The sequence below is a fragment of the Afipia sp. GAS231 genome (assembly GCF_900103365.1).
Lineage (GTDB): Bacteria > Pseudomonadota > Alphaproteobacteria > Rhizobiales > Xanthobacteraceae > Bradyrhizobium.
The window spans coordinates 6,006,356-6,237,041 of the sequence record NZ_LT629703.1 but is presented as its reverse complement, the minus strand read 5'-3'; the positions used below and the strand labels follow the sequence as shown (position 1 = coordinate 6,237,041).

Below are 230,686 nucleotides of genomic sequence, written 5' to 3'. Positions count from 1 at the left end.
GGGGCGACCACCTTGATCTGCGTGCTGATGCCGATGGTGTTCTTGATGAAGACCGCGACCTTTTCGGCGTGGGCAGTGAGCCCGCTGCCGTCCCAGTGCTCGTGGCGGGCTTCGGCGAGCACGGTCATCTCGTCCATCCGCCCCTGGCGCGTCAGTTCGATGATGAAATGGCCGCCGCACCAATCGGTCGCCAGCAGCGCTTCCTCGATCTGGGTCGGGAACACGTTGACGCCGCGCAGGATGATCATGTCGTCCGAACGCCCCGTCACCTTTTCCATCCGCCGCATGCCCGGCCGCGCCGTGCCCGGCAGCAGCCGCGTCAGGTCGCGGGTGCGGTATCGGATGATCGGAAAGCCTTCCTTGGTCAGCGAGGTGAACACCAGTTCGCCCTTCTCGCCGTCGGGCAAAACCTTCCCCGTTTCGGGGTCGATCACTTCGGGGTAGAAATGATCTTCCCAGATATGCAGGCCGTCCTTGGTCTCCACGCATTCCTGCGCCACGCCGGGGCCGATCACTTCCGACAGACCGTAAATATCGGTCGCCTCCATGTCGAAGGCGTGCTCGATCTCGACGCGCATGGCATTGGTCCAGGGCTCGGCGCCGAAGATGCCGAACTTCAAGGACGATTTGCGGGGATCGAGCCGCTGCTTCCTGAATTCGTCGAGGATCGCCAGCATGTAGCTCGGCGTCACCGTGATGATGTCGGGCTTGAAGTCGTTGATCAGTTGCACCTGCCTCTCGGTCATGCCGCCGGAAACCGGCACCACCGTGCACCCGAGCCTTTCGGCGCCGTAATGCGCGCCGAGCCCGCCGGTGAACAGGCCGTAGCCATACGCATTGTGCATCAGCATGCCGGTGCGGCCGCCGGCGGCGCGGATCGAGCGCGCCATCACGTCCGCCCAGATATCGATATCGCCCCTGGTGTAGCCGACCACGATCGGTTTGCCTGTGGTGCCCGATGAAGCATGGACGCGAACCAGCTTTTCGCGCGGTACCGCGAACATGTTGAACGGGTAATTGTCGCGCAAGTCGGTCTTGACCGTGAACGGAAACCTGGCGAGGTCGGACAATTGCCTGAAGTCGCGGGGATGCACGCCGGCGGCATCGAACGCTTTCCTGTAGTGCGCGACATTGTCATAGGCATGTTGCAGCGACCAGGCGAGGCGCTTGGTCTGCAACGCCATGATCTCGTCGCGCGAGGCGCGCTCGGCCTGGTCCAGCTCGGGAAGGTAACCGGTCGGTTTGGATCGGATGTTCGGTACGGCCATCACGCTTCTCCCGTCTCGATCTATCTGGTTTCGACATCCGCGGCCGGCAACCAGGTGCCGGCGATGGTGCGGGAATGGCCGCGGAATTCGGCGATCACGACGTCGCCTGATGTGACACGGACGTCGTAGATGCCGGAGCGTCCGCTGCGCGAAATTTCCCGCGCGGTCGCGACCAGCACGTCGCCGAGTTTGCCCGGCCGAATGAAGGTGATGTCGCACTGCGCCGCGACCGCGCGCTGGTTGTGCGAGTTGCAGGCAAAGGCGAAGGTGGAATCGGCCAGCAGGAAGATGAATCCGCCATGGGCGATGCGCTGGCCGTTGACCATGTGCGGCAGCACCGTCATCGACATCACGGCCTGCCCCGGTCTGATCTCGACAATCTTCATGCCGAGGCCCTGGCTGGCGTCGTCTTCCTTCCACATCGCGTCGGCACAGGCGCGCGCGAGGTCGTCGGGCGAAAGCGCGACGTTCATAGCGGTGTTCCGGCTGGGCGAAGGGAATTCACGACGTTTCTCTCCTGTACGCGGGCTTGTTGACCAGGCCTCGTGGGTAGTCTGGGGGCGATGCACCGGAGGTGTCAACGATCCCGGTTCTTGCTCCCGTCATTCCGGGGCGATGCGAAGCATCGAACCCGGAATCTCGAACTTCCGGGTCTGGTCCTTCGGACCATCCCGGAATGACGATCACACATGGTCGTAATCGACCACGACCTTGTCCGACACCGGCCGCGCCTGGCAGGTCAGGATAAAACCGGCCTTCAATTCCCAGGGCTCCAGCGAATAGTTCACCTCCATTTGCGCCTCGCCCTCGACCAGCTTGGCGCGGCAGGTCGAGCACATGCCGCCCTTGCAGGCGAAAGGCAGATCCATGCCGGCGCGCAAGGCGGCGTCGAGAATGGACTCATCTTCGGCAACGGGCACTTCACGGCGTTTCCCGTCGATGGTCAACGTGGCCATCGCTTTCGGCCGCGCGGAGGCTTCGACGATCTTCTTCGCGCGTGGCTTGCCGCCGAATTCCGAAACGAAACGTTCGACGTGAATGCGCTCGTCGGCAATGCCGATCTCGCGGCAGGTCGTCTCGATGTCTTCGCTCATGCCGGTGGGACCGCAGATGAAGACGTGATCGACGCTTGATGCTTGCACCAGCGAGCGCAGCAGCACCCGCACCTTTTCGCCGTCGAGCCGGCCATGCAGGATCGGGATGTCCTGCTCCTCGCCCGAGATCACATGAAAGACCGAGAACCGCTGCAGGAAACGATCCTTCAATTCCTCCAGCGCCTCGCGGAACAACATGCCACCGGTGGAGCGGTTGCCGTAGAACAGGAAGAAGCGGCTGTCCGGCTCCCGCGCCAGCACGCCCTTCGCGATCGAAAGGATCGGCGTGATGCCGCTTCCTGCGGCAAAGCCGACATAGACCCGCGCCTGGCCCGGCGCATGCGCGATGCCGAAGCGGCCGGTCGGCGTCATCACGTCGAGCTGGTCGCCGGATTTCAATTCATCCGCCGCCCAGTTCGAAAACGCGCCGCCATCGACTTTTTTCACGGCGATGCGCAGTTCGCCGTCGTCCGGACCTGAGCAGATCGAATAGGAGCGGCGCACTTCCTCGCCATCCATCGTGGTGCGCAGCGTCAGATACTGCCCCGGCATGAAGCTGTAGTCGTCAGTCAACTCCGGGGGAATCGCGAACGTCATCGATACTGCGTCCGCGGCTTCGCGGCGGAGGTCGTTGACGGCGAGACGGTGGAAGCGCGGTGTGAGGGACATGGTCAACCCTCTGCCGTCATTGCGAGGAGCAAAGCGACGAAGCAATCCATCTTGCACCCCGAAGAAGGACTGGATTGCTTCGCTTCGCTCGCAATGACGATCATAACTACCATCTCAGTGACACTTGAAATAGTCGAAGGGTTCGCGGCAGCTCTTGCAACGCCACAGCGCCTTGCAGGAAGTCGAGCCGAACTCGGACAGCACCTCGGTATTGGCAGAGCCGCATTGCGGACAGGCCACCTGCTGCTCGCCGAACAGCGCGCGGCGCGACGAGGATGCCTGCGGCGGCGCGATGCCGTATTCCCGAAGTTTTGCGCGGCCATCTTCGCTCATCCAGTCCGTAGTCCAGGCCGGCGACAGCACGGTGCGGATGGTCGGCCGCGCGAAGCCGGCGCGCTCCAGCGCCAGCTCGATCTCCAGCGCGATCATGTTCATGGCCGGACAGCCCGAATAGGTCGGCGTAATCGCGACCTCGACCCTGCCGTCATGGACCGCGACATCGCGCAGCACGCCGAGATCGGCGATGGTCAGCACGGGAATTTCGGGATCGACCACCTGCGCCGCAGCATCCCAGGCGCGCTGGCGCAGATCGCTGTCGTTGGCGAGTACGGCTACCATGTCGCCCCCGGAAACGTCCGCTGCAGCGATTGCAATTCGCTGAGGAGATGGCCGAGATGCTCGCTATGGTGGCCGCTACGACCACCCTGTTGCATCCAGTCGTTTTTCGGCAGCGCCAGCGTGGCCTCGCTGACGACACTGGAAATCGTCTTCAGCCATGGCGCGCGCAAGCCTGCGGGATCGGTCGCAATGCCGGCGTCGATCAGGCCGCGCTCGCTGTCGTCGACGGCAAACATCTCGCCGGTGAAGGCCCAGAGATCGTCGATCGCGGTCTGCGTGCGGCGATGGCTTTCCTCGGTGCCGTCGCCGAGGCGGACGATCCATTCCGAGCAATGCCGGACGTGGTAGGCGCTTTCCTTTTCCGACTTCGCCGCGATCGCGGCAAAAGTCGGATCGTTCGATTTCATCATCGCGCGCCAATAGAGATCGGCGAACACCGAATAGAAGAACTGCCGCACCATGGTGCGCGCGAAATCGCCGTTCGGCTGTTCCAGCAGCAACAGATTGCGGTACTGCCTGACGTCGCGCAGGTAAGCGAACTTGTCCTCGTCGTTGCCCTTGCCTTCGACCTTGGCCGCATAGGAATAGAGTTCGCGGGCCTGCCCGAGCAGGTCGAGGCCCATATTGGCCAGCGCCATGTCCTCTTCCGGCATCGGCGCATGGCCGCACCATTCCGACAGCCGGTGGCCCAGGATCAGCGCATCGTCGGCGCGGCGCAGGGCGTACAGAACCAGCGGAGTTTCGGAGACTTTGATCGAGGCGGTGGTCATTTTAGAAACCCTGTCTCTCAACCGTCATTGCGAGCGGAGCGAAGCAATCCAGTCTTTCTTTGCGTGAAGAGCTGGATTGCTTCGTCGCTTCGCTCCTCGCAATGACGGAAAACATTACATATGTCCGACTTCATCCGGCACGTCGTAAAACGTCGGATGCCGGTAGATCTTGGATTCCGCCGGTTCGAACATCATACCCTTCTCCGACGGATCGGATGCCGTGATGGCGTTCGACGGCACCACCCAGATCGAGAGGCCCTCGCCACGGCGGGTGTAGATGTCGCGCGCGGCCTGCAGCGCCAGCGTGGTGTCGGTGGCGTGCAGCGAGCCGACATGCTTGTGCGCCAGCCCGTTGCGGCTGCGGATGAAGACTTCCCAGAGCGGAATATTCGGCGTGGCCATGGTGATCTCCCTACTCGGCGGCTTGCAAGGCAGAGCGCTGCCTGCGTTTCTCGGCATGGGCCATGGCGGCCTCACGCACCCAGGCGCCTTCCTCGTGCGCCTTGCGCCTTGCTGCGAGGCGATCGCGGTTGCAGGGGCCGTTGCCCGCCAGCACCGCGTTGAACTCGCTCCAGTCGATCGCGCTGTATTCCCAGTTGCCGGCTTCGTTCTGCTTCATGCCGGGATCGGGAATGGTCAGCCCGAGGAACTGGGCCTGCGGCACGGTGGCGTCGACGAATTTCTGCCGCAGCTCGTCATTGGAGAAGCGCTTGATCTTCCATTTGGTCGAGGTGTCGCTGTGCTGGCTGGCCTGGTCGGGCGGACCGAACATCATCAGCACCGGCCACCACCAGCGGTCGAGCGCGTTCTGCGCCATCGCCTTCTGGTCTTCGCTGCCGCGGCACAGCGTCACCATGATCTCAAAGCCCTGGCGCTGGTGGAAGGATTCTTCCTTGCAGACCCGGATCATCGCGCGCGCATAGGGACCGTAGGAACAACGGCACAGCGGGATCTGGTTCATGATCGCCGCGCCATCGACCAGCCAGCCGATCGCGCCGATGTCGGCCCAGGTCAGTGTCGGGTAATTAAAGATCGAGGAATATTTCGCCTTCCCCGCCAGCATCAGGTCGACCAGCTCTTCGCGCGAAGTGCCGAGCGTCTCGGCCGCGGCATAGAGATAGAGACCGTGGCCGCATTCGTCCTGCACCTTGGCCAGCAGTGCGGCCTTGCGGCGCAGCGACGGCGCGCGGGTGATCCAGTTGCCTTCGGGAAGCATGCCGACGATTTCAGAATGGGCGTGCTGGGAAATCTGCCGCGTCAGTGTCTTGCGGTAGGCGGCCGGCATCCAGTCGTTGGGTTCGATGCGCTCGTCGGCATCGATGCGCGCCTGAAATGGCGCGGCTCGCGCAGCGTCCTCGATGTGGCGGTCTTCGCCGTCGGATGAATTGAGCGCCTGCGTGTACATGCCGACCTCCTCAGTATTCCTGCCTGTCTTTGTTGGAGATCAACATATAACAAAAAATTCTTCTTGCAAGTTATTTTTGTAACATATTAGCGATCTGGGTTCCGCCTGCCCCGCCTGCCCCGTCATTGCGAGCGAAGCGAAGCAATCCAGTCTTCCTTTCTGGCTCTGGATTGCTTCGTCGCTCCGCTCCTCGCAATGACGGAGGATCTAGCCAAAAGACGGGGAGAGCTACCCGAACCGCCGGGCCAGTTCCGCCCCCGCCTTCGGCAACGGCCCATTCTCGTTGGTGGCGTGGCGGTCAAGCCATTGTTCGGACGCGGGAAGCAGCGCGCGATAGATCTCGCCGCACAGCGTTCGCGCTGCCCTGCCCGGCCAGACCTTTGGCAATAGCGCGGTCGGCAATAGCGGGTCGCGCAGCACCACCCGGCGGTAATGGTGGATCAGCAGGATCCGCGCGGTGAAGGCATCGGCGTCCGCCAGCCGCTCGCCACGGGCGATCCAGCCGCGCAACGGCTCGAAGGTTTTCATGAATTTTTGATAGGCGTCGGCGGTGCGATCGAGCGGCCAGCTTTCGCTGAGCAGACGCCGTCCGGAATCGTCCTCGGCGGAAACTTCGAGACGAATGGCGCCGGCTGCTTCCTCGGGCACCGGCACGCCCGACGGCGCGACCCAGACGCCCGGCAGCGGGCTGCCGAAGCCGGCGTTCTTCAGCGCCTCGCGCGAAACATCGCGGTCGCCGCCATTGCCGATCAGCAGCAGTTCGAACCGTCCGGTCCAGTCGGAGGCCGGCGGGCCATAAATATGTCTGGTCGCGATATCGAAGGTCTGCCGGCCGCTCTGCACCAGCCGATAAAAGCTGTTGCGGCCGACCTTGTTGCGCTCGAACCAGCCGTCGGCGGCAAGCCGCGACATCGCGGTGCGCACCACGCTGGCGTCGATGTCGAGTTGCTCAAAAAATTCCAGCAGCGTGCCGAGCCAGACCGAACCGCCGCGCGGCACGATGGCGTCACCAAACACGGTGATGACAATGGAGCCGGTGCGCGACGGTTCGCGCTTCAGCTGTTCGATAATGCGGGCAAGCGGCTGCGCCATGCGTCAACGCATACCGCGTTTTTTGGATGCGCGACAATGGCGCTTACTTCTCCCTCTCCCGCTTGCGGGGAAGGGTTGGGGTGGGGGTGCTTCCACGTCGGGATTCTCTGCGTTGAGAGAGCCCCCACCCGCCGCGCTCTTCGAGCGCGATAGCCGAAGCTCCGCTTCGGCGTTCTTGTTCAAGAACGGCCGCCGAAGGCGGCCTACGCTCCCCGCAAGCGGGAGAGGCGAAGCAAACCAAAACTCAATCAGCGATGCGGGTTCGGATACACCAGGCTGCGCCAGCCGGAGCGGTCGAACGGCGACCACTCGCCTTCGGCCTGCGCCAGACGATCAGCGACCGCATAGACCGCGGCCGGGTGATGGCCCATGCCGCAATGGCTGCTTTCGATTTCGATGCTCTCCGAGGTCGCGGAGGTCTGCTCCATGCAGCCCTGCCAGGCGCAAACACCGTCGGTGCGGCTGAAGATTGCGGTGGTCGGCACCGGCGGGGTCGCCGACAGCGCTCCGCCGAACCGCGCATCCTCTTCGTCGGCGCGGCGGCCGCTCGCCATCTCATAGACGCGCCAGGCGTTGGTCGCCTTCGGACCGGAGGCAAACGGGCTGCCGAGCGTGATCACGGAGCGCACCCGATCCGGCATCATCTTGGCGAGCTGGCGCGCGTAGAGACCACCGAGGCTCCAGCCGACCAGCGAGACCTTGCGGCCGTGGGTGTCGTTCAATTCCTGCACGAGATCGACCATCGCATTCTGCACGCCTTGGCGCAGTCCGAGATTGCGGCCCTGGCGCCAGCCGCTGACGGCATAGCCGCGGCTCTTCAGGAAGCTGCGCAGCGGACGCGTCGAGGCGTCGGACGCCACGAGGCCGGGCAATACCAATACCGGGTGACCGTCGCCTTTCGGCGCAAGGCTCAGCAGCGGCAATGCGCCGAGAAAGGCGCCCAATTCGGAAAAGGCGCGCCCTTCCAGAAACATCAGCGTTCTGGACGGAGGACTCAAAGCCTGGGCAGTCGCAGTCATCTTAGCTCCTCTCGCGCCGGCCCCTTGCGTTTCGGCAGCCGGCTATTTGACCATGGGAAGACGAAAATCCTTCAGAATCGTTCCGCACTGCAACAAAGTCTTTGTAAAAGCTAGGGAACAGCAGTTCCCGTTGCAAGCCGACGCAATACGGACCTCCACACTTAAGACGCTTGTCGTGATGAATTAGTCACAGCAGCCGCAACAGATATTCGAGCGTGTACAGCGCCAGCCCTGCAAGCCCGCCGATCAGCGAACCGTTGAAGCGGATGTATTGCAGGTCGCGGCCGATATTGATTTCGATCAGCGCGATCAGTTGTCCCATGTCCCAGGACTTCACCTGATCCGAGATGAAGGTGGAAACGCCGCTCTTCTGTTCGGCGACCACGGTTCGCAGCACGGCCACAAGACCCTGGTTGATCTCGGCGCGCATTTCGGCGTCGCCGGCCAGCGCTTCGCCGGCCGCCATGAACATGCGCACCAGATGCTGCTGCAGCACCTGCGTCTCGCCCGAGGCGCTGCGCTCGAAGAACGAACGCGCGTTGGCCCAGATGTGGCGCGCGAGATCGGTCAGCTCCGGCCGCGCCAGAAGATCGCGCTTCAGGCCGTCGATGCGATCGGCATAGCTTGGATCAGTGCCGAGGCGGTCGACGAAGGTCAGCACCATGCGATCGAACTCGCCGCGAAACGGGTGTGAAGGATCGTTGCGGACTTCCTCGAAGAAGGCTGAGGCCGACGCCACGATCTTGTTCACGAGAAACCTGTCGGCGCGATAGAGTTTCAGCAGCGTCGGCAACTCGTCGCGGACCTTCTCGCGGATCATCGCCATGGTGTCGGGCTGCGTCAGCGACGCATGCACACCGCGCAGGATGTCATCGAGCAGGCCCTGATGACGGCCCTCCTTCACAAAGGCGCGCAGCGTTCCGGCGGCGAGCGGCGCGAGGTCGATCGACATCAGTTGCGAGGTGATACGGCGGCTGACGAAGGTCATCAGGCCTGAATTTTCCGTGGCCGCGACCGCTTCGGGCAGCAGCCGCAAGGCGAAGCGCGCCAGATCCTCGCTGCGCTTGCGGTCGCGCAGCCAGTCGGCAATGAACGAACCGAAATCGATCTGGCGCAGTTTGGCCTCGACGGGAGTCGCTTCCAGAAAATGCTGTTCGATGAATTCGCCGAGCTTGTCGGCGATGCGGTGCTGGTTACCCTGGATGATCGCGGTGTGCGGGATCGGCAGCCCCAAAGGCCTGCGAAACAGGGCCACGACGGCATACCAGTCGGCGAGGCCGCCGATGGTGGCGGCTTCACAGAACGCCGCGACGAAGCCGAAGGCGGGATGCATCGGCTGCAACGCCTTGGCCGCCAGGAACAGCGCAAACGTCGCCGCCAGCACCAGCGTCGCCAGCAACTTCACGCGCCGCAACTCGGCGGCGCGGGCGGCGTCGCCGGGAGAGTCGATCGCGAAGGTGGCGGGAACGGTCATGACGGCTTTCGGGGGAAGTTTGCCACTGCCTGCAGCCTACCAGTTGTCGTCATTGCGAGCGAAGCGAAGCAATCCATTTCGCCGCGTGGCAAGATGGATTGCTTCGTCGCTACGCTCCTCGCAATGACGGAGGATGCAATGATGATCTATGGAGACGCCGGACAAAAAGAAGGCCCGCCTAAGCGGGCCTTCCAAAACGGCAGTTGTCAGGCTGATCGCGATCAGGCGGTCTTGGTGTAGACCTTCGAGAAGTTGTCCTGAGCGGTCTTGGCACTGTCGGCGACGAGCTTGCCGAGATACTCGGTCGAGGCCTTGGCGCGCGAGACGAGAACTTCGCCACGTGCACGGACCAGGTCCGACTGGATCTGGGCGGCTTCGCTCAGCGACTTGGCCGAAGCGAGCTTGTCGATGCCGGCGAAGAACGCTTCCGCGTCCTGATAGAGCGCCTGCTGGATGTTGCGGCTGATCTTGGCGACTTCGGAGACCGAACCGGCAGCAGCGGTTTCGATCGCGGCGGTCACCTTCTCGGAACCGGCGTGGAAGTCGGCGGCGCGAACCTTGGCGGTCTCGGCCTGCTTCTTCACGAACTCACGGGCAGCTTCCGGAACTTCCAGGTTCTGGAGCTTGGTGAACGCCTCGGTGACGGGCGCGAAGGCTTCCTTGACGGTGTTCAGCACGGAATTGGTTTCGGTGGTCATGGGGGTCTCTCCATCCTCAGGTTTGAGCTATGGGCTCACCCCGTCCGGTGTGGCCCGGGGCGAGATCGTTGTGCCATAGTTAATGGTGCGGCGCAATATCAATGTTGCACCGCGATATCACGAATCCGTGATAAGATGGATTATTGGGCGGGCTGCCCAGCGAACCGGCGAAAGTTCCACTTTAGGCTAATGCCAGGCACAACCCTGCTACGGTGCATGGGGTTGTTTTCGCGATTTTGGATTGGGGCAACTATAGCGTTTTCGAGCGAAGTGGCCCCCGGTTCGCGTGAAGAAAACGCGTCAAGATACGAAGGTCAGTGCTGGACCGCTCCCGGCAACCCATAAGCTTCCATCTGGGCCCGGACCTGCGCCACATTGTGCCCGAGCACGACGATGTCGTGCTTCTTGCCGTCGACGTCCCGAACATGATCCCGCAACAGCGCTTCGGCCTTGAAGCCGAGGCTCTCGAACAGCGCGATCGCCGCCTGCTGGTCGACCGTCATCTGCACGGTGAGCCTTTCCAGGCCCGAGCCGAGCGCCAGGGCAAAGGTCTCCTGCGACAAAGCGCGGCCGACGCCCTGCCCGCGGACGTCCTTCGACACCACCATCCGCAAGCCCCCAACATGGGGCGACCAGGAATAGGGATCGCAGACCAGCGTGCCGCAGCCGACCACCGTCCCGGCCTTCAGCGCCAGCAGACTGGTGATGGCGCCGCGCTCGATCTCGTTGACCCAGGCCGACAACACCTTCGGCTGGCTGATATTGCGCGGCAGGAACAGCAGATCATGGGTCGGCAGTTTCTGCGCGAAGGCCAGCACCGCCGCTTCGTCGCTGCGCGACATCAGGCGGAATTCAATGTCGCCGGCGTCGGTCTTGACGTGGCGCGGATAGGAACGTGTTTCACTCATGTCGATCTCTTACCTAACCAGTTGTCCAGTTTGGGCCACAGCCGCTTGATGGCGTTGGGCCCGGCGACGAGGCTGACGTGACCGCCCTTGAGCATCACTTCTTCCTTGTCGGACGAGCCGACCTTGGTGATCAGATGCTTGGCCGCCTCATACGGCACGATGTGATCGTGCTCGGCGACCGCATGGAGGATCGGCACCTTGATCTTTGAAATGTCAGCGGCGCGCCCGCCGACCGACATGGTGTCGTTGAACAGCTTGTTGTCCCACATCAGATCCTTGGTGATGGTGCGGAAGTATTCGCCGGCGAGCGGCAAGGTGTCCGAGCCCCAGCGATCCATCATCCGGTAGCCTTTGACATACTCGTCGTTCCAGATGTTTTCCCACAAATGCACCTGGCTTGCGGCGCGCGACGCCGGTCGCAGCATGTCGAACGACGTCATGATCATGTCGCCCGGCACGTTGCCAACGCTGTCCACCAGTCTGTCGACGTCGAAATAGCGCCGGTCCGCGAAATTCGAGAACAGCTTCATCTCGCGGAAATCGATCGGCGTGGTGAAGCAGATCAGGTTCTTCATCGGCCCATCGTGGAAGATCGAGCCGTACAGCAGCGACAGCACGCCGCCGAAGCAATAGCCGATCACGCTGACATCCTGCTCGCCGGAATCCTGCTGCACGCGGCGGATGCAGTCCGGAATGAAATCGAGGACGTAGTCCTCCATCCCCAGACTTTTTTCCTCGGGCTTCGGCGCGGTCCAGTCCAGCATATAGACGTCGTAGCCGCGCTTTAAGAGAAATTCGACGAAGCTCTGGCCGGGCACCATGTCGAGAATGTAGCCGCGGTTGGTGGTCGCCATCACGATCAGGATCGGCACGCGGTAGATTTCGTCCGCCATCGGGCGGTAGTGGTAGAGATTCATGGTGCCGCGAACGGCCAGGATATCCTTTGGCGTCGAGCCGAGCACCGGGCCCGACGACGCAATATATTCGACGCCCTTGATGCTGCGCTGGATCGCGCGCTGCACTTCGGACTGGATCCGTTCCGGGATCGACGCCAGATCGAGGCCTGCGGGAGCGTTCATTTTTGCTCTCCCTCCGACGGTGGACGTTTGGTGCGCGGCGGCCGGGACGCACCGTAGCCGCCTTCGGGCGCCAGCGAATTATGGTGTACCTGCTGCAGCAGCGCCTTGATCTCGTTGAGCTGGCCTTCGATCGACTGGATGCGTTCGGCCATGCCGACCATCTGGGCCCGGCTCGGCAAGTTCATGGCGAGGAGATATTTCTCCATCAGTTCGCCAAGCTGCTTCTGCGCGCCAGCCGAGACGCCGCCGACCTGATTCATCACCCTGGAAAACTCGGGCGACGCCATCGCCTGATTGGCGAAGGAGTTGAACCCCTTTTCCATCTCCCCGATCATGGTCTGCCAGATCACGGCAGGATCGTTGCCCTTGTCGGCCATTGGCGCCCTCCATGTGACTACGAGCGCTTTGCCACGCCTCGACTATTATCATGCCATACCACACCGTTGCGGCTGTTCGGTCAACCGGGAGCATGACAAAGCCTTCTGCAGTGCGGGAAACCGTGCCATACAAGGTCCCTCATCACGGTACCACCCGAGGGATCAACGCACGTGAACGCGCTCGCCCATCAACCGCCGCAAATCGCCCGCGCCAATGGCATCGACCTCTGCTACGAGATTTTCGGCGATCCGGCCGCGGAACCGCTGCTGCTGATCATGGGGCTCGGCGCCCAGATGATCCATTGGGACGACGAGTTCTGCCGCCAGCTCGCCGCGCGCGGCTTTCGCGTCATCCGTTTCGATAACCGCGACATCGGCAAGTCTTCCAGAATGAGCGGCGGCAAGCGCCTGAGCCCGGTCGAACTGCTCAAGCTGCGGTTCCTGAAAATCCCGGTCGCCGCCCCCTACCGGCTGATCGACATGGCCAAGGACACCGTCGGCCTGATGGATGTGCTCGGCATCAAGACGGCGCACCTGGTCGGCGCATCGATGGGCGGCATGATCGCCCAGGAAGTCGCGATCTCGTTTCCGCAGCGGGTGCGCTCGCTGACCTCGATCATGTCGACCACGGGTAACCCGAAGATTCCGCCGCCGACGCGGGAGGCCGCCGCCATGCTGATGGCGCCGCCGCCCGCCACCAAGGAGGAATATTTCGAACGCTTCGCCAAGACCTGGAAAGTGCTGCGGGTCGGCTCGTTCCCTGAAGACGAGGCGCTCGATCCCGCGCGCGCCGCGCGCACCTTCGAGCGCGGCCTCAACCCGGCCGGCGTCGGCCGGCAGTTGCGGGCGGTGCTCGCCTCCGGCAGCCGCAAGGAACGGCTGCGTTCGGTGACGGCGCTGACGCTGGTCATTCACGGCACCGTCGATCCGCTGGTGCGTCCCGAAGGCGGCAAGGATACCGCCGCCTCGATCCCCGGCGCGAAACTGCTGATGATCGAAGGCATGGGCCACGCGCTGCCGATCCCGATGTGGCCGCAGATCATCGGCGCGATTGCCGATCACGCACATGGGGCGGCGAAGAAGGCAGCGTAGCAACCAGCTTACGCCCTCACCGCGATCCAGATGATGTGACGCGCCCCGCCGCCCCTGCCGGTGGCGCGGACGTTGACTTCGTTGACGTCGAAACCGGCGCCGCGAAGCCGCTTCGCGAATGCCGGGTTCGGTCCCGAAGACCAAACCGCCAGTACGCCGCCCGGCCGCAGCGCCGCGTATGCCGCTCCCAACCCGCTTGAGTCATAGAGCCCGTCATTGGCCTGCCGGGTCAGGCCTTCCGGCCCGTTGTCGACATCAAGAAGAATCGCATCGAATGTCGTGCGGCTCGATTGAATGATTTTAGTGACATCCATCTCGCGAATGCTGACGCGCGGATCGTTCAGGCTGTCGCCAAAGATCACCGCCATCGGACCGCGCGCCCAAGCGACGACTGATGGCACCAGTTCCGCCACCACGATGCGCGCCTTTGTGCCGAGCACACCGAGCGCAGCACGGAGCGTAAAGCCCATGCCCAATCCGCCGATCAGCAAATGCGGATTTTTGACTGATTCGATCTTCTTCGCCGCGAGCGTTGCAAGCGCCGCTTCGGAACCCGACAGACGGCTATTCATCAATTCGTTGGTGCCGAGCATGATGGAGAACTCGGTGCCGCGCCGCATCAGGCGCAGCTCCCCGTCGGTGCCGGGAATGCGCGTAGTGTCGAGTTTTTCCCAGGGAATCATGGGTGGGTATTAGCACGGCCCCCGTCGTCCCGGCCAACGAGTGCGTAGGGTGGGCAAAGGCGCGCTTGCGCCGTGCCCACCATCTATCCAGATCGTGATCGCGAATGGTGGGCACGCTACGCTTTGCCCACCCTACGAAGACAGGCTACCCGCCCGCCCACACGTCCAGCACGTAGCGATTCCCAGTTCCGAGTTCGTCGATCCAGCGCGCACCGGCATCCGCGTCGGCGCCGGAGCGTTCGCGGTAGATCGCGACCAGCGCGGCCTTGACGTCCGGCTCCATCCTGCCGCCGTCGCCACAGACATAGATGATCGCGCCCTGCTCGATCAGGTTCCAGACGCGGTCCTTTTGCGCCGCGACCAGGTGCTGCACATAAGTCTTGGGGCCATCGGCGCGCGAGAACGCGGTGTGGAGTTCGGTGACGCCGCTGGCCGCAAACCCCTTCAGTTCGTCCGCATAGAGATAGTCCTGCTCGGGATGCCGGCAGCCGAAGAACAGCATCGCCGGGCCCAGCTTCGCGCCTTGCGCCTTTTGATGCGCACGCTCCTGCAGGAAACCGCGGAACGGCGCCAGACCGGTACCGGGGCCGATCATGATCACGGGCACGGCCGCGTCATCCGGCAGGCGGAAGCCGGCCTTGGTTTCGCGAATGGTGGCGTGGATGGTGTCGTTAACCCTGCGGCCGGCGAGATAGTTGGAGCAGACTCCCTTATAAACGCCGCGACCGGAACTGGCGGGCGCCTCGACGACACCGACCGTGACGCTGCAGCGCGAGCCATCGCCCGACGGCGAGGACGAGATCGAATAGTAACGGGGCGCCAGCAGCGACAGCATTTCGAGATAGGCGTGAAACGGCAGTTCACAGGCCGGATATTCCTCCAGCAGGTCGAATACCGATTTGCGTTTTCCCAGCACCTCGCTGCGGTAGCGCTCGGCGGATGCGTCGTCGTCGCCGACATAGGCCAGCAGTTTGGGTTTGGTCATCGGGCAGCGCGTGTGCTCCGACATGATCTGGATCTGCTTGCGGGTCGCCACCTGCTGCAATTCAACGAACTCGGTCAACAGGCGCCCGACCGAAACGGCGTCGCCGACCGGCAATTGCGCGCGGCGGCCTTCGGCGACCTGCAGGCGGATCTGGTCCGCGGGGAGGAAACCGAAGCGACGCGCGACGGAATCGACCAAAGCCGGATCATTGCGCGGCACCACGCTGAGATGGTCGCCGACGCGGTAGCCGACGCCGGCCGGCAACTGCACCTCGATATGACGGGTCGAGCGATCCGACGGATGAGCCCCGCTCTTGTTCTGCAGTTCGGAATTGGCCTGCACCTTCATCGGCGAAACGCCGCCGGCCGCAACGATGGTGTTGACCGCCGACGGCGCCACCGGTTCGATCGCGTACAACGGCGCATCGTCGGCGCTGCGGGTGATGTTCGACGCCAGGCCGAATTCCTTGGCCGCCGCCGGACCCAGCGCCGCAAACCATTTTTCGAACTGACCATCGAGATCGCTACGGGCATCGCCCTCGCCGCGGCCATAGACGCTGCGCGCGCCATGCGCGGACAATTGCTCGTCGATGATGCGCGGCACCGACTGGTAGGTCGCGGCCCAGTCGCTGTTGCCGCAGCCGAACACGGCGTAGCGCACCTTGGCGAAGGCGTCCTTCGGCAAGTCGCCGCCCAACCATTTGACGAACTGGGTGGCGTTATCAGGGGCTGCGCCATTGTAGGAGGCACAGAAGATCAGTACGCCGCCCTGCTCCGGCAACTTGCCGGCATAGTCGTCGAGCGGCGCCAGCGTGGTGGCAAAACCGTTGACCTCGGCCAGGTCTGCAACGCGCGTCGCAAGCTCCTCCGCAGTGCCGAGGTTGGATCCATAGAGCACCAACAACGGCGTGTTGTGACCCGGACGTGTGCGGGCCTGCGGCGCCGCGGCGTTCGAGGCGGCTGCTGCGACGGCGGCGCGACCGGCGAACGCACCGCGCTCCTTGTCGTTACGCGGACGAACCTTGATCTTGAAGCCGTCTGGCTTGATCGTCAGCGTTTCCTTCAGATGCATCTGATAACGATGGATATCGATCAGCTTGAATCGCTGCAGGATCATGCCGATCGCCAGCGCCGCCTCGTGCATCGCAAAGCCGCGCCCGATGCAGGCGCGCTGACCGTTGCCGAACGGCTTCCAGGCGTTGATCGGCCGCTTGGCTTCGGCCTCCTTGCTGAAATTTTCCGGATCAAACTTGTCCGGGTTCGGTCCCCAGACGCTGGGATCGCGGTGCAGCGCCATGACCAGCACGGTGATGAAGGTATTTTTTCGCAGCTTGTATTTGCCGCCGAGGGTCTCATCCTTGAGCGGCGCGATGCCATAGGCCGGCGCCGGCGGCCACAGCCGCAGCGCCTCTTTCAGGATCTGCGTGATGTAGGTGAGCTGCGTGACCTGCTGGTAGGTCGGGCGCGCGTCAACGTCGGGACCGAGCACCCGGTCGACTTCCTCATAGGCCTTCTTGAGCACTTCAGGATGTTTCAGCAGCGCGTAGAGCGTGCACGACAATAGCCCGCTGGTGGTCTCGTGGCCCGCGATCAGAAAGGTGTTGATCTGGTAGCGGATGTTGATGTCGTCGAGCTGTTCGCCGGTGGCGCGGTCGACGCCAGTCATCATGGCGCCGAGCATGTCCTTCTTGCCCTCGGCCGCCTCGGCGTTGCCGCGGCGCTCGGCGATGATCTCGTCGACCATCTTGTTCATGAAGGCGACGTCCTGGGCGAGGTCGCGACGGCGCTTCTGCAGCCACAGGCCCTCCAGCGGTAGGCCGCGGGTCATCATGATGGTCTCGAGCGAACGCACCAGCGATTCCACGAACGGATGGTAGTCGCGGCGGTAGAACGAATTGAAGCGGTAGTCGAAGCCGCACAGGCCGATGGTATCGAGCGTCAGCGCGGTCATGTCGTGGACGACGTCGATCTCCTCGTCGCCGTTGAGCCGCTCCCACTTCTTCACCAGTTGCTCGGCGATATCGACCATGCTTGCGTGATAGGAAGTCATCGCGCGGTTGCCGAACGGCTGCATCAGGATGTTGTGCGCCTTGCTCCAGTTCGGCTCGTTGGTATCGGCGGTGAACAGGCCATCGCCGCCGACGGCGCGGACCCGGCGCAGCGAACCGCGCACCGCCTTGTCGAAACGCTTTTCGTCGGAGAGCTCGTCGATGAGGTCGTGGCCGGAGACGATGACGAGCGGCGCGCCCATCATGTCGAGCCAGAAGATCGGCCCCAGCTCCTTGGTCAGCCGCACCAGATCCTGCACCGGTGCGTTCGAGTCCAGCGACAGCATGTTGCCGACGACAGGCTTTTTCGGCGGATGCGGGATCGGATCGAGCTTGTTGGGGGAAGCCATTGCGAAGTTGTCTCCTGCCGAAATGCTAAACTCGTACCGTCATTCCGAGATGGTCCGAAGGACCAGACCCGGAATCTCGAGATTCCGGGTTCGATGCTTCGCATCACCCCGGAATGACCGCATGAGAGACGAGTAGCTAATGCCTCACCCAAACCGCTTTCTACGCCATTCGATCAGCTTGGCGCTGACCTCTTCCGGCTTTTCCTGCTGCGTCCAATGGCCGCTGCCCCGCACCAGGTATTTTTCCAGGTCGGGAATGATCTTTTCCATGCCGTCGGCAGCCGACGGCGGCAGCACCGCGTCGAGCTCGGCCATGATCATCAGCGACGGCACGCGGACGGTATGGTCGAGCCCGGCCGACCGCTCCCAGTTGCGGGTAAAATTGCGATACCAGTTGATGCCGCCGGTGAAGCCGGTTCTGGTGAAGGTGTCGACGAACATCTTCTTCTCTTCCGCCGTCAGGATCGGCGTGCGCGGATCATGCTTGGCGTCGTAATTCGCGATCATCTGCGGGAACGCCAAATTGAGCCGGGCTGATGCGCCGACGCCGGCGATCGGCTCCTCGGCCGGCGCATCCGCGGGACGCGGCGCCGGCTTGCGCATGAAAGCGTCGAACGTCTGCTCGACCCGGCTACCGAAGATCCGGTCCGGTTCGCGCGCCGGGTCCTGGAACTGGACGATGTACATGTGGTCGCCGAAGCGCCGGCGCATCAGCGCGATCGGGTCGGCTGGCGATCGATCGTAATGCGGGGTGTTGACGCCAACCACGCCGGCGACGCGGTCGATGTGCCGCAGCGGCATCTGCCAGACGATGAACCCGCCCCAGTCGTGGCCGACGAAGATTGCCTTGTCGATCTTGAGATGATCGAGCAGGCCGACAAGATCGCCGGTCAGATGCTCCATGTCGTAGGCCTCGACCGGCTCGGGCCGGTCGGTCGCGCCATAGCCGCGCTGATCCGGCGCGATCACGCGAATGCCGGCCGCGCTCAGCGCTTTAAGCTGATGGCGCCAGGAAAACGCCATTTCCGGCCAGCCGTGGCACAGCACGACCGGAGGCGTGTCGGTCTTCGGTCCCGCCTCGTAATAGCCCATGCGAATCCCGTTCACCTGGGCGAATTGCAGCGGCGGCATCTCGATCATCGTCAAACCCTATTCGGCCGCGCTGGTGATGTTCGGCGGCGGCGCGAACGCCTTCTCCAGCGCTTCAAATTCGAGCGGAAGCATGTCGCACAAAACCTGGACATGGGGAATGATGTTGGCGCCGGCGATGAAGCCGAAATCGAGCTGGTCGCGGTAGCTCTGCACGGTGATGTTGAGTGCAAGCCCATGGGTCGAGATCGACACCGGGAAGATATGCAGCAATTCCGCGCCGGCGGCATACAGCGTTTGCCGCGGTCCCGGCACGTTGGAGACCGTGATGTTGGCGGCCGGCGGCAGCACGTCGGAGAGATTCGATCGGCTGTAGAGCAGCGCCAGAATCTGGACCAGGATCGGCGCCCCCAGCATCGAAATATTCGACACCTGCGGCATCAGGGCCCGCAGCGGATGCGACATCTCCTTGGACTTGGTGGATTGCGCGATGATCGCCTCCAGCCGCTCCTTGGGATTCTCGATGTTGGTGGCGATCGAGCAGATCATGCCGAACACCTGGTTGTTGCTATCGGTATTGCCCTCCTCGCGCAGCGAAATCGGCACCGCGGCGGTCAACGACTTGGCCGGCAGCGCGCCGCGCTCCAGCAGATAGCGCCGGACCACGCCGGAGGACAGCGCCAGCACCACGTCGTTCAATTTGCCGCCGGACTGCTTGGCGAGCGCTTTGGCGCGCGACAGCGAGATCGAGGTGCCGGCAAAACTGCGTTCCGAGGAAATCGTCTTGTTCAGGATGGTCGAGGGCGACGCCATGCTGGCAATGCTGTCGCGCGATTTCGGATCGGAGATCTTGCCGACCACCTCGGACACGCTCTTGAGCATGGTCGGGATGCTGCCGGCGAACTTAACCGCGCTCTCGATCTGGAACATGGCGTTGTCGAACAGGATCGAGCCGAGGTCGCTCTTTCCCGAGCGCGGCAGGTCGATGCTCTTGGGCGTGGACGAGCCGTCGAACGGCTGGCGCCAGAGCTGCTGGTAGGAATCGATCAGGTTGGCCGCGATGTCGCGGGCCTCGTTGCCGCCCTTGGCCTGCGGAACCGGCTTCTCGACCTCGCGCGGCACCGGCGTGATGTCGTAGATCATGTTCGTCAGCGCGGCCCCCGCGCCGCCGTCGATGCAGGCATGGTGCATCTTGGAATACAGCCCGATCTCGTTGTCCTTCATGCCCTCGAAGACATAGAACTCCCAGAGCGGACGGGCGCGGTTGAGCAGCTTGGCATGCATCCAGCCGACGATGCGCTCCAGCGTCGCGCGGTCATACGGCGCCGGCAGGCTGCCGCGGAAAATGTGTCGGTCGATATCGAACTGGTCGTCCTCGACCCAGGAGGGGTGATCGATATCGAGCGGCGCCTTTTCCAGTCGGCTCTTGAGGATCGGCGCGATGTGCAGCCGCGAGGAAATCATCGCCTTGAATTCCTCGAAGAAGTTGCCGTTGTAGTTGTCGGGCAGGCGGAAAATCGCCATGCTCCCGACATGCATCGGCATTTCCGGCGTTTCCAGATACAGAAACGACGCGTCCATCGATGACAGTTTCCTGGCGTCCGCCATGTTTTCCTCCGCTACAATAAACGCGGCGCCTTAGGTGGCGCTTCTGGGCGTTGTCAGACCGTCCCTGATATCAGGGCGCTAATCAAGATTGTGCATTTTCCGGGGGCGCATATGCAATGGCAAACGGCCCTGATCGGTCAAATTGCTTAAATTCGCCCTCGGCTTGCGCCAGACGATCGGCCACGGCCCAGAGGGCGGCCGGGTTGACGCCGAGCCCGACATGGCTTGCCAGATACACCTCGATATTTTCGGCGGTTGCCGACGGGTTCAAGTGACAGGTATGCCAGTTCACGATCCCGTCGGTGCGGGAATAGATTGAGGTGGCCGGGACCGGCAGGTCGCCGGCAATGGCCTTCTGGATTTCCGGGTTGTCGTCGATCCCCTCGCCCGACAGCGCCTCATAGAGCCGCGTGGCGTTGGTCGCCCTGATGTCGCTGGTAAACGGACTGCCGAGCGTAATCACGGAGCGGACCAGGTCCGGCATCTGCAGCGCCAGATCGCGCGCGTAGACGCCGCCGAGACTCCAGCCGACGACGCTGACCTTGCGTCCTGTGGTTTCGTGAATTCGCTGCAGCAGGTCGCGCAGCGCGCCGCGCTTGGAGGCGACCCCGCCAAGGTTGCGGCCCATGTTCCAGGCGTAGGTGTCGTAGCCGAGCTCCTTCAGATAGCGCCGCATCGGCGCCATCGACAGGTCGCTGGCGAGAAAGCCCGGCAGCGCCAGCACCGGATGCCCGTCGCCTCTCGGGGCGCGCAACAATAGCGGCGAAAGCAGCAGGCTCGAATTCAGCTCAAAGATGCTCCGCGCCTCGGCCAGCATCAGGAACAGGCCCGGCGCCTGGAGCCTCTGTTCTCCCGCCGCTTCGCGGCCGTCGGTTGCGGCCACTATTTCTTGTCCTTCTTGGCCATGCCGCCGAGACCCGCCATGGTCACGAACATGTCCTGAAAGCGCTCGGCGATCTTGGGATCGAAGGTGAACCAGCTTTGAATCAGCGATTCCGGCGAAACCTTTTCGATGTTCGCCATCATCTGCTGTTGCATCTTGTCCATCACCGCCGTCTGCATCGGCTGCACGTCCGGCAGGCCGATAAACTGCCGGGCCTCGAGCGGCGTGCAATCTATTTCAACGTTAACTTTCATTGACCGCTCCTTTTGATGCGCACCTTAGTATCACCGCTATGGCCCTGATCGCGCAAGGACAACCGCTGCCTCTGGCCCCCCTCAATCGTCCGATATGGTCAACCAAAGCGTTCGACCGCAAACGGCCTGACGTCGGCAAACGGGGTCTCTCCGGTCATCATTTCGGCCAGCAGGCGCCCGGTCGCCGGTCCGAGCGTCAGGCCGTGGTGCTGATGGCCGAAATCGAACCAGAGCCCGCTATGGCGGGGCGCCTTGCCGATCACCGGCAGCATATCCGGCAAACAGGGCCGCGCGCCCATCCAGGGCCTGGCGTCGACCGGCGCGCCCAGCGGGAACAGCGCATGCGCCCGCGGCAGGGCCCGCTCGACCTGGACCGGCGTCGGCGGCGCATCGCGGCGGGCGAACTCGGCGCCGGTGGTGATGCGAATGCCGCGGTTCATCGGCGCCAGCAGAAAGCCGTTGTCGACGTCGAGCACCGGATGATGCAACACCGCATTGCCGCTCGCCTTCAGATGCAAATGATAGCCGCGCTTGACCGCCAGCGGGATCGAATAGCCGAGCGGGGCAAAAATCTGATCGGACCACGGTCCCATCGCGACCACGACTTCGCGCGCGGTGATCGTGCCTTCCAGCGTCGCCAGCCGCCAACGTGTGCCGGATTGTTCGAGCGTTCGCGCATCGCCGACCAGATATCGCCCGCCCTTGCGGCCGAACAAGGCCGCATAGGCCTTGGCGAGGCCGCCGGGGTCCGGCACGAATCCGGGGGCGGGAAAATGGACGGCACCTGCGAACGCGCCGGTCAGATGCGGCTCGCGCGCAGCAATCGCCGCAGCGTCGAGAACCTCGCCCGCGACGCCATGTTGCCGGGCGCGCTCCAGTTCACTCACCGCCGTCGCAAGCGTCGCATTGGACCGAAACAGTTTGATCCAGCCGGTCCGCCGCAACAACTCTGGAACATTGGCTTCCTCGATCAGCACCTCGTGCTCGATCAGGCTGCGCTGGATCAGCGGCAGTTCGGCCATCGCACTGTGCAGCGCACGCTCCGGCGAAGACGCGAGGAAATAGCGCACAAGCCACGGCAGGAAGACCGGTAAATCCGAAAAATGATAGCGCACCTGCGGTGCGCGCAGCAGCGCATAGCGCAGGATCTGGCCGGCGTCCCGCGGGAACATATAGGGAAAAACCGAGGCACACTCGATCAGGCCGCCGTTGCCGTAACTGGTTTCTTCGCCGGCAAGCTCGTGCCGGTCGATCAGGACCACGTCCCTGCCCCTTTTTTGCAGGTGCAGCGCGGCACCAACGCCAACCATGCCTGCGCCCAAAACCAGAACGTCGGCCTTCAGTTCCGCCATCCGGCACTCCGAAAGTTCAATGTCACGCGCTCGCGCGTGGCCTCACAATCAAGCTGGTTCTTGCAAGCTAGTCATTGCCGCATCGCCGCGCAAACCGGTCACGGCATCGGCGCGCTTGCGCGGCGGCTGGACTCGGGCAACATGGATCGGCAATATCCGCCGCAACCTGGTGGAAAAAAGCGGATCAAAGCGGGGAATTCAAACATATGTCGGTACGTCAGAGTTTGCTTGCAGCGGCCAGGACAGCGGTCATGTCAGCGGTCACGTCAGCGGTCTTGGCCTCGGTCTTCGCTTTGGCGGCGCTGCCGGCATCGGCCCAGACCCTGCGTTACGCCAACCAGGGCGACCTCAAGTCGCTCGATCCGTACACGCTCAAGGAAACCACCACGATCGCCCATCACGGCCATGTCTATGAGGGCCTGATCGCGCGCGACAAGGATCTCAAGATCATTCCGGCGCTGGCGGAAAGCTGGGAAACCCCCGAGCCGACCCGCTGGCGTTTCCATCTGCGCAAGGGCGTCAAGTTCCACAACGGCGATCCCTTCACGGCTGACGACGTGCTGTTTTCCGCGGAACGCGTGCGCGCCAAGGGATCGAACTTTCTCACCAACGTTCCCGCCGACGCCAAGTTCACCAAGATCGACGACTACACCGTCGACGTGACGCTGGACTCGCCAAATCCCATTCTGATTTCGCAGTGGGACGGCTGGTACATCATGGACAAGAAATGGTGCACGGATAACAATGCCGTCGCGCCGACGCCCGCTTCCGCGACCACGCCGAGCTATGCATCGCTCAACGCCAACGGCACCGGTCCCTTCATGATCGAGAGCCATCAACCCGGCGTGAAGACCGTGTTCAAGGTGAACCCGAACTGGTGGCGAAAACCGGAACATAACCTCAAGGAAATCATCTTCACGCCAATCGGCTCGGACGCCACCCGCGTGGCGGCGCTGCTGTCCGGCGAAGTCGACGTCATCGAGCCGGTTCCGATCCAGGATATCGCGCGGGTGGATTCCAGTCCGAACGCCCAGGTGCTGAAGGGACCGGAACTGCGCACGATCTTCATCGGCATGGATCAGGTCCGCGACGAATTGCTGTACTCCAACGTCAAGGGCAAGAACCCCTTCAAGGACATCCGGGTGCGCGAGGCCTTCTACAAGGCTGTTGACATCGAGTTGATCAAGACCCGCGTCATGCGCGGGCTCTCGACCCCGTCGGCGCTGATGATCGCCCCGCAGCTTTTCAAGCTGTCCGGCGACTTCACCCGTCCGAAGCTCGACCCCGACGGCGCCAAGAAGTTGCTGACCGAGGCCGGCTATCCCGACGGCTTCGAGGTGACGATGGACTGCCCCAACGATCGCTACGTCAACGACGCCGCGATCTGTCAGGCGGTCGTCGGCATGCTGGCCCGCATCGGCGTCAAGATCAACTTGCTGGCGCAACCGAAAGCGCAGTATTTCGCCAAGGTCCTCAAGCCGGGCGGCTTCCAGACTTCGTTCTACATGCTGGGCTGGACGCCTGCGACATCGGACGCCCAGAACGTCCTTTACGACATCATGGGCTGCCGTGACGATCCGAAGTCGTCGCGTGGCGAAGCCAACCTCGGCGGCTACTGCAACAAGCAGATGGACGCCATCGCCGACAAGGTTTTACTCGAAACCGACACCGGCAAGCGCGACTTGCTGATCAAGGAAGCCTTCGAGATCGCCAACAAGGATTGGGCCTACATCCCCCTGCACCAGCAGGCGCTGGCGTGGGGCGTATCCAAAAAGGTGAAGATGACCCAGCGCGCCGACAACCAGGTGCTGCTGTACTGGGCCACCAAACAGGAATAGGCAGGCTTCAACACAGGGTCCCGGCGGCTTTGAGCTTCCGGGACTTTTCGTTTCCAGGCGACAGCGACGTCAGCCGCACAGAAGAAAAGTGAAAGGAAACCATGCTCGCTTTCACTCTTCGCCGCGCCGTACAGGCCATCGGCGTCATGATTGCGGTCGGAATTATCGCGTTCTCGATGTTCCGTTTCGCCGGCGATCCGGTCAGCCAGATCGTCTCGATCGACACCTCGGCGGCGGAACGCGCGGCGGTGCGCCAGTCGCTTGGCCTCGACGATCCCGTCCCCGTGCAATTCGTCCGCTATGTTGTCAATGCCGCGCAATTCAAGTTCGGGGTGTCCTATCAATTCCGCCAGCCGGTCGCGAACCTGTTGATGGAACGGATGCCGGCGACGCTGGAACTCGCGGTCTGCGCCACGTTTCTCGCGATGCTGTTCGGCATCCTGATGGGGGTCTACTCGGCGCTGCGGCGCGACACCGTGCTGACCAGAATATTCCAGGCGGTTTCGCTGATTGGAATATCGCTGCCGACATTCCTGATCGGTATCCTGCTGATCTACCTGTTCTCGGTGACGCTGGGCTGGCTGCCCTCGTTCGGCCGCGGCGACGTCGTGAAGATCGGCTGGTGGAGTACCGGCCTGCTCACGCTGTCCGGTCTGAAGGCACTGATCCTGCCGTCGATCACGCTCGGCCTGTTCCAGATGACCCTGATCATGCGTCTGGTGCGCGCGGAAATGCTCGAAGTGCTTCGTACCGACTATATCCGCTTCGCCCGCGCCCGCGGCCTGACCACGCGCGCCATCCATTTCGGCCACGCGCTCAAGAACACGCTGGTTCCCGTTATCACGGTCGCCGGGCTGCAGTTTGGCTCGGTTATTGCTTTTGCGATTATCACCGAAACCGTGTTCCAGTGGCCCGGTATGGGGTTGTTGTTCGTGCAGGCCGTGCAAAACGTCGACATTCCGATCATGGCGGCCTACCTGCTGATGGTCTCGCTGATCTACGTCACCATCAATCTGGTGGTCGATATCCTCTACACCGTCGTCGATCCGCGCCTGCGCTCGACCATCAGCCGTCCGGCATAGCGAGATCACCATGTCCGACGCCGTAGTTCCCCATCCCGCCGAGCCGAACGCGCAAGCCGCACGGCTCAGTGCCGGCTGGCTGAAGCGCACCCTCGACAGCGACATGTTCTATTCGTTCCGCCGCTCCAAGATGACGATGGTGGCGGCGGCGGTAACCGTCCTGTTTTTCCTGCTGGCGCTGTTCGCATCGCAGCTTTCGGTGCAGAACCCGTTCGATCCCGCGCAGTTGCAACTGATGAATTCGCGGATCTCGCCGCTGTGGACCGCGGACGGCCAGTCGCCGTTCCTGCTCGGCACCGACGAACAGGGCCGCGACGTGTATTCCGCCATTCTCTACGGCTTGCGGGTCTCGCTGGTGGTCGGCGTGCTCGGCATGCTGTTCGCAGGCGTGCTCGGCGTCACGCTCGGGTTGGTCGCGGGCTATGTCGGCGGCGCGGTCGACGGACTGATCATGCGCATCGCCGACGTGCAGCTTACTTTTCCGGCAATCCTGATCGCGCTGCTCGTCAACGGCGTCGCCAAATCCGTGTTCGGCAACCGGCTCGACGCCATGAGCACGCTGGCGGTGCTGGTGTTCGCGATCGGCCTGAGTTTTTGGGTGCAATATGCCCGCACGGTCCGCGGCTCGGTCATGGTCGAGAAGAGCAAGGACTATGTCGCGGCCGCGCAATTGATCGGGCTTCCGGCGGCGAAGATCATGCTGCGGCACGTGCTGCCGAACACAATGGGGCCTATACTCGTGATCGCCACCATCAACCTCGGGCTCGCGATCATCACCGAAGCGACGCTGTCGTTCCTCGGCGCCGGGATGCCCGACACCATGCCCTCGCTCGGCACCCTGATCCGGATCGGCAACAACTATCTGTTCGCCGGCGAATGGTGGATCGTTGCCTTTCCCGGCGTGGCGCTGGCGGGACTGATCCTTTCCATCAACCTGCTGGGCGACTGGCTGCGCGACGCGCTCAATCCAAAGCTCCGATGACAACTCCTGTTCTTTCCGTGCGCAATCTCCAGGTGGAATTCCTCACCCGCCGCGCGACCTTGCGCGCGATCGATGGCGTTTCCTTCGACATCGCCAAGGGCGAAGTACTCGGCGTGGTCGGCGAATCCGGTGCGGGCAAATCGGTCACGGGCCTCGCCGTTATCGGGCTGATCGATCCGCCGGGCCGGATCAGCGGCGGCGAGATCTATCTGTCGGGCATGCGGATCGATCATCTGCCCCCGGAAGAAATCCGCCGCATCCGCGGAAAACGGATCGGCATGATCTTTCAGGATCCGCTGACCAGCCTCAATCCGCTTTACCGAATCGGCGACCAGATCGTCGAGACGATCCGCACCCACACCAACCTTTCGGAAAGCGCCGCGCGCAAGCGCGCCATCGACCTGTTGGCCGAGGTCGGAATCCCCGCCCCGGAGAAGCGCATCGACGCCTACCCGCACGAATTTTCCGGCGGCATGCGCCAGCGCGTCGTCATTGCGCTGGCGATCTGCGCCGAACCGGAACTGATCATCGCCGACGAGCCGACCACCGCGCTTGATGTGTCGGTCCAGGCGCAGATCATTTCGCTGATCAAGCGCCTCGGCCGCGATCACGGCACCGCCGTGATGCTGGTCACCCACGACATGGGCGTGATCGCCGAGACTTCGGATCGAGTCGCCGTGATGTATTCGGGCCGGATCGCGGAGATCGGCCCGGTGCTCGATGTCGTGCAGAACCCGTTGCACCCCTACGCCAAAGGCTTGATGGGCGCGATCCCGACGCTCGCGGGCGAAGACAAGCGGTTGGTGCAGATCCCAGGCTCGATGCCGCGGCTGTCGGCAATCCCACCCGGCTGCTCGTTCAATCCGCGCTGTGCGTTCGCCTTCGACCGCTGCCGCGTCGATCGGCCGGAACCGCTCCTGCACGGCACCCAGTCGGTCGCCTGCCATCTCTACGATACCGCGCCCCATGCGACCGCGAAGGAGACCGCGGCATGAGTGCAGCGCCCTTTGTCGACGTGAAGAACCTGCGCCGCGTGTTCGACGTCTCGAAACCGTGGCTCAACCGGGTGCTGGAAGGCGGCCATCTCGAATTCCTCAAAGCCGTCGACGGCGTCACCTTCGACATCAAGAAGGGCGAAACCTTTGCCCTCGTCGGCGAATCCGGCTCCGGCAAGACCACGGTGGCGCGGATGGTCGTGGGCCTGCTGCCGCCGAGTTCCGGCGAAGTCGTCATCGACGGCGTCTCGATGACCAATACGAGGCAGGCGCAGCTGCGGCAGCGGCTGCGCCGCCGCATCCAGATGATCTTTCAGGATCCCTATGCCAGCCTCAATCCGCGTTTTCGGGTCGACGCCATCGTCTCCGAGCCGATCCGCGCCTTCGACCTGATCCAGGGCGAGCGCGACATCGCCGCCCGCGTCGGTGAATTGCTGGGCCTCGTCGGCCTGCATCCAGACGACGGCCTGAAATTTCCACATGAATTTTCCGGCGGCCAGCGCCAGCGCATCGCGATTGCGCGGGCATTGGCATCCGAGGCCGAATTCATTGTCTGCGACGAGCCGACCTCGGCGCTGGATGTTTCGGTGCAGGCCCAGATCCTCAATCTGATGCGCGACCTGCAGGACAAGTTCGGCCTGACCTATCTCTTCATCAGCCATAATCTCGCGGTGGTCCGCCACATGGCGACCCGGATCGGCGTGATGTATCTCGGCCGCATCGTCGAAATCGCGGAGGGGCGCGAACTGTTCGCCAATCCGCGGATGCCTTACACCAAGATGCTGCTGGGCGCGGTTCCGGATCTCGCAATGTCCGGCCGGCAGCGGATTCCGGTCCAGGGCGAGATCCCCAACCCGATCGATCCGCCGCCCGGATGTGCCTTCAACCCGCGCTGCCCGCTGGCGTTCGAGCTCTGCCGCCGGCAGGCGCCCGCGCTGATCGACGGCGTCGCCTGCCACGCCGTCAACAACCCGGCCGCGGCCGCCGTTCCGGTGTGATTCAATCGCGGGCGCTGGACCCGACAGGCTAATGTGCAGGTCGCAAAGCCTTTATGCGATCACGATGCCCCTCGTATTCCGGGCTTTGCCTTGTCGGCAGAGTTCGGCTTGCGGCTCGCTGGACGCCCCCTGCCAGCGGTGCGCTTCTGGCCACCGGACAGCTCTTGCCGCGACGCGCCGATCGCGAGCGAAGGCGCTCGCGACACTTCGCGGCTGCTGCCTCCTGCTTCGGCCAACGGGAACAGCGGAAACTCTCCATCCGAATGGAGCCCGACCAGAAAGTCCATGCCGGCACGCATCACGTGTTCGGAAGCCAGCGTCGCGGCCGCACGCTCGTCGCCCTCGATGATGGCACGCAATATCGCCGCGTGTTCGTCCCAGTTGCGCGCCTGCCGGGCCGGATTCATCGGCGAGAACAGCATCGCGGTTCTTTCCCGCAGTTTCTGCATGATGTCCCCAAGCACCGTGTTCTGTCCCGCCGCGGCGAGTTCGCGGTGAAACTGCAGGTTTAGATCGAACAGTTGCTCAAACCGCCTGGCCGTGACGGCCGCCGTGCCCTTGTTCAAGACGGCCTCAATACGCTTGATGATCTGCTTGTCTTGGCGGCGTGCCGCCAGTCTGGCGTTGTGCCCCTCCAGCAGCGCGCGTACTTCGATGGTCTCGCGTGCCTCGTGCTCCGTCATCGTCGCAACCGCCGCCCCGCGTCGCGCGGTGACTTCGATCAGGCCCTCGGACGCCAACGCGCGAATCGCCTCGCGCACCGGGTTGCGGGATACGCCGAGCTCGTCGGCCAGCCGGCCCTCGACCAGCCGTTCGCCAGGCTTCAATCGTCCGGACAGAATCGCCTGACGAAGCTCGGTAACGACGCGGTCATGCAGCGAGGAATGATCCTCGCCAAGCCGACGCTTCGGGACCCCGGTGGTAAGCACCATATCGTAAACCTATCTCAAGAACCGAACGGCAAGCCTGCTGGAACATGATGATCAACGCGCTGAAATGTCGATCGCCCCGGTGCTTGCACCAAGGCAGGCTGCCTGCGGCCAGTCTACCGGAGTCGCGTTGATTTGCCATCCCGTTGCGGCCCAGCCCTACGGCTCCGGCTTGTCCTGCGGCGGCATCGCCATCGCCGCCACCGGCTCGGTACGTGGGACAGGCGCGCGACGTTCGGCCAATGGCACCCAGGATACGCTGACGTCGCCGTTCAGGAATGTCTGGCACGCCATTCGGTATCCCGCCTTCAGCTGGTCTTCGGTCAGATGCTTGCGTTCCTTCGGCTTGACCGCATCGGTGTGCTCAAGCCCGGCCTCGATCCTGCATTTGCACGTGCCGCATAGCCCGCCGCCGCACTTGAAGGGAATGCCGCCTTGCTCGCGCAGCGAAACCCGCAGCAGGTTGCTGTTGGCCGGAGCGCTGGCCACCTTGCCGCTGTTGGTCAGGAATGTGACTTGAATCATGTGGCGACCGGCTGGAAGGAGCAGTTCAGCTTGCGGACAGCGGCGTCTTGCGCAGCTCGGTTTCCATGTGACCGAACGTCGTCAGGTGCTCGAGCTCCTTGAGCGCCAGCGCCGTGGTCTCGAACTTTTCAAGGAACTTTGAAGGCACGTCGTTGACGATCGCGGAGTCATCCTCGACCACGCGGATTTTGGTGCTCTCTTCAACCAGTTCCGCGATTACAAAATGCGCCTTGATCTGCCCGTAGAACCTGTAGTCGTAAGCCTCCAGAGGCCGCAGCCCGTCGACGGCTTCGGTTCTGAACTGTCCAGGCTTGCTCGTCAGGATGACATACATGCTCATTCCTCCTTGCTGCCGGCGCCTTGCGGAACGACGGCCGACACAGCCGCCGCCGACACTGCAGACCAGGGCTCGATCGGGTTCTTGTCCTGCGCCAATTCGACATCGTGGTTGAGCCACAGCTGGCAAATCAGGCGGTAGCCATCGTCCAGCCGGGGGCCGAGTTGCTTCCGTTCCTTCCAGTTCGGCTCCGGCAGTTGCTCTGCCCCCTTGAGAACGCGGCAGGCGCATTTCGCGCATTTCCCCATCCCGCATCCGTAGCGCAGATGCGGGAAGGGAAACTGCTTGATGCCGGCACGGACCACCAGATTGGTGTTCTCGGCGATCTCGCCCTGGTGGGCTTGGCCGTCGCGATGAAGAATGACGGTTGGCACCTGGTTACGCCTGCAGCAATCGGCGCTCGTCCTGCGGAACCTTGGGTTCGACGGACTCGAGTTCGCTCATCGGCACCTCCTGCGCGACATAGTCCCAATACAGCGCCGTGGTGTAGAGCAACCGCATCTGCGCGCCGACTTCGCAGATCTTCAGGCATCTCTGCTGCAGCTCGACGGTGTTGGCATGTTCGAGAACGATCTGGTAGCCGCGCTCGCCATGAATTTCGTCGGACACGATGTGGAGATCGAAGAACTCGACCTCCTCGTCGCTGAACTTGTACTTTTCGCGCAGCGTCGGGGTTTGCTTGCGATAGATCGACGGCACCTGCGACTCCAGCCCGACGACCAGGCCGGCGACCGCGACGATCGGATCCTCACGCATGGCAACGGAATAGCACCAGCTCTGCAGACCGCGCGTCGTGGCGGTCATGTTGTCGGGATCGGTCACCCGCTCGCGTGTGGTGCCGCAGGCTTCGGCAAAGCGAATCAGCAGGTCGGTATGGCGGTCGCCGCCGATCTCCTCCTCGTACATATTGGCGAGCAGAAAATCCTTTGCTTCCGTGTAACGGTCCGGCATCCGCGCGTAGATATAGGCAAGGTAGTCCGCGAACGGTCCGACGTAGTGGAAGTGGTTCTCGGCCCACCGCGCGAGATGGGCGCGGCTGAGTTTTCCGCTGGCCCAGGCGATGCTGAAGGGCGCCTTGTTGGCGCTTTTGCCCTTGATCGCATTCTCGAGGGCGGTGCGGAATTCCACATGGTTCATCAATTCGGGCATCTTCGCTCTCCCTTTGTGCCTTTATGGCGAATTGGCTGCTGCGCCACGTTCAGTTGCAAGGTCCATTGTTGGATATTGTATACAATTAAGAATGCAAGTCAAGGCAGCGGACGCCGTCTGCCCCTTTCCCTGTGCAGTAACGCCCCGGCACGGAAAATCTGGCTGAAATTCCCAGTAAATGCCGCTATTGTTCACACTGTGGATAACCGCGCGAGTGTCATGGGCCGAGAGCTTGGCCACGCCGTCCGGACGTCAGATTGGAATTTTCTATTGCATTTTGGAATACAGTATACAATTCTGCGCACCACTGAAGCGATATCGCGGTAATCCGCTTTTTGCCGGTCACTGGGGGAGCCATGACAAGTCACATAACCATCGGCGCGGCGCACTGGGTCTATCTCGCCGGGGTCGCCATCATCGTCGTGACCATGATTTTGCGCGCCAATGTCGTCGTGCCGTCCATTGTCGCGACCCTTCTCGTGACGCTGGCCTGGTCGCACAGCCCGGTGACCGCTGTCGGCAGCGTCTTCAATGCGAGCTTCACGGCAGCAAAGGAGCTCTTCAATATCTTCCTCGTGATCGCGCTGATGACGGCGCTGTTGAATGCCCTGAAGGTGCTGCGTTCGGACATCCGGATGGTCGAACCATTTCGCGCGGTCATGAAAAACGGTCATGCTGCCTATTTTGTTCTCGCTGCGATCACCTATGTGATTTCCCTGTTCTTCTGGCCGACACCCGCGGTGCCGCTGGTGTCGGCGGTGCTGCTGCCGGCCGCGATCGCCGCCGGCCTGCCGCCGCTTGCCGGCGCGATGGCGATCGCCATTGCCGGTCAGGGCATGGCGCTGTCGTCCGATTACGTGATCGGCGTGGCACCCGGCATCAGTGCGAAGGCTGCGGGCGCAGCGGTGAATGTGGCAATGGTGGCCGATCGGGCTCTGGTGCTGTCGCTGATCACCGGTTCCATCGCCCTGTTGCTGGCCTATATCTCGATCCGCAAGTCAATCGTGCCGCCCAGCAATTCCCTGCTCGATCGATGGCAGGCGCAATCGAGCAACGGCGACCTGGCCCGGATCGAGGCCGAGGGAACCTTCGACAAGGCCGAGATCGCGCGCGGCACCAGCCAGGAGCCGCTGGTCAGCGATGCGCAGGTTTCCAAGGAGCTGTCGATGATCGGCCGAAAGCGGATCGGATGGTCGAAGTTCTTTGCCATCGCGACGCCGCTGGCCTTCCTTTGTGTCATCGTGCTGATGATGATGTCCAAGCTGGGCTACGGTCACGACCTGAAAGGTGGCGAAGCCGCCGCGCTGGTTGGCGGCGTCGCAGCCTTGCTGATGGTGTGCGCGGCGTTCGCCACCGACGGGCTGCGCAAGGCGATGGACACCAGCGCCGACCATGTCACCGAGGGTTTCGTTTTTGCTTTTCGCGCCATGGGGTCGGTGCTGCCGATAGCGGGCTTCTTCTTCCTCGGCGCCGGCGGCGATCTTGCGGCTTCGATTCTCAACGTGCCGTCCGCGCAGGCCCCGAGTCTTCTGTTCGAGCTGATTCAGAGCGCGCAGGGCTGGATTCCCAACAACCACTTCCTGGTGGCTTTCGGCGTCCTGGTGGTTGGAATGATCACGGGGATCGACGGCTCCGGCTTTGCCGGCCTGCCGCTGACCGGCTCGCTGTCCGGTGCGCTGGCGCCGGGCGCCGGGCTGGACCCGGCGACGCTGGCCGCGGTGGGCCAAATGGGAGCGGTGTGGACCGGCGGCGGCACGCTGATCGCGTGGTCGTCACTGATTGCGGTCGCCGGGTTCGCGCGCGTGCCGGTGTTCCAGATCGTGAATGCGGTGCTGGTGCCGGTGTTGGTCGGACTTGGCGTATCGACGTTGTGCGCCGTGATGTTGTGGAGCTAGCGAAAGGCAATGATCATGAATGACGCTGCAGTATCGGTGACGCGCGACGCACCGGCGCGCGACGGAATCGAAAAATTCAAAAACTATATCGATGGCCAATGGGTGGCGGGCCGGACAGGCGAGTATTTCGACGACGTCAATCCCGCCGATACGTCCGACATCGTCGGCCAATTTCCCGCTTCTTCGGCGGCAGATGCCGAAATGGCCGTGCACGCAGCGGCCGCTGCCTGCGCGAGCTGGAAAAAGACCCCGATCACCGCGCGAGCGAAGATTCTTAATGGTGCCGCCAGCTATCTGGAGACGCATGTTGATCGATTCGCAGAGGAGTTGACGCGGGAGCAAGGCAAGGCGCTCAACCTGAGCAAGGACGAGATCCTGCGCTCGGCGCAAACGCTGCGTTTCTATGCCGTAGAAGGCCAGTCGTTCGCAGGCGAGACCTTTCCCAACGACGATGCCGACATGATCGTCTATACGCAGCGCGAGCCGCTGGGTGTGGTGTCGGTCATCACGCCGTGGAACTTTCCGGTATCGATACCGGCGCGAAAAATTGGGCCGGCGCTGATCGCCGGCAACACCGTGGTATTCAAGCCGTCGTCCGACGCGCCGCTGAGCGGCTACCGCCTCACGGAAGCCTTCGTCGCCGCGGGAATTCCCAAGGGCGTGCTCAATTTCGTCACCGGGAGCGCCGCCGATGTCGGTCCGGCGATCTGCGTGCCGGCGGTGGTGCGCGCTATTTCCTTCACGGGATCTACCTTGGCCGGAGAACAGATTCATCGCTCGGTCGGCTTCACCACACGAACCCAGATGGAGCTCGGCGGCAAGAACCCGCTGATCGTGATGGAGGATGCGGATCTCGACAAGGCCGTGGACCTGACCATCAAGGGCGGCCTGTCGCTGAGCGGACAGGCCTGCACCGGGACCAGCCGCGTGCTTGTCATGCAACAGGTCAAGGCGGCGTTCACCGAAAAACTCGTGACCAAAGTGAAAGCGCTAAAGGTCGGGAGCGGCCTCGTTGCCGGAAACGATATCGGACCGCTGGCTACGGCGCGGCAACTGGAGACCGTGCTGCGTTACGTCGAAATCGGCAAGCGTGAGGCAACGTTGCTGTGCGGCGGCGAACGCCTGAGCGGCCCGGCCTACGACCGCGGCTATTACGTGTCGCCCGCGATCTTTACCGATGTCACGCAGGACATGCGGATCGCGCGCGAGGAGATATTCGGGCCGGTCATCGCCCTCATCGAGGTGACAAGCTACGCGGATGCGATCGCAAAGGCCAACGATACCGAGTACGGCCTGTCGGCTGCGATCGCGACGCGCAATCAGCGTTACATCCACGACTTCGCGAACGACATCGAAGCGGGAACCGTCAAGATCAACCGCACCACGACCGGCAATCTGATCAATGCGCCGTTCGGCGGGCTCAAGCGCTCCAGCACGTCGACATTTCGCGAGTCGGGTCGCGCCGGCCTGGAGTTCTACACCCAGATCAAGACGGTCTATCGCGGATGCTGATCCGACGACTGTCCTGAATCATCCGTCAACTCCTGCAATTCGTACACTTGGGACAATCACATGAGAGCTTCATTCAAGCTGGAACTCGAGGAGGCGCGCCACATGGTTGCCGCGGCGATCCGCAAATCCAGGGAGATCGGCGTGCTGGAAACGGTCTGCGTCGCCGATGAAGGCGGCTATCCGCTGGCGTTGGAGCGGATGGATCGCGCCAGGGTGACGGGTCCGCAGATCGCCTGGAACAAGGCCTTCACGGCGGCCGGTCACAAGCGTTCGACCCATCTGTTCAATCAGCCGCCGAACGGGCCCGCGCTTCCCGGTAACGAGGCGTTCGGCATCCAGTGGAGCTTCGAGGGCAGGTTCGCCGTTTTCGTCGGCGGCTTTCCGATCGTGGTGGACGACGAAGTCGTCGGCGGCATAGGCCTCAGTGGCGGCAATGGCGAGCAGGATACCGCCTGCGGCCTAGCAGCGCTTCAGGCCTTGCAGGAATTGCTGGCACCGAAGAACCATCGGGTGCTGGTCCTGGCCGACATCAAGATGTGATGGACCGCATGGTCTATCGGGTGCAGGTAGCGGAGACAGAGCAGGCGTTCGAGGTGACGCCGGACGAAACCATCCTCGCCGCGGCGCTTCGTGCCAACGTCGACCTGCCACACGACTGCCAACTAGGCGGCTGCGGCACCTGCCGCATCAGGCTGGTTGAAGGTTCGGTCACCTATGCCGAGTTCCCGCTGGCGCTGACACCGGACGAGGAGAGCCGGGGCTACGCCCTCGCCTGTCAGGCGATGCCTGCCGGCGATCTGGTCATCGAACCGGCGCGCGGCCTGACCGAGATGCCGCCGGCGGCGCGCCACCACGCCGTGGTCAGGGACGTTCGACCCGTCAGCGCCCTGGTCACGCATCTGGCGCTGGAAGTCCCGGCAGCCGCTTTCCTGGACTACCGGCCGGGGCAATACATGAACGTCGTGTTGCCTGACGGGACCACGCGCAGCTTTTCGATGGCGTCCATCCCGCGCGACAATCGGGTCGATTTTCAGATCCGGCAGATCGAGGGTGGGTCCTTCACCCAAGGCATGCTGCAACGCATGCAGCCCGGCGACAGGCTGGAGGTAGACCTGCCGCTTGGCGTTTTTCACCTCCGTGCCGAGGACGACCGGCCGCTGTTGATGGTTGCCACCGGCACGGGGATCGCGCCGATCAAGGCTATCCTGGAATCGCTGATGGATCATCCGGATTGTCCGCCGGTCAGCCTGTACTGGGGCGGGCGCACGGCCGCCGACCTGTTTCTGCTCGACGATATCCGGAGGTGGGGCAGCCGGTTATTCGAGTTCAATTTCGTGCCGGTGCTGTCCCGCGCCGATGCAGCCTGGGAGGGGCGCAGGGGTCACGTGCAGCACGCCGTTACCGCTGATTTTGACGACCTTTCGGAACATGCTATCTATTTGTGCGGGTCGCCCGCGATGATCATCGACGCCAAACTGGCTTTCATCGACCGGCGCGCCTCAACGGAGCACATTTACAGCGAAGGCTTCAGCCGCCAACGCGCGCGACCCGTCCAAGCGTGATCCTTGGCATGATCACGGGGATGGGAGCAATGCGTGGCATACCACCGGTTGGCATCCAGCGCCGGCTGTGTTCAAGTGCGGCCGCACCGAATACCAGCGCAAAATTGGACTCCCATGGGCAACATCAATCCCGATCCGTTCACAACCCGGCCGGAAATCGAAGGCACGTTCGGCGTGGTCACCTCGACCCACTGGATCGCCACCGCGGTCGGCATGGGTATCCTGGAAAAGGGCGGCAACGCCTTCGACGCCGGTGTCGCCACCGCCTTTACCCTGCAGGTGGTCGAGCCGCATCTCAACGGCCCCGGCGGCGACGTTCCGATCATTGTGCATGATACCAAACGCGGCCGCACCGAAGTGATCTGCGGCCAGGGCCCGGCGCCGGCGAAGGCGACCATCGCGCATTACAAGAGCGAGGGGCTGGAGATGGTGCCCGGCACCGGTCTGCTGGCCGCCTGCGTCCCCGGCACGTTCGAATCCTGGATGCTGCTGCTGCGCGATTACGGCACCATGCGCTTGCGTGACGTGCTGGAGCCCGCGATCGCCTACGCCGCCAACGGCTACCCGCTGGTCGAGCGCGCCGCGGCGACGATCCAGATCGTCGAGAAACTATTCAAGAAGCATTGGCCGACCTCGGCCGCGGTGTATCTGCCGAACGGCGAGGTGCCGAAGCCCGGCACGCTGTTCACGAACAAGCAGCTTGCGGAAACCTACGCGCGGATCCTGAAGGAAGCCGAGAGCGCCGGCTCCGACCGCGTCGCGCAGATCGAGCGCGCGCGCAAATCCTGGTCGCACGGCTTCGTCGCCGAAGCGATCGACAAGTTCTGCCGCACCCAAGAAGTCATGGATGTCAGCGGCTCGCCGCACAAAGGCGTGCTCTCGGCCGACGACATGGCCCGCTGGGAGCCGACGGTCGAAGCGCCCCTCACCTACGACTATGGCCGCTATACCGTCTGCAAGCCCGGCGTCTGGAGCCAGGGGCCGGTGATGCTGCAGCAGCTCGCGCTGTTGAAGGGATTTGAGCTCGACGGGCTCGATCCCGCTGGACCTGAGTTTATCCATCTGCAGATCGAAGCCGCCAAACTCGCTTTCGCCGATCGCGAGAAGTTCTACGGCGATCCAAAATTCACCGACATTCCGATCGCGACCTTGCTGTCGGACGCCTATAACGACGAACGCCGCAAGCTGATCTCGCGGGATAAAGCCTCGCTCGACTTCGTGCCCGGCTCGGTCGAGGGCTTCGGTTCGATCGTCAAGATGCGCCGCGCCGAAGGTCACCGCGAGGCGGTCGGCGCCATGGGCGCGGGCGAGCCGACCGTCGGCCGCTTCGGCGAAGTGCGCGGCGACACCGTGCATTTCGACATCATCGACCAGGCCGGCAACATGATCTCGGCGACGCCGTCCGGTGGCTGGCTGCAATCCTCGCCGGTTATTCCGGAACTCGGCTTCTGCCTTGGCAGCCGCGCCCAGATGTTCTGGCTGGAGGAGGATCACCCGGCGGCGCTGGCGCCCGGCAAGCGTCCGCGCACCACGCTCTCGCCGACGATGTGCACCCGCGACGGCGAACCCTACATGGCCTGGGGCTCGCCCGGCGGCGATCAGCAGGACCAATGGACCACGCAGTTCTTCCTGCGCCACGTCCATGCCAAGCTGAACCTGCAGGAGGCGATCGACGCACCGGCCTGGCACTCCGAACATTTCCCGATCTCGTTCTGGCCGCGCACCTCGCGCCCCGGTGTGCTCGTGGTCGAGAACCGCGTACCGAAGCCGACCATCGATACCCTGAAGGGCCGCGGCCACGTCGTCGAGGTCGGCCCCGACTGGTCGGAAGGCCGCCTCACCGCCGCCTCCAAGATTGGCCGCCGCCGCCGCGCCGCCGCCAATCCCAGGGGCATGCAAGGCTACGCGGCGGGACGATAACGGGCAGAGGCGGCTTGAAGATGGTTTGCCAAACATGACCTGGTCGATCATCGCCCGCGATTCCCAAACCGGCCAGTTCGGTATCGCGGTTGCGACGAAATTTTTCGCGGTCGGCGCCCGCGTCCCGCATATCGCGGCCGGCATCGGCGGCGTCGCCACGCAGGCGCTGGTCAATCCCTATTACGGTATCGATGGCATCACGCTGTTGCGCGAGGGGCGCGAACCGCGCGCGGTGATCGATACGCTGATCGCAGCCGACAGCGGCCGCGAGAGTCGGCAACTGCATGTCATGGACGCCAAGGGACGCATCGCGGCTTTCTCCGGCAATGAGTGCGTCGACTGGTGCGGCCATGTTCAGGGCGACGGCTTCTCCATCGCCGGCAACATGCTGGCGGGCGCGGCGGTGCTCGACGACACCGCGAAAGCGCTCGTCGCCAATGCTCACCTTCCCTTTGCGCAGCGTCTGATAGCAGCTTTGAAGGCCGGCGAAGCCGCCGGCGGCGACAAGCGCGGCAAGCAGTCGGCGGCGCTGTTGATCCACGGCGAGGAGGAATGGTCCGATCTCGACTTGCGCGTCGACGACCACACCGATCCGCTGGCCGAACTCGAACGGCTCGAACAAGTGAGCCGCGAACGCTGGGTGCATTTCCGCCCGTTCCTGCCGACGCGCAAGAACCCGGCCGGGATCACCGACCGCGCAACGATTGATGCCGGCGTTCAAGCGGCCACGGCAGGCAAGGCATGACGGCGAGCCCGCTGATCGAGATCGAGGGCTTGCGCGTCGTCTTCCATGGCGATGACGGCCGCATCACCCATGCGGTCGACAGCGTCGATCTCAGCGTCGCCAATGGCGCCACACTCGGACTGGTCGGCGAGTCCGGCTGCGGCAAGAGCGTCACTTCGCTCGCCATCATGGGACTGTTGTCAAAACACTCCGCCGAAGTCTCGGGCTCGATCCGCTTCGACGGCTTTGATCTGCTCGACGTGCCCGACCAAACCCTGCGCGACCTGCGCGGCAACCGGCTCGCGATGATCTTTCAGGAGCCGATGACGTCGCTCAATCCGAGCTTTACCATCGGTGACCAGATCATCGAGACGATCTTGCGCCATCGCGGCGGCACGAAGCGCCAGGCGCGCGAGCGCGCGATCGAGCTGCTGCGGCGGGTCCATATCCCCTCGCCCGACAAGCGGATCGACGAGTATCCACACAAGCTGTCCGGCGGCATGCGCCAGCGCGTGATGATCGCGATGGCGCTGGCCTGCGACCCCCGCCTCCTGATCGCGGACGAACCGACCACGGCGCTCGATGTCACCTTGCAGGCGCAGATTCTTGACCTGATGCGCGAACTGAAGGCCGCCAGTGGCGCCGCGATCATCCTGATCACCCACGACCTCGGTGTGGTCGCCGAGGTCTGCGACGAGGTCGCGGTGATGTATGCCGGCGAAATCGTCGAGCGTGCGGCGGTCAATGAACTGTTCGCCAATCCGCAACATCCCTACACGGTCGGCTTGCTCGGCTCGATCCCGCGGCTCGACCGCCGCACCTCGCATCTGGCGACGATCGAGGGCATGGTGCCGAACATGGCCAACCCGCCGGGCGGCTGCCGTTTCGCCGCGCGTTGTCCCTTCGTCGTCGATGCCTGCGTTGCCGCACCTCCGCCGCTGGCGATGGTGAGCGATGGCCACGCCTCGCGCTGTATCCGGGCGCCGCTGGAGAGGCTGGTGTCATGACCGCGCTTCTGGAAGTCGAAGGCCTGGTCAAGCATTTCGTCGCCGCGCGTTCAGTGTTCGGCCGTCCCACCGCTCACGTCAGGGCGGTCGACGGCGTCAGCTTCACCGTCGAGGCCGGCAAGACGCTGGCGCTGGTTGGCGAATCCGGCTGCGGCAAGTCTACCGTGAGCCGGCTGGTGCTGCGGCTGATCGAGGCGGACGCGGGAACTGTTCGCTTCGAGGGCCGCGACCTCGGCGCGCTGGACGCCAACGCGCTGCGCGCCTTCCGGCGCGATGCGCAGATCATTTTTCAGGATCCCTATGCCTCGCTTAACCCGCGCATGACGGTCAGCCAGATCCTGACCGAGCCGCTGGCGCTGCACGATCTGGTGCCGTCCTCGCGCCGGCGCGAACGGGTCGAGGAACTGTTGCGGCTGGTCGGCCTGGAGCCACGATTCGCGCGCCGTTATCCGCATGAATTTTCCGGCGGCCAACGCCAGCGTATCGCCATCGCCCGGGCACTGGCGGTGGAACCGAAACTGATCATCTGCGACGAGCCGGTGTCGGCGCTGGACGTCTCGATCCGCTCGCAAATCCTCAATTTGCTGCGCGATTTGCAGGACCGGCTTGGCCTTGCCTATATCTTCGTCAGCCACGATCTCGCCGTGGTGAAACACATCGCCGACCGCGTCGCGGTGATGAATCTCGGAACCATCGTCGAGACGGCGGATGCGCAGGCGCTGTTCGCCGCGCCAACGCATCCCTATAGCCGCGCGCTGTTGTCGGCCATTCCAGTGCCGAGGCCGCAGGCCAAACGCAGCCGCATCGTGCTGGAGGGCGAGATGCCGAGCGCGCTCAATCCACCCACGGGCTGCCGCTTTCATACCCGCTGCCCCTACGCCATCGCGCGCTGCCGCACCGAGGTGCCTGAGTTGCTGGCCGACGCCACCGGGCATGCCACCGCCTGTCACCGCACGGCGGAACTGCCGCCGCCCGACAACATCGTGCCTTCAGACGGCGGCTTTTCCCCGACACTGGAAAAATTGGTCGCCGCCTTCAGCGGCGGCGCGGAAGGCCTGGCCCCGGCCGGGGTTGATCAATCAGGAACACCGGCGGCTGTGGCGTAATCGTAGAGATGGGGATGACGACAATGAAAATCCTGCGTTTGGCAGTCACCGCGGCGGCGCTGCTGCTGTCGTTCGGGGCGAGCGTTCAGGCACAGTCGACGCTGCGGATCGGGCTCGCCGAAGATCCTGACGTGCTCGATCCGACGCTGGCGCGTTCCTATGTCGGCCGCATTGTATTCGCCTCGATTTGCGACAAGCTGTTCGATATCGACGCCAAGCTGAATATCGTGCCGCAGCTCGCGCTGTCGCAGGAGACCTCTGCCGACGGCAAGGAAGTGACGATCAAGCTGCGGCCGGGCGTCAAATTCCACGACGGCGAGCCGTTCGATGCCGAGGCCGCGAAGTTTTCGCTGGAGCGGCACCTGACCTTCCCGGCCTCGTTCCGCAAGCCTGAGCTGTCCGCGCTCGATCACGTCGAGGTCGTCGATCCCTTGACGATCAAGCTCGTGCTCAAGATGCCCTATTCGCCGCTGATCGCGCAATTGACCGACCGCTCGGGCATGATGGTGTCGCCGAAGGCCGCAAAGGAAGCCGGCGACAAATTCGGACTTCACCCGGTTTGTGCAGGTCCCTACAAGTTCGTCGAACGCGTGCAGCAGGACCGCATCGTGGTCGAGAAGTTTGCGGACTACTGGAACAAGGACAACGTCTTCATCGACCGCATCATCTATCTGCCGATCGTCGACTCCACGGTGCGGCTGGCGAACCTCAAGTCCGGCGGGCTCGATCTGATGGAGCGCTTGCTCGCAACCGATATCAAGGACGTCCGCGCCGATCCGCGCCTCAAGCTCTCCAGCGCGCTCTGGCTCGGCTATCAGGGCATCGACATCAATATCGGCAATGAAAAAACCAAAGGGCCGCTCAGCCAGTCCGCCAAGGTGCGCCAGGCGCTCGATCTGTCGATCGACCGCGAGGCGATCAACCAGGTCGTCTACAACGGCGAATTCACGCCCGGCAACCAATGGGTCAATCCGCAACATCCGTATTACCAGAAGGGATATCCGGTCCGCCCGCGCGATCTCGCCAAGGCCAAGGAGCTCTTGAAAGAAGCCGGAATCACCGGCCGCATCAGCGTCGACTTCATGATCCCGAAGGAGACCGAGCGGGAAGCCGTGGCCCAGGTGATCCAGTCGATGGCCGCGGAAGCCGGCTTCGATCTCAAGATCAGGGTCACCGAATTCGCCACCGCCCTGAAGGAGGCGGAAGCCGGCTCCTATCAGGCCCTGCTGCTCGACTGGAGCGGCCGCATCGATCCCGACGGCAATTCCTACATCTTCCACAAGAGCACGGCGCCGCAGAACTACAGCGCCTACTCCAATCCCGACGTCGACAAGGCGCTCGACGATGCACGGCTGGTCAGCGATCCCACCGCACGCAAGGCCATCTATGAAAAGATGACCAAACAGATCATCGAGGACGAACCGATCATCTATCTCTATCACCGCAACGTGCTGATTGCGCACACCACCAGGCTCGAAGGCTACACCCAGATGCCGGACGGGCTGGTGCGCGTCATCGGGCTGAAGTTGAAGTGAGAGACAGGCACCCACACCCGTGTCCCGGACGCGGTGCGGCGCCTAAGCGCTGCACCGCAGAGCCGGGACCCATGCCGACAGACTGGATCCCGGTTCAGCAGCGCACCGTTGCACGCTGCGCTGCGCCCGGGACACGGATAGCGCCATGCTGAATTTCCTCGCCCGCCGCGTCGTGCAGCTGGTTCCGACGCTGTTTTTCGTCTCGCTGCTGATCTTCTCGCTGCAGCACCTGTTGCCGGGCGACCCTGCGCTGGTGATGGCCGGCGAGGAACGCGATCCCGCCGTGATCGCGCAAATTCGCCAGCAATACAAACTCGATCAGCCGATCCCGGTCCAATACGTCTACTGGGTCAAGGGCGTGCTGGCGGGCGATTTCGGCGAATCGCTGCGCAACAAGATGCCGGTACGCGCGCTGATCGCGCAAAAGCTTCCGGTGACGATGCAACTGGCCTCGATGGCGATCGTGATCGCGTTCCTGATCGGCATTCCCGCCGGCATCGTCTCGGCGGTCAAGAAGGGCACCGCATGGGACTACGGCGCCAACCTATTCGCGCTGTGGGGCATCTCGACGCCGAACTTTTGGCTAGGCATCATGCTGATCTTCCTGTTCTCGATCGAACTCGGCTGGTTGCCGGCGTCGGGCTATGTGCCGCTCACCGAGAACTGGCGTGCCAGCCTTGCCTCCACCATCATGCCCGCCTTCGTGCTCGGCAACGCGATCGCCGCGGTGCTGATGCGCCATACCCGCAGCGCCATGCTGCAGGTGCTGGAGAGCGATTACGTCCGTACTGCCCGCGCCAAGGGGCTTTCCGAACGCTCGGTGATCCTCAAGCACGCCATGCGCAACGCGCTGACGCCGGTGATTACGCTCGGTGCACTCGAACTCGGCACGCTACTGTCGGGCGCGGTGCTGACCGAACAGATTTTCTCGATTCCCGGCTTCGGCAAGCTGATCGTCGACGCCGTGTTCAACCGCGATTATGCCGTCGTGCAAGGCGTCGTGCTGACGACGGCAACGATCTACATCACGCTTAACCTGATTGCCGATATCGCCTATATCCTCGTCAATCCCCGGCTGAGGGCGTAGCGCCATGACTGACGCAGCGCTCACCGCCATCCCGGCCGTCGTCTCCGACGAACTGGAAAGCCCGTCGCGCCGGGCGCTGCGCCGTCTGCTCCAGCGCAAGGGCGCGGTGGTGGGCCTCGTCGTGATCGCGACGTTCGCGCTGCTGGCGTTGTTTGCGCCGCTGCTCCTGCCCTATGACCCGATCGCGACCAGTTGGTCGCTGGTGCGCAAGCCACCCTCGGCGCTGCACTGGTTCGGGACCGACGAACTCGGCCGCGACATTCTCAGCCGCGTCGTCTATGGCGCGCGGGCTTCGCTGATGGCAGGCGCGATCTCGGTCGGGATCGCGCTCGGCATCGGCGTGCCGCTGGGTCTGCTGTCGGGCTATCGCGGCGGCTTCATCGACGCCCTGATCAGCCGCATGACGGATGCGATGCTGGCCTGTCCGTTCCTGATCCTCGCCATTGCGCTGGCAGCGTTTCTTGGGCCCAGCCTCGGCAATGCCATGATCGCGATCGGCATCTCGGCGACGCCGATCTTCGTGCGGCTGACGCGCGGACAGGTGATGAGCGTCAAGGTCGAGGATTATGTCGAGGCCGCACGCGCCATGGGCAATCCGCGCTGGCGTATCGCGCTGTTTCACATCCTGCCGAACATCATGCCGGCGCTGTTGGTGCAGGCGACGCTGTCGATCGCGGCCGCCATCATCGCCGAAGCGGCGCTTTCCTTCCTTGGCCTCGGCCAGCAGCCGCCGGCACCGTCCTGGGGCAGCATGCTGAATTCCGCCCAGCGCTTCCTGACCAACGCGCCCTGGATGGCGATCTGGCCGGGACTGGCAATTTTTCTGGTGGTGCTGTCGTTCAACCTGGTCGGCGACGGTTTACGAGACGCACTCGATCCGAGGGAGCGGTGAGAGCTAGTTGCCGTCATTGCGAGCGAAGCGAAGCAATCCATCTTCCCACTCGACGAAAGATGGATTGCTTCGTCGCTTTGCTCCTCGCAATGACGAGAATGGTCAGTCGAACTCCTAGATCACCACTTCCCGCATCACCCTCCGGCAATCCATCTCGTATTCGAGATCGATCACCGGCGGCCGGGCGAAATGCCAGGTCAGGCCAGCGCGCGCGGCGCCACGGCTCACCAGCGCGTCGGCAAAGACCGGATAAAAGTCCCTGATCGTGTAGGTCTGCGCCGCCGTGGCGTCCTTCCAGCCATGCCCAAACGCAGCCATGCGCTTTTCCATGACGTCAACGACATAACGGACTTTTTCCTTGATGCCGTCGGGGCTGATATCCCGGTAGCGGACCGTACGTTCCGCGTAACTCGCGGCTCCATCCTGTGACTCGCCGCTGCCTGCGATCACGAAGCTCGGCGAGGCGCTCTGGCTCGGCCGCGTGAACGAGAATGCGTAGAACGACGGCTCCGTCGGCGGATCGATCTCGGGACAGACATTGCTGCGCGCCACCGGATTGGTCTTGCCGTCGTAGACACCCCATTCGGCCAGCGTCTTGACGTAGTGCAGATTGAAATTCCGGAACCCCTCGTCGGTGAACGCCGCCGGCGAGCGAAGTTCGCAGGCGCAGAACGAAGTCAGCGGCCGCCCCACAGCCTGAATATATTGCGCGATCCGCGCAAAGCCTTCCGCCAGCGGCAGCCATTTGTCGAAACGTACGCGCTCGACTTCATATCCGGGATTGGCTGCGGCACCTGCCGAATACTGGAAGACGCCTGGAATGAAGCTGTAATTGCCGGCGGCGAAGTCACTGGTCATGTCTGCTCCCTGTTTCTTGTTGGACACAGGCTAGCATACGACAAGGAAAAGGCGGCAACGGCTTTTGCCGTTACCGCCTGACTTGATCCTTGACCTCAGACCAACCTCAGGTCGGCTTGAGCACCCCGCGGCCGAGATCGAAGTCCGCGATCTCCCGGGTGCGGTCGGAGTCCGCATTGGCGCGGTGATCGGTGGCGATCGCGACATAGACCGCGGGCAGCACGAACAGCGTGAACAGCGTGCCGATCGACATACCGGCTACGACGACGAGACCGATCGAGAACCGGCTCGCAGCGCCCGCGCCGGAGGCGGTCAAGAGCGGCAGCAGACCGGTCACCATCGCCGCCGTCGTCATCAGGATCGGCCGAAGCCGGATACGGGCCGCCATTTCAATGGCCGAGCGCCGGTCGAGTCCTTCGTTGAGCTGCAGCTCATTGGCGAATTCGACCATCAGGATGCCGTGCTTGCTGATCAGGCCGACCAGCGTCAGCAGGCCTACCTGGGTGTAGATGTTCATCGTCGCGAGACCGAAGAACAGCGGGATCAGCGCGCCGACCATCGCCATGGGAACGCTGACCATGATCACCAGCGGGTCGCGCAGGCTTTCGAACTGCGCCGCCAGCACCAGGAAAATGATGATGACCGCGAAGCCGAGCGTGATCACGAGCTGATTGCCTTCCTGCACATACTGCCGGGAGTCGGCCAGGTAATCGTGGCTGAAGCCCGCCGGCAGGTTTTTCGCCTCGCCTTCGAGGAAGGCAACCGCCTGGCCGACGGTCACACCGGGCATCGGCACCGCCGAGAAGGTCGCGGAGTTGAGCTGGTTGTAGTGCGTCAGCGAATTCGGCTCGGTGGTGGTCTCGATCGAGACGATGGTCGACAGCGGCACCAGGTTCCCGGTGTTGGTCGGGACGTAATAACCGCCGAGCGCTTCCGCCGACAGCCGCATGCCGCGCGGCACCTGCGGGATCACCTGGTAGGAACGTCCCTCGAGATTGAACCGGTTGGTGTAGTTGCCGCCCAGCAGCGTCTGCAGCGTACCGGCGACCTGCTGCATGTTGATGCCGAGGTCGCTGGCTTTCGAACGGTCAATTTTGACCTTCACCGTCGGTTGGTTGAAATCGAGGTCGCTGTCGGAGACGATGAACATGCCGCTCTTGCGCGCGGCCGCCTTCAGCTTGTTCATCTGTTCGTAGACGGCCTGGAAACCGACGGTCGAGTTGATCACCATCTGCACCGGCAGGCCCCCCGGGCCGCCCGGCAGTGCCGGCAGGTTGAACGCGAACGCCTGGACGCCTTCGATCTTGGAGAGCTCCGCCTGCACCAGCGGCTTCAGCTTGATCGACGAGCGCGTACGCTCGTCCCACGGCTTCAGCAGCATGCCGGCGATACCGCCCTGCGGGCCGTTGATGCCGTTCAGCACGAAGCGCAGGTCCGTTTCCGGGAATTTGGCGAACATCTTGTCGAGCTTCTCGCCGTAGAAGTCGACATAGTCGATGTTGGCGTATTTCGGCGCCTTGGTCACCGCGAATACGATACCTTGGTCTTCTTCGGGAGCCAGTTCGGCAGGCGTATGCATCCACAAGAAGCCGACGAGCCCGATAATGGCCACTGCGAACAATCCGGTGATCGGACGGTAATCGAGCGAACGGTCGAGCTGGCGGCCGTACCAGTGCGTCATCGCGCCGAACACCCTGTTGACCAGTTTGGCGAACCGTCCCTCTTCCGCGTTGGTGAGGAAGACCGAGCACATCATCGGCGACAGCGTCAGCGCGATCACGCCGGACACGATCACCGAGCCGGCGAGCGTAAAGGCGAATTCGCGGAACAGCGATCCAGTCAGCCCACCAAGGAAGCCGATCGGCGCATAAACGGCCGCCAGCGTGATCGTCATCGAGATGACGGGACCAACGATTTCGCGCGCGCCTTGCAGCGACGCCTGCACCGGCGATTTACCCTCTTCCAGATGGCGATGAATGTTCTCCACCACCACGATGGCGTCGTCGACCACGAGGCCGATCGCCAGCACCATCGCCAGCAGCGTCAGCAGATTGAAGCTGAAGCCCATCACCAGCATGAGGCTGCAGACGCCGATCAGCGACAACGGAATCGTGACCACGGGAATAATGACCGAGCGGAACGAGGCCAGGAACAGGAAGATCACCACGACCACGATCAGCACGGCTTCGCCGAGCGTCTTCTCCACCTCGTCGATCGACGATTGAATGAACTTGGTGGAATCGTAGGCCACCTTCATCTTCATCGACGGCGGCAGGTTGCGCTCGAGCTCCGGGAATAGCGCGCGCACGCCCTTGACCAGGGTCAGCGGGTTGCCTTGCGGGGTCGCCTGCACACCGATGAAGATCGCGTGCTCGCCATTAAAGGCAACGCTGGCGTCCGAGCTTTGCGCGGCAAGTTCGACCTCGGCGATGTCCTCTACGCGAACGAAACCGCCGTCCTTCGACTTGACGATCATCTTCTTGAACTGGTCGATGTTGCGCAGGTCGGTGTTGGTCGAAATGTTGGAGACGATGAGATAGCCCTTGGCCTGTCCAGCGGCGGCCTGGAAGTTGTTGGCGATGATAGCGGCCTGGACGTCATTCGGCGACACGCCGCGGCCGGCCATCTTGACCGGATCGAGCCACAGTCGCATCGCGAACGTCTGGCCGCCGAGAATGTCGGCGGAGGCAACGCCGTCCACCGTCGACAGCACGGGCTGCACGACGCGCGTCAGGTAATCCGAGATTGCTGAACCGGATAATTCCTCGCTGGAGAAGCCGAGATACATCACGGCCGTGGTCTGGCCCGTTGTCTTGGTCACGATCGGGTCGTTGGATTCCTTCGGGATCAGATATTTGACCGAGTTCACCTTGGCGAGAACTTCGGTCAACGCCTGGTTCGGATCGAAATTCAGCTTGACGTAGACCTGGATCGTGCTGGTGCCGAGCACCGACGACGACGTGATGTAGTCGACGCCTTCGGCCGATGCCACCGCCTGCTCGATCGGCGTGGTGATGAAGCCCTGGATCAGATCCGCGGACGCGCCGGGATACACGGTCGTGACGTTGACCACCGTGTTCGACAGTTTCGGATATTGCCGGATCGGCAGCACGGCCGCTGCCCGCAGACCGATCAGGAGGATCAGCAGGCTGACCACGACCGAGAGAACCGGGCGTTTGATGAAGATATCGGTTATAGCCATCGCGATTTATCCCGGTAAGTTCGGCAATTGGGCGCGGTCTCCCGCAGGAAACCGCTGCCCGCTTTTCATCTGCATGCGGCCCGTGAGGGCCTTCAAGTAGCGCGCAATCCTAGTAACGCGGCGGTGTCGCCGGAATCGGCGGCGTCGGGTCGGTCGAGATCGCAACCGCCGCGCCGGACTGCAACTTGAGCTGGCCGACGGCGACGACGCGGTCTCCCGGCTTCAATCCTGTGAGGATTTCAGCACGACCGTTGATACGGTTGCCGGCCTTCACGAAGGTACGCACCGCCGTCAGGCTGGTCTTGCCTTCCGGGTTGCCCTTGCCGTCGTCTTCCTTCTTCTCGGTGATCAAGTAGACGGAGTCACCATAGAGCGTGTAGTCGACCGAGGTTTCGGGAACGGTGACGACCGCCGGCTTGTCCGGCAGCACCACCGTGGTGGTCGCGAACATGCCGGGCTTGAGGATGCGGTCCGGATTGGCGATCGTCGCTTGCACGCGGATGTTGCGCGTATCGGTGGCGATCTGCGGCTCGATCGTCGTGATCTTGCCCTCGAAGCGGCGGCCCGGATAGGCATCGACCGCGATGCGGACGACCTGATCGACCTTGAGCGCGGCGGAGTCCTTTTCGGTCACGGTGAAGTTGGCATAGAGCACGGACAGATCGGTCAACGAGACGATCTGGGTCCCCGCCGTCAGATATTGTCCGACCTCGACCTTGCGCACGCCGAGCTCGCCGTCGAACGGCGCCCGCACCAGCTTCTGCGAAATGATGGCTTCGGTCTTGGCGATGCCGGCATTGGCCTGGTCGAACGCGGCCTGCGCCGTATCAACCGTCGCCTGCGGCCCGAACTGGCGCGAGGCCAGTTGCTTGGCGCGATCGAGCGAGAGCTGTGCCACTGTCGCCTGCGCCTTGAAGTTCGCGAGATCGCCCTGGTCGGGGCCATCGAACAGTTGCAGCAGCGGCGTACCCGCCTTCACGCTGGAGCCGGGGGTGAACATGATGTCGGTGATACGGCCATTGACGTCGGAGGTGACGTTGACCTGATGCACGGCCGCGAGATCGCCGACCGCGGTCAAGAGATTTGGAATCACCTCGGTCGCTGCAGTCGCAATGTTCACGCTCGCCGGCGGCGGCTTCATGGTGGCGAAGAACTGCGCGATCATCTTGCCGCGGAAATAGTTGAACCAGACGAGGCCGCCGACAAGGATCGCCAGCGCCAGCCCGACGATGATGAACCAGCGCACCATCCGGACCGGACGCTTGCGCACCTCGCTGATTGGCTTACCCGACAGTTTCGGTTCAGTCACGATATTCATGTCATGCACTTTCTGCAGTTACCGATTGTCCCGAATTCGGCGACAGCTCGCAGTCCAGATGGGAAACAATTGCGGCCTCGTTAAGCCCGATGCCGCGAAGGATGAATTGGCAAAGCTGACGCTCGACGTCGGCGGCATTGCCGTAGGAAAGACAGGGCACCGCCGGAAGCCGCGTCAGCGCAGCCATCAACACGGTGTGGTGGGCGAACCAGAACAGGTTGAGCGGTTCGTTGCCGATCTGCGCCGCGTCGCCGGCCGCAATCGCGCGTTCGATCGATGCGGTGAACACCGGCCCGATCAGGTCTCCGACCTTGCTGTACAGAAGCCGCGCGAACTCGCCGTCATCGAGGTGGCTCGTCGTCATCAACCGGATGCGCTGCGCTTCCTCTTCGTCCGCGCCGTCCGAGATGTGCATGAAGTGGCCGACCATGCCTTTGACCAGTTCGACCAGGGTTCCGGTCGACGGCTCCTGACCGAGCAGATGCGCCAGATCCGGGTCGGCCTCGCATTCTTCCGCCAGGATCTCCGCATAGAGCGCGGCCTTGGAGGGGAAATGCTTGAACAGCAGGCCTTCCGAGATGGCCGCCGCCGCCGCCACGCTTTTGGTGGTGGTTCCAGCAAAGCCATTGCGGGCAAAGCAGCGCTTGGCAGCGCTCAATATCAACTGACGCCGCAAATCACTTGTCATGCGAAGGGTAGACATGGGCGCGTGAGTAATCACTCACCACGCCTGATGTCAAGGATTTATTGCAGTGCGAAGCGGCTGTTTCGGTCAAATCGGCTGGAATCGCACTAATCCCGACGACCACGGATGCCTTGACCCCGGCGTCGGCGCGGGATTTAAGATAGTTGCACATGCGACTAATTCGAGACCGTCGCGCAACCATTCACAATGAGCATGACGCGCCATGAATCCGGATGCACGCGAACTGGCTGACACGTTCGACCTCGAGAAACTGACGCCGGATTTCTACGCCAACCCCTACCCGACCTATCGCGCGTTGCGGGAACACGAGCCGGTCAAGCGGTTGCCGAACGGTTGCTGGTTCCTGACCCGCTATGACGATCTGGTCGCGGCCTACAAGAACACCAAGGTATTCTCTTCGGACAAGAAGAAGGAATTTGCGCCCAAATACGGCGCCTCCCTGCTCTACGAGCACCACACCACCAGCCTGGTCTTCAACGATCCCCCCGCCCACACCCGCGTGCGGCGGCTGATCATGGGCGCGCTGTCGCCGCGCGCGATATCAGGCATGGAGCCTGACCTGATTGCCCTGGTCGACCGGCTGCTTGATGGCCTCGCAATCAAAGGGAAAGTCGACCTGATCGACGACTTCGCCGCGGCGATCCCGATCGAGGTGATCGGCAATCTGCTCGACGTGCCCCAGGACGAGCGCGAGCCGCTGCGCGACTGGTCGCTGGCCATTCTGGGCGCGCTGGAGCCGGTCGTCGCACCGGATGTATTTGCGCGCGGCAACAAGGCGGTGAAGGATTTCCTCGCCTATCTCGAAGGTCTGGTGGCGCGCCGCCGCGCCAAACCCGGCAATCCCGAGCGCGACGTGCTGACGCGGCTGATCCAGGGAGAGGACAATGGCGAGCGGCTGACGGAAAAGGAATTGCTGCACAACTGCATTTTCCTGCTCAACGCCGGCCATGAGACCACCACCAACCTGATCGGCAACGGGCTGGTGGCGCTGCTGGGCCATCCGTCCGAAAAGCAGCGGCTGATCGACAATCCGGCGCTGATCAAGACCGCCGTCGAGGAGATGCTGCGGTTCGAAAGCTCCAATCAGCTCGGCAACCGCATGACGGTTGAGCCGATCGAACTCGGCGGCGTCGCGATGCCGGCGGGCACGCCGATCACGCTGTGTATCGGCGCCGCCAATCGCGATCCAGCTCAGTTCGCCGATCCCGAAAATCTCGACATCGGCCGCACGCCGAACCGGCATCTCGCTTTCGGCACCGGCGCGCATCAATGCGCCGGTATGGCGCTGGCGCGGCTCGAAGGCGCGATCGCGATCTCGCGTTTCCTGGCACGATTTCCGAACTACGCGCTCAGCGGCGAACCGGTACGCGGCGGCCGGGTTCGTTTCCGCGGATTCCTGAGCGTGCCGTGCCAGACCGGCTGAGGCTGCGGGCGGAAATCAGCGGATTGGACTAAGCGCCAGGCTGGTCGCCGGCGATGGCGCGGTCGATCGCATCGATCAACGCTTGCGTCTCCACGAACTTGGCGCGCGCCCGTTCCGCCTTGTCGCGATCAAACGGGGCCGCGAGAACCTTCGCATGCGCGTCACGTTCCTCGACCATGCGCTCCCTTGCCTTCTTCAGCGTGTCCAGTCGTTCGCTCATCGGATGCTCGCTTTGCCTGTTCCAAATCCACTGAACCGCGCGAACACGCCACCATCATGGTCCGGTGGGCTTGATCGACCTGGTAGCGGGGAGAATCGCCGGGCGACCTTACGACACGGCAAGCCCAACCGGTTGAAATTAAATCCGCTTTGGCTCAACCGGCTCTTTCCATTACGCGCCAGGTTGTTACCTTTGCATGGTTCGATGCCTTCCAAGACACCGGACAACATCAACCGCAGGGAGGGACCGGCATGGCCAAGGGCGAGCAAAAGAGCAATCGGGAAAAGAAAAAGCCGAAGAAGGACAAGATCAAGGCGATCGCCGCGGCACCGAGTCAGAAGGGCGTCGGAGGCGTGCAGTCTGGCTACGGCAACAAGAAATAGCGTCATGCTCCCAGCCGGCGGATCGGCACGACCGCCGCCGGGATCGCTGGATTGAACCGCGGACGGCGCAGGTGCGCGTCCGATCGGACTGGATCGTCTTTAGTTTCCGGCGGTGTTGAAGCGGTCGAGGTCGCAATCCTTCGCCGCATATCTGGTCCGGCGTATGCCGTCGCCATCTTCCTCAACGCTCGGCTTGCAACGCGCGCTCCATTCGGCTTCCGCCAGCTGGTCGGCCTTGAGCTCCTCCTCCGTTCGCCGCACGACCTGGATGGTTGTGCGGCCGCCGACGGCGAAGTCGGTGTTTTGGCTGGGGAGAAGCGGAGTACCGCTCCGAATGGCCGACGCCCTGGCGTCAGCCGCGGCCTGCCTGTCATAGGCGGCCTTGACCGCATCTGCGGCGTGCCCGTGATCCATCGCAAACTGGGCCGACGCCGACGAGATCGAGGCGATGACAATCGAGACCGCAAGGACGATACGCATGTTGGTTGCCTCATGAAATGAGCCTGCCCATCAGCAATGACGGACAGGCGTTGAGGCGCGGTAAAGCAGCGTAACTAACCGCTGTGCAATTTTTTCGTTAGAAATTTAGCCATCGCACCGCCACAAAGCCGCGGCGCGAACTCACGCGATATATGTCGAAATTCATTCACGCACGCCGCACAAGACGCGCGGCGCGACAGATCTGACTACTCGCTGCGACCAAACTCGCAACCCTTGTGAGCGTAGACCAGACGGCCAACGCCTTCACTGTCGATGTTGCGCGTCGGCTTGCAATACGCTTCCCATTTCTCGATCGAGGCGCGCGTTGCTTTCTCGTCTTCCTGTTCCTGGGCGAGGTTGCGCGGAGGCAACTCGCGATAGGATGTGGTGCACACCCTGCCGAAGAACTTGCTGTAGGTGCATCGCTCAACGACGTCCCATCCTTCGGCCGAGGCGGAGGTGGACAGAAGGGCGAGAGCTGCAATCGCGTAAAGAAGTTTCATGTTGACGCTCTTCGTTAAGGAAAAATCATCCTTACGAAACCACTAACGCCGTAGCTGGCGGGCGCACAATGATAACCCTTTGTTAAGCTGAATACCCCCGAAAAAAGTTAAATCTGGAACCCGAAAATTCGAGTGCGCGGGCTCGCGCCATACAATTGCGAGACAACATCGCCCATCATTGGCACAGCCACGCGCGACGTTGAACGAACCTGATACACCGTCTCGATCGCGTGCCGTCAGACCACCGTCCGGTGCCGCTCGATGCAAATCTTCAAAACCTCGTCCATCGGCTTGCTCCACCAGTCATTCGAGAAGATTTCGATCTCCGAATAGCCGGCAAAGCCCTGCGCCTCGACCGCAGCGCGGACCGATTTGATGTCGATGACGCCGTCACCCATCATGCCGCGGTCGTTGAGGATATCCTTGGTCGGCACCAGCCAGTCGCAGACGTGAAACGCCAGCAACCGCTCCTTGCCGGCCCGCGCGATCTGCGGCAGCACGTCCGGATCCCACCAGATGTGATAGACGTCGAGCGCGACGCCGAGCATACCGCTGCGCGCAGGATCCAGCGCATCGCAGAGATCCAGCGCCTGCTTGGTCGTGTTGATGCAGGCACGGTCAGCGGCATAGGCCGGATGCAGCGGCTCGATCGCGAGCGGCATGTTGGCGGCCTTGGCGTAGTCGAGCATCTCGGCGATGCCGTCGTGGACCTGCGTCCGCGCGCCCGCGATGTCCCTGGAAGCCACGCTTCCCGGCCGCGAATATTGCGGCAGGCCGCCGACAACAAGTACGACACAGGGCGCGCCCAGCGCACTGGCCTCATCGATGGCGCGGCGGTTGTCGTCGCGCGCTTCGATCCGGTGCGCCGCATCGGCGACGAACATGCCGCCGCGGCAATAACCGGATAATTCAAGCCCGGCGTCACGCACCGCCTTGACCGCACGGTCGAGACCGACGGCGGCGACCTGGTCGCGCCAGGGATCGATGGCGCGGATACCGTGCCGCGCGCAGGCGTCGATGATGGCAACCAGATCGCCCTGCTTGCGGACCGTAGCCGTGTTCAGCGACAGCCAGCGATGATCCCCAGAAAAATCCCGCATCACGGCTCGACGCCGCGCGTGGCCATCACGGTCTTCATGCGCCGCGTCGCCAGTTCCGGATTGGACAATAGCCCGGCCTTGTCGGCTAGCCGGAACAGTTCGGCCAGATGCAGCGTCGAGCGCGTGCTCTCCTGCCCGCCCACCATGGTGAAGTGGTCCTGGTGGCCGTTGAGATAGGCCATGAACACGATACCGGTCTTGTAGAACCGCGTCGGCGCCTTGAAGATATGCCGCGACAACGGCACCGTCGGCCCGAGCACATCGTGGAAACCGGCTTCGTCCCCGGCAGCCAGCAGCGACAGCGCATAGGAGGCCGCCGGCGCGATGGCGTCGAAGATACCGAGCAGCGCGTGCGAAAAACCCTTGTCGTCGCCGGCGATCAGTTCGGCATAGTTGAAGTCGTCGCCGGTATACATCTTGACGTTCTCATCGAGCCGCCGGCGCATGTCGATCTCGCGCTGCTTGTCGAGCAGCGAGACTTTGACGCCATCGACCTTGGCGGCGTTGGCGTTGATGATGCCGACCGCGATGTCCATCGCGGTATCGAGGCTCGCGGTGCCCCAGTAATTCTTCAGCGCGGGATCGAACATGTCGCCGAGCCAGTGGATGATCACGGGCTCGCGAACCTGCGACAGCACGCGATTATAGACCTTGGCGTAATCATCGGCGCTGCGGCCGAGTTTTGCCAGCGCCCGCGAGGCCATCAGGATGATGCGGCCGCCGGCTTTCTCAACGGCCGCGATCTGCTCCTCATAGGCGCGGATCACGTCATCGAGGCCCCTGGCGTCCTCCACCGCGAGATGGTCGGTGCCGGCGCCGGAAAACACCAGCGCACCACCCCTCGCCTTCGCCGCCCGCACCGAGCGCTGGATCAGTTCCAGCGAGGTCGGCCAGTCCAGCCCCATGCCGCGCTGCGCGGTGTCCATGGCTTCGGCGACGCCGAGGCCGAGGTCCCAGACATGCTCGCGAAACGCAATGGTCCGGTCCCAGTCGACGGCCGATGTCAGCCACGGATCACAATCCGCCAGCGGATCGACCACGGTATGGGCGGCAGAAAACGCCACGCGGTTCAGCGTGCCTTCGAGCTTGGCCGGAAACGTCCGCGACGCCGCCAGACGGTAGGTCTCGATCTGGCCTCCGGCGGTCGGCAGCTTCACGGACAGTGACGATTGCGGCATGACCGGCTTGTTCATGGTCTTGTCCTCACACCTTGATCGGGGCGACGTCGATCCAGCGCCGTTCGCGCCAGCTCTGCAGCGCGCATTCGGCGAGTTGCACGCCCTTGGCGCCTTCCAGCAGCGTGTATTTATACGGCGCGTCTTCACAGACGTGGCGGATGAACATCTCCCACTGCTCCTTGAAGCCGTTGTCATAGGTGACGTTCTCCGGCAGCTTCTGCCAGTCGGCGTAGAAATCGTGGGTGCGCTTCTCGTCCGGATTCCAGACCGGCCGCGGCGTGGCCTGCCGGGCCTGGATCATGCACTCGGTGAGCCCGGCCACCGCCGAGCCGTGGGTGCCGTCGACCTGGAAGGTGACGAGATCGTCGCGATAGACCCGCGTCACCCAGCTCATGTTGATATGCGCGATCACGCCACCCTTGAGACGGAAGGTGGCGTAGGCGGAGTCATCGGCGGTCGCGGTGTACTTCTTGTTCTTCTCGTCGAAGCGCTCGGGGATATCCGTGGTGCCGGTGCAGCTCACGCTTTCGACTTCGCCGAACAGGTTGTCGAGCACGTAGCGCCAGTGGCAGACCATGTCGAGGATGATGCCGCCGCCGTCCTCGCTGCGGTAATTCCATGACGGTCGCTGCGCCTCCTGCCAGCCGCCCTCGAACACCCAGTAGCCGAACTCGCCGCGCACCGAGAGCATGCGGCCGAAGAAGCCGCTATCGCGCAGGAAAGCGAGCTTCTTCAGGCCGGGCAGGAACAGCTTGTCCTGCACCGTGCCGTGCTTGACGCCCTTGGCATTGGCGAGCCGCAGCACCGCGACGGCTTCGTCCAGATTGGTGGCGATCGGCTTCTCGCAATAGACGTGCTTGCCGGCCTCGATCGCTTTCGTCAGCAGCGTCGGCCGCGCCTGCGTGGTGGCGGCGTCAAAGAAGATCGTGTCGTCCTTGTTTGCGAGTGCCTTGTCGAGGTCGGTCGACCAGCGCGCCACATTGTACTGCTTGGCGAGGCGCTCGACCTTGTCGGCATCGCGGCCGATCAGGATCGGATCGGGCAGCATGCGGTCGCCGTTGGCGAGCACCACGCCGCCGGAATCGCGGATCGCGATGATGGAGCGGATCAGATGCTGGTTGAGCCCCATGCGGCCGGTCACGCCGTTCATGATCAGGCCGAGGCGTTTGGTCGTCATACTGCGTTCTCCAAAGATATTCTGGCTGTCGGCTGCGTCAGCGGCGGCATCGCGGACCAGTCCGGATGCACGGCAGAGGCAAAGCCTGGTGTCGTCAGCGATCCCGTCAGGAGATCGCCGTCGTGAATGGCGAGACGGACCTTGTGGCCGTCTTTTGCATAGAGGTCCGGATGCGCCGTGAGAAACGCGTCGGCCTCTGCGGCCGGCGTATCGCCAAAGCCGTCGACATAATGGTGACCGTTGCGCTCGGCATGGGTGACGCCGATCAGCGCACCGAGCGCCAGATCCTGCTGCACGGCCAGTCCCGCCTGGCAGGTCAGGTCCTCGCCGGCGATCAAGCATCTTTGGCCGGCCGCGCTCCATTTGGCCGCGCGGGTGGCGTTGATCACCGACTTGTAGATGCCCTTGCAGGATTTCGACGAGATACCGCGATAGCCGAGCGCACGGGCGGCCGGGAAAGCATCGTAGGAATCGTCGGCCTCGTCGATGATGAAGTCGCGGCGGGCGAGCGCGCCGAGCGGTGAGGCCCGGGTGATATCGCGCGGCATCGGCTGCTCGATATAGAGAAGTTTTGACGCAATCGGCTTCAGTGCGCTGCCGCGATCAAGCCGATCGACCAACAGGCCAAGCGCTGCCAGATCGGAATATTGCTCATTGGCGTCGAGGGTGACACCGTAGTCATATCCGAGCTTCAGCAGCTCCCTGCCGATACGGATCAGGCGTTCGGCGTCTGCGTCGGGGTCGCCATTGAGCTTGAGCTTGAAGTAACGCGCTCCAGCGTTCTCGCTGATATCGGCGACGCCGCCCTCGCCTTCGACGATGTCGTCCATGCCGACCGTGTGTCGGATCGCGACACGATCCAGGCGTTTTCGTCCTGACAGGAACTGTGCGACGTCATCATTGCCGAGATCGCGCGACAACCGCGCATCGACGCCAGCGATATTGGCCGCCATGCCGTCGAAGAAATTGGCGCCGACAGCGCGCAGCAGCGCGTCGAGGATCGCCTTGTCGATTTCCGCCGGGCCGTAGGCCGCCGCCAGCGGCGGAATGTCCTCCTTGGCGCAGGCCGCGACCTGTGCCGCGATACAAGCCGCGTGCAGCCCGAATGCGGTCTCGAAGCCGGATTGCGCCAGATAAAGATCCCGCGCGATCAGCAGCGAGCGCCGCAGTTCGGTCACCGTTTCCTCGGGTGACAGATGCGGCCGCTTGTCGAACCATTTCGGCACCAGAAATTCGGCGCTGGCGCCGACAGCCCTGCCCTTGCCTTCCACGTCGATCTCGACGCGCACGAACATCTGCGGCGTCGCGTTGACGACGACCGCGCCGAACCGGAACGGCCGGGCAAACGTGACCGAACGCTCAAACAACGAAATGTCTCGCACGGTCAGGCGATACGGCATCGGGCCAGCTCTCAGTCCAGCGGGCTTTGGGTGAAGAAATGCTTTCGAATGCGCTGCACCAGTTTGGTGAAGGCGGGGTCCGCCATCGAATCCAGCGAACGCGGACGCGGCAGCGGCACATCGTAGATCGCGGCGATCGCGCCGGGACGCTCGGTCATGACCAGCACGCGGTCGGCTAGGAACACGGCTTCGGGGATCGAATGCGTAATCAAGAGCACCGTCTTGCCGGTCTCGCGCTGAATCCGCATCAGTTCGACGTTCATCTTCTCGCGCGTCATGGCGTCGAGCGCGCCGAACGGCTCGTCCATCAGCATGATCTTGGGATCATGTACCAGCGCGCGGCAGATCGAGGCGCGCTGCTGCATGCCGCCGGACAACTGCCACGGCAGTTTCTTCTCAAACCCTTCGAGCCCGACCAGTTTCAGCAGCGCCTTGGCGCGCAGCAGATATTCCTGGCGCGGCAGCTTCTTCATGTCGATCGGCAGCATCACGTTAGACAGGATGTTGCGCCATGGCAGCAGCAATGCGTTCTGGAACACGATGCCGACATTGCCGTGCGGCTTCGTCACCGGTTCGCCGTCGACCAGGATTTCGCCGGTCGATGGCGCCAGCAGCCCCGAGATCATCTTCAGCAGCGTGGACTTGCCGCAGCCGGACGGGCCGACCACGACAAAGAACTCGCCCTCGTTGATGTGAAAATCCAGCGGCTTCAGCGACGGCACGTCGCCGTCGCGCGAGCGATAGGTCTTGGACACGCCCGAAAGCGTAATCCCCGGCGCCGCGCCGGCGGCGCGATCAGACACCAGGCGCAGATGCGCCGCAGGTTGAGAGGCTTCGGTTGGTTTGGTTGCGGGGTTCATTCAGAGTCCATTCGCGAGCAACGATGGTAACTCGTCATTGCGAGGAGCGTAGCGACGAAGCAATCCATGCTTTCTTCCTGGCGCGATGGATTGCTTCGCTTCGCTCGCAATGACGAGAAGCCTCACGAGCCGCCCTTCGGCAGATAATCGTTGGTATAAAACGCCTTCGGATTGTCCTTGGCCTTGGCGTCGAGCCCGCCATATTCGACCATCAGGTTGACCGTGTCGGTCATGTTCTGGTCGGTGACTTCGAACGGCCGCTTGGCCTTGGTTTCCGGTGTCCGGTATAGCGGGATCGTCAGTTCAAAGCCTTGCGTCAGCGTTTCGATCTTGCCGCCCTTCGGGTTGGCATCAAGGATCGACTGTGCCGCGGCCTTCGGATCCTTCTCGGCGGCTTCGACCGCCTTGGTGGTGGCCGACATGAAGCGCTTGACGAGGTCGGCGTTGGCCTTGACGTAATCGGTGTTGGCGACGACGCCCGACGAGACCATGTTGATGCCGTAGTCGGCGAACTTGATCGGATAGACGTCCTTGCCGGTGGCGTCCTTGATCTTCATCGACTGGTCCATGACGTAGCCCAGCAGGAGATCAGCCTGACCGTTGATGACGGCATTCAGCTTGGTCTGGCCGTCGCCGGCCACCGTGGTAAAATCGCTTTCCTTCAGCCCGGTCTTCTTCAGGAACAGCGGCCAGATTTGGGTCATGGAATCGGCCGGCGTGATCGCGACCGTCTTGCCCTTGATGTCTTCGGGTTTTTTGATGTTCTTCTCGACGAAACCCATCGCCGACATCGGGCTGGTCTGCAGCAGCACGCCGGCGGCCACGATCGGCGCACCCTTCACTGCCGCGCGCATCATGGTGGGGACGTCGACATAGCCGAAATCGGCGGTCTTGGCCGCCACCGCCTGCGTCGTCGCTGCCGAACCGCGACCTTCCTGGATTTCGAGGTCGATGCCTTCGGCGGCATAGATGCCCTTGGCCTTGCCGTAATAGAACGGCGCGTGCTCGCCATAGACGTACCAGTTCAGCATCAGCACGACCTTGTCGGCGGCAGAAGCCGGAACCGTTGAAAGCGCGGCCCAGATCAAGGCGGTCGTAATCGCACCTATCATTCGTAACATGTTTTCCTCCCTTTCCCCGTCATTGCGAGGAGCGTCAGCGACGAAGCAATCCATCTTCCTTTTTGCGGCAAGCATGGATTGCTTCGCTGCGCTCGCAATGACGATCAGATCGTCTGTTGTCGTTTTCCGTTTGGCTTTCCTAAGAAGCGAAAATGATGTCCTCGCGCTGGCTGACATGCCAGGGGATCACGAGCTTTTCGATGCGGTCGACGATCCAGAACAGCACCACGCCGAGCAGCGCCAAAATCACGAGCGCCGCGAACATCGTCGGCAAATCGAAGGTGCCGATCGAACGCTGCAGCACATAGCCGATGCCGGAATTGGAGCCGACGAACTCGCCGACCACGGCGCCGACGACAGCCAGCGTCACCGAGACCTTGAGGCCGGAGAAAATCGCCGGCATCGCATGCGGCAGGTTAACGGCGCGAAACACCTGGAAGCGGCTGCCCTGCATGGCGCGCGCCAGATCGACCATGTCAGGGTCGACCGATTTAAAACCCTGCACGGCCGAGACCACGACCGGGAAGAACCCGAGCAGGAACGCCGAGATCACCTTCGGGATGATGCCGAAGCCGAACCAGACCACGAACAGCGGCGCGATCGCGATCTTCGGCACCGATTGCGAGAACACCAGCAGCGGATAGACGTAGCTCTCCACCGTCTTCGATCCGGCGATCAACATCGCCACGGGAATGCCGAACAACGCCGACAGCGCAAAGCCGCAGATGGTGGCGTAAGTGGTGGGCCAGGCCTGCCGCAGCAGTTCCGGCCAGTCGGTCCACAGCACCGCCAGCACGTCGCCCGGCGACGGGATCTGATAGGCCGGAATGTGGAACAGCCGGATCGTCAGATCCCAGGCCACCACGATGAAAATCAGGAACAGAAACGGCCGTATCCACGCTGCGTTCAGCGCTCTGGATACAATGCTGGGCGCCTTCGCCTCGGCCACGTCTCACTCCCCGGCTGGTTTTCTTTTCGGGGAGAAATTAACCCGTTGGATAAATACTGGCAAGTGGGTTTCGGTGTGACAATTTGGGGCCTCTCGTCACTCCATTACCGTCGTCCCTGCGAACGCAGGGACCCATACGCCGCGGCCTATCAGGAGGTCTGTGGCCTCAGCGGCCTTCGCAACAACGGCCGGTGGTTATGGGTCCCTGCGCCCGTGCGCAATTGCGCACTAGGCAGGGACGACGTTGGAGGTTGCCTACACCGGCTGGTGCGCGGGCGCCCGCAATTTCGCGACCTCGGCCTTGCCGAAATCCGCGGTCGATTTTCCCGTCAGCGCCGCCAGCACGAGCGCCACCATGTGGGCGAGGCGCTCGTCCCTCGCCTGCTTCTTCAGGAGGTCGCGGCCGAAGATCACCGAGAGCGTGGCGCTGTTGGAGAGATAGAAGAAGCACAGCCCGGCGATCGAGATGTACAACTGCACCGGATCGACCGCGACGCGGAAGTCGCCGCTTTCGACGCCGCGCGTCACCACGGTGCGGATCATCTCGACGAACGGCGAGTGCATCGACTTGACCTTGGTCGAGCGCTTCAGATGGCGGGCTTTCGCCAGATTTTCGGTGTTGAGCAGCGCCAGGAATTCGGGATTGCGGAGAAAATAGTTCCAGGTGAAGTCGATCAGCCGTTCGATCGCCTCGGGCGGATCGAGATGTTCGAGATCGAGGCCGCGCTCCTCGGAACGGATCTTGTCGTAGGCTGCCTCCAGCACCGCGAGGTAGAGGTCTTCCTTGTTGCCGACATGGTAATACAGCATGCGCTTGTTGGCGTCGGCATTGGCCGCGATGCGGTCGACGCGCGCACCGGCCAGGCCGTGGGCGGCAAATTCCTGCTTGGCGGCCTCGAGAATGCGGATCCGCATGCCCTCGGGGTCGCGCTGCCATTTCAAAGCCGGTTTTGCCTTTGCCAAATCAGGTGCTCGATGGTGTCACGGGATCGTCTGTAGCATGCACGACGGGGTTTGAGAATGATCTGCGTCCCCTCCTCGTCATTGCGAGCGAAGCGAAGCAATCCAGAGGCCACAAAGGAAGTGTGGATTGCTTCGTCGCTGGCGCTCCTCGCAATGACGGCCGATACGGCTGAGTCAGTCGGCCGCCTTCCCCGCCGACGGCTGCACCAGGAGCGTCGGGACCCCGCAGGTGCCTGAGCGCACCGTCATCACCCGCGTGCCTGGCTTGCGGCCGGTGCGGACTTCGGAGACGTCGACGCCGGCCTCGGCCAGCCGCGCATGGGTGGCATCGATGTCGGCGACGCGCCAGCAGATGCCGCTGAGCCGGTCGTGCTGGATGTCCCGCGGCGGGTCCGCGGGCTTGGCCGGCCGGTGCGTGACCTCGACGATGAGGTCGCCGCAGCGGAAGAACATCAGCCGGCCCCAGTCCGGATGCGAGCGGTCGAGCGCCATGTCGAGCCCGAGCCGCGCGCCATAGAGGGCTGCGGCGCGCTCGGGATCCGGCGTCGACACCACGACATGGTCCATTGCGGTAATCGGCCCGGTCGCCGTCGGCGCCGAGCGCGGACGCTCGCTGGCGAGTTGAAGATAGAACAGCCGGATGCCGCGCGTGGCGTCCGAGGCCGTGCGAGTCCGCTTCCACGACAGCACAGCCTCCGAGAGCGCGTCACGGCTTTCGACCTCGGCAACCGGCTCGGGCTTCAAGGTCAGCCGATCGAGCCGGCGGTGCAGCTTGGCGATGTCGTTGGTGCGAAAACAAAGGCTCGCCAGCCCCTCGCCCTGGGCCGCCAGAACGCTGCGGATTCGATCCGCGTTGGCGTCCGCGCCGGAGGGCGCCATCAATTCCAGCGACATGTTGTCGAGCGTGAACAGCACGCGCTCCGCGCCGTCGCCGCTGTTCTGCCAGGCCGGCGCCCGCGCGAACAGCGTCTGGTAGGTTGCGCTGGCCGCATCGATATCGCTGGTGAGAACGACGACGTGATCGAGACCGGTAATCACCGAGAAAGCCCCCTTGTGTCGGCAAAAACTGGCAGAATGTGCGAACGGGCGGAACCGCCCGTTGCTGGAACTGAGCCCGTAACGCCCCAAAGCGGCAGAGCCTGTATGAGAGCGAGGGACAGCTCCGGTGTCTTCCTCAACCCGAACAGTTGCAAGGGCCGTTGAGCCCGTACCGAGCAAGGAAGGGAGTGGATGATGGCACAAAATGGTCTCGTTGTCGTCGGCATCGATGTAGCAAAGGACAAGGTCGATGCGTGCATTCGCGAGTTGGCGCTGCGGCAGACGTATCCGAGCACTGCCCAGGGTCATCGCAAGCTGGTTGCCTGGCTTCGCAAGCACAAGGTGAACAGGGCGGTGATGGAGGCCAGCGGCGGCTATGAGCGCGATTGGGGGAAGGTGCTCCGCCTGGCCGGCATCGCCGTACGGATCGTCGACCCCAAGCGAGTCCGCAGCTTTGCGCAGTCGGCCGGACGCCTGGCCAAGAACGATACGATTGATGCAGAGATGATCGCTTGGTTCGCAGAGACGTTCAGCGAGGCGCCGGGCCAAGTGCACGATGCCGCGCGCGAAGAGCTGCAGGCGCTGGTGAAAGCTCGTCTCAATCTGGTCGATCTCAAGATACGACTGGAAGCTCAAAACGAGCATGCTGCACCAGGACAGGCTCGGAAAGCGCGGACCCGTATCTTGAAGAGCTTGCTCGGGGAAATTGCCAAGCTCGAAGTCGCGATCTCGGCCCAGGTCAGGGCCACACCTCATCTTGCCGAACGCGCCGAGATCGTCGAGAGCGTGCCGGGCTTTGCCGAAACGAGCTCAGCGAACCTCATTGCTGGAATGCCGGAGCTTGGGCAAGTGAGCGACGAGATCGCCGCGGCGTTGTTAGGCGTTGCCCCTTATGACGATGATAGCGGAAAGCGCCGCGGCGAACGCCACATCAAGGGCGGCCGCCGTTGGGTCCGAAACGCCCTCTACATGCCGTGCCTCGGCGCGGCCACACAGAACAATCCTGTCTTCAAGGCCTACTATCAACGGCTACTTGCCAAGGGGAAGGAGCCGAAGGTTGCGCTCGTCGCCTGCATGCGAAAGCTGATCATCATCCTCAACACAATGATCGCACGCCGGCAGAAATGGGATCCCAGCCGTTACGCACTGAATTGAGCGAGCGCACTTCACCGCGCTCGGTCCTAGACCGAGCGCATGCCTAGCCAACAGACCGGGGAGCGGACGGCGTCAAGGCCGTAAGCCGCCGAAGGCGGGGGCGCGCCTCGCGCCAGCCTTGAGGCCAGCCGATCACCGGTCTACTTCAGCACAGTTGCTCCCATTTTGTCGCACCGCCCGGGAAACCCGGAAAGTGTCTAGCCGTTATATGCTGCCGTGATATGCAGCCTTGGGAAGGTCGTAGTCCCCTCATATTCGCATCTCAAGCTGCAAACACGGCAGCGATGCGAATATTTTCAGCGAAACCATCCGATATCCGGTGCTAATGTAACCGCGCCGGGCCCAACAACCTTCAGCCCAAACCGCTGCAGTACATGACGGAAAACGAATGCAGGCCCTCTTCATCGGACAGACCTATATCGACGTTACCTTCATCACCGACCACATGCCGACCGGCGACGAAAAGCATGTGGCTTCCGCCTACGCGGTTTCGTTTGGCGGCAACGCCGTCACCGCCGCGTTCTGCTGTGCGAAACTCGGCATCGTGCCCGACCTGATCGCGACCGTCGCCAATGACTGGTTGGGGCGCATGTTCCAGGACATGAGCGCGAAATACGGCATCTCGATCCACCCGCGCAAGGTCAACGCCTCCTCGCTGTCCTTCATCATGCCGAAGGACGGCAAGCGCGCCATCGTCCGCTGCCGCGACGACGAGCACATCCACCCTTTTCCGATCCTCAACCTCAGGGGTTGCCGTGCCCTGCATATTGACGGCCACCAGCCCGACGCCGCCATCCATTATGCCAAACTGTGTCGCGAGGCCGGCATTCTGACCTCGCTCGACGGCGGCGGCCTGCGTGCCAATACCCATGAACTGCTGGAATTCATCGACATCGCGATCGTCGCCGAACGGCTGTGCGAGCAGATGGAGAAGACGCCGGAGGAGATGCTGGATTATCTCAAGAGCCGGGGTTGCCGGGTCGGCGGCATCACGCTCGGCGAAAAGGGCCTGCTCTGGTACGACGAGACCGGCGCGGTCCATACCTTGCCGGCGCTGCCTATACCGCGCGAGCGCGTGATCGACACCAACGGCGCCGGCGATGTCTTCCACGGCGCCTATGTCTATTCCTACCTCGCCAATCCCGGCAAAAGCTGGCACGACCATTTCGTATTCGCGCGCGCCGCATCGACGTTCAAGATTCAGCGCCTCGGCAACGAGGCTGGCTTGCCGACGCTGCAAGACATCGAAGTGGTCAAGATGGCGTTCCCGGCCACCGTATGACCCGATGAGACGGAGATAGCATGGGGCGCGTCTTCGTCGCCGGCAGCATCAACATGGATGTGGTGGCGACCGCCGACCGGCATCCGAAGATCGGCGAGACCGTCGCCGGCAACGCCGTGCATTATTTCCCCGGCGGCAAAGGCGCCAACCAGGCGGTGGCATCCGCCAAGCTCGGCGCGCCGACCACGCTGATCGGCCGGCTCGGGACCGACGCCTTCGGCCAGCAACTGCGGACCTTTCTCGCCGCACAGGCGGTCGACCTTGCATACGTCAAGGACACCGCCGAGGCCCACACCGGAACGGCCATCATCACCGTTGCAGAGGCCGACAATACGATCGTGGTCGTGCCCGGCGCCAATGCACTGGTCAGCGCCGAAGACGTCACCGCGCCTGTGCCGGCGAAAGGCGACGTCGCCGTCAGCCAGTTCGAGATTCCGCAGGCGACGATCCGCGCATTCTTCCGACGCGCACGGGCGGCGGGTGCGACCACGATTCTCAATCCCGCACCGGCGATCCTGTTCGACAAGGATGTGCTCGATCTCGTCGATATCCTGGTCCTCAACGAGACCGAGCTCGGATTTCTTACCCATACGGAGCTGCGTGACAGCGACGATCCCGCCCGCTTCGTGGAAGCAGCAAGCGGCCTGCTAGGCGGCGGCAGAATCATCTGCGTGACGCTCGGCAAGCGCGGCGTGCTGGCGCTGATTGATGGCGAGGCGTCGCTCATCGCCGGCTACGCCGTGAAGGCGGTGGACACCACCGGCGCCGGCGATTGTTTTGTCGGCGCGCTCGCAAGCCAGCTCGCCGGCGGCGCGGCGATCCGCGACGCGATCGCTTACGCCAATGCCGCGGCATCGATCTGCGTACAGCGGATGGGCGCGGCGCCCTCGATGCCGACGGCAGCCGAGGTCGTGGCGCTGCTATCCACAGGGGCGCCTTCCTGATCCCACCGTCTTGATATCGGGCGCGTCCGGCGACATGCTGTCTGCGGCGCTTGCCCCAACGAACAAGGAAAAACCATGGCCAAGATCGTGCGTGTCGAAGTCCTGCAGGTCGATCTTGTGCCAAAGGCGGTCCGCACCGACGCGATCCAGTCGTTCGCCACGCAGGAAACGCCGATGGTGCGCATCCACACCAGCGACGGCATCGTCGGCACCGGCTATTCCTATACGATCGGTACCGGAGGTTCGTCGGTGGTGGCGCTGCTGCGGGATCATCTCGCGCCCCGGCTGCTCGGCCGCGATCCGCTCGACATCGAGGCGATCTGGAAGTCGCTGTTCTTCTCAACCCACGCAACGGCCGTTGGCGCCATCACCGCACTCGCGCTTGCCGCGATCGATACGGCATTGTGGGACGTCAAATGCCTCGCCGCGGGTCGTCCGTTGTGGAAGGAAGCCGGCGGCGCGCAAGCCTCGGTGCCGGTCTATTCCACCGAGGGCGGCTGGCTGCATGTCGAACCGCAGGCGCTGGTCGATGACGCGCTGTCGGTGCGCGCGCAGGGTTTTGGCGGCGCCAAGATCAAGGTCGGCCGTCCCCATGTCAGCGAGGACATCGCGCGCCTGACGGCGGTGCGCGAGGCGGTCGGCCCCGGTTTCGAGATCATGGTCGACGCCAACCAGGCCTTCACGGTCGGCGAAGCGATCCGCCGGGCCCGCCAGTACGAGCCGCTCGACCTCGCCTGGTTCGAGGAGCCGCTCCCCGCCGAAGACCTCGGCGGACATATTCGCCTGGCGGCATCGACCTCGCTGCCGATCGCGGTCGGAGAGTCGATCTATCACCCTAGCCATTTCAGGGAATATCTGCAGCGCCACGCCTGCGCCATCGTGCAGGCCGACGTCGCGCGGATCGGCGGCATCACGCCGTGGCTCAAGGTGGCGCACCTTGCCGAAACCTTCAACGTTCCGATCTGCCCGCACTTCCTGATGGAGTTGCACGTCTCGCTGTGCGCGGCGGTGCCGAACGCGGCCTGGGTGGAATGGATTCCGCAGCTCGACGACATCACCACCAGCCGCCTGACCATCGAAGGCGGGCGGGCCAAACCGTCTTCCGAACCGGGCCTCGGCATCGCCTGGGACTGGCAGGCGATCGCGAAGCTGCAGGCGTTCACCCCGGTCGTCCTGACCGCGTGATGATGACCTGAGGCCGGCACCGCGCCAGCTTTAGGTCAGCGCGCCCTTCAGATCGAAGCTGGCATCGGCCGCCTGCTCCGGGGTGATCGAACGATTGGCGGCCAGCAGACGCCGGCCGAACATGTGATCGCCGGCGCGGTTGACGGATTCGATGCCGAGCAGATGTCCGGCCTTGTAGCAGAAGGCGGAGAAGGCTCCTGCCCCGCGATCGCCGCGCACCACGACCTGGTCGTAACCGGTGGTCAGGCCCACCATCTGCAGCTTGTCGGGACCCTGATCGCTCCAGAACCACGGCAGGCCGTCATAGGGCTTGGCATCGCCGGTCAGCCGCGCCGCGACGCAACGCGCGTGATCGGTGGCGTTCTGCACCGATTCCAGCCGCAACGAGCCACCGAACCGCGGGCTCGTATACAGCGCGCAATCGCCGACCGCCGAAATGTTTGGATCCGCGGTCAGCAACTGCTCATCGACGATGATGCCGGCCGCCACCGGCAGGCCGGCCTCCGCTGCCAGTTCGACATTGGGCAGGACGCCGACACCGACCACCACGAGATCCGCCGGCATATGCCGGCCGTCGCTGAGGCTGACGCCGGTCACTTTGCCGCCGTCGCTTTCGATGCTGGTGACCTGCACGCCGAAATGAATCCGAATGCCGGCGGCGGCGTGCTGCGATTGGGAAAATTCCGAGATTTCCGCCGTCACCGCGCGCGCCATCACCCGCGCGGCGAGTTCGACCACGTCGACTTCGAGGCCCTTGGCCCGCGCCGTTGCGGCAAACTCCAGCCCGATGAAGCCGGCGCCGATCACGATGACATGCTGACCGGAGGCGATCCGGTGCCGCAGCGCCTCGCTGTCGTCGAGCGTCCGCAGATAGCGCACACCATCGAGATTGGCGTTCGGAATATCCAGCAGGCGATTGCGCGCCCCCGTTGCCAGCACCAGGTGGCCGTAGTCCAGCGACGCGCCCGAGGCGAGCGAGACTTTGCGCGCGTTGCGATCGATCGAGGTGGCGCGGTCCGTGATCAGATCGACGTGCTGGTCATGATAGAATTTTTCGGGCCGGAACATCAGGGTGTCCGGTCCGCCGGTTCCCTTCAAGTAGGCCTTGGACAGCGGCGGCCGCTGATACGGCAGATGGCCTTCGTCATTTACGAGCGCGATGCGTTCGGAAAAGCCGTTCTGGCGCAATGAGGCCGCAAGCTGAAAGCCCGCATGGCCGGCGCCGGCGATGATGATCGGGCCTGAACTCATCGCGGCAACCCAATTGCAAGGGCACAGGAATAACCCATGTCGAATCCTTGTTCTACCGATGTTGGCTTGCTCGTCCAATCGCTGAACAGCGGCGCTCGTGTCCGCGTCCTAGACGATGGCGAGCCCTATCTGGCCTCATGGTTCGACGAGACGCAAGGGCATCTCTGCCCAAAAACGTGATAATTTTGCAGACCCCGCCGGGGATTGTCACCCCTGCCCTTCTGCGATTTAAATGCCCCGGCTGCCGTTCCCCGCGCGAGGACTTGCAAATGCCCGATCATACCGCAGACCCCGCTTTGCTCCGGATTGAAGGTCCGATCGCGACCATCACCCTCAACCGGCCCGCGGCCTTCAACTCGATTGATCTGTCGATTGCGCAAAAGCTCGAACAGCTCGGCGCCGAGGTCGAGGGCAATGACGATATCCGGGTGCTGGTGATCGAGGGCGAAGGCCGCGCCTTCTCCGCCGGCGGCGATTTGCAGACCATCGGCGCCGCAGCCGCAGCCGACAATATCGCCCCCGTGGTCGGGGAACTGCTGAAGCATTACCACGCCTTCATCGAGACGGTGCGGCGGATGCCGAAGATCGTGCTGTCCAGCGTCAACGGCTCGGCGGCCGGCGCCGGCATGGGGCTGGCTTTTATTACCGACCTCTGCATCGCCGCTGACGATGCCCGTTTCACCCCGGCCTACGCCAAGATCGGCGTCTCGCCCGATGGCGGCAGCACCGTGGGCATCGTCGGCACCGTCGGCACCCGCCGCGCGCTGCAGCTGTTCCTAGCGGAAGACAGTTTTACCGCAAAGCAGGCTTACGAATGGGGCCTGGTCGCGCGCGTCGTACCATCAGCCGAACTCAAGGCCGAGACCCGAAAATTCGCCGAACGGCTGGCGCAGAACCCGCCGGCCGCCATCGCCGGCACCAAATCGCTGGTCTATCAGGCCGCAGTCACGCCGACGAAGCAGCAACTCGACGCCGAGGAAGCCAAGATCATCGACGCCATGCACACCGATGATTTCCGTGTTGCAGTGAAGAAATTCACCAGCAAGGGGAAGTGACCCTTCGTCGTCCCGGCGTTCGCCGGGACGACGCAAATGTTGTCACGTGTTCGGGCAGATATAACTCGTCCCCGCCGGAGACTTGAAGCACCCGACCGACTCCGGGATCACCTGCTTCGGCAGCCACAGCACCACCTTCGGGAAATAGATCGTGAAGGTGATGGTGACCAGGAATACGACATAGATCGGCAGCGCCGCGCGTAACGCCTTCGCAAATGGCACACCGACGAATTTCGACGCCATCAGCAACACCAGCCCGTAAGGCGGCGTAATCAGCCCGAATGCCAGCGTGGCGATCAGCACCACGCCCATATGGACGCCGTTGATGTCGCCGGCCTGCGTCAGCGTGTTCACCAGCGGCATGAAAATGATGATGGTCGGCACCGGTTCGATGAAATCGCCCACCACCGTGAACAGCAGCACCAAAAGCAGCATCATCAGATGCGGGTCGTTGCCCGCGATCGAGGTGATCCAGTCGGCGATCACAGCGGCGCCGCGCAGATAGGCCAGCATCCAGCCGAAGGCATTGGCGGCGCCGATGGTGATCAGCGGCAGCGAGAAGATCAGCCCGGCGAGGCAGAAATCGTAGGGAATGTTCCTGAAATGCTTGCGATTGAGCGCCGGGATCACCACCGCGATGATCCAGATCACGGCGACGACGCCGGCTTCCGTCGGCGTGAAATAGCCGGTGAGGATGCCGCCGAGCAGGATTACCGGGATCATCAGCGGCAGCGCCGCGTCGCCGGCGGCGAACACGACCTGGCGCAACGGCGCCCGCGGCTTGCGCGTACCGACGGGCCCGAAGAAATAGCAGTAGATCATCAGGCCGAAGCCGATCATCAGGCCCGGCACCACACCGGCCATGAACAGCCCGGCGATCGAGACGTTGCCGACTGCGCCATAGACCACCGCCGTGATGCTCGGCGGCACCAGGGCAGCGATGGTGGAGGCGGAGGCGATGATCGCGGCAATGAAGGCGGGACTGTAGCCTTCCCGCTTCATCGGGCCGCCCAGCGCACGGCTCATGACCGCGACGTCGGCGGTGGTCGATCCCGACATTTCCGAGAAGAACATCGAGAACACGACGACGACCTGCGACAGCCCGCCCCTGATGTGGCCGACCAGCGACAGCGACAGATTGGCTATTCGCACCACCACATTGGCCGAACTCATGAGTTCGCCGACCAAGAGGAAGAACGGTATCGCCAGCAGCGCCTCGGAATCGACGCCGTCAAACACCTTCTGGATGATCGCCGCCAGCGAAACGTCCGTCAGCATGGCGCCGACGAACACGCCCGCCAGCAGCGAAAACGGCACCGGCACGCCGAGATAGCCGAAGAAAAGGAAGCAGAACGTCATCAGACCGAGAATGACCGGTGCACTCACGGGCGTGCCCTCGTCTCAGGCCTGACCTCGACGGGCGGAATATCGCGGTCTTCCTCCGGCGGCTCGGGATGGTCGAACCCGTTCCTGACGCCATTGACCAGTTGCTCCACCGTGAACAGCGCGATCAACACGCCGGCGAACGGAATCGCCGCGTAGAGCGAAGCGATCGGCGTGCCGGACGGCAGCCGGAAGCTTCCGAATCCCCGGAGATAATTGATGTAGCCAAACCAGATCAGGCAGGCTGACACGCCGAGCACCACGATCCGAATGAGAACCTCGACGATCGTGCGCGGCGTGCCATGCATCGCTTCGGAGACCGCGGTCAGATACAGATGATCGTTACGGCGGGTGGCGACGGCCGCACCGATGAAGATCGCGTAGATGAACAGCGTGGAGGTGGCTTCCTGCAGCCAGAGCCAGGGATGGCCGATGGTCCGCGTGACTATGTCGGCCGTCACCGAAAGCGAAAACCCGAAGCACAGAATGCCGCAGACGACCATCAGGACCAGTTCGAGCCGGTCGAACGCCTGCCATTTCAGGTGACGCTGCCGCTGCAGCACCAGTTTGTCGGCGATAGCCATCGGTTAGACTCTCTGTCCCGGATCAAGCTCTCTCGTCGTCCCGGCGAACGCCGGGACCCATGGCCACCGACGCGTGACGTCCAAAGAACACGGCGACCTGTTCGTCTTATCGAAAGGCCGCGGCGTATGGGTCCCGGCGCCAAGTGCGCAATTGCGCACTAAGGCCGGGACGACGCGGATGGAGCAGTTAATTAATCCCTCGGATCAGATTCTTGATCTTCTCCGCATGCGGGCCGAGTTCCTTGGCGAGCTTGTCGAGATAGGGATCCGAGATGGTCGCAAAGCTTTTCTTGTCCACGTCCTCGACAATCTTGACGCCATATCCCTTGAGCTTGGTGGCCGCCGCCTTTTCGAGCTCGAACGCCTTGGCCGGCTCCTTGGCGCTGACTTCGGCCGCAGCGGTCTTGACCCACTGCTTCTGGTCGGCGGAAAGGCTCTGCCACAGCTTGTCGCTGACGAACAAAAGCGCGTTGTTGGCTTCATGCTCGGTCATCGAGAGCACCGGCGCCACCTCGTAATGCTTGTTGACGAGGTAGACGTTGACGCTGTTCTCGGCGGCATCCATCACGCCGGTTTGCAGCGAGGTGTAGACGCTGCCGAACGGCATATGCACGGTCTGGGCGCCGTAGGCCGGGAAGATCGCATCCTCGGTCGCCGTCGCCTGGACCCGGATCTTCAATCCCTTCATGTCGCCGGCGTTATGAATTTCCTTCTTGCTGTAGATGCTGCGCACACCCTGCGAGCCGGTAGCGATGACGTGCAGGCCCTGCGCGGTCTCGTCGATCATCGCCGTGATCGCGTCGATCACCTGCTGATTGGCCAGCGACTTGACCAGATGATCGGAGCTGCGGAACAGGAAGTGCAGCGACATCACGCCGGCCTGCGGCGAGATCGTCGCGGTATTCGCCGACGAGACGATGGCGAAATCGATGTCGCCGGACTTCACCAGCTGCAGGAGCTGCGGTTCCTGGCCGAGCTGCGCGCCCGGATATTGATCGACCAGTATGGTGCCCTTGCTCAGTTCCTTGAGCTTGGCCGAAAACATGTCGTAGGCGACGCTGTAACCGGTGTTGAGCTGCTGATCGTGGGCGAAGCGGTAATGCTTCGCCTCCTGGGCGCCGGCGCTTGCGGCCAACATCACCGAAGCCGCGGCGACCGCCGCACCCAAGAACATCCTACGATTGGCCATCCCGCGCTCCCCTGTTTTGATTTTCTCGATCATCCCATCAAGGCCGCAAGATTGTCAATAAAGTAACGACATTTCGGGGAGATGCGGCAGTTCATCACCCCGAAGGCATCAGATTATCGACAATTCCGCAGAGAGCCTTACTTGATGGCGCGGATCAGGTCCTTGACCTTCTCGGCGTGCGGACCGAGGTCCTTGGCAAGCTTGTCGAGATAGGGATCGGCTATGGTGACGAAGCCCGATTTGTCGACATCGGTGACCACTTTGACGCCGATCGCCTTCAGCTTGTCCTGCGACTGATGCTCGAGCTCGATCGCCTTGGCGGGCTGGGTCTTGTTGACCTCGTCGGCAGCGCCCTGCACCCAGCCCTGTTGTTCCGGCGAGAGGCTGTTCCAGAGCTTGTCGCTGACCCAGACCAGGCTGTTGTTGGCCTCGTGCTCGGTCATCGACAGCACCGGCGCCACTTCATAGTGCTTGTTGGCGAGATAGACGTTGACGCCGTTTTCCGCGACGTCGATCACGCCGGTCTGCAGCGAGGTGTAAACGCTACCGAACGGCATGTGCACGATCTGCGCGCCGTAGGCCGGGAACATGGTGTCCTCGGTGGGCGTCGCCTGCACCCGCACCTTGAGACCTTTCATGTCGTCGATCTTCTTGATCTCGCGCTTGGAATACATGCTGCGCAAGCCAAGCGTCGACAGCGCGATGACGCGGGCGCCCTGCACGGTGTCCGCGATCATCGCCTTCATGGCCTTGGACACTTCGGGATCCGCGATCGCCTTGATGAGGTGCGCTTCGGAGCGGAACAGGAAGTGCATCGACATCACGCCGGCCTGCGGCGACAGCGTCGCGGCATTGGCTGATGACGAGATGCAGAACTCGACGTCGCCGGATTTGACGAGCTGCAGCACCTGCGGCTCCTGTCCGAGCTGCGCCCCCGGATACTGGTCGATCAGCATGGTGCCCTTGCTCAGCGCCTTCAGTTTGTCGCTGAAGATATCGCCGAGAATTCCGTAACCGGTCGACTTCGGTTGATCGTAGGCGAAGCGATAATGCTTCACCTCCTGCGCACCGGCGCTTGCGGTCGTCATCACGAGTGCGGCCACGACCGCACCAAGCACGCTTCTCAGCCTGTCCATCGTCTCCCCCTCATGATTTTTTGATGCTGTTTTTCTTTTGATCATCCCATCGGCATCGTTCGATTGTCAATCGAACAAGGCGCAACGCATCTGCGAGATGGGTGGTGATTATCGCGGAGGAGCGCGATGGCTACATTCACACAGGTGTCATCGTCCGCCTTGTGCGCGATTGCGCACTGGGGCGGACGATCCAGTACGCCGGAGCGTCTCGGCTAAACTTTGGCTACTCTGGAATACTGGATGCCCGCATGCGCGGGCATGACGGCGATGGATGTCGAAGTGCCGCCTACTTCCCTTCGCCGCGCATGAAATCGAAGTCGCAGCCCTCGTCGGCCTGCAGGATGGTCTCGTTGAACAGATGCGCATAACCGCGCCTGGCCCAGTCCGGCGTCGTCGGCGGCGCCAGCGCCGCGCGGCGCTCTCCCAGTTCGGCATCGTCAATGAGCAGATCGATGCTGCGCTTTGCGACATCGAGGCGGATCATGTCGCCGTTCCTGACCAGCGCCAGCGGGCCGCCGACAGCCGATTCCGGCGTGATGTGCAGCACGATGGTGCCGAACGCCGTGCCGCTCATCCGCGCATCCGAGATCCGCACCATGTCCTTGACGCCCGTGCGCGCGAGCTTCTTCGGGATCGGCAGGTATCCTGCTTCAGGCATGCCGGGCGCGCCCTTCGGTCCCGCATTGCGCAGCACCAGTACGTCGTCGGCCGTCACATCGAGCGCGGGATCGTCGACCCGCAGCGTCATGTCTTCAACCGACTCGAACACCACCGCCCGGCCGGTGTGCTGCAGCAATTTGGGGCTCGCCGCCGAATGCTTGATGACAGCGCCGCGCGGGGCGAGATTGCCATGCAGCACCGCCATCGCGCCTTCCGGCTTGATCGGATTGTTGCGCGGGCGGATCGCGTCCTGCCCCGGCACGTCCTCGGCGCCGGCGACGACATCGCGTAGCGTCGCACCTGTGATGGTTTTGGCATCGAGGTCGAGGAGATCGCCAAGCTGCGCCATCAGCTTCGGCACGCCGCCGGCATGATGGAAGTGCTCCATGTAATGCTCGCCTGATGGCTTCAGGTCGATCAGGACAGGCACTTCGCGGCCGAGCTTGTCGAAGGCTGCGAGATCGATGCGATTTTTGGTGCGGTTGGCGATTGCGGTCAGATGAATGAGCCCGTTGGTCGAACCACCGATCGCCTGCAGCACCACCTGCGCATTGCGGAACGACGATGCGGTCAGAAATTCGCTGGGCTTTGGCCCCTTCGCGATCGCCATCGCGGCGGCAACCCGGCCGCTCGTTTCCGCGGAACGAAACCGTTCGGCATGCGGCGCCGGTATGGTCGCGCTCATCGGCAGCGACAGGCCGAGCGTTTCGGTGATGCAGGCCATGGTGCTCGCGGTGCCCATCACCATGCAGGTGCCGACCGACGGCGCCAGCCGGCCGTTGACGGCCTCGATCTCGACGTCGTCGATCTCACCGGCGCGGTATTTGCCCCACAGCCGCCGGCAATCGGTGCAGGCGCCGAGCACCTCGCCCTTGTGATGCCCGACCACCATCGGCCCGACCGGAATGACGACGGTCGGCAGGTCGGCAGAGACCGCCGCCATGATCTGCGCCGGCAAGGTCTTGTCGCAACCTCCGATCACCACGATGGAGTCCATCGGCTGGGCGCGGATCATCTCCTCGGTATCCATCGCCATCAGATTGCGCAGATACATCGAGGTCGGATGCGAGAAGCTTTCGGCAATCGAGATGGTCGGAAACACCATCGGCATCGCGCCCGACAGCATCACGCCGCGCTTCACGGCCTCGATGATCTGCGGCACGTTGCCGTGGCAGGGATTGTAATCGCTGTAGGTATTGGTGATGCCGACGATCGGGCGGTTGAGCGCGTCGTCGGAATAGCCCATCGCCTTGATAAAGGCCTTGCGCAGGAACAGCGAAAATCCGGCGTCGCCATAGCTCGCCAATCCCTTGCGAAGTCCGTCGTCGGCCATCTCGGTATTCCCTGTCTTCGTGCTGTGAGCACTAAAGGAGTCCGCGGAATTATTGTCAATATTTGATATTCGGCGGCAAATCTGCGCAAATCGCACACCAATAATCCGGTATTATTGACAATAAAGCCCGCACGTGCTGATTTTCAGCGATGATCGGAAGTGAGCGACCATGAACCAGCCGTTGCGCATTGGCCTTGTCGGCGCCGGCATGGTGAGCCGCCACCATCTGATCGCCTGGGCCACCCTATCAGATCAAGCCCGCGTCGTGGCGGTCGCCGATCCCTCCGCGGACAATGCCGCGCGGCGCGCCGGCGAATTCGGGATCGCGCAGACCTACCCCAGCGCCGAGGCGATGCTGGCGGCAACTGACCTCGACGCCATCGATATCGCAGCCCCGCGCGAGATGCACGCACCGCTGGTGCGGCTCGCAGCCGGCAAGCAACTGCCGGTGCTGTGCCAGAAGCCGCTCGCACCCAATTTGCAGGAAGCTGCCGACCTCGCCGCCGAGGTCGCCCATCAGACCCGGCTGATGGTGCACGAGAACTGGCGCTTTCGCGGCTATTACCGCGACGCCGCCGCGTGGCTGCGCGAAGGCCGCATCGGCAATATCAGGCAGGCGCAACTCACGCTGCTGACTTCGGGCGTGCTGCCGGGCCCCGACGGGCTCTGCCCGGCGCTGGAGCGGCAGCCCTTCATGCGCGGGGAACGGCGCATGCTGGTTGCGGAAGTCTTGATCCATCATCTCGATACGCTGCGCATGCTGCTCGGACCATTGCGCGTGACGGCGGCGCGGCTGTCGCGATCGAGCGACCAGCTCATGGGCGAGGACGGCGCAGTGATCCAGCTTGAGACCGGCAATGGCGCTGCCGTTTCGGTCTTCGCCAGCTTTGCCGCGCATGGCCATCCGGCCGCCCAGGTCGACCGCCTCGAGATTCTCGGCGACAAGGGCGCGATCAGCCTCGACGGAGCGCGGCTCGTCTGCTCCGGCGCGTCGCCGGGGGAGCAGGTCTACGATCTCGCCGTCGAGTATCAGGGCTCCTACAATCGGACGATCGCGCATTTCGTGACATCGTTACACGACAACACGCCGTTCGAGACCGCGCCGCAGGACAATCTCGAAACACTGCGTCTGGTCGAGGATTGCTATCGGCTGTCCGGCTGGGAGGCTTTGCGATGAAGCCACAGGACTCAGTGAGCGACGCTTCCGCGCTGACGCGCGAGGAGGAACAGGCGGAAGTCATTCGCCGCCTGGAGGAGGACATCATCTTCGGCCGCTTCGCGCCGGGTTCGCGGCTGGTCGAGGACACGCTGATGACGCGCTACGGCGCCAGCCGGCATTTCGTGCGCCAGGGCCTGTTCCAGCTCGAGCGCCAGGGCATCGTACTGCGCGAGAAAAATATCGGCGCCACCGTGCGGTTCTATTCGGCCGAGGAAGTGCGGCAGATCTACGAGGTGCGGGAGATGCTGACGCGGCAGGCCGCGCTGATGATCGCGCTGCCCGCACCGACGGGCCTGATCGACCAGTTGAGCGAATTGCAGCGGCAATATTGCGCGAGGGCCGACGCGCAGGATCTGCGCGGCATTCACGAGACCAACGACGCGTTTCATGTCGCGCTGTTCTCGGCCTGCGGCAATCCCTATCTGGTACGGTCGCTGCAGGACTACATGAACCTGACCTTGCCGATGCGGGCCAAGAATCTCGCCGACAAGGAAGGGCTCGCTTTATCCCGCCGCCAGCATGAATTGATGATCGAGCTGTTGAAAGGCCGCGACAGCTGGGCGCTGGCGCAGCTCTGCGTCGATCACATGCAGTTCAGCAAGTCTGATTATCTCGACCGCATCGCGGATAACAAGAATCCGTAAGATCAGCATCGGTCGAGCGATGAACCCATTCATGAAACGCGCGCTGGTGTTGTCGGCAGTGATCGCGGCGCGTGCCGGATGTGGCGCCGCCGAAGCCGCCAGCGACCCAAGGGCCACGCAACTCACCTATCAGCCCTGGGCCAAGATTTGCGTCAATCGGCCCGACGGCAATTCGGATTGCTTCATTTCGTCCGGCGCGAAGGGCGCGTGTCAGCCTTCCGGTGGCGGCATCGCGGTCTGGATCCGCGACGGCAAACAGCGAAGCCTGTCGGTCAATCTGGTGACGAAGCGCATGCTCGACGGCACGCTTGCCGTCCGCATCGATCAGGGCGTTCCGATCGCGGTTCCTGATCCGAACTGCGGGGAACTAGGCTGCCGCGGCAAGCTGGATATCGACACCGATTTCATTGAAGGCCTGAAGCATGCGCGCGCGATCAGCGTCGAGGCGATGACGCGCGATCATCAAACTGTCAGCCTTCCGTTTGCGCTCGCAGGTTTCGCGGAAGCTTTCGATGGCCCGGCTGGCGGGCCGCCGAAGGTTGCCGAGATGAGCAGCGACGAACTGAAGGAACGATCGAAGCGCTCAGCCAATCTGCCACCGTGTGAGTGATCGTCATTCCGGGGCACGCGTCTTCGCGTGAACCCGGAATCTCGAACTTCCGGGTTCGATGCTGCGCATCGCCCCGGAATGACCGCTACTTCTTCCAGTCCACGATCCTGCTCTTGTCGCCCGCGAACTCCATGCTGCAGAACGCGCCGCCCTGGTAGAAATCGCCGACCGGGTCGGGTTTGAGCTTGGCCTGCTCGGCCATCGCATGCTCGCGAAAGTCTTCGCCGCGGCCGGTCGGCCGGTAGCCGAGGTCGTAGGCGCGATGGTTGTCCCACCAGCCGCGCTCGTTGTAGGAGGCGCCGTAGAGCACCTCGAAATGAATGTCGGGATGGTCGAGCCCGATCCGGCAGAGCTGCACCAGGTCTTCCGGCTTCAGCCAGATCGAAAGCCGGCGATGGTCGAGCGGCGCTTCGCCGAAATTGCCGATGCGTATACAGGTGACGCCAAGGCCATACTTGTCGGCATAGAGCGCGCCGACGGCCTCGCCGAACACCTTGCTGACGCCATAACGACTATCCGGCCGCGCGGTGACGTCGGTGCCGATGCGGTGGTGGCGTGGATAGAAGCCGACCGCATGGTTCGACGAGGCGAACACCACGCGCTTGACGCCCTTCTTGCGCGCGGCCTCGAACAGGTTGTAGCCGCCGATGATGTTCGACTGCAGGATAGCGTCCCAGGGACCCTCGACCGAATAGCCGCCGAAATGCAGGATGCCGTCGACGCCGTCGCAGAGCGCCTCGACCGCCGCGGGATCGGCCAGATCGGCCGCCATGAATTTCTCGTTGTTGCCGAGATCGGCCGGCGCCTTCAGGTCGCTCAGCACGAGGTCCGGATAGATCGGCGGCAACAGCTTGCGCAAGGATGTGCCGATCCCGCCGGCGGCGCCGGTCATCAATATGCGTGGCATTGTTTTCCTCTTCTTCCGTTTCTTCTGCACGACCGATTTGCGGTCATTGGCCGGGGGTGATAGCAAACCAAACTGCGAGGAAACGCAACAACAACGAGAACAGCAAATGTCCGAGGCATCATCTCATGCGGCCGGCTGGCGTCCGGCGACCTGTTATCCCGATCCGGCGATCCATGCGCTCGATCCGCGCTTCGAGAAATACTGGCTGAAGCTGTCGGCGGTGGAACGGCTGACCACCGGCCTGCGCTGGGCCGAAGGCCCGGTGTATTTCGGCGACGGGCGCTACCTGCTCTGCAGCGATATTCCGAACCAGCGCATCCTCAAATGGGAAGAGGAGACCGGCACCACAAGCATCTACCGCAAGCCGTCGAACTTCGCCAACGGCAATACCCGCGACCGGCAGGGACGTCTCGTCACCTGCGAGCACGGCGGCCGCCGCGTCACCCGCACCGAATATGACGGCTCGATCACGGTGCTGATCGACTCATTCGACGGCAAGCGGCTGAACTCGCCCAACGACGTCGTCGTGAAATCCGACGGCTCGATCTGGTTCAGCGATCCGACCTTCGGCCTGCTCGGCAATTACGAGGGCTACAAGGCCAGTTCCGAGATCGACGCCAATGTCTACCGGCTCGACGGCGCCACCGGCAAAGCCACGATCGTCGCCGAAGGCGTGCTCGGACCGAACGGGCTGTGCTTCTCGCCGGACGAGAAGATCCTCTACGTCGTGGAGTCCCGCGGCGTGCCGAACCGCAAGATCCTCGCCTACGACGTGTCGCCCGGCGGCGACAAGATCTCCAACAAGCGCATCTTCATCGATGCCGGTCCCGGCACGCCCGACGGCATGCGCTGCGACATCGACGGCAATCTGTGGTGCGGCTGGGGCATGGGCGATCCCGAACTCGACGGCGTCGTGGTCTACGCGCCCGACGGCGTCATGATCGGTCGTATCGCGCTGCCCGAGCGCTGCGCCAATCTTTGTTTCGGCGGCGTCAAGCGCAACCGCCTCTTCATGGCCGCGAGCCAGTCGATCTACGCGCTCTACGTGAATACGCAGGGCGCGCTCGGGGGATAAAACGCGAAACGCCGGAGCGGATTTCCCGCCCCGGCGTTTGCATTTTCGTTTCGACGATTTACGCGGCGTTATAGCCGGCGACCGCCTTCACTTCGAGATACTCTTCCAGACCGTACTTGCCCCACTCGCGGCCGTTGCCGGACTGCTTGTAGCCGCCGAACGGCGCGGTGCGGTCGTTGGGCACGCCCTGCAGGTTGACGTTGCCGGCGCGGATCTGGCGGCCGACACGGCGCGCGCTTTCCACGGTGTCGCCGGTGACGTAACCGGCCAGGCCATAGGGCGTGTCGTTGGCGATCTTCACCGCCTCCGCTTCATCCTTGGCGCCGAGGATCGTCAGCACCGGTCCGAAGATTTCCTCCCGCGCAATCGTCATGTCGTTGGTGACGTCGGCGAAGATGGTCGGGCGAACGTAGAAGCCCTTGTTGACGCCCTCGGGCAGACCGGGACCGCCGGCCACAAGCGTTGCACCTTCCTCGATGCCCTTGTGGATCAGCGCCTGGATCTTGTCCCACTGGATGCGCGAGACCACCGGGCCGATGGTGGTGCCTTCGGCGCGCGGATCGCCCGCCTTGGTCTTGTCGGCAACCGCCTTGGCGATCGCGGCGACTTCCTTCATCTTCGACTGCGGCACGATCATCCGCGACGGCGCGTTGCAGGACTGTCCGGAGTTGTTGAACATGTGCATCACGCCGCCGGTGACGGCCTTGGTGAGGTCGGCGCCTTCGAGGATGACGTTCGGCGACTTGCCGCCGAGCTCCTGGCTGACGCGCTTCACGGTCGGCGCGGCGCGCTTGGCGACGTCGACGCCGGCGCGGGTCGAGCCGGTGAACGAGATCATGTCGATGTCCGGGTGCTCGCTCATGGCAGCACCAACCTCCGGGCCGAGGCCGTTGACGAGGTTGAACACGCCCTTCGGCACGCCGGCTTCATGCAGGATTTCCGCGAAGATCAATGCCGAGGACGGCGTGAACTCAGACGGCTTCAGGATCATGGTGCAGCCGGCGGCGAGCGCGGGCGCGACCTTGCAGGCGATCTGGTTCAACGGCCAGTTCCAGGGCGTGATCATGCCGATGACGCCGACCGGCTCGCGCAGCACCGTAGCGGTGCCGATGTTTTCCTCGAAATGATAGTTCTTCAGCACTTCCAGGGTGGAAGCGATGTGGCCGAGGCCGGCGCCGGCCTGCAGGCGTTCGGCCATCGGCAGCGGCGCGCCCATCTCGTCGGACACCGCAGCGCCGATTTCCTTCATGCGGCCCTTGTAGACCTCCATGACCTTCTCGAGCAGGGCGACACGCTCCTCGCGGCTGGTCTGCGAATAGGTCAGGAAAGCGCGTTTAGCGGCGGCGACCGCCTTGTCGACGTCGGCCTTGGAGCCGAGCGCAATGTCATACATCGCCTCTTCGGTCGCCGGGTTGACGACGGGCGTGGACTTCTTGACGGCGGGATCGACCCAGGCGCCATCGATGTAGAATTGCATGCGGTTGACCATCGGAAACCTCTTTATTTCGGGGCGGATGTAGGGGGAACGGAAGCGTTCGGCAGCCATCCTTGCACGAAAGCTTGCGGAATTGAACCCGCCATATGCGGGATGCCGCGTTGCGGCAGACCCGGAATATAGGGTCAGTCGCCAACGCGATGCAAGCAACACCGGATCGTGATCGCGGCCACGGGCAATCAACCTAAACGTGTTATCCGCTTCACATTCATTCACCCCCATGCCGGTTACGCTATGGCACACGGCGAAATGCATCGTCGCCGCCTTTCGAACCGAACCATTTTCCGCTCGCGAGCTTTGGCTCATTCCGGCAGGCGGGACATCACCCTCGGATTGCGATGCTCAGGAGATTTTCAATGCCCGATCGTTTGACTCCCGGAGAACCATTGTTCACCAACGCATCCATTACCTCTGGCGATGGCCGCTTTCGTCTGATCATGCAGACCGACGGCAACCTCGTGGTCTATCGAAACAGCGACAACCGCGCGCTCTGGGCCACCGGCACCGCGGGGACCGATGTCCATCGCGCCGTGATGCAGACCGACGGCAATCTGGTCCTTTACCACGTCAGCAACGCACCGGCATGGGCCTCGAACACGGCCGGAAAGCCCGGCAGTTTCCTCGTCATGCAAAATGACGGAAACCTCGTGATCTATCAGCCGATCGTGCCGGTCTGGGCTTCCAACACCGTTCAGTGAGGCGTGACGTTCCTCCCGACCAACTGTCTCTCTCCCGCACCGGGAGGGAGACTTTTTTCTAAACCGCCATTTTTCGATGCCGCACCGGCGCGCCAACGGTGAGGCTTTCCGCCGCATCGATGATGGCGTTGGCGTCCATGCCGTGGTGGCGGTAGAGGTCGCCGATCGTGCCTGTTTGCCCAAATGTCTCGACGCCGAGCGCCTCGACCCGGTGGCCGCGCACGCTGCCGAGCCAGCCGAGGGCCGCCGGATGGCCGTCGATCACGCTGACAATGCCGCAATCCCGCGACAACGGCGCCAGCAACTTTTCGATATGGCTGAGATACTGCACGCCGCGGCGGTCGCGGCGCAGTTTCCGCGCGGCGGTCCAGCCGCCATGCAGCCGGTCGGCTGACGTGACGGCGAGCAGGCCGACGTCGCGATGGCTTTCGCCGATGAAGCCTGTAGCCTCGATCGCCTCCGGCGCCACCGCGCCGGTATAGGCGATGACGAGATCGCAGTTCGGCCCCGGCTCGCGCAGCCAGTAGGCGCCCTCGGTGATGTCCTCTTGCAGGTCCGGCGTCATGATCCGTTGCGGCTGGTCGAGGTTGCGGGTCGACAGCCGCAAATACACCGATCCGCCCTCGCCGGCTTCGCGCTGCATGTGCGCAAAGCCCCAGCCCATGATCACGGCCAGTTCATCGACGAAAGCCGGCTCGAACGAGGCCAGCCCGTCCTGCGCCATGCCGATCAGCGGCGTGGCAATGGATTGGTGCGCGCCGCCTTCCGGCGCCAGCGTGATGCCTGATGGCGTCGCCGCCACCATGAACCGCGCGTCCTGGTAGCAGGCATAGTTCAGCGCATCGAGGCCGCGCTGGATGAAGGGATCGTACAGCGTGCCGACCGGCAGCAGCCGCGCGCCGTTGATCGAATGCGACAGGCCGAGCGCCGACAGCAGGATGAACAGGTTCATCTCGGCGATGCCGAGTTCGATGTGCTGGCCCTTTGGCGAATAATCCCAGTTGAAGGTCGAGGGGATTTTCTCCTGCCGGAACAGGTCGGCATTCTCCAACTTGGCAAACAGCCCACGGCGGTTGACCCAGGCGCCGAGATTGGTCGACACGGTGACGTCGGGCGACGCGGTGACGATCCGCGAAGCCAGTTCGGTGTCGCCGCGCGCGAGTTCATTGAGCACCAGCCCAAAGCCCTGCTGCGTCGACATCTGCGCCGCCGGCTTGAAGGTCAATTGTTGCGGCACCTCGATCACAGGCGCGGTCAGGCGGCGGCGGCCGTCGCTGTTGAACGGCACATCCGCCAGAAACGCTTCGAGTTCGGCTTGCGGTTTCGACAGGCCCTCGAACTTGTCCCATTCGTGGCCGGGCCGGATGTTCTGCGAAGCGCGCCATTTCTCCATCTGCGTGACCGTCATCAGTCCGGCATGGTTGTCCTTGTGGCCCTGCATCGGCAGGCCGACGCCCTTGATGGTGTAGGCGATGAAGCAAACCGGGCGATCGTGGTCGATGGCCTCGAACGCCTCGATCATGCTGGCCATGTCGTGTCCGCCGAGGTTGGACATCAGCGCCAGCAATTCGTCGTCGCTGCGCCGGTCGATCAGTTGCGACACCTGGCCCTGGTCGCCGATGTCGTCCTGCAGATGCTTGCGGAAGGCAGCGCCGCCCTGGAAACACAGCGCGGCATACATCTGGTTCGGGCAATTATCGATCCAGCGCTTCAGCGCCGCGCCGCCCGGTTCGGCGAACGCCGCCTGCATCAGGCGTCCATATTTCACGATGACCACGTCCCAGCCGAAATTGCGGAACATGGATTCGAATTTTTCCCACAGCCCTTCGCGCACGACGGCATCGAGGCTCTGGCGATTGTAGTCGACGATCCACCAGGTGTTGCGCAGGCCGTGCTTCCAGCCTTCCAGCAACGCCTCGAAGATGTTGCCCTCGTCCATCTCGGCATCGCCGACCAGCGCGATCATCCGCCCCTCCGGCCGGTCCTTCATCCAGCCATGGGCGCTGACGTAATCCTGCACCAGCGAGGAGAACAGCGTCTGCGCCACACCGAGGCCGACCGAGCCGGTGGAGAAATCGACGTCGTCGGCGTCCTTGGTGCGCGACGGATAGGATTGCGCGCCCTTGTAGCCGCGGAAATTCTCCAGTTTGTCGCGGCTCTGATGCCCGAACAGATACTGGATGGCGTGAAACACCGGGCTGGCATGCGGCTTGACCGCGACGCGGTCCTGCGGCCGCAGCACCGAGAAATAGAGCGCCGACATGATATTGGCGAGCGAGGCCGACGACGCCTGATGCCCGCCGACCTTGAGGCCGTCGACATTGGGCCTGATGTGGTTGGCGTGGTGGATGGTCCACGACGACAGCCAGAGCACCTTGCGGGCCAGCGCGGACAGCAATTCAAGACGTGCGGGTTCGATCGGCATGGCAAAGGCTCCGGACAGTGCGGCAATGCTCAAGTCTAACGCCGGGGCCATCGCCAAAAATCTCAAATTTTCGCGACATACCTGCCAATATTGGGATAAATTCCCACCAACCGACCTCAAACCATGGGTTCATTCCAATGCAAGCCCTCGATGCCATCGACCGCAAGATCCTCAGCCAGTTGCAGTCCGACAGCCGCATGACCATGCAGGAACTGGCCGACAAGGTCGGCCTGTCGGTGTCGCCCTGCCACCGCCGGGTCAAGCTCTTGGAACAGCGCGGCGTCATCACCCGCTATATCGCGACCGTCGACCAGAAATCGCTCGGTCTGCATGTCAGCGTCTTCATCTCGATCAAGCTGGCGCGGCAGAAGGAAGAGGATCTCAATCGTTTTGCCAAAGCGATCTCGAAGTGGGACGAGGTGCTGGAGTGCTACCTGATGACCGGCAACCGGGACTACCTGCTGCGCGTCGTCGCCGCCGACCTCTCGTCCTATGAGGCGTTCCTGAAGAACAAGCTGACGCGGCTCGACGGCATCGCCTCGATCGAGTCGAGCTTTGCGCTGAGCCAGGTGAAGTATTCGATCGCGCTGCCGGTGTAAGAAGGCGTATACAACAACACCAGCTGTCATCCCCCGCGAAGGCGGGGGATCCAGTACGCTGCGGCCTATAAATCCAATCATCGGCGCCTCTGGAATACTGGATCACCCGCCTTCGCGGGTGATGACAGCAGAAAGCATTCTCGCGGCGCGATGCGCCCGAAGTTTTGCAATCAACCTTGCCCTCGAAATCAGAGGGCGCAGGGAAGACCGGGTGCGCGCCGCACCCGCGGTCTCGTACGCGATAGTTGCAACAAGATTTTGCGCACGAGCATACAGGTTTGGCGGAAGCCTCCGGCCTTCCCTGCGCAATGGCTTTACGGCTTATACGAGATCGTCCTGGTGACCCTGCTTTTTGTGACACCATCGCTCTCGGGCAGCGTTGGCCGCCTTCGAACTTGACGCCTGCATCGGGGCGTCGGACCCAAACGATTTCACCGTACGCAAGTGCCGCGCTCGTCAGTCGCTGCCTTACGTCCACCGCTCCCTGCCCCTCGTTTGCGACGATGGCCTACGCCCCTTGTGTCCAAAAAATTTGGCAGAATGAGCGAACGGGCGGTTGCGGACCAACCGCCCGTTGCTGGAACTGAGCCCGTACGCCCCAAAGGCGACAGAGCCTGTACCAGAGCGAGGGACAGCTCCGGCGTCTTCCTCAACCCGAACAGTTGCAAGGGCTTCGAGCCCGTACCGAGCAAGGAAGGGAGTGGATGATGGCACAAGATGATCGCATTGTCGTGGGCATCGATGTGGCAAAGGACAAGGTGGATGCGTGCATTCGCTCGCTGTCATTGCGTCAGGTCTGTCCGAACACGGGACAAGGCCACCGCAAGCTGGTGGCCTGGCTTCGCAAGTACAAGGCAACCAGGGCTGTGATGGAGGCGAGCGGCGGTTACGAGCGTGACTGGGCCAAGCTACTGCGCCAGGCCGGTGTCGAGGTGCGGATCGTCGACCCCAAACGCGTCCGCAGCTTCGCGCTATCGGCCGGCCGGCTGGCAAAGAACGATGTGATCGACGCGGAGATGATCGCCTGGTTCGCCGAGATATTTACCGAGGCGCCGAGCCAGACCCACGATGCCGCACGCGAGGAGTTGCTGGCGCTGGTGAAAGCGCGCATCGGTCTGGGTGATCTCAAGACGCGCTTGCAAAGCCAAAACGAGCATGCTGCACCAGGACTGGTTCAGAAAACGCATGCCCGCGTCTTGAAGAATCTGGTCAGTGAAATTGCCAAGCTCGAGGCGGCAATTGCGGCCAAGATCAAGGCCTCGCCACACCTTGCCGAGCGTGCCGAGATCATCGAGAGCGTGCCGGGCCTCGCCGAAACGACCTCCGCCAACCTCATTGCGGGGATGCCGGAGCTTGGGCAGGTGAGCAACAAGATCGCCGGTGCGTTATTAGGCGCCGCCCCGTACGACGACGATAGCGGCCATCGGCGCGGTGAGCGTCATATCAAGGGTGGCCGCCGCTGGGTCCGCAACGCCATCTACATGCCCTGCCTCGGCGCAGCCACGCAGAACAACCCGGTGCTCAAGGCCTTCTACGACCGCCTGATTGCCAAGGGAAAGAAGCCGAAAGTGGTGCTTGTCGCCTGCATGCGCAAGCTCATCGTCATCCTCAACATCATGATCGCACGACGGCAGAAATGGGATCCCAGCCGTTACGCACTGAACTGAGCGAGCGCACCTCACCGCGCTCGGTCGATGACCGAGCGCATGCCAAGCCAACAGACCGGAGAGCGGACGGGGTCAAGGCCGTAAGCCGCCGAAGGCGGGGCGCGCCCCGCACCAGCCTTGAGGCCCGGCCGATCGCCGGTTTACTTCAGCACAGTTGCTCTGGTGGGACAGGATGGCGGGAGTCCTAGATCTGATTTGCCCGACGGCTCAACGGAAATATTTTTACGCGAAGGGCTGGACAGACTTTTGCTGATTTGCCCGTCGGGTTACTTTGTCGCAGGCAATGCCGTTACTTTCGTAATTGCCAATGCTGGAGAATCGTGAACCGAAGCAGGCAACTTCGTAGGGTGGGCAAAGCGTAAGCGTGCCCACCATTTGCATCGCCGCGGGGATAGATGGTGGGCACGGCGCCAGTGCGCCTTTGCCCACCCTACGCAGATCGCTCGGCGGCTCTTTAATTCGCCAGCCGCTCGATCACCAGATCGAGCAACGCGCGCAGGCGCGCCTGCCGCTTGAGATCGCGGTGATAGCCGACATAGGTATTGCGGCCGGGCGGCTGTTCGCCGAGGTCGATGCGCCTGACGCCGGCGATGCTGTCGCCGAGCGGGCGCGGCAGCACGGCGACACCGGCACCCTGTCCGCACATCCTGGCCTGCACATCGCGATTGTTGCTGCGTGAAACGACGTGGGCGTTCGGCAGCTTACGTTGCAACCACACGGCATCGGGCACATCGCTGAACGCCGTGTCCATGGTGATGAGCGGCGTTCCCGCGCCGTCGCCGGCGCGTGGCGGCTTGATGCCCGATTTGAGATAGACGCCGTATTCGATGTGCATCAGCCGGCGCGAAATCACTTCGGCTTCCCTGAACGGCGTAATCCGAAAGGCGATATCGGCCTCGCGCCGCGGCAGGCTGTAGAGCCGGTGGTCGGTCAACAGTTCGATCACGACGCGCGGCTGAAGCTTTGCGAATTCGGCGAACACCGGCGTCAGCAGATGGATGCCGAACCAGTCCGACGAGGCAATCCGCAACGTGCCGCCAAGCTGCCGGTCATGTCCGGCGAGTTGGCGCTGCGCCGCCAAGACCTCTTCCTCAATACGCTCGGCATGGGCCAGCAGCGCCGAACCTTCGTCGGTCAGCACGAAGCCGTCCCCGGTGCGCTGAAACAGCGTATGCCCGACCGCGGCCTCCAGCGCGCGCAGCCGCCGTCCCATGGTTGGCTGGCTCTGCCCGGAGCCGCGCGCCGCAGCGCCCAGCGTGCCGGCGCGGGCGATGGCCAGAAATATCCGGAGGTCGCTCCATTCCATGGCGCTTCGATCCATTCATATTTGAATGGAGAAGCTACATTCCTGTCGATTTCAAAACAAGCTGTATGGGCCTAACTGGGTGGCAACGATCAAGGAGATCCATCATGGCTACGAACGACACGATGCAGGCGGCCATTCTCGACGCACCCAACGCGCCGTTCCGGGTTGCGGCGATGGCGCGGCCGAGCCCGGAGGCCGGACAGGTTCTGGTGCGGATCGTCGCCAGCGGCGTCACGCCGCTCGACACCAAGATCCATGCCGGCCAGGCCGCCCATGCCCGGCACCCGCTGCCGAACATTCTGGGAATGGATATGGCCGGCATCGTTGAAGCCACCGGCGCCGGCGTCAGCGGATTCCGGCGCGGCGACGAAGTCTACGGATTGACCGGCGGCATCGGCGGCCTGCAAGGATCGTTGGCACAATATGCCGCCGTCGATGCCGACCTGCTGGCGGCAAAGCCCGCCAACCTGACGATGCGGGAAGCGGCCAGCCTGCCGCTGAATATCATCACCGTCTGGGAAGGCCTGATCGATCGCGCGCAGGTTCGGTCCGGACAGTCCGTCCTGATCCAGGGCGGTGCCGGCGGCGTCGGGCATGTCGCGGTCCAGATCGCACGCGCACTCGGCGCGCGGGTGTTCGCGACGGGTTCGTCCAGCGACAAGGCCTATATCGAGCGAATCGGTGCCACCTTCATCGACAAGACAACAGCGGTGACCGACTACGTCGCCGAACACACCGCCGGCCAGGGTTTTGATCTGGTCTACGACACCGTCGGCGGCGCGGTGCTGGATGCATCCTTCAACGCCGTGGCGCAGTTCGGTCACGTCGTCAGCGCGCTCGGCTGGGGCACCCACGCGTTGGCACCATTGTCGTTCCGCGCGGCGACCTATTCCGGCGTGTTCACCCTGCTGCCGATGCTGACCGGCAAGGGCCGATCGCATCATGGAGAAATCCTGCGCCAGGCGACCGAAATGATAGAGGCCGGAAAGATCGTGCCCCGGCTTGATCCGAGACACTTCACGCTCGACACGGTTCTGGACGCGTATGCAAGCTTGCGAGATTGCACCGCCAAGGGAAGGCTGGTGGTCGACCTTCCGGGCTTCAATTCGTAGTTTGTGGATGGGTGGAGCCATCGGGTCCGGCCTTTAGCCGGCCCGATGATAAACTCCGCGATACCCATCAATCGGCGCGCAAGGAAATGATGGGTATCGCTTCGCTCCACCCATCCTGCGCACCTGCGGTTAGCGGGCGTCTACTTCTTGTCCTTGCGATGCTTGCGCTTGTGCTTCTTCTTGCGATCGTCGTCATCGCCGTCGTCGTCTTCGTCAGCAGCCGCCGCTTCTTGAGCCGCGAGTTCTGCCGCCACCTGCTCAAGCTCCGCCGCCGCCTGCTCGCGTTCGGCGGCTTCCTGCGCGCGCTTTTGCCGATGCTCTTCCCAGGCATCGAAGATCAGATGCAGCCAGGGCATCACCTGTTCGATCGAGGGCAGCGCGCCCGCCGGACCCGGTTCGCCGCGCGAACCGGGTTCGCCGCGCGAGCCGGGTTCGCCGCGCGGACCGGCGAGACCAGCCGCACCGGCGGGGCCTTGCGGGCCAGCCTCGCCGCGCGCACCCGGCTTGCCTTGCGGACCTGGCTCGCCACGCTTGCCGGGGGCTCCCGGCTTTCCGTTGGGGCCGGGCTTTCCATTAGAACCAGGTTTGCCGCGCGGGCCTTCGGAGCCGGGCCGGCCGGGATTGCCGTGCAGGCCGGGCTTTCCGGGTTCGCCGGCCGGCCCGCGCGGCCCCTGCGGTCCGGGCTTGCCTTGCGGCCCCGGCCGTCCCGTTGAATTGTCGGCCACGGCGCTTCTCCTGCTTTCCAGTGGGTGCCCTGTCTTCTTACAGACGCGCCACCACGGCATCAATTCCGCGCCTGCGATATCAGCAGCTATTTCGAGGCGTCTGCCCTCCAAACCGGGCGAAGCCGGCCATGTCACATCCCCGTAACGTGACCGAACCATTGTCCGATGCCCGACAGAAGCGAGCGAAAGACAGATCCCATGACCACGTCCGAATTGAACGCCGAACTGGCCTTGCGAGAGCGCATCCATCGGGAAATGGCCGACACCCTTGACGAAGAGCTCGAGCTCGAACTCGACGACTCCAGGCTCGACGACATCGACGCGGTGCACGAAGGACCGGAGCTCGATCGCAAAATCTATTTCAGGGAGCTGCTGCGGCTGCAAGGCGAACTGGTCAAGCTGCAGGACTGGGTTCAGCACAGTAAGCAGAAGGTCGTGGTGCTGTTCGAAGGCCGCGATTCCGCCGGCAAAGGCGGCGTGATCAAGCGCATCACCCAGCGGCTCAATCCGCGGATCTGCCGCGTCGCGGCGCTGCCGGCGCCGAGCGAGCGGGAGCGGACCCAGTGGTATTTTCAACGCTATGTCTCGCATCTGCCGGCGGGCGGCGAGATCGTGCTGTTCGACCGTAGCTGGTACAACCGCGCCGGCGTCGAGCGCGTGATGGGCTTTTGCAACGAGGAACAGTACCAGGAGTTCTTCAAGTCGGTGCCGGAATTCGAGCGCATGCTGATCCGTTCCGGCACCATCCTCTTGAAATACTGGTTCTCGATCACCGACGAGGAACAGCAATTCCGCTTCACGATGCGGATCAGCGATCCGCTCAAGCAGTGGAAGCTGAGCCCGATGGACGTGCAGGCCCGAGCTAAGTGGGAGCAATACACCAAGGCCAAGGAGGCCATGCTGCAGCATACCCACCTGCCGGACTCGCCGTGGTGGATCGTCGACGCCGTCGACAAGAAGCGCGCGCGCCTCAACTGCATCTCGCATCTGTTGACGCAGATTCCCTATTCCGAGGTGCAGCACCCGCCGGTGATCTTGCCGCCGCGGGTCCACAACCCCGAATATCACCGCGGACCGATACCGCCCGATATGTACGTTCCGGCAAAATTCTGACCGGCGGCACAAAGCTGTCGTCCCTGCGAACGCAGGGACCCATACGCCGCGGCCGCTATTATTCAAGCAAGGTCGTCGACGGCTTTTTCTAATAACGACCGCCGCGGCGTATGGGTCCCCCGATGTGCAATTGCACATCTGAGATCGCGCTTCGCTTGTCCGGGACGACGGATATTATCGCCACGGCTCCACAATAATCTTGGTGTGCGCTTCCGGATTGGCGAGATCGGCGAAGGCTTTGGCGACGCCGTCGATGCCGACGCTGGCCGTCACCATCGAGGCCGCATCGACCTTGCCTTCCGCGATCAGGCGCAGCGAATAGGCGAACTCTTCCGGCGTGTAGGCCAGCACGTACTGGACATTGAGTTCTTTCACGATCCCCAGGAACGGCTCGGAGCGGTCGGTTTCCATGCAGACGCCGACCACGACGATGCGTGCATCGCGCGGCGCGCCCTCGAACACCTGTTGCAGCAGGCCGGGAATGCCGACGCATTCGAAGATCAGCGCGGGCTTGAGCGCCGGCAGCATGGCCTGCAACGGCGGCCGCGCCGCCTTCTGTTCCGGAGACATCTGCGCATGCTCGGCCCACGTCGCGTAAGGCTGCGAGCGCGCGGGATCGACGACGATATCGGCGCCCATCTTGGCGGCGAGCGCGCGACGCGCCGGCGAATAGTCAGCAGCCACGATCGGGTGCAATCCCTTGATCTTCAGCGCTGCGATGACGGCCAGGCCCACCGGACCGCAACCGATCACCAGCGGCACCTCGTCACCTCGAATGTTGGCCTTTTCGACGGCGTGAATGCCGACGGCCAAGGGTTCGGTGAGCGCCGCATGTTCGGGCTTAAGGCCGTTGGGAACTTCGAGCAGCAGCGGTTCGCTCAGCACCATGCGTTCGGCATAGGCGCCGATATTCTCGTTGGAATAGCCGATGGCCTGGATGCCGGCGGGCGTGATCAGCGCGGGCAGCGAGCACACATGGGTGCCGGGCTTGAACTTGCGCTGCGCGCCCGGACCATAGTCGAGGATCTCGCAGCAGAATTCATGGCCGAACACGACGTCGCGGGAAAGATCCATCGGCTTGCGGCCGGGAAGAAATTTGGCGAGGTCGACCATGCGGTGGGCGTGCTTGCGCGCATGCAAATCGGAACCGCAGATGCCGCAGGCCAGCGACTTGACCAGCACCTGGCCCGGTCCCGGCGTGGGCTCCGGCATCTCATCGACGACGATTTCGCCGTTCCGGAAAATGGCAGCGCGCATGGACGTTCTCTCCTGTCTGGCTCTCTCTTAACACAGAGAAGGCGCAGGAACAGAACTACCAGGAATAGCGCGCAACAGCTTTGCCGGCGTAGGAATTGGTGACGTTGGAGAACTGGCCTTCGAACACCGCGGCGGCGGACCAGCCGTTCAGCCACTTCATTTCCGCCGCACCGGTCAGCAGCGCGGAGTCATGCGCCTGCGCCGCACCGTTGACGACAAAGGACGCGCCCGGCAGCGTCTGGAACAACGCGGTGACGTTGCGGTCGGTGTTGAAATCATGCGCCCAGGCGGCGCGGCCGCGCAGCGTCAGGATGCCGTTCGGCATCGCAAAGGATTTGTCGGCGCGAACGCCGAACTCGGTCCGCGACGCCGTGACGTCCTTGGCGGCATAGTTCAGCGCGAAGGTGCCGGTGCCGGACAACACCTGCTCGGCATAGGCCGGCAGGCTGTAGGTGGTGAACTGTCCGGCGGCATAGGGCGTGATCCCCATCCACGGCGTGGCGAAGCGGTAACCGCCCTCGACGCGTCCCGAATACGCATTGGCGTTGAATTCCGCGCGCAGGCGGTCGACGCCGGCAGCCGTCACGGTGCGATCGGTGGTGACGTCCTGCCAGCCATAGGCGGCAGCCGCCGTGACATAGGCGGCGCCGAAATTGCGGCGCACGAAGGCGCCGGCCTGGAACAGGTCGGAGCGGCCAGTGCCGAAACCCGAAACGCTGAAGTTGGTGCCGCCGCCGGCTAGCGCAAAACCGGCCAGCGTGTCGGGCGAGATGCGGTAATCCGCGCCGGCGGCAAAGCCGAACGCGCGCGCGGTCGCCGACTGCGATCCGAGCGTCCCATTGCCCGAGGTGTTGCTGCCGCCGCCATAGGCCGAGCCCCACACGCTCCAGCGCGGATCGAGGAGATCGTTGCGCGCGACATCCGCCTTGGTCGCGAATTTTGCAAAGGCATCGTGCGCCGTGCCCACTCTGTTGGCGGCATAACCGCTTGCGCCGTCGGCCTCCGCGAACGGTGTAGCCCCAGTGGTTCCACCAACCCCGCCGCGACCGTCGATGAAAGGATCGGTCAGCAGCGACAGGAACAGGTTCATGGCGTCGAAGGTCGCCTGCTGCGATCCGGTGGCGAGTTCACCGGAGACCTGGGTCAGGCCGGCCGGCGACAACGAGGCGAAGCTGGCGGGAATGCTGCCGGTGGCATTGAAGAAATTAGTCAGCGCGCTGGCAACGTTCTGCTGGTTGACGTTGAGGCCGGATTTGGCGCCGAAATCGAGCGCGAAGTTGAGGAAGACATGCGTCGGATCGAAGCTGACGGTGCCGACGAGGCCGCCGGGCGCGTTGACGCCGCTGAAGGTGCCGGTATGACTGCCCGTCGTCATGATCGTGTATTGCTTGATCACGTTGCTGCCGGAAGCAAACGACACCCCGACGGTGCCGTTCAAGGCGGCGGCGCCGATGACATTGGCGAACGACGACGTCGTCGAATTGAGCTGCACCAGATACAGCGCGCCGGACTGGAAGGCGAGATTGCCCGATACCGTCATGAAGCTGCCGGGCGCGCCGCCGCCGGGCGCGAAGATGCCGCCGCCAGCGACCGTGGTGGCGCTGACGAAACCAACGCCGCTCAACGTGCCGTTGGCATTCACCGTGACTCCGCTCGAAGCGGCGATCGAGCCGTCGACCTGCAAGGTGCCGCCACTGACGACGGTGGTGCCGGTATAGGTGTTGGTGCCGGACAGGATCAGCGTGCCGGTGCCGACCTTCTCGAAATTGCCCGGCCCGCTGGTGCAGCCGCACGTATTGTTGTCGGCGATGACGCCCTTGAATTCGGTGGAGAGATCGTTGGTGCCCACCATCAGCGTGTTGGCGGGGGTCCCGAAAACGGTGCTGCCACCGCCGATATAGATCAGGCCGTCGCCCGAGATCGAACCCGCCTTGATGTGGCCACTGCCATCCGGGCCGCTGCTTTCGCTGAAATCGACATAGCCGGTACCGTTGACGAAGAACTGCGCCTTGTCGCCGGTCGAATTGTCGAAGAACCGCGTCCGGCCGCCACTAATGGTCGTGATGATCGCATTGCCGGCGGTCGAGAATGCGTTGAAATCGGTGGTGCCGCCATTGTTGTTGTAGATGCGGGCGTTTGCGGCCGAAACCGTTTCCAGACCGGTGGAACTTCCGAACTCGGTAAAGCCGCCACTGTGGTTAGTGATGGTTGCCGAAGCGGCCGATGACTGCTCGACGAAGATCGTGGCGCCACCGTTGCGATTGGTGATATCAGCGGTACCCGCATTGCTGTGCGACACGAAGAACGTGCCGCCATTGTTATTATCGATGGTCGCATTGCCCGCCGTGCTGATATCGGTACCGCCGCCGAGGAGATTGCCGAAAACCGTTGTCCCGCCATGATTGGTGATCTTGGCGTTGCCGGCGGTGCTGGTGTCCCGAAAAATCGTCGAGCCGCCGGACTGGTTGGTAATGACAGCTGTGCTGGCGTTGTTGGCGCCGTAGAACGTGGTGATACCGCCATTGCTGTTGGTGATCGCGGTGATGCCGGACGTATTGGCGTTGACGATGGCGAAGCTGCCACCGAAGTTGTTGACGTCGCCGACGATCGACGCGGTATGGGTGGCGTCGCCGAGCTGCAGGGAGCCGAGGCCGCAGCCGCAGCCGGAGCCGATATCGGTGCCGCCGGTATAGGTATTGGTGCCGGTGAGAACAACGATCCCGCTGCCACCGGCCGAATCCAGCACCGTCAACTTGCCGGCGCCAATGCCGTCGCTGATATTGCCTGCGATCGTCAACCTGATGCCGTTGGCATCGATCGCGCTGCCGTGCAGCGTGTGGTCGATCTTGAAATTGTTGGTGAAGGTGAGATCGCCGGTGGTGCCGTCGGCCTGGAACACGGCATTCTGCAGCGTCACCGTTCCGGTGCCGACAGACTGAACGTTATTCACCTGCACGGTGGTATCAACGACCTTGGTTCCGCCGCTATAGGTATTGTGACCAGACAGGGCCGTCACGCTGCCGAAGCTGTTGGTGGAATCGATCAGTTGCAGCACGCCGGTGGTGCCGTTGCCGTTGGAGATCACGCCGGTGAGCGTCAGCGAGGCGCCGCCGGCACCGGCGTTATCGATGGTGCCGCCTGATGTGTTGACCTTGAAGTCGTTGCTGAAAGCGACGCTGGAAACGCTGCCGTCGAGCTTGAACGTTCCGCCGTCCAGCGTAACCGGGCCGGTGCCGACGGAATTAGCGTTGGTCACCTGGATGGTTCCGCCCGAGATCGTCGTCCCGCCGGTGTAGCCATTGGCGCCCGCCAGCACCATCGTGCCGGTACCAACCTTGACCAGCCCCAGCACGCCGTTGCCGTCGTTGATCGTGCCGGCATAGGACGTCGAAGTGTTGTCGCCGCCGGTCGTCAGCGTGGCGGCGGTCGCGCCCGCTGAAGTGTTGGTGATCGCGCCGCCACTGCCGGCGACATCAGCGAGTGAGCCGATCGTGTTGTCGAAACCGCGCAGATCGAGCGTGCCGCCGCTGCCCACGGCGAATGCCGAGCTTGCCGAGAAGGCGTTGGTCGAATTGGCGGCGACGATGGCCGATCCGGATATGGTGGTGGCGCCGGTGTAGCTGCTCGTTCCACCGAGAAGAACGATGCCGCCGGAAGCGTTGAGAGCTCCCGCACCGGTCAGGACGCCGCGGTTGTCGAAAATACCGCTCGACACCGAAATCGACGTCGCGAAGGTGATCGTCATTCCCGCTGGATTGAAGACGAGGCCGGAATAGCCGCCTTGCAGCGAAATCGAGTTGATGTTGACCGACGCGTTGACCAGGGAATTGGTATTGGTGCCGCCGGCGGCGGTCGGGTCGTACACGGCATTATCGGTGCTGCCGGGCGCGCCACCGATCCAGTTGGCCCCTGTCGTGAAATTGAAGTCGACGGCGCCGTTCCAGATCTTGTCCGAAGCAACAGCCGGCGCCACGCCGGCCACGAGCGTGGCGGCGACGGACGTCGCGATCAGTGCCGCGCATCTGTAGCGCGGAAGCACGACGCTCTTCATCCGCAGCGGGCCCGAACAGCCCCTGACGCCCGATGGTAGTTGAATCCGCAACGCCTAACCCCATTCCCCCGGCGCTCTGCGGCGCCGTCCGGGGCTCAGGCTAGCACGGTGGTTCCCTCCGTAGTTCCACGGCCTCCGGGAATCCGTTGATTCGACAGGATTAAGCCACGTTTTCCGCGGCCAGTGTGGCCCCCGCGCCACGCTTGTGTGAACCGGCGTACACCTTTCGCGCGAATGCCTCAGGCGTTGGGCGACGGCTCCGCCGGCACCGCGGCAAGCTGCGACCGCCGCACCCGTTCGCGATGGGCGGTGTAGAGGCCGCTGGCGACGATGAAAGCGGCGCCGGTCACGGTCCAGACGTCAGGGACTTCGCCGAAGATCAGGAAGCCGAGGATGCTGACCCAGAGCAACTGGGTGTAGGAAAACGGCGCCAGCACCGACGCGTCGGCGTAACGGAACGCCAATACCACGATCCACTGTCCGAGCGTCGAGGCAACGCCGATGAAAATGCCGAAGGCGATGTCGTGCCAGCTCGGCGTCACCCACACGGACGAAACCAGCCCCGAGAGCATGACCAGGCCCACGATCGACGAATAGGCCATCACGGTGACGGCGCGCTCGGTGCCGCTCATCATCCGCGTGATGATCAGCGTGCAGGCCCAGCACAGCGCCGAGACCAGCGGAAAGATCGCCGCGGGGTGAAACGCGCCGGTGCCGGGGCGCAGGATGATGATGACGCCGATCAGGCCGACGCCGGTCGCGATCCAGCGGCGCAGGCCCACCCTTTCGCCGAGGAAGACGATCGACAGCGCGGTGACGAGCAGCGGTGCGACGAAGCCGGTGGCGGAAGCCTCCGCGATCGGGAGAAAGCGAAGTCCGGAAATGAAGAACAGCGACGAGCCCAGGATCGTCAAGCCGCGCAGCAGATGCAGGCTGAGACGACCCGTCTGCAGCGCGAACAGCGGCGAACCCGGCACCATCGCCGGCATCATGATCAGCGCGAAGGTCAGGAAGCGGATCCAGGTGATCTCGATCGAAGGCAGCGTCGCCGACAGATACTTCGCGGTCACATCGGAGGTGCCGAGAAAGACCGTCGAAGCCAGAATCAGCGCGATGCCCTTGAACGGATGATCGGCGCGCGCGGGCGCTTTGGGTGCAAGGACCTTGTCGCGCTTAAAAGTCTTGTCACGCTTAAGGGCTTTGGGCGCGGCGGATTTCTTTTCCGGCGAAGGCAATTTCTCGGGCAACGACAATTCGGCGCTGTCCAGCCTGGCTGCGGCGGGGGGCGGTGTCACGGCAATCTCGAAAGGCAGTAATGATCGACTCGGGCGAGGTTTTAAAAAACACCAATTGTGCAGCTACGACTAGGTCCGGAAACGGGATGCGGATATGCGCTACGGGGCGCGGCAGCCTGCCACGGCCCGCGCCACAGTGCGATTGCAACACTTTGTTAAGAACTGTGTTCTCGCAGCGACGATTATTCATCAAGTCAGCGCGGACTCTTCACCTCGCCCCGCTTGCGGAGAGAGGGAGAAGAACTACAGCATCGGCAGCCCGCGCGGTTTCGGGCCGCGCGGAAACGCCTTGTCGAGCGCTGCGATCTCATTGTCGCCGAGTTTCAGATCGCCGGCGCCGGCATTGTCGGCGGCATGCTCCGCGCTGGAGGCTTTTGGAATCGCCAATACCGATGGTGCGCGCGTGAGAAAAGCGAGCGCGACCTGACGCGTGGTGGCCTTGTGCGCATCCGCCACTTTCTGCAGCACCTTGCCGCCCTTGCTGCGCGCTGACGGAAAATCATCATGGCCGAACGGCGAATAGGCGACGACGGCCACGCCATTTTGCTCGCACCACGGGATCACCGCGTGTTCGATCGCGCGCTCCTGCAGATGATAGAGCACCTGATTGCAGGCGATGGCGCCTTCGCCTGCGACATCGAGCAATTCGTCGAGATCATCGACGTCGAAATTGCTGACGCCCCAGGAACGGATTTTCCCGGCCGCAATCAGTTCGTCAAACGCCGCCACCGTTTCCTCGAACGGATAGGATCCGCGCCAATGGAGCAGATAGCAGTCGAGCCGATCGGTCTTCAGCCGCTTCAGCGAGCGTTCGCAAGCGGTGATGGTGCTGCGACGCGACGCGTTGCTCGGCAATACCTTTGAGACCAGAAACAGTTTTTCGCGCTGCCCCTCGATCGCGTCCGCGATCACGAGTTCGGCGTCGCCGTACATCTCGGCGGTATCGATATGGGTCATGCCGAGATCGATGCCGCGCCGCAGCGCCGCCACCGCAGCCGTGCGATCGCCGCGATCGAGATACCAGGTGCCCTGCCCGATCACGGATACGTCGGGACCGCCGCTGCCGAATTTCTGTTGTCGCAAGAATGCCTCTCGTTCGCTGTGCACCACTGACAACCTGATGTCTGGCCGGCATGACGCCAGCCAGACATGGCAATACTTTTATCGCTCGGCGTTGACGATCTGATAGGCGCCGCGCTCGAACGTGTCGTAGACGGCCAGCGCCTTGGCGTCGGCGAACGGCAGGTACTGCATCATGATCACGCCGGCGATGCCTTTGGCTGGATCGACCCAGAAGAAGGTATTGTTGATACCGCCCCAGCTCAGGCTGCCCGGGGATCGCTTGCCCGGCACCTGATCGGTCGTGATCAGAAAGCCGAGCCCCCATTTGTCCTTGTTGTCGTCGATGAAGGTGAAGTCGGCGCTGCGCGGCAGCGCGGATTTCAGCGCGGGGACAGAGACCGCACCGATCTGGTTCTGGCCCATCAGCGCCACCGTCTCGGCTCTCAGCACGCGCGCGCCATCCAGAGTGCCGCCGTTGAGCAGCATCCGCACGAAGCGGCCGTAGTCGTCAGCGGTCGAAGCGAGGCCGCCACCACCGATCGGCGCGGCGATGGTGAGGCCGGGCTGGGGCTTTTGCAGTTCGACCGCGCCGTCCATGCGCTCGCCGGCGCGCTGCTGCTGTGCGACCAGGCGCGGTCCCTTGGCTTCCGGCACGTTGTAGGAGGTGTCATTCATCTTCAGCGGGATGAAGATATGCTCGCGGAAATAATCCTCGAGCTTCTGGCCGGACACCACTTCGACCAGCTTGCCTGAGACGTCGGTAGAGGTGCTGTAGTGCCAGCGCGTGCCCGGATCGAACAGCAGCGGCCCGCCGAACGGATAGGTCTCGCCGGCGCGCGGCTTGAAATCGCGCCAGATCGCGCTGGTGAACGGATAGGCCAATCCGGACGTATGCGTCAGGAAGTGTCGGACCGTCGGCTTGGTCGCCGGCGCACGGAGCTGGTAATTCCCGGTCGCCGCGTCAAAATTTTCAATGACTTTCAGGCCCGCGAGCTCAGGCAGGTATTTTTCCGCGGGATCGTCGAGCGTGAGGCGGCCCTGCTCGATCAGCTGCATCAACGCCACCGACGTGACCGGCTTGGTCATCGAGGCGATACGAAACAGCGCGTCCGACGCAAGCGGGCGTCCGGTCGCGACATCGGCGACGCCGAAGGCGCCCTGATAGAGCACGCGCTCGCGATCGGTGACCAGCACGACCAGGCCCGGCACGTCCTTGCGCTCGACCGCAGCGCGCAGACTGGTGTCGAGGGCCGCGGCCCCCGGTGACTGTTGTGCATGCGCGGTGCCGGCCAATGCCGCAACCCCAGCGCCTATCGCGAAGACCATTCCAGCTATCTTTCGATTCATCGCAGCCTCCCCTGTTACGCTTGCCTCGGGGTTCACCCGTGCAGCCCTCCGAGGCCATCTTGTTTTGTTCGACGCCGTTTCAATGACGTGACAAGAACGCGGCGTCACATCCCTGTCGCGTGGTCACTTTAGCACCTGCCCTCCGTTGAGTCTCAAGGACTGATCCTGCGCGGCAGGAATGCCAGCAATCCCGCGCTGATGAACGCCAGCAGGGCCGCAAGCTGAAAGGTCAGGTGGAAGGCTTCAAAGAAGCCATGCTGAACTTGCAGAATTTCAAACAGCATCAGGATCAGCGAGGCCGCGGTGACGGTGCCGAACATTCGCGTCAGCAGCGTGAGGCTTCCCGCGACGCCGCGGTCCTCGATCGGCAGCGCCGATGTCACGATATCCGTATAGGCCAACTGAAACAGCCCAAGCCCGACGCCTTGCACGATCAGGCCTGCGACCTGCAGGGCGGTCGAAGTCTGCTCCGTCCATGCACTCAGCAGCAGAAGACCGGCGCCGATGGTGGCGGCGCCTGCGACCACCAGCCACTCGGCAGGGACCAGACGCTCGATCAAACGGCCGCCGATGGGCGAAGCCAGCACGGCGCCCGCCGCACCTGCGGCCAGGATCGCGCCGCTCTCCGCAAGCGTGTGACCGGGAATGCGCGTCAGATAATAAGGCACCAGCAGCCAGACCGAAAACGCCGCGAGACTGGCCGTCACGCTGATGAGGTTCAGCAGCGCAAAGCCGGGTGATGTGAGAACTTTGGTGGCGATGATCGGATGCTCGGCGCGGGATTGCCGGAAGCCGAAGGCTGCAAAAGCCACGATCGACAGCAGTCCGAGCCAGATGGCGGAAAACTCGCGCATTCGATTGAGCGCCAGCAGCATCGTCACCAGGCCCACGATCAGCGCGATGCCGCTCCATGCATCGAAGCGGTCGCCCGTCTGGCGCGGTGGCGGTGAAGGCAAGCCGCGTAACAGCAGCAGCGCCGCAATCGCAATGGGTATCCGGAACCAGAACACCGCCGGCCAGCCCCACACCGCCGTCAAGGCGCCGCCGAGCAGCGGACCGAGCATCAGGCCGAGCGCCATCATCATGGTGTAGATGCCGAGTGCCCGGCCGCGTTGCGCTTCGCCATAGAGCGAAGTCACCAGCGCGACGCCGCAGCTCAGGACGAGCGCCGCGCCCGCGCCTTGCAGGCAGCGGAAGAACAGCATCGCGCCATAGCTCGGCGCACAACCGACCAGCAGGAAAGCCACCGCGCTCCAGATCAGGCCGATCCGGTAGACAATCGCGTGACCAACGGTGTCGCCGATGCGTCCCATCGCCAGCAGCAGGCTGGCGTAGGTCAGGACATAGCAGATCACCACCCACTGAATATCAGGGATTGCGAGATCGAAACCCCGAGTGATGGCGGGGAAGGCAATGTTGACCGAGGAGTCGAGCTGCGCCGTCGCCGTGCCGAGCCCGATCATCGCGACCTGCCACCCTTTTGAGTGCAGCAGGCCGGTGGAGTTGGGTTCGGGGAGTGAAGACACGTCGAACCGGTTCACACGGGCGAGAAGCTGATCGCGCCGGCGCCATCGACCTCGCGCGTCAGCCGGCCGGTCGAGGCCAGCATGTTGAGATGCGCCAGCGCTTCGCCGAAAGCCTGGCGCGGATTGGCATAGAGCACGCGGGGGAATATTTCCTGCGCGACCGCGAACGCCGTCGTCTTCGTCGTCACGACGGAGGCGACGTCGTCGAGCCGGGCTTGATGATGTTCGCGCATCTGGGCCAGCCGTGTATGCAGCCCGCGGAACGGCAGGCCGTGCGAGGGCAGCACCAGCGTATCCGGCGGCAGCGCTTCGAACCGGGTCAGCGAATCCAGATACTCCTTCATCGGGTTGGCATCCGGCTGCGCCGGGGACACGATCACCGACGGTATCATGTGCGACAGGATCTGATCGCCCGAGATCAGGATCTTGTCTTTCTCGCAAAAGAACGACGCATGCTCCGGTGAATGTCCACCTGTGATGAACACTTGCCAGTCGCGCTGACCCATGGCGATCACGTCGCCGTCGCGGATGCGGATGAATTCGCGCGGCGGCCGCAGGCCGAGATACTTTGACTTGCGCAGCGCGCCGATGATCGAGGCCACCTCCTCGTCCGAGGCGCCATTACGGGTCATGAAAATCTTGAGCGGCTCGTCCTGTGCGTCCTCGCGCTCGTGCCACAGCTTCCAGCCACTCAGCCATTCCGCCAGCGGCATCCGCACCGTGCATCTCGATTCCTTCACCAGATAGCTGGCGAAACCGTAGTGATCGAGATGGGCATGGGTGAAGGTGAGATTCTGCAACGGACGGCTGCGTAGCAGGCCGCGCCAGAGCTTGTCCCAGATCTCGAACACATCGTCGGCGTCGAAACCGCAATCGACCAGGGTCCATCCCGGCCCGTTGTCGAGCAGCCAGCAATTGACGTGATTGGGCAGCGTCGGCATCGGCAGCCGCACCCAGAACATCCCGGGCAGCAGGTCCGTCAGTTCGCCATAGGCCGGCGGGCGCTGGACCTGGAATTGAAGATCCTGGAATTGCAGATCGTCGGACATGTGGTTCGCCGCCCTCACCCCTGATCGCTTGTTTCCAGCCTGCGCCCGAATGAATGGTGCAATGCGGAATGTCCTTGAACGGGACCCGCGATTATTCCACCAGCTTACGCGATGTGGCCGTCAACGCCAGCCGACGAATCTACAGCAGGCCAGCATTGCAAAAGAATTGCTGCCTAAGCCTTGAGTGGGAGCGAATTTTGCTGGAAACGTAAAACGTGCTCTCGCCGGCTCCGGCTCGCGAACCTCCCTGACTTAGCCGGGCAAGAACAATAATGGATGCGATGACACCCCAGTCCGGGCTCAGGCCGGAAATCGATCCGGCCGAAAGCCTCGACCGGCGCGCGCATCGCAACCTGCTGCTGCTCGCCTGCTGCCAGGCCGTCGGCCAATCCTGCAACACCATGATGTTCGCGGCGACGGGGCTGTCGGTCATCACGTTCTATCACCGGCCGGACCTCGCCAACCTGCCGGTGACGATGCAGCATATCGGCGTCATGATCTGGGTATTCCCGGCGGCGCTCTTGATGCAGCGGGTCGGCCGCCGCATCGGCTTTCGCGTCGGCTCGCTGTTCGGCATGGCCGGCGCCATGGTCATGTGCCTCGGACTCTATACCGGCAACTTCCTGGTGATGTGCGGCGGCGGCCTGATCCTTGGCTATGCGGTGGCCTGCCTGCAGATGTATCGCTTTGCCGCAGCCGAGCTGGTGCCGATCCACTACCGCGCCAAGGCGATTTCATGGGTTACCGCCGGCGGCGTCGCCGCGGCTGTGATCGGCCCGAGCCTTGTGCGCGTGACGCACGATCTGACGATGCCGCTTTATCTGGCGACCTATGCCGCCATTCTCGGCCTGCACGTCATCGTGTTTACGGTGATGTCGTTCATCACCTTCCCGGCGATGGCGGCGAGTCCTTCCGCGAGCCCGGCGGAGATCACGGCACCGCCGCGCCCGCTGTGGGAGATCGCCAGCCAGCCGCGCTTCATCGCCTCGGCGATGGCCGGCATGCTGGCATTCGGGACGATGTCTTTCATCATGAGCGCCTCGCCGATCGCCATTGTCGGCTGCGGCTTTCCGCATTCGGCAGCCCACTGGGTCATCTTCATGCATGTGCTCGGCATGTTCGTGCCATCGTTCTTCACCGGCAATCTGATCAACCGGTTCGGCGTGACGACGATCATGGCTTGCGGCATCGTGCTGATGCTGGCCGGCGTCGCGGCAGCGCTCAGCGGCACCGCCGAATGGAATTTCCGGATTGCACTCACCGTCAACGGGATCGGCTGGAATTTCCTGTTCGTCGGCGCCACCACGCTGGTGACGACCTGCTACCGCCCGAACGAACGCGGCAAGGCCCAGGCGCTCAACGATTTGCTGGTATTCAGCACCACAGCGACGTCGAGCTTCATGGCCGGCTTCCTGCAGGACCGCTGGGGCTGGCAACCGCTCAACTGGTTTTCCGTGCTGCTGATTGGGGCGGCTGCGGTTGCGGTGATATGGCTGCGGTTTCAGCGGCCGGCGTTGAACGCTGCGTAGGGTGGGTTAGTCCGTAGCAACCATTAAGAGCTAGGCGGCTTTTTCGGTCCACGGCGTACCGCGCTGGACCACGGTGTTGGCGTAGATCAGGAGCTTTCGGGCGCAAGCGATGAGCGCTGCGGTGTGGGCCTTTCCAGCGGCCGTCAGGCGGGCATAGAGCGCGACGAGTGCCTTGTTCCAGCGGAAGGCCGCTGGGAGGGCAGCCGCGAACAGGGAGCGGCGTAGGCGACTTCGCCCGCCAGCTATGCGACGTAGGCCTTTATGTTTTCCGCTGTCGTCGTCGAAGGGAGCCAGGCCGGCCAAGGCTGCAGCTTCCTCGCGGCTGACTTGCCCAAGCTCGGGCATGCGGATCAGAAGCGCCAGCGCCGTGCGTTCTCCGATGCCGGGAATGCTCAGCACCAGATTGAGTCGCATGGCAAGATCGTCACTGGCGCGAAGTCGCTTGGCAATGTCGCGTATCTGCGCGGCCCGTCGTGCCTTCAGCCGGACGATGTCGCTGTTAACAATGCGCCGCAGGCCAGGTTCGTCGATATGTTCGAGCCGGGTCTTGTGACGCGCGATGTCTTCCTCGATCTGTTCGAGAAAGGTCAGATATCCAGCCAGTTGTGCCAGTCGAGGATCTGGCGCAGTCTTCGGCTGATCGAGTGTCGCTGTGCAAGCCGCGATCAAGAACGCATCGAGCGCATCGTTCTTGGCGCGACGCAGATGGACCCGGCCAAAAGCCTTGACCTGGGTCGGCTGCAGCACCAGCACGGTGAAGCCCGCCTTGCGCAAATACTCCACCACGCCGCGTTCATAGCCGCCCGTCGCCTCGATCCCGACGCGCGTCACGCCGGCTTTAGACAGGTTGGCCGCCAAGGCGCGCCAGCCAGGTAAAGCATTGGCAACCCGCCAGCGCTCGGACCGATCATGAACAGCAACGTCCAGTTTGGCCTTGGATGTATCGATTCCAGCCGTCGTTATGATAGTCTGTGTCATCTTCGTCGACCCCGCCTTGTGAAGCGAACCAAGTTGTTCCGGCAACCATCCGGGTCCGATGAAGGTGCTGGCGCGATCACGCTACGGGGCAGCCACAAACTGCTCAGGATGGGTTCGATCCGATCGCCAGCGGCCTGCCGTGGATGGCCGTCCACGGCAGGCCATTCCTTTCGGAACATGCCGACGATAACCGATTGCGCTATTACAAGGGTGGGTTAGCATAGCGTAACCCACCAGCTTCGTGCCGCGCGGATGGTCCGGACGGTGGGTTACGGCTTCGCCTAACCCACCCTACGAAGTCGCCTCAATAATTCGTCCCGGTCTTCTCGTTCGGAATGCCGTCGATCGGGCATTCCTCGGTGCCCGCGGTCGAGCGGGTCATCGCCTCGACCATCTCGCGCGTGCCCTCGGGATCGTTGATCCACTTCTTGTAGAAATCATAGGGACAGGCCGCGACGCCTCGCGAACTTTCGCCGGAATTGATCATGCCGGTGTAGCCGCGGTGCACCAGCTTGTAGAGATGGTTCTGCGACTGGCCGGTGCGGCGCGCGTCGCGGATCAGGGTTTTGGAGAGCTGCGCATACTGGATGCCGTAGTCCTCCTCACCGCATTCGCCCAAGGTGCGACCATCGAAGCCGATGATCGCGGAGTGGCCGAAGTAGGAATAGACGCCGTCGAAGCCGGCGGCATTGGCGACCGCGACATAGACATTGTTGGCCCAGGCCATCGCCTTGGAGATCAGGATCTGCTGTTCTTTCGCGGGATACATGTAGCCCTGGCAGCGCACGATCAGCTCGGCGCCCTTCATGGCGCAGTCGCGCCAGATCTCCGGAAAATTGCCGTCGTCGCAGATGATCAGGCTGACCTTCATGCCCTTCGGGCCGTCGGAGACATAGGTGCAGTTGCCGGGATACCAGCCTTCGATCGGTACCCACGGCATGATCTTGCGGTACTTCTGGACGATCTCGCCCTTGTCGTTCATCAGGATCAGGGTGTTGTACGGCGCCTTGTTCGGATGCTCCTCGTGGCGCTCGCCGGTCAGCGAGAACACGCCCCAGACTTTGGCCTTGCGGCAGGCTTCGGCAAAGATCGCGGTCTCCTCACCCGGCACGGCGCAAGCGGTCTCGTACATCTCCTTGGAGTCGTACATGATGCCTTGGGTGGAATATTCCGGGAAGATCACCAGATCCATGCCCGGCAGGCCGAGCTTCATGCCGACCAGCATGTCGGCGATCTTGCGGGCGTTGTCGAGCACCTCGGCCTTGGTGTGCAGCCGCGGCATCTTGTAATTGACGACGGCTACGCCGACGGTGTCGTTGCTCGATGAAATATCGCCGTGAAGCATGGGATCGCCCCTGTTCTGTTTCGGGTTTGTCGCGGTCGCTAAAGAAAAATCAGTGACTGATCATCCACGGCCGCGCGGTCGGAAAGCTCTTGGCGCCGCTGCGGGTCTGCTTCACCAGCCGTGACAGTTTCTTCTTGGTCGAACAGCAGCCGCAACCCGGACCATGCGAGGCCTTGTATTCGGCCAACGTCTTCGGCGCATTCGAAGAGCGCTCGTTGGTGGCGGCGGCGAGCCGCTTGTCGGACGGCATGCAGAAGAAGGCCGGCGCGGTCAGGATCACGCGTGGCGATTGGCTTTCGCAACTCGGGCAGTCCTGCGGATCGTCGCATTCCGCCATCGGCCGCATGTCCTTGAACGGGCCGCAATGGTTGCAGAGATATTCGTAAACGGGCATTTGCTTCTCCCTCGCGCTTCTCGAATGATTCACGACGGCGGATGCGGGGCGGCAAAATACGCACCGTCCCGCATCCCGTCGCGCAGGGATTACTTGTCCGGCGACAGCGGCATCTGGATCGAACCGTCGATGTGTTTGATCGGACCCGCCGACGACGGCATGATATCGAAGTCGAAGATTTCCGTCGGCAGCCACAGCGTGGCGCAGGCGTTGGGCACGTCGACCACGCCGGAGATGTGGCCCTGGCACGGCGCGGTGCCGAGGATTGAATAGGCCTGCGCGCCGGAGTAGCCGAACTTCTTCAGGTACTCGATCGCGTTCAGGCAGGCCTGACGATAGGCGATGTGAACGTCGAGGTAATGCTGCTTGCCGGCCTCGTCGACCGAGATGCCCTCGAAGATCAGGTAGTCCTTGTAGTTCGGCGTGATCGGCGACGGCTTGAACACGGGGTTCTTGATGCCGTATTTGGCGACACCGTCCTTGATGATGTCGACCTTGATGTGCAGCCAGCCGGCCATCTCGATCGCGCCGCAGAAGGTGATTTCGCCGTCACCCTGGCTGAAATGCAGATCGCCCATCGAGAGGCCGCCGCCGGGAACATAGACCGGGAAGTAGATCTTCGAGCCGCGGGAGAGATCCTTGATGTCGCAGTTGCCGCCATGTTCGCGCGGCGGCACGGTGCGGGCGCCTTCGGCGCCGATCTTGGCCTTGGCGTCGCCCTTGGCCTGACCGGCATGCGCGGTCGCGGCGAACGGCGGATTGGCCAATCCGGGAATGCGGGTCGGATCGGTCGCGATCAGCGCGTTCTCGCGCTCGTTCCACTTCGCCAGCAGTTTCGGATCGGGCAGACAGCCGATCAGGCCGGGATGGATCAGGCCCGCAAAGTTCACGCCGGGAATGTGGCGCGACGAGGTGTAGAGGCCCTTGATGTCCCAGATCGATTTCTGCGCCAGCGGGAAATGGTCGGTCAGGAAGCCGCCGCCGTTCTGCTTGGAGAAGAAGCCGTTGAAACCCCAGAGGCTCTCTTTCAGAGGACCGACGTCGAGCAGGTCGACCACCAAGAGATCGCCGGGCTCCGCGCCCTTGACGCCTATCGGGCCGGACAGGAAGTGCACGATCGACAGATCGATGTCGCGCACGTCGTCGGCGGAATCGTTGTTCTTGATGAAACCACCGGTCCAGTCATAGGTCTCGATGATGAAGTCGTCGCCGGGAGAGACCCAGGAAACCATCGGAATGTCGGGATGCCACCGATTGTGGATCTTGTCGTTGTCGTAGGCCGACTTGGTGAGATCGACCTTGATCAGTGTATCAGGCATCAACAGCTCCCCTTTGAGGTTTACACGGACAGGAATTTTGAAATCTGCGCGGCATCGACGCTGTCGCGCGGATCGTCGCGGACGATCTCGCCGTTCTCGATGACAAGCACGCGGTCGGCGATGTCGAGCGCGAAACTCAGCACCTGCTCCGACACCACGATCGACAGACCGCGCTCGTCGCGGATTCGCTTCAGGGTTCGGGCCATGTCCTTGATTATCGACGGCTGAATGCCTTCGGTCGGTTCGTCCAGCAGCAGCACCTTCGGCTGGGTGGCGAGCGCACGGGCGATCGCCAGTTGCTGCTGTTGTCCGCCGGACAGGTTGCCGCCGCGGCGGCCCTTCATTTCCAGCAGCACCGGGAACAGTTCGTAGATGTCCTCGGGCACTTCGGAGCCGCCGGATACCACGAGGCCGGTCTCGATGTTCTCCTTCACCGTCATGGTCGAGAAGATCATGCGGCCCTGGGGCACGTAAGCGAGGCCCTTGGCGACGCGCTCGTAGCTCGGCAGCGCGCTGAGTTCGGCGCCCTCCATGCTGACCGAGCCGCTCTTGGTCGGCACGATCCCCATCAGCGACTTCATCAGCGTGGTCTTGCCCATGCCGTTGCGGCCCATGATCGCGATGATCTCGTTGGGCGCGACCGAGACGTTGAGGCCGTGCAGCACTTCGCTCTGGCCGTAAGCGACGTGAAGATCCGAGATTGCCAGCATGAACGTGCTCCTGATTGGATTAATGCCCGAGATAGACTTCGATGACCTTGGGGTCGTTCTTGACCTTTTCCATCGTGCCTTCCGACAGGATCTGGCCCTGGTGCAGCACCGTGACCTTGTGGGCGATGTCCTCGACGAACTTCATGTCGTGCTCGATGACGAGCACCGAGCGGTCCTTGATGATGCGGTTGAGCAGTTCGGCGGTCTTGGCGCGCTCGCTGACGCTCATGCCGGCGACGGGCTCGTCGAGCATCAGGAGTTCAGGGTCCTGGATCAGCAGCATGCCGATCTCGAGCCACTGCTTCTGGCCGTGGCTGAGCAGCGCCGCGCTCATGTTGAGGCGGTCCTTCAGGAAGATCATCTCGGCGACTTCATGCACCCGGTCGCGCACGGTGGCGTCGCGGGTGAAGGTCAGCGCACCGAACACGGTGCGGCCGCGCGGAAACGAGATCTCGAGATTCTCGAACACGGTGAGATCGTCGTAGATCGACGGCGTCTGGAATTTTCGCCCCACGCCCGCCTTGACGATCTGGTTCTCCTTCAGGCTCGTCAGCTCCTTGCCGCGAAACTGGATCGAGCCCGAGGTCGCTTTGGTCTTGCCGCAGATCAGGTCGAGCACCGTGGTCTTGCCGGCGCCGTTCGGGCCGATGATGACGCGGATCTCGTTCTCTTCGACGTAAAAGGAGAGATCGTTGACCGCCTTGAAGCCGTCAAAGGACACGGTGAGCGCCTCGACCGCGAGCAGGAATTCCTTGGGCTGATGACCAATCAACATGACCTATCTCCTCATTCCGCCGGGGCGCCGTCGGCGACCAGGTCGTCGTCCGCTTTGGCGTTGCGTGATGCGAACAGCCGGTCGATCCGCGGCTGGACATGATCCTGCCAGATGCCGGCGAGACCATTGGGGAAGGCGAGCACGACGGCGATGAACAGGCCGCCGAGGCCAAACAGCCAGAGCTCGGGGAAGGATTCCGACAGGCTGGTCTTGGCGAAGTTGACCAGCAGGGTTCCGTAGATCGCACCGAGGATCGAGAGCCGGCCGCCGACCGCGGTATAGATCACCATCTCGATCGACGGTACGATGCCGACAAAGGACGGCGACATGAAGCCGACCTGCAGGGCGAACATGGCGCCGCCGATCGCGGCGAAGATCGCAGCGACGCAGAAGGCGAAGATCTTGAAGTTGGCGACGCTGTAGCCGGAGAAACGGACCCGGTCCTCCTGTTCGCGCATCGCCACCAGGATGCGGCCGAGCTTCGAGCGCCGGATGAAATAGGCGATGAAGATGCAGGCGAACAGGCAGCCGACTTCGAAGAAGTAGAGCACGACCTTGGCGTGGTCGGGACGGATGTCCCATCCCTTCAAGGTGCGCAGGTCGGTCATCCCGTTGATGCCGCCGGTGTAGCCCTGCTGGCCGACGATCAGGATGGTCAGGATCGCGGCCACCGCCTGCGTGATGATGGCGAAGTAGGTGCCGCCGACCCGGCGCTTGAACATTGCGGCACCGATGATCAGCGCGAAGATGCCCGGCACCAGGATCACGGCAAGAACGGTAAAGGTCAGGCTGTGGAACGGTTGCCAGAAGTACGGCAGCGAGGTGATCTGATTCCAGTCCATGAAATCGGGAATGCCGGGGGTCGACTGGATCTTGGTGTTCTCGACGCTCGATGCTTCCAGCTTGAGAAACATCGCCATGCAGTAGCCGCCGAGGCCGAAGAACACCCCCTGCCCCAGCGAGAGAATGCCGCCATAGCCCCAGCAGACCACCAGCCCCAGCGCCACGAAGGCGTAAGTCAGATACTTGGCGACCAGGTTGAGCCGGAACACGTCGAGGCAGAGCGGCAGGATCACCACCAGAAAGACGGCGAGCACCAGGATGCCGATCAGCTCCGAACGATTGAAGTAGCGGTTGTCGTTCATGGCTTCAGCCCCTTTTGTTGTTATTTGCGGACCTTGAGGGCGAACAGCCCCTGCGGCCGCAGCATCAGAATTCCGACAACCGCAAGCAGCGTCAGCACCTTCGCCATCGATCCCGACATGAAGAATTCGAGCGTCGACTGCGTCTGCGAGATCGAGAAGGCGGAGGCGATGGTGCCAAGAAGACTGGCTGCGCCGCCGAACACGACCACGAGGAAAGTGTCGACGATGTAGAGCTGGCCTGAGGTGGGTCCGGTCGAGCCGATCATGGTGAAGGCGCTGCCGGCTACTCCCGCGATGCCGCAGCCGAGCGCAAAGGTGTAACGGTCGACCTTCGCGGTGTTGATGCCGACCGCGCCGGCCATGATGCGGTTCTGCACGACGGCGCGGACCTGACGGCCCCAGCGCGACATATACATGATGTAGGCGACCGCGATGGTGATCAGCAGCGTCAGCGCCATCACGAAGACGCCGTTGATCGGCACCTCGATGCTGTCGGAGACGTGCAGCGAGCCCAGCATCCACTGCGGCAGTTCGACGCCAACTTCACGGGCGCCGAAGATCGAGCGATAGGCCTGTTGCAGCATCAGGCTGAGGCCCCAGGTGGCGAGCAGCGTATCGAGCGGGCGCTTGTAGAGATGGCGTATCAGCACCCACTCCACCAGCATGCCCAATGACCCGGAGGCTATGAACGCCAGTATCATCGCGAGGAAGAAGTAGCCTGAGAACAGGCTCGGCAAAAAGGTCTGGAAGAAGTTCGACGTCATCCAGGTGACGTAGGCGCCGAGGATCATGAACTCGCCATGCGCCATGTTGATGACGCCCATCTGGCCGAAGATGATCGCAAGACCGAGCGCCATCAGCACGTAAACGGAAAACAGGATCAGGCCTGCGAAGCCCTGCATGACGAAGATGGAGCCGAGATCGCCAATCGAATAATCGCCGAACATGATGTTCTCCGTCGGGGGATAAGGTCCCCGCATCGCGAGAAAGAACTCGCGACGCGGGGTCGTAAGCGTGGATTGACGGTCCACGCCAGGGAGCGGTTGCGCAGGGAGAGCTGCGGACGCTTACTGGTAGCTCTCTTACTGGTAGCCCTTGGGGAACGGATCGGGCTCGACCAGATCGGCGGTCTCGTAGATCAGTTCGAACTGGCCATCGAGCTTGGCGCGGCCGACGCGAGTCTTGGACCACAGGTGATGGTTTTCATGGATGCGCACGTAGCCTTCGGGCGCCCCCTTGAATTCGATCCCCGGCGAAGCGGCCGCGATCTTGTCGATGTCGAAGCTGCCGGCCTTCTCGACCGTTAATTTCCACAGCCACGGACCGAGATAGGCGGCCTGGGTGACGTCGCCGATCACGGTCTTCTCGCCCCACATCTCCTTGAAGGCCGGGACGAACTTCTTGTTGTTCGGATTGTCGAGCGACTGGAAATACTTCATGCAGGCATAGGCGCCCGCAATGTTCTCGCCGCCGATGCCGTCGATTTCGTCTTCGGTCACCGAGATCGTCAGCAGCGCCTGCTTCGACAGGTCGATGCCGGCCGCCTTGAGCTGCTTGTAGAAGGCGACGTTCGAACCGCCGACGACGTCGGTGAAGATCACGTCGGGCTTGGTCAGCTTGATCTTGTTGATCACCGAGTTGAACTGGGTGTTGCCGAGCGGATAATATTCTTCGCCGACGACCTTGCCCTTCAGCACGTTCTCGACGTGCTTGCGCGCGATCTTGTTCGAGGTGCGCGGCCAGATGTAGTCCGAGCCGACGAAGAAGAACGATTTCGCGCCCTTCTCCTTGGCGATCCAGTTCAGGCCCGCGAGAATCTGCTGGGTGGCTTCCTGGCCGGTGTAGATGACGTTCTTGGACTGCTCGAGACCTTCATAGAAGGTCGGGTAGTAGAGCATGCCGTTGTACTGCTCCATGACCGGCAGCACCGCCTTGCGGGAGGCCGAGGTCCAGCAGCCCATGATCGCCGCGACCTTGTCGTTGACGAGAAGCTTCTTGGCCTTTTCGGCGAACGTCGGCCAGTCGCTGGCGCCGTCTTCCTGGATGATCTTGATCTTGCGGCCGAGGATGCCGCCGGCGGCGTTGATCTGCGCGATCGCGAGCTTCTCGGCCTCGATCGAGCCGGTTTCCGAGATCGCCATCGTGCCGGTGGCCGAATGCAGGATGCCGACGGTGACTTCAGTATCGGTAACCGCGAGTCCCGTCGTGTTGACCGCGGAGGTTGCCGGCGCCTGGGCAAAAGATGACCGCGGCAGCACGGTCAGGGCGGGTATCGCCGCCATTCCCATCAGCAGCTTTCGGCGAAATGCCGACTGCAGCCCCTGTTTATTCTCGTCTGACATATCAACCCCTGTTGTTCGAGGACGCGTTATTGGCGGGGTCAGGATTGCTGAATTTGTGCAGTGCACAGATACGTGAGATCGCGTATATTGCACCGCAAAATAGCGACGTAGGTTTTGGTACGGGGTTTGCTGACGACTCCCTAAGCCCGTGGGGGTTCGGTCGTTTGCGGTCAGGAGTACGAAGTGGCAGGGCGGCAGCGGATAGACCGCGTCAGGCGCCAATATAATCAATGGGTTGCCAACCAGACGCTGGAAGACTACGCGCTGCGCTTCACCGCCAAGAGCGCGCGGCGATGGTCGGCCGCCCGCGTCGCCAACACCGCGCTGGGCGCGATCTCTTTTCTGGCGCTGGAAGCCATCGGCGGAACCATCACGCTTAACTATGGCGCGACAAACGCCACCGCTGCCATTCTGGTGGTCAGTGTCATCATCTTCTGCTGCGGACTGCCGATTGCCTACCATGCCGCCAAATGCGGCATCGATATCGACCTGCTGACCCGCGGCGCCGGCTTCGGCTACATCGGCTCGACGATTACATCGCTGATCTACGCGTCCTTTACCTTCATCTTCTTTGCGATCGAGGCGGTCATTCTCGCGACCGCATTGGAGATGTGCTTCGGCATTCCGCGTCCGATCGGCTATCTCATCAGCGCAGTGGTCATTATTCCGCTGGTGACCTACGGCATCACGCTGATCAGCCGCTTCCAGCTGTGGACGCAGCCGGTCTGGATCATTCTCAACCTCCTGCCCTTCGCGGCGATTGCCTGGGCCAATCCGCATTCCTTTGCCGAATGGCGGAGCTTTTCCGGAGAACACGGCAACCCGACCGGTCAGCTTGACCTGATGCTGTTCGGCAGCGCTGCATCTGTGGTGTTTGCGCTGGTGGCGCAGATCGGCGAGCAGGTCGACTTCCTGCGCTTCCTGCCGCGCGACCGGCGAACCTCGCGCCGATCCTGGTGGATCGCCATGCTCTCCGCCGGACCGGGTTGGATCGGCGCCGGTGCCCTCAAGCTGATGGCAGGATCGTTCCTCGCCTTCTTCGCGCTGAGCCACGGCATCTCCGAAGAGCACGCCGCCGAGCCCGCGCATATGTATCTCGAAGCGTTTCGCTACGTACTGTCGCAGCCGGATCTGGCGCTCGCCTTGACGGGCACTTTCGTGATCCTTTCGCAGGTCAAGATCAACGTCACCAACGCCTATGCTGGTTCGATCGCGTGGTCGAATTTCTTCTCGCGCCTGACCCACAGCCATCCCGGCCGCGTGGTGTGGCTGGTCTTCAACGTCGTGGTGGCGCTGCTGTTGATGGAAATCGGCGTCTACAAGGCGCTGGAACAGACACTGGCGCTCTACTCCAACGTCGCGATCGCCTGGGTTGGCGCGCTGGTCGCCGACCTCGTCGTCAACAAACCGCTACGGCTTCGCCCGCAGCATATCGAGTTCAAGCGCGCCCATCTCTACGACATCAACCCGGTCGGCGTCGGCGCGATGCTGATCGCGACCATCGTCTCTATCAGCGCGTTTTACGGCCTGTTCGGGCCGACGGCGAAAGCGCTGTCCGCCTTCGTCGCACTCGCGGTCGCCTTTGTCACCGCACCGCTGATCGCATGGGCCACCGACGGCAAATATTACATCGCGCGCAAGCCCAAGCGCAGCTGGCAAAATCTCGAATCGATCCAGTGCTGTATCTGCGAACACTCGTTCGAGCCCGAGGATATGGCCTCCTGCCCCGCTTATGGCGGCCCGATCTGTTCGCTGTGCTGCTCGCTCGACGCACGCTGCCACGACCTCTGCAAGCCGCACGCGCGGATCGGCGCGCAGGTTTCCGAAGTGGTGGGCAAACTGGTGCCGAAACCGATCTACGCCCGCGTCAATTCCCAGTTCGGGCATTATCTCGGCGTCTTCGTCGTGTCGGCGGGATTGGTCGGGCTGACGCTCGCGCTGATCTATCTGCAAACCTCGGCGACCGTACATGCCGACGGCCTGCTTGCGGACGTGCTCTGGAAGGTGTTCTTCGCGCTCACCATCATCATCGGCGTCGTGGCATGGCTGTTCGTGCTGGCGCAACAGAGCCGGCGTGCCGCCGAAGAAGAGACGCGACGGCAGACCGCGCTACTGATCAACGAAATCGACGCCCACAAGCGCACCGACGCCGAACTGCAGCGCGCCAAGGAAGTCGCGGAGTCGGCGAATCTTGCCAAGAGCCGCTACGTCGTCGGCCTCAGCCACGAACTGCGCTCGCCGCTGAACGCCATCTCCGGCTATGCGCAATTGCTGGAACAGGACGCCAGCCTGAACACCAAACCGCGCGACCAGGTGCGCGTGGTCCGCCGCAGCGCCGACCATCTGTCGGGACTGATCGACGGCATCCTCGATATCTCCAAGATCGAGGCCGGCCGGCTCTATCTGTCGCGCGACGAGGTGCGCTTGAGCGAATTTCTCGACCAACTGGTCGGCATGTTCCGGGTGCAAGCCGCCGCCAAGGGCATCGACTTCGTGTTCAAGCGGCCTTCGGTGCTGCCGGTCGTCGTCTACGCCGACGAGAAGCGGCTGCGGCAGGTGCTGATCAATCTGCTGTCGAATGCGCTAAAATTCACGCAGGCCGGCAGCGTGCACTTCGTGGTGCATTACCGCAGCCCGGTCGCCGAATTCGAAATCATCGATACCGGCCCCGGCATCCAGGCCAGTGATCTCGAACGCATCTTCGCACCGTTCGAGCGCGGCGCGCTCGGCATCTCGCAGCCGCAGACCGGTACAGGCCTCGGCCTCACCATCAGCCGGCTGCTCGCCGGCGTGATGGGCGGCGACATCAAGGTCTCGAGCACGGTCGGCGCCGGCAGCACCTTCAAGGTCAAGATGCTGCTGTCCGAAGTGACCAACCCGACCCGGATCGCGCCGGTCGAAGCCCCGATCTACGGCTATCTCGGCCCGCGCAAGACCATCATGATTACCGACGACGATCCGACCCAGCGCGACCTGTTGCGCGAGGTGTTGACGCCGCTCGGCTTCATCCTGCTCAGCGCGCCCGACGGCGCCGCGTGCCTGGCGCTGGCGCAGCACTGCCGACCCGATTTGTTCCTGCTCGACATCTCCATGGCCGGCATGGACGGCTGGACGGTGGCGGAAACGCTGCGCACCAACGGCCATCATCAGGCGCGCATCCTGATGGTATCGGCGAGTGCACTGGAAGCGCACGGTGCGCCGCTGGCGCAGCCGTTCCATGACGGCTATATGATGAAGCCGATCGACATTCCCCGGCTATTGGAATCCATCCGCCAGTTGCTCAAGCTGCAATGGCAATACGAGGCCGATCAAATCCCCGTCCCGCACTGGAAACCCGAAACCGGCTCGCGGCCGCCGGTGAAGCATGTCGAGGAACTCATTGGTCTCGGACAACTCGGTTATATCAGAGCCATCCAGGTCAAACTCGACGAGATCGGCAGCGATTACCCCGAACATGCCGACTTCGTCTCGCAAATGCGCTCCCTGGTCGACCGCTTCGACCTCGACCAGTACATGGCCACATTGAAAACCCTGCACAGCTATGATCACTGATCCCAAAAAGCGCGACGTCGCCCTCGTCGTCGACGATTCGCCGGAAACCCTGCGACTACTGACCGACGCGCTCGACGGCGCCGGCATGACCGTCATGGTCGCGCTCGACGGCGCCTCCGCGATGCGGATCGTCGACCAGATCACGCCCGACATCGTGCTGATGGATGCGGTGATGCCCGGCATGGACGGTTTTGAGACCTGCCGGCGGCTGAAGCGCGACGCCGGCCTCGACAACGTGCCGATCATCTTCATGACGGGCCTCGCCGAAACCGAACACATCGTGCGCGGCCTGGAGGCCGGCGGCGTCGACTATGTCACCAAGCCGATTGCGATTGAGGAAATGCTGGCGCGCATTCGCGTCCACCTTGCGAACGCGCGGCTGACACAAAGCGCTCACGCCGCGCTCGACGTCTCCGGGCGCTATCTGCTGGCGGTGAACGACGCCGGCAAGATCATGTGGGCGACGCCGCAGGCGCAAAAACTGCTGGCTGACACGCTGGCGGCCGACGCGGACGACGACTTCGTGCTGCCCGATCCGATGCCGCAGTGGCTCGATCAGGCCCAGAAAGGCAAGGCCGGCTCCAAGGCCGCCGTGATGGCGGCGTTCCCCGGCAACGAACAGCTTCGGCTGCAATATATGGGCAAGCTCGGCCCGAACGAATTCCTGCTGCGGCTCGCCAAGGATTCCGGCGCCGAAACGCCGGCCGAATTCTCCAGCGAACTCGGCCTGACGACGCGCGAGGGCGAAGTGCTGCAGTGGCTCTCAAAGGGCAAGACCAACCGCGACATCGCGCAGATCCTGGGCTTGAGCCCGCGCACCGTCGACAAGCATCTCGAGCAGATCTACTCCAAGCTCGGCGTGGAGAACCGCACCGCCGCAGCGGCGATCGCGGTCAATGCGAAGAACAGGAAGATGTGAGGCGGCACACGCCGTCATTGCGAGGAGCGAAGCGACGAAGCAATCCATTCTTCCTTCGTGCGGCAAGATGGATTGCTTCGCTTCGCTCGCAATGACGGTCTTAACTACCGAGCCCGCCGATGTCAGCCACCAGCACCGTGCCCGTCACCGACTCCGTGATGTAAAGCCGATCCGCGTTCTTTCCACCAATCGCGACATTGGTGCAGCTCTGCCCCGCGCACGACTTGATGCGCGCGATCAGCTCGCCATTGGGTGCGAACACGAAGACATGTCCCAACGAGGCATGGGCGACGAACAGGCGGCCGGCTTTGTCCATCGTCATGCCGTCGGGGCCGCTCGGGCCGAAGGTCGAGCAGAAGCGTCCGACCTTGGAGACGCTGCCGTCCTTCATGAACGGCATCCGCCACACCGCGTTGTCGCGAGTCATCGCCACGAACAGCACCGCCTCGTGGGGATCGAGCACCAGGCCGTTGGGGCTGATGCCGGTATCGATCAGGCAATCGAGACGGCCGTCGGTCTTGAGCCGGTAGACGCGGCCGGTCGGATCGTGCAGGCCGGTCTGGCCCTGATCGGTGAAGTAGATGTCGCCATTGGAAGCGATATGAAGGTCGTTGCAACCCCTGAAGGATTCCGAGTTGCGCGACCTCAGCACGTTGTGCATCCGCCCAGCGCGCGGATCGAGCTCCATGATGCCGTTGCGGTAGTCGGCGACCAGGATGCGGCCGTCACGGCTGATCTTCAGTCCGTTCGGCCAGCCATCATATTCGACCACAAGCGACCATTTCTTGTCGGGCGAAATTCGAAAAATGCGTCCGAAGGGAATGTCGACGATGTAGAGATTGCCGTCGGCATCGAATGACGGGCCTTCGATGAAACAATCGGTGGTGGCGCCGGGCCGGTTGGCGTCGGCCCATTCGGTGCGCACCGGACGGCGGAATTCGGCGGGCATCGCCGAGAAGACTTCGGTCGGGATCAGTTTCGGCGGCGTTTCCAGATACATCATTTTCTTGGTTCACCCGTGTTGGAACGGGCGCACCATAGAGGACGTTGTAGGGGGCGTCGATTACTTGCCTCCTTCGTCATTGCGAGGAGTGAAGCGACGAAGCAATCCAGTCTTTCTTCGTACGGCAAGACTGGATTGCTTCGCTTCGCTCGCAATGACGGCTGAGAGAGCTTAATTCGCGACGGCCAGTTTCTGCGGTACCGCAGCCGACCCCGTCTGCGCGATCAGCCGTTTCAACTCCGGAATGCAGGAACCGCAATTGGTGCCGGCCTTGAGCTTGGCGCCGATGTCGGCGGCGCTGCGCGCCCCGCCAGCGATGGTGTCGCAGATGGTGTTGCGGCCGACGCCGAAGCAGGCGCAGACGATCGGGCCGGCATCGGCAAGGCCGTCGGCCGACTTGCCCGAGAGCAGCATGCGGCGCTGCTCGTTCGTAAGCGCATCCGCCGCGAACAGGCCCTTGACGACGTTCCAGTCACCGGCATCGCCCGCCGGCCCGATGAACAGGCAGGTCTCGATGCGGTCGCCGGCAAACGACGCAGCACGATAGACGCCGCCGCCGAAATCCTTGTACTCGGCGAGTTCTTCTGATGTGAACGACTTCAGCCAGGATTGCCAGCCGCTCAAGTCGGCATTGTCGGCGAGCAGATAGCCATAACCACCATTGACCGCGACCCGCGCCGCCCATGCATGCGCGGGCAGCGTGAGCGGCTTGCGCGACAACGCAAAGCCGCGGAACACATATTCGTAAGGTGTAATCGACGCCGGCGTCGCCTTGTTCTCGGGCTGGCCAGAGAACGCATCGGTAAAGGGCGCGACCAGAGAACCGACGCGCGCGCCGGTCGCATTGGCCTCGCTCCAGTGGATCGGCGCGAACAGCATGCCGCGCTGCTGCCGCTCGCTGACGACAACACGAAGCGTGCATTGTCCGTAATCGGTCGTCACCCGCGCGAAACTGCCATCGGCAACGCCGTGCCGCGCGGCGTCATCAGGGTGAACCTCGACGAACGGCTCCGGCAGATGCTGGCCGAGCCGCGGGCTTTCGCCGGAACGGGTCATGGTGTGCCACTGGTCGCGGATGCGGCCGGTGTTGAGCCGCAGCGGCCTTGCTGCCGTGGTCTCGGTCCGCAACGCGGGGATTTCCGGCGCAATGAAACGGGCCTTGCGATCGTTGGTGAAGAAGCCGCCCTCGGCAAAGAAGCGCGCCTGCGGCTGCGCATTTTGCCGGATCGGCCATTGCACGGGCGCCATCGCATCGAACGCCTCATCCGACAGCGCCTTCAGCCCGCCGATATCGAAATCACGCTCGCCCTCGTTCTCGAAGGCGGAGAGTGCTGCGTGCTCGCGGAAAATATCCGCAGCCGACTCGAAGTTGAACGCCGCGCCGAAGCCGAGGCGTTTGGCGACCTCGCCAAGGATCCACCAGTCGGGTTTGGCCTCGCCCGCCGCGTCGATGAAGGCGCGCTGACGGGAGATGCGACGTTCCGAATTGGTCACGGTGCCGGATTTCTCGCCCCAGGCTTCTGCCGGTAGCAGCACATGCGGCCCGGCATCGACCGTGTCATTGGAGACTACGTTCTCGGACACGACGAACAGTTCGAGTTTCTTCAGCGCCTCGCGGACGACGTCGGCATTGGGTAGCGACACCGCCGGGTTGGTACCCATCACCCACAGCGCCTTGATCTCGCCGCGCGCGATCGCCTCGAACATCTGAACGGCCTTCAGCCCTTCATGGGTGGCGATGCGCGGCGCCTTCCAGAACCGGCGCACGCGATCGATGTCGGGCGGCGTGAACGCCATATGCGCAGCGAGCTGGTTGGCGAGCCCGCCGACCTCGCGGCCTCCCATCGCGTTGGGCTGGCCGGTCAGCGAGAACGGCGATGCACCGACCTTGCCGATCCGCCCCGTCGCGAGATGGCAATTGACGATGGCGTTGACCTTGTCGGTGCCCTGCGCCGACTGGTTGACGCCTTGCGAATACAGGGTGACCACGCGCGGGGTGTTGGCGAACATCTGGAAGAATGCGGCGACATCGACCTCAGACAGCCCCGTTGCCAACGCGGTGGCACCAATGCTGCCGGCCATGCTGCGCGCGCGGGCCAGCGCATCGTCGAAACCGGACGTGTAAGCCGCGATGTAATCGTCATTGAGCTTGCCTTGATCGGCGAGATACACCAGCAAGCCGCTGAACAACGCGGTATCGGTGCCCGGCTTCAGGCCGAGAAACAGATCGTCGTCGGCCGCTGTGTCGGTCCGGCGCGGATCGATCACGACGATGCGGGCGCCACGCTGCTGCTTGTTCGCAAGCATGCGCTGGTACAGCACCGGATGGCACCAGGCCGCATTGGAGCCGACCAAAACCAGCAAGTCGGCCTGTTCGAGATCCTCATAGCAGCCGGGCACGGTGTCGGCGCCGAACGCGCGGCGGTGACCGGCAACCGACGAGGCCATGCAGAGCCGCGAATTGGTATCGACATTGGCGCTGCCGAGAAAGCCCTTCATCAGCTTGTTGGCGACGTAATAATCCTCGGTCAGCAACTGGCCGGAGAGATAGAACGCGACCGCGCCCGGACCGTCGCGCGCGATGATGTGCTGAAACCGATGCGCGACATGGTCGAGCGCGTCGCTCCAGGCCACGCGCTCCATGTTTCCCTTGTCGCAGCGGATCATCGGGTAAAGCAGTCGGTTGGTCAGGCCGAGCGTCTCGCCGAGCGCCGAGCCCTTCGAGCACAGCCGGCCGAAATTGGCGGGATGATCAGGATCGCCCGCTATCGCCGCCCCGCCCCTGCCGTCCGGCGTCGCCAGGATGCCGCAACCGACGCCGCAATAGGCGCAGGTGGTGCGGGTGGCGCGTAAGGTCGGATCGACGACGCTCATGGGGTTGATCCGGTCATGCTGCCTCTGAACGAAGGGCGAGCGAGCGGCCGAACATCATGTCGGAGCGAATTCGCTGCGTCGGCTGCCGGGTACGGATCAATTCGAGATACCAGAGCGCATCCCCGACATCGCCGATCAGGACCGCACCGGTCAATTTTCCGTCCGTGACGACCAGCTTCTTGTAGGTGCCGTGGTTGATGTCCGACAGCACCAGCGCTTCGCTGCCCTCGCCGCCCATGAAGTCTCCCGCGGAGAACACGCTGACGCCGGAGACCTTCAGATTGGTCGCGACGACGCTGCCGTTATACGCCGCCTCGCGACCGGCGAGATGCTGCGCCAGCACCCGCCCCTGCTCGTAGGCCGGCTCGACCAGCCCGTAGCAGATGCCGCGATGTTCGGCGCATTCGCCGATCGCAAAGATATCCGACGCACCGGTTTGCAGATGATCGTCGACGACGACGCCGCGATTGACGGAGATGCCGGCTTCCTTGGCCAGCGCCGTGTTGGGCCGGATGCCGGCGGCAAAGATCACCGCGTCGGCGTCGATCCGGCGGCCATCCACCAGTTCGACGCCCTCGACCCGGGTCTCGCCGTGGATCCGCGCGGTGTTGGCGTTGAGCAGGATCTCGATGCCTTTGCGTTCGACCAGCGATTTCAACAGCGCCGCCGCTGGTGCGTCGAGCTGACGTTCCATCAAGCGGTCCATCAGATGGATCAGCGTCACCGGGCTGCCGGCCTTGGCCAGCCCATAGGCCGCTTCGAGACCGAGCAATCCGCCGCCGACCACCACGACGCGCTTCCGTTGCGCCGCCAGAGTCAGCAAGAGGTCGACGTCGCGGCTGTCGCGAAAGGTATGCACGCCGGCGAGATCGGCGCCGGGCACATTCAGCCGCAGCGCGGAAGAGCCCGTGGTCAAAACCAATTTGGAAAACGGAACACTCTCGTCGCCGGCGATCTTGAGCTCGCGGCGGCCGACGTCGATCTCGGTGGCGCGGCAACCGTATTTCAGCGTGACGCCACGCGCGCTCCACCATGACGCCGGCCGCAGTTCGATATCCTGCGTCGTGGTTTCGCCGGCAAGCACCGAGGACAGCAATACGCGGTTGTAGGCCAGCCGCGGCTCGTCGCCGATCACGGCAATGGCGTAGCGACCGAGCGCCACCTTCGCCAGTTCATCGACCAGACGGGCGGCGGCCATGCCATTGCCGACAATTACAAGCGGTTCGCTCACGAACGTATCCTCGTATTCCTACTCGGCGGCTTGAGCGCGGCCGTAGGCTTCCTCGATCATGTAACCGGACAGCGTGCCATAAGCCGCAGTCCAGGCCTCGGCGACATCAGGAGTCCAGGCGTCGCCCAATCCCTTTTCCAGCGTCCACAGCAGCGCGCCGCCGACGACCGGATAATGCTCGGCCTTCGCGCCATAGTTGACGTGACGCTTGGCGAGCGCGCTCGCGGCCGGCAAAATGGCTTCGAGATTGCTCAGGCCACCCACGACGAGGGCGAGTGTCGCCATCAACTTCTTGCGTTGCTCGGTCATGTCGTCGGGAAACATCGCGCGCACCGATGGCGCGACCTCGAACAGGCGGCCGTAGAACAACACCGCAGCCTGTTCCGAGATCGGCGCGACCTTGGCGAAGCTGTCCTGAACCAGTTTGATCTGCGTCGGATTCATCTCAATTCTCCCTAGGTTTCAAAGGTGAACCGGTTGGTCGTGAACTCCGCGAAATTGGTTCAAGCTGCAACGCCTGGGAAGAAGCCGCCTACGCCGCCTCGACGAAGCGATGCCGCTCGTAAAGGAATTCAAGCACGCGCTGGCGGCACTTGAGGTAACCGGGATTGGTCGCGAGCTCGAGCCGCTTGCGCGGACGGGCCAGCGGCACTTCCAGCACTTCGCCGATCCGTGCACTCGGGCCGTTGGTCATCATGACAATACGGTCCGACAGCAGCACAGCCTCGTCGACGTCGTGGGTGATCATCAAAATGGTGTTGCCGAGCTTCTGGTGCAGCGCCATCACCGAATCCTGCAGATGCGCGCGGGTCAAGGCGTCGAGCGCGCCAAAGGGCTCGTCGAGCAGCAGCACCTTCGGCTCCATCGCCAGTGCGCGGGCGATGCCGACGCGCTGCTTCATGCCGCCGGAAATTTCCGACGGTCGCTTGTCCTTGGCGTGGGCCATCTGCACCAGGTTGAGATTGTGCATCACCCAGGCGTCGCGTTCGGCTTTGGTCTTTGTCTTGGCGAACACCTTGTCGACGCCGAGCCTGACATTTTCGTAGACCGTCAGCCACGGCAGCAGGCTGTGGTTCTGGAACACCACCGCGCGATCCGGCCCCGGCGCGTTGACCTCGCGGTTCTCCAGCAGCACGCAGCCGTTGGTGGTGGTGGTGAGGCCGGCGACGATGTTGAGCATCGTCGACTTGCCGCAGCCGGAATGGCCGATGATCGAGACGTATTCGCCCTTGTCGATCGTCAGGTTGATTTCCTTCAGCACCTCGGTGGTGGCGGTGCCGCGGGTGAAGGATTTGTCGATGTGGTCGAGCTTCAGATAGGCCTGCATGACATGTTCCTTCAGTTCGCGGCGGTGCCGCGGGTCACGAACTTGCCGAGCGCCGCGATCAGGCGGTCGAGCACAAAACCGATGATGCCGACATAGAACAGCGCCAGGATGATTTCGCTGATGTGCGAGGAATTCCACGCATCCCAGATGAAGAAGCCGATGCCGACGCCGCCGATCAACATTTCGGCCGCGACGATGGCGAGCCACGACAGGCCGATGCCGATGCGCAGGCCGGTGAACATGTAGGGAGCTGCTGCCGGGATCATCACCTTGGTGAAGAACTCCAGCGGGTTGAGCTGCACCACGGCGGCGACGTTGCGGTAATCCTGCGGGATGTTGCGGATGCCGACGGCGGTGTTGATGATGATCGGCCACACCGAGGTGATGAAGATGACGAAGATCGCCGAGGGCTGGCCGTCACGGAAAGCCGCGAGCGCCAGCGGCAACCAGGCCAGCGGCGGAATCGTGCGCAACACCTGGAACAGCGGATCGAGGCCGCGCATCGCCCAGACCGATTGTCCGACCAGCGTACCGAGCGCGATGCCGACGACGGCCGCGATCGAATAGCCGAGTGCGACGCGCTGAAGGCTGGCGGACAGATGCCAGAACAGGCCCTTGTCGATACCGCCATGGTCGAAGAACGGATCGAGGATCAATTCCCTGGTGTCCTTGAACACTTTTGACGGCGGCGGCAGGGTCGATCCGGTGCGGCGGCAAACCAGTTCCCAGAACAGCATCAACAGCGCCAGCACGATCAGCGGCGGCACGACTTGCGCCGCGATCTCCCTCGCCATCTTGGCGTATTTGTCGGCGCGTGGCGCCCGCTTCGGCGTCATCGTCACAACCGGCGCCGCTGTGGTCACGGTCGCGGGAATTGCCGCGGCAGAGGCTTCGGCTTTCATGGCAGGCATCGACATTGAAAGTGGTTCTCCGTGTTCAAGAGCGGGCCGCACGCGGCAAGCGCGCGGCCCTGCCTGGATCAGACGTCAACACGCTTGATGGACAGGGACTTGAGGTACGCTGCGGGATTCTCCGGATCGAACACCTTGCCGTCGAAGAAGGTCTCCTTGCCGCGCGAGGTCGAGGTCGGGATGTCGGAAGAAGCCACGCCGAGTTCCTTGGCGGCATCCTTCCAGAGATCCTCGCGGTTGACCTTGGCGATCAGCGCCTTGGCGTCGTAGCCCGCTTCGTACTTGCCCCAGCGGATATCCTCGGTGATGAACCAGAGATCATGGCTCTGGAACGGATAGGAGGCGTGGTCGCGCCAGTACTTCATGATGTGGGGCGAATTCTCGACCACCTTGCCGGGAATGCCGTAGTCGAACTTGCCGGCGCTGCGATCGAGCACGTCCTCGACCGGGCAGTTCATCCACTGCCGCTTGCCCATGATGGCGGCGAGTTCGGCCTTGTTCTCCATCTTGTCGGCCCACTGCTGGGCTTCCATCACAGCCATCAGAATGGCCTTGGCGGCCTTCGGGTTCTTGTCGACCCAGGCTGCGCGCATGCCGAGCGACTTTTCCGGGTGCTTGCTCCAGATCTCGCCGGTATTGACCGCGGTGTAGCCGATGCCCTGGTGGATCAACTGCAAATTCCAGGGTTCGCCGACGCAGAAGGCGTCCATGGTGCCGACCTTCATGTTGGCCACCATCTGTGGCGGCGGCACCACGATGGTCTCGACGTCCTTGTCGGGATCGATGCCACCGGCGGCGAGCCAGTAGCGGATCCACAGGTCATGCGTGCCGCCCGGGAAGGTCATGGCGATCTTCGCCGACTTGCCGGCGGCCTTCTTCTGTTCGAACACCGCCTTCAGCGGCGCGGAGTCGGCTCCGACCTTGAGATCGGCATATTCCTTGGCGATCGAGATGCACTGCGCATCGAGATTGAGCCGCGCCAGGATGTACATCGGCGTCGGCTGATTGTTCTGCGTCACCTTGCCGGCCGAAATCAGGTACGGCATCGGGCTCAGGATGTGTGCGCCGTCGATGCCGTTGCCTTCGCCGCCGAGCACGAGGTTGTCGCGGGTCGTTCCCCACGACGCCTGCTTGGCGACCTCGACCTCGGGCATGCCGAATTTGGCGAACAGGCCCTTGTCCTTGGCGACGAACAGCGGGCCGGCATCGCTCAACGCGATGAAGCCAAGCGTCGCCTTGGTCACTTCCGGGCCGGCACTTTGCGCGAACGCGCCGGCCGGGAAATTGAGCTTGGCCGCTGCGAGCAATGCAGCCGTCCCGCTGGCCGCTTTCAGCAGCTGGCGGCGGCTAAGGCCGCGGCCGGAAGTCGGATTGGCAGTCTTCGTCATGGGCGCTGGTGTCCTTTGCGTCGAATGGCCGTCCGTCTGGTGTCACCGCGCGAGACGCATAGGGGCGCGTTCAGGGGAGGCCCCTGTCCGGCGGTTTCACAATTCGGATAATTGGTCTCAAGGGACGGCATCAGTGGCGTCGGCACAAGCTATTCAAGCTTTGTGCCAAGCTTCCCGCAGCGCAAAAAACTTAGGTATTTCAATATGATATAGGTTGAGCGCGGCTATCCCTCAAGGATCGCTCTTCGCACCCAAAATTTGCGATTCGCTCAATTATTGTGCGGCGCACAAGAATTGAGCAGGCGCTTTCAAGCCGACCTCAGGCGTGCTCGTCAGCCTTTGCCGCCATCGGTTTCGGCGCGGCGCCCTGGCCCGGCTTCATGTGGAATTCATAGGTCATCAGGTGCCACGGCACCTCCGCCGGCTTGCCATCCGGCATCAGCGCATCGGTGCGTTTTTCGATTCTGGCAATCAGGTCGTCCTTGACCCCGAACACCACGTCGGAATTGAGATACTTGTCACCATCGATGAAGACGTGGGTGATCAACGGCTCGTGGCCGGGCGCGTTGACCAGGAAATGCACATGCGCCGGCCGCATCGCGTGGCGGCGGGTCTGGATGATCATCTCGCCGACCGGGCCGTCGGTCGGAATCGGATAGCTGCAGGGCAGGATGGTGCGGAAGAAGAACCGGCCATCGGCGTCAGTGACGAAGCGCGCCCGCGACGACGGCCCCTCGGTCGCATAGGTCGGCCGCTGTGAATCGTAATAGCCCTCGTCGTCGGCGTGCCAGATGTCGACGGGAACATTGGCCAGCGGCTTGCCCTTGAGGTCGGTGACGCGGCTCTGCACGAACATCCGCTCGCCCGGCAGATTGGCCGAGACGTCGGTGCCGTGCGGCATCACCTTGTGCTCGCCGACATAGAACGGGCCGAGCACGGTGGTCTCGGTGGCGCCCTCGCGCTCGCGATGGTTGACGGCATCGACCAGCATCGACACCCCGAGCACGTCGGAGAGCAGAATGAACTCCTGCCGGATCGGGGTGCATTTCTGGCCGGTGCGGGTCAGGAAATCGATCGCGTATTCCCATTCCTCGAAGGTGAGCCCGGTCTTGCTGACATAGTCGTGCAGCGACTTCACCAGTTCCTGCAGCAGGAATTTGGCGCGCGGATCTGGCGTATCCTCGAAGCTCTTGATCACGGCGGCGGTGAGTTCGGTCTCGTTGAACTGGGTCATTTTGGCTGTCCTGCGGGCTGCGCGAATGGCTGCGTCAGCCTATAGCACTGTTGCGCCGAAGGGTATGCTCGCCCCGTTGGAACAGGCTACACTTTTCGGCTATCTAGGACCCTACCCAGCCTGCCGGAGATCAGCCCCGATGTTAGCCCCCACCCCCGCCTCGCCCGAATCCGCCGGAATGTCCAAGCCGGCGCTCGACCGTCTCGAAAATCACCTGAAGCAGCGCTATGTCGATGCCGGCCGCTTCCCGGGAACGCAGGTGCTGGTCTATCGCCGCGGCAAGATCGTCCACTCGACGGTGCAGGGCTTTGCCGATGTCGAGCGCAAGGTGCCGGTCAAGGACGACACCATCTTCCGGATCTATTCGATGACCAAGCCGATCACGTCGGTCGCCTTCATGATGCTGGTGGAGGAAGGCCGCGTCGCGCTCGACGAGCCCGTCCATAAATACATTCCGGAATGGAAGAACCTCGGCGTATTCCAGGCCGGCACCTATCCGGCGTTTCTGACGCGGCCGCCGTCGCGGCCGATGCTGATCGTCGACCTGCTGCGCCACACCTCTGGCCTGACATACGGCTTCCAGCAGCGCTCCAACGTCGACGCCGCCTATCGCGAGAACAAGATCGGCGAAGTGATCAAGTCCGGCACGCTGCAATCGATGATCGAGGACCTTGCGAAAATCCCGCTGGAATTTTCGCCGGGCGAAGCCTGGAACTATTCGGTTGCCACCGACGTGATCGGCTATCTCATCGGCAAGATCAGCGGAATGCCGTTCGAGCAATTCCTGAAGGAACGGATCCTCGGCCCGCTCGGCATGAACGATACCGACTTCTTCGTGCCGAAGGAAAAGGCGCATCGGTTCGCGGCTTGCTATTCGGCCGACCCGCAAGGCGGCTTCAATCCGCTCGCCGCCGATCGCAAGGGCAGCCTGACGCTGCAGGACGACCCGACAAAGAGTTCGTTCCTTGCACCGCCCTCGCTGGTCTCCGGCGGCGGCGGCCTGTGCTCGACCGCATCAGACTATCTGACCTTCTGCCGGGCGCTGCTCAATGGCGGCGAACTCGGCGGCGTCCGTCTGCTGGGACCGAAGACGCTGAAATTGATGGCGGCGAACCATCTGCCCGGCGGCGTCGACCTGCCGGCGATGTCGCGTTCGCTGTTCTCCGAGGCGGCCTATAACGGCATCGGCTTCGGTCTCGGCTTTGCCGTCACCATGAACCCGGCGCAGACCCTGATCGCGGGCAGCCCCGGCGAATTCAACTGGGGTGGCGCTGCGACGACGTCGTTCTTTATCGATCCGGCGGAAGAGCTGATCACCATCTTCATGACGCAGGTGCTGCCCTCGAGCGCCTATCCGCTGCGGCGCGAACTGCGCACGATGGTGTATGCCGCGATCACCGACAGCAATCTCTGACAGCTAATCCGGGTTCCGCGCACGAAGGTGATCGTGGAACCCGGCCGCTCCAAACCAATTTCCTTGGCGGTTGCAACCGCTTCTCCTATGCTCGCGGCAATTGCCATCCGGGACATGCATTGCCAAAGCTCTCACTGCCAGTGCGTCTCGCCCTTCTGGTCGCGGGAACCACGCTGCCGCTGATTCTTTTCGCGGCCGGCATCGTTTACAACAACTACGAACAGGACCGCAGCGACGCCAACCAGCGCGTCGGGGAAACCGTCCGCAGCATTCGCCTGGTGCTGGACGCCGAAATGCAGCGCATGACCGGTGCGCTGCAGGTCCTGTCGCTGACAAATGCGCTGCGTGATCGTGATTTCGACGGCTTCCGCCGTATCGCGCAAGGCTTTCTCGACCAATATGCCGAAGGTGGCGTCGTGTTGGTGGCGGATCGCGAAGGCCGCCAGGTATTCTCTTCCGTCACATCCGACAGTGCCAACCTGCCGCTACGCAACAATCGCGCGATCGTGGAAAAGGTCTTTGCGGAAAAGAAGCCGACCTACTCCAACCTGTTCACCGGTGCGGTCAAGAACCGCCTGATCGTGACGGTCGAGGTGCCGGTCATCCGCGACGGCGAGGTGATCTACGACATCTCGTTCAGCCCGCCGATCGAGATTTTCCAGAACATGATCGAGCAACAGCGTCCAAGCAAGGACTGGACGATCTCGATCTTCGACGGCGAAGGCATCAATTTCGCCCGCGTCCCGAACCCGCTGGATACGATGGGAAAGCGCGCATCGCCCTCGCTTTATGCCGAGTTGTTCCACGCCCCCGAAGCGACGTTTTCGTCGCTGTCGCTCGAGGGCGTGCCGCTGATCACCAGCGTGGTACGCTCCTCGCTCACGGGCTGGACGGTCGCTGCCGGCGTAGCGGAGAGTTCGCTGGTCGCGCCATTGTGGCGCAACCTCGCGATCGCGAGCGTGATTGGCGGCGTGCTGCTGATGATAGGCCTTGCCTTTGCGGTGCGGATGGCGACCACGATCGCCCGCGGCGCGATGCTGCATGATCTCCTGATCGAGGAGCTCAACCACCGCGTCAAGAACACGCTGGCGATCCTGCAGTCGATCGCGACGCAAACCTTCCGCAGCGCCAGCCGGGCCGAACGCGAGAAATTCGAAGGGAGGCTCGGAGCATTGGCGGAGGCGCATAACCTGCTGAGCCAGGAGAAATGGCAGGGCTCCGAGTTGCAGGATGTGGTCGCGGGGGTGCTGCGGCCCTATCTCCTCAACAGTCCGGAACGGATGCGGATGTTCGGACCGAAAGTCCCGCTGTCGCCGCGGCTCGCCGTGATCCTGTCGATGATCGTGCACGAGATCGCGACCAATGCCGCAAAATACGGCGCGCTGTCGAACGACACCGGCACTGTCGCACTGGACTGGGAAGTGCTCGAGGAAGGCGACGGACGCAAACTGCGGATGATCTGGACCGAGGCCGGCGGTCCCCTCGTAACGGCACCGGTGCAGCGCGGCTTCGGATCGCGGCTGATCGAGCGCAGCGCGCGCGACCAGCTCGGCGGCGAGGCCACCGTCGATTTTTTGCCCCGCGGCGTCGTCTACACGGTGAGTTGCGCGCTCGAAAGCGAGGGCTGACCGCGGCTGGATTCTATAATCGAGGCAATACCTTGGGCGGCCGATGCTACGGCCAAGCCGGGGATGTCGCGCTTGTTTGCTGATGACGCGGCCTCGCGCTTCTTGGCATATAGTTTGCTACGTTTAGGTCGAAACCTCAGGGGAAAGCAGACCATGTCGACGATCGCAGCACCGGTACCAGCAGAAGCACGCAAGCCGCTCTACACCTCTCTGTTCGTCCAGGTGCTGGTGGCGCTCGTGCTCGGGATTGTGCTCGGAATGGCCACGCCCGACTTCGCCGTCGGGCTCAAGATCTTTAGCGACGCCTTCCTGAAGCTGATCTCGATGATCGTGGCGCCGATCGTGTTCTGCGTCGTGGTGCATGGCATTGCCGGCGCCGGCGACCTGAAAAAGGTCGGACGGGTCGGCGTCAAGGCGCTGGTTTATTTCGAGGTCATGACCACGGTCGCCCTGGTGGTAGGCCTGCTGCTCGCCTATCTGTTCGGGCCCGGCCATGGCATGAATATCGACACCTCGACGCTCGATGCCAAGGCGCTCAGCAACTACGCCGACAATGCGCACAAGCTGCAGGGCGGCGGCATCGGCAGCTTCCTGATGAACATCATCCCGACCACCTCGTTCGACGCGCTGTCGCGCAACGACGTGCTGCAGGTTTTGTTCTTCGCGATCCTGTTCGGCACCAGCGTGGCCCTGGTGGGCGGCGAAAAGGCCGAAAAAATCACCTCCTTCATCGACGCCGTGTCGACCGTTCTGTTCCGCACGATGGGCCTGATCGTGCGCGTCGCACCGCTCGGCGTGCTCGGCGCCGTCGCCTACACCGTCGGGAAATACGGCGTCGGCTCGCTCAAGCAACTGCTGTCGCTAGTCGCCCTGTTCTACGTCTCGGTGGCGGTCTTCGTTTTCGGCGTGCTTGGCGGCGTGATGGCGCTGGCCGGGCTGAACATTCTCAAATTCCTGTCCTATCTGCGCGAGGAGTTGACGATCGTCCTCGCCACCGCCTCCTCCGATGCCGTGCTGCCGCAGATCATGCGCAAGCTGGAACGGATGGGCGTCAAGGATTCGGTCGTCGGCCTCGTGATCCCAACCGGCTACTCGTTCAACCTCGATGCGTTCTCGATCTATCTGACGCTGGCGGTGGTATTCATCGCGCAAGCCACCAACACGCCGCTGTCGTTCGGCGACCTGCTGCTGGTGCTCGGCGTCTCGCTGATCACGTCAAAGGGCGCGCATGGCGTGCCGGGTTCGGCGATCGTCATTCTGGCGGCGACGCTGAACGCGGTGCCCAGCATTCCTGCCATCGGCCTCGTGCTGGTGCTGTCGGTCGACTGGTTCATCGGCATGGCCCGCGCGCTCGGCAACCTGATCGGCAACTGCGTGGCGACCGTCGTCGTCGCGGCATGGGAAAACGATCTCGACCGCGACAAGGCGCGGCGCGTGCTCGACGGTGCCGAAGTGGTCGACGTCACGGCGGGCTGACAGGGCGCATCGGGCGGCAGCCTACCTCCGTAGTAGTACCGACAATGAGATGCTGGACGTCAGGTTGGCCCGGTGGGAGGATAGGCCAGCCGGCCAAAATAGTAAGTATGCTCTCAAAATCTGTGTCCATCTAACTCGCGGTGGTTGTGGTCTGGCCGATATTTTGGCAAATGTAGGTTGCGGGGTTTCGTCAATTTCACCCTGGGCGCCAACGGCCGATTCGAGCCGACAGCGCCGGTATCAGGATGCCTCCAATGCGCGTATGCGGTTGGCTCCATCCGGCAAACTCTCAAGACTCCTGTGGTTCTTACGGGAATTCACGAGTCGATACGGACTTAACGCAGTAACTACGGATGAATCCCTGACCTATTGTGCCGGGGCTTCTCGATCGAAGGGCGGTAAAACCAGAATGACTAGAGCAGCAGCAAAGAAGATGAAGCAACGCAGTGCCGGCAAACCCGACATTGAATTGGGCAAGCGGATTCGCCTGCGACGTGTGGAGCAGAAGATCTCGCAGGCAGAGCTCGGCGACAAACTCGGCGTCAGCTTCCAGCAGGTCCAGAAGTACGAGAAGGGCGTCAACCGCGTCGGCGCTGCCCGTTTGCAGCAAATCGCCACCGCGCTCGACGTGCCGGTAACGTTCTTCTACGACGGTGACGGCAAGGCGCGGGAAGTCGAAAGCCTGCTCTTCCTCGACAGCTCGTTCAGCCTGCGGTTGCTGCGCGCGTACAGCAAGATCAAGGACCAGACCGTTCAGCGTCAGCTGGTATCCTTGATGGAATCGATTGCCGCGAACGAGGCCTAGGCCTGTCGCGCCTGGATAGCAGCACCGCGGACCCGATCTATCGTTGCGACAGAATCGGCGGGTAGCCTGTTGCTGCGCCATGCCACATGTTGGTCCGGCCGGGACAAAACCAGTTTGTCGCCATCGTAGATGGCAGAGCCATCTGAGATGGCAGACTCCGGCCGTTCGACGTCAAGAATCCTGAGCGGTACGCCTCGGAGCCGTGCGGCGGCATCGAGCGCCGCGACGTCTTCTGTGGGATCGAACCGCAACAGCGTGAATTCCGGCCCCATCGCGTCGTAGAGCGAGCGGCCGTCCCTGCACCACAGATGCGGCGTGCGACAACCCGGCACCGTCGATGGCGTGTAGCTGTCCATCGTGTAGGCCGGATGGGCCGCACCGTCATAAGCGATGATCGGCGATTGATCGTAGTAAGTGCCGAAATTGAGTCCGGCGCAGGCATATTGCTGCACATTGATCTCGTAGGTGAGACGGCCGACCTCCCGTCTCGCGCGCTCGCCTTCTGGCCCCGCCTGCTCGATTTCGTCGGGCACCGAACCGCGGCGGCGAATTTCAGCTTCTGCATGCGACATCGCAAACCGCGAGACCTGGCTGGTGATCGGCCAGCGCTCCGCCTGGTAGGCGTCGAGAATGGCCGATGGCGCCCAGCCATTGAGATGGGCTGCCAGCAGCCATGACAGGTTCATGGCATCGGCAATGCCGGCATTCATGCCGTAGCCGGCATAAGGCACCCAGATATGGGCGGCGTCGCCAACGATGAAAGCGCAGCGGTCGCGAAACTTGTCGGCGATCAGCCGGCGTCCATACCAGTCTTCCTTCGAGATGATCTCGTAGCTGAAACCGTCTTCGACGCCGAGGATGGTCCGCAGGCAGGCATCGCGATCGACCTCGTCGAAATCGCCCTCGCCTGGCCTCATGTAATTGTGCACCAGCCAGCGCTCGCGACCATCGATCGCATAGACCATGCCCGAGCGGCGCGGATTGATCGAACCGGTGCCCCAGGCGGGCGCGCTGTGCTGGCGATCGATCAGCCCGGGCGCGCGGATGTAAGTCGACTGCACGCGCTGGATCACGGCATCGCCGGACAGTTCCGCGCCGATCGCCTTGCGAACGATCGAGCGCGCGCCGTCGCAACCGATCAGATAGCGGCAGTTCACGGGCGTGACGGCGCCGCTATCGAGGTCGCGCAGGTTGGCGCGCGCGCCATCGTCGGCGATCACGACGTCTTCGACCGTGGTGCGGTTGACGATGCGGATGCGCGACTGCGCGGCCGCATGTTCGAACAGGATCGGCTCCAGAAATATCTGGTTGATGCGGTGCGGCGGCTCCGGCGTCGGCCAGTTGCAGTCGGGGCCGTCGGTCGCCGTGAAACGGTCGCGCCGGCAGGGAATATGAATCCGCGTCAGCTCCTGACCGGTGAACGAGGTGCGGTAGCTGATGTCGTGCGGATAGTCTGCCGGCAATCCGGCATTGCGGACCTTGTCGGCAAGGCCGAGCCGCCGAAAAATCTCCATGGTGCGGGCGGCGACGTGATTGCATTTCGGCTCGGGCGGCGCGGCAGGTGCGCGCGTCTCCACCACGGTCACGGCGATACCACGCCAGGCGAGATCGATCGCCAGCGTGAGCCCGACCGGTCCGGCGCCAACGATCAGGACATCGGGATCATTCATGTCGTGCACGGCGTCGCGCCTGCGGGTCGAGTCATTTCAAGACTTCTTCTTGTTTCTTGTCGCTCTTGTTTTCTTGTGTGGTCGCGTCATTCGAGCTCGGCGCCGGAGTTCTTCACGATCACTGCCCAGCGCTCGATTTCGGTCTTGATGTAAGCGGCAAAACCATCCGGTGTCGAGGGCGGCAGCGGCTCCAGCGACATCGCCGTCAACTTGTCCCGGGTCGCGGGATCGGCCATCAGTTTGGCGATCTGCGCCGCCAGGCGGTCGACGATCGGACGCGGCGTGCCCGCCGGCGCCACCACGCCCTGCCAGGCGACCAGTTCAAAGCCGGGTAATCCTGCTTCGGCCAGCGTCGGAATGTCGGGCGCCGCGGCAACCCGCTTTGGCGTGGTGACGCCGAGCACCGTCACCTTGCCCTCGCGGATCTGCTGCAGCGCCGGCTGCAGATCCACCACCATGAACGGGATATGCCCCGCGATGACGTCGAGCATGGCCGGTACGCTGCCGCGATAGGGCACGTGTCGGATATCGATTCCCGCAGCCGACTTCAGCATCTCGGCGCCAAGATGTTGCGGACTGCCATTACCGGCCGAACCATAGGCCAGGCCCGGCTTCGATTTGGCGTAGGCAATAAACTCGGCCAGCGTCTTCACCGGAATCGCGGGATTGATGATCAGCGCAAAGGGAACACCGGCGACCAGCCCGATCGGCGCAAAATCCTTCGCGGGGTCGTAAGGCAGCTTCTTGTAGAGCGCCTTGTTGATGGCAAGCGTGGTCGAGGTCGCCATCAGCAGCGTGTAGCCATCGGGTTCGGATTTTGCGACCTGATCGGCGCCCAGCGTCGTGCCGGCACCCGGCTTGTTCTCTACGATCACGGTTGCATCGAGGCCGCTCTTGATCTGATCGGCAATCAACCGTCCGAGAAGATCGGTGGTCCCGCCGGCCGGATAGGGCACGATCATCTTGATGGTCCGGCCGGGATAGGCCGACTGAGCCAGGGCCGGCGAGCCCACGAGCCAGGCCAGCGCTCCGCCACTCCCTGCAAGGGCCTCCCGGCGCGTCAACCGCATGCCGCTCTCCCGATCGCGCTTTTCTTGCGCGCTTTTCTTGATTCCGTTGCGAACCAGCATAGCCGCCACGGCGACATATCAAAGGAGACAAAAGTCCAATCAGGGCGGTGGGAATATTTTTGGACATGAGCCTTCATTGGGGCCCTTCGGATTTGCGGCAGTGCAACAGCCGCAACCGAAATTTAATCCTAATGCAACTCTCACGGGGTAATCTTGCCGGATGCTTCGTGCAGCAGCTTTACCCGGCCAGTTCAGCCCGAACGGCCCGCTATTTCATTTCAACTCCGCGCATCGCGCGCATCCCAGCAAGCCTGACATTGGGGAAGTCTGACATGCCAAGAATGACCATCATTGCCATGGCCGCAATGCTCGTGGCCGGGCCGGCGTTTGCCCAAGGGGCCGGCACGACAGCGCCGCATCCAGCCGCACCCGCGGGGACGGCACCAGCCGCACATGCAGCGCCGGCCAAACCGGCCGTGGCCGTATCGACGCCGGAATCACGCTCGGCCGCGGCGCTGGCATTGTCGCATGAACCGACCTTCGACGAGGGTAGCGCGCAACGTATCCGCGAGGCCGCGCAGAGCTACGCGGATCTGGCGGTGCGCGGCGGATGGCCGACGATTCCGGCCGACGCGAAATTCGCAGCTGGCGTTCCGGGGCCGGATGACGATCTGTTGCGCAAGCGCCTGATCGTCAGCGGCGATCTCGCCGCCGACAAGGCAACCGGCGCCTATGACGATGTTCTCACTGAGGCCGTCAAGCGGTTCCAGGCCCGCCACGGCCTGGCGCTGACCGGGACGGTGACGCCGCGCACGCTGGCCGCGCTCAACGTGCCCGTCCAGAAGCGGATCAAGCAGCTCGAAGCCTCGCTGACGCGTCTCGAAAATATCAGCTTTCCGTTCGGCCAGCGCTATGTGGTCGTGAATATCCCGGCGACCTTTGCCGAGGCGATCGAGGACGACAAGGTGGTGCGCCGCTATCGCGTCATCGTCGGCAAGACCGAAAAGCCGTCGCCGACGCTGACCGCCGAAATCACCAGCGTCAATCTCAACCCGACCTGGACCGTGCCGTCGTCGATCGCCAAGAGCGAGATTTCCGCGCATATGCGCAAGGACCCGACCTACCTGTCGCGCATGCACATGGACGTGCTCGGCGCCAACGACGCGCCGCTCGATCCGCATTCGGTCGACTGGTCCGGCAACCACGTGCCGAATTTTACAGTGCGCCAGCAGTCCGGCACCTGGAACGCACTCGGCGCCGTCAAGATCGACATGCCGAATTCCTATTCGGTCTATATGCACGACACCAACCAGCGCAACCTGTTCAACGACGACTACCGCTTCGATTCACACGGCTGCTCGCGGGTCGACAATGTGCGCGACCTCGCGGCCTGGCTGTTGAAGGACCAGCCGCAATGGAACCGGGCGGCGATCGATGCCGCGATTGCGACCGGCGAGCGCCACGACGTCCGCGTCACCAAAAAGATTCCAGTGGCCTGGATCTACCTCACGGCCTGGATGACCAAGGACCAGACCGTGCAGTTCCGCAACGACATCTACGCGCAGGACGAGCAGTTGCTGGAAGCGACCGCGGAGGAAGCGGCCTTTTTCAACAAGGCGAGCTCACATCCGCTGACGGCGCATATGACGCAGTGATTTCTGCTAGGGAATAATGATGGCCGGGCCCACAGTGGCCCGGCTGTGCAGTTCCTCATGCGCGCGCCTGATATCCTTCAGCGCGTAAGAGCGGTTGACCTCGGCGCGAACCTTGCCTGACATGACAGCGTCGAAGAACGCCGCGGCGGCAGCCCCGCGTTTGGCGATCCAGGTGCGCAGCGTCGGTCGCGTCACGATGATGGATTTGCGATGCAGCAGTTGCAGGTCGAAGGCGCCGACATTGCCGGACGCCGTACCGTAGCTGATCACCATGCCCATGGGTCTCACGCAATCCAGCGATTTCAGGAACGCCGATTTGCCGACACCGTCATAGATCACGTCGGCCCCGACGCCCCCGGTCAGTTCCATGGTGCGATCCGCGAAATCCTCGCGGCTGTAGACGATCACGTCGCTGCAGCCGTGCGCCCGCGCGATTTCGACCTTGCTGTCGGCCCCTACCGTGCCGATCACCCGCGCACCGAGCGCCTTCGCCCATTGTCCGAGCAACAGCCCCATGCCGCCCGCCGCAGCATGCACCAGCGCGGTATCGCCGGGCTTTATCTTGTAGAGCCGCCGCACCAGGTATTCCGCCGTCAGGCCGCGCAACAACGCCGCGGCCGCCACCTGGTCGGAAATCCCCGGCGGTAAAAGCAATAACTTGTCGGCGGGCACGACACGCCGCTCGGCATAGGCGCCGGGATGAATATAGGCGACCCGATCACCCGCCTTGAAGCCGGAAACGCCGGGGCCTGTGGCCTCGATCACGCCGGCGCCCTGCCCGCCCAGTACGATCGGCAGGTTACCCGCATCATGTGGCCCCGCCTCGCCTTCGCGCTGATAGGTATCGGCGAAATTCAGACCGATCGCGGTCTGCTTCAACAGCACCTCGCCGGGACCGGGATCGCGCAGATCCACCTCTTCATATTGCAGCACTTCGGGCCCGCCATGGCGGTGGATACGAACGGCAGCGGTCTTCATCATCAGGACTTTCGATTTCCGAGATTGGCGATCAGGTCGGCGAACACGCGGCCGCCGAACAGAATGTGCTCGCGCATCAAATGCTGCGCCTGTGCGTCGTCGCCGCTCTTGATCGCTTCCATGACGCGCGCGTGCTCCTGGAACGACGCCTTCAGCCGCGCCGGCTGATAGAGGCTGGAGCGGTGATAGAAACGCATCCGCAGCCGCGTCGCGCGGATCTGTTCGGCGAGGAATTCGTTGCGCGATCCCTCATAAATCGCCGCATGAAACGCGGAGTTGTTCTTGATGTAAGCGGGGCTGTCCAGCCGCTTGACCGCGGCCTGCGACGCCAGATGCAATTTGGTGAGCTGCGCCTTCTCGGCCACTGACATCCGCCGCGCCGCGAGGCCAGCCGCTTCCGCTTCCAGCGCGGTCAGCACTTCGACCATGCCGATGGCGAGTTGCGGCGACACGCTGGAGACCACCGCACCCTGCCGCGGCACCAGCCGCACGATTCCGGCGGCCGCCAGTTGCAGCAAGGCTTCGCGCGCCGGTGTGCGTGACACCTCGAACCGCTCCGCCAATGTCTGTTCGTCGAGTCTGTCGCCCGGCGCCAGCCGGCCGTGCTCGATATCGTCCTCGAGCTCCTTACGCAGGGCATCGCTGGTTCTGACGCGCATCTAAGAGGTTCCCCTATGTATACATAGAAGAGCATTGCGCACACATTAAATCAATGCTGAAATGGCTTTCGAAGACGCCCGAGAGCGTCGGCCCGCAGGGAACGCCTATGCCGATCGACCGAAGAAACTTTCTGACCGGAACCGCCGTCGCCCTGATGGGCTTGCGGCCCGCCTCCGCGCAGGCCGACTACATCGCCGAGCTCTACGCCAAGGCCAAGCAGGAAGGCGAATTGACCTGGTACAGCGTGTACTGGCCGTCGGACCGTTCCGAGAAGCATGGCGCGATCTTCAGCAAGGCTTTCCCTGGCGTGAAAGTGAATGTGGTGCGGTCGACGGCGCAGGTCGCCTATCAACGGCTGAGCCAGGACCTGCAAGCCAACGCCGCCAACTGCGACGTGTTCGCCACCACAGACATGGGACAGTACGTGGCGTTGAAGGACCGCGGCGTGTTGTTGCCGTACAAGATGCGGTCGATAGACCAGATCGACAGCCGGTTTCACGGCGTCGATCCCGATGACGCCTACCAGATCGTCAACGCGACCACAGTTGGGTTGGCCTACAACACCAACAAGCTGAAGCCGGAGCAGGCGCCGAAAAGCTGGAAGGAATTCATCGATCCGAAATGGAAGGGCCAGTCGGTGGTCGGCCATCCCGGATTCTCCGGCTTCGTCGGCACCTGGGTGGTGCAGATGAACAAGCTCTACGGCTGGGATTATTTCGAACAACTGGCGGCGCTGAAGCCGCATGTCGGCCGCTCCATCATCGACACCGTCACGGTGCAGGTGTCGGGCGAGCGCAGCATCGGCGCCAGCCCGTCCGCGCTGGTGCTGCGCAATGCCGCACAGGGCAATCCGATTGCGGTATCGTACCCTGAGGAAGGCTCGGTATTGATGATCTCGGGCTCAGCCATCCTGAAGAACAGCAAGCATCCCAACGCCGCAAAACTGTTCATGGAGTTTCTGTATTCCTCGGAAACCGCGGCCGAGGATATCGAGGAATTCGGCGTGCCGCTGCGCCGCGATACGATACTGCCCGCCGGTTTCAAGAAGCTCGACGACTTGAAGACCATCCGCCCGACGATTGCCGAAATCATCAAGGGCATTCCCGAACTCACCGAAAAATGGCGCGACACCTTCGGCGTCTGAGCCATTCCCCGAATTGTACGGAGTATCCACATGATCGTTCTTCATCACGGCTGGCGTTCGAGCGCGTCGCGCCGCGTCCGGCTGTGCCTCGAGGAAAAGGGCCTCGCCTATGAAGGCCATGTCGTCGACATGGCGAACCTGGAGCATCACTCGCCGGCATACCTGAAGATCAATCCGCTCGGCGTGATCCCGACCATGATTCATGACGGCCAGCCGCTGCACGAGAGCGGCACGATCTGCGAATTTCTCGACGAGACTTATCCCGATCCGCCGCTGCGGCCGGATACGCCCTACCAGCGCGCCGAGATGCGCAACTGGATCCGGCATATCGACGCCCTGATCGGCAACCTCATCATCTTCAACTGGCGCCATCATCTGCAGAAGACGGCGTCGCAATGGACCGACGCGGAACTGGCCGAGAAGCTGAAGAACATTCCGAGCAAGGAGCGCCAGGAAGCTTGGCTGCGGGTGGCACGAAAGCCCTATACCGAGGAAGAGCGCGACGCCGCGCGGACCAAGCTGGTCACGCAACTCCTGGACAAAATGGAGGCCGCGCTGAAGCCGTCCGGCTGGATGGTCGGTAAGGCCTATTCGATCGCCGACATCGCCGCGGTGCCGTTCGTCAAACGGCTCGACGAGGAGATCTCGCCTGACGAAGTCGAGGCCAAGAAACATCCCCGCGTCAACGAATGGTGGACTAAAATACAGGCGCGGCCTGCCTTCGCACGTGCGAAATTCGACCCGTTCATCACCACCGTCTGATTAGCAGACCGCATCCTCTTCAACTCCGAAAGCTGATCCCATGCTCGACGTTCCCAAGAACAACGAAAAGAACAACGAAAAGAACAACGAAAAATCCTACGCCGACGGCAAGATCCTGCAGGGCGTCACCGACGGCGTCGGCGTCATCACCTTCAACAATCCCGCGAAGCGCAACGCGATGTCGCTGGATATGTGGGAAGGGCTCGGCAGCGCGCTGATCGAGCTGCGCGACAACGATGACGTCCGCGTCGTGATCATGGTCGGGGCCGGCGACAAGGCGTTCGTGTCGGGCGCCGATATCAGCCAGTTCGAAAACGTCCGGCACAATGCAGCGGCATCGGAAGAATACTCGAAGAAGAGCGAAGCCCAGCGCGCATTGCTGGCGAATTATCCGAAACCGATCATCGCCTGCATCAGGGGTTTCTGCCTCGGCGGCGGCATGCAGGTAGCGATGGCGGCCGACATCCGCATCGCCAGCGACAACAGTCAGTTCGGCATTCCCGCCGCCAAGCTCGGCATCGCCTATGGCTACGACGGCTTGCGTCACCTGGTCTCGCTGGTCGGGCCATCATGGGCGCGGCTGATCATGTATACGGGTATGAAGATCGATTCCGCGGAAGCGTTGCGGATTGGCCTCGTCGATCGCGTTTCACCCGATGCCGAACTGTGGAACGCGACCATGGAGATCGCGCGCACGATTTCCGGCAACGCGCCGCTGGCGATCAAGGCCGCCAAGATCACCATCGCGCAGGTGATCAAGGATCCCGACAAGCGCGACATGAACGCGATCAAGCAGGTCGGCACCGACTGCATGGACTCTTCAGATTTCCGCGAAGGCCGTCAGGCCTTCATGGAAAAGCGCAAGCCGAAATTTACCGGCCGGTAAATGGCGGTACTGGGGATAGAGGGTGGCCACAGCACTGTCGTAACAAAAGTTGCGGCCGCGCTTCGGAGTGCCTTAAACCCGACGACGCTGGTGGCGCTGCTGCTGGCGGCCGTGCTGGTGTTCCTGGTCGCCAATCCGCTGTTCCAGCTGGTCAAGGACAGTTTCACCAACGCCCGCGACCACAGTTTTACCTTCGCCAACTACCTCACCGCCTTCGGCCGGCCGCGCTACGTTCAGGCGCTGATCAATTCGGTGGAACTCGGCGCGGTCGCAGCGCTGTTCGCCAGCGTCATTGCGGTGCCGCTGGCCTGGGGCGTCTCGCGCACCGACATGCCCGGCCGCGGTTTTGTGCATGTGATGGTGCTGGCCTCATTCCTGATCCCGCCCTTTGTCGGCGCCATCGGCTGGATCCTGCTTGGCGGCCCCAATGCCGGCTGGATCAACAAGGCATGGATGGCCGTGACCGGCGCGCCGGCGGGCCCGTTCAACATCTTCACCTTCTGGGGACTGGCGCTGGTCACCGCGCTGTATTCGTTTCCGCTGATTTATGTTTTCACCAAATCCGCGCTCGACCTGATCTCGACCGAGATGGAAGAGGCCGCCGCCATCCTCGGCGCCGGCCCGGCGCAGACGACGTTCCGCGTCACCCTGCCGCTGGCGTTGCCGGCAATCCTCGGTTCGGTGTTCCTGGTGTTCCTCGAAGTGCTCGGCCTCTACGGCACGCCCGCGCTGATCGCGATCCCCGCCGGCTTCAACGTCGTGACCACGCAGCTCGCGGCGTTCTTCGAAAATCCCGTGAGAGTCGAGGTCGCCGCGGCGTTCTCGATGCCGATGGTCGGCATCACGATTGCGCTGTTGTGGGTGCAACGCCGGCTGCTGGCGCGCAAAAGCTATGTCACCGTCGGCGGCAAGGGCGGCCACCGCGAGCCAATGGCGCTGGGCGCCTTCCGCTGGGTGATGTTCGCCTATGCAATGGCGATTGCCGGCCTGTCGGTGTTCATGCCGCTGTTCATTATCCTGCAGACCTCGTTCAGCAAGGCCTGGGCGCTGCCGATGTCGGCAACCAATTTCACCTTCCATAATTTCCGTGAGGTGCTGTTCGACCAGGTGACGGTGCGGCAGGCGCTGTTCAACACCTTCCAATACGCCATCATCACCGCGACCATCTGCACCTTCCTGGGCTTCGCCGTCGCCTATATCTCGCAGCGCAAGCTGCTGCCCTATTCCCACCTGCTGGCGAGCATCACGCTGGCGCCGTTTGCGGTGCCCGGCATCGTGCTCGCGATCTGCTTCTACGCCGCCTACGCGCCGCCGCCGTTCGCGCTGTACGGCCTCGGCGCGCTGGTCGTGATCGCCTTCGTCACGCGCTTTTTGCCGATCGCCTTCACCAACTCCAATTCGGCGATCCAGGGCCTGCACCCCGAACTGGAAGAAGCCGTACGGATCGCCGGCGGCAACCAGGCCCGCGCGCTGTGGCTGGTGGTGGTGCCGATCCTGAAGAAATCGCTGTTCGGAAGCTGGCTCTTGATCTTCATCATCGGTACCCGCGAATTGTCGACCGCGATGTTCCTGTCGGGACCGCAGACCCGGGTGGTCTCGGTGCTGACGCTGGAACTGAGCGAACAGGGTTCGTACGAAATGCTTTCCGCGATCTCGGTGCTGTTGCTTATCGTTACCGGGGTCATGACGTTGGTGGGAACGATCATCCTTGGCCGGGACTTCATGCTGAGGCGAAACTGATGGACAAGTTGCAACTCAACGGCCTCACCAAGAAGTTCGGCGATCTCGTCGTCGTCGACGACCTCCATCTGACGCTGCGTGCGGGCGAGTTCGTTTCGCTGCTGGGACCGTCCGGCTGCGGCAAGACCACGACGCTGCGGATGATCGCGGGCTTTGTGACGCCGACTGCAGGCACTGTCGAGATGGACGGCAGTCAGATGTCGTCGGCGACATCTTCGTTACCGCCGGAAAAGCGGCGGATGTCGATGATCTTCCAGAGCTACGCGCTGTGGCCGAACATGACGGTGGAGCAGAACGTTGCTTTCGGCCTCAAGATGCGCAAGGTCGCCAAGGACGAAGCCAAACGTCGCGTCGCACAGATCCTCGACGTGGTCCAGCTCGGCCACCTCGCCGCGCGTTATCCCAACGAACTCTCCGGCGGCCAGCAGCAGCGGGTGTCGCTGGCCCGGGCGCTGGTGGTGAAGCCGGAAATTCTGCTACTCGACGAACCGCTGTCGAACCTCGACGCCAACCTGCGCGAGGAGATGCGCGGCGAGATCCGCCGCCTGCACAATGAATTCGGCATCACCTCGATCTACGTCACCCACGACCAGTCGGAGGCGATGACGACGTCCGACCGTATCGCCGTCATGAACAAGGGCCGCATCGAGCAAATCGACGATCCCCTGACGCTTTATACACGGCCGAAGACACGCTATGTCGCCGAATTCATCGGGCGCTCCAACATTCTCGACGGCAAGCCGAATGGGTCGAGCGTCGCCTTCAACGGCTTCGAAGTCGCCTCTGCGCGGCTTGGCTGCAGCGGGCCGATCAAGACCACCGAATTCTCGCTGCGTTCACAGAACCTGGCGCTGCATGCCGCCTGCCCCAACGGCGACTGCGTCATCCTGCCCGGTAGTATTATCGAGCGCGCCTTTCTCGGCGAGAGCTGGGACTACGCGTTCCGCGCCGAGACCGGCGATCTCAAGGTGCGCGTGATGTCGCCGCCAGTCAGCGTTTTCAACGTCGGCCAGAAAGTCTGGCTGGAGATCAACCCGTCGCACATCATCCCGATCCAGGACGACCAACATGCATAAGCCCGTCGATAAAGCCGACCACGCCGCGCCGCAGGACCAATCTTCCCGGTTGCCGCTGTCGCGGTTCAAGGTGCTCGATTTGACCCTGGCGCGCGCCGGCCCGTCCTGCGTCCGTACGCTGGCCGATTGGGGCGCCGACGTGATCCGCGTCGAACCACCGCCGGAAGCCGCTGAAGCCAGCGAAGTCGTCGGCCGCCGCGATGGTTCGGACTTCCAGAACCTGCACCGCAACAAGCGCGCCATCACGCTGAACCTGAAGACCGACGAAGGCCGCGAGGTCTTCATGCGGCTGGCCGAGAAGGCCGACGTCATCGTCGAGAACATGCGCCCCAGCGTCGCCAAGCGCCTTGGCGTCGATTTCGAGTCGGTGCGCAAGCGCAACCCGCGGATCGTCTATGGCAGCATTTCCGGCTTCGGCCAGTACGGCCCGTATGCCGAGCGGCCCTCGATCGACCAGATCGCGCAGGGCATGACCGGCATCATGTCGGTCACGGGATTTCCGGGCCAGGGCCCGCTGCGCGTCGGCGTCGCCGTCACCGACGTCATGGCGGGCGCGTTTCTGGCGCAGGGCGTTCTCATTGCGCTGCTCGACCGCGAAGTGTCGGGCGAAGGCCGCTGGGTCCAGACCTCGCTGCTGGAAGCCGGCATCACGCTGATGGATTTTCAGGCGACGCGCTGGACCATGGACAAGAAGGTGCCGCCGCAGGAAGGCAACCACCATCCGACCAACACCCCGATGGGACTGTTCCCGACCGCCGACGGCTTCCTCAATCTCGCCGCCACCAGCAACAAGAACTTCGCGAAATTCTGCAAACTGATCGATCGGGAGAAGATGGGCGCCGATCCGCGTTTTGCTACAGCCGGCTTGCGCTCGCGAAACAGAGAAGCATTGAACGAGTTGATCACCGCCGCTTTGCGCGCGCGGTCCAGCCGTGAATGGTTCGAGATCATGGTCGCCGAGGGCCTACCCTGCGGCCCGGTCTATAACGTCAAGGACGTCTTTGCCGATCCGCAGGTCCAGGAGTTGCGGATCAAGCGGCCCGTCACCCATCCGCGCCTCGGCGAGATCGACCTGATCGCGCAGCCCTGCGAAATCACCGGCTTCGATCGCAACTTGCGATCCGCCACCCCTGATCTCGGCGAGCACAACGATGAAGTGTTGCGCTCGCTGGGTTATGACGACGAAGGCATCGAGAAGCTGAAGGCGGCGAAGGCGATTTGAGGCGGCAGCGATTCAACGGAACAGGTCTGATCCGATTAATATGGCCTCAGAGAGAAGCGCAAGGCCCGTCGCGATAACCATGATCCAAACAAGTATTTTGACCCATCTAGGCATGGCGTTTCTGACCACTACAGCGCCGCCAGCACGGCCCTGGCGATATCGTTGGTGCCGTTGCTGCCGCCGAATTCCATCGGCTTGATGCCGCCGGCATAGGCCTTGTCGACGGCGCGCTCGATGCGCTCGCCGGCTTCCGCCGCGCTTTCGAGGCCGTGCTTGTCGGCCAGCCAATCCAGCATCATCGCCGCCGACAGGATCATGCCGGTCGGGTTGGCCTTGCCCTGCCCCATGATATCGGGCGCGGTACCGTGGCAAGGCTGGAACACGGCGTGACGGTCGCCGATATCGGCCGACGGCGCCATGCCGAGGCCACCGATCAGGCCGGCGGCTAGGTCGGAGAGAATATCGCCGAACATGTTCTCGGTGACCGTGACGTCGAAATCCCAGGGACGCTTCACCAGCATCAGCGCGCAGGCGTCGACATAGAGCCGGTCGGCTTTGACGCCGGGATGACGCTTGGCCGCCTCGTCGAACATCTCGCGAAAAAACGCAAACGCCCTGAACACGTTGGCCTTGTCGACACAGGTCAACCCGCCGTTGGTGCGGCCGCGCGCCTTGCGGCGTTCGGCCAGACGGAACGAGAATTCGAACAGCCGCTCGGAGGTCTTGCGCGTGATGACCAGCGTCTCGCGCGCCTCGGTATCGGTGACAACACCCTTGCCCATCGAAGCGAACAGACCTTCGGTGGATTCCCTGATCAGGACAAAATCGATGCCGCGCTGGTCGGCACCGACGATCGGGCTCGGTACGCCCGGAACGAGCCGCGCCGGCCGTACGCCGGCATAAAGATCGAAATGAAAACGCAGTTCGATCTGCGGAGCGATCTCGGTGTTGTCGGGGTAGCGCACCGACGGCAGGCCGCAGGCGCCGAGCAGGATCGCGTCCGCCTCCTCGCACAGCTTGATCGTGCTGTCCGGCATCGACTTGCCGGTCGCGAGATAATTGTTGGCGCCGGCGGGCGCCTCGGTGAAGCGGAACTTCAGGTCCGTGGTCGCTTCAATCTTGCGCAAAACTTCGATCGCCGGCGCCATGACCTCCGGGCCGATGCCGTCGCCGCCGAGCACGGCGATGTGGAGCGCGCTATTTGCGGGCATGGAAGATTCCTGGCTCGAACGAGGTTTTTAGGCTCGTCATGCCCGGGCTTGTCCCGGGCATCCACGTCTTTGCTGCGCATCGGCAAGAAAGACGTGGATGGCCGGGACAAGCCCGGCCATGACGGAGGGACAGAGCACCTACGGTGTGAGCACCGCGCGGCCGACCAGCTTGCCCTTGTGCAAATCGTTCAACGCTTCATTGGCTTTCGCAAGCGGCATCGTCGTCACCGGGATCGGCGCGATCTTCTTGCTTCGCACCAGATCGAGCAATTCCTGGGTTTCGCGCAGGTTGCCGACATAGCTGCCCTGGATCGTGATCGCCTTGATCGGAATCAGCGGCAACGCCCAGGTCGCACCGCCGCCGAACAGACCAACGATCACGAGCTTGCCGCCCTTGGCGAGGCAGTCGAAGCCGAGTTGCGTGGTGGCGGCGTTGCCGACCAGATCGATCACGGCGCGGATCGGGCCGCCGGCCTTCTTGGCAAGCTGTTCCAGCGCGTCGGGTGCCTTGCCGTCGACGGTGGCGAGCGCACCGGCGGCCTCAGCCGCCTCGCGCTTGCGGGCGTCGATATCGACGACGATGGCACCCTTGCCGCCCATCGCCTTCAGCAGCGACAGCGCCATCAGGCCCAGCCCGCCGGCGCCAAAGATGACGATTGGCGAGTTCAGGGCGAATTCGACCTTCTTGATCGCGCTGTAGGTGGTGACGCCGGAGCAGGCATAGGGCGCGGCGGTGACGGGATCGAGGCCGTTCAGGTTCAACAGATACTTCGGATGCGGCACGGTCATGTGATCGGCATAACCGCCGTCGCAATAGACGCCGAGCGAATTCGGCTTGATGGCGCACATGTTCTCGTCGCCGCCGACGCAGGTCTCGCACTTGCCGCAGCCGAGCCACGGATAGGCCAGCGCGATGTCACCGGCCTTGAGCCCACCCTTGTCGGATTCCTTGACATCGGGTCCGAACGCCAGGATCTCGCCGACCGTCTCGTGCCCCATCGTGCGCGGCAGCGACACACCGCGATCCTTTAGCGACAGCGGCTTGCGGCCATGGCCGAGATCATAACCGCCTTCCCAGATGTGCAGGTCGCTATGGCAGACGCCGGCGGCCTTCACCTTGATCAGCACCTGCGTGCCGGTCGGCTGCGGCGTCGGCTGGTCCACCTCTTTCAGGGGGGCATTGAACTCGGCGACCTGGAAACTCTTCATCGCTTCTCTCCCGTAAGTCTTGTTATTGAAGGCATTCTTGTTCTTGAAGACATTCTTGTTCTTGAAGGCATTGTTGAGGCGGACCTTGCCACGTCCGCCCATGCGAGACAAACGGCGGACGGCCGCCTTTCGATATTCAGATCAGGGGATGATGGCAAGCCACGAGCTGGCCAGGCGCCACCGTGCGCAGTTCCGGCATCTCGGCGCTGCATTGCGCGTCCGCGCGCGGACAGCGGGTACGAAAACGGCATCCCGAGGGCGGCGCAATCGGCGATGGCGGTTCGCCAACCGGAACGGTTTCGGTGGGGCGGACATCCGGATCGGGCACCGGGATAGCCTCGATCAAGAGCGCGGTATAGGGATGCGCCGGCTTGGCGAACAGCTGCTCGGACGGACCGACTTCGCAGAGACGGCCGAGATACATCACCGCGACACGGTCGCTGACCGCCTTCACAACAGCCAGGTCGTGCGCAATGAACAGCAGCGTCAATCCATAGCGCGCCTTCATCTCTTCCAGCAGATTGAGGATCTGGGCGCGAATCGAAACGTCAAGCGCGGAGACCGGCTCGTCGCAGATGATGAATTCGGGGTTGAGCACCAGCGCGCGGGCGATGCAGATGCGCTGGCATTGCCCGCCGGAAAACTCGTGCGGAAGACGCCCGACCACCAGCGCCGGATCGAGGCCGACGGCGCTGAGCACTTCATCGACGAGCTGCTTTCGCTTCGTGGGATCCTTGACGCCTGAAATCACCAGCGGCTCGGCGACGATATCGCCGATCCGCCGCCGCGGGTTCAACGAGGCGATCGGATCCTGGAAGATCAGTTGCACGCGCCGGCGCATCAGCCGCAAGGTATCGCCCTGCATCACCGTGAGGTCCTGGCCGTCGAACAACACCTTTCCGGAAGTCGGCCGGCGCAACTGCAACACCGCGCGGCCGAGCGTCGACTTGCCGCAACCGGACTCGCCGACCAGCCCCAGCGTTTCGCCGCGGGCGATCTGCAGGCTGACACCGGAGACGGCATGCACGGTCCTGGCGCCGACGGGATATTCGACGACGAGATTGTTGACTTCGAGCAGCGGGTCTTTTGGTGCGGTCTGTTGCATCATGCGCTAACACCCGCGTGGCTCTCGATCGGGTGGAAGCAGGCGTATTGATGCTCAGGCGTCTCCGCTTCCGCCAGATCAGGCTTTTCGCTGTGACAACGCGCGACCGCATAGCGACAGCGCGGCGAGAACGAGCAGCCTTTCAGCGGCCGGGTCGGATCCGGCGGCCGCCCCGAGATTGCCGGCAGCGGCGTATGCGGCGCGGCATCGATCCGCGGCAACGCTGCGAGTAACGCCTCAGTGTAGGGCATCCGCATTCTCTTGAACAGCGCCGGCGTCGGCGCACGCGCGACCACGCGGCCGGCATACATCACGGCGACCTCGTCGGTACGGCCGGCAACGACACCGAGGTCATGGGTGATCAGGATCATCGCCATATGGCGGCGGCGCTGCTCCCGCGCCAACAGGTCGAGAATCTGTGCCTGGATGGTGACGTCGAGGGCGGTAGTCGGCTCATCCGCGATCAGCAGCTTCGGTTCGCAGGACAGCGCGATCGCAATCGCCACCCGCTGCCGCATGCCGCCGGAAAGCTGATGCGGGTATTGCGTCAGCCGCTGCTCGGGCGCGGGAATACCGACCGCCGCAAGCAATTCGACGCTGCGCCTGGTGGCTGTGGCCTGGTCGAGTTCGAGATGCTCCTGCAGCGTCTCGATCAATTGCGTGCCGATCGTCAGCACCGGATTGAGCGAGGTCATCGGGTCCTGAAACACCACCGCCAGCGAGCGGCCGCGCAGCTTGCGCAGCTTCTCGGGCGAAAGCTGTAGGAGATCCTGGCCGTCGAACATCACGCGGCCGGAGAGTTTTGCCTTCTTCGGCAGCAATTGCAGGATCGCCCGCGACAGCATGGTCTTGCCGCAGCCGGATTCGCCGACCACGCCGAGCGTTCGTCCGGCGCCGACGGTGAGATTGACATGGTCCACCGCGCGCAGATTGCCGCGCGGCGTCGGCAACTCGACGGCCACATTCTCGACGGAAAGCAAGGGCGCCTCGCTCACAGCGCGCCCTGCCTGGGATCGGTGAGTGCCCGCAGCGTGTCGCCGACGAGGTTAAAGGACAGCACGGTCAGAAACATCGCAATGGCCGGCAGGAACGCCAGCCGTGGCGCCACTTCGAGGCTTTCACGTCCCTCCCCGATCATGCTGCCCCAGCTCGAGATCGGCGGCGGCACGCCGAGCCCCAGGAACGACAACGCGCCCTCGACCACGATGGTGACGGCTACGCCGAGCAGGAAGAAGGCGAGCAGCGGCAGCAGCACGTTCGGCAGCAATTCGCGCAGCAGGATTCGCGCATGCGTGGCGCCGAGCGCTTGCGCCGCGATGACGAACTCGCGCCGCGCCAATGTCAGCGTCGATGCGCGCGCCACCCGCATGAAGGCGGGAACGCCGAGCACGCCGAGGATGCAGGTCAGATTGAAGATCGACTGGCCGAGAAAGGCCGTCACCGCGAGCGCCAGGATCAGCGGCGGGAATGCCAGCAGTACATCCATACTGCCGACCACCAGCGACTCGAACCGGCCTCGGAAATAGCCCGCGAGCATGCCGAGCGCGCCGCCGATAGTGACCCCGATAATCGGCGCGCAGATACCGACGACCAGCGAGATCCGCGCGCCGTAAATCAACCGGGCCAGTTCGTCGCGGCCGAGGCCGTCGGTGCCAAGCCAATGCTCCATCGAAAACGGCGCCCGCCGCTCCAGCATGTCCATGTCGGTTGGGCTCGGCAGCGGCAGCACATTGGCGAAGATCGCGACCGCGAACATCAAGGTCATCCAGCCGATCGCAAACCAGAACAGCAACCCCAGCCGCCGCCCGCGCCGGGTCGGCAGAGCCGAAACACTCTCGTCGAGGCTAAGTTCAAGCGTGGCCATGACGGATCCTGGGGTCGAGGATGGCGTAGAGCAGATCGACAATGAAGTTCATCACCACGAAGCCGGCGGCCACCAGCAGCACCACGCCCTGCAGGATGATGAGATCGCGCGTGTAGATCGCGCCGACCAGCAGCCGGCCGATCCCCGGCAATGCGAAGATGGTCTCGACGATCACCGTGCCGCCGATCAACCGCCCGATGTTGATTCCGGTGATCGTCACCAGCGTCAGCGACGAAGGTTTCAGCGCATGCACGAACAGGATGCGCGACGCCGTCAGGCCCTTGGCCTTGGCGAGCGCGATATAGTCTTCCTGCAGGGTTGCGATCATGTCCGAACGCAGCACACGCATGATGCCCGGCCATTCCGCGAGCGCCAGCGTGAGCGCAGGCAAAACCATGAAGCGCAGATTCGCGGCCGGATCCTCGGCGAACGGCACGTAGCCGGTCGCCGGCAACCAGCGCAGCTCGACCGCGAACAGATAGATCAGCAAGATCGCCGACAAAAACGCCGGCAAGGACAGCATCGCGAAGGCGCTGCCGGTCATGAAGCGGTCGAACGCGCTGCCGCTGCGGGCCGCGCAGACGATCGCCAGGGGAACGCCGATGGCGAGGCCGATGATCTCGGCCATGATCATCAGTTCGATCGAGACCGGAATCCGCTCGGCCACTGCCTGCAGCACGGTCTGGCCGGTACGGAACGAGCGTCCGAAATCGCCCTGCAGGATGTTTCCGAGCCAGCCGAAATAGCGGATCCAGATCGGCTGATCGAGCCCCATGTCATGGCGCAGCGCCGCGACCTTCTCCGGCGTCGCCTGATCGCCGAGGATCACGTAAGCGAGATCGCCCGGCAGCAGCGACGCGATGAAGAAGGTCAACAGCGATACGGCGATCAGGACCGGTATCAGATACAGCAGCCTGCGCGCGACAAAGAACAGCATGGAGGATTATTCCATCCAGACGTGGGACACGTCGATCACCCCGCTGTACATCTTCGGCAAGCCTTTCAGCTTGGAGGTTGAGATCGCGTAGTAGGTGTTCTGGAACGTCCAGAACCAAATCGCCTCCTTGTTGATGAGACGACTGATTGCGCAATAATCCTCGGTACGTTTTGCGGGGTCGGCAGTGGTGCGCGCGTGCTCCAGCAATTGGTCCAGTTCTGGATTGGAATAATTGGCGAGCGCGACCGGGCTGCCGGTGTGGAAGTTGGCGTACATCTGAACATCGGGATCGGCGAGATCGACGATCCGCCACGGCGTCAACTGGAACTGGCGCATGAAGGCGCGCGGCACCACGGTGGCCTGATCGATCTGCTCGATCTCCATGTTGGCACCGGCGCGCTTCCAGAACTGCTGCAGCACCTGCCCGACGTTCCGGCCGCGCGGAGTCGCGGTCACGATCATCTTGAAGTCGACCGGCTTGCCGTAGTCCTTGAGCAGTGCTTTGGCCTTCTCAATATCTTCCGGTAGCGCGCCATCGTCCTTGCATTTGACCCACGAACCGTCGCCGTAGGGGTTGGTGGTCGGCCGCGCCAGGCCGTTGGTGATCGCCTGCGACATCTTCTTGCGGTCGAGCGCCATCACCAGCGCCTGGCGCACGCGAACGTCGTCGAACGGCGCCACCTTGGTGTTGAAGGCATAGACCGCGGCGCCTGACCCGGCATAGGTATGCACCGTCATCTTCGGATCTTTTTGCGCCTTCTGAATATTGTCGGCGTCGTATTCGTCGTCCCAGACGATATCGGCCTCTCCGGATTGCAGGCTGGCGAACCGCGATTGCGCGTCCGGCAACGGCTTGAGGATAATTCGATCGAGGTAAACCTTGTCCTTGTTCCAGTAATCCGGATTCCTTTCCAGAACCAGGCGGTCGCCCGCCGTCCATGACTTCAGGATATAGGGACCGGTGCCGACCGGATTGCGATTGTAGTCGTCACCCTTGGTCTTCCATGCCGTCGGCGACTGCACGGAGTTGTTCGAACTCTGAATGGTCAGGATCGACGGAAAATTCACCGACGGATCGGTCAGGTTGTAGACCACCGTGTATTCGTCGGACGCCTGCACGTCCTTGACCGCGGCAAGATAGAAGGCGCAGCGGCATTTGTTGGCCGGATCTTTCTGGCGGTCGAAGTTGGCCTTGAAAGCTTCGGCATTGAACGGCGTACCGTCATGGAATTTGACGCCCTGACGCAGCTTGAACGTCCAGGTCTTGAAATCATCCGAACTGGTCCAGGACAGCGCCAGCTTCGGCACCGGCTGACCCTTGTCGTCGAGGCCTACGAGCGTATCGAAGATCGCAGCGGCAGCGGTTTCCGCCGAGGTATCGAACACGCCGACTTTCAGCGGATCGAAACCGGGAATATCGAGTTCGAGGCCGACGGTGATGCTGCCGCCGGATTTCTGGGCGCTGGCGGGCAATACGGACATTGCCATACCAAATCCCGCCACAAGAAATATTCGCGCGAGCGCACTCGAACGGATCGCCGCTTTCATAGATATTCCCTCCCAAAGACTCATCGGCCGTGTCGTTCGTCCGGTGTTCCGGATCGTCAATGACACCGGGCGAGATTGTCCGGAAATACCGTCGCGGGCAAGGCCGTTCGTAGCCTGCGGATGAAAAGCCGCAGGCGTTAATGCAGAAGTGAATATTGTCGTTTTGCGACGCGCGCGGTCAGCCCTGCGCCGCCACCGGTTGCTTGCCGGAAAATGCCTTGATCTCATCCTCCGACAGACCGGTCTCCTTGAGCAGGCGAAGCGTGTGTTCGCCGAGCGTCGACATCCGCTTTGCCGCCGACACTTTGGCACCCGACATCCGGAACGGCAGGTTGAGGACCTTGAAGGTTCCGCCGCCGTCCTCGACTTCGGCCAGCGCACCGCGATGGGCGATCTGCGGATCGCGCAACGCCTCGGCCACGGTGCGGTAGGCCGATGAGGGAACGCCTTCGTCATTGAGCGCGGCGAGACATTTTTCCGTTGTCACCACGCGCGACCACGCTTCGACGCCGTCCATCAGGCTGCCCCAGTTTTCGCGGCGGTCGGCATATCTGGCGAAGCGCGGATCGTTCACCCATTCCGGGTGGCCGATCACGTTCATCAGGCTCTGGAAGGTCTTTTCGCTGGCGATCGCGACCATGACATAGCCGTCGGCCGTTTCGATCGGGCCGAACATCGGCCGCTGTGTCGCCTTTACCTCAAATTGCGACCACTGCAATTCGTTCAGGGTGAGGCTCAGCATCGATTCCAGCATCGAGACGTCGATGTGCTGCCCCTTCTGGTTGGTCGAGCGCTGGTACAGCGCCGCCGAGATGGCGCCGAACGCATAGACGCCGGTGAGGACATCGGCGTGATAGATGCCGCAATAATCCGGCCGGCTCCGTCCGGGCTGATAGGCGAGATGCGCCATCTCATAGCCGGAGGCGGCGTGAATCACCGGCGCATAGGCCGGCAGTTCCGCCGACGGGCCGGTCTGGCCGTAGCCGGAGATCGAGCAATAGATCAGTTTTGGGTTGAGTTCATGCAATGAAGCGTAGTCGAGCTTCAGCCGCCGCATCACGCCGGGGCGAAAGTTTTCGACCAGGACGTCCGCGGACGCGACCAACCGGCGAACGGCTTCGAGGCCCTTCGGCGATTTCAGATCCAGCACCAGGCTGTTCTTGCCGACATTGAGCTGGCCGAAGGCGGTCGAACAGTTGTTGCGCATCGGCGGGCGGGTCCGCATCGTCTCGCCTTCCTCGGTTTCGATCTTGATGACCTCGGCGCCCATGTCGGCGAGCATCCGGGTACAGTGCGGTCCGGCGATCGTGGTCGAGAAATCGAGGACGCGCAGGCCGGCGAAGCTGCCTGTCAAATTCCTCTCATCGGTACCGGATATGGTCATTCTCGAAAGCTCCCTCGGCCGCACACGGCTCTTGGTTTTCTGGTTCGGCGTGACCCTAATTTGTGCAGCCTCGGCAGGGAAGCCTTTCCCTTCTCGGGGAACGGACAGCCCGGGCGGCGCGTTGTAGGCTCAGATGTAGAAAGTGGACCCATTCTTGCATTAGTTTCTTGCGTTGGTGTCACGGAAGGCGGCCTGAGGGGCGTTCCTTGAAAGTATTGTTCGTCACCACTGAAATGGATGATTTCGTCCGCGTCGGCGGCTTGGCCGCAGTGTCCGCGGCGCTTCCCCGGGCACTGCGGCCATGGAGCGACGTCCGGGTCATGCTCCCCGGCTACCGGGATGTCGTCGAACAGTTCACCCACATTGAAATTGTTGGGCAATGTGCCCCGTATGCGGACATGCCGGCATGTTCGCTCGGGCGGTCATCGACCCGGGACGGCCTGCCGATTTACGTCCTGCTCTGCCCGCAACTTTACGACCGGCCCGGCAACCCTTACGGCGACGAACAGGGGCGCGATTGGCCGGACAACGACATCCGCTTCGGGCGGTTTGCGTCGGCGGCGGCAGAGCTTGCCATGGGCACTCTGGACAAGAATTGGGCAGCCGATTTGGTCCACGCCAATGACTGGCAAGCCGCGCTGGTGCCGGCCTACCTCGCCTGGAAGAACTCAAGAATTCCTTCGATCCTCACCATCCACAACCTCGCCTATCAGGGCCTTTACCCCAAGGACTCGCTGCGCCGGATCGGAGCACCGGAAAGCTCGTTCCACATCGACGGGCTCGAATTCTACGACAAGATGTCCTTCCTCAAGGGCGGCCTCGTCTACGCCTCGCACCTCACTACCGTCAGCGCGACCTATGCCAGGGAGATCACGACGCCGGAACTTGGTTGCGGCCTGGAAGGCCTGCTGCGCCAGCGCTCGGACGCGTCAGAGCTGACCGGCATCCTGAACGGCATCGACGAAAGCTGGGATCCCCGCGCCTGCGCGCAACTGGCCCAGCAATTTGCCCCCGGCGATTGGGAAGGCAAACAGGCCAACGCCGACTACGTCCGCAAGCAGTTTGGCCTGGCGGTGTCGCGTGGTCCGATCTTCGGCCTGGTCGCCCGTCTCGTGCATCAGAAGGGCATCGACCTCGTGTTGTCCGCCGCCGACGAGATCATCGAGGCCGGCGGGCAGATTGTCGTCACCGGCAGCGGCGAGCCTGCGATCGAACAGGCCCTGGTCGATGCGCATCGGCGCAGGCCGGATGCGATCGGCGTCGTCATCGGCTTCAACGATGGACAGGCGCGGCGAATTTTTGCCGGCAGCGATTTCACCCTGATGCCGTCGCGGTTCGAACCGTGCGGGCTGAGCCAGATGTATGCGCAACGGTTCGGCTCGCTGCCGATCGGCCATCAGACCGGCGGGCTGGCCGAGACGATCGCAGACGGCGAAACCGGATTCCTGTTCTCGCAACCATCAGCGGAATCATTCCTCGGCGGCGTCCGCCGCGCCTTCGATGCCTTCAAGATGAAAGACCGCCTCGACTCGATGCGGCGCAGCGCGATGTCGCGATCGTTCAGCTGGGATCTTTCGGCGGCGCTTTACAACACGCTCTATCGCAAGGCCCTGTCGCTGTAACGTCGCCATCAGGCCATCTTCCGCCGCGTCTCCGGCATCAGCAGCCAGATCAACGCAAGTCCCAGCGCGGCAATGCCGGCCAGGCCGGTGAAAGCCATCGCGCTGCCGAACTTGTCGCTGACATAGCCGGCCAGCACCGTGCTCAGCGACGCACCGATGCCGGTGGCGGTACCGACGACGCCCTGCGCCAGATTGAAGTGGCCGCTTCCGAACGCGACGTCCGCCACGATCAACGGCACCATCACGCTGAGCACGGCTGCGGTGATGCCGTCGAACACCTGCACCATGACCAGGACGTAGGGGTCTTTCACCACGGCAAACAGCAATCCGCGAGTCGCCAGTGCCGCGAAGGCCAACAGCAACAACGGTCGCCTGCCCCAGACTTGCGCCCTGCGTCCAACCGACGGCGAGGCCAGCGCCACGATCGCCTGCGGCACGATGATGCAGGCGGCGATCAGCACCGGCGCCCATTGGCTCGATCGGGTCGTCACCACGCCGGCCATCAACGGCAGCATCGCCGCGTTCGCCAGTTGAAACAGCAATACGCTGCCGGCGAAGATCAGCAGCGGACGCTGTCGCAGCAAATGGAATACGTTGGTGTCGGCGATGCCGGCAGCCTCGCGCGCCAAAGCTCCATGGCACTGCGCCACATCGATCTCTTTTTCGCGGATTCGCGCCAGCGACAGCAGCGTCGGAACAGCGAGGATGAAGGTGACAAGAAAAACCGAACGGCTCGACATCAGGTAGCCGCACGCGCCCATCAGGGCCGCCGCGGAACCGTTGCCCAGCGATGCATAACGGGCGTTGCGCCCGAGCCGTTCCCCGATCGCGAGCGGTCCGACCAGACCCAGGCTGATCGCGGCGATCGCCGGACCGAGCACGCAACTCGCCAGCGCATGCAGCGTCGCTGCCGCCGTCACGACCGGGAAAATCGGCCATAACGCATAGGCCAGCGCGCTGCAGCCAATAGCGGCTACCGCCAGACCTGCCATCAGCCGCTCGGAACGCGCGGCATCGACAATGGCGCCACCCGGCATTTGCCCAAGCAGGCCGACGACACCGCCGATCGAAAGCACGAAACCGATCTCGACCTGCGTCCACTTTTGCGTCGTCAGATAAACCGCCACGAACGGCCCGAAGCCGGTCTGCACGTCGGCCAGAAAAAAGATGAACCAGTCGAGGCCGTGCTGGCTTGCAGGAGACGGCGCCGGCCGAGGGTCGAGCGGCAGGTCGGGAACCAACGGCACGATTTCGCTGCCGACGACGGATCGTTTGCGGCGATCGTCATCCATCCGGTCCAGCGAAGAGGAAAGACCTGCCAGATTGTGCTCCTCTAATGTTCAAAATCCCAGGGCTGCAAGCGACCGGCCGCGCCGAGCACAATGACCGGCGTGTCTTCCTTGTATTCCGGCGCTGCCGTTACCTGTTCCTTGGTCAATTCGAGCGTGACGCTGTCGCTCTTGCTGGCAACGCCGCCGAAACGCAACGCGTTCCAGTCGACCACGATCTTGCGGCTGCCGACGCCGAGGAAGCCGCCGAAATCGATGACCGCAGCGCGCACCGTTCCCTCGCGGTCCACGATCGCATCGACGATACGTCCCATGTCCTCGTCAGTGGGACTGCGGACATCGCGGCCGAGGATGCCATGTGCGTCTCGCGCGCCGATTACCGTTACGGACGGCGGCGGTGCCGGCTCCTTCGCGATGCTCCCCTGCGGCGCGACCTTGGCTGCAGGTGGCGCGACAGCGTCGTCAGCCGCCCTGACGGCGGCAGCCGCCGCGAGCGAGACGGCGAGTAACGTGATGAGAATGCCCGCACGCATGTGCGCCTCCCGAGTCCTTTGCAGAGTTGCCGATCGATGTACCCGTCAGTGGGTCAACACGATCGACACCTGAATTTCGCCACGCGTTCGCAGCACTTCCAGCGATACTTCCCCGCCGTGACGACGGACCCGCAGGTCGACGCTCGAGGCGCCAAGCCGCAGGTCGCGCAATGTCACTTCGTTGAGGAATTCAGGCAGGCGCGGATTACGCAGCCGGATCTCGCCGCGCGCGGCATCGAATTCCAGACCCAGCGCGGCCTCCAGCAGGCTGAAGGGCGTGGCGCTCGCCCAGGCCTGCGGAGCACACGCCACCGGATAGAGCACCGGTCCGCGCCGCCGTTCGCGCTGGAACCCGCAGAACAACTCGGGCAGCCGCCGCAGATCCATATAGCTGGCGGCGTCGAACAGGCCCTTGAAGAGATGCGCCACCGAATGCATCAGGCCATAGCGCGCGAAGCCGAGCGCAATAAGTGCATTATCGTGCGGCCAGATCGATCCGTCATGATACGACATCGGATTGTAGCGGGCTTCGCCGCGCGCCACGGTGCGGATGCCCCATCCCGAAAAGAATTTTTGGCTCATCAGGTCGGCGGCGACCCGGCGGGCGCGCTCGGGCCGGACGATGCCGGTGAACAGCAGTTGCCCGGCATTCGAGGTCCGGACCTTGCACGGCTGCTTGGCGCCGTCGAGCGCCAGCGCGTAGGTGCCGAGTTCCTCGCACCAGAAGGCGTCTTCGAAACGTTCGGCAAGCTGTACGGCTTCCGTTTCGAGACGGGCCGCGAGATCGATCTTTCCGAGGCGGTGGGCGCAACGCGCCGCCAGCAGCTTGCCGGCGAACACATAGCCCTGAACTTCCGCCAGCGCGATATAACCTTCGGCCAGCCGCCCATCGGCATGGAAGATGGCGTCGAAGGAATCCTTCCAGCCCTGATTGGCGAGCCCCTGCTCCGTGGCACGCCGGTATTCAATGAAGCCATCGCGATCGGGATCGCCGGGGCCGTCGATCCACTGCAGCGCCGCCTCGATCGCGGGCCACAATTCGACGAGCGTTTGTTCATCCGCGGTACGCTCGACGTAAAGGCCGGCGAGCAGGACGAACAGCGGCGTCGAATCGACGCTGCCGTAATATTGCGCGAACGGCACCTCGCGCAGCGCCGCCATCTCGCCGCCGCGCATCTCGTGCAGGATCTTGCCGGGCTCGGCATCGGCCAGCGGATCGGTCGCCTTGGCCTGGAAGAAGGCAAGCCGCCTGAGCACGCCTTGCGCGATGCGCGGATCGACCCACAGCATCTGCAACGCCGTGATCAGTCCGTCGCGGCCGAACGTGGTCGAATACCAGGGGATGCCGGCATAGGGGTATCTGCCCTGCGGCGTCTCGGTCATCAGCATGTTGAGATCGGCCATCGCCCGGCACAGCACTTCGTTGAAGATGCTGTTCGAGGTCTCGATACTTGCCGCCCCTTTCGTCGACTTCCGCATCTCGCGGCGATGCGCCAGCAAGCCACGGAAGAACGGCGCCGGCTTCTGCATGATCGGCCTGTTGCAGGACACCGCGATGAACAGCGAGGTCACCTGCCGAGGGGCCAGTTCGAAATGGTAGTTCGCCGCGTTGATCGCAAGCCGCGTCGGCTTCGGATCGAAATGCAGCGCGGTGATGCGCGGCTGATCGTCCAGCCCCTTATACTCGAACACGACGTCGGTGGGACCGAGCACCTTGCTCGACCCAACGCCCCTGCGCTCGCGCCGTTCGCCGCGCACCTCGAACAAATCGGCGAAATCGTTATCGAACAGCAGCGTCAGGTCGAAGCTCGCCGGCCGGTCGCCATGGTTTTGCAGCCCGATGCGCTGGTAGAAGGAACCGCGCCACAAAAAGATCGAACGCACGATGTGCAGCGTATCCTTCTGCAATGCCAGCCGGCCGTCGCGGTAGACGTCCGAATTGGTGAGGTCGACGGTCAGCGCCGAATTGTCGTCCCGCAAATTGGAGCCCAGCAGCAGCGGCTGCATATCGTCCAGCACCATTTCCAGCCGGGCGAGATAGCGCGTGTCGGCGTTGAATAATCCGTCGGGTCCGCCGGCAGATGCGCCGATGTCGCCATGGCTGTCCAGCACGATGAAGGTGTCGTCATGCTTGAGCGAGCGGCGCGGCCTTGCCGCGGGTCCCGTCATCGGAATGTAGAACGGCGATTCCGATATCTGCTCGACCGTTCGGATCGTCAGTTGCGTGACTTCGGCCATGTGAACCTCAGGCGATTTTGCTGGCGTTGCGATCGACGCACCCGGACGCAAACACTAAAGGACACAGATCAGGCCGCATGGGTCGCGAGACGCCCCATCTCCCGCGCGACCAATTCGCGATAGGGGCCCTTTCCCTTGACGAGAACATCCGGCGGACCATCGTCGATGATCCGGCCCCCCTGCAGCATCACCACACGATCGAAATTGCGCAGCGTGGCCAGACGATGCGCAATGGCAATAACGGTGCGTCCGCGCATCAGCCGGGACAGCGCTTCACGGATGGCTTCTTCGGATTCGCTGTCGAGCGCCGCAGTGGCTTCATCCAGCAACAGGATCGGTGCGTCTTTCAAAAAGGCGCGCGCAATCGCGATGCGCTGCCGCTGTCCGCCCGAGACCTTGATGCCGCGATCGCCCACCATGGTCGCCAACCCTTCCGGCAGGTCCTCGATGAAGTCGCAGCGTGCCGCGATCGCCGCGCGCAGCACCTCGTCATCGGTCGCACTCGGCCGTCCATAGCGGATGTTATCGAGGATCGAGCGATGGAACAGCGAGATATCCTGCGGCACGACCGAAATCGCTTCCCGCAGGCTTTGCTGCGTCACCCGCGAAATGTCCTGGCCGTCGATTGTGATCTTACCATGCTGGACGTCGTAAAAGCGTTGCAGCAGCGTGAACAGACTGGATTTTCCGCCGCCGGATTGACCGACCAGTCCGACCCGTTGGCCGGGCCGGATGCGCAGGCTGAACTTGTCGAACACCTGAGCCCCGCCCGGATAGCTAAACGAGACATTGTTGAAGGCGACCGCCGCACCGCTTTTGACCAGAGGCTCGGCCTCCGGATGGTCCTTCAACTCGTGCGGCTGCAGCAAGGTCGCGATCGCCTCGGTGAGGCGGGCAACATGCTGGGTAACGTCGACCAGCGCCACCGCGAGGTCGCGAGTGGCGCTCAGGATCGAAAGGCCGAGCGTGCAGACCAGAACGACGTCACCGGTGGTAGCGAGGCCCTGCTGCCAGAGATTGACCGCCCAGGCCAGCATGCCGATGGTGAGCACCACGGTCACGGCGGCGTGAGCCAAGCGCAATTTCTCGAGATAACGGAGGCTGCGACCGCGCGCGTCGAGTTCCCGATTGACCGTGGCATCGAACCGGTCGTGCTCATAACGGAGGCCGCAAAACGCGCGCACCAGCGGCATGTTGCTGATGACGTCGACCATCTCGCCATCAACCGCAGCGGCCTTGTTGGCAAAATCGTCATGCAACGGCTTGCCTGCCGCAGCCAGATGGAACATGGCCACCACCATCATTCCCGCGATCACGATCATCCCGAGCGACATCGGCACGCTGACGGTTCCAATCAACGCGATCGCGGACACGGTCGCGATGCATGGCGGCAACACGTTCCAGACAAACATGTTCTCGACCGTAAACACCGCATTCGATGTGGCGGTAATGCGGCTGGTGAGCATGCCCGGCAGCCGGTCCAGAAAATAGCTCGGTGCGTGGCCGGTCAGATGACGGAACATGTCACGCCGGAGATCGCCGGTGACGCCCACGAAGGTAAAGCTCGCTGTCCAACTTGCGATCCGCCACAGAAAGTTATCGGCAGCGATCAGCGACATGAGGAAAACGAATGCCAGCCATACGCCGCCTGCGTGCGGCCGGCCCGCTGACAGAGCGTCGACGATGTTCTTCACGCCGTATTGCGTGCCCACCGAGCAGGCAACCGCCGCAACGACGGCCGACAGAATGACCACATGTGCGGCGAGACGCTGGCGCAGATAGCGCAACACGAGGGGAAAGGGACGGTGCGCATATCCTGAAAGATTGTCCATAAATCTGCAAACCTGTTGAGAGTGAACGGGAATTCTACCGAGATATTTCGCGCACGATGACGTGAAGCAGGCGCGGGCTGGTTTCGCGGTGCGTGGCCATCACTGCGCAACATTTCTGCAGCATCAGCACAGGCACAAATCTGTTCGCGTCAGATGGCATCAGCAAGACGACCGTGTGGAAGGAACGTGCACGCACAGATCAAAAGGAACTTCGCAGATGCGGGAACGTTCCAGTCTAGGCATGCCGGTGCCGACTGTGGGCTGAGGGCCCCATTCATGATCACAATAAGGAGACGCAAAGATGCGCATCGCGCAGGTTGCCCCGTTGACGGAGGCAGTTCCCCCCAAATTGTACGGCGGGACCGAACGGGTCGTGCACTGGTTGACCGAGGAACTGGTGGCGTTGGGACACGACGTGACGCTGTTTGCGAGCGGCGATTCCAGGACATCAGCAAAGCTTGACGCCACCTGGCCAAAGGCGCTGCGCCTCGACGGCGCAGTGCGCGATCCTAACGCGCTGCACATGGTGATGCTCGAACGCGTCCGCCAGAAATGTGATGATGAAGAGTTCGATTTTCTCCACTTTCATCTCGACTACTATCCATTCTCGCTGTTCTGCCGGCAGCCGACACCGTTCCTGACCACGCTGCACGGCAGGCTCGACCTGCCGGAACACCAGCCGGTATTCTCAACCTTTTCCAAGGTTCCGGTGATCTCGATTTCCGACGCGCAACGGCGGCCGGTACCGCAGGCCAACTGGGTGCGGACCATCCACCATGGCCTGCCCGAGAAGCTGCTGACCCCGCAGCCGGTGAAGCCGTCATACCTCGCCGTGCTCGGCCGGATCGCGCCGGAAAAGGGTGTCGATCGCGCCATCAAGATCGCGACCCGCTGCGGCATCCCGCTGAAGATCGCCGCCAAGGTCGACCGTGCCGACCAGGAATATTACGACGAACTGATCGGTCCGTTGATCAAGGGCAATCCGCTGGTCGAATATATCGGCGAGATCAGCGACAAGGAGAAACCGGACTTCCTCTCAGGCGCCATCGGCCTGCTGGTTCCGATCGACTGGCCGGAGCCGTTCGGGCTCGTCATGATCGAAGCGATGGCCTGCGGCACGCCGGTCATCGCCTACAACCGTGGCTCGGTACCCGAGATCATCGAGCCAGGCATCACCGGCTTCATCGTTGAGGATGAGACCAGTGCCGTCGCTGTGGCCGACCGTCTGGCGCGACTTGACCGGGGGGTAATCCGCAAGCGGTTCGAGGAACGCTTCACGGCGCGTCGCATGGCGCTGGATTATCTCGCCGCCTATCGCAGCCTGACGGAAGCTGCGCAGCCGCGCATCAAGCTCGTCAGCAGCGCAGAGTAATTCGAAATGGCAGGCCCGCTTCCGTCGAAGCAGGCCGGCCCCTTGCCAAATTGTCAATAATATCACGCGGATCGGCGAGGCATTGCAACATGTTGCCGGCACAGCCTGGAGCCGCAGATCGCTCCGGCGCATATTGCAACGCACTCTCCCGCACGGGCCGTGCGACGCAAATCGCGCGGAAATCCGCTTTTAAATTGCTGAATTACATGCTCTTATACCCCTAAGGCTGACAGCCACAAAAGCGATCGGACAGGAAATCTGTACCGGCGTCGCAGGGGGAGTAACGGCATGAACAAGGATCGCAAGAACTCTGTCATTAATAATGCGGATCAAGGCCAGCCGCGTTCGAAGCGGCAAAGCCGGCGTCAGTTCCTGGTCAAGACCGGTGGCGTGCTTGCAGCCGGTGCCTTCGGTGCGGTTCCGCTGCGCGGCTGGGCGGCCGACCCCGTCAATATCGGCGCACTTTACCCGACCACCGGCGGCATGGCGCAGATCGGCGTCGGCTGCGTCGCCGCTGCCAAGCTCGCGGTCGAGATGGTCAATGAGGCCGGCGGCATCAAATCGCTCGGCGGCGCCAAGCTCAATCTGATCGTTTCCGACGTGCAGAGCGACACCACAGTGACGCGCACCGAAACCGACCGGCTGATCACCGGCAACAAGCTGTCGGCGATCCACGGCTGTTTCGCCAGCGCGCTCACGCTGATCGCCAGCGAAGTCTGCGAGCGCGCCAAGATGCCGATCATCACCGGCTCGAGCTCCGACCAGCTCAACAAGGGACGCACCTACACCTTCACGCCGTTTGCACGGGCTTCGCAATTTGCGAAAGCGCAGCTGCAGATGGCAAAACTCGTCGGCGACAAGCCGAAGGTCGCGGTGATCTTCGAGAATACCGCGTTCGGCACTTCGACCTCGAACGGCTTGAAGGAACTGGCGCCCGCCGAAGGCGTCGAGATCGTGATGTTCGAGCCCTATTCGGCCGGATTCACCGACGCCTCGCCGCTGATCAACAAGGTCAAGGCCTCCGGCGCCAACGCCCTGTTCTCGGTCTCCTATCTGAACGACCTCATCCTGATCGTGCGAACGGTCAAGCAGGTCGGTCTCAATGTCGCCATCAACGGCGGTTCGGGCGGCTTCGTCATTCCCGACTTCTACAAGAACGTCGGCAAGCTCGCGGAAGGTCTCCAGGGCGTAGCGCACTGGAACCATGACATGAGCGATGAGGCCCAGAAGGTGAATGCCGAATACAAGAAGCGCACCGGCGAATTCCTGTTCGAATATGCCGGCGGCCTGGTGGCGCAGACCTTCATGCTGGCGGATGCGCTGGAGCGCGCCGGTTCCGCCGATCCGCAGAAAGTTCGCGAGGCTCTCGCGACACTCGACGTGTCGAAGGGCTATGCTGCGATGGCGCCGGGCGGCAAAGTCAAGTTCGGGCCGGACGGCAAGAACATCTACGGCCATCCGGTCGGGGTGCAGTGGCAAAACGGCGATCTCGCGAGTGTCTTCCCCGATGAAGACAAGCGCGCCCCGCTGATGAAAACCTGACGCCGGACCAATTCGATGTGGGAGACACTGGCCCAGGTCGTCATCAACGGCCTGCTCATCGGCGGCATTTATGCGCTCGTCAGCATCGGCGTCACGCTGATCTTCGGCGTGGTCAAGATCGTCAATTTCGCCCAGGGCGAATTCGTGATGATCGGGATGTATATCTCGTTCTTCCTCTCCAGCCAGTTCGGCATCGACCCGATCGTGTCGCTGCTGGTCTCGATGCCGGTACTGTTCGTGTGCGGCGTGCTGATCCAGCACTACCTGATCCGCCGGGTGCTGGGACCAAACGACATGCCGCAGATCTTCCTGACCTTTGCGCTGTCGCTGTTGCTGCTCAACCTGTCGCTGATGCTGTTCACGGCGAACTACCGCACCGTCCACACCTCCTATTCGGATGAGGCGTTCCACATCGGCGGGCTCTATATCCCGGTTGCGAAATTGATCGCCTTCGTGGTCGCGATGGCGCTGAGCGGCGCGCTCTGGGTGTTCCTGCGTGCCACCGACATGGGCAAGGCAATGCGCGCGGCGTCGCAAAACCGCGATGTCGCGATGCTGATGGGAATCAATCCGAACCGCGTGTTCTGCGTAGCCCTCGGCATTGCGCTGGCGCTGGCAGGCGCCGCCGGCTCGCTGCTGATGCCGTTCTATTCGGCCTATCCGTTCGTCGGACAGGTATTCGTGCTGATGGCCTTTGTCGCGGTCGTGCTCGGCACGCTCGGCAATGTCATCGGCGCACTGATCGCCAGCCTGATGATGGGGGTCGCGGAATCGCTCGGCATCCAGTTCGTCGGCGCCGATTCCGGATTGATCGTGGTGTTTGCGATGCTGCTGCTGACTCTGGCCTTCAAACCCAACGGACTCGGCGGAGGACGCGCCCGATGATCCGCCCCATCAACCTGCTCTGGCTGGCGCTCGGTCTCGCCATTCTGATCGCCCTGCCGCATGTCGTGACCAGCTCGTTTGCGATCGACATCTCGATCCGCATCCTTTTGTTCTCCTTCATCGGCGTCGCCTGGAACCTGATGGGCGGTTACGCCAAGCAGTTGTCGCTCGGGCACGCCGCCTATTTCGGCCTCGGCGCCTACTCCTCGACCATCCTGCAGATCGATTTCGGTATCTCGCCCTGGATCGGGATGGTGGCCGGCGGCGTGGTGGCGATGCTGGCGAGCCTGCCGATCGGCTGGCTGTGCTTTCGTCTGCGCGGCCCCTATTTCACCATCGCGACGATTGCGACGGCGCAGGCGCTGATGCTGATCTTCCTGAAGTTCCGCGATTTCGCCTGGGGCGCCGAAGGCACCACGATTCCGAACCTCGGCAGCGCGCCGTTGATGATGCAGTTCGAGGGCAAGGCCGCCTACTACTACGTGGTCCTCGGGTTGCTCGTGCTGGGGCTGACCATCACCTGGCTGATCGAGCGCTCGTGGATGGGATATTATCTGGTCGCGATCGGCGAGGATGAAGACGCGGCCGAAGCGATCGGCGTCAACGCGCCGAAGATCAAGCGCGATATCTACATGATCAGTTCGTTCCTGACCGCGCTCGCCGGCACCTTCTATACCCAGTACATCTACTTCATCGACCCCGCGACGGCGTTCAGCTTCAGCATCTCGATCGAGGCGGCGCTGGTTTCGATCGTCGGCGGTATCGGTACCCTTTGGGGACCGGTGATCGGGACCGTGCTGCTCGAAACAACGTCTGCTTTGCTGCAAAGCTGGCTCGGCGGCCGGGTCGGCGGCATCCAGCTCACCGTCTACAGCCTGATCCTGATGGCCGTCATCCTGTGGCGGCCGACCGGGCTGATCGGCTTTGCGACCGACCTCTACCAGCGCTATGTCCGGCGCCAGCCGGCGCGCGCGTAAGGATCGGGCGATGGCAGAAGCGCTGGTTATCAAGGGTCTCAGCAAGCGGTTCGGCGGCTTGCGCGCGGTACAGGACGTCAGCTTTTCGGTGCAGGAGAACGAGACCGTGGCGCTGATCGGACCGAACGGCGCCGGCAAGACCACGAGCTTTCATCTCATCACCGGATTTCACCGGCCCGACAGCGGCTCGGTCACCGCTTTCGGAAAAGAAGTCGCCGGCATGAAGCCGCACGACGTTTGCGCGCTCGGCATGGTGCGCACGTTTCAGGTCGCCAAGCCGTTTGGCGCGATGACGGTGCTGGACAACGTCATGACCGGCGCCTTCCTGCGCGACCGGCACGTCGCCGCCGCGCGCGAAAAGGCGCTGGAAGCCATCGAATTCGTCGGCCTCGCCGCCCGGGAAAAAACCGCAGCCAAGGACCTCACCACCATCGACCAGCGCCGGCTGGAGATGGCGCGGGCGCTGGCGACGCAGCCGCGCATCCTGCTGCTCGACGAAGTGATGGCCGGACTGAACCCGGCCGAAATCGATCAGGCCGTCGCCCTGGTCAAAAAGCTTTCCAGCCGCGGACTGACCATCGTCATCGTCGAGCACGTGATGCGCGCGATCATGGCGGTCGCGCGTCATATCGTGGTGCTCGACCACGGCCAGAAGATCGCCGAGGGCTCGCCCAAGGAGATCGTGGAGAACCCGGAAGTGATCCGCGCCTATCTCGGCTCCTACGTTCATCCGCCGGCAGCGGGAGAGGCCCATGCTTGAGCTATCAGGCGTCAGCGCCGCTTACGGATCGGTGCCCGCGATCACCGGCGTCACCATCTCGGTCGGCGAAGGCGAAGCCGTCGGTCTGCTCGGCGCCAACGGCGCCGGCAAGAGCACGACGCTACGGGCGATCTCAAGCCTCGTGAAACTCACCGCCGGCAATATCACCTTTGCTGGCACCAACCTCGCCTCGCTGCCGCCGCACCGGATTCCGGAACTCGGCATCGCCCACGTGCCGGAAGGCCGTCAGGTGTTTCCGGAAATGTCCGTGCAGGAAAATCTCGAGATCGGCGCCTACGTCCCCAAGGCCAAGGCCGAACGCGCGCGCACGCTCGACCTGGTCTACGGGATATTTCCGCGGCTCGCCGACCGCAGGAAACAGCTCGCCGGCACCATGAGCGGCGGCGAGCAGCAGATGCTGGCGGTCGGACGCGGCTTGATGCTGAAACCTCGGCTGCTGATGCTCGACGAACCTTCCCTCGGGCTTGCGCCCGTCATGACCGACGTCACCTTTGAGAAGATCGGCGAGATCCACAAGATGGGCACTGCGATCCTGCTGGTCGAACAGAACGTCAGCCGCGCGCTGTCGCTGGTGCAGCGCGCCTATGTGCTGGAAAGCGGCAACGTGATCATGCACGGCACCAGCACCGAGCTTGCCAACAACAAGCAGGTGCAGGCGGCGTATCTGGGGATTTGAGGTCGCGTACTCTCCACCGTCATTGCGAGCGAAGCGAAGCAATCCATCTATCGCCGTAAAGAAAGATGGATTGCTTCGTCGCTATGCTCCTCGCAATGACGTTTTCGCAACTCTCAATCAACTCACCGCGGTCCGCTTCGGCTCCACGATTTCGAACATCCGCGGAAACTCATCCATCAGCATCATCAATTCGCCGAGCCGCATCGGATTGCCGCTGACCTTGATCTTGCCTGCGCCAACGGCTTCCGGGAACGTCGTCAGCTTGGCGATGACTTCGTCGAGCACGCCGCGCGCCAGCGTGAACGAGGCGTCGGCATCCGCCGCCTGTCCGCCGGCCACATAAGTCAGCGCGCTGTTCTCCAGGTTGAGGATGAAACGCTCGTCGGTGTCGGTGAAGATCCAGTTCAGCACGATCCGCTTGCCTTCGGCCTTGGGGCCGTTGAGGCGAACGCCGAGCACGTCCCAGAGCTGCTCCGTGCGCAAGGCGGCCAGCGTCTCGCGCGGCATCGCCGGGCGCGGCGGCGCCTTGGGCATGCCGTTGCGCAATTCCTGCGCGCCGAACAGATAGGCGTTGCGCCAGGTCGAACTTTCCGAGGCATAGCCGAGCTGCTCGAACGTATCCGCCAACATCGCCCGCGCGGCCTGGTTGTCGGGATCGGCGAACACGAGATGGCTGACGGCCTGCGCCACGAAACGGAATTCGCCCTTGGCAAAATCCCTTCGAGCCCGTTCGAGAATGGCGTCTGCGCCGCCCATATACTCGACATACTTCTTGCCGGATTCCACCGGCGGCAATGGATCGAGATTGACCGGGTTGGCGTCGTACCATCCGAGATACTTCTGGTAGATCGCCTTCACATTGTGCCGGATGTGGCCGTAATAGCCGCGGCCATGCCAGGCGCCGTCGAGGCTCGCCGGCAGGCGGATGGTTTCGGCAATTTCAGCGGCCGTCAGGCCGTGGTTGATCAACCGCAAGGTCTGGTCATGCGCGAATTTGTAGAGATCCCGCTGCTGACGGATCATGGTGTCGATCCGCTCATGGCCCCATACCGGCCAATGGTGCTGGCCGCACATTGCGTCCGCCTTGCCGCCCCACATCTGCAAGGCTTCACCGAGATATTTCGACCAGGCCAGCGCGTCGCGGACGTCGGCACCACGGAACGGCAGCAGGTTGTGGAAATTGTGCGTGCAGTTTTCCGCGAGATTCAACAGCTTGTAGCGCGGAATGAAGAAATGCATCTCCGCCGGCGCTTCCGAGTTCGGCGCCATCTGGAACTCGAATTCGAGCCCATCGATGGTGCGCTTGTCGCCGGTCGCCATGATCAAGTCGGTCGGGCGCAACAGCGCCACCGAACCCGCCGCCATCGACTTGCCGAGCCCGCAATCGACCTGCCCGCGCACGCCCTTGGCGAGGAACGGCCCGAACTGATATTGCGCACGCCGCAACATTGCCGGCCCGGCGATGATATTTTCCGAGACCGCATGCTCCATGAACAGGTTGGGCGCAATGATCGGCACTTTGCCGGACGCCAGTGTTTCGTCGTCGAGCACGCCGCGCGCGCCGCCCCAATGGTCGGTGTGGGTATGGGTAAAGATGACCGCCGCGACCGGCTTCTTGCCGCGGTGCTGGAAGTAGAGCTCCATCGCCGCCCGCGCGCCCTCGATCGAGGTCAGCGTATCCACCACGATGACGCCGTTGTTGCCCTCGATCAGCGTCATGTTGGCGATGTCGAGCCCGCGCACCTGATAGACGCCGGGCACCACCTCGAACAGGCCGTGATGCATGTTGAGCCGCGATTGCCGCCACAGGCTGGGATCGACCGTCGGCGGCGCCGCGTCCGCCGACATGAAACCGTAGGGCTCGAGACTCCAGACCACCCTGCCCTGCGGCGAGGTGATCTTGGCGTTTTCCACCGTGCCGAGGAAACCGCGCGCGGCGTCGTCGAAATCGCGTGTATCCGAGAATGGCAGCGCCTTCAGTGTCGCCGCGTGCTGCGCGATGACCGAAGCGGAGGCGTCTTTCGGCGTTTCCTTTGACGTTTCCTTGGGCCGTTCGTCCATGGCTGGCTGGGTCATACTCGTGCACTCCTCGCGTGACAGAAACTAACTCTCGAATTCAACGGTGACAGTTCAGCGGAACTGCAACCCCTCGAACTGGCCGCTCTGGCGCCATTCATCGATGTACTTGAAATAGGCCATTGCACCCGCGGGATGGCCGACATTGAGCCGCGCCGCGGGACCGGGCTCGCGGCCCTCGTTGTTGTAGTAGCCGGGCGTACAGTCGGGACCGCCGATCATCCGGCCGACGCTGGTGAGCAGCAACTCGATCCACTTATCCTCAGCCTCTTTGGTGACTTCGATTTCCTTGAAACCGTTTGACTGGGCATGCGTCACCATCATCGCAATGGTGCGCGCCGCCTCGGTCAGGTTATGCGGCACGTTGGAGATCAGATTGGCGCCTTGCGTCGGCTGCACGAAGAACGCATTCGGAAAACCATGCACGTGGATGCCGTGCTTGGTGCGCATGCCCTCGGACCAATAGTCCGATAGCTTGACGCCGGCCCGCCCGGTGAGGTCGAAGCCGGAGCGCCTCTTATACTCGGTGCCGACCTCGAAGCCGGAAGCGTAAATCAGGCAGTCGAGCTGATATTCCTTCCCAGCGACGACGACGCCATTCGCGGTAATCCGCTCGACGCCCTTGCCGTCGGTATCGACCAGATGCGTCCCCGGTGTGTTGAAAGCCTGCAGATAGGCGTCATGGAAGCACGGCCTTTTGCAGAGCTGGCCATACCAGGCCTTGAGCTTGCCGGCGGTTTCGCGGTCTTTCACCAGCGCGTCGACGCGGTTGCGGATTTCCTCCATCTTCTCGAAGTCGGAATCCTCGAATGCCGCCCGCATATTCTGCAAGGTACGCTGCTCGCGCGGCAACAGCATGATCTTGGCGCGGATGCGCCGCGACAAGTCGGTCCAGCCGTCCTGAACCAGATCTTCCTCGGCGCCGCCTCCGGCCTGGTTCGCGGTAAAGTTCTCCAGCCAGCGCTGCTGCCAGCCGGGCGTCGCAATCTCTGAAAACCACTCCGGATCGATCGGCGCGTTGGCGCGCACATCGACCGACGAAGGCGTGCGCTGAAATACGTACAACTCCTTGCAGGCACGCGCGAGATACGGCACGCACTGCACCGAGGTCGCCCCGGTGCCGATGATGCCGACGCGTTTGTCGGCCAGCTTTCCCATCAGCCCGCCCTGGGGGTCGCCACCAGTGTAGTCGTAATCCCAGCGGCTGGTATGGAACGAGTGGCCCTTGAAACTGTCGATGCCGGGAATGCCCGGCAATTTTGGCACGTGCAGCGGCCCGGTGCCCATGCCGAGAAACTGCGCCGTGAAGGCATCACCGCGGTTGGTGCGGATGTTCCAGCGCGATTTTGCCTCGTCCCATTCGAGGCTTTCGACGATCGTGTGAAACAGCGCGTGGTCGTAGAGACCGAATTGTTTGCCGATGCGCTGGCAGTGCGCCAGGATCTCCGGCGCATGCGCGTACTTCTCCGACGGCATGTGCCCGGTTTCTTCGAGCATCGGCATATAGATCAGCGAAGCCGTATCGCATTGCGCTCCGGGATACCGGTTCCAGTACCAGGTGCCGCCGAAATCGCCGCCCTTCTCGATGATGCGGACATCCTTGATGCCGGCTTCCGACAGCCGCGCTGCAGTGGCAAGCCCGGCAAAGCCGCCGCCGATAAAAGCGAACGTGACATGATCGGTCTTCGGCGCCCGCGGGGTGACCGGTGTATAGGGGTCGTCGAGATAACGGGCGAGATGTCCGGTGACTTGCAGATACTGGTCGTTGCCGTCGGCGCGGAGCCGCTTGTTGCGCTCCTCCAGATATTTTTTGCGCAGCCGCTCCTTGTCGATCGAAGGGGTCTGCAAGGCCTGGGGCTGGTCTGTGATCGTCATCCGAAAGCGTCCTTCGAGAAATCAAGGTATAAGGCCGTCATTAGCACCGCTCAGGACGGGTGTGCAGACAGATACGGTGAATTGGCGATCGACCAGGCCGGCATCGGCTCCATCCGAAATATCTGCCGCAGATGCACTTCATCGGGGCCGTCGCCAATCCGCAGCAAGCGCCCCCAGGCCAGCGCCTGATGGATCGGCGTGTCGTCGGAGCCGCCCATGGCGCCGAACACCTGCATGGCGCGATCGGCGATCCGCTGCAGCATGGCGGGCACCGCGACCTTGATCAGCGAAACGTCGCGCCAGGCGCCGTGATGACCGGCCTGGTCGAGCCGCCAGGCGCAGCGATAGGCCAGCAAGCGCGCCTGCTCCAGTTCGACGCGGGCTTCGGCGATCCAGCGCTGGATCGTGTCGTATTCGATCACGGCGCGGCCGAACGCCTTGCGCTCCGACGATCGCACCATCATCAGTTCGATCAAGAGTTCGCACAGCCCGATCGAACGCATGCAGTGATGGATGCGCGCCGGGCCCAGACGAATTTGTGCGACCTTGAAACCTTCGCCCTCGGCACCGAGCAGGTTCGCCGCCGGCACGCGGACATTGTCGAAGGCGAGTTCGCCGATCGGCGCGACGTGATCCTCGCATCCCATCCAGCGCAGCCGCCGCACCAGACGAACGCCCGGCGTTTGCATCGGGACGATAATGCAGGAATGGCGGCGCGTCCGGTCGGTGTCCGGGTCGGTCACGCCCATCACGATCAGGAAACTGCACTGCGGATGCGCGGCACCGGTGATGAACCATTTGCGGCCGTTGATGACGTAGTCGTCGCCGTCGCGAACCATGCGCGTGGCAACGTTGGTCGCGTCGGACGAAGCGACATCGGGTTCGGTCATGCCGAACGCCGAACGGGTTTTTGCTTCCAGCAGCGGCTGCAGCCAGCGCGCCTTCTGTTCTTGTGTCGCGCAATTCTGCAGCGCGATCATGTTGGGCACATCAGGCGCCTGGCAGTTGAAGACTTCCGGCGCCCAGAACAGCCGGCCCATGATTTCGGCCAGTGGCGCGTATTCGAGGTTGGAAAGCCGCGTGCCGGGCTCGCTGTCGGCCAGTTCAGGCAGGCCAAGATTCCACAAGCCCGCCGCGCGCGCCTTCTGCTGCAAGTCGCCCATGAAAGGTGCGGCCTCGCCCTTGCCGACGACGTGTTCGAGCCAGGCGCGATGGCGCGGCAGCACCTCGGCGTCGAAGAACGCCTGCAGCTTGTTCCGCCATTGCTCCGATCGACCGGAAAGATCGAAATCCATGTCGCCTCCCACTTTTGGGAGAGAACTAAGCGTATAACGACACGAATTGCAAATTCATTCCGATATCTTGACAATAGTCCCAGTTCTGACCAATATTCCGTCATGGCAGCGATCTCCAGCGTCGATCCCTCGTCCCGGGCCAAGGCCCCGGAGGACCATGCCGATCCCGCCTTTGCGACCACGCTGGCGCATGGGCTCGACGTGCTGGCCGCTTTCCGCAATCGCACCGGATCGCTGTCGAATGCAGATCTCGCGCTGCATACCGGCTTGTCGCGGCCGACCGTGTCGCGGCTTTCCTACACGCTGGAGCAGCTCGGCTACCTCAAACGCGACGCCAAGGGCCGATTCGAACTCGGGCTTGGCGTGCTCGCCGCCGCCTATCCGGTTTTGTCGGCGCTGAAAGTCCGGCAAGTCGCTCGCCCGCTGATCCGCGAATTCGCGGCCTACACCGGCGGCACGGTTTCCATCGCGATGCCGTTCGGGCTCGACTTCATTTATGTCGAGACGGTGCGCACCACCGATGCGGTGGCGCACCTCCCCGATGTCGGTTTTACCGGCACGCTGGCGACGACCGCCGTGGGGCGCGCTTTGCTGTCGCTGTTCACGACGGAAGAACAGGCGGCCTACGTCGCCGACGTCAAGGCCGAGCGTCCGGAAGAAGCCGACTACGTGCAAACGCGGATGCTGCCGGATATCGAACTGTGCAAGGAGCGCGGCTTTGCGGTCTCGCTCGGCGAGTGGCGGCGCGAGATCTTTGGCGTCGCGGCGCCGCTGTACCGGACGCCGTCGGGCGATTGCCTCTCCGTCAATTGCGGCATCCCGTCATTTCGTTTCAGCGCCGAGCAGATCGAGCGCGAATGCGGGCCCCGCATCCTCGGCCTCGCGCGCAGCATCCGTTCGCTGGTCGCCAACGGCTGAATAACCTGACGATCCGGCAAGACGCATCGCTCGAACGGTGCCGACAACAGGGGGAGAAAACAATGAGCGGACTCAAATCCGCCCTCGGCATTGCCATGGGCCTCACATTGCTGCTCGGCCAGACCGCGCAGGCACAAAGCAACTATCCGAGCCGGGCGATCCACATCGTGGTGCCCTACCCCGCCGGCGGCATCGTCGACATCGTCGCTCGCGCGGTCACCGAACAGGTCGGCCGCGACTGGAAGCAAACCGTCGTGGTCGAAGCGCGGCCCGGCGGCAACAGCAATATCGGCACTGCGGCGGTCGCACGCAGCGATCCCGATGGCTACACCTGGCTGGTGACGGGACCGGCGGCGCTGGTGAACCCTACCTTGTACAAGGATGCCGGCTGGGACGCGATGAAGGGCCTTACATGCGTTGGCCTCGCGATCTGGAATCAGAGCGTCGCCGTCGTCAACCCCTCGCTGCCGGTCAAGACGCTCGCCGAATTCGTCGAGCTGGCGCGGAGCAAGCCCGGCCAACTCAACTTCGGCAATCCGGGCACCGGTTCGTCGATCGATCTGACCGCGCAGAAACTGTTCCAGGCCGCCGACATCAAGCTGACCAATGTCGGCTACAAAGGCCAACCGCCGGCGCTGATCGACCTGATGACCGACCTGATGAATCTCGAAATCGTCTCACTGGCGCTGGCCCTGCCGCACATCAAGGATGGCAAGATCAGGCCGCTGGCCGTCTTCACCGAGAATCGCATCACCGATCTCCCTGACGTGCCGACCATCGCCGAGGCCGGATATCCCGGCGCGTCCTATGTTTCCTGGTACGGCATCTATGTGCCGGCGGGGACGCCGGATGCGATTGCCACTAAAATCAACGACGGCATCAACAAGGCGCTGCTCAATCCCGATGTCATCAAGCAACTCTCAATCGCCGATATTCCGGGCAAGCCGATGTCGCTGGGTGAGCTGGCTTCGCTGATGAAGACCGACCACGACAAATTGACGGCGGTGGTCAAGGCGTCGGGGATGACGCCGCAGTAAGGCCCTCGTCGACATTCCGGGGCGATGCGAAGCATCGAGCCCGGAATCTCGAACTTCCGGGTCTGGTCCTTCGGACCGTCCCGGAACGACGACCCGTCTCCTGCTTCTTCACCTTGCTCGCATCCATCTTCACCGACGGATCGAGCGTCTGCGGGGGCCCAGGGCTTCAGGCGCTAGTCATGCGACACCGGTCCGGTATCGCGATAGGCCCAGCAGCTTTCGCGTGGCAGTGAGACCAGCGTCTCGATCCCGACCTGATGCCGGGCCGCGGTGCCGAGTTCGACCACTTCCAGCCGCTTGCCGAACAGTTCGATGCCGTAGGCGGTCTGCGTGCCCTGGTAACGGCGGTCGAGCACGCGGGCCGGGAAATTATTGACGCCGTTATTGGCGCCGATCGTGATGTTCTCCGGCCGCAGCGCAATCCGTACCTTGTCGTCCGGCCCGCAGGAATGCAGCAGCGCCACCTCGCCCTGTCTTCCTTCGCCGAAATCGACCGTCCCGAATTCGCCGCTGCGCGAAACCAGCCTGCCTTCAAGTTCGTTGGTCGCGCCGGTAAAATTGGCGACGAACAGGTCGGCGGGACGGTTATAGATCTCGTCGGGCGTACCCATCTGCAGCAGTTTGCCGTTGCGCATCACGCCGATGCGGTCACCGAGCACCACCGCCTCGGCCTGGTCGTGAGTCACGTAGAGCGCAGTCATGCCGGTCTGCTTCAGGATCACGCGCAGGTCGTCGCGCAGCCGCAGCCGCAGCTTGGCGTCGAGATTCGAGAGCGGCTCATCGAGCAGCAGCAGTTGCGGCCGGTAGACGATACTGCGCGCCAGCGCCACGCGTTGCATCTGTCCGCCCGAAAGCGCCACCACCGGTCGTTCGGCATATTCCGACAAGCCGACCAGTGCCAGCGCTTCGTCGACCATGCGGCGGGCTTCCTCGCGGGAAAACTTCCGGTGCTTGAGCGGATAGACCACGTTCTGCCGCACCGTCATGTGCGGCCACACCGCATAGGACTGAAACACCATGCCGAGTTCGCGCGAGCGCGGCGGCACCAGAATGCCGCGTCCGGGCGAGGACACGACCTTGCCGGCAATGCTGATCTCACCCGACGTCGGATGCTCAAGACCAGCCACGCAGCGCAACGTCGTCGTCTTGCCGCAACCGGAGGGCCCGAGCAGCACAACGATTTCGCCGGCCGGCACGCTAAAGCTGACGCCGTCGATCGCCGGCCGGCCGATCGCAAACTGCTTGCGCAGGTCGGTGACTTCGAGCGTCGTCGTCATGAACGAACCTTCTTCATACGCATCACGCTCACTGCCGGTAACCGAAGGTCTTGTCCCATTCCGCAACCCAGGGGCCGTGCAGCTTCACGTAGTCATCGAACTTGGGATACCAGACCTTGACCACCTTGGGGTCGAAGCCTTCGGGATAGATCGGCGGATCCTTCAGCGAGGTCAGATTGCCGAACTCCTTGATCATGAAGGTCTGCCCCTCCTTCGACAGCGACCAGTTCAAGAACAGTTTCGCGGCATTCGGATGCGTTGCGGTCTTGGTAATTCCCGAGGCATATGGATTGACTGGCGTCCCTTCCGGCGGGAAGAAAATCTTGATCGGCGCACCGTCCCTCTGTTTCTGATAGACGATGTTGTAAAGCAGCGGGCCTATCGCCACCTCGCCGCGCACCAGCGCATCCGCCATCGGTGCGCCGGACGGATAGAGAATCGGATGGGTCGCAGCCTGCTTTGCCCAATAGTCTTCGCCGAGCACTTGACGCTCGAACATGATCCGGGTCCAGGTGGTGCCGCCGGACTGCGCGAACACCTGGCCGATCATTTTGTCGTATTCGGGCTTGGTGAGATCCTTCCAGGTCTTTGGCGGGTCTTTCACCAATTCGGTGTTGTAGGCGATCGACCAGGCGATGGTGGCGCGCGGCCAGAATTTTGGCGAAATCAACGCCTCCGGATTGTAGTCGGCCGCGTTCGGCGGCGCGTAATCCTGGAACAGGTCTTCCAGCGGCTGCATCAAGGCGCGGTCGGAATGGTCGACCACGTCGGCGATCAACTTGCCGGCCGCGGCCTCGGTCTTAATGCGCGTGATGAGCTGGCCGCCAGGAGCGCGCACCATCTCGACCTTGATCTCAGGAAAGCGCTTGTTGAACTCCTTGATGGTGACCTGTTCGATTTCAGCGAAATTCGCCGTGTAGAACACCAGTTTGCCTTCTGCCTTTGCAGCAGCAATCAGTTCGGGCGAGGCGAATTCCTGCGCCTGCGTGGAAGTTGTCGATGCCAATCCGAAACCGGCAACGCCGGCCAGCGCGACAGCACTGATGAAGATCCTTCTATTCACGGCCAATCCTCCCATTGATCTTGTTATCCAGTGCGCGCGACGCTGCCCTGCGCGGCACCGCGCGACAGCCAGTTGGCGCCGCCGATGAGAACGCCGAGCAGGATCGTCTGCACGATGCTGAATGCGGCGGTCTTGCCGATATTGCCGCCTTCGTAATAGTCGAGCAGCAGCACCGACATCACCATGGTGTTGCTGGTGTAGAGAAACAGCGACGAGCCGAGCTCGCGCACCGCCAATACGAACAACAGCGTCATCGAGGCGATCACGCCGGGCCGCGCCAACGGCAGCACGATGGTCCGGATGGTGCCGAGCATGCCCTTGCCGCAGACCCAGGCGGCCTCTTCCAGTTCGCGATGAATCTGCAGGAACGAGGTCGAGAGCGCCTTCACCGTATCCGGCATGAAGCGCGCGATGAATGCCAGCGCCAGAATCCAGATCGTGCCGTAGAGCCCGCCGGGAATGCCGATCCAGGCCCAGAGATAGGCGACGCCGACCACGAGGCCGGGGATCGCGACCGGCACGGTCGAGATCAGATCGATCCAGCGCCGTCCGGTCACTTGCGTGCGATGGATGGTGTAGCCGATGGCAAAGGCCAGCGCACCGCCGACCACCGCCGTGATCACGCCGACCTCGACCGCGTTGTAGATCGACCTCAGCGTCAGCGGATTGTCGAAGATGCTGTTGAAATGCATCATCGAATATTGCCGCATGTCGAACAGGCTGGCGGCGTCGCGAATGAACATGAACTTGCGGAACGCCGCCACGATCAGCGCCAGCGACGGCAGCACCACCACGATCACGAGATAGACGATGCCGAGACCGAAGGTGAACCAGCGCCAGCGCCCGAGATCGAGGTTGCGGGGGCGGAACGCCTTGCCGGCCACCGTCGTATAGCTGCGGCCGCTCAACACTTTCTGCTGCAAGAACACCAGCCCGCCGGTGACGACCATCAGGATGATCGCAACCGCGGCCGCGGTGTTGTACAGCGGCGGCGACCAGTTGGTGAGCTTGAAGATGTAGGTCGTCAGCACGGCGAGATTGGTCGGTGCACCCAGCACCGCTGGAATGCCGTAGATGCCGAGCATCACGATAAACGACAGCAGCATGCCGGAGACGATTGCCGGCATGATCAGCGGGAACGTCACCGTGAACAATGTCGAAAAAGCGCTGGCGCCGGAAATCTCGGCGGCCTCTTCGAGGCTCGGATCCATGTTGCGCAGCGCCGAGGAAGTGAACATGTAGACATAGGGCGCGTAGTAGATGCCGAATACGAACACCAGCCCCGACAGCGAATAGAGATCGACGCGCCAGTCGAGCCCGATCCATTTGAACATGGTGTTGATCAGCCCCGTCTTGGGCGACCCCAGAATGGCCCAGGCGACACCGGCCACCAGCGGCGGCGCGAACAGCGGCAGGATGCTGGCAGCGGCGATAAATCCCTTGAACGGCGTATTGGTGCGAACCACGATCCAGGAAAACAACAGGCCGATCACAACCGCGATCAGGGTGCCGCCGCCGCAGGCGATCAACGTGTTCAGCAAGGCCTCGGCGACATTGGGGTTCGCCAGCACGGTGAGGAAATTGGCAATCGAGAGGTGACTGAGGCTGAGGCCATCGACCACCGGATTGGTGTCGGTAAGCGCCCCCAGCAGCAGCATGAAGACGGGATAGATGACCAGAAACCCGAGGATCGCCAGCAGCAGCGCGACCCAAAGCACGCTCCACATGCGCCGGCGCACGCCCCCGCTGGCGCTGTGCGTGATTTCGGTGCGCCGGCCCGTCTGTCCGTGCAAAACGCTTCCCCTCGCCGGCGGCCGTCTTTTTTTGGTCTTGCGGCCGCCGTAGGCCGCGACCCTAGTCGATCGGCTCCCGGGCGGAAAGCTATCCGAAAGTCGGCGGGACGAAATGGCGCGGATGCCGTGAAATTGGTGTCACATGCACGCCGTCTGCCCCTTTTTGGAGCCCGCGTCGTCCCTTCGCATATGCATCATGCAACCGCGCCCCTGTGGTCCGTCCGGTGGCCGTAGTACATGCCCAGCGGGGCCGTCGCTCCCGCCGCAGAGAACCCGATCGCGATGTTAGACCCAACTGCCATAAAGCCGTCCGCCCCGCCGATGGACGGCCTGCCGCCGGAACTCAGGCGCTGGGCGGTGGCGGCGATCTTCACCACGCTGGCGCTGGCCTCGCTGGATACCGCGATCGCCAATATCGCCCTGCCCGCGATCGCCGCCGACCTCCATGTCAGCGCGGCCGACGTGGTCTGGGTCGTCAACGTCTATCAGATCGCGCTGGTCGCGACCCTGTTGCCGCTCGGCGCGCTCGGCGAGATCGTCGGTCATGAGCGGATCTATATCGGCGGCGTGGTGCTGTTTACGCTGGCCTCGCTCGGCTGCGCTTTGGCGTGGTCGTTGCCCAGCCTGACCGCGGCGAGAGCGCTACAAGGGCTCGGCGCCAGCGGTATCATGAGCGTCAACGCGGCGCTGGTGCGTTTTGTCTACCCGACCCGGATGATGGGCCGCGGCTTCGGCCACAATGCGCTGGTGGTCGGAACCGCGATGACGCTCGGACCCACGATCGCTTCCGCCGTCCTGGCGGTCGGAAGCTGGCCATGGCTGTTCGCGATCAACCTCCCTTTCGGCGTGATTGCCGTCGTGATCGGCCTGAAGACCCTGCCGAAGACGCCACGCGCGGTGCATGCGTTCGATTTCTTGAGCGCCGGTCTGACCGCAAGCTGCCTCGGCCTCTTCATCATCGGAATCGGCAGCGCCGCGCACGGGGCACCGCCGGCGCTGGTCGTGGCCGAACTGGTCGGCGCATTGCTGCTCGGCTGGCACCTCGCCCGCCGGAACGCCGACCACCCGGCGCCGATGCTGCCGATCGACCTGTTTAAGCGGCCAATGTTCGCATTGTCGTCGGCCACTTCGGTCTGCTCCTTCTCGGTGCAGGGCCTAGCCATGGTCGCGCTGCCGTTCTATTTCGAGGACGTGCTGATGCGCTCGCAGGTCGAGACAGGATTCTTCATGACGCCCTGGCCGTTGGTGGTCGCCATGATGGCACCGGTCGGCGGCCGGCTGTCCGACCGCTTTCCGGTCGGCATTCTCGGAGGCTGCGGTCTGGCACTGCTGGGCATCGGCATGGTGCTGCTGGCGACGCTTCCCGACGATCCAGGGACGGCCGACATCGTCTGGCGCATGGTGGTGTGCGGGATCGGATTCGGCTTCTTTCAAACGCCCAATTTGAGGGCATTGATGTCGAGCGCGCCGCCGCATCGCAGCGGCAGCGCGAGCAGCATTGTCGCGACTTCCCGTCTGACCGGGCAAACGCTGGGCGCCGCACTCGCGGCCTTGTGTTTTGCCCTCGGCGGCCACAATGGCGCGACCGTTGCGCTAGCGGTCGGCGCCGGATTCGCAGCGGTTGGAAGCCTGATGAGTTTCCTGCGCCTCGCAGTCCCAGCATCACGAACATGACTGCTATGCAATGACGCCGATACGTAACACCGGCTCATTAATTTTCATCCATCTCGTAGACGCATATTGTTGATTTGAACTGCTCCAGATTGCAAGCCAACATCGCCCCGCAGCTCTCTCGATGGATTGAGCTAACAGGGGATACGCGATGGCAAACCTCACGATAAACGGCAAATCAATAACGATAGACGTCGAAGACGACACCCCGCTGCTTTGGGCTATCAGGGAGAATGTCGGACTGACCGGGACCAAATACGGTTGCGGCATTGCACAATGCGGGGCCTGTACGGTCCATATCGATGGCGTCGCGATGCGCTCCTGCGGCATCGCGGTCAGCGAAGCCGCCGGCAAACAGATCACCACCATTGAAGGCCTCGCCGGCAATGGCGCGCTGCACAAGGTGCAACAGGCCTGGGTCGCCAATGACGTTCCGCAGTGCGGCTATTGCCAGAGCGGCATGATCATGGCGGTCGCCGCCCTGCTCAAGGAAAAGCCGAAGCCGACCGACCAGGATATCGACGAGGCCATCACCAATATCTGCCGCTGCGGAACCTTCCAGCAGGTTCGCGAGGCCATTCACGCCGCTGCGAACGCTTGAGGGGGATGTCATGAACAAGCACGTCACACTCAATCGTCGCGCCTTCGTGATCGGCGGCACCGCAGTTGCCGGCGCCGGACTTACGCTCGGCCTCGACATTCCCTTTGGCGGACCGACCGTGGTCCGCGCCGCCGACGGCTCGCCGGAGGTCAACGCCTGGGTGGTCATCCGTCCCGACGATACTGTCGTGATCCGCATCGCCCGTTCAGAGATGGGACAGGGCACGCTCACCGGCCTCGCCCAGCTCGTCGCTGAAGAACTCGAATGCGACTGGTCCAAGGTCACCACCGAGTTTCCGACGCCGGGTCAAAGCGTCGCCCGCAAGCGTGCGTGGGGCGATTTCTCGACCGGCGGCAGCCGCGGCATCCGCGCCAGCCATGAATATGTCCGCAAGGGCGGCGCCACCGCGCGCATGATGCTGGTCCAGGCCGCGGCGAACGAATGGAAAGTACCCGCGTCGGAATGCACCGCGTCCAACAGCGTCATCACCCATGCGGCGTCGGGCAAGACCACGACCTACGGCAAGGTGGTGGAAGCCGCGGCGAAACTGACGCCGCCGGCGGATGCCGACGTCAAGCTGAAGGATCCGAAGGACTGGAAGATTGCTGGCAAGGGATTGAAGCGACTCGATACCGTCGACAAGACCACCGGCAAGATGACCTACGGCATCGATATCAAGCTGCCGGACATGCTCAACGCCGCCATCAAGGCCTGCCCGGTGTTTGGCGGCAAGCTGAAAAGCTACGACGAAGCCAAGGTTATGGGCATGAAGGGCGTCAAGAAGGTGGTGAAGGTCGACGACACCGCGGTCGCCGTCGTCGCCGATACCTGGTGGCATGCGAAGTCAGCACTCGAAGCGCTGCCCATTGTCTGGGACGAAGGCGCCAACGCCAAGGTCTCCAGCGAATCGATCGCCAAATGGCTCGCCGAAGGCCTCGACAATGCCCAGCCGGCCTATGTCGGCAATACCAACGGTGACGCCAAGGCGGCGATTGCCAGTGCCGCCAAGAAGGTCGAGGCGGTCTACAACTACCCCTACCAGAACCACGCAACGATGGAGCCGCTCAACGCGACAGCGGTTTGGACCGCGGACAAATGCGAGGTCTGGTGCGGCACCCAGAACGGCGAAGCCGCTTTCGCCGCAACGCTGGAGGCTTCCGGCCTTTCGGCCGACAAGTGCGACGTACACAAGCAGATGCTGGGCGGCGGCTTCGGCCGTCGCGGCCAGACCGATTATGTCCGCCAAGCGGTCCTGATCGCCAAACAGATGCCAGGCACGCCGGTCAAGTTGCTGTGGTCGCGCGAGGAAGACATGCAGCACGGCATGTATCACCCGATCACGCAGTGCAAATTGACCGGGGCCTTCGATGCCGACAACAACCTGACGGCGCTGCATGTCAGGTTGTCCGGCCAATCCATCCTGTTCTCTTTACGCCCGGCGGCGCTGGAGAACGGCAAGGATCCGGTGGCATTCCAGGGCCTCAACGCGTCCGGCGAGGCGGCCATCGGCTACAGCGTGCCGAATTTGCTGGTCGAGCATTCCATGCGCAACCCGCATGTCCCGCCCGGCTTCTGGCGCGGCGTCAACGTCAATCACAACGCGATCTATCTGGAATGCTTCATGGATGAGCTGGCGCAGTCGGTCGGCCAGGATCCGCTCGCGTTCCGCCGGAAGCTGATGGCGACACATCCGAAGCATCTGGCGGTGCTCAACGCCGTGGCCGAGAAAATCGGCTGGGGCACGCCGGCGCCGCAAGGCGTCTATCGCGGCATCGCCCAGCACATGGGCTATGGCAGCTATGTCGCCGGCGCCGCCGAGATCTCGGTGACCGACGGCAACAAGATCAAGGTGCATCGCATCGTCGCCGCCACCGATCCCGGCTATGCCGTCAATCCGGCGCAGATCGAACGGCAGATCGCGGGCTCCTTCGTCTACGGCCTGTCCGGCCTGTTCTATGGCGGCTGCACCGTGAAGAACGGCGCGATCGAGCAGACCAACTTCGACACCTACAACTCGATGCGGATTGCCGAAATGCCGAAGGTGGAATCGATCGTGATGCCGAGCGGCGGCTTCTGGGGCGGCGTCGGCGAACCCACCATCTGCGTGGCGGGACCGGCGGTGCTCAACGCCTACTTCGCCGCGACCGGCAAGCGGATTCGTTCGGTGCCGTTGCGGGACCAGAACATCAGCTTCGCCTGAAACATGAGCGGCGGCCTCACCCGGCCGCCGCTCGCTCCTTTTCGGATTTAACGCATGGACGTCACGCGCCGGGATGTCGCTCGCGGCATTGCTTCGGCTGCCGCCGCTTCAGCTTTCGCGCATCCTTCGCTCGCGCAAGGCGCGGCGCGCATTGTCGTGATCGGCGGCGGCTTTGGCGGCGCCAGCTGTGCGCGGGCGCTGCGGCAGCTTGATCCAAAGTTGCAGGTGACGCTGCTCGAGCCAAATCAAGTGTTTACCGCCTGCCCCTTCAGCAATGAAGTGATCGCGGGTTTGCGGGAACTTCCGATGCAGCAGTTCACCTATGACCGTATCGCCGCCAGTGGCGTGACCGTCGCTGCGCAAGCCGCGACGAAGATCGATTCCTTGGCGCGCACCGTCACTTTGGCCGACGGCAATTCGCTGGCCTACGACCGCCTGGTGCTGGCGCCCGGCATCGACCTGCGCTTCGACGCCCTGCCCGGCTACGACGAAGCCGCCGCGGCCAAAATGCCGCATGCCTGGAAGGCCGGCGAACAGACAATACTTCTTCGCAAGCAGATCGAAGCCATGGCCGATGGCGGCACCGTGGTGCTGGCGGTTCCCGCCGCCCCCTTGCGCTGTCCGCCGGCGCCTTACGAGCGCGCCAGCCTGATTGCGCATTACCTGAAGAACAGGAAGCCGCGGTCCAAGGTTTTGATCCTCGACGCCAAGGACGGGTTCTCGCAGCAAAAACTGTTCGAGGCCGCCTGGAAGGAACTGTATCCCGGCATGATCGAACGGATCGCGCTGTCGCAAGGTGGCCGGGTGACGTCGGTCGATGCCGTGACCAACACCATCGTCACCGATTTCGGCAACTACACCGCCGATGTCGCCAGCGTGATTCCGCCGCAGAAGGCCGGCCGCATCGCCGACATCGCAGGGGTAGCCGACAACACCGGCTGGTGCCCGATCGATCCCGTCAGTTTTGTCTCGAAACTGGTGCCCAATGTTCATGTCATCGGCGACGCCTGCATCGCCGGACAATTGCCGAAATCGGCCTCCGCCGCGCACGCGCAAGGCAAGGCCTGCGCCGCCGCGGTGGTGAACATACTATCCGGCAAACCACCGGAGACCCCGCGGCTGACCGGGGCCTGCTACAACACGGTCGAACCCGGCTACGCGTTCTCGCTGTCGGGCGTCTATCTGCCCAAGGACGGGCAGTTCGCCGAGGTCGAGAGCGCGACAAGCCCGGTCGATGCGCCGCGCGAGGAGCGCCGGCGCGAAGCGGAGCGTGCGGACAACTGGTTCAAGACGATCACGGTGGACATCTTTGGCTAATGCAATCCAGATCTTGGCGGCATGTCTTGGAGCAGCGTGGCTGACGCTGCCCTGCCCGGCCGGCGCCCAAGCCTTGCACTCCTACGCTGTTGTCGGCGACGCCATTCCGGAACGGCTCACGACTACGCCGGGCGACGTGGCGCGCGGGCGCGCGCTGGTCGTCGAACGGTCGAGCACCTGCATCCTTTGCCACAGCGGTCCGTTTCCGGAATTGAGGTTCCAGGGCGACCTTGCCCCCAGCCTCGCCGGTTCCGGCAGCCGCTGGTCGGAAGGGCAACTTCGGCTCAGGCTGGTCGACGCCTCGCATCTCAATGCCGCGACCATCATGCCGTCCTATTATCGCGTCGACGGGCTTGACCGTGTCGGACCATCCTGGCGCGGCAAGCCGATCCTGTCGGCCGAACAGATCGAGGATATCGTGGCGTATCTGGCGAGCTTGCGTGACTAGGAAATGACGATGCACCGACGCTTCCATTCGACCCGCCGCCAGTTCCTCGGCCTCGCCGGCGGCGCTGCCGTGGCTGGCGCGGTGCCGGTCGTGACGCTGCGACCCGCCGAAGCGACACCGGCGATGCTGGCTTCCGCGATCCGTCAGGTCGTGGGCGATGCCGTGGTGCGCACCGGCAAGGTGAAGCTCGACGTGCCGCCGCTGGTCGAGAACGGCAATACCGTGCCGATGACGGTCAGCGTCGACAACCCGATGACACCTGACAACCACGTCAAGAGCATCCACGTCTTCAATGAGAAGAACCCGCAACCCAATGTCGGCAACTTCTATCTCGGCCCGAACGCCGGCCGGGCGCAGGTCTCGACCCGGATCAGACTCGCCGACAGCCAGAAGATCACAGCGATCGCAAAGCTTTCCGACGATTCGTTCTGGTCGGTTAGCGTCGATATCATCGTGACACTGGCGGCCTGTACCGAGGAGGTGATCTGATGGCCGCGGCCCTGATCAACATTCCCAAGAAAGCGAAGCGCGGTGACATCATCGAGATCAAGACGCTGATGTCGCACATCATGGAGACCGGTTATCGTCATATGGCGTCAGGCGAAATCGTGCCTCGCGACATTATCACCGGCTTCACGTGCCGCTATAACGGCACGGAGATTTTCCGCGTTGACCTCTATCCCGCGATCGCCGCCAACCCGTTCATCAGCTTCTTCACCACGGCAACCGCGAGCGGCAAATTCGAGTTCGAATGGATCGGCGACAACGGCTTTTCCGAAACTGCTTCCGCTTCGATCACGGTCGAATGAGACTGGCCGGCATCATATTCGTTGCGCTGCTGCTGGCGGGTTCCGTCGGCGCCGCCGAAATCCCGCAGGCCGAACGCCGCTCCGGCTACAGCTTCATGACGCCGGATACCAAGGCGATGCAGGACGACGACACGACCAATCCCGGCATGCTCTGGGTGCTCGACGGCGAAGCGCTGTGGAAGCGCAAGGTCGGTTCCGCCAACAAGGCCTGCGCCGACTGCCATAATGACGCCGATGCCAGCATGAAGGGCGTCGCCGCGCATTACCCCGCCTTCGACAAGGCGCTCGGCCGTCCCGTCGATCTGGAACAGCGCATCAACCTGTGCCGCACCAACCATCAGCAGGCGTCGCCGCTGGCCTATGAGAGCCGCGATCTGCTGGCGCTGACCGCCTTCATCGCCCGGCAGTCGCAAGGCAAAGCGATCGAAACCGGCAGTGATCCGCAGCTCGAACCGTTCATTGCCAAGGGGCGTGAGCTGTTCATGCAGCGGCAGGGCCAGCTCAATCTCGGCTGCGCCAACTGCCATGACGACAACTGGGACAAGCGGCTGGCCGGGTCGGCGATCACGCAGGCCCACCCGACGGGATATCCGCTCTACCGGCTGGAGTGGCAATCGCTGGGGTCGCTGCAGCGGCGCCTGCGCGCCTGTATCACCGGCATCCGCGCGCAGGCCTATGACTACGGCGCGCCGGAACTGGTGGAACTGGAGCTGTACCTGATGTCGCGGGCGCGGGGGATGCCGCTGGAAGCACCGGCGGTACGGCCTTAGTATGAGCGCCAGCACGGCAGATCCGGACGCTCCGGAGGGGCCAAACACAAAATCGCGAAAACAACCCCATATGCAAAGTAGAAATGGCATGCCGCTGGAGGCGCCCGCGGTCAGGGCTTGACCTATCCCCTCATGGTGAGGAGCGCGAAGCGCGTCTCGAACCATGAGAGCCAGACTGTAGCCCATCCTTCGAGACGCCGCTTCGCGGCTCCTCAGGATGAGGAAGACTGAGTGTGCTGCTAGCGCTCCGCGAACGCCTTCTCGACCACGAACTGCGCCGGCTCGCCGTGGTTGCCTTCGACAAAGCCCTTGCCGTTGAGCAGGGTGCGGGTGTCGGCCACCAGCGCCGGGCTGCCGCAGATCATGACGCGATCATGCACGGGATCGAGCGCGGCCAGCCCGATATCGCCGAACAGTTTTCCCGAATTGATCAGGTCGGTGATGCGGCCGCGGTTGCGGAAGGGATCGCGGGTCACGGTCGGGTAATAGATCAACTGGTTGCGGATGTAGTCGCCGATCAACTCGTCGTTCGGCAGTTTCTCGGTGATCATCTCGCCATAAGCGAGTTCCTTGACGCGGCGGCAGCCATGCAGCAGCACCACCTTCTCGAACCGCTCATAGGTCTCGGGATCCTTGATCACGCTCAGGAACGGCGCGAGGCCGGTGCCGGTGCCGATCAGGTAGAGGTTGCGGCCGTCTTCGAGGTTGTCGATGACAAGCGTGCCGGTGGCCTTGCGGCTAACGATGATCTCGTCGCCCTGCTTCAGGTGCTGGAGGCGCGAGGTCAGCGGGCCATCCGGCACCTTGATCGAGAAGAATTCCAGCCGGTCCTCGTAATTGGCGCTGGCGACGCTGTAGGCGCGCAGCAGCGGCTTCTCGCCGACCTTGAGCCCGATCATGGTGAACTCGCCGTTCCTGAACCGGAACGAGGGATCGCGCGTGGTGGTGAAGGAGAACAGCGTGTCGGTCCAGTGGTGGACGCTGAGGACGCTTTCCTGGTTGAAATTGCTCATCGTCAGTTTCCTTGACGTGCGGGCCAGATTGGCGGCAAAATCATTCGTACACGATCATTCGTGTACGAATGAATAATCCTTCTTGATCCCGGCGTCAAGCCGCGGGCAAGATGGTCTCCGGCGCTCCGAAGGCATTGAACAACAAGGACAAAACCATGGCCCATGACGCACCCCAGGCAACCGGCCCGAGCAAGCTGGTGATCCGCAATATCGGGTTGTTGCTGTCAGGGGCGCTGGAAAAGCCGATCCTCGATGCCGACACCATCGTGGCCGAGAACGGCAAGATCACCGCGATCGGCCGCTTCAAAGACGTCGATACCGAAGGTGCCACCACCGTGGTCAATGCCAACGGCACCACGGTCGCGCCCGGCCTGATCGACAGCCACGTCCATCCGGTAGCGGGCGACTGGACGCCGCGGCAGAACCAGATCAACTGGATCGACAGCTATCTGCATGGCGGCGTCACCACCATGATCTCGGCGGGCGAAGTCCACATGCCCGGCCGGCCGCGCGACGTCGTCGGCCTCAAGGCGATGGCGATCTTCGCGCAGCGCTCGTTCTGGACGCTGCGGCCCGGCGGCGTGAAGGTGCATGCCGGCGCGCCGGTGATCGAATGCGAGATGGTCGAGGACGACTTCAAGGAATTGGCCGCGGCCGGCGTCAAGCTGCTCGGCGAAGTCGGCCTCGGCGGCGTCAAGGACGGCCCGACCGCGCGCAAGATGGTGGGCTGGGCGCGCAAATACGGCATCCAGAGCACCATCCACACCGGCGGGCCTTCGATCCCCGGCTCCGGCCTGATCGACAAGGACGTGGTGCTGGAAGCCGACACCGACGTGGTCGGCCACATCAATGGCGGCCATACCGCCCTGCCCGACGATCAGATCCGCTGCATCTGTGAGGGCTGCAAGCGCGGCCTCGAACTGGTTCACAACGGCAACGAGCGCTCGGCGCTGTTTACGCTACGCGTCGCGCGCGAGATGGGCGATCTTCACCGCGTCATTCTCGGCACTGATGCTCCGGCCGGCTCGGGCGTGCAGCCGCTCGGCATCCTGCGCATGGTGTCGCTGCTGTCGTCGCTCGGCGAACTCCCGGCGGAAATCGCCTTCTGCCTCGCCACCGGCAACACCGCCCGGATGCGCGAACTGGATTGCGGCATCATCGAAGTCGGCCGCTCGGCCGACTTCGTCATCATGGACATGGCGCAGCATTCGCCAGGCCGGAACATCCTGCACAGCGTGCAGCTCGGCGACCTGCCCGGCATCGGCATGACCATCATCGACGGCATCGTCCGCACCCAGCGCAGCCGCAACACCCCGCCGGCGGGACGGGTGCCGGAGATCGTGAGTGGGCATTAGCTTCACGTAACACTGGCTTGATGTTCGACCGTCATTGCGAGCGAAGCGAAGCAATCCATCTTGCCGGGCGAAGAAAGAATGGATTGCTTTGTCGCTGCGCTCCCCTGCACAAACGCTTCGCGTTTGTTGCAGGCAATGACGGCTGAGCATCAAGCCGCGATTGATTCCCGATTATCGGTTTTGCGTGATCGGTTGATTGGTGGTCCAGTCGAAAGTGCCTTGATCGCGCTCGTCCACCGCATGCTTCCAGCCCATTTCCTCCGACCGCCGCTTGAAGTTCAGCCCTTCGGGAGAATGCCGGGTGATGCCGTCGAACACGGTCGCGATCATCTGCGTGCCCATCAATCCCATGTTGTAGAGCGCCTGGTTGACCATCAGCTTCTGCATCATGAGCTGGTTTTGCGGCACGGTTGCGATCCGGTGCGCGAGGGCGTCGACTTCGTCGTCCAGCCGATCGGCCGGAACGGCCTTCAGCACGAGACCCAGCGCGGCCGCCTCAGTCCCGGTGATTTTGTCCCCGGTGAACAGCATGCGCTTGGCTTTCTCGGCGCCCAGCCGATAGACCCACATCGCCGTCGTCGGACAACCCCAGACGCGCACGGGCGGATAGCCGATACGCGCATCTTCCGCCATGACGATCATGTCGGAACAGAGCGCGATGTCGGAGCCGCCGGCCACGGCAAAACCCTGAACCTTGCAGATCACCGGCCGCTTCGAGCGGAAAAGACTCATGAACTTGTTGGTGTTGTCGGACATGGCGGCGTAATCCTTCATCGGATCCCACGGCATCTCCTGCGTATAGCGGTTGGCTGCATCTCCGGAGGCGTAGGCGGTCAGGTCGTATCCGGCACAGAAGGCCCGGCCGGCGCCCGCAAGCACGATCACATGCGCGCCCGCATCGTTGTCGGCGCGCGCGACCGCATCGGCAAGCGCGTCCGGCAACTCGTCGTCGATCGCATTCATGACTTCCGGCCTGTTCAGCGTAATGCGTGCAATGCGGCCATCGCGCTCGTAAATGACTTTGGTCATGGGAATCCTCCGATCAGCGCTGCGGCAACACGTCAGCGAGATCGGAGTTAATCAGGTCTTCGTGTGCAACGCACGTAGCTCTGGCGTTTCGCCTGGCCGACCGGCCCGTTGTCGATCACCAGTTTGCCGTCGGTCGCGATCGAAATGCGCGGACTGGACTTGAATTTCTCACCCTCGCCTTCGCAGGACAAACGCATCTTCCAGGCGCGATCGCCATCAGGTTTGATCTCGCCGGCGCGGCATCGCGTCTCATACCAATAGAGCCGGTTGCCGCCCTCGATGTTCATGCGGTTGGCGCTGTCCTTGTCGCTGCAATCTTTTTTGGTCGACGCCCAAAACCCTTCATAGGGTTGCGCCGCCGATGCGACGCCGCACCCGGCGATCATGACCAATCCTGCCGTAAGCAGCGGCAACGCTTTCATTGAAGCAATCCCGAGGAAATTACTTGTCTGTATTGGTCGCGCACTCAGCGTAATTTGTTCAACAGCACGCGCTCTTTGGCGTCGAACGGCGCCAGCGTTTCCTTGGTGATCGCGATCGCGTTCGGTGCGGCCTTGTCGGCCTCCGCGGGATTGAAGCCCGCATCGTTTCTTTCATCGGACAGCATGGGGGTGTATGGTCACTACAAGCGAACCCAGCCGGCGGCATCGCAAGAGGAATCAACGAGCCCGGTTAGTTCTGCTGCATGCCGCTGAGCCAGGTTGGTACACACCAAGGCAAACAGGGAGGCAGTACGATGACGATCAGGCCAGACCCGACGTTTCACGCATCGCCGAAGCTTGCGATGGAAGCTCCGCCAGAGCGTTTCGCCTACACCTTGCTGCTTAGCCCGGACTTTTCAAAGCCCGACGCGCTCGCCGTGATCGACGTCAAGCCTGGCTCTTCGAGCTTCGGTCAGGTCGTCCACACCGTGACAATGCCCAATAAGGGGGACGAGTTTCACCATTTCGGGTGGAACGCCTGCTCGTCGTCTTTGTCACCGCTCACCGCACACACATTCCTGGAACGCCGTTACCTCATCATCCCCGGTATCCGATCCTCCCGGATTTACGTCATCGATACCAAGCCGGATCCCACCCTGGCCAAGATTCACAAAATTATCGAACCCGAGGAAATCTTCAAGAAGACCGGGTACTCGCGGCCGCACACGATCCACTGCGGGCCGGACGGCATTTACGTCAGCACGCTCGGCGGCGGCGGCAAGGATGGCACCGATGGACCGCCCGGCGTCTTCATCATGGACTGCGAGACATTCGATGTCCTCGGACGGTGGGAGATCGATCGCGGTTCTCAAAACCTGCACTATGACTTCTGGTGGAACCTGCCACGCGATTACATGGTGACCAGCGAGTGGGCGTTGCCACCGCAGTTCGAGAACGGAATTGTGCCCGAGGATCTTCTCTCCAACAAATATGGCCATCGGATCCACTTCTGGGATCTGCGGGCGCGGCGGAATGTTCAGACCATCGACCTCGGCGCCAACCATCAAATGGCACTGGAGGTGCGTCCGGCGCATGATCCCGTTCGCGAGTACGGATTCCTGGGCGTCGTGGTCGACACCACAAACCTCGAAGGCTCGATCTGGACCTGGTGGCGCGAGGGCGGCAAGTTTCACATCGAAAAGACGGCGACGATCCCGCCCGAGCCTGCGTCGAAGGACCAGTTGCCGCCGCTCCTGCAGGGCTTTGGGGCCGTGCCGCCGCTGGTAACGGATATCGACCTGTCCATGGATGACAAGTTTCTCTACGTGTCCTGCTGGGGCACCGGCGAAATGCGTCAATACGACGTCAGCGATCCGAGAAAGCCCAAGCTTGCCGGATCGGTCCACATCGGCGGCATCGCACGCCGTACGCCTCATCCGAACGGCAAGGCCTTTGCAGGCGGTCCGCAGATGGTGGAGATCAGCCGCGACGGCAAACGCGTATACTGGACCAACTCACTCTACTCGACCTGGGACGACCAGTTCTATCCAAGCGGAATACCCGGCGCCGAGGTAATGGCCAATGCCAGTCCGGGCGGTGGCCTCGAGCTGGCAAACGACTACTGGGTCAGCTTCCCCGACGGCTACCGGGCGCATCAGATCCGGCTCGACGGCGGTGACTGTTCGACCGATTCGTTCTGCTATCCGTCGGTTTGAATGTGAGCGCAGCCGATTGGACACCTGCCTGGCTCTGGCTGGCTGTCGTCGCGAGCGGCCTCTACCACGGCGCAAATCCGGGAATGGGGTGGCCGCTCGCCGTGTCGGCTGGATTGATGGAAAGGAGTTCGCGGGCCATGCCGGCCGCGCTTGGGGCGCTAGCGGCCGGCCATCTGCTCGCGATGCTGCTGGTGATCCTTCCCTTCGCGCTGCTGGTCGCCCTCGTCGAATGGCAGCGCCAGGTACAGATCGGCGCCAGCCTCCTTGTCATCGGATTCGGTATCTTCCGCCTCGTCTACCGGCGCCATCCACGAGCGTTGGCGCGGATACGACCGACACAACTGGGGCTCTGGTCCTTCGCCGTGGCAATCGCCCATGGCGCGGGGCTCATGCTGGTGCCGATCTATCTCGGCCTCTGCCGGGAAGCCGACCTCGACAACGGCCACATCGCAGCTGGGACCCTGATCAATGCCAATCTCGGTATGGCCGTGCTGGTCTCCGTCGTCCACGCTGCCGCGATGATCGCGGCCGGCGGATGCCTGGCATGGCTGGTCTACCGCTTTTTTGGTCTCAAATTCATATCGCGGAGCTGGTTCAATCTGGATACGTCCTGGGCCGTTAGCCTCATTCTGGTGGGGGCCGTCGCACTGGTGCTCCATCTCACGGAGTAGCGCGAACGCCGCACGGCACCGCCGCGCCACCGCGATCCAACTCAAATTGGGCAAGTGCGCCGAATCACCGCAGCTTGTTCAACAGCACCATCAGCGTCTCGCGCTCCTTGGCGTCGAGCGGCGCCAGCGTTTCCTTGGTGATCGCCAGCGCGTTCGGCGCGGCCTTCTCGGCCAGTTGCTGGCCGGCGCGGGTGAGGCTGACCAGCAGGCGGCGGCCATCTTCCGGGTCGGGGCTGGTCTCGGTCAGGCCGCGTGCGGTGAGGCGATCGATCACGCCCTTGATGGTGGCGACGTCCATCGCGGTCAGCCGCCCCAGCAAATTCTGCGAGCACGGCCCGGTCTCGGTCAGTTTCGCCAGCGCCGCCCACTGCGCCGACGTCAGGTTGATGCCGATTTCGCGGGCGAAGATCGTGGCATGGCGCTGCCAGACCTGGCGCAGGATGAAGCCGATCTGCTCGTCGAGAATGTAGGACGGCCTCTGCGGCTTGACGCTCCGTTTCGGCAAAGCACCCCTTCCCATGTTCGCTCCCCGCCTCTTCTATTCTTCGCCAATCACAATGACAGATGCGCGTCCCGGATATCCGGCCGCGCGTCGAGTTCGGCCATCGTGCCGCCGAAACAGATCTTGCCGCGTTCGATGATGTAGGCGCGATCCGAAATCAACCGCGCGAAATGCAGGTTTTGTTCGGACACCACGATGCTGACGCCCTCTTTCTTCATCGCCAGGATCGCATCGACCATCTGCTCGACGATTTTTGGCGACAGGCCTTCCGAGGGTTCGTCGAGCAGCACCAGCGAGGGATTGCCCATCAGCGTCCGCGCGATCGTCAGCATCTGCTGCTCGCCGCCGCTCATGCGTCCGCCCGGGCGGTTGCGCATTTCGCCCAGATTCGGAAACAGCGTGAACAATTTTTCGCGCGTCCAATATGGCGCGTTTGGCCGCTTCGGCTGCTTGCCGACCTCGAGGTTTTCCTCGACCGTGAGATCCGTGAAGATCCGCCGCTCCTCCGGCACATAGCCGAGCCCGCCGCGCACGATGGCATGCGTCGGCTCGGTCGAGACGTCCTTGCCTTCGAACACGATCTGCCCGGAACGGTTTTGCACCAATCCTACGATGGAGCGGAAGGTGGTCGACTTGCCGGCGCCGTTGCGGCCGAGCAGCGCGACCACTTCGCCGTCGCCGACTTCGAGCGCGATATCGAACAGGATGTGCGCCGGGCCGTAAAAGCTGTTGAGATCCTTCACCGTGAGCTTCATGCACCGGCTCCCTCGCGGTGGCGCGCGTCATAGACTAGGCCTTCGCCGAGATAGATCGCGCGCACCTGCGGATTGCCGCGGACTTCTTCCGGAGAGCCTTCGGCGATCAGGGTGCCGCGGTTGAGCACGAGGATGCGGTCGGCATGCTCGAACACCACGTCCATGTCGTGTTCGGTAAAGAGCACGCCGATCGACTGTTCGCGGGCGATGCGCGCGGTCAGCCGCATCAGCTCGATGCGCTCGCGCGGCGCCATGCCGGCGGTCGGCTCATCCATCAGGAGCAGCTTCGGCTGGTTGGCGAGCGCGATCGCAAGCTCAAGACGCTTGAGATCGCCATAGGCGAGTTCGCCGCAGGGGCGCTCGGCATAGGCGCCCATGCCGACGAGATCGAGCAGCCGGCCGGCTTCCTCGCGCGCGTAGGCCGCGGTCGACGTCCACAGATTGAACAATTGCTTGCCATACGAAACCAGCGCGACCTGCACGTTTTCGCGCACTGTCATGGTCGGGAACGTCGCCGTGATCTGGAAGGTACGCCCGACGCCGAGCCGCCAGATCGCACGCGGCTTCCGGCCCGCGGTGTCCTCGCCGAGCAAACGGATTTTGCCGCTATCCGGAATGTTCTGGCCGTTGAGCATGTCGAAGCAGGTGCTTTTTCCAGCACCATTGGGCCCGATCAGCGCCAGGATTTCACCGGCACGCAGTTCGAACGACACGCCCCGCACAGCATGCACGCCGCCATAGGACTTGCTCAAGCCTTCGACCGACAGCAATGTGGGGACCATGCTCATTCGGCAGTCTCGATCCGGGATGTCAGCAATGCCGACTTCGACGCAGAAGATCGCCGGCGGTTTTTGATCGTCTCCAGCATGCCGACGATGCCCTTCGGGAAAACCACCACGATCAGGACGATGAAGCCGCCCAATACCAGTTTGGAGAGATCGGTCTGGCTGACCAGCCAGATGTTGAGCGCCTTGTAGACGATGGCGCCGACGACCGCACCGGAGACCGTCTCGACACCGCCGAGCAGCACCATGACCAGCGCATCGACGGAAAGGGATATACCAAGGTTATCCGGGAAAACGCTGCCCTTGAGGTACGCGAACAGCGCGCCGGCAATGCCGGCGACGGTGCCCGCGATGACGAAGGCGGTCCACTGCACGCGTTTGCCGTTGATGCCGATCGCCTCGCTGCGCAGCGGGGAATCCCGTGTGGCGCGGAGTGCAAACCCGAACGGCGAGAACACGATGATGCGCAATACCGCGACCGCAAGCGCGGCGATGGCGAGCGACAACCAATAGAAGCTCGACGGGCTCGCCGCCCATTTCTCCGGCCAGACTCCCAGAATGCCATTGTCGCCGCCGGTCACCGTAACCCACTGGAACGCGATCGACCACACGATCTGCGCAAAGGCCAGCGTCAGCATCGCAAAGTAGACACCTGACAATTGCACGGCAAAGAAGCCGAACACCGCGGCACCGAGCAGGCCCAGCAGCGGACCGAGCAGCAGTGAGACGATCATCGGCAATCCCGCCAGCTTGGCGAGGAACGCAACGCCATAGGCGCCGAGGCCGAAATAGGCGGCGTGGCCGAACGAGGCCAGCCCGCCGACCGACATCAGGAAGTGGAGACTGGCGGCGAAGATCACGAAGATCGCGATCTCGGAGCCGACTGTCAGCGCGTAATTGCCGGCCACGAACGGCAGCGCCGCCGCCACCATCAGCGCGCCAAGCGAAGCCAGCCGTTCGTTCGACGTCAGCGGCCGCCACGGATTAACCGTCAGGCCGGGCGTTCGCCGCGCTGCGGCTTCCGGTTTGCCGAACAGGCCCCAGGGACGCACAATCAAGACCACCGCCATCACCAGGAACACCAGGATGATGGAGATCTTCGGAAAAATCAGGATGCCGAAGGCGTTGAGTTCGGACACCAGCACCGCGGCGACAAAGGCGCCGATGATGCTGCCGAGCCCGCCGATCACGACCACGACGAAGACGTCGACGATGATCCGCAAGTCCAGCGCGTGATGCACGGCGTCGCGCGGGATCTGCAGCGCGCCGCCGAGGCTGGCGAGAAAGACGCCGAGCGCGAACACGCTGGTGAACAGCCATTTCTGATTGACGCCGAGCGCCGCCACCATGTCGCGGTCCTGCGTCGCCGCGCGCACCAGCACGCCCCAGCGCGTGCGCTGGAACAGCAACCACAGGATTCCGAGCACGACCGGGCTGAGCGCGATCAGGAACAGGTCGTAGCTCGGGATGTTCTGGCCGAAGAAATCGATCGCGCCTTTGAAGCCGGGCGCGCGGCGGCCGAGCAGATCGTCCGGTCCCCAGATCAGAACCACGAGGTCTTCGACCATCAGGGTCAGGCCAAAGGTCGCCAGTAACTGGAACAGTTCCGGCGCATGATAGATCCGCCGCAGCAGCACCATCTCGACGAGGACGCCGACGGCGGCGACGATCAGCGCGGCGGCGACAACGCCGCCCCAAAAGCCGAGCGCGCCGGAAAACCGCTCGGTCAGCGTGAACGCGACATAGGCGCCGAGCATATAGAACGCGCCATGGGCGAAGTTGACGATTCGCGTGACGCCAAAAATGATCGACAGCCCTGATGCTACCAGAAACAGCGACGCCGCGCTGGCAAGACCGGTCAGGAACTGAACGACATAAAAGGCCATGGGTGGTCCGGTTGGGCGCGTTTCAGTGCGGTGGCTTCATCCTTCAAGACGGCGCTGCGCGCCTCCTCAGGATGAGGTCTTGCTTTCTTCATTTCGCTCCGCCTGCGGCGGGGCAATCGCATATAGTGCTCGCGAGACCTGATGGCTGGCTCGCTTCGCCTCTCCCGCTTGCGGGGGAGGCCGACGCGCTCGAAGAGCGCGGCGGGTGGGGGTTCTCTCCACGCGGGGAATCCCGATGTTGAAGCACCCCCACCCCAACCCTCCCCCGCAAGCGGGAGAGGGAGAAGTAAGATTTCAATCCTTCGGGCGAAGCTTTTCGACTTCGGCGTCACCAGGGAGATAGTCGCCACCCTTGCGATAGACCGACTCCACCATCACGCCCTTGCCGTCCTTCTGCGCGGTCTTGCCGACATAGGCGCCAAGCGTCGACTGGTGGTCGATCTTGCGGAAGGTGATTTCGCCGAACGGCGACGGCATCGACAAGCCCTCAGCCGCCGTGATCAGTTTTTCCGGATCGCTCGAGCCGGCCTTGGCGAGGATTGCGGCCGCCGCCTTGATGGTCTGGTAGCCGACGATCGAGCCGAGACGCGGATAGTCGTTGTACTTGGCCTGATAGGCTTTCAGGAACTTGTCGTGATCCGGCGTCTTGATGTCGTACCAGGGATAACCGGTGACGATCCAGCCTTCCGGCGTCTCTTCCTTCAGCGGATCGAGATATTCCGGCTCGCCGGTCAGGAACGAAACTACTTTACGGTCCTTGAACAGGCCACGGGTATTGCCTTCACGCACCAGCTTGACGAGATCGGCGCCGAAGGTGACGTTGAGGATCGCCTCGGGATTGGCGGCGGCAACCGCCTGCACCACCGGGCCCGCATCGATCTTGCCCTGCGGCGGCCACTGCTCGTCGACCCAGACGATATCGGGACGCTTCTCCGACATCAACTTTTTGAACACCGCAACGGCAGACTGGCCGTACTCATAGTTCGGCGCGATCGTCGCCCAGCGCTTGGCGGGCAACTTCGCGGCCTCTTCCACCAGCATCGCCGCCTGCATGTAATTGGAGGGACGCAGACGGAAGGTGTAGCGGTTGCCCTTCGACCAGGTGACCGCGTCGGTCAGCGGTTCGGCTGCCAGAAAAAACACCTTCTTCTGGTTGGCGAAATCGCTGACGGCGAGGCCGATGTTGGACAGGAACGTGCCCGTGAGCATCGCCACGTTCTCGCTCGACACCAGTTCGTTGGCGGCGGTCTGGGCGTCGGCCGGCTTGCCGCCGTCATCCTTGGAGACGACGACGAGCTTCTTGCCGCCGATGCCGCCTGCGGCATTGATTTCCTCGACCGCGAGCTGCCAGCCCTTGCGATAGGGTTCGGTGAAAGCGGGCAACAGCGAATAGCTGTTGATTTCGCCGATCTTGATTTCGGCCTGCGCCATCGCGTTGTTGGCAAAACCGGCGACCGCGATCGCCAATCCCGCTCCGAGCAAATGTCTGCGTTGCATCCTCAACCCTCCAGTGTCCGATAAATCTATCTCAAACCGTCTTCGCCTTTGACCTCAGAAACCGTCAATCCGCCGACACGCGGCAATGGCCTGCCGCTGTCGGTCACCGCCACCGCGACCATGATCTCGTTGGCGCGCGGCGCGTCGTTGATCTGCACTTCCATGCCGTCGAAATGACTGCGCACGAACGCCGCGTCCTTGTGGCCGAGCGGAATATCCAGCGTGGTTCCGGGGCCGCTGCGTTTCTTCGATGACGGGATCAGCGCCGCTCCCTTGCCCAGCACCTTGCGCACTGGCGCGCCCATCTTGGGATGCAAGATCGCTGCCGCGTGTTCGAGTTCGCCGTTTTCGCCGACCGCGGCGGCCTTGCCGTAACTGTGCGCCTTGGCGCCGTCGATCCCGAGCGCCGCCACCGCCTTTTTCGACAGCAGTTCGCCGAGCTCCTCGCCGATCGCGATCAATGGCGAAAGGTCCTCGACATAGCGGCCGGCAAACGGGTTTTCGATCACGGCGATCGCCGCCGCGCGCCGGGTCGGCGGCGCGACCTTTTGCCCCATCTCCAGATGGGTCTCTTCGACCACCGTGACGATTTTGCGAATGATCGCGCTCATTTATTCGCCTCGCTTCCGATCAGACATGCATCGTATCCTGTATCGCGCTTCCATGAAGCGCCGGCAACGCGCGTGTCGCAATTCCCGTTGTTCCCACACCGACCGTCTCGCCCTCAAGACGCAAGGCGGCGCCTTCGATCAACCCGGCCGCCAGCAACTGCTGCGCCTGGCGGGCCCCTGCCCTCAGCGCGGTCTCGATTTCATTTTCGCCGAGCGGGCCAACATCGCGGGTCACAAGACGCGATCCGAGGTCGCTATCCGGCTGCAATTCGTTCGCGGGGCAACGGACAACCGCGGGATGGCCGGGCAGATCCACGGCATTGGCGATGATGGTGGCGGCGGCATCGGCCTGCGATGCTGTCTTTGCCAGCACGGTGACGGCGTCGGCGATCCCGAGCGAAAAACTGCGGCCGTGGCGTCCACTGGTCGCCACGCCACGCACGGGATCGTCGGCATCGATGGTCATCGCGCGCAGCAGGCCTTGCCGGTCGGGCCGGTCCATCAGGCCGACGGTGAACTGCTCGCCGTCAGCCAGATAAAGTGCGATATCGCCGCCATTGTTGACATAGGCGCGGTCAAGCCGTGCGGCGCTCAGCATGGCGCCGAGAATTTCTTCTGCGACCGAACCGGCCACAGCTGCCATCGGTGTTATGAAGTGATCGGCGGCAAACGGCGCCACGGCCGCATGCATGCGGCGCGCGACGACGCCTTTCAGCGCGCAACGAACCGGATCGACCGGCTGGCGCAACTCAGTCAGTTCCGCGCAGAGTTCATCGAGCAGCCCGGTGAAGCGATGGGCCGCGGCCTGATAGGCCGCGCGCACGTCCGCGTCGCGGCCCTTCGCCTCGATGACCAGATCGATCGGACCATCCTGCAAATGCAGCCGCTTGCCGTCAGGAAGAAGCGCGATTTGCGGGAGGCGTTTCATGCGCCCCGCCCCGGAATGGTCGGCATTGGCCGGGTTTCGGTATTGTCGCGCAGCGACGCCAATGGAACCACATGGTCCATATGGCCGCCGAGGACGGCGTAGTCAGAGAGCTTGAGCGTGAATTCGATCGGCGCGACCAGCGCCGGCGTCGGCACATAACCGAAGGCGCCGGCCGGCATCCGGGTGACGTCGACCATGAAGGTGATGCCGCCGCCGGGCCAGACGTAAACCGGCGCGCCGCCGCTGGTGACCCGGGTCAGCGCGTCCTTCACCGACCGCGTCAGCCGCACCGGATTATCGGTCACGCCGGCGCGCAGCGAGCCGCCGGCGCCGCCCATGAACAGCACCGTGCACATTGCCGGCTCGCAATTTTCCTGAATGCGTTCGACCGAGAGTTTCAGATCGAGCGGCATCTGCTTCTCGACCGGACGCAAGGCCTCGTCGAGTTCGTAATAGGCGGCATGCTCGCCGGTGGTCGAGACCATCAGCATCGTGAGCCCCGGTCTTGCTTCCTTCGGGTCGAACGGGCCCAGCACCGACAGCGGATCGGAAATTTTGGTGCCGCCCCAGCCGGTGCCGGGCTCGGCGACCTGGAAGTAACGGCCCGGCGTCGAGCGCCGGCCCTTCATCTTGATCCCGGTATCGGGAATATCGAGCAGCTTGCCGGCCTGATGCTCACTGAGCACGCCGGTGATGTGGTCGTCCACGACCACGACTTCGTCGACCTTGCCCTGCCATTGCTTGGCGAACATGCCGATGGTGGCCGAACCGCACCCCACCCGCATCCGCTCTTCCGGCACGCCGTTGACGATCGGCGGATAGCCCGCCTGCACCACGACCGTGGCGCCGCCATCGATGGTCAGCTCCACCGGCTTGCAATTGGAGAGGTCCATCAGCGCATCGCAGGTGACGCGGCCTTCCTTCTTGGAACCGCCGGTCAGATGGTGCACGCCGCCGAGCGACAGCATCTGCGAGCCGTATTCGCTGGTGGTGACATGGCCGATCGCCTCGCCCTGCGCCCGCACCGTCGCGGTTTCCGGGCCGAGATAGCGATCGGTGTCGATCTTCACCTTGACGCCGCAATAGCTGAAAATGCCTTCGGTCACGACCGTGACCATGTCGACGCCGTCGATCTCGGAGGAAACGATGAAGGGCGCCGGCTTGTAATCGGGATAGGTGGTGCCGGCGCCGATCGCGGTCACGAACACGCTGGGCTCGTGAACCAGCTTGCCATCCCAGTCGCCGCCGGCCTGGAACGGCACCAGCCGTCCGCCATGCGACACCGTTCGCTCCAGCACGATATGCGGATCGACGCGCACCAGTTCGCCGTCGTGATTGGCATAGCGATCGCACGCGCCCGCCGCGCCCGGCTTGATGTAGCACATCACCGGACAGGCATCGCAGCGGATCTTGTCGCCGATGGCGGCGGTCGAAACGTCGGTCATGAACAAGCCTGCAGTTCGAAAGGCCGTGATCGCAGCCGCGCCCTCACGGATCCGATCAATTGTTCGTACACGAACGATGTTGCGCGTGGACCGAAATCCTGTCAAGCGGCAACAAAAGCGAAAATGCGCCATTGCCGCATAAAAACTCATTTGCCTCGCCCCCTTGTTCATAAAGCGGGCAGCGCGCTGCGGCGCGGAAACGCGCGGCTTGCACGTTTGTACACAAACGGTATCTTTCCCCCGCATCCAGCGCAGGATTTTGCAGCGCAGCGAGAGGCATGGGAAGCATGACGCAGAGCAAGATGCGCCTGACCGTGAACGGCAAGACCTGCGACGTCGACGCCGCTCCCGACACCGCGCTGCTTTACGTCTTGCGCAACGACCTCGCTCTGAACGGACCGAAATATGGCTGCGGGCTCGGCGAATGCGGCGCCTGTGCGGTACTGATCGACGGCGTCGCGGCGCGCTCCTGCGTCATCCCGATCGAGGGCTGCACCGGGCGCGATATCGTGACGCTCGAAGGGCTCGGCACGCGCGAACATCCCGATCCCGTGCAACAGGCTTTCATCAGCGAACAGGCCGCGCAATGCGGCTATTGCCTGAACGGCATGATCATCACGACCCGAGCGCTGCTCAATCGCAGCGCCCGGCCTTCCGAGGAAGAGGTGATGGAAGCGCTGCGTCATCATCTCTGCCGCTGCGGCGCCCATATCGAAATCATGCGCGCGGCGATGCGCGCCGCCGGCCATGTCGTCGAGGCGCAGAGCTGATGGCCGCGCCGGACTCTCCCGCGACGAACGAACGCCCGCAGGGAACGCTGACCGTCGTTCGTCCCGCCTCTCCTGTCGAAGCCGTCAAGTTCGAGACTTTCATCAAGATCACGTCAGACGGATCGGTCACCGCCTATAACGGTCATGTCGATCTCGGCACCGGCATCCGTACCGCGCTGGGGCAGATCGTCGCCGAAGAGCTCGACGTGTCCTTTGCCCGCGTCATCGTCGTGCTCGGCGATACCTCGCGCGTTCCGAACCAGGGCGCGACGATCGCGAGCGAAACCATTCAGATCACGGCCGTGCCGCTGCGCAAGGCGGCGGCGCAGGCGAGGCAATTTCTGATCGCGCGGGCGGCGGAGCGGCTGGAACTTGTGGTCGAGGATCTCACCATCGAAGACGGCCTGGTGCGCGGCAGGGATAACCGCAGCGTCAGCTATGGCGAGTTGATCGCAGGCGACACCATCCAGCTTGAACTGACCGACGATATCCCCGTGAAGGACGTCGGCACCTATTCCATTGTCGGGCAATCGGTGCCGCGCGTCGATCTGCCGGCCAAGGCGACCGGCGAACTGGTCTACGTTCACGACGTCCGCGTTCCCGGCATGCTGCATGGCCGCGTCGTGCGCCCGCCCTATGCCGGCGTCGATGCCGGTGATTTCGTCGGCACCAGCCTGATCGCGGTCGATGAAGCCTCGGTGCGCGATATTCCAGGGCTGGTCGCGGTGGTTCGGATCGGTGACTTCGTCGGCGTCGTCGCCGAGCGCGAGGAGAACGCGATCAAGGCGGCCGCGCAGTTGAAGGTAACGTGGAAGCCGACGCCTGTCCTGCCCGATCTCGGCGACATCCCGACGGCGTTGCGCGCCAATCCTTCCGAGCCGCGGACGCTGATCGACAAAGGCGACGTCGATGCGGCGATTGCAGGCGCCGCCAAGCCGATGCCGCGGACCTATGTCTGGCCGTACCAGATGCACGCCTCGATCGGTCCCTCCTGCGCGGTTGCCGACTATCAGGACGACCAGGCCCGGGTCTGGTCGGGCACGCAGAACCCGCACCATCTGCGCACCGAACTGGCGCGGCTGATCCATCGGCGGGAAGCCGAAATCGAGGTGATCCGGCTGGAAGCCGCCGGATGCTACGGCCGCAACTGCGCGGACGACGTGTCCGCCGATGCCGTGCTGCTGTCGCGCGCCGTCGGCCGCCCCGTCCGCGTGCAGTTGACCCGCGAGCAGGAGCACGCCTGGGAGCCGAAGGGCACGGCGCAGTTGATGGATGTCAATGGCGGGGTGAACGCCGATGGCAGCGTCGCCGGTTATGACTTTGCGACGCGCTATCCCTCGAACGGCGCGCCGACGCTGGCGCTGCTGCTGACCGGCGAAGTCCCGAACACGCCCGCCGTGCTTGAGATGGGCGACCGCACCGCGATCCCGCCCTATGACTACGACAACCTGCGCGTGGTCGTACACGACATGCCGCCGATCGTGCGCGCTTCGTGGCTGCGCGGCGTCTCGGCGCTGCCCAATACGTTCGCCCATGAATCCTGGATCGACGAGGTCGCATCCGAGGCCGGCGTCGATCCGATCGAGTATCGCCTGCGCTATCTGAAGGACGCGCGTGCGATCGATCTCGTCAATGCCGTTGCCGAGCGCGCAGGCTGGAAGCCGCGGCCGGTTCGCGAGCAGCCCGAAGCCGAAGGCGATATCGTGCGCGGGCGCGGTTTCGCCTACGCGCTGTACGTCCACAGCAAGTTTCCGGGCTACGGCGCAGCATGGTCGGCATGGATCGCCGACGTCGCCGTCAACAGGGCGACCGGCGATGTCAGCGTTACCCGCGTCGTCGCCGGGCAGGATTCCGGCCTGATGATCAACCCGGACGGTGTTCGTCACCAGATTCACGGTAACGTCATCCAGTCGACCAGCCGCGCGCTGATGGAGGAAGTGTCGTTCGACCGCTCGTCCGTGACGGCGCGCGAATGGGGCGCCTACCCCATCATCAAATTTCCGGACGTACCCAAGATCGACGTGCTGATGCTGCCGCGGCAGGACCAGCCGCCGCTCGGTGTCGGCGAGTCCGCATCCGTCCCCAGCGCCGCCGCCATCGCCAATGCGATCTTTGACGCGACCGGCGTGCGGTTTCGCGAATTGCCGTTCACGCCGGAACGCATCCTGAAGGGATTGCGCGGTGATGCGCCCGCCTCACCGGAGGCATTGCCAGCACCTGCTTCCGCGCCGCCGCCTTCTCGCACATGGCAGAATCCGTTTTCGGTTCGTCGCGGCGTATTGGCAACCGCCGCAGCGTTGTGCGCCGCTGTGGTCGGCATCGGCACTGCCGTGCTGCCATGGCGATCGATCGCGCCGATCGCGCGGCCGGATGCCTCGGTCTATTCGGCGGCGACGATCGCCCGCGGCCAGCAACTCGCCGCGCTCGGCGATTGCGCGGTGTGCCACACCTCCGCGAGCGGCATTCTCAACGCCGGCGGCCGACCGCTGCAGACGCCGTTCGGCACGATCTATTCGACCAACATCACACCCGACCTCGAAACCGGCATCGGCGCGTGGTCGTATCCCGCTTTCGAACGCGCGATGCGCGAAGGCATCCATCGCGACGGCAAGCAGCTCTATCCGGCGTTTCCGTATCCGCATTTCGCCAGGACCAGCGATGCCGACCTGCAGGCGCTCTATGCCTATCTGATGGCGCAATCGCCGGTGCGCACGGAGGCCAAGCCAAACGCGTTGGCGTTCCCGTTCAACCTGCGTCCGCTGCTGGCGGGATGGAATGCGCTGTTCCACAAGTCTGCCGTGTTCCAGGCCGACCCGGCTAAATCCGAGACCTGGAATCGCGGTGCCTATCTGGTCGAAGGCCTTGGCCATTGCAGCGCCTGCCATTCGCCGCGCAACGCGCTCGGCGCAGAGCAGGCGAACGCCTATCTCGCCGGCGGGTTTGCCGAAGGCTGGGAAGCGCCAGCTCTGACATCGCTGTCGCAAGCACCGATCCCGTGGAACGAAGACGAACTGTTCGCCTATTTGCGCTCCGGCGAATCCCGCTTCCATGGTGTGGCGGCCGGACCGATGGCGCCGGTCGTGAAGGAGTTGGGCGCGCTGCCCGACCAGGACATCCGCGCCATGGCGGTCTATCTCGCTTCCTTCAACGAGACCGCCATCGATCAACATACTCTCGCCGCGAAACTCGAAGCCGCGAGCAGCACGAGGACATCGGCGGCCGCGAGCGTCGGTGCCCGGCTCTACCAGGGCGCCTGCGCGGTATGTCACGAGGTCGGCGGCGCGCCGCTGTTCGGCAGCCGGCCGTCGCTGGCGCTGAACAGCAATCTGCACAGCGCCCATCCGGACAACCTGGTTCAGGTCATCCTCCATGGCATTGCTGCACCGGCGTCGTCCGACCTCGGCTATATGCCGGCCTTTAAAGACAGTTTTACCGACGACCAGGTCGCCGAACTGGCGTCCTACCTGCGGCGGCAATTTGCCCCGGATAAGCCGGCCTGGACCGATATTCATGCGGCGATTGGCCGTATCCGGCAGGATATCGCGCGCTGACCAGCCATGCCGCGGCCGAAACCCACTGGTTGGGCGGCCTCCGGCACGATAGAGTTCCCTCATGGCAGTTACCGATATCGCATCCCGGACCTACAACCATGGCTGGCGGCTCGATCCGATCGTGCGCAGCCTGCTCGACACCGATTTTTACAAGCTGCTGATGCAGCAGATGATCCGGGAGTTCTACCCGGAGCAGCAGGTGACCTTCTCGGTCATCAACCGCAGCAAGCACGTGCGGCTCGCCGAGGTGATCGACGAGGGCGAGCTGCGCGCCCAGCTTGACCACGCCCGCACCATCCGTTTTTCCAAGAAGGAACTGATCTGGCTTGCCGGTAATACGTTCTACGGCAAGACCCAGATGTTCTCGCCTGACTTCATCAACTGGCTCGCCAATTTCCGCCTGCCCGAATACGAGCTGCGCAAGGTGGACGGCCAGTACGAATTGCATTTCCACGGGCCGTGGACCCACACCACAATGTGGGAAATCCCGGCGCTCGCGATCATGAACGAATTGCGTTCGCGGCATTCCACCAAGGGTCAAGGCCGCTTCGTGCTCGACGTGCTCTACGCCCGCGCCAAGGCCAAGCTGTGGTCCAAGGTCGAGCGGTTGCGCAAGCTGGACGGCCTGCGGCTGTCCGACTTCGGCACCCGCCGCCGCCACGGTTTTCTGTGGCAGCGCTGGTGCGTCGAGGCCGTCAAGGAAGGTCTCGGTTCCTCCTTCACCGGCACCTCGAACGTGCTGCTGGCGATGGACAACGATCTCGAAGCGATCGGCACCAACGCGCATGAATTGCCGATGGTCGCAGCGGCGCTTGCCAACGACGATACCGAATTGCGCTGGGCGCCGTATCGCATCCTCGATCAATGGCGCCACACCTATGGCGGCAATTTGCTGATCGCTTTGCCCGACGCCTTCGGCACCAAGCCGTTCCTGCGCGACGCCCCCGACTGGGTCGCCGACTGGACCGGCTTTCGTCCCGACAGCGCGCCGCCGATCACGGCCGGTGAAGAGATCATCAAGTGGTGGAAGCAGAAGGGCCGCGATCCCCGCGAGAAGCTTTTGGTGTTCTCCGACGGCATGGATGTCGGTTCAATCGAGGAGACCTATCGCCATTTCGACGGCCGCGTTCGTATCTCGTTCGGTTGGGGCACCAACCTCACCAATGATTTCGTCGGCTGCGCGCCGGATGGGTCGGCCGATCTCGATCCGATCTCGCTGGTCTGCAAGGTGACGTCGGTCGACGGAAGGCCGGCGGTCAAGCTGTCGGACAATCCCGAGAAGGCCACCGGATCGGCTTCCGAGGTCGAGCGATACTTGCGCGTGTTCGGCAATGCCGGCCGCGTCCGCACCGCCGTGCACGTCTGAACCGCCGCAACTCCATTCAAGACCCATCGAGCTAACGAGTTCCGCATGCCCGCACCCAAGCCGCCTGCCTTTGAAACGCTGAGCCTGCATGCCGGCCAGCGCCCGGATCCCGCAACCGGCGCCCGCGCGGTTCCGATCTACCAGACCACATCCTATGTGTTTCAGGATTCCGATCACGCCGCCGCGCTGTTCAACCTCGAACGCGCCGGGCACATTTATACGCGCATCTCAAACCCGACGACCGCGGTGCTCGAAGAGCGGCTGGCCGCACTGGAAGCTGGCGTCGGCGCGGTCTGCACCGCGAGCGGCATGGCCGCGCTGCATCTGGCGATCGCGACGCTCCTCAACGCCGGAGACCACATCGTCGCCTCCTCCTCGCTCTATGGCGGCACCATCAACCTGTTGGCGCACACGCTACCGCGCTTCGGCATCACCACGACCTTCGTCAAGCCCCGCGCGCTCGACGAATTCCGCGCCGCGATCAAGCCGAATACGCGGCTGCTGATCGGCGAGACCATCGGCAATCCCGGGCTGGAAGTGCTGGATATTCCGGCGGTGGCGCAGATCGCGCATGACGCCAAAATTCCGTTGTTGATCGACAACACCTTTGCGACGCCGTTTCTCAGCCGCCCGATCGAGCTCGGCGCCGACATCGTGATGAACTCCGCGACCAAATGGATCGGCGGCCACGGTATCGCGATCGGCGGCGTCATCGTCGACGGCGGCCGGTTCGACTGGCACGCGTCAGGCAAATTCCCGGTTCTGACCGAGCCCTATGCCGGCTATCACGGTATCGTCTTCGACGAGCAATTCGGCCAGGCCGCCTTCATTATGCGCGCCCGCACCGAAGGGTTGCGCGATTTCGGCGCGTGTCTTTCGCCGACCAATGCGTTCCAGTTGCTGCAGGGCGTCGAGACGCTCGGCGTGCGAATGGAGCGCCATATGACCAATACGCTCACGGTGCTCGAATTCCTCACCGCCAACAAGGCGGTGGAGTGGGTGCTGCATCCCGCACTGGAGAGCCATCCCGATCACGAGCTGGCGAAGCGGCTGCTGCCGCGCGGCGCCGGATCGATCGTCTCTTTCGGCATCAAGGGCGGCCGGCCTGCCGGCAAGAAGTTCATCGAGACGCTGCGGATGATCAGCCATCTCGCCAATGTCGGCGACGCCAAGACGCTGGTGATTCACCCCGCCAGCACCACGCATCAGCAGATGGACGCCGCACAGCTCAAGGCCTCCGGCATCGGCGAGGAACTGGTGCGGCTGTCGGTCGGCATTGAGACGGTGTCCGACATCATCGACGATCTCGGCCAGGCGCTCCGCGCGTCGCAGAAGGTGTGAGCCATGCAGCTTTCCGTGAATGGAATTGATACGTTCGTTGCCACCGGCGGCCGTCCGTTCGATCCGGCGTTGCCTGCCGTCGTGATGCTGCACGGCGCCGGCTTCGATCATTCGACCTGGGCGCTGCACAGCCGCTGGTTCGCCCATCACGGTTTTTCCGTGCTGGCGCCGGACTTGCCGGCGCATGGCCGTTCGTCCGGTGCGGCGCTGCCGACCATCGCCGACATGGCCGACTGGACCGCGGCTTTGCTCGACGCTGCCGGCGCGCCGAAGGCCAAGCTGATCGGCCACTCCATGGGCTCGCTGATCGCGCTCGAGAGCTCGGCGCGGCATCCGGACAAGGTCTCGGGTCTCGGCCTGATCGGCACCGCCGCGACGATGACGGTCGGCCCCGATCTGCTCAAGGCCGCCGAGGCCAACAGCGCTGACGCCTACGACATGGTCTCGATCTGGGGCCTCGGCTTCGCGGCTGAACTCGGCGGCAGTCTCGCGCCGGGCCTGTGGATGCATCAGGGCGCGCAGCGCGTGTTGCAGCAGTCGCGTCCGGGCGTGCTGTATAGCGATCTCAACGCCTGCAATGCCTATCAGGGCGCGCTGGCTGCGGCCGCGCAGGTCAAGGTGCCCGCCACGTTCGTTCTCGGCGAACGCGACATGATGACACCGGCCAAGGCCGGCAAGACTCTCGCCGCGGCGACGCCCAACGCACGCACCGTGGTGCTGCCGGGCGCCGGCCACATGATGATGGTCGAAGCGCCCGACGAATTACTGGCGGCGTTGCGGTAAATATCGGTCTCTCCGCCGTCATTGCGAGGAGCGTAGCGACGAAGCAATCCAGTCTTACCGAAAAAGAAAGACTGGATTGCTTCGCTTCGCTCGCAATGACGGCTTCCCCGAAAGCATCTCCGCTTCTCCTCATCCTGAGGAGCAGGCGAAGCCTGCGTCTCGAAGGACGGCCGCATACGGGCCCTCATGGTTCGAGACGCTGCTTCGCGGCTCCTCAACATGAGGGTCTAGCATTACTGCCTTGCCGCCTTCTTGCGTTCGATCGGGTGAATGTCGATCGCGCGCAGGCGGCCCATGCGCAGCACGTCCATCGCGAGCGTGCGGCTGATGCGGTCGCGGTCGAGTACGCGGATCAAATCGTCGACGCCATTGATCTCGACGCCGTCGAGCTTGATCACGACATCGCCCGGCAACAGACCCGCCTTCGCCGCCGGACTGTCCGGCTCGATCTGCGCCAGCAGCGCACCCATCGCGTTGTCGACGCCGGCGACCACCGCATGCCGCCGCGGGACCGGCGCGGTCTGGCCGGCGACGCCGATATAGGCGCGCCGGACATAGCCGTGGCGGATGATCTCCGACAGCACGAACTGCGCGGTGTTGCTGGCCACCGCAAAGCAGATGCCCTGCGCGCCGTTGATGATCGCGGTATTGATGCCGATCACCTCCGACGATGACGACACCAGCGGCCCGCCCGAATTGCCGGGGTTGAGCGCGGCGTCGGTCTGGATCACGTCTTCGATGGTGCGCCCGCTCACCGAGCGGATCGAGCGGCCGAGCGCCGACACCACGCCGGCGGTCACCGTCGATTCAAAGCCTAAGGGATTGCCGATCGCGACCACGAGCTGGCCGCGGCGCAGGCTCTTGGAATTGCCGAGCGAGGCATAGGGCAGATCACGCGCGCCGTCGGCCCGCAACAAGGCCAGGTCGGTGTCGGGATCCTGGCCGAGCACGTGGGCATCGGTGACAAAGCCCTCGGTGTCGCGCAGCCTGATCTCCTTGGATGTGCCGACCACGTGGCTGTTGGTCAGCACCAGCCCGTCCGGCGAAATCACGATCCCGGAACCGAGCCCGCCGCGCTCGCGGGCGGTACGCACTTTAGGGCCGGTTTCGACACGGACCACGGCCGGTCCGACGCGCTCGGTCACGCCGATCACGGCGTTGGAATAGGCATCCAGCAACGCCTGGTCGTTCGCAGGCGTGGGCTCGGTCGCGTCCGGCGATAGCCCGTCACCGGCAATATCTGAGGTAACATCCAGCATGGCGAATTCCTTCGGTCACCTCAGATGGTGGCCGAATTCCGCCGCCGCAAGAGCCTCCGCGCCGGGCGCAAGGCTGCCCCGCCCCCTATTGCGCCCGACGCAAGCTTGGCGGCCGGGCCTTGACCGGATCGAGCAGCGACCAATCGCCCTGCTCCAGCGTATAACCCTGCGGAAACGGCGCGCGCAGCTCCAGTCCGAGCGAACGCAACACCCGGTCGTCGCGGTAGTAACATTGCAGCACGACGCGGACGAGCGTCGCGGCGGCCCCGCCGCCGGTGGTGCGGAATTCGCTGGCAATCTTGTCCTGTTGCGCCTGATCGAGTTCAGCGAGCGGCTTGCCTGCGAGGTCCGCGAGATGATCGAGCGCCGCAATGACCAGAGACGTATCGCGGCCGAGCGTGCTGAGGATGTCGGCCTGAATTACCGCATCGTCGGCACCGGGCACCTTGAACTCGTCGCTCGCGGGAATGATCATGCCGGCAACGGTTCGGAGGTCGTCCCGCTGGCGCTGGGTCAAAGCTGGTTCGGACATCATTTCCTCAATCGAACAAATTGGCGAGGCGCTGCTTCATCTGGTCGGCGATGTAGAGCGCAACGGCTTGAATGGTGGAGGTCGGGTTGACGCCGCCCGAGGTGACAAACACGCTGCCGTCGACGATGAACAGATTTTTCACGTCGTGCGAGCGGCCCCATTCGTTCACCACCGAGCGCGCCGGGTCGGTACCCATGCGCGCGGTGCCGAGCAGATGCCAGCCGCCCCAGGGGATCGGGTTGTTGATGCAGATGTCGGTAGCACCGGCGGCTTCGAGAATCTCGCGGCCGCGCGCCAGGCCATGCTCCATCATCTTCCGGCTGTTCTCGCTGATCGTGTAATCGATCTTCGGCGCCGGAATGCCGTGGCTATCCCTGAGCACCGGATCGAGCGTGACCCGGTTGTGCTCCTCGGGCAAATCCTCGCAGATGGCGGAGACGCCGATGCGATGGCCGTTGAGCCGGCGGAAAACGCGGTGATGATCCGCGCCCCACGGCAAAATGCCCTTCTGCTCGCTCGCGACGGCCTCGAATACCGGTCCTGCGCCGCGGCCGAACTGGATGCCGTAGCCACGGACGAAGCCGCGCGACAGATCGGTGTCGTAGAACTCCTTGCTCCAGAGACAGGTCGGCGGCGCGCGGTTGCTGTCGGTCGGCTCCTGCACGAAGCCGTAGGTCTGCGCATAGGGATGGAACATCAGGTTCTTGCCGACCAGGCCGGACGAATTGGCAAGCCCATTCGGGAAACGCTCTGACTTCGAATTCAGCAGCAGCCGCGGTGTACCGACGCCATTGCAGGCGATGATGACGACCTCGGCCGGCTGAAACTGTTCGACGCCGTCCTTGTCGTAATAGATCACGCCGGAGGCCATGCCGTCCTCGTTGGTCGTGATCTCGCGCACCCGGCAATGCGTGCGCAGTTCGACCCCGGCGCGCAACGCCGCCGGCCAATAGGTGATGTCGGTCGAGGCTTTGGCGCCTTGCGCGCAGGCCGGCGTGCAATGGCCGAGATTAATGCAGCGGGCGCGACCTTCGTAGTCCATCGTCGCGACCGTCGTATCCGACGGCCACCAGTGCCAGCCGAGTTTGTTCATGGCCTTGCCGATCACCGGACCGGAGAGCCCGAGCGGCTGCGGCGGCATCGGTGGGTGCGTCAGCGGCGAAAGCGGATCGCCTGATAGCCCCGATACGCCCATCATCCGGTCGTTCTCCTCGAAGAACGGGGCGAGTGCATCGTAATCGATCGGCCAGTCGTCAGCGACGCCGTCGAGCGTCTTGACCTTGAAATCCGAGGGGTGCAGCCGTGGCCAGTGCGCGGTGTACATGACTGTCGAACCGCCGACGCCGTTGAAGTTGACGACCTTGATCGGCGAGTTGTCGTCGTTGATCGGATAGTCCTCGGGCCGCGCGCGGATGTTAGGGCTGGTCGACCATTCGCCGTAGAACTTCGCCTCCCAGTCGCGCCCCGTGCTCGGATATTCCGACGACTTCATCCAGTCGCCCTGGTCGAGACAAAGGATGTGCATCTTGGTATCGGCCAGACTCCACGCCACCGCGGCGCCGGATGCGCCGGCACCAATGATCAGGACGTCAACGGGTTCGTGCTTCATTCTTGTCCCTTAGATCTTACTTCCGTCATTGCGAGGAGCGCAGCGACGAAGCAATCCAGTTCTTTCTTCGTTGCGGCAAGGCTGGATTGCTTCGCTTCGCTCGCAATGACGGGGATAGGTCTCGGGCTGGCTCAAATGAGATTCTCATAGAGGTCATTCCACTCGGGATTCATAGCCTCAATCAGTTCCAGTTTCCTTGCGCGACTGCCAGCCTTGATCTGCTTTTCTCGTGTGATCGCGTCAACCATTGTTTCATGCAACTCATACCAAACCAGCATCTTGCAACCGTACTTTTTCGAAAAGCCTTTCACTACCCCCTCTCGATGCTCGAAAGCCCGTTTTGGCAAATCGGAGGTGACACCCACGTAGATCGTTCCATTCCGCTTGTTCGTCATCATATATACGCAGGGCTGCTTCATCAGAGCTTCCGTCTAGCCACCGTCATTGCGAGCGTAGCGAAGCAATCCAGTCTTCCTTTTCGCGGCAAAGACTGGATTGCTTCGTCGCTTCGCTCCTCGCAATGACGGCGGATGTTTCAGCTCACAATCCTCACCGGCAACGACCTTATCCCGCGGATGAAATTCGAATACAGCCGTTGCGGCGGACCCATGATCTCGAAACGCAATTCGCGCGCCAAAATTTCCTCCCAGAGGATGCGGATCTGCTGTTCGGCGAGGCGGTCGCCGACACAGCGGTGGATGCCGGCGCCGAAGGCGAGATGCTGGCGCGGTTTGGCGCGGTCGATGATGAACTGGTCCGCCCGGTCGATCTTGCCTTCGTCGCGGTTGCCGGAGATGTACCACATCACCACCTTGTCGCCTTTGGCGATGCTGCGGCCGGCGAGTTCGACGTCGGCGCGCGCGGTGCGGCGCATGTGCAGCACCGGCGTGTAGTAGCGGATGATCTCGGAGACGAGGCTCGGCACCAGTTCGCGCCGCCCGCGCAGCAGCTCGAATTGATCAGGGTTTTCCACCAGCGCCATCAGCCCGCCGGTCATGGAATTGCGGGTGGTGTCGTTGCCGCCGACGATCAGGAGCGCGATGGTGCCGATGAATTCGCGCGCCTGCAGGTTTCGTGTTGCTTCGGAATGCGACAGCATCGAGATCAGATCGAACGCCGGCGGCGCTGCCGCACGCGAATCCCACAATTTGCGGAAATAGTCCGCCATCTTGGTCAGTTCGGCCAACCGCTCGTCGTCGGAATGCACCACGGCCTCGGGCGAATTCACATTGGCGATCGCGACATCCGACCACCAGGTCAGCTTCATGCGATCTTCCCAGGGAAAATCGAACAGGGTCGCCAGCATCATGTTGGTCAGGTCGGTCGAGACGCGCTCGGCCCAGTCGAAGGTCTGGTTGCGCGGCAGTGCGTCCAGCACGTCTGATGTCCGCTTGCGGATCAGCGGCTCGAAATTGGCGAGATGAGAAGGCGCCACGATCGGGGCTACCGTGCGCCGATGCGCGGTGTGGCCGGGCGGGTCCATCCGGAGGAAGTTCGGAATCTCCCGCCCTTTCGGCTGGTCCGTGATCTGGATGCCGCCAAGCTCGGAACTCGACGAATAATTCGCATGGTCGAGTTCGACCGCAAAAATGTCGTCGTATCGCGTCACCGACCAATACGGCCCAAAAGGCGAAGCCTCGCAATAATGCACGGGATCGTCACGGCGCAGTTGTGCGAATAGCTCGTGCCAGGTGTCGTCCTGATAAAGCCGGGGGTCGCTGACGTCGATCGAGCTCAGCTTGCGCTGCTGCGCCTGGGCCATCGCTTCCCTCCCCTTGTTCAGTCGCCGCTTGGCGGGCGATCCCGATCCCGACGATAGGGGCAGATGCGGGCTTGAGTAAAGCCGGCTTGGACCGACCGGCGGCAAACCTGCAACCCTGCCACGCGCAGAGGCGGGGTTTGTCCACGGGCGTGAGACCGGATAGTTTTGGCGCCAACCATAATCTCGGGAGTGACGCCAATTCCGGATTTCGACGCCATCATCATCGGCGCGGGCATGTCGGGCATGTATCAGCTCTACCGGCTGCGCGAACTGGGCCTGCGCGTGCGGGTGTTCGAGGCCGGCACCAATGTCGGCGGCACCTGGTACTGGAACCGCTATCCCGGGGCGCGCTTCGATTCGGAAAGCTATTCCTACGGCTATTCGTTTTCCAAGGAACTGCTGGAGGAATGGGACTGGTCCGAGCATTTCGCCGGCCAGCCGGAAACGCTGCGCTATCTCAACCACGTCGCCGACAAGTTCGACCTGCGCCGCGACATCCAGTTCAAGAGCCGGGTTACTGCTGCGACCTTTAATGAGGATTCGCGGAGCTGGACCGTTACGCTCGAGGACGGCAGCAGCTTCGATACGCGGTTCCTGATCACCGCGATCGGCCCGCTGTCGACGCCGACGCTGCCGCGCATCGAGGGGCGCGACGATTTCAAGGGGCAGTCGTTTCATACCGCGCGATGGCCGCATGAGCCGGTGGATTTCGCCGGCAAGCGCGTCGCGGTGATCGGCACCGGCGCCACCGGTGTACAGACGATCCAGACCATTGCCGGGCAAGTCGGGCACCTCACCGTGTTCCAGCGCACGCCGAACTGGTGCGCGCCGCTGCACAACGGCAAGATCGACGCCGAGACCCAGAAGCAGATCAAGGCCGGCTACCCCGAGATGTTCGCGCGTTGCCAGGAAACCTTTGCCTGTTTCCTGCACACGCCGGACCCGCGCGGGGCGTTCGAGGTGACCGACGAGGAACGCGAGGCGTTTTACGAGAAGCTCTATGGCGAACGCGGTTTCGGCATCTGGCAGGGCAACTTCAAGGACATCCTGACCGACCGCAAGGCCAACGCGACGATCTCCGATTTCGTCGCGCGCAAGATCCGGCAGCGGGTGAAGAATCAGGCGGTGGCCGAGAAGCTGATTCCGAAAAACCATGGCTTTGGCACGCGCCGGCTGCCGCTGGAGACGTTTTATTACGAGGTCTACAACCGCGACAATGTCGAGTTCGTCGACATCACGGAGACGCCGATCGAGCGCATCACCGCTGCGGGTATCAAGACCAGCGCTGGAGAGTTCGAGTTCGACATCATCATCTATGCCACCGGTTTCGATGCTCTCACCGGCGCGTTCGACAAGATCGATTTCCGCGGGCTGCACGGCGCACGACTGAAGGACAAGTGGAAGAAAGGCCCGGAGACCTATCTCGGCATCATGGTCCACGAATTCCCGAACATGATGATGCTGATGGGGCCGCACACCGCACTCGGCAATATCCCGCGCAGCATCGAATACAGCGTCGACTGGGTCACCGGGCTGGTGCGGTTTGCGCAGGCCAGCAAGCTGACGCTGCTGGAAGCGACGCCGGAGGGCGTGACGTCATGGACCGATCACGTCAAGGCGCTCGGCGTCGGGCTGCTATCCAACGAGGTCAATTCCTGGATGACCGGCATCAACTCCAACGTCGAAGGCAAACAGACCCGCATCATCGCCCGCTATAGCGGCAGCGCACCGGCGTATCGCGCAAGGTGCGACGAGGTCGCGGCGAAGGGGTATGCGGAGTTGAGATTGGGGTGATTGCATTCGGTGCCTGCGCCCCCTCTCCGGCTTGCGGGGGAGGGTCGGGGTGGGGGTGCATCCGCGAAACGGCTCGTCGTGTGGATAGAGCTTCCCCCACCCGTCGCTCGCTATGCGAGCGCCGACCTCCCCCGCAAGCGGGAGAGGTAAGGATAGTCACCACGCGTCGATACACGGCCGCTTTTTCTCCGTGCGCGCTTCCGGCTTCGGTACCGAGCGCAGGCCGGACATGATCCAGTGCCTTGTATCCGCGGGATCGATCACTTCGTCGATCTCCAGCACCGAGGCGATCGAGAGCGCCTTGCCCCTGTCGTACATCTCGGCGACCTTGGCCTTGTACCAGTTCTCGCGCTCAGTGGGATCGGCGATCGCTTCCATCTCCTTGCGGAAGCCGAGCCGCACATAGCCTTCGAGGCCCATGCCGCCGAACTCGCCGGTCGGCCACGCCACGGTGAAGAACGAGGCGTGGAAGCCGCCGCCGATCATCGCCTGGGCACCCAAGCCATAACCCTTCCGGAGCACGATGCCGAACAGCGGCACGGTAATGCTGGCGCCGGTGACGAACATGCGCGCGACGTGGCGCACGATCGCGGTCTTTTCCGCTTCGGGACCGACCATGAAGCCCGGCGTATCGCACAGCGACACGATCGGAATATCAAAGGCGTCGCAGAGCTGCAGGAAGCGCCCGGCCTTGTCGCCCGCGGCGGCATCGATCGCGCCGCCGAGATGTTTCGGGTTGTTGGCAATCAAGCCGAACGGCTTGCCTTCGATACGGATGAAAGCCGTGATCATGCCGACGCCGAAATCCCTGCGGATTTCCAGCACCGAGCCTTCATCGGCGAGCCCATCGATCACGTTCCTGATATCATAGACCCGCAGCCGGTTTTCAGGGATCGCCCGACGCAACAGCCGCTGGTCCGGCGCTTTCCAGTCCTTCACCGCGCCCTGGAAATACGACAGGTATTTTTGCGCGACCGAAGTCGCCTCCTCCTCGTCCTCGACCAGAATATCGATCACGCCGTTCGGCGACTGGAACGACACCGGGCCGACTTCGGCCGGATGATAGACGCCAAGGCCGCCGCCCTCGATCATCGCCGGGCCGCCCATGCCGATCGACGCGTTTTTCGTGGCTATGATGACGTCACAGCAACCGAGCATCGCGGCGTTGCCGGCGAAGCAATAGCCGGACACGACACCGACGACGGGCACCAGCCCTGACAATCTGGCGAACTGCACGAACGACGGCCCGTCGAGGCCGGTCAGGCCGAGCCGGTCGGTATCGCCGGGACGGCCGCCGCCGCCTTCGGCATAGAACACCAGCGGCAGCTTCCACTGCTCGGTGAGGCTCAGCATGCGGTCGATCTTCTTGTGGTTCATGTGGCCCTGGGTGCCGGCCAGTACGGTGTAGTCGTAGGAGATCACCATGCAGCGCGCGGCTTCAGGGCCGAATTTTTCGGCGTTGACGGTGGCGACGCCGGAGATCAGGCCGTCGGCCGGCGTGTTCATGATGAGATCGTCGACCTTGCGGCGGCGGCGCTGGGCGGCGATCGCCAGCGAGCCGTATTCGACGAACGAGCCTTCATCGACCAGTTGCGCGACGTTCTCGCGCGCGGTGCGCTGGTTGGTCTTGCGGCGGCGCTCGACCGAGGCCGGGCGGTTCTCGTCGAGCGTGATGGCGTGACGCGCGATCATTTCGGCCAGATCAGGGCGGATGTGATCGAGATCGACGGTCTCTTCCTCGATCACGTCATGGGCATCGATCTCGGCGGGTTCGAGATAGAGAATGGCCTCGTCCTGCATCAGGGTGACGCCGACGCCGGCAATCACCTTCGTCACCTTGCCGCCATGTGGCGCCGTCACCAGATGCTCCATCTTCATGGATTCGAGCACGGCGATCTGCTGGCCGGGGCGCACCAGGTCGCCTTCCCGCACCTCGATTGCAACGATGGTCCCTTGCAGCGGCGCCGGGACTGGAACGGAACCAGCCGGGCCGGTCGCCGGGATTTCGGTGACGGGCGCGCCGTTCTCCGCAGCGCTTCCGGCATCGGCGAGCAATGTCTCCGCCGTAGTCTCCTTTGCCGCAGCTACCAGCTCGGCCGCATGCCCATCGATGAAGCCGGTGCTGACATGGTTGGCGGCAAAATCCGGATGCGCCAGGATTGCGGCCAGGAACGGAATATTGGTGGCGACGCCACCGATCCGGAATTCGCGCAGCGAACGCTGCGCCTTTTGCACCACGTCGGGCCATTTCCCGCCCGGCGCATGCACGATCACTTTCGCCAGCAGCGAGTCGAAGGCGGCGCTGGTCTTATAGCCGGAGTAGCCGAACGTATCGACGCGGACGCCGGGGCCGGACGGCAGGTCGAACATCGACAGCGTGCCGCCGGTCGGCTTGGTGGCGCCGGTCTCGTCCATCACCTCCATGTTGACGCGGAGCTGCATCGCGTAGCCGCGCGGCTTCGGGATATAGGCCTGTGCCAGACCGAGTGAGCCCAGCGTGGCTCCATCAGCCACCGCAAGCTGCGCTTGCACCAGGTCGATGCCGAGCACCGCCTCGGTCACGGTATGCTCGACCTGCAGCCGCGGATTGGCCTCGATGAAAGCGAACGCCTTGTCGTCGCCTCTATCTTTTCCTTGGGCCTCGTTATCGACCAGGAATTCGAAGGTGCCGAGATTGCGGTAGTTCGCGGCGGCCGCCAGCTCCTTGGCGGCATCGATGATACGTGTACGCAGGCTCTCACTCAGCGACGGGCTCGGCGCCACCTCGATCAGTTTCTGGTTGCGGCGCTGGATCGTGCATTCGCGCTCCCAGAGATGGCTGATCGCGCCGTGGTGGTCGCAGATGATCTGCACTTCGATGTGGCGGGCATTGCGAATCAGACGCTCGACATAGACGCCATCGCTGCCGAAGGCGGCCTTGGCCTCGGACTGGCAGCGCGCATAGGCCTCTTCCAGCTTCGACGCGTCATCGACGATGCGCATGCCGCGGCCGCCGCCGCCGGCGATGGCCTTGATCATGACGGCGGCGCCCTCGCCCAGCGAGTTAAAAAACGCCTTGACGTCGTCGAGGCTGGTCGCGCCCTCAGTGCCCTCGATGATCGGCACGCGGCACTGCTTCGCCAGCGCCTTGGCCTGTCCCTTGTCGCCGAACAGATCGAGCGCCTCGGGCGACGGGCCGATGAAGACGATGCCTTCCTCGGCGCAGCGCCGCGCCAGCGCGGAGTTCTCGCTGAGGAAGCCGTAACCGGGATGCAGCGCATCGCAGCCGGTGGCCTTCGCCGCCGCCACCACCGCCTCGATGTCGAGATAGGCCCGCGCGCCCCGCCCCGGGATTTCGTGGGGCTCATCGGCGGTGCGGACATGCAGCGACAGCGCGTCGTCGGCCGGATAGATCGCAACCGACTCCAAGCCGGTTTCACTCGCGGCCCGCGCGATGCGAATGGCGATCTCGCCGCGGTTGGCGATCAGCAATTTCTGAAAGGACATGAATGCTTCCGTTTGGGCTCTCAAATGGCGTTAGCGATCCCGCATGGTCGGATCGAGCACGATACGCAGGGATTCGCCCAGCGCATTGAATGCCAACGACACTACCAGAATGGCAAGCCCCGGCGCGTACATTTGCTCGGGCGCGATCTCCATATACTGGTAGGCGCGGGCCAGCATGGCGCCCCAGCTCGGGTTCGGGGGCTGGATGCCAAGGCCGAGGAAAGAGAGGCTGGCCTCCGCCAGCAGGGCCGCCGCCAGCAGCAACGTGACCTGGACGATGACGGGCTGCAGCGCGTTCGGCAGCACGTGCTTCCACAGGATATGCCAGGCCGGCGCACCGAAACACCTGGAGGCGTCGACATAGAGCTCCTGTCGCACGATCAGGGTCCGGGCGCGAACGATCCGGGCCAGCGCCGGAAACATCACGATGCCGACCGCGATCATGCCGTTGGTCAGCCCGATGCCGAGCGCGCCGGTGACGGCGATCGCCAGCACGATGGCCGGGAACGACAGAAACGTGTCGATGATCCGGCTGATGACGTCGTCGGTCCAGCCGCCGAAGAAGCCAGCGGCTAAGCCCACCGGCAGGCCGATGGCAACCGCAACGCCGACCGCGAGCAGGCTGGCGTAGACCGTCGCCGGGGCGCCGTAGATCAGGCGGCTGAAGATGTCGCGGCCGAGATCGTCGGTACCGAGCAGGTGTTGCGGCCCGGGCGGCGCCAGCATGTTGTTGACATCCTGCGCGGTCGGCGCATAGGGCGCGATCCAGGGCGCGCCGACGGCGACGATTACCAATATCAGCAGCACAAGAATAGCCAGCGCCGCGCGCAGATCGCCGGCCAGCCAGCGCAACAGGCGCTTCAGCCTCCCCGGCTCGGCATGCAGCTTGCGCGTCACGAGGGTTGCGTCCGTCATTGCTCGATCCTCGGATCGACGGCAGCGCATAGGAGATCGGCAATCAGGTTGACCGCGATGACCACGATCACCATCGCGAACACCACGCCCTGCACGATCGGGAAGTCGCGCTGGATGGCGCCGCGCACGATCAGGCTGCCGAGACCGGGAATGGCGAACACCGCCTCGATCACCACGGTCGCCGCCAGCATGCGGTTGACCAAGAGGCTGATGATGGTGAACAGGTTGACGCTGACATTTTTCAACCCGTGCTGCCAGAGAATGCGCGACATCGACAGGCCCTTGGCGTGCAGGGTGCGGACATATTGCGACGACAGCACTTCCAGCAGCGAGCCGCGCAACTGCCGCGCCACTTCGGCCATGCCATAGGCGGCAATCGCGATCCCGGGCAGCAGCGCGTGGCGGATGGCATCGACCGGCGACACGCTGAACGATTTGGCGCCGGTCGCCGGCAGCCAGTTCAGTTTCAGCGAAATCTCGGCGACCAGGATCATCGCCAGCCAGAAGCCGGGAATGGCGACGCCAAGCGATGCGATCAGGCTGACCGTCTTGTCGACCCAGCCGTTCGGCTTGATCGCGGCGATCACGCCCATCGGAATGCCCGTGACCAGCGCCAGCACCAGCGCGATCGCCACGATCAAGAGGGTGTTGGGAAAGGCGCGGCCGATCGAGGTCGCGACCTTCTCGCCGGTCAGCAGCGATTGCGAGAGATCGCCCTGCACGACATGGCCGAGCCAGGCGCCGTACTGCACCAGGAACGGGCGGTCGAGGCCGTAAAGATTTCTGATCTCGGCAATGCGGGTATCGGTGGCGTTGTCGCCGGCCAGCGTCACCGCGATATCGCCGGGCACCAGCTTGAGCAGCGCGAACACCATGAAGGTCGCGAGCAGGATGACCGGCAACGCCTGCAGCAGGCGGCCGCCGATCACCCGTGCCGGACTTCGTCGCGCCATCAACTAGCTCTCCAGCCAGACGTCGTCGTATTTCGGCTTGCCCAGAAGGTTGGGCCTGTAGCCCTGCACCTTCTTGTTCATCGCCACCAGTTCGAACTGGAACGCGAGCGGCAGCACGTAGGCATTTTCCATCACCAGCCGCTGAACGGTGGCGAACGCCTTGGCACGGGTCTCGATGTCTTCCGACGCCCGCGATTCCTTGATCGCAGCTTCGAGCTCCGGCGGCACCGGTGCCCGGCCGCCATTGTAATAGGCGTCCTTGGTGAACATCAGCGAGTAGGTCAGGCTGGGGTCGGGACGGCCGGTCCAGGCCGCGAGCAGGCCCGAGTTGCGCTTCTCGGGGCCGAAGAACGAGGCGGACGCCTCCGCGATCGGCGCGTTGACGAATTTGACGTTCATCCCCGCCTTGCGGAACATCTCGATCAGGATTTCCTCGCGCTGCACCGAATCCTGATCGGTGTAGCCGCCGATCTCGATCACGGTGCCTTCCTTGAAGCCGGCCTCGGCGAGCAGCTTCTTCGCCTTGTCGGGATCATAGGGGTAGAGTGCCGCGACCGACTTGTCGTAGGCCCAATGCGACTTCGGCAGGTTCATGTAAGCGGGCTCGGCAAGACCGGCGAGTGCTGCCTTGACGAAGGCTTCGCGATCGACGGCGAAATTGAACGCCTGCCGCACCTTGATGTTGTCGAACGGTGGTTTTGCCCAGTTCAGGAAGATCTGGAACACGTAGAGCGTCGGGCCATTGAAGACCTTGACCGAGGGCACGCGGTCCATGATCGCCTTCTGGCGCGGCGGCAACTGGTAGATCAGGTCGTTCTGGCCGGCGGTGACCGAGCGCGCGCCGGTGGTCAGTTCCGGAATGATCGAGAACTCGATGCCATCAGGGTAAGGACGATTCGGCTTCCAGTATTTCTCGTTGCGCTTGACGACGATCTTTTCGCCGTCGGCCCAGCTCACGAAGGCGTAGGCGCCGGCGCCGACCGGCGTGCGATTGAGGCTGCCGGCGGAAGCCGCCTTCACCGCCGTCGGCGACACCATCATGCCGGCCCGGTCGGAGAGAATACCGGGCAACGCCGCATCCGGTGTGCTCAGCTTCACGGTGACCTGCATCGGGCCGCTCGCTTCGGCAGAAGCCATCGAGGCCAGATCGGCCTTGATGTTGGATTTCGCATCGCTCTTGTTGCGTTCGAGGTTGAACTTGACCGCCTCGGCATCGAGCGGCGTGCCGTCGTGGAAGGTGACGCCGGCGCGGATGTTGAGCACCAGCGTCGTCGGATCGGTGAACTTCCAGCTCTCGGCAAGGCCGGGCTTGGGCTTCAGCGTCTCGAAATCCCATTCGGTCAGCGTGTCGTACATCGTGAACAGGAAGGCGTGGTCGGAGCCGGCGCCGCCGGTGGCCGGGTCAAGGCTCGACGGATTGGCCGGCGCCGAGATCCGCAGAATGCCGCCCTTCTTCGGCGTGGCTTGCGCGAAGGCGTTGCCGCCGAGGGCTGATCCTGCGAGCGCGCCAGATATCAGCGCCATCAGCTCGCGTCGGGTGGTGTGGGTCATGGCAAGTCCTCCGGCAGTAGGTTAGTTCGGCGAAAAATTCGGGCGATCGGCGAAATGGCAGGCGACCCAGTGATCGGGCAACAGCTCGCGCCAGTCCGGCGTCTTCTCGGCGCAAAGATCCTGCGCGTACTGGCAGCGGGTACGGAAGCGGCAGCCGGACGGCGGATCGATCGGGCTCGGGATTTCACCCTGCAGCATGATCCTCTGCTCGCCGCGCATCGAGGACGGCAGCGGCCGCGGCTCGGCCGACAGCAACGCCCTTGTATAGGGATGCAGCGGCTTCTCCGACACCTGTTCGGTGGGCCCGAGTTCGACAAACCGGCCGAGATACATCACCGCGATGCGCTCGCTGATATGCGACACCACGGCAAGGTCGTGGGTAATGAAGACGTATGTCAGTCCGAGGTCGCGCTGCAACTCCGCAAACAGGTTGAGCACGTCGCCGCGGATCGACATATCCAGCGCCGCCACCACCTCGTCGCAGACGATCAGTTTCGGCCGTAACGTCAGCGCGCGGGCGATCACCACGCGCTGCTTCTGGCCGCCGGACAATTGATGCGGATAGCGGTCGCCGACGTCCTGCGGCAAGCCGACGCGATCGAGCGCCTCGCGCGCCCGGATCAGGCGCTCGGCTTTGGTGCCGCCACGCGCGAGCTCCAGCGGCTCCAGCACCGACGACAGGATCGTCATCCGCGGGTTGAGCGCGGCGTTGGGGTCCTGAAAGATGATCTGGTAGTCGCGGCGGTGGCTTTGAAATTCTCTGCGTGGCATCGCCAGCGGATCGACACCGTTATGCAGGATCGCACCGGCGGAAGGCTTCAGCAGGAACACCAGCGCGCGGCCGATCGTGGTCTTGCCGGATCCGGATTCGCCAATGATGCCAAAAGTCTCGCCGCGGCGAACGTCGAAATTGACGCCGTCGACCGCTTTCACGGTGGCGCGGCGATCGCTGGTCTGGAACTGGACCTGCAGATCGCGCACGGAGACGATCAAGTCCTTCGAAATATCGGCTGCCGGCGCGCTCATGGGCGGGCAACCATCGCCGCGATCGGCGCCGTGGCGGCATGTTGCAGCGCGCCGGGCAGATCGAGTTCGGCAAAGCGCCAGCAGCGGACCTTGCGGCCGTTCCCGGCATCGCGCAGTTCCTGCTCGGCTTCGCAGCCGGACACCGCATGCGGACAGCGCGCCTTGAAGCGACAGCCGTTCGGCATGTCGGCAATGGAAGGCACACGGCCCGGGATCGACGGCAGCTTGCCGTGGCGCGGGCTCAAGTGCGGCAGCGAGCGCAGCAGGCCCGACGTATAGGGATGCAGCGGCCGCACCAGCGCGGCGTCGACGCTGGCATCCTCGATCACCTCGCCGGCATACATCGTGATCATCCGGGTGCAGGTCTCGGCGACGACGCCGAGGTCATGCGTGATCAGCATCAGCGCGGTTTTCGAGGTCTCGCTGAGGTCGCGCAGCAATTCCAGGATCTGCGCCTGCACGGTGACGTCGAGCGCGGTGGTCGGCTCGTCCGCGATCAGCAGTTGCGGACCGCAGATCAGGGCGGCTGCGATCATCACCCGCTGGCGCATGCCGCCGGACAATTGATGCGGATAATCGTCGATCCGTCGCTCCGGCGAAGCGATGCCGACGCGGCGAAGCATATCAAGCGTGCGCGCCCTCGCCTCCTCCTTAGCCACCCCGGTATGGACGCGCAGGGTTTCGGCAATCTGGTGACCGACGGTGAACACCGGATCGAGCGCGCTCATCGGTTCCTGAAAGATCATGGCGATGCGGCGGCCGCGGATCGCACGCATTTCCCGCGCGCTGCATTTGGCAAGATCGACCCCTTCGAACCGGATCGAGCCGTCGAGGCCGGCCATATTGTTCGGCAGCAGCCGCAGGATCGAAAGCCCGGTAATCGTCTTGCCGCAGCCGCTTTCGCCGACGATGCCGACACGTTCACCCGGTGCAATGTCGAAATCGATCTTGCGTGTCGCCTGCCAGACTCCCTGCGAGGTCTTGAAGCGGATGCCGAGGCCGCGCACCGACATCAGCGCCTGCGGGTTGGCCGCAACCGCTTCCGCCTCGCGCTGTGCCGGCCCCGCCGTTGCCATCAGCCCGTCGCCCGCTTCTTCTCTTTCACAAGCTGCTCTTCCATCAGCATCTCGGTGCCGATGATGCCATCGCGCGTGAGCTTGATAATCTCGGCTTCCGACAGCCCGAGCAGGCCGCCGAGGATTTCGTGGTTATGTTCGCCGAGTGTCGGCGGCGCGCTGCGAATCGCAAACGGTTCGTTGGACTCACGAAATGGCATCGACGGCTGCGGATGTTTACCGATGAAGGCACGATCGACGTACTGAATAAAACCACGCGCATGGAGTTGCGGGTCTTGCAACAGTTCGATCGGCAGCCACGCCACACCGGCGGCGATGCCCGCCGCCTGCAATTCCTTCATCGCAGCGTCCGGATCGCGCATGGCGGTCCAGGCCGCAATCGCGGCCTCGATCTCGCTCTCGATCGCGCGCCGCCCCGCCGCATGCTTCAGCTTCGTGTCAGGCGCCCAGTCGGCCCGGCCGAGCAAGCGCGCCAGCTTCGGCCACATCGCATCGCTGGAAACCGCGACCATGATCCAGTTATCGGAACCGGCGCAGGGGAAACAACCATGCGGCACGAAATCCGGATGACGGTTGCCGTACTTTACCGGCTCCTTGCCGTCGATCGAATGCGCGGTGATCCAGGGCGCGGCAAACGGCATCATGCATTCGATCTGGGCGAGATCGATGAACTGGCCCTTGCCGGTCAATCTGGCGTGAACCAGCGCCGTGAGAACGGCCGCGCAGCCGTTGAGACCGCCGACGGCGTCGCCGAACGCGGTATGACTCATCACTGGCGGGCCCAGGGGATCGCCGACCACGCTCGGCAGGCCCGAGCCTTGTTCGAGCGTCGAACCATAGGCGCGGCAATCGCGATAGGCGCTGCCGGCGCCGAACGCCGACATCGACATCATCACGAGTTTTGGATTGAGCTTGCTCAGCACGTCGTAACCGAGGCCCATCTTCGGCAGCACCTCGACGGAATAATTGTCGACCACGAGGTCGGCGTCGGCGAGCAGTCGCTTGGCCAGCGCGAGGCCCTGCGGCCGGGTCAGATCGAGCGTGATGCCGCGCTTGTTGCGGTTCATGATGCAATAGCGGACGGACTTTTCGTACATCTGCGCCTGGACATAGGCCCGGCGGCGATCGACGCCGCGCCACCAGTCCGGATACTGCGTGGCCTCGATCTTGATCACGTCGGCGCCGAGATCGGCCAGCGTCCGCGTGCAGACCGGGCCGGCCCAGCCCATCGAGAAATCGACCACACGAATGCCTTCGAGCGGCAGACGCTTCTGCCCCTGTAGCGCGGGCGCTGTTACGCCAGCGGACGCGGTGACATGGGCGCTGCCCAGCATCTGCTCGCCAATATCGGGAACCGCGCCGCCTTTGCGCGGCGGCGTTCCCGTCAGGCGCTGCATCGAGCCTGCCGTAAAGCCGCTTTCGTCGCCGATCATGACCGGCACGATGGCGCCGCGCACCTGCTTTTCTTCATCCGCGACGAGGTCGGCAATCGCGGGCACCGGCACGATCGGGATCTTGCGCCGCAAGCCTTCCACGAACCATTCCTGCGCGGTGCGCGTCTTCAGCTTCGGAATGAACTTGGTCTCGATGACATCGACATGCTGAAGGCGGTCGACGCCGAGAAACAATGACGCGTCGTCGCGCAACTCAGGCAATCCAAGCATCTCGCAGCACGAACGCCATTGCGCCGGCGTCACCGTGGTGACGCCGAGCCAGCCCTGTTTGGTTTCGTAGATGCCGACCGGAAAGGTCGGCCAAAACCTGTTAACGCCGATCCGCCGCATGACGTCGCCGCGCGTGAACGCCTCGAACATGATGTATTCGGTGACGGCAATCGAGGACTCGAAGATGCTGAGGCGACTGCTGCGGCCGCGCCCGTCCTGCATCCGCCCCAGCACCGATGAGGCCGCGGCGATGAAACCCCAGAGGCCGGCGAAGATGCCGGTCTGGAAGTCCGGCGCATGCATGGGCGTTCCCTCGGCCGGACCGACCAGTTTGACGAGACCGACCAGCGCGCGAATCGTGGAGTCCGTCGCCTCGAATTTGGCGTAAGGCCCCTCGCCGCCGAACCAGCTTGCTTCGAGGTGAATGAGGCCGGGATGACGCCGCTTGATCTCGGCGAGATCGATCGCAGGACAATCCGCCGCATCGACGTCGCGGCCGTCGAGCAGGATGTCGCAACCACCGATCAGCTCGGCAAGACGCGATGCAGCCTTCGGGTCGTTCGGATCGAGCGCGATACTCGACTTGTTGAAATTGAGAAACGCAAACCACGCGCTGTTGCCCTTCGGGGTCAACGGCGCGGCGCGGCGCAGCAGATCTCCCGCCGGCGGTTCGATTTTCTGAACACTGGCGCCGAAATCAGCAAACAGGCGGGCGCAATAGCTCGTTGCGGCGGCGCTCCCGATCTCGACAATCCGCAGATGCGACAACGCGCCCATCAAGCTTCCTCATGGTCGACGACCGGCACAAAGTGACTGCCGGTTCAGTTTCTTGTTGGCGACCATGAAACCTCGCCCGCTTGCTGATGCAAGCGGAATTTTCTTCCGCGCAACGGAATTCACCAATGGCACCAACGTGCCGGGATTAGCTGCAATCCAGTTGCTGCTCGAACCAGTTTTGCAAGCCGGCCGAGAGCTGTGGCCACGCACGCTGGAAGCCTGAGAGTTTCCCGGCATTGATGCGGAAGATTCCGCGCAGTTCCTGCTCGATCGCGGAGAGATCGACGCCCAGGCAGCGGCCTTCGCTGACGATCAACCGACCGTCCACAACCACGTCGCGCACCAGCTGTGCATTGCCTCTGGCAAACAGCAAATCGATCGGGTCGACCGGCATGATCCGGTCGCGGTCGAGCCGATCGAGATCGAGGGTGAC

General features: G+C 63.3%; 196 protein-coding genes and 1 pseudogene (2 of these 197 cut by a window edge). 73 read left to right on the top strand and 124 right to left on the bottom strand.

Going from position 1 to position 230,686, the window contains the following annotated elements; translation table 11 throughout:
- From paaK to BLS26_RS29345, 14 genes are all read right to left on the bottom strand, one after another.
- Positions 1 to 1,268: the 5' portion of a phenylacetate--CoA ligase PaaK gene (gene paaK, locus BLS26_RS29410; RefSeq protein ID WP_172804726.1), read on the bottom strand. Its footprint begins 64 nt before the window's first position; 1,268 of the gene's 1,332 nt are visible here — the first part of the coding sequence; the start codon lies at positions 1,266 to 1,268; its stop codon lies off the left edge, out of view.
- 20 nt (positions 1,269 to 1,288) lie between these two features.
- Positions 1,289 to 1,741, bottom strand: a complete 453-nt coding sequence (gene paaI / locus BLS26_RS29405; protein ID WP_092518757.1) for a hydroxyphenylacetyl-CoA thioesterase PaaI — start codon at positions 1,739 to 1,741, stop codon at positions 1,289 to 1,291.
- Between the two features lie 210 nt (positions 1,742 to 1,951).
- On the bottom strand, positions 1,952 to 3,031 hold the full coding sequence (gene paaE, locus BLS26_RS29400) for a 1,2-phenylacetyl-CoA epoxidase subunit PaaE (RefSeq protein WP_092515995.1): 1,080 nt from the start codon (positions 3,029 to 3,031) through the stop codon (positions 1,952 to 1,954).
- Positions 3,032 to 3,145: 114 nt separating this feature from the next.
- Entirely contained in the window at positions 3,146 to 3,649 is a 504-nt protein-coding gene (gene paaD / locus BLS26_RS29395; RefSeq protein ID WP_092515994.1) for a 1,2-phenylacetyl-CoA epoxidase subunit PaaD, read from the bottom strand.
- Complete coding sequence (paaC, locus tag BLS26_RS29390) at positions 3,643 to 4,419, bottom strand: 1,2-phenylacetyl-CoA epoxidase subunit PaaC (protein WP_092515993.1); 777 nt, start codon at positions 4,417 to 4,419, stop codon at positions 3,643 to 3,645. The genes paaD and paaC overlap by 7 nt, the downstream gene beginning before the upstream one ends.
- A gap of 114 nt (positions 4,420 to 4,533) precedes the next feature.
- On the bottom strand, positions 4,534 to 4,821 hold the full coding sequence (gene paaB / locus BLS26_RS29385; RefSeq protein WP_074826487.1) for a 1,2-phenylacetyl-CoA epoxidase subunit PaaB: 288 nt from the start codon (positions 4,819 to 4,821) through the stop codon (positions 4,534 to 4,536).
- A 10-nt stretch (positions 4,822 to 4,831) separates the two neighbouring features.
- Positions 4,832 to 5,824, bottom strand: a complete 993-nt coding sequence (paaA, locus tag BLS26_RS29380; RefSeq protein ID WP_092515992.1) for a 1,2-phenylacetyl-CoA epoxidase subunit PaaA — start codon at positions 5,822 to 5,824, stop codon at positions 4,832 to 4,834.
- A gap of 228 nt (positions 5,825 to 6,052) precedes the next feature.
- The gene (paaX, locus tag BLS26_RS29375; RefSeq protein WP_092515991.1) at positions 6,053 to 6,916 is read right to left on the bottom strand and encodes a phenylacetic acid degradation operon negative regulatory protein PaaX; all 864 of its coding nucleotides are present in this window, start codon (positions 6,914 to 6,916) and stop codon (positions 6,053 to 6,055) included.
- Positions 6,917 to 7,164: 248 nt separating this feature from the next.
- On the bottom strand, positions 7,165 to 7,935 hold the full coding sequence (locus tag BLS26_RS29370; RefSeq protein ID WP_092515990.1) for a triacylglycerol lipase: 771 nt from the start codon (positions 7,933 to 7,935) through the stop codon (positions 7,165 to 7,167).
- Positions 7,936 to 8,122: 187 nt separating this feature from the next.
- The gene (locus BLS26_RS29365; RefSeq protein WP_092515989.1) at positions 8,123 to 9,409 is read right to left on the bottom strand and encodes a DUF445 domain-containing protein; all 1,287 of its coding nucleotides are present in this window, start codon (positions 9,407 to 9,409) and stop codon (positions 8,123 to 8,125) included.
- 221 nt (positions 9,410 to 9,630) lie between these two features.
- On the bottom strand, positions 9,631 to 10,107 hold the full coding sequence (locus BLS26_RS29360) for a phasin (protein ID WP_092515988.1): 477 nt from the start codon (positions 10,105 to 10,107) through the stop codon (positions 9,631 to 9,633).
- Positions 10,108 to 10,421: 314 nt separating this feature from the next.
- A complete protein-coding gene (locus BLS26_RS29355) occupies positions 10,422 to 11,015 on the bottom strand; it encodes a GNAT family N-acetyltransferase (protein ID WP_092515987.1) in 594 nt (197 codons plus the stop codon).
- On the bottom strand, positions 11,012 to 12,094 hold the full coding sequence (locus tag BLS26_RS29350) for an alpha/beta hydrolase (protein WP_092515986.1): 1,083 nt from the start codon (positions 12,092 to 12,094) through the stop codon (positions 11,012 to 11,014). The genes BLS26_RS29355 and BLS26_RS29350 overlap by 4 nt, the downstream gene beginning before the upstream one ends.
- Entirely contained in the window at positions 12,091 to 12,471 is a 381-nt protein-coding gene (locus BLS26_RS29345; protein ID WP_092515985.1) for a hypothetical protein, read from the bottom strand. The genes BLS26_RS29350 and BLS26_RS29345 overlap by 4 nt, the downstream gene beginning before the upstream one ends.
- A gap of 171 nt (positions 12,472 to 12,642) precedes the next feature.
- Between BLS26_RS29345 and BLS26_RS29340 the strand changes: the two genes are divergently transcribed.
- Entirely contained in the window at positions 12,643 to 13,563 is a 921-nt protein-coding gene (locus tag BLS26_RS29340; RefSeq protein WP_092515984.1) for an alpha/beta fold hydrolase, read from the top strand.
- Positions 13,564 to 13,571: 8 nt separating this feature from the next.
- Here BLS26_RS29340 and BLS26_RS29335 read toward each other — a convergent pair whose 3' ends face one another.
- The 7 genes from BLS26_RS29335 to BLS26_RS29305 form a co-directional block, all read right to left on the bottom strand.
- A complete protein-coding gene (locus tag BLS26_RS29335) occupies positions 13,572 to 14,246 on the bottom strand; it encodes a spermidine synthase (RefSeq protein WP_092515983.1) in 675 nt (224 codons plus the stop codon).
- A gap of 145 nt (positions 14,247 to 14,391) precedes the next feature.
- Complete coding sequence (locus tag BLS26_RS29330; RefSeq protein ID WP_092515982.1) at positions 14,392 to 17,628, bottom strand: bifunctional cytochrome P450/NADPH--P450 reductase; 3,237 nt, start codon at positions 17,626 to 17,628, stop codon at positions 14,392 to 14,394.
- Between the two features lie 144 nt (positions 17,629 to 17,772).
- Positions 17,773 to 18,768: an alpha/beta fold hydrolase gene (locus BLS26_RS29325; protein WP_092515981.1), complete on the bottom strand. Its 996-nt coding sequence runs from the start codon at positions 18,766 to 18,768 to the stop codon at positions 17,773 to 17,775.
- Between the two features lie 9 nt (positions 18,769 to 18,777).
- Entirely contained in the window at positions 18,778 to 20,325 is a 1,548-nt protein-coding gene (locus BLS26_RS29320) for a wax ester/triacylglycerol synthase family O-acyltransferase (RefSeq protein ID WP_092515980.1), read from the bottom strand.
- 82 nt (positions 20,326 to 20,407) lie between these two features.
- Positions 20,408 to 21,211: an alpha/beta fold hydrolase gene (locus BLS26_RS29315; RefSeq protein ID WP_092518755.1), complete on the bottom strand. Its 804-nt coding sequence runs from the start codon at positions 21,209 to 21,211 to the stop codon at positions 20,408 to 20,410.
- Positions 21,208 to 21,462, bottom strand: coding sequence for a DUF6489 family protein (locus tag BLS26_RS29310; RefSeq protein WP_092515979.1), 255 nt, complete (start codon positions 21,460 to 21,462; stop codon positions 21,208 to 21,210). The genes BLS26_RS29315 and BLS26_RS29310 overlap by 4 nt, the downstream gene beginning before the upstream one ends.
- 98 nt (positions 21,463 to 21,560) lie before the next feature.
- Positions 21,561 to 22,814 (bottom strand): FAD-binding oxidoreductase, encoded by a 1,254-nt coding sequence (locus tag BLS26_RS29305; RefSeq protein ID WP_092515978.1) that lies wholly within the window; start codon positions 22,812 to 22,814, stop codon positions 21,561 to 21,563.
- Between the two features lie 251 nt (positions 22,815 to 23,065).
- On the opposite strand from BLS26_RS29305, the gene BLS26_RS29300 reads away from it, so the two are divergent.
- The 5 genes from BLS26_RS29300 to BLS26_RS29280 all read left to right on the top strand — a co-directional run bounded on the left by BLS26_RS29300 (position 23,066) and on the right by BLS26_RS29280 (position 28,709).
- A complete protein-coding gene (locus BLS26_RS29300; protein WP_244541727.1) occupies positions 23,066 to 24,652 on the top strand; it encodes an ABC transporter substrate-binding protein in 1,587 nt (528 codons plus the stop codon).
- A gap of 101 nt (positions 24,653 to 24,753) precedes the next feature.
- Positions 24,754 to 25,734 (top strand): ABC transporter permease, encoded by a 981-nt coding sequence (locus tag BLS26_RS29295; RefSeq protein ID WP_092515976.1) that lies wholly within the window; start codon positions 24,754 to 24,756, stop codon positions 25,732 to 25,734.
- 10 nt (positions 25,735 to 25,744) lie between these two features.
- Positions 25,745 to 26,716 (top strand): ABC transporter permease, encoded by a 972-nt coding sequence (locus BLS26_RS29290; RefSeq protein WP_092515975.1) that lies wholly within the window; start codon positions 25,745 to 25,747, stop codon positions 26,714 to 26,716.
- Positions 26,713 to 27,711 carry an ABC transporter ATP-binding protein gene (locus BLS26_RS29285; protein ID WP_092515974.1) on the top strand — a complete coding sequence of 333 codons (999 nt, stop codon included), beginning with the start codon at positions 26,713 to 26,715 and terminating at the stop codon, positions 27,709 to 27,711. The genes BLS26_RS29290 and BLS26_RS29285 overlap by 4 nt, the downstream gene beginning before the upstream one ends.
- On the top strand, positions 27,708 to 28,709 hold the full coding sequence (locus BLS26_RS29280) for an ABC transporter ATP-binding protein (RefSeq protein WP_092515973.1): 1,002 nt from the start codon (positions 27,708 to 27,710) through the stop codon (positions 28,707 to 28,709). The genes BLS26_RS29285 and BLS26_RS29280 overlap by 4 nt, the downstream gene beginning before the upstream one ends.
- A gap of 59 nt (positions 28,710 to 28,768) precedes the next feature.
- Here the strand turns inward: BLS26_RS29280 and BLS26_RS29275 are convergent, their stop codons facing one another.
- The 5 genes from BLS26_RS29275 to BLS26_RS29255 form a co-directional block, all read right to left on the bottom strand.
- Complete coding sequence (locus BLS26_RS29275; protein ID WP_092515972.1) at positions 28,769 to 29,641, bottom strand: GntR family transcriptional regulator; 873 nt, start codon at positions 29,639 to 29,641, stop codon at positions 28,769 to 28,771.
- Between the two features lie 156 nt (positions 29,642 to 29,797).
- Complete coding sequence (locus BLS26_RS29270) at positions 29,798 to 30,163, bottom strand: 2Fe-2S iron-sulfur cluster-binding protein (RefSeq protein ID WP_092515971.1); 366 nt, start codon at positions 30,161 to 30,163, stop codon at positions 29,798 to 29,800.
- A 25-nt stretch (positions 30,164 to 30,188) separates the two neighbouring features.
- The gene (locus tag BLS26_RS29265; RefSeq protein WP_244541726.1) at positions 30,189 to 30,503 is read right to left on the bottom strand and encodes a ferredoxin; all 315 of its coding nucleotides are present in this window, start codon (positions 30,501 to 30,503) and stop codon (positions 30,189 to 30,191) included.
- Complete coding sequence (locus BLS26_RS29260; RefSeq protein ID WP_092515969.1) at positions 30,500 to 30,874, bottom strand: 2Fe-2S iron-sulfur cluster-binding protein; 375 nt, start codon at positions 30,872 to 30,874, stop codon at positions 30,500 to 30,502. The genes BLS26_RS29265 and BLS26_RS29260 overlap by 4 nt, the downstream gene beginning before the upstream one ends.
- Positions 30,875 to 30,878: 4 nt before the next feature.
- Complete coding sequence (locus tag BLS26_RS29255) at positions 30,879 to 31,649, bottom strand: TenA family transcriptional regulator (RefSeq protein WP_092515968.1); 771 nt, start codon at positions 31,647 to 31,649, stop codon at positions 30,879 to 30,881.
- Positions 31,650 to 32,005: 356 nt separating this feature from the next.
- Here BLS26_RS29255 and BLS26_RS29250 point away from each other — a divergent pair, with 356 nt between their 5' ends.
- The 11 genes from BLS26_RS29250 to BLS26_RS29200 all read left to right on the top strand — a co-directional run bounded on the left by BLS26_RS29250 (position 32,006) and on the right by BLS26_RS29200 (position 44,889).
- Complete coding sequence (locus BLS26_RS29250) at positions 32,006 to 33,544, top strand: hypothetical protein (protein WP_092515967.1); 1,539 nt, start codon at positions 32,006 to 32,008, stop codon at positions 33,542 to 33,544.
- A gap of 15 nt (positions 33,545 to 33,559) precedes the next feature.
- Positions 33,560 to 35,056, top strand: a complete 1,497-nt coding sequence (locus tag BLS26_RS29245; protein ID WP_092518753.1) for an aldehyde dehydrogenase family protein — start codon at positions 33,560 to 33,562, stop codon at positions 35,054 to 35,056.
- Positions 35,057 to 35,116: 60 nt separating this feature from the next.
- Positions 35,117 to 35,596, top strand: coding sequence for a heme-binding protein (locus BLS26_RS29240; RefSeq protein ID WP_092515966.1), 480 nt, complete (start codon positions 35,117 to 35,119; stop codon positions 35,594 to 35,596).
- On the top strand, positions 35,596 to 36,618 hold the full coding sequence (locus BLS26_RS29235) for a 2Fe-2S iron-sulfur cluster-binding protein (protein ID WP_244541725.1): 1,023 nt from the start codon (positions 35,596 to 35,598) through the stop codon (positions 36,616 to 36,618). Before BLS26_RS29240 ends, BLS26_RS29235 begins: the two co-directional genes overlap by 1 nt.
- A 114-nt stretch (positions 36,619 to 36,732) precedes the next feature.
- A complete protein-coding gene (locus BLS26_RS29230; RefSeq protein ID WP_092515965.1) occupies positions 36,733 to 38,538 on the top strand; it encodes a gamma-glutamyltransferase family protein in 1,806 nt (601 codons plus the stop codon).
- Between the two features lie 34 nt (positions 38,539 to 38,572).
- Positions 38,573 to 39,283 (top strand): DUF1028 domain-containing protein, encoded by a 711-nt coding sequence (locus BLS26_RS29225; protein WP_092515964.1) that lies wholly within the window; start codon positions 38,573 to 38,575, stop codon positions 39,281 to 39,283.
- Positions 39,280 to 40,269, top strand: a complete 990-nt coding sequence (locus BLS26_RS29220; RefSeq protein ID WP_092515963.1) for an ABC transporter ATP-binding protein — start codon at positions 39,280 to 39,282, stop codon at positions 40,267 to 40,269. The genes BLS26_RS29225 and BLS26_RS29220 overlap by 4 nt, the downstream gene beginning before the upstream one ends.
- Positions 40,266 to 41,375, top strand: coding sequence for an ABC transporter ATP-binding protein (locus tag BLS26_RS29215; protein ID WP_092515962.1), 1,110 nt, complete (start codon positions 40,266 to 40,268; stop codon positions 41,373 to 41,375). The genes BLS26_RS29220 and BLS26_RS29215 overlap by 4 nt, the downstream gene beginning before the upstream one ends.
- A 23-nt stretch (positions 41,376 to 41,398) precedes the next feature.
- A complete protein-coding gene (locus BLS26_RS29210) occupies positions 41,399 to 42,910 on the top strand; it encodes an ABC transporter substrate-binding protein (protein ID WP_092515961.1) in 1,512 nt (503 codons plus the stop codon).
- Positions 42,911 to 43,055: 145 nt separating this feature from the next.
- Positions 43,056 to 43,997 (top strand): ABC transporter permease, encoded by a 942-nt coding sequence (locus tag BLS26_RS29205; RefSeq protein ID WP_092515960.1) that lies wholly within the window; start codon positions 43,056 to 43,058, stop codon positions 43,995 to 43,997.
- Positions 43,998 to 44,001: 4 nt separating this feature from the next.
- Positions 44,002 to 44,889 (top strand): ABC transporter permease, encoded by an 888-nt coding sequence (locus tag BLS26_RS29200; protein WP_092515959.1) that lies wholly within the window; start codon positions 44,002 to 44,004, stop codon positions 44,887 to 44,889.
- Between the two features lie 114 nt (positions 44,890 to 45,003).
- Here the strand turns inward: BLS26_RS29200 and BLS26_RS29195 are convergent, their stop codons facing one another.
- From BLS26_RS29195 to BLS26_RS29180, 4 genes are all read right to left on the bottom strand, one after another.
- Positions 45,004 to 45,747, bottom strand: a complete 744-nt coding sequence (locus BLS26_RS29195; protein WP_092515958.1) for a hypothetical protein — start codon at positions 45,745 to 45,747, stop codon at positions 45,004 to 45,006.
- 106 nt (positions 45,748 to 45,853) lie between these two features.
- A complete protein-coding gene (locus BLS26_RS29190; RefSeq protein WP_092515957.1) occupies positions 45,854 to 48,949 on the bottom strand; it encodes a multidrug efflux RND transporter permease subunit in 3,096 nt (1,031 codons plus the stop codon).
- Between the two features lie 109 nt (positions 48,950 to 49,058).
- A complete protein-coding gene (locus BLS26_RS29185) occupies positions 49,059 to 50,267 on the bottom strand; it encodes an efflux RND transporter periplasmic adaptor subunit (protein ID WP_092515956.1) in 1,209 nt (402 codons plus the stop codon).
- A 1-nt stretch (position 50,268) separates the two neighbouring features.
- Positions 50,269 to 50,970, bottom strand: coding sequence for a TetR/AcrR family transcriptional regulator (locus BLS26_RS29180; RefSeq protein ID WP_092515955.1), 702 nt, complete (start codon positions 50,968 to 50,970; stop codon positions 50,269 to 50,271).
- A gap of 205 nt (positions 50,971 to 51,175) precedes the next feature.
- Here BLS26_RS29180 and BLS26_RS29175 point away from each other — a divergent pair, with 205 nt between their 5' ends.
- A complete protein-coding gene (locus tag BLS26_RS29175) occupies positions 51,176 to 52,396 on the top strand; it encodes a cytochrome P450 (RefSeq protein WP_092515954.1) in 1,221 nt (406 codons plus the stop codon).
- A gap of 28 nt (positions 52,397 to 52,424) precedes the next feature.
- On the opposite strand, the gene BLS26_RS29170 is transcribed toward BLS26_RS29175, so the two are convergent.
- A complete protein-coding gene (locus tag BLS26_RS29170) occupies positions 52,425 to 52,616 on the bottom strand; it encodes a hypothetical protein (RefSeq protein WP_092515953.1) in 192 nt (63 codons plus the stop codon).
- Between the two features lie 251 nt (positions 52,617 to 52,867).
- Between BLS26_RS29170 and BLS26_RS37100 the strand changes: the two genes are divergently transcribed.
- Positions 52,868 to 52,999 (top strand): hypothetical protein, encoded by a 132-nt coding sequence (locus tag BLS26_RS37100; protein ID WP_256385888.1) that lies wholly within the window; start codon positions 52,868 to 52,870, stop codon positions 52,997 to 52,999.
- 99 nt (positions 53,000 to 53,098) lie between these two features.
- Here BLS26_RS37100 and BLS26_RS29165 read toward each other — a convergent pair whose 3' ends face one another.
- From BLS26_RS29165 to BLS26_RS29115, 11 genes are all read right to left on the bottom strand, one after another.
- Positions 53,099 to 53,479 (bottom strand): hypothetical protein, encoded by a 381-nt coding sequence (locus tag BLS26_RS29165; RefSeq protein ID WP_092515952.1) that lies wholly within the window; start codon positions 53,477 to 53,479, stop codon positions 53,099 to 53,101.
- 206 nt (positions 53,480 to 53,685) lie between these two features.
- On the bottom strand, positions 53,686 to 53,982 hold the full coding sequence (locus BLS26_RS29160; protein WP_092515951.1) for a hypothetical protein: 297 nt from the start codon (positions 53,980 to 53,982) through the stop codon (positions 53,686 to 53,688).
- A gap of 236 nt (positions 53,983 to 54,218) precedes the next feature.
- A complete protein-coding gene (locus BLS26_RS29155) occupies positions 54,219 to 55,082 on the bottom strand; it encodes a sugar phosphate isomerase/epimerase (RefSeq protein WP_092515950.1) in 864 nt (287 codons plus the stop codon).
- The gene (locus BLS26_RS29150; RefSeq protein ID WP_092515949.1) at positions 55,082 to 56,275 is read right to left on the bottom strand and encodes a dihydrodipicolinate synthase family protein; all 1,194 of its coding nucleotides are present in this window, start codon (positions 56,273 to 56,275) and stop codon (positions 55,082 to 55,084) included. The genes BLS26_RS29155 and BLS26_RS29150 overlap by 1 nt, the downstream gene beginning before the upstream one ends.
- Positions 56,276 to 56,285: 10 nt before the next feature.
- Positions 56,286 to 57,437: a Gfo/Idh/MocA family protein gene (locus BLS26_RS29145; protein ID WP_092515948.1), complete on the bottom strand. Its 1,152-nt coding sequence runs from the start codon at positions 57,435 to 57,437 to the stop codon at positions 56,286 to 56,288.
- Complete coding sequence (locus tag BLS26_RS29140; protein ID WP_092515947.1) at positions 57,434 to 58,837, bottom strand: hypothetical protein; 1,404 nt, start codon at positions 58,835 to 58,837, stop codon at positions 57,434 to 57,436. Before BLS26_RS29140 ends, BLS26_RS29145 begins: the two co-directional genes overlap by 4 nt.
- 11 nt (positions 58,838 to 58,848) lie before the next feature.
- Complete coding sequence (locus BLS26_RS29135) at positions 58,849 to 59,697, bottom strand: ABC transporter ATP-binding protein (RefSeq protein ID WP_092515946.1); 849 nt, start codon at positions 59,695 to 59,697, stop codon at positions 58,849 to 58,851.
- A 122-nt stretch (positions 59,698 to 59,819) separates the two neighbouring features.
- Positions 59,820 to 60,818: an ABC transporter substrate-binding protein gene (locus BLS26_RS29130; RefSeq protein ID WP_092515945.1), complete on the bottom strand. Its 999-nt coding sequence runs from the start codon at positions 60,816 to 60,818 to the stop codon at positions 59,820 to 59,822.
- A 139-nt stretch (positions 60,819 to 60,957) separates the two neighbouring features.
- Positions 60,958 to 61,767 (bottom strand): ABC transporter permease, encoded by an 810-nt coding sequence (locus BLS26_RS29125; protein ID WP_092515944.1) that lies wholly within the window; start codon positions 61,765 to 61,767, stop codon positions 60,958 to 60,960.
- A 255-nt stretch (positions 61,768 to 62,022) separates the two neighbouring features.
- A complete protein-coding gene (locus BLS26_RS29120) occupies positions 62,023 to 62,730 on the bottom strand; it encodes a TetR/AcrR family transcriptional regulator (protein ID WP_172804725.1) in 708 nt (235 codons plus the stop codon).
- A gap of 174 nt (positions 62,731 to 62,904) precedes the next feature.
- A complete protein-coding gene (locus BLS26_RS29115) occupies positions 62,905 to 63,768 on the bottom strand; it encodes a VOC family protein (RefSeq protein WP_092515942.1) in 864 nt (287 codons plus the stop codon).
- Positions 63,769 to 64,035: 267 nt separating this feature from the next.
- On the opposite strand from BLS26_RS29115, the gene BLS26_RS29110 reads away from it, so the two are divergent.
- The 4 genes from BLS26_RS29110 to BLS26_RS29095 all read left to right on the top strand — a co-directional run bounded on the left by BLS26_RS29110 (position 64,036) and on the right by BLS26_RS29095 (position 68,334).
- A complete protein-coding gene (locus BLS26_RS29110; protein ID WP_244541724.1) occupies positions 64,036 to 64,923 on the top strand; it encodes an IS110 family transposase in 888 nt (295 codons plus the stop codon).
- A 388-nt stretch (positions 64,924 to 65,311) separates the two neighbouring features.
- A complete protein-coding gene (locus BLS26_RS29105; protein WP_092515941.1) occupies positions 65,312 to 66,205 on the top strand; it encodes a sugar kinase in 894 nt (297 codons plus the stop codon).
- 20 nt (positions 66,206 to 66,225) lie between these two features.
- On the top strand, positions 66,226 to 67,149 hold the full coding sequence (locus tag BLS26_RS29100) for a ribokinase (RefSeq protein ID WP_092515940.1): 924 nt from the start codon (positions 66,226 to 66,228) through the stop codon (positions 67,147 to 67,149).
- A 75-nt stretch (positions 67,150 to 67,224) separates the two neighbouring features.
- Positions 67,225 to 68,334 carry a mandelate racemase/muconate lactonizing enzyme family protein gene (locus BLS26_RS29095; RefSeq protein WP_092515939.1) on the top strand — a complete coding sequence of 370 codons (1,110 nt, stop codon included), beginning with the start codon at positions 67,225 to 67,227 and terminating at the stop codon, positions 68,332 to 68,334.
- 30 nt (positions 68,335 to 68,364) lie between these two features.
- On the opposite strand, the gene BLS26_RS29090 is transcribed toward BLS26_RS29095, so the two are convergent.
- Positions 68,365 to 69,585 carry an NAD(P)/FAD-dependent oxidoreductase gene (locus BLS26_RS29090; RefSeq protein WP_092515938.1) on the bottom strand — a complete coding sequence of 407 codons (1,221 nt, stop codon included), beginning with the start codon at positions 69,583 to 69,585 and terminating at the stop codon, positions 68,365 to 68,367.
- Positions 69,586 to 69,854: 269 nt separating this feature from the next.
- Between BLS26_RS29090 and BLS26_RS29085 the strand changes: the two genes are divergently transcribed.
- A complete protein-coding gene (locus BLS26_RS29085; protein WP_172804724.1) occupies positions 69,855 to 70,640 on the top strand; it encodes an enoyl-CoA hydratase/isomerase family protein in 786 nt (261 codons plus the stop codon).
- 42 nt (positions 70,641 to 70,682) lie between these two features.
- Here the strand turns inward: BLS26_RS29085 and BLS26_RS29080 are convergent, their stop codons facing one another.
- From BLS26_RS29080 to BLS26_RS29060, 5 genes are all read right to left on the bottom strand, one after another.
- Entirely contained in the window at positions 70,683 to 72,026 is a 1,344-nt protein-coding gene (locus tag BLS26_RS29080; RefSeq protein ID WP_092515936.1) for a TRAP transporter large permease, read from the bottom strand.
- Entirely contained in the window at positions 72,023 to 72,607 is a 585-nt protein-coding gene (locus BLS26_RS29075; protein WP_092515935.1) for a TRAP transporter small permease, read from the bottom strand. Before BLS26_RS29075 ends, BLS26_RS29080 begins: the two co-directional genes overlap by 4 nt.
- A gap of 187 nt (positions 72,608 to 72,794) precedes the next feature.
- Positions 72,795 to 73,796, bottom strand: coding sequence for a TRAP transporter substrate-binding protein (locus tag BLS26_RS29070; RefSeq protein ID WP_244541723.1), 1,002 nt, complete (start codon positions 73,794 to 73,796; stop codon positions 72,795 to 72,797).
- A gap of 137 nt (positions 73,797 to 73,933) precedes the next feature.
- On the bottom strand, positions 73,934 to 74,932 hold the full coding sequence (locus BLS26_RS29065) for a TRAP transporter substrate-binding protein (protein ID WP_092515933.1): 999 nt from the start codon (positions 74,930 to 74,932) through the stop codon (positions 73,934 to 73,936).
- A gap of 286 nt (positions 74,933 to 75,218) precedes the next feature.
- Positions 75,219 to 76,925: an IlvD/Edd family dehydratase gene (locus tag BLS26_RS29060; RefSeq protein WP_092515932.1), complete on the bottom strand. Its 1,707-nt coding sequence runs from the start codon at positions 76,923 to 76,925 to the stop codon at positions 75,219 to 75,221.
- A gap of 169 nt (positions 76,926 to 77,094) precedes the next feature.
- Between BLS26_RS29060 and BLS26_RS29055 the strand changes: the two genes are divergently transcribed.
- The 3 genes from BLS26_RS29055 to BLS26_RS29045 are packed head-to-tail and all read left to right on the top strand — an operon-like array spanning position 77,095 to position 79,398.
- A complete protein-coding gene (locus BLS26_RS29055; RefSeq protein WP_092515931.1) occupies positions 77,095 to 78,102 on the top strand; it encodes a Gfo/Idh/MocA family protein in 1,008 nt (335 codons plus the stop codon).
- Positions 78,099 to 78,788: a GntR family transcriptional regulator gene (locus tag BLS26_RS29050; protein ID WP_092515930.1), complete on the top strand. Its 690-nt coding sequence runs from the start codon at positions 78,099 to 78,101 to the stop codon at positions 78,786 to 78,788. Before BLS26_RS29055 ends, BLS26_RS29050 begins: the two co-directional genes overlap by 4 nt.
- 31 nt (positions 78,789 to 78,819) lie before the next feature.
- The gene (locus BLS26_RS29045; protein ID WP_157676615.1) at positions 78,820 to 79,398 is read left to right on the top strand and encodes an invasion associated locus B family protein; all 579 of its coding nucleotides are present in this window, start codon (positions 78,820 to 78,822) and stop codon (positions 79,396 to 79,398) included.
- Positions 79,399 to 79,483: 85 nt separating this feature from the next.
- On the opposite strand, the gene BLS26_RS29040 is transcribed toward BLS26_RS29045, so the two are convergent.
- Positions 79,484 to 80,305, bottom strand: a complete 822-nt coding sequence (locus tag BLS26_RS29040; protein WP_092515928.1) for an NAD(P)-dependent oxidoreductase — start codon at positions 80,303 to 80,305, stop codon at positions 79,484 to 79,486.
- 106 nt (positions 80,306 to 80,411) lie between these two features.
- Between BLS26_RS29040 and BLS26_RS29035 the strand changes: the two genes are divergently transcribed.
- Positions 80,412 to 81,380: an SMP-30/gluconolactonase/LRE family protein gene (locus BLS26_RS29035; RefSeq protein WP_092515927.1), complete on the top strand. Its 969-nt coding sequence runs from the start codon at positions 80,412 to 80,414 to the stop codon at positions 81,378 to 81,380.
- Positions 81,381 to 81,438: 58 nt separating this feature from the next.
- Here the strand turns inward: BLS26_RS29035 and BLS26_RS29030 are convergent, their stop codons facing one another.
- The gene (locus tag BLS26_RS29030; protein ID WP_092515926.1) at positions 81,439 to 82,869 is read right to left on the bottom strand and encodes an aldehyde dehydrogenase family protein; all 1,431 of its coding nucleotides are present in this window, start codon (positions 82,867 to 82,869) and stop codon (positions 81,439 to 81,441) included.
- Positions 82,870 to 83,231: 362 nt separating this feature from the next.
- On the opposite strand from BLS26_RS29030, the gene BLS26_RS29025 reads away from it, so the two are divergent.
- Complete coding sequence (locus BLS26_RS29025; protein WP_157676614.1) at positions 83,232 to 83,573, top strand: lectin; 342 nt, start codon at positions 83,232 to 83,234, stop codon at positions 83,571 to 83,573.
- A 58-nt stretch (positions 83,574 to 83,631) separates the two neighbouring features.
- Here the strand turns inward: BLS26_RS29025 and BLS26_RS29020 are convergent, their stop codons facing one another.
- A complete protein-coding gene (locus BLS26_RS29020; RefSeq protein ID WP_092518750.1) occupies positions 83,632 to 85,998 on the bottom strand; it encodes a transketolase in 2,367 nt (788 codons plus the stop codon).
- Between the two features lie 137 nt (positions 85,999 to 86,135).
- On the opposite strand from BLS26_RS29020, the gene BLS26_RS29015 reads away from it, so the two are divergent.
- Positions 86,136 to 86,597 carry an Lrp/AsnC family transcriptional regulator gene (locus BLS26_RS29015; protein WP_092515924.1) on the top strand — a complete coding sequence of 154 codons (462 nt, stop codon included), beginning with the start codon at positions 86,136 to 86,138 and terminating at the stop codon, positions 86,595 to 86,597.
- Between the two features lie 704 nt (positions 86,598 to 87,301).
- Entirely contained in the window at positions 87,302 to 88,264 is a 963-nt protein-coding gene (locus BLS26_RS29010; protein ID WP_092509475.1) for an IS110 family transposase, read from the top strand.
- 454 nt (positions 88,265 to 88,718) lie between these two features.
- Here BLS26_RS29010 and BLS26_RS29005 read toward each other — a convergent pair whose 3' ends face one another.
- On the bottom strand, positions 88,719 to 89,570 hold the full coding sequence (locus BLS26_RS29005; protein WP_092518748.1) for a LysR family transcriptional regulator: 852 nt from the start codon (positions 89,568 to 89,570) through the stop codon (positions 88,719 to 88,721).
- A 104-nt stretch (positions 89,571 to 89,674) separates the two neighbouring features.
- On the opposite strand from BLS26_RS29005, the gene BLS26_RS29000 reads away from it, so the two are divergent.
- Complete coding sequence (locus BLS26_RS29000) at positions 89,675 to 90,682, top strand: zinc-dependent alcohol dehydrogenase family protein (protein WP_092515923.1); 1,008 nt, start codon at positions 89,675 to 89,677, stop codon at positions 90,680 to 90,682.
- 140 nt (positions 90,683 to 90,822) lie between these two features.
- Here the strand turns inward: BLS26_RS29000 and BLS26_RS28995 are convergent, their stop codons facing one another.
- A complete protein-coding gene (locus BLS26_RS28995) occupies positions 90,823 to 91,407 on the bottom strand; it encodes a collagen-like protein (protein WP_244541722.1) in 585 nt (194 codons plus the stop codon).
- Between the two features lie 198 nt (positions 91,408 to 91,605).
- Here BLS26_RS28995 and ppk2 point away from each other — a divergent pair, with 198 nt between their 5' ends.
- Complete coding sequence (ppk2, locus tag BLS26_RS28990; RefSeq protein ID WP_092515921.1) at positions 91,606 to 92,520, top strand: polyphosphate kinase 2; 915 nt, start codon at positions 91,606 to 91,608, stop codon at positions 92,518 to 92,520.
- Positions 92,521 to 92,694: 174 nt separating this feature from the next.
- Here ppk2 and BLS26_RS28985 read toward each other — a convergent pair whose 3' ends face one another.
- The 7 genes from BLS26_RS28985 to BLS26_RS28955 all read right to left on the bottom strand — a co-directional run bounded on the left by BLS26_RS28985 (position 92,695) and on the right by BLS26_RS28955 (position 104,107).
- Positions 92,695 to 93,777 (bottom strand): zinc-binding dehydrogenase, encoded by a 1,083-nt coding sequence (locus BLS26_RS28985; RefSeq protein WP_092515920.1) that lies wholly within the window; start codon positions 93,775 to 93,777, stop codon positions 92,695 to 92,697.
- 55 nt (positions 93,778 to 93,832) lie between these two features.
- A complete protein-coding gene (locus BLS26_RS28980) occupies positions 93,833 to 97,816 on the bottom strand; it encodes an autotransporter domain-containing protein (RefSeq protein ID WP_244541721.1) in 3,984 nt (1,327 codons plus the stop codon).
- Between the two features lie 251 nt (positions 97,817 to 98,067).
- Complete coding sequence (locus tag BLS26_RS28975) at positions 98,068 to 99,123, bottom strand: DMT family transporter (RefSeq protein ID WP_092515919.1); 1,056 nt, start codon at positions 99,121 to 99,123, stop codon at positions 98,068 to 98,070.
- Between the two features lie 243 nt (positions 99,124 to 99,366).
- Positions 99,367 to 100,206, bottom strand: a complete 840-nt coding sequence (locus BLS26_RS28970; RefSeq protein ID WP_092515918.1) for an aldo/keto reductase — start codon at positions 100,204 to 100,206, stop codon at positions 99,367 to 99,369.
- Positions 100,207 to 100,284: 78 nt separating this feature from the next.
- Positions 100,285 to 101,532, bottom strand: a complete 1,248-nt coding sequence (locus BLS26_RS28965; protein ID WP_092515917.1) for a serine hydrolase — start codon at positions 101,530 to 101,532, stop codon at positions 100,285 to 100,287.
- A 152-nt stretch (positions 101,533 to 101,684) separates the two neighbouring features.
- Positions 101,685 to 103,058, bottom strand: coding sequence for an MFS transporter (locus BLS26_RS28960; protein ID WP_157676613.1), 1,374 nt, complete (start codon positions 103,056 to 103,058; stop codon positions 101,685 to 101,687).
- An 11-nt stretch (positions 103,059 to 103,069) separates the two neighbouring features.
- Positions 103,070 to 104,107, bottom strand: coding sequence for an MBL fold metallo-hydrolase (locus BLS26_RS28955; RefSeq protein WP_092515915.1), 1,038 nt, complete (start codon positions 104,105 to 104,107; stop codon positions 103,070 to 103,072).
- 272 nt (positions 104,108 to 104,379) lie between these two features.
- Between BLS26_RS28955 and BLS26_RS28950 the strand changes: the two genes are divergently transcribed.
- Positions 104,380 to 105,636 (top strand): MFS transporter, encoded by a 1,257-nt coding sequence (locus BLS26_RS28950; RefSeq protein ID WP_092515914.1) that lies wholly within the window; start codon positions 104,380 to 104,382, stop codon positions 105,634 to 105,636.
- A gap of 30 nt (positions 105,637 to 105,666) precedes the next feature.
- Here the strand turns inward: BLS26_RS28950 and BLS26_RS28945 are convergent, their stop codons facing one another.
- The 9 genes from BLS26_RS28945 to urtA all read right to left on the bottom strand — a co-directional run bounded on the left by BLS26_RS28945 (position 105,667) and on the right by urtA (position 114,644).
- Positions 105,667 to 106,659 carry an IS110 family transposase gene (locus tag BLS26_RS28945; protein ID WP_244541720.1) on the bottom strand — a complete coding sequence of 331 codons (993 nt, stop codon included), beginning with the start codon at positions 106,657 to 106,659 and terminating at the stop codon, positions 105,667 to 105,669.
- Between the two features lie 259 nt (positions 106,660 to 106,918).
- Positions 106,919 to 107,959 carry an aliphatic amidase gene (locus BLS26_RS28940; RefSeq protein ID WP_092515912.1) on the bottom strand — a complete coding sequence of 347 codons (1,041 nt, stop codon included), beginning with the start codon at positions 107,957 to 107,959 and terminating at the stop codon, positions 106,919 to 106,921.
- A gap of 49 nt (positions 107,960 to 108,008) precedes the next feature.
- Positions 108,009 to 108,353, bottom strand: coding sequence for a zinc ribbon domain-containing protein (locus BLS26_RS28935; protein WP_092515911.1), 345 nt, complete (start codon positions 108,351 to 108,353; stop codon positions 108,009 to 108,011).
- Positions 108,354 to 108,442: 89 nt separating this feature from the next.
- On the bottom strand, positions 108,443 to 109,672 hold the full coding sequence (gene fmdA, locus BLS26_RS28930) for a formamidase (RefSeq protein ID WP_092515910.1): 1,230 nt from the start codon (positions 109,670 to 109,672) through the stop codon (positions 108,443 to 108,445).
- Between the two features lie 20 nt (positions 109,673 to 109,692).
- A complete protein-coding gene (gene urtE, locus BLS26_RS28925; RefSeq protein ID WP_092515909.1) occupies positions 109,693 to 110,382 on the bottom strand; it encodes an urea ABC transporter ATP-binding subunit UrtE in 690 nt (229 codons plus the stop codon).
- A 19-nt stretch (positions 110,383 to 110,401) separates the two neighbouring features.
- Positions 110,402 to 111,157, bottom strand: coding sequence for an urea ABC transporter ATP-binding protein UrtD (gene urtD, locus BLS26_RS28920; protein ID WP_092515908.1), 756 nt, complete (start codon positions 111,155 to 111,157; stop codon positions 110,402 to 110,404).
- A gap of 11 nt (positions 111,158 to 111,168) precedes the next feature.
- Complete coding sequence (gene urtC / locus BLS26_RS28915) at positions 111,169 to 112,302, bottom strand: urea ABC transporter permease subunit UrtC (protein WP_092515907.1); 1,134 nt, start codon at positions 112,300 to 112,302, stop codon at positions 111,169 to 111,171.
- A gap of 20 nt (positions 112,303 to 112,322) precedes the next feature.
- The gene (urtB, locus tag BLS26_RS28910) at positions 112,323 to 113,249 is read right to left on the bottom strand and encodes an urea ABC transporter permease subunit UrtB (protein WP_092515906.1); all 927 of its coding nucleotides are present in this window, start codon (positions 113,247 to 113,249) and stop codon (positions 112,323 to 112,325) included.
- Between the two features lie 135 nt (positions 113,250 to 113,384).
- The gene (gene urtA, locus BLS26_RS28905) at positions 113,385 to 114,644 is read right to left on the bottom strand and encodes an urea ABC transporter substrate-binding protein (protein ID WP_092515905.1); all 1,260 of its coding nucleotides are present in this window, start codon (positions 114,642 to 114,644) and stop codon (positions 113,385 to 113,387) included.
- Positions 114,645 to 114,827: 183 nt separating this feature from the next.
- Between urtA and BLS26_RS28900 the strand changes: the two genes are divergently transcribed.
- Complete coding sequence (locus BLS26_RS28900) at positions 114,828 to 118,196, top strand: ATP-binding protein (RefSeq protein WP_092515904.1); 3,369 nt, start codon at positions 114,828 to 114,830, stop codon at positions 118,194 to 118,196.
- On the top strand, positions 118,186 to 119,115 hold the full coding sequence (locus BLS26_RS28895; RefSeq protein ID WP_092515903.1) for a response regulator: 930 nt from the start codon (positions 118,186 to 118,188) through the stop codon (positions 119,113 to 119,115). The genes BLS26_RS28900 and BLS26_RS28895 overlap by 11 nt, the downstream gene beginning before the upstream one ends.
- A 100-nt stretch (positions 119,116 to 119,215) precedes the next feature.
- Here BLS26_RS28895 and BLS26_RS28890 read toward each other — a convergent pair whose 3' ends face one another.
- From BLS26_RS28890 to BLS26_RS28855, 8 genes are all read right to left on the bottom strand, one after another.
- Positions 119,216 to 120,118, bottom strand: a complete 903-nt coding sequence (locus tag BLS26_RS28890) for an SMP-30/gluconolactonase/LRE family protein (RefSeq protein WP_172804723.1) — start codon at positions 120,116 to 120,118, stop codon at positions 119,216 to 119,218.
- Between the two features lie 171 nt (positions 120,119 to 120,289).
- Positions 120,290 to 122,992 carry a nitrate reductase gene (locus BLS26_RS28885; RefSeq protein WP_092515901.1) on the bottom strand — a complete coding sequence of 901 codons (2,703 nt, stop codon included), beginning with the start codon at positions 122,990 to 122,992 and terminating at the stop codon, positions 120,290 to 120,292.
- 13 nt (positions 122,993 to 123,005) lie between these two features.
- Entirely contained in the window at positions 123,006 to 124,223 is a 1,218-nt protein-coding gene (locus BLS26_RS28880; RefSeq protein ID WP_092515900.1) for an NAD(P)/FAD-dependent oxidoreductase, read from the bottom strand.
- Positions 124,224 to 124,241: 18 nt separating this feature from the next.
- Entirely contained in the window at positions 124,242 to 124,667 is a 426-nt protein-coding gene (locus tag BLS26_RS28875) for a globin family protein (protein WP_092515899.1), read from the bottom strand.
- Between the two features lie 88 nt (positions 124,668 to 124,755).
- Positions 124,756 to 125,550: an ABC transporter ATP-binding protein gene (locus BLS26_RS28870; protein ID WP_092515898.1), complete on the bottom strand. Its 795-nt coding sequence runs from the start codon at positions 125,548 to 125,550 to the stop codon at positions 124,756 to 124,758.
- An 11-nt stretch (positions 125,551 to 125,561) separates the two neighbouring features.
- Positions 125,562 to 126,467, bottom strand: coding sequence for a nitrate ABC transporter permease (gene ntrB, locus BLS26_RS28865; protein WP_092515897.1), 906 nt, complete (start codon positions 126,465 to 126,467; stop codon positions 125,562 to 125,564).
- Between the two features lie 62 nt (positions 126,468 to 126,529).
- A complete protein-coding gene (locus BLS26_RS28860; RefSeq protein ID WP_092515896.1) occupies positions 126,530 to 127,849 on the bottom strand; it encodes a CmpA/NrtA family ABC transporter substrate-binding protein in 1,320 nt (439 codons plus the stop codon).
- Between the two features lie 319 nt (positions 127,850 to 128,168).
- Positions 128,169 to 129,083: a dioxygenase gene (locus tag BLS26_RS28855; protein WP_092515895.1), complete on the bottom strand. Its 915-nt coding sequence runs from the start codon at positions 129,081 to 129,083 to the stop codon at positions 128,169 to 128,171.
- Between the two features lie 139 nt (positions 129,084 to 129,222).
- Between BLS26_RS28855 and BLS26_RS28850 the strand changes: the two genes are divergently transcribed.
- The 4 genes from BLS26_RS28850 to BLS26_RS28835 all read left to right on the top strand — a co-directional run bounded on the left by BLS26_RS28850 (position 129,223) and on the right by BLS26_RS28835 (position 134,406).
- Complete coding sequence (locus tag BLS26_RS28850; protein ID WP_092515894.1) at positions 129,223 to 130,497, top strand: serine hydrolase; 1,275 nt, start codon at positions 129,223 to 129,225, stop codon at positions 130,495 to 130,497.
- Positions 130,498 to 130,616: 119 nt separating this feature from the next.
- Positions 130,617 to 132,125 (top strand): sensor histidine kinase, encoded by a 1,509-nt coding sequence (locus BLS26_RS28845; RefSeq protein WP_092515893.1) that lies wholly within the window; start codon positions 130,617 to 130,619, stop codon positions 132,123 to 132,125.
- A 153-nt stretch (positions 132,126 to 132,278) separates the two neighbouring features.
- Entirely contained in the window at positions 132,279 to 133,601 is a 1,323-nt protein-coding gene (locus tag BLS26_RS28840) for a dicarboxylate/amino acid:cation symporter (RefSeq protein ID WP_092515892.1), read from the top strand.
- 409 nt (positions 133,602 to 134,010) lie between these two features.
- A complete protein-coding gene (locus tag BLS26_RS28835; RefSeq protein ID WP_027536503.1) occupies positions 134,011 to 134,406 on the top strand; it encodes a helix-turn-helix domain-containing protein in 396 nt (131 codons plus the stop codon).
- Here BLS26_RS28835 and BLS26_RS28830 read toward each other — a convergent pair.
- Positions 134,403 to 136,076 carry an FAD-dependent oxidoreductase gene (locus BLS26_RS28830; protein WP_092515891.1) on the bottom strand — a complete coding sequence of 558 codons (1,674 nt, stop codon included), beginning with the start codon at positions 136,074 to 136,076 and terminating at the stop codon, positions 134,403 to 134,405. The genes BLS26_RS28835 and BLS26_RS28830 overlap by 4 nt on opposite strands.
- An 86-nt stretch (positions 136,077 to 136,162) precedes the next feature.
- Positions 136,163 to 137,146 carry a tripartite tricarboxylate transporter substrate binding protein gene (locus BLS26_RS28825; RefSeq protein ID WP_157676612.1) on the bottom strand — a complete coding sequence of 328 codons (984 nt, stop codon included), beginning with the start codon at positions 137,144 to 137,146 and terminating at the stop codon, positions 136,163 to 136,165.
- Positions 137,147 to 137,478: 332 nt separating this feature from the next.
- Here BLS26_RS28825 and BLS26_RS28820 point away from each other — a divergent pair, with 332 nt between their 5' ends.
- Positions 137,479 to 138,801: a murein L,D-transpeptidase gene (locus tag BLS26_RS28820; protein WP_092515889.1), complete on the top strand. Its 1,323-nt coding sequence runs from the start codon at positions 137,479 to 137,481 to the stop codon at positions 138,799 to 138,801.
- A 6-nt stretch (positions 138,802 to 138,807) separates the two neighbouring features.
- Here BLS26_RS28820 and BLS26_RS28815 read toward each other — a convergent pair whose 3' ends face one another.
- Together BLS26_RS28815 and BLS26_RS28810 are read right to left on the bottom strand one after the other, a co-directional pair.
- The gene (locus BLS26_RS28815) at positions 138,808 to 139,782 is read right to left on the bottom strand and encodes a quinone oxidoreductase (RefSeq protein WP_244541719.1); all 975 of its coding nucleotides are present in this window, start codon (positions 139,780 to 139,782) and stop codon (positions 138,808 to 138,810) included.
- Entirely contained in the window at positions 139,782 to 140,438 is a 657-nt protein-coding gene (locus BLS26_RS28810; RefSeq protein WP_092515887.1) for a GntR family transcriptional regulator, read from the bottom strand. The genes BLS26_RS28815 and BLS26_RS28810 overlap by 1 nt, the downstream gene beginning before the upstream one ends.
- Before the next feature lie 107 nt (positions 140,439 to 140,545).
- Between BLS26_RS28810 and BLS26_RS28805 the strand changes: the two genes are divergently transcribed.
- The 6 genes from BLS26_RS28805 to BLS26_RS28780 all read left to right on the top strand — a co-directional run bounded on the left by BLS26_RS28805 (position 140,546) and on the right by BLS26_RS28780 (position 147,269).
- Positions 140,546 to 141,583: an ABC transporter substrate-binding protein gene (locus tag BLS26_RS28805; protein WP_092518744.1), complete on the top strand. Its 1,038-nt coding sequence runs from the start codon at positions 140,546 to 140,548 to the stop codon at positions 141,581 to 141,583.
- Between the two features lie 30 nt (positions 141,584 to 141,613).
- Positions 141,614 to 142,345 carry a glutathione S-transferase family protein gene (locus tag BLS26_RS28800; protein ID WP_197681287.1) on the top strand — a complete coding sequence of 244 codons (732 nt, stop codon included), beginning with the start codon at positions 141,614 to 141,616 and terminating at the stop codon, positions 142,343 to 142,345.
- A 40-nt stretch (positions 142,346 to 142,385) separates the two neighbouring features.
- A complete protein-coding gene (locus BLS26_RS28795) occupies positions 142,386 to 143,231 on the top strand; it encodes an enoyl-CoA hydratase (RefSeq protein ID WP_092515886.1) in 846 nt (281 codons plus the stop codon).
- A 90-nt stretch (positions 143,232 to 143,321) separates the two neighbouring features.
- Complete coding sequence (locus BLS26_RS28790) at positions 143,322 to 144,971, top strand: iron ABC transporter permease (protein WP_197681286.1); 1,650 nt, start codon at positions 143,322 to 143,324, stop codon at positions 144,969 to 144,971.
- Entirely contained in the window at positions 144,971 to 146,047 is a 1,077-nt protein-coding gene (locus BLS26_RS28785) for an ABC transporter ATP-binding protein (protein ID WP_092515884.1), read from the top strand. The genes BLS26_RS28790 and BLS26_RS28785 overlap by 1 nt, the downstream gene beginning before the upstream one ends.
- Complete coding sequence (locus BLS26_RS28780; protein ID WP_092515883.1) at positions 146,040 to 147,269, top strand: CaiB/BaiF CoA-transferase family protein; 1,230 nt, start codon at positions 146,040 to 146,042, stop codon at positions 147,267 to 147,269. The genes BLS26_RS28785 and BLS26_RS28780 overlap by 8 nt, the downstream gene beginning before the upstream one ends.
- 128 nt (positions 147,270 to 147,397) lie before the next feature.
- Here the strand turns inward: BLS26_RS28780 and BLS26_RS28775 are convergent, their stop codons facing one another.
- From BLS26_RS28775 to BLS26_RS28740, 8 genes are all read right to left on the bottom strand, one after another.
- The gene (locus tag BLS26_RS28775) at positions 147,398 to 148,480 is read right to left on the bottom strand and encodes an isocitrate/isopropylmalate dehydrogenase family protein (protein ID WP_092515882.1); all 1,083 of its coding nucleotides are present in this window, start codon (positions 148,478 to 148,480) and stop codon (positions 147,398 to 147,400) included.
- 138 nt (positions 148,481 to 148,618) lie between these two features.
- Positions 148,619 to 149,689, bottom strand: coding sequence for an alcohol dehydrogenase (locus BLS26_RS28770; RefSeq protein ID WP_092518740.1), 1,071 nt, complete (start codon positions 149,687 to 149,689; stop codon positions 148,619 to 148,621).
- Positions 149,690 to 149,825: 136 nt separating this feature from the next.
- A complete protein-coding gene (locus BLS26_RS28765) occupies positions 149,826 to 150,797 on the bottom strand; it encodes an ABC transporter ATP-binding protein (protein ID WP_092515881.1) in 972 nt (323 codons plus the stop codon).
- Positions 150,794 to 151,774 carry an ABC transporter ATP-binding protein gene (locus tag BLS26_RS28760; protein WP_244541718.1) on the bottom strand — a complete coding sequence of 327 codons (981 nt, stop codon included), beginning with the start codon at positions 151,772 to 151,774 and terminating at the stop codon, positions 150,794 to 150,796. The genes BLS26_RS28765 and BLS26_RS28760 overlap by 4 nt, the downstream gene beginning before the upstream one ends.
- Before the next feature lie 11 nt (positions 151,775 to 151,785).
- Positions 151,786 to 152,658, bottom strand: coding sequence for an ABC transporter permease (locus tag BLS26_RS28755; protein WP_092515879.1), 873 nt, complete (start codon positions 152,656 to 152,658; stop codon positions 151,786 to 151,788).
- Positions 152,645 to 153,595: an ABC transporter permease gene (locus BLS26_RS28750; RefSeq protein WP_092515878.1), complete on the bottom strand. Its 951-nt coding sequence runs from the start codon at positions 153,593 to 153,595 to the stop codon at positions 152,645 to 152,647. The genes BLS26_RS28755 and BLS26_RS28750 overlap by 14 nt, the downstream gene beginning before the upstream one ends.
- A 6-nt stretch (positions 153,596 to 153,601) precedes the next feature.
- A complete protein-coding gene (locus BLS26_RS28745) occupies positions 153,602 to 155,077 on the bottom strand; it encodes an ABC transporter substrate-binding protein (RefSeq protein WP_244541717.1) in 1,476 nt (491 codons plus the stop codon).
- Positions 155,078 to 155,321: 244 nt separating this feature from the next.
- Positions 155,322 to 156,527: a CaiB/BaiF CoA-transferase family protein gene (locus BLS26_RS28740; protein ID WP_092515876.1), complete on the bottom strand. Its 1,206-nt coding sequence runs from the start codon at positions 156,525 to 156,527 to the stop codon at positions 155,322 to 155,324.
- Between the two features lie 233 nt (positions 156,528 to 156,760).
- Here BLS26_RS28740 and glgA point away from each other — a divergent pair, with 233 nt between their 5' ends.
- Positions 156,761 to 158,149: a glycogen synthase GlgA gene (gene glgA / locus BLS26_RS28735; protein WP_371361045.1), complete on the top strand. Its 1,389-nt coding sequence runs from the start codon at positions 156,761 to 156,763 to the stop codon at positions 158,147 to 158,149.
- A gap of 8 nt (positions 158,150 to 158,157) precedes the next feature.
- On the opposite strand, the gene BLS26_RS28730 is transcribed toward glgA, so the two are convergent.
- The 4 genes from BLS26_RS28730 to BLS26_RS28715 all read right to left on the bottom strand — a co-directional run bounded on the left by BLS26_RS28730 (position 158,158) and on the right by BLS26_RS28715 (position 164,041).
- Positions 158,158 to 159,441, bottom strand: coding sequence for an MFS transporter (locus tag BLS26_RS28730; RefSeq protein WP_092515874.1), 1,284 nt, complete (start codon positions 159,439 to 159,441; stop codon positions 158,158 to 158,160).
- A 41-nt stretch (positions 159,442 to 159,482) separates the two neighbouring features.
- Positions 159,483 to 159,971, bottom strand: a complete 489-nt coding sequence (locus BLS26_RS28725) for a PRC-barrel domain-containing protein (RefSeq protein WP_172804722.1) — start codon at positions 159,969 to 159,971, stop codon at positions 159,483 to 159,485.
- 45 nt (positions 159,972 to 160,016) lie between these two features.
- On the bottom strand, positions 160,017 to 162,209 hold the full coding sequence (locus BLS26_RS28720) for an amylo-alpha-1,6-glucosidase (protein ID WP_092515873.1): 2,193 nt from the start codon (positions 162,207 to 162,209) through the stop codon (positions 160,017 to 160,019).
- A gap of 68 nt (positions 162,210 to 162,277) precedes the next feature.
- Positions 162,278 to 164,041 (bottom strand): ABC transporter ATP-binding protein, encoded by a 1,764-nt coding sequence (locus BLS26_RS28715; protein WP_092515872.1) that lies wholly within the window; start codon positions 164,039 to 164,041, stop codon positions 162,278 to 162,280.
- Between the two features lie 301 nt (positions 164,042 to 164,342).
- Between BLS26_RS28715 and BLS26_RS28710 the strand changes: the two genes are divergently transcribed.
- From BLS26_RS28710 to BLS26_RS28685, 6 genes are all read left to right on the top strand, one after another.
- Entirely contained in the window at positions 164,343 to 165,413 is a 1,071-nt protein-coding gene (locus BLS26_RS28710) for a glycosyltransferase family 4 protein (RefSeq protein ID WP_092515871.1), read from the top strand.
- Positions 165,414 to 165,701: 288 nt separating this feature from the next.
- Complete coding sequence (locus BLS26_RS28705) at positions 165,702 to 166,955, top strand: ABC transporter substrate-binding protein (RefSeq protein WP_092515870.1); 1,254 nt, start codon at positions 165,702 to 165,704, stop codon at positions 166,953 to 166,955.
- Positions 166,956 to 166,970: 15 nt separating this feature from the next.
- Positions 166,971 to 167,840, top strand: coding sequence for a branched-chain amino acid ABC transporter permease (locus BLS26_RS28700; RefSeq protein ID WP_092515869.1), 870 nt, complete (start codon positions 166,971 to 166,973; stop codon positions 167,838 to 167,840).
- A complete protein-coding gene (locus BLS26_RS28695) occupies positions 167,837 to 168,817 on the top strand; it encodes a branched-chain amino acid ABC transporter permease (RefSeq protein ID WP_092515868.1) in 981 nt (326 codons plus the stop codon). The genes BLS26_RS28700 and BLS26_RS28695 overlap by 4 nt, the downstream gene beginning before the upstream one ends.
- A 10-nt stretch (positions 168,818 to 168,827) precedes the next feature.
- Positions 168,828 to 169,577: an ABC transporter ATP-binding protein gene (locus BLS26_RS28690; RefSeq protein WP_092518736.1), complete on the top strand. Its 750-nt coding sequence runs from the start codon at positions 168,828 to 168,830 to the stop codon at positions 169,575 to 169,577.
- Positions 169,570 to 170,274, top strand: a complete 705-nt coding sequence (locus BLS26_RS28685; RefSeq protein ID WP_092515867.1) for an ABC transporter ATP-binding protein — start codon at positions 169,570 to 169,572, stop codon at positions 170,272 to 170,274. Before BLS26_RS28690 ends, BLS26_RS28685 begins: the two co-directional genes overlap by 8 nt.
- 117 nt (positions 170,275 to 170,391) lie before the next feature.
- On the opposite strand, the gene BLS26_RS28680 is transcribed toward BLS26_RS28685, so the two are convergent.
- Genes BLS26_RS28680 through BLS26_RS28670 form a run of 3 tightly spaced genes read right to left on the bottom strand, consistent with a single transcriptional unit; the run spans position 170,392 to position 175,520 of the window.
- A complete protein-coding gene (locus BLS26_RS28680; protein WP_244541716.1) occupies positions 170,392 to 172,350 on the bottom strand; it encodes an alkyl/aryl-sulfatase in 1,959 nt (652 codons plus the stop codon).
- A 54-nt stretch (positions 172,351 to 172,404) separates the two neighbouring features.
- Positions 172,405 to 174,225 carry an NAD(P)/FAD-dependent oxidoreductase gene (locus BLS26_RS28675; RefSeq protein WP_092515865.1) on the bottom strand — a complete coding sequence of 607 codons (1,821 nt, stop codon included), beginning with the start codon at positions 174,223 to 174,225 and terminating at the stop codon, positions 172,405 to 172,407.
- 50 nt (positions 174,226 to 174,275) lie between these two features.
- The gene (locus BLS26_RS28670; RefSeq protein WP_092515864.1) at positions 174,276 to 175,520 is read right to left on the bottom strand and encodes an acyl-CoA dehydrogenase family protein; all 1,245 of its coding nucleotides are present in this window, start codon (positions 175,518 to 175,520) and stop codon (positions 174,276 to 174,278) included.
- 102 nt (positions 175,521 to 175,622) lie between these two features.
- Between BLS26_RS28670 and BLS26_RS36040 the strand changes: the two genes are divergently transcribed.
- The gene (locus BLS26_RS36040; RefSeq protein ID WP_172804721.1) at positions 175,623 to 176,438 is read left to right on the top strand and encodes an IclR family transcriptional regulator; all 816 of its coding nucleotides are present in this window, start codon (positions 175,623 to 175,625) and stop codon (positions 176,436 to 176,438) included.
- Positions 176,439 to 176,500: 62 nt separating this feature from the next.
- Positions 176,501 to 177,475 (top strand): tripartite tricarboxylate transporter substrate binding protein, encoded by a 975-nt coding sequence (locus BLS26_RS28655; RefSeq protein WP_157676610.1) that lies wholly within the window; start codon positions 176,501 to 176,503, stop codon positions 177,473 to 177,475.
- Between the two features lie 173 nt (positions 177,476 to 177,648).
- Here BLS26_RS28655 and BLS26_RS28650 read toward each other — a convergent pair whose 3' ends face one another.
- The 3 genes from BLS26_RS28650 to BLS26_RS28640 are packed head-to-tail and all read right to left on the bottom strand — an operon-like array spanning position 177,649 to position 181,608.
- The gene (locus tag BLS26_RS28650) at positions 177,649 to 178,752 is read right to left on the bottom strand and encodes an ABC transporter ATP-binding protein (protein WP_092515862.1); all 1,104 of its coding nucleotides are present in this window, start codon (positions 178,750 to 178,752) and stop codon (positions 177,649 to 177,651) included.
- Positions 178,753 to 178,780: 28 nt separating this feature from the next.
- A complete protein-coding gene (locus BLS26_RS28645) occupies positions 178,781 to 179,815 on the bottom strand; it encodes an ABC transporter substrate-binding protein (protein ID WP_244541715.1) in 1,035 nt (344 codons plus the stop codon).
- Between the two features lie 23 nt (positions 179,816 to 179,838).
- Positions 179,839 to 181,608: an iron ABC transporter permease gene (locus BLS26_RS28640; protein WP_244541714.1), complete on the bottom strand. Its 1,770-nt coding sequence runs from the start codon at positions 181,606 to 181,608 to the stop codon at positions 179,839 to 179,841.
- Positions 181,609 to 181,890: 282 nt separating this feature from the next.
- On the opposite strand from BLS26_RS28640, the gene BLS26_RS28635 reads away from it, so the two are divergent.
- The 8 genes from BLS26_RS28635 (at position 181,891) to soxA (ending at position 189,424) form a co-directional block, all read left to right on the top strand.
- Positions 181,891 to 183,282, top strand: coding sequence for an MFS transporter (locus tag BLS26_RS28635; protein ID WP_172804720.1), 1,392 nt, complete (start codon positions 181,891 to 181,893; stop codon positions 183,280 to 183,282).
- 148 nt (positions 183,283 to 183,430) lie between these two features.
- A complete protein-coding gene (locus BLS26_RS28630) occupies positions 183,431 to 183,880 on the top strand; it encodes a (2Fe-2S)-binding protein (RefSeq protein ID WP_092515858.1) in 450 nt (149 codons plus the stop codon).
- A gap of 10 nt (positions 183,881 to 183,890) precedes the next feature.
- Positions 183,891 to 186,080, top strand: coding sequence for a molybdopterin cofactor-binding domain-containing protein (locus BLS26_RS28625; RefSeq protein ID WP_092515857.1), 2,190 nt, complete (start codon positions 183,891 to 183,893; stop codon positions 186,078 to 186,080).
- A 54-nt stretch (positions 186,081 to 186,134) separates the two neighbouring features.
- Complete coding sequence (locus BLS26_RS28620; protein WP_092515856.1) at positions 186,135 to 187,397, top strand: NAD(P)/FAD-dependent oxidoreductase; 1,263 nt, start codon at positions 186,135 to 186,137, stop codon at positions 187,395 to 187,397.
- On the top strand, positions 187,390 to 187,845 hold the full coding sequence (gene soxX / locus BLS26_RS28615; RefSeq protein ID WP_244541713.1) for a sulfur oxidation c-type cytochrome SoxX: 456 nt from the start codon (positions 187,390 to 187,392) through the stop codon (positions 187,843 to 187,845). The genes BLS26_RS28620 and soxX overlap by 8 nt, the downstream gene beginning before the upstream one ends.
- A gap of 9 nt (positions 187,846 to 187,854) precedes the next feature.
- Positions 187,855 to 188,334 carry a SoxY-related AACIE arm protein gene (locus BLS26_RS28610; protein WP_092515854.1) on the top strand — a complete coding sequence of 160 codons (480 nt, stop codon included), beginning with the start codon at positions 187,855 to 187,857 and terminating at the stop codon, positions 188,332 to 188,334.
- Positions 188,334 to 188,654 (top strand): thiosulfate oxidation carrier complex protein SoxZ, encoded by a 321-nt coding sequence (gene soxZ / locus BLS26_RS28605; protein ID WP_092515853.1) that lies wholly within the window; start codon positions 188,334 to 188,336, stop codon positions 188,652 to 188,654. Before BLS26_RS28610 ends, soxZ begins: the two co-directional genes overlap by 1 nt.
- A complete protein-coding gene (soxA, locus tag BLS26_RS28600) occupies positions 188,651 to 189,424 on the top strand; it encodes a sulfur oxidation c-type cytochrome SoxA (RefSeq protein WP_092515852.1) in 774 nt (257 codons plus the stop codon). The genes soxZ and soxA overlap by 4 nt, the downstream gene beginning before the upstream one ends.
- Before the next feature lie 239 nt (positions 189,425 to 189,663).
- Here the strand turns inward: soxA and BLS26_RS28595 are convergent, their stop codons facing one another.
- Positions 189,664 to 190,437 (bottom strand): ferredoxin--NADP reductase, encoded by a 774-nt coding sequence (locus tag BLS26_RS28595; RefSeq protein WP_092515851.1) that lies wholly within the window; start codon positions 190,435 to 190,437, stop codon positions 189,664 to 189,666.
- Positions 190,438 to 190,592: 155 nt separating this feature from the next.
- Here BLS26_RS28595 and BLS26_RS28590 point away from each other — a divergent pair, with 155 nt between their 5' ends.
- Positions 190,593 to 191,792 carry an amidohydrolase family protein gene (locus BLS26_RS28590; RefSeq protein ID WP_092518732.1) on the top strand — a complete coding sequence of 400 codons (1,200 nt, stop codon included), beginning with the start codon at positions 190,593 to 190,595 and terminating at the stop codon, positions 191,790 to 191,792.
- A 171-nt stretch (positions 191,793 to 191,963) separates the two neighbouring features.
- Here BLS26_RS28590 and BLS26_RS28585 read toward each other — a convergent pair whose 3' ends face one another.
- From BLS26_RS28585 to BLS26_RS36035, 3 genes and pseudogenes are all read right to left on the bottom strand, one after another.
- Complete coding sequence (locus tag BLS26_RS28585; RefSeq protein WP_092515850.1) at positions 191,964 to 192,821, bottom strand: crotonase/enoyl-CoA hydratase family protein; 858 nt, start codon at positions 192,819 to 192,821, stop codon at positions 191,964 to 191,966.
- Between the two features lie 47 nt (positions 192,822 to 192,868).
- Positions 192,869 to 193,243 carry a hypothetical protein gene (locus tag BLS26_RS28580; protein ID WP_092515849.1) on the bottom strand — a complete coding sequence of 125 codons (375 nt, stop codon included), beginning with the start codon at positions 193,241 to 193,243 and terminating at the stop codon, positions 192,869 to 192,871.
- A gap of 44 nt (positions 193,244 to 193,287) precedes the next feature.
- Positions 193,288 to 193,383 (bottom strand): annotated as a pseudogene (locus BLS26_RS36035) (MarR family transcriptional regulator); the annotation flags it as partial.
- Positions 193,384 to 193,557: 174 nt separating this feature from the next.
- Here BLS26_RS36035 and BLS26_RS28575 point away from each other — a divergent pair.
- Positions 193,558 to 194,958, top strand: a complete 1,401-nt coding sequence (locus tag BLS26_RS28575; RefSeq protein ID WP_092515848.1) for a selenium-binding protein SBP56-related protein — start codon at positions 193,558 to 193,560, stop codon at positions 194,956 to 194,958.
- A 2-nt stretch (positions 194,959 to 194,960) separates the two neighbouring features.
- Entirely contained in the window at positions 194,961 to 195,629 is a 669-nt protein-coding gene (locus tag BLS26_RS28570) for a hypothetical protein (protein WP_092515847.1), read from the top strand.
- Between the two features lie 64 nt (positions 195,630 to 195,693).
- Here the strand turns inward: BLS26_RS28570 and BLS26_RS28565 are convergent, their stop codons facing one another.
- The 8 genes from BLS26_RS28565 to BLS26_RS28530 all read right to left on the bottom strand — a co-directional run bounded on the left by BLS26_RS28565 (position 195,694) and on the right by BLS26_RS28530 (position 204,038).
- The gene (locus BLS26_RS28565; RefSeq protein WP_092515846.1) at positions 195,694 to 196,149 is read right to left on the bottom strand and encodes a MarR family winged helix-turn-helix transcriptional regulator; all 456 of its coding nucleotides are present in this window, start codon (positions 196,147 to 196,149) and stop codon (positions 195,694 to 195,696) included.
- A 32-nt stretch (positions 196,150 to 196,181) separates the two neighbouring features.
- A complete protein-coding gene (locus BLS26_RS28560; RefSeq protein ID WP_092515845.1) occupies positions 196,182 to 196,886 on the bottom strand; it encodes an ABC transporter ATP-binding protein in 705 nt (234 codons plus the stop codon).
- Positions 196,883 to 197,674: an ABC transporter ATP-binding protein gene (locus BLS26_RS28555; RefSeq protein ID WP_092515844.1), complete on the bottom strand. Its 792-nt coding sequence runs from the start codon at positions 197,672 to 197,674 to the stop codon at positions 196,883 to 196,885. Before BLS26_RS28555 ends, BLS26_RS28560 begins: the two co-directional genes overlap by 4 nt.
- The gene (locus BLS26_RS28550; RefSeq protein WP_092515843.1) at positions 197,671 to 199,557 is read right to left on the bottom strand and encodes an ABC transporter permease; all 1,887 of its coding nucleotides are present in this window, start codon (positions 199,555 to 199,557) and stop codon (positions 197,671 to 197,673) included. Before BLS26_RS28550 ends, BLS26_RS28555 begins: the two co-directional genes overlap by 4 nt.
- A gap of 294 nt (positions 199,558 to 199,851) precedes the next feature.
- Complete coding sequence (locus BLS26_RS28545; protein ID WP_092515842.1) at positions 199,852 to 201,054, bottom strand: ABC transporter substrate-binding protein; 1,203 nt, start codon at positions 201,052 to 201,054, stop codon at positions 199,852 to 199,854.
- Positions 201,055 to 201,080: 26 nt separating this feature from the next.
- Positions 201,081 to 201,665, bottom strand: a complete 585-nt coding sequence (locus tag BLS26_RS28540; RefSeq protein WP_074826004.1) for an amino acid synthesis family protein — start codon at positions 201,663 to 201,665, stop codon at positions 201,081 to 201,083.
- Between the two features lie 19 nt (positions 201,666 to 201,684).
- On the bottom strand, positions 201,685 to 202,593 hold the full coding sequence (locus BLS26_RS28535) for a UPF0280 family protein (RefSeq protein WP_092515841.1): 909 nt from the start codon (positions 202,591 to 202,593) through the stop codon (positions 201,685 to 201,687).
- Positions 202,590 to 204,038 (bottom strand): 6-hydroxynicotinate reductase, encoded by a 1,449-nt coding sequence (locus BLS26_RS28530; protein ID WP_092518730.1) that lies wholly within the window; start codon positions 204,036 to 204,038, stop codon positions 202,590 to 202,592. Before BLS26_RS28530 ends, BLS26_RS28535 begins: the two co-directional genes overlap by 4 nt.
- 287 nt (positions 204,039 to 204,325) lie before the next feature.
- Between BLS26_RS28530 and BLS26_RS28525 the strand changes: the two genes are divergently transcribed.
- The 5 genes from BLS26_RS28525 (at position 204,326) to BLS26_RS28505 (ending at position 211,849) form a co-directional block, all read left to right on the top strand.
- Positions 204,326 to 204,808, top strand: a complete 483-nt coding sequence (locus tag BLS26_RS28525) for a (2Fe-2S)-binding protein (RefSeq protein ID WP_092518728.1) — start codon at positions 204,326 to 204,328, stop codon at positions 204,806 to 204,808.
- Positions 204,808 to 208,359 carry a molybdopterin cofactor-binding domain-containing protein gene (locus tag BLS26_RS28520; protein ID WP_092515840.1) on the top strand — a complete coding sequence of 1,184 codons (3,552 nt, stop codon included), beginning with the start codon at positions 204,808 to 204,810 and terminating at the stop codon, positions 208,357 to 208,359. Before BLS26_RS28525 ends, BLS26_RS28520 begins: the two co-directional genes overlap by 1 nt.
- A gap of 61 nt (positions 208,360 to 208,420) precedes the next feature.
- Positions 208,421 to 209,725, top strand: coding sequence for a nicotinate phosphoribosyltransferase (gene pncB / locus BLS26_RS28515; protein WP_092515839.1), 1,305 nt, complete (start codon positions 208,421 to 208,423; stop codon positions 209,723 to 209,725).
- Between the two features lie 45 nt (positions 209,726 to 209,770).
- Positions 209,771 to 211,066: an O-acetylhomoserine aminocarboxypropyltransferase gene (locus BLS26_RS28510; protein WP_092515838.1), complete on the top strand. Its 1,296-nt coding sequence runs from the start codon at positions 209,771 to 209,773 to the stop codon at positions 211,064 to 211,066.
- A 3-nt stretch (positions 211,067 to 211,069) separates the two neighbouring features.
- Positions 211,070 to 211,849, top strand: a complete 780-nt coding sequence (locus tag BLS26_RS28505) for an alpha/beta fold hydrolase (RefSeq protein ID WP_092515837.1) — start codon at positions 211,070 to 211,072, stop codon at positions 211,847 to 211,849.
- A 233-nt stretch (positions 211,850 to 212,082) separates the two neighbouring features.
- Here the strand turns inward: BLS26_RS28505 and BLS26_RS28500 are convergent, their stop codons facing one another.
- From BLS26_RS28500 to BLS26_RS28480, 5 genes are all read right to left on the bottom strand, one after another.
- Positions 212,083 to 213,108, bottom strand: a complete 1,026-nt coding sequence (locus BLS26_RS28500; RefSeq protein ID WP_092515836.1) for a S1C family serine protease — start codon at positions 213,106 to 213,108, stop codon at positions 212,083 to 212,085.
- 85 nt (positions 213,109 to 213,193) lie between these two features.
- Positions 213,194 to 213,643 carry a hypothetical protein gene (locus tag BLS26_RS28495; protein WP_092515835.1) on the bottom strand — a complete coding sequence of 150 codons (450 nt, stop codon included), beginning with the start codon at positions 213,641 to 213,643 and terminating at the stop codon, positions 213,194 to 213,196.
- Between the two features lie 4 nt (positions 213,644 to 213,647).
- Positions 213,648 to 215,249, bottom strand: coding sequence for a GMC family oxidoreductase (locus tag BLS26_RS28490; protein ID WP_092515834.1), 1,602 nt, complete (start codon positions 215,247 to 215,249; stop codon positions 213,648 to 213,650).
- 131 nt (positions 215,250 to 215,380) lie between these two features.
- On the bottom strand, positions 215,381 to 215,668 hold the full coding sequence (locus BLS26_RS28485) for a GIY-YIG nuclease family protein (RefSeq protein WP_092515833.1): 288 nt from the start codon (positions 215,666 to 215,668) through the stop codon (positions 215,381 to 215,383).
- 116 nt (positions 215,669 to 215,784) lie between these two features.
- Entirely contained in the window at positions 215,785 to 217,011 is a 1,227-nt protein-coding gene (locus BLS26_RS28480; RefSeq protein WP_092515832.1) for a cytochrome P450, read from the bottom strand.
- 189 nt (positions 217,012 to 217,200) lie between these two features.
- Between BLS26_RS28480 and BLS26_RS28475 the strand changes: the two genes are divergently transcribed.
- Positions 217,201 to 218,805: an NAD(P)/FAD-dependent oxidoreductase gene (locus BLS26_RS28475; RefSeq protein WP_244541712.1), complete on the top strand. Its 1,605-nt coding sequence runs from the start codon at positions 217,201 to 217,203 to the stop codon at positions 218,803 to 218,805.
- 156 nt (positions 218,806 to 218,961) lie between these two features.
- Here the strand turns inward: BLS26_RS28475 and BLS26_RS28470 are convergent, their stop codons facing one another.
- The 8 genes from BLS26_RS28470 to BLS26_RS28435 form a co-directional block, all read right to left on the bottom strand.
- A complete protein-coding gene (locus BLS26_RS28470) occupies positions 218,962 to 222,291 on the bottom strand; it encodes a carboxyl transferase domain-containing protein (RefSeq protein WP_092515831.1) in 3,330 nt (1,109 codons plus the stop codon).
- A 30-nt stretch (positions 222,292 to 222,321) separates the two neighbouring features.
- Complete coding sequence (locus BLS26_RS28465; protein WP_092515830.1) at positions 222,322 to 223,206, bottom strand: ABC transporter permease; 885 nt, start codon at positions 223,204 to 223,206, stop codon at positions 222,322 to 222,324.
- On the bottom strand, positions 223,203 to 224,159 hold the full coding sequence (locus tag BLS26_RS28460; RefSeq protein WP_092518724.1) for an ABC transporter permease: 957 nt from the start codon (positions 224,157 to 224,159) through the stop codon (positions 223,203 to 223,205). Before BLS26_RS28460 ends, BLS26_RS28465 begins: the two co-directional genes overlap by 4 nt.
- 3 nt (positions 224,160 to 224,162) lie before the next feature.
- Positions 224,163 to 225,710, bottom strand: coding sequence for an ABC transporter substrate-binding protein (locus tag BLS26_RS28455; protein WP_092515829.1), 1,548 nt, complete (start codon positions 225,708 to 225,710; stop codon positions 224,163 to 224,165).
- Positions 225,711 to 225,731: 21 nt separating this feature from the next.
- Positions 225,732 to 226,736 (bottom strand): ABC transporter ATP-binding protein, encoded by a 1,005-nt coding sequence (locus tag BLS26_RS28450; protein ID WP_092515828.1) that lies wholly within the window; start codon positions 226,734 to 226,736, stop codon positions 225,732 to 225,734.
- Positions 226,733 to 227,812 (bottom strand): ABC transporter ATP-binding protein, encoded by a 1,080-nt coding sequence (locus BLS26_RS28445; protein ID WP_092515827.1) that lies wholly within the window; start codon positions 227,810 to 227,812, stop codon positions 226,733 to 226,735. Before BLS26_RS28445 ends, BLS26_RS28450 begins: the two co-directional genes overlap by 4 nt.
- The gene (locus BLS26_RS28440) at positions 227,812 to 230,253 is read right to left on the bottom strand and encodes a CaiB/BaiF CoA-transferase family protein (RefSeq protein ID WP_092515826.1); all 2,442 of its coding nucleotides are present in this window, start codon (positions 230,251 to 230,253) and stop codon (positions 227,812 to 227,814) included. The genes BLS26_RS28445 and BLS26_RS28440 overlap by 1 nt, the downstream gene beginning before the upstream one ends.
- Before the next feature lie 145 nt (positions 230,254 to 230,398).
- Positions 230,399 to 230,686: the 3' portion of an amidohydrolase family protein gene (locus BLS26_RS28435; protein ID WP_092515825.1), read on the bottom strand. The gene runs 1,155 nt beyond the window's last position; 288 of the gene's 1,443 nt are visible here — the last part of the coding sequence; its start codon lies beyond the right edge, outside the window — the gene reads right to left on this strand; the stop codon is at positions 230,399 to 230,401.

What these genes read in the sequence shown, in the direction of transcription:
- paaI (WP_092518757.1), bottom strand. Translation starts at nt 1,741, where the DNA reads ATGAACGTCGCGCTTTCGCCCGACGACCTCGCGCGCGCCTGTGCCGAC.
- paaE (WP_092515995.1), bottom strand. Translation starts at nt 3,031, where the DNA reads ATGTCCCTCACACCGCGCTTCCACCGTCTCGCCGTCAACGACCTCCGC.
- paaD (WP_092515994.1), bottom strand. Translation starts at nt 3,649, where the DNA reads ATGGTAGCCGTACTCGCCAACGACAGCGATCTGCGCCAGCGCGCCTGG.
- paaC (WP_092515993.1), bottom strand. Translation starts at nt 4,419, where the DNA reads ATGACCACCGCCTCGATCAAAGTCTCCGAAACTCCGCTGGTTCTGTAC.
- paaB (WP_074826487.1), bottom strand. Translation starts at nt 4,821, where the DNA reads ATGGCCACGCCGAATATTCCGCTCTGGGAAGTCTTCATCCGCAGCCGC.
- paaA (WP_092515992.1), bottom strand. Translation starts at nt 5,824, where the DNA reads ATGTACACGCAGGCGCTCAATTCATCCGACGGCGAAGACCGCCACATC.
- paaX (WP_092515991.1), bottom strand. Translation starts at nt 6,916, where the DNA reads ATGGCGCAGCCGCTTGCCCGCATTATCGAACAGCTGAAGCGCGAACCG.
- BLS26_RS29370 (WP_092515990.1), bottom strand. Translation starts at nt 7,935, where the DNA reads ATGACTGCGACTGCCCAGGCTTTGAGTCCTCCGTCCAGAACGCTGATG.
- BLS26_RS29365 (WP_092515989.1), bottom strand. Translation starts at nt 9,409, where the DNA reads ATGACCGTTCCCGCCACCTTCGCGATCGACTCTCCCGGCGACGCCGCC.
- BLS26_RS29360 (WP_092515988.1), bottom strand. Translation starts at nt 10,107, where the DNA reads ATGACCACCGAAACCAATTCCGTGCTGAACACCGTCAAGGAAGCCTTC.
- BLS26_RS29355 (WP_092515987.1), bottom strand. Translation starts at nt 11,015, where the DNA reads ATGAGTGAAACACGTTCCTATCCGCGCCACGTCAAGACCGACGCCGGC.
- BLS26_RS29350 (WP_092515986.1), bottom strand. Translation starts at nt 12,094, where the DNA reads ATGAACGCTCCCGCAGGCCTCGATCTGGCGTCGATCCCGGAACGGATC.
- BLS26_RS29345 (WP_092515985.1), bottom strand. Translation starts at nt 12,471, where the DNA reads ATGGCCGACAAGGGCAACGATCCTGCCGTGATCTGGCAGACCATGATC.
- BLS26_RS29335 (WP_092515983.1), bottom strand. Translation starts at nt 14,246, where the DNA reads ATGATTCCCTGGGAAAAACTCGACACTACGCGCATTCCCGGCACCGAC.
- BLS26_RS29330 (WP_092515982.1), bottom strand. Translation starts at nt 17,628, where the DNA reads ATGGCTTCCCCCAACAAGCTCGATCCGATCCCGCATCCGCCGAAAAAG.
- BLS26_RS29325 (WP_092515981.1), bottom strand. Translation starts at nt 18,768, where the DNA reads ATGATCGAGATGCCGCCGCTGCAATTCGCCCAGGTGAACGGGATTCGC.
- BLS26_RS29320 (WP_092515980.1), bottom strand. Translation starts at nt 20,325, where the DNA reads ATGGCGGACGCCAGGAAACTGTCATCGATGGACGCGTCGTTTCTGTAT.
- BLS26_RS29310 (WP_092515979.1), bottom strand. Translation starts at nt 21,462, where the DNA reads ATGAAAGTTAACGTTGAAATAGATTGCACGCCGCTCGAGGCCCGGCAG.
- BLS26_RS29305 (WP_092515978.1), bottom strand. Translation starts at nt 22,814, where the DNA reads ATGGCGGAACTGAAGGCCGACGTTCTGGTTTTGGGCGCAGGCATGGTT.
- BLS26_RS29300 (WP_244541727.1), top strand. Translation starts at nt 23,066, where the DNA reads ATGTCAGCGGTCACGTCAGCGGTCTTGGCCTCGGTCTTCGCTTTGGCG.
- BLS26_RS29295 (WP_092515976.1), top strand. Translation starts at nt 24,754, where the DNA reads ATGCTCGCTTTCACTCTTCGCCGCGCCGTACAGGCCATCGGCGTCATG.
- BLS26_RS29290 (WP_092515975.1), top strand. Translation starts at nt 25,745, where the DNA reads ATGTCCGACGCCGTAGTTCCCCATCCCGCCGAGCCGAACGCGCAAGCC.
- BLS26_RS29285 (WP_092515974.1), top strand. Translation starts at nt 26,713, where the DNA reads ATGACAACTCCTGTTCTTTCCGTGCGCAATCTCCAGGTGGAATTCCTC.
- BLS26_RS29280 (WP_092515973.1), top strand. Translation starts at nt 27,708, where the DNA reads ATGAGTGCAGCGCCCTTTGTCGACGTGAAGAACCTGCGCCGCGTGTTC.
- BLS26_RS29275 (WP_092515972.1), bottom strand. Translation starts at nt 29,641, where the DNA reads ATGGTGCTTACCACCGGGGTCCCGAAGCGTCGGCTTGGCGAGGATCAT.
- BLS26_RS29270 (WP_092515971.1), bottom strand. Translation starts at nt 30,163, where the DNA reads ATGATTCAAGTCACATTCCTGACCAACAGCGGCAAGGTGGCCAGCGCT.
- BLS26_RS29265 (WP_244541726.1), bottom strand. Translation starts at nt 30,503, where the DNA reads ATGAGCATGTATGTCATCCTGACGAGCAAGCCTGGACAGTTCAGAACC.
- BLS26_RS29255 (WP_092515968.1), bottom strand. Translation starts at nt 31,649, where the DNA reads ATGCCCGAATTGATGAACCATGTGGAATTCCGCACCGCCCTCGAGAAT.
- BLS26_RS29250 (WP_092515967.1), top strand. Translation starts at nt 32,006, where the DNA reads ATGACAAGTCACATAACCATCGGCGCGGCGCACTGGGTCTATCTCGCC.
- BLS26_RS29245 (WP_092518753.1), top strand. Translation starts at nt 33,560, where the DNA reads ATGAATGACGCTGCAGTATCGGTGACGCGCGACGCACCGGCGCGCGAC.
- BLS26_RS29240 (WP_092515966.1), top strand. Translation starts at nt 35,117, where the DNA reads ATGAGAGCTTCATTCAAGCTGGAACTCGAGGAGGCGCGCCACATGGTT.
- BLS26_RS29235 (WP_244541725.1), top strand. Translation starts at nt 35,596, where the DNA reads ATGGACCGCATGGTCTATCGGGTGCAGGTAGCGGAGACAGAGCAGGCG.
- BLS26_RS29230 (WP_092515965.1), top strand. Translation starts at nt 36,733, where the DNA reads ATGGGCAACATCAATCCCGATCCGTTCACAACCCGGCCGGAAATCGAA.
- BLS26_RS29225 (WP_092515964.1), top strand. Translation starts at nt 38,573, where the DNA reads ATGACCTGGTCGATCATCGCCCGCGATTCCCAAACCGGCCAGTTCGGT.
- BLS26_RS29220 (WP_092515963.1), top strand. Translation starts at nt 39,280, where the DNA reads ATGACGGCGAGCCCGCTGATCGAGATCGAGGGCTTGCGCGTCGTCTTC.
- BLS26_RS29215 (WP_092515962.1), top strand. Translation starts at nt 40,266, where the DNA reads ATGACCGCGCTTCTGGAAGTCGAAGGCCTGGTCAAGCATTTCGTCGCC.
- BLS26_RS29210 (WP_092515961.1), top strand. Translation starts at nt 41,399, where the DNA reads ATGAAAATCCTGCGTTTGGCAGTCACCGCGGCGGCGCTGCTGCTGTCG.
- BLS26_RS29205 (WP_092515960.1), top strand. Translation starts at nt 43,056, where the DNA reads ATGCTGAATTTCCTCGCCCGCCGCGTCGTGCAGCTGGTTCCGACGCTG.
- BLS26_RS29200 (WP_092515959.1), top strand. Translation starts at nt 44,002, where the DNA reads ATGACTGACGCAGCGCTCACCGCCATCCCGGCCGTCGTCTCCGACGAA.
- BLS26_RS29195 (WP_092515958.1), bottom strand. Translation starts at nt 45,747, where the DNA reads ATGACCAGTGACTTCGCCGCCGGCAATTACAGCTTCATTCCAGGCGTC.
- BLS26_RS29190 (WP_092515957.1), bottom strand. Translation starts at nt 48,949, where the DNA reads ATGGCTATAACCGATATCTTCATCAAACGCCCGGTTCTCTCGGTCGTG.
- BLS26_RS29185 (WP_092515956.1), bottom strand. Translation starts at nt 50,267, where the DNA reads ATGAATATCGTGACTGAACCGAAACTGTCGGGTAAGCCAATCAGCGAG.
- BLS26_RS29180 (WP_092515955.1), bottom strand. Translation starts at nt 50,970, where the DNA reads ATGTCTACCCTTCGCATGACAAGTGATTTGCGGCGTCAGTTGATATTG.
- BLS26_RS29175 (WP_092515954.1), top strand. Translation starts at nt 51,176, where the DNA reads ATGAATCCGGATGCACGCGAACTGGCTGACACGTTCGACCTCGAGAAA.
- BLS26_RS29170 (WP_092515953.1), bottom strand. Translation starts at nt 52,616, where the DNA reads ATGAGCGAACGACTGGACACGCTGAAGAAGGCAAGGGAGCGCATGGTC.
- BLS26_RS37100 (WP_256385888.1), top strand. Translation starts at nt 52,868, where the DNA reads ATGGCCAAGGGCGAGCAAAAGAGCAATCGGGAAAAGAAAAAGCCGAAG.
- BLS26_RS29165 (WP_092515952.1), bottom strand. Translation starts at nt 53,479, where the DNA reads ATGCGTATCGTCCTTGCGGTCTCGATTGTCATCGCCTCGATCTCGTCG.
- BLS26_RS29160 (WP_092515951.1), bottom strand. Translation starts at nt 53,982, where the DNA reads ATGAAACTTCTTTACGCGATTGCAGCTCTCGCCCTTCTGTCCACCTCC.
- BLS26_RS29155 (WP_092515950.1), bottom strand. Translation starts at nt 55,082, where the DNA reads ATGCGGGATTTTTCTGGGGATCATCGCTGGCTGTCGCTGAACACGGCT.
- BLS26_RS29150 (WP_092515949.1), bottom strand. Translation starts at nt 56,275, where the DNA reads ATGAACAAGCCGGTCATGCCGCAATCGTCACTGTCCGTGAAGCTGCCG.
- BLS26_RS29145 (WP_092515948.1), bottom strand. Translation starts at nt 57,437, where the DNA reads ATGACGACCAAACGCCTCGGCCTGATCATGAACGGCGTGACCGGCCGC.
- BLS26_RS29140 (WP_092515947.1), bottom strand. Translation starts at nt 58,837, where the DNA reads ATGCCGTATCGCCTGACCGTGCGAGACATTTCGTTGTTTGAGCGTTCG.
- BLS26_RS29135 (WP_092515946.1), bottom strand. Translation starts at nt 59,697, where the DNA reads ATGAACCCCGCAACCAAACCAACCGAAGCCTCTCAACCTGCGGCGCAT.
- BLS26_RS29130 (WP_092515945.1), bottom strand. Translation starts at nt 60,818, where the DNA reads ATGTTACGAATGATAGGTGCGATTACGACCGCCTTGATCTGGGCCGCG.
- BLS26_RS29105 (WP_092515941.1), top strand. Translation starts at nt 65,312, where the DNA reads ATGCAGGCCCTCTTCATCGGACAGACCTATATCGACGTTACCTTCATC.
- BLS26_RS29100 (WP_092515940.1), top strand. Translation starts at nt 66,226, where the DNA reads ATGGGGCGCGTCTTCGTCGCCGGCAGCATCAACATGGATGTGGTGGCG.
- BLS26_RS29095 (WP_092515939.1), top strand. Translation starts at nt 67,225, where the DNA reads ATGGCCAAGATCGTGCGTGTCGAAGTCCTGCAGGTCGATCTTGTGCCA.
- BLS26_RS29090 (WP_092515938.1), bottom strand. Translation starts at nt 69,585, where the DNA reads ATGAGTTCAGGCCCGATCATCATCGCCGGCGCCGGCCATGCGGGCTTT.
- BLS26_RS29085 (WP_172804724.1), top strand. Translation starts at nt 69,855, where the DNA reads ATGCCCGATCATACCGCAGACCCCGCTTTGCTCCGGATTGAAGGTCCG.
- BLS26_RS29075 (WP_092515935.1), bottom strand. Translation starts at nt 72,607, where the DNA reads ATGGCTATCGCCGACAAACTGGTGCTGCAGCGGCAGCGTCACCTGAAA.
- BLS26_RS29070 (WP_244541723.1), bottom strand. Translation starts at nt 73,796, where the DNA reads ATGGCCAATCGTAGGATGTTCTTGGGTGCGGCGGTCGCCGCGGCTTCG.
- BLS26_RS29065 (WP_092515933.1), bottom strand. Translation starts at nt 74,932, where the DNA reads ATGGACAGGCTGAGAAGCGTGCTTGGTGCGGTCGTGGCCGCACTCGTG.
- BLS26_RS29060 (WP_092515932.1), bottom strand. Translation starts at nt 76,925, where the DNA reads ATGGCCGACGACGGACTTCGCAAGGGATTGGCGAGCTATGGCGACGCC.
- BLS26_RS29055 (WP_092515931.1), top strand. Translation starts at nt 77,095, where the DNA reads ATGAACCAGCCGTTGCGCATTGGCCTTGTCGGCGCCGGCATGGTGAGC.
- BLS26_RS29050 (WP_092515930.1), top strand. Translation starts at nt 78,099, where the DNA reads ATGAAGCCACAGGACTCAGTGAGCGACGCTTCCGCGCTGACGCGCGAG.
- BLS26_RS29045 (WP_157676615.1), top strand. Translation starts at nt 78,820, where the DNA reads ATGAAACGCGCGCTGGTGTTGTCGGCAGTGATCGCGGCGCGTGCCGGA.
- BLS26_RS29040 (WP_092515928.1), bottom strand. Translation starts at nt 80,305, where the DNA reads ATGCCACGCATATTGATGACCGGCGCCGCCGGCGGGATCGGCACATCC.
- BLS26_RS29035 (WP_092515927.1), top strand. Translation starts at nt 80,412, where the DNA reads ATGTCCGAGGCATCATCTCATGCGGCCGGCTGGCGTCCGGCGACCTGT.
- BLS26_RS29030 (WP_092515926.1), bottom strand. Translation starts at nt 82,869, where the DNA reads ATGGTCAACCGCATGCAATTCTACATCGATGGCGCCTGGGTCGATCCC.
- BLS26_RS29025 (WP_157676614.1), top strand. Translation starts at nt 83,232, where the DNA reads ATGCCCGATCGTTTGACTCCCGGAGAACCATTGTTCACCAACGCATCC.
- BLS26_RS29020 (WP_092518750.1), bottom strand. Translation starts at nt 85,998, where the DNA reads ATGCCGATCGAACCCGCACGTCTTGAATTGCTGTCCGCGCTGGCCCGC.
- BLS26_RS29015 (WP_092515924.1), top strand. Translation starts at nt 86,136, where the DNA reads ATGCAAGCCCTCGATGCCATCGACCGCAAGATCCTCAGCCAGTTGCAG.
- BLS26_RS29010 (WP_092509475.1), top strand. Translation starts at nt 87,302, where the DNA reads ATGATGGCACAAGATGATCGCATTGTCGTGGGCATCGATGTGGCAAAG.
- BLS26_RS29005 (WP_092518748.1), bottom strand. Translation starts at nt 89,570, where the DNA reads ATGGAATGGAGCGACCTCCGGATATTTCTGGCCATCGCCCGCGCCGGC.
- BLS26_RS29000 (WP_092515923.1), top strand. Translation starts at nt 89,675, where the DNA reads ATGGCTACGAACGACACGATGCAGGCGGCCATTCTCGACGCACCCAAC.
- ppk2 (WP_092515921.1), top strand. Translation starts at nt 91,606, where the DNA reads ATGACCACGTCCGAATTGAACGCCGAACTGGCCTTGCGAGAGCGCATC.
- BLS26_RS28985 (WP_092515920.1), bottom strand. Translation starts at nt 93,777, where the DNA reads ATGCGCGCTGCCATTTTCCGGAACGGCGAAATCGTCGTCGATGAGATG.
- BLS26_RS28965 (WP_092515917.1), bottom strand. Translation starts at nt 101,532, where the DNA reads ATGAATCGAAAGATAGCTGGAATGGTCTTCGCGATAGGCGCTGGGGTT.
- BLS26_RS28955 (WP_092515915.1), bottom strand. Translation starts at nt 104,107, where the DNA reads ATGTCCGACGATCTGCAATTCCAGGATCTTCAATTCCAGGTCCAGCGC.
- BLS26_RS28950 (WP_092515914.1), top strand. Translation starts at nt 104,380, where the DNA reads ATGGATGCGATGACACCCCAGTCCGGGCTCAGGCCGGAAATCGATCCG.
- BLS26_RS28940 (WP_092515912.1), bottom strand. Translation starts at nt 107,959, where the DNA reads ATGCTTCACGGCGATATTTCATCGAGCAACGACACCGTCGGCGTAGCC.
- BLS26_RS28935 (WP_092515911.1), bottom strand. Translation starts at nt 108,353, where the DNA reads ATGCCCGTTTACGAATATCTCTGCAACCATTGCGGCCCGTTCAAGGAC.
- fmdA (WP_092515910.1), bottom strand. Translation starts at nt 109,672, where the DNA reads ATGCCTGATACACTGATCAAGGTCGATCTCACCAAGTCGGCCTACGAC.
- urtE (WP_092515909.1), bottom strand. Translation starts at nt 110,382, where the DNA reads ATGCTGGCAATCTCGGATCTTCACGTCGCTTACGGCCAGAGCGAAGTG.
- urtD (WP_092515908.1), bottom strand. Translation starts at nt 111,157, where the DNA reads ATGTTGATTGGTCATCAGCCCAAGGAATTCCTGCTCGCGGTCGAGGCG.
- urtC (WP_092515907.1), bottom strand. Translation starts at nt 112,302, where the DNA reads ATGAACGACAACCGCTACTTCAATCGTTCGGAGCTGATCGGCATCCTG.
- urtB (WP_092515906.1), bottom strand. Translation starts at nt 113,249, where the DNA reads ATGTTCGGCGATTATTCGATTGGCGATCTCGGCTCCATCTTCGTCATG.
- urtA (WP_092515905.1), bottom strand. Translation starts at nt 114,644, where the DNA reads ATGTCAGACGAGAATAAACAGGGGCTGCAGTCGGCATTTCGCCGAAAG.
- BLS26_RS28895 (WP_092515903.1), top strand. Translation starts at nt 118,186, where the DNA reads ATGATCACTGATCCCAAAAAGCGCGACGTCGCCCTCGTCGTCGACGAT.
- BLS26_RS28890 (WP_172804723.1), bottom strand. Translation starts at nt 120,118, where the DNA reads ATGATGTATCTGGAAACGCCGCCGAAACTGATCCCGACCGAAGTCTTC.
- BLS26_RS28885 (WP_092515901.1), bottom strand. Translation starts at nt 122,992, where the DNA reads ATGAGCGTCGTCGATCCGACCTTACGCGCCACCCGCACCACCTGCGCC.
- BLS26_RS28875 (WP_092515899.1), bottom strand. Translation starts at nt 124,667, where the DNA reads ATGAATCCGACGCAGATCAAACTGGTTCAGGACAGCTTCGCCAAGGTC.
- BLS26_RS28870 (WP_092515898.1), bottom strand. Translation starts at nt 125,550, where the DNA reads ATGCAGGCCTATCTGAAGCTCGACCACATCGACAAATCCTTCACCCGC.
- ntrB (WP_092515897.1), bottom strand. Translation starts at nt 126,467, where the DNA reads ATGTCGATGCCTGCCATGAAAGCCGAAGCCTCTGCCGCGGCAATTCCC.
- BLS26_RS28860 (WP_092515896.1), bottom strand. Translation starts at nt 127,849, where the DNA reads ATGACGAAGACTGCCAATCCGACTTCCGGCCGCGGCCTTAGCCGCCGC.
- BLS26_RS28855 (WP_092515895.1), bottom strand. Translation starts at nt 129,083, where the DNA reads ATGACCCAGTTCAACGAGACCGAACTCACCGCCGCCGTGATCAAGAGC.
- BLS26_RS28850 (WP_092515894.1), top strand. Translation starts at nt 129,223, where the DNA reads ATGTTAGCCCCCACCCCCGCCTCGCCCGAATCCGCCGGAATGTCCAAG.
- BLS26_RS28840 (WP_092515892.1), top strand. Translation starts at nt 132,279, where the DNA reads ATGTCGACGATCGCAGCACCGGTACCAGCAGAAGCACGCAAGCCGCTC.
- BLS26_RS28835 (WP_027536503.1), top strand. Translation starts at nt 134,011, where the DNA reads ATGACTAGAGCAGCAGCAAAGAAGATGAAGCAACGCAGTGCCGGCAAA.
- BLS26_RS28830 (WP_092515891.1), bottom strand. Translation starts at nt 136,076, where the DNA reads ATGAATGATCCCGATGTCCTGATCGTTGGCGCCGGACCGGTCGGGCTC.
- BLS26_RS28825 (WP_157676612.1), bottom strand. Translation starts at nt 137,146, where the DNA reads ATGCGGTTGACGCGCCGGGAGGCCCTTGCAGGGAGTGGCGGAGCGCTG.
- BLS26_RS28820 (WP_092515889.1), top strand. Translation starts at nt 137,479, where the DNA reads ATGCCAAGAATGACCATCATTGCCATGGCCGCAATGCTCGTGGCCGGG.
- BLS26_RS28815 (WP_244541719.1), bottom strand. Translation starts at nt 139,782, where the DNA reads ATGATGAAGACCGCTGCCGTTCGTATCCACCGCCATGGCGGGCCCGAA.
- BLS26_RS28810 (WP_092515887.1), bottom strand. Translation starts at nt 140,438, where the DNA reads ATGCGCGTCAGAACCAGCGATGCCCTGCGTAAGGAGCTCGAGGACGAT.
- BLS26_RS28805 (WP_092518744.1), top strand. Translation starts at nt 140,546, where the DNA reads ATGCCGATCGACCGAAGAAACTTTCTGACCGGAACCGCCGTCGCCCTG.
- BLS26_RS28800 (WP_197681287.1), top strand. Translation starts at nt 141,614, where the DNA reads ATGATCGTTCTTCATCACGGCTGGCGTTCGAGCGCGTCGCGCCGCGTC.
- BLS26_RS28795 (WP_092515886.1), top strand. Translation starts at nt 142,386, where the DNA reads ATGCTCGACGTTCCCAAGAACAACGAAAAGAACAACGAAAAGAACAAC.
- BLS26_RS28785 (WP_092515884.1), top strand. Translation starts at nt 144,971, where the DNA reads ATGGACAAGTTGCAACTCAACGGCCTCACCAAGAAGTTCGGCGATCTC.
- BLS26_RS28780 (WP_092515883.1), top strand. Translation starts at nt 146,040, where the DNA reads ATGCATAAGCCCGTCGATAAAGCCGACCACGCCGCGCCGCAGGACCAA.
- BLS26_RS28775 (WP_092515882.1), bottom strand. Translation starts at nt 148,480, where the DNA reads ATGCCCGCAAATAGCGCGCTCCACATCGCCGTGCTCGGCGGCGACGGC.
- BLS26_RS28770 (WP_092518740.1), bottom strand. Translation starts at nt 149,689, where the DNA reads ATGAAGAGTTTCCAGGTCGCCGAGTTCAATGCCCCCCTGAAAGAGGTG.
- BLS26_RS28765 (WP_092515881.1), bottom strand. Translation starts at nt 150,797, where the DNA reads ATGATGCAACAGACCGCACCAAAAGACCCGCTGCTCGAAGTCAACAAT.
- BLS26_RS28755 (WP_092515879.1), bottom strand. Translation starts at nt 152,658, where the DNA reads ATGGCCACGCTTGAACTTAGCCTCGACGAGAGTGTTTCGGCTCTGCCG.
- BLS26_RS28750 (WP_092515878.1), bottom strand. Translation starts at nt 153,595, where the DNA reads ATGCTGTTCTTTGTCGCGCGCAGGCTGCTGTATCTGATACCGGTCCTG.
- BLS26_RS28745 (WP_244541717.1), bottom strand. Translation starts at nt 155,077, where the DNA reads ATGTCCGTATTGCCCGCCAGCGCCCAGAAATCCGGCGGCAGCATCACC.
- BLS26_RS28740 (WP_092515876.1), bottom strand. Translation starts at nt 156,527, where the DNA reads ATGACCATATCCGGTACCGATGAGAGGAATTTGACAGGCAGCTTCGCC.
- glgA (WP_371361045.1), top strand. Translation starts at nt 156,761, where the DNA reads ATGGATGATTTCGTCCGCGTCGGCGGCTTGGCCGCAGTGTCCGCGGCG.
- BLS26_RS28730 (WP_092515874.1), bottom strand. Translation starts at nt 159,441, where the DNA reads ATGGATGACGATCGCCGCAAACGATCCGTCGTCGGCAGCGAAATCGTG.
- BLS26_RS28725 (WP_172804722.1), bottom strand. Translation starts at nt 159,971, where the DNA reads ATGCGTGCGGGCATTCTCATCACGTTACTCGCCGTCTCGCTCGCGGCG.
- BLS26_RS28720 (WP_092515873.1), bottom strand. Translation starts at nt 162,209, where the DNA reads ATGGCCGAAGTCACGCAACTGACGATCCGAACGGTCGAGCAGATATCG.
- BLS26_RS28715 (WP_092515872.1), bottom strand. Translation starts at nt 164,041, where the DNA reads ATGGACAATCTTTCAGGATATGCGCACCGTCCCTTTCCCCTCGTGTTG.
- BLS26_RS28710 (WP_092515871.1), top strand. Translation starts at nt 164,343, where the DNA reads ATGCGCATCGCGCAGGTTGCCCCGTTGACGGAGGCAGTTCCCCCCAAA.
- BLS26_RS28705 (WP_092515870.1), top strand. Translation starts at nt 165,702, where the DNA reads ATGAACAAGGATCGCAAGAACTCTGTCATTAATAATGCGGATCAAGGC.
- BLS26_RS28700 (WP_092515869.1), top strand. Translation starts at nt 166,971, where the DNA reads ATGTGGGAGACACTGGCCCAGGTCGTCATCAACGGCCTGCTCATCGGC.
- BLS26_RS28695 (WP_092515868.1), top strand. Translation starts at nt 167,837, where the DNA reads ATGATCCGCCCCATCAACCTGCTCTGGCTGGCGCTCGGTCTCGCCATT.
- BLS26_RS28690 (WP_092518736.1), top strand. Translation starts at nt 168,828, where the DNA reads ATGGCAGAAGCGCTGGTTATCAAGGGTCTCAGCAAGCGGTTCGGCGGC.
- BLS26_RS28685 (WP_092515867.1), top strand. Translation starts at nt 169,570, where the DNA reads ATGCTTGAGCTATCAGGCGTCAGCGCCGCTTACGGATCGGTGCCCGCG.
- BLS26_RS28680 (WP_244541716.1), bottom strand. Translation starts at nt 172,350, where the DNA reads ATGACCCAGCCAGCCATGGACGAACGGCCCAAGGAAACGTCAAAGGAA.
- BLS26_RS28675 (WP_092515865.1), bottom strand. Translation starts at nt 174,225, where the DNA reads ATGACGATCACAGACCAGCCCCAGGCCTTGCAGACCCCTTCGATCGAC.
- BLS26_RS28670 (WP_092515864.1), bottom strand. Translation starts at nt 175,520, where the DNA reads ATGGATTTCGATCTTTCCGGTCGATCGGAGCAATGGCGGAACAAGCTG.
- BLS26_RS36040 (WP_172804721.1), top strand. Translation starts at nt 175,623, where the DNA reads ATGGCAGCGATCTCCAGCGTCGATCCCTCGTCCCGGGCCAAGGCCCCG.
- BLS26_RS28655 (WP_157676610.1), top strand. Translation starts at nt 176,501, where the DNA reads ATGAGCGGACTCAAATCCGCCCTCGGCATTGCCATGGGCCTCACATTG.
- BLS26_RS28650 (WP_092515862.1), bottom strand. Translation starts at nt 178,752, where the DNA reads ATGACGACGACGCTCGAAGTCACCGACCTGCGCAAGCAGTTTGCGATC.
- BLS26_RS28635 (WP_172804720.1), top strand. Translation starts at nt 181,891, where the DNA reads ATGTTAGACCCAACTGCCATAAAGCCGTCCGCCCCGCCGATGGACGGC.
- BLS26_RS28630 (WP_092515858.1), top strand. Translation starts at nt 183,431, where the DNA reads ATGGCAAACCTCACGATAAACGGCAAATCAATAACGATAGACGTCGAA.
- BLS26_RS28625 (WP_092515857.1), top strand. Translation starts at nt 183,891, where the DNA reads ATGAACAAGCACGTCACACTCAATCGTCGCGCCTTCGTGATCGGCGGC.
- BLS26_RS28620 (WP_092515856.1), top strand. Translation starts at nt 186,135, where the DNA reads ATGGACGTCACGCGCCGGGATGTCGCTCGCGGCATTGCTTCGGCTGCC.
- BLS26_RS28610 (WP_092515854.1), top strand. Translation starts at nt 187,855, where the DNA reads ATGCACCGACGCTTCCATTCGACCCGCCGCCAGTTCCTCGGCCTCGCC.
- soxZ (WP_092515853.1), top strand. Translation starts at nt 188,334, where the DNA reads ATGGCCGCGGCCCTGATCAACATTCCCAAGAAAGCGAAGCGCGGTGAC.
- soxA (WP_092515852.1), top strand. Translation starts at nt 188,651, where the DNA reads ATGAGACTGGCCGGCATCATATTCGTTGCGCTGCTGCTGGCGGGTTCC.
- BLS26_RS28595 (WP_092515851.1), bottom strand. Translation starts at nt 190,437, where the DNA reads ATGAGCAATTTCAACCAGGAAAGCGTCCTCAGCGTCCACCACTGGACC.
- BLS26_RS28590 (WP_092518732.1), top strand. Translation starts at nt 190,593, where the DNA reads ATGGCCCATGACGCACCCCAGGCAACCGGCCCGAGCAAGCTGGTGATC.
- BLS26_RS28585 (WP_092515850.1), bottom strand. Translation starts at nt 192,821, where the DNA reads ATGACCAAAGTCATTTACGAGCGCGATGGCCGCATTGCACGCATTACG.
- BLS26_RS28580 (WP_092515849.1), bottom strand. Translation starts at nt 193,243, where the DNA reads ATGAAAGCGTTGCCGCTGCTTACGGCAGGATTGGTCATGATCGCCGGG.
- BLS26_RS28575 (WP_092515848.1), top strand. Translation starts at nt 193,558, where the DNA reads ATGACGATCAGGCCAGACCCGACGTTTCACGCATCGCCGAAGCTTGCG.
- BLS26_RS28565 (WP_092515846.1), bottom strand. Translation starts at nt 196,149, where the DNA reads ATGGGAAGGGGTGCTTTGCCGAAACGGAGCGTCAAGCCGCAGAGGCCG.
- BLS26_RS28560 (WP_092515845.1), bottom strand. Translation starts at nt 196,886, where the DNA reads ATGAAGCTCACGGTGAAGGATCTCAACAGCTTTTACGGCCCGGCGCAC.
- BLS26_RS28555 (WP_092515844.1), bottom strand. Translation starts at nt 197,674, where the DNA reads ATGAGCATGGTCCCCACATTGCTGTCGGTCGAAGGCTTGAGCAAGTCC.
- BLS26_RS28550 (WP_092515843.1), bottom strand. Translation starts at nt 199,557, where the DNA reads ATGGCCTTTTATGTCGTTCAGTTCCTGACCGGTCTTGCCAGCGCGGCG.
- BLS26_RS28545 (WP_092515842.1), bottom strand. Translation starts at nt 201,054, where the DNA reads ATGCAACGCAGACATTTGCTCGGAGCGGGATTGGCGATCGCGGTCGCC.
- BLS26_RS28540 (WP_074826004.1), bottom strand. Translation starts at nt 201,665, where the DNA reads ATGAGCGCGATCATTCGCAAAATCGTCACGGTGGTCGAAGAGACCCAT.
- BLS26_RS28535 (WP_092515841.1), bottom strand. Translation starts at nt 202,593, where the DNA reads ATGAAACGCCTCCCGCAAATCGCGCTTCTTCCTGACGGCAAGCGGCTG.
- BLS26_RS28530 (WP_092518730.1), bottom strand. Translation starts at nt 204,038, where the DNA reads ATGACCGACGTTTCGACCGCCGCCATCGGCGACAAGATCCGCTGCGAT.
- BLS26_RS28525 (WP_092518728.1), top strand. Translation starts at nt 204,326, where the DNA reads ATGACGCAGAGCAAGATGCGCCTGACCGTGAACGGCAAGACCTGCGAC.
- BLS26_RS28520 (WP_092515840.1), top strand. Translation starts at nt 204,808, where the DNA reads ATGGCCGCGCCGGACTCTCCCGCGACGAACGAACGCCCGCAGGGAACG.
- pncB (WP_092515839.1), top strand. Translation starts at nt 208,421, where the DNA reads ATGGCAGTTACCGATATCGCATCCCGGACCTACAACCATGGCTGGCGG.
- BLS26_RS28510 (WP_092515838.1), top strand. Translation starts at nt 209,771, where the DNA reads ATGCCCGCACCCAAGCCGCCTGCCTTTGAAACGCTGAGCCTGCATGCC.
- BLS26_RS28505 (WP_092515837.1), top strand. Translation starts at nt 211,070, where the DNA reads ATGCAGCTTTCCGTGAATGGAATTGATACGTTCGTTGCCACCGGCGGC.
- BLS26_RS28500 (WP_092515836.1), bottom strand. Translation starts at nt 213,108, where the DNA reads ATGCTGGATGTTACCTCAGATATTGCCGGTGACGGGCTATCGCCGGAC.
- BLS26_RS28495 (WP_092515835.1), bottom strand. Translation starts at nt 213,643, where the DNA reads ATGATGTCCGAACCAGCTTTGACCCAGCGCCAGCGGGACGACCTCCGA.
- BLS26_RS28490 (WP_092515834.1), bottom strand. Translation starts at nt 215,249, where the DNA reads ATGAAGCACGAACCCGTTGACGTCCTGATCATTGGTGCCGGCGCATCC.
- BLS26_RS28485 (WP_092515833.1), bottom strand. Translation starts at nt 215,668, where the DNA reads ATGAAGCAGCCCTGCGTATATATGATGACGAACAAGCGGAATGGAACG.
- BLS26_RS28480 (WP_092515832.1), bottom strand. Translation starts at nt 217,011, where the DNA reads ATGGCCCAGGCGCAGCAGCGCAAGCTGAGCTCGATCGACGTCAGCGAC.
- BLS26_RS28470 (WP_092515831.1), bottom strand. Translation starts at nt 222,291, where the DNA reads ATGTCCTTTCAGAAATTGCTGATCGCCAACCGCGGCGAGATCGCCATT.
- BLS26_RS28465 (WP_092515830.1), bottom strand. Translation starts at nt 223,206, where the DNA reads ATGACGGACGCAACCCTCGTGACGCGCAAGCTGCATGCCGAGCCGGGG.
- BLS26_RS28460 (WP_092518724.1), bottom strand. Translation starts at nt 224,159, where the DNA reads ATGGCGCGACGAAGTCCGGCACGGGTGATCGGCGGCCGCCTGCTGCAG.
- BLS26_RS28455 (WP_092515829.1), bottom strand. Translation starts at nt 225,710, where the DNA reads ATGACCCACACCACCCGACGCGAGCTGATGGCGCTGATATCTGGCGCG.
- BLS26_RS28450 (WP_092515828.1), bottom strand. Translation starts at nt 226,736, where the DNA reads ATGAGCGCGCCGGCAGCCGATATTTCGAAGGACTTGATCGTCTCCGTG.
- BLS26_RS28445 (WP_092515827.1), bottom strand. Translation starts at nt 227,812, where the DNA reads ATGGCAACGGCGGGGCCGGCACAGCGCGAGGCGGAAGCGGTTGCGGCC.
- BLS26_RS28440 (WP_092515826.1), bottom strand. Translation starts at nt 230,253, where the DNA reads ATGGGCGCGTTGTCGCATCTGCGGATTGTCGAGATCGGGAGCGCCGCC.